The 190,275-nt window shown below is 63.3% G+C and carries 166 protein-coding genes, 4 tRNA genes and 3 pseudogenes (1 of these 173 cut by a window edge); 100 read left to right on the top strand and 73 right to left on the bottom strand.

What is annotated here, in order from left to right:
- Positions 1-114 precede the first annotated feature (114 nt).
- Positions 115-1,791 carry a DUF6538 domain-containing protein gene (locus tag E1B25_RS03310; RefSeq protein ID WP_132827223.1) on the bottom strand — a complete coding sequence of 559 codons (1,677 nt, stop codon included), beginning with the start codon at positions 1,789-1,791 and terminating at the stop codon, positions 115-117.
- A gap of 167 nt (positions 1,792-1,958) precedes the next feature.
- Positions 1,959-3,251 carry a guanine deaminase gene (guaD, locus tag E1B25_RS03305; protein WP_132827222.1) on the bottom strand — a complete coding sequence of 431 codons (1,293 nt, stop codon included), beginning with the start codon at positions 3,249-3,251 and terminating at the stop codon, positions 1,959-1,961.
- Positions 3,252-3,386: 135 nt separating this feature from the next.
- Between guaD and mgtE the strand changes: the two genes are divergently transcribed.
- From mgtE to E1B25_RS03280, 5 genes are all read left to right on the top strand, one after another.
- A complete protein-coding gene (gene mgtE, locus E1B25_RS03300) occupies positions 3,387-4,793 on the top strand; it encodes a magnesium transporter (RefSeq protein ID WP_132827221.1) in 1,407 nt (468 codons plus the stop codon).
- Positions 4,790-5,356 carry a 5-formyltetrahydrofolate cyclo-ligase gene (locus tag E1B25_RS03295; protein ID WP_132827220.1) on the top strand — a complete coding sequence of 189 codons (567 nt, stop codon included), beginning with the start codon at positions 4,790-4,792 and terminating at the stop codon, positions 5,354-5,356. Before mgtE ends, E1B25_RS03295 begins: the two co-directional genes overlap by 4 nt.
- Positions 5,357-5,448: 92 nt before the next feature.
- On the top strand, positions 5,449-6,261 hold the full coding sequence (locus E1B25_RS03290) for a TIGR00282 family metallophosphoesterase (protein WP_132827219.1): 813 nt from the start codon (positions 5,449-5,451) through the stop codon (positions 6,259-6,261).
- A 137-nt stretch (positions 6,262-6,398) separates the two neighbouring features.
- Positions 6,399-8,177: an SLC13 family permease gene (locus E1B25_RS03285; RefSeq protein ID WP_132827218.1), complete on the top strand. Its 1,779-nt coding sequence runs from the start codon at positions 6,399-6,401 to the stop codon at positions 8,175-8,177.
- A 92-nt stretch (positions 8,178-8,269) separates the two neighbouring features.
- On the top strand, positions 8,270-9,445 hold the full coding sequence (locus tag E1B25_RS03280) for a TPM domain-containing protein (RefSeq protein ID WP_132827217.1): 1,176 nt from the start codon (positions 8,270-8,272) through the stop codon (positions 9,443-9,445).
- Between the two features lie 47 nt (positions 9,446-9,492).
- Here E1B25_RS03280 and E1B25_RS03275 read toward each other — a convergent pair whose 3' ends face one another.
- Positions 9,493-11,274: an SLC13 family permease gene (locus E1B25_RS03275; protein WP_132827216.1), complete on the bottom strand. Its 1,782-nt coding sequence runs from the start codon at positions 11,272-11,274 to the stop codon at positions 9,493-9,495.
- A 105-nt stretch (positions 11,275-11,379) separates the two neighbouring features.
- On the opposite strand from E1B25_RS03275, the gene E1B25_RS03270 reads away from it, so the two are divergent.
- Positions 11,380-12,120: a YebC/PmpR family DNA-binding transcriptional regulator gene (locus tag E1B25_RS03270; protein ID WP_132827215.1), complete on the top strand. Its 741-nt coding sequence runs from the start codon at positions 11,380-11,382 to the stop codon at positions 12,118-12,120.
- Positions 12,121-12,328: 208 nt separating this feature from the next.
- On the opposite strand, the gene E1B25_RS03265 is transcribed toward E1B25_RS03270, so the two are convergent.
- Both E1B25_RS03265 and E1B25_RS03260 read right to left on the bottom strand, forming a co-directional pair.
- The gene (locus tag E1B25_RS03265) at positions 12,329-13,255 is read right to left on the bottom strand and encodes a hypothetical protein (RefSeq protein ID WP_132827214.1); all 927 of its coding nucleotides are present in this window, start codon (positions 13,253-13,255) and stop codon (positions 12,329-12,331) included.
- Between the two features lie 438 nt (positions 13,256-13,693).
- Positions 13,694-14,386: a nitroreductase family protein gene (locus tag E1B25_RS03260; protein ID WP_132827213.1), complete on the bottom strand. Its 693-nt coding sequence runs from the start codon at positions 14,384-14,386 to the stop codon at positions 13,694-13,696.
- A gap of 319 nt (positions 14,387-14,705) precedes the next feature.
- Between E1B25_RS03260 and E1B25_RS03255 the strand changes: the two genes are divergently transcribed.
- From E1B25_RS03255 to E1B25_RS03230, 6 genes are all read left to right on the top strand, one after another.
- Positions 14,706-15,302, top strand: a complete 597-nt coding sequence (locus E1B25_RS03255; protein ID WP_132827212.1) for a LysE/ArgO family amino acid transporter — start codon at positions 14,706-14,708, stop codon at positions 15,300-15,302.
- A 41-nt stretch (positions 15,303-15,343) separates the two neighbouring features.
- Positions 15,344-16,261 carry a DMT family transporter gene (locus E1B25_RS03250; RefSeq protein ID WP_245510591.1) on the top strand — a complete coding sequence of 306 codons (918 nt, stop codon included), beginning with the start codon at positions 15,344-15,346 and terminating at the stop codon, positions 16,259-16,261.
- Positions 16,262-16,324: 63 nt separating this feature from the next.
- Complete coding sequence (locus E1B25_RS03245; RefSeq protein ID WP_132827211.1) at positions 16,325-17,392, top strand: DUF1036 domain-containing protein; 1,068 nt, start codon at positions 16,325-16,327, stop codon at positions 17,390-17,392.
- A gap of 89 nt (positions 17,393-17,481) precedes the next feature.
- The gene (betI, locus tag E1B25_RS03240; RefSeq protein ID WP_132827210.1) at positions 17,482-18,057 is read left to right on the top strand and encodes a choline-binding transcriptional repressor BetI; all 576 of its coding nucleotides are present in this window, start codon (positions 17,482-17,484) and stop codon (positions 18,055-18,057) included.
- A 159-nt stretch (positions 18,058-18,216) separates the two neighbouring features.
- Positions 18,217-18,456 carry an HP1242/YdcH family protein gene (locus tag E1B25_RS03235; RefSeq protein WP_132827209.1) on the top strand — a complete coding sequence of 80 codons (240 nt, stop codon included), beginning with the start codon at positions 18,217-18,219 and terminating at the stop codon, positions 18,454-18,456.
- A gap of 175 nt (positions 18,457-18,631) precedes the next feature.
- Positions 18,632-19,123 (top strand): cupin domain-containing protein, encoded by a 492-nt coding sequence (locus E1B25_RS03230; protein WP_132827208.1) that lies wholly within the window; start codon positions 18,632-18,634, stop codon positions 19,121-19,123.
- A gap of 19 nt (positions 19,124-19,142) precedes the next feature.
- Here E1B25_RS03230 and E1B25_RS03225 read toward each other — a convergent pair whose 3' ends face one another.
- The 3 genes from E1B25_RS03225 to E1B25_RS03215 all read right to left on the bottom strand — a co-directional run bounded on the left by E1B25_RS03225 (position 19,143) and on the right by E1B25_RS03215 (position 23,223).
- The gene (locus E1B25_RS03225) at positions 19,143-20,543 is read right to left on the bottom strand and encodes a helix-turn-helix domain-containing protein (protein WP_132827207.1); all 1,401 of its coding nucleotides are present in this window, start codon (positions 20,541-20,543) and stop codon (positions 19,143-19,145) included.
- 76 nt (positions 20,544-20,619) lie between these two features.
- Positions 20,620-21,849, bottom strand: coding sequence for a multidrug effflux MFS transporter (locus tag E1B25_RS03220; protein WP_132827206.1), 1,230 nt, complete (start codon positions 21,847-21,849; stop codon positions 20,620-20,622).
- Between the two features lie 33 nt (positions 21,850-21,882).
- Positions 21,883-23,223 (bottom strand): M10 family metallopeptidase C-terminal domain-containing protein, encoded by a 1,341-nt coding sequence (locus E1B25_RS03215; protein ID WP_132827205.1) that lies wholly within the window; start codon positions 23,221-23,223, stop codon positions 21,883-21,885.
- A 240-nt stretch (positions 23,224-23,463) separates the two neighbouring features.
- Here E1B25_RS03215 and E1B25_RS03210 point away from each other — a divergent pair, with 240 nt between their 5' ends.
- From E1B25_RS03210 to E1B25_RS03190, 6 genes are all read left to right on the top strand, one after another.
- Positions 23,464-24,996 (top strand): acyl-CoA carboxylase subunit beta, encoded by a 1,533-nt coding sequence (locus tag E1B25_RS03210; protein WP_132827204.1) that lies wholly within the window; start codon positions 23,464-23,466, stop codon positions 24,994-24,996.
- Between the two features lie 367 nt (positions 24,997-25,363).
- Positions 25,364-25,849 (top strand): DUF6497 family protein, encoded by a 486-nt coding sequence (locus tag E1B25_RS03205; protein WP_132827203.1) that lies wholly within the window; start codon positions 25,364-25,366, stop codon positions 25,847-25,849.
- A 214-nt stretch (positions 25,850-26,063) separates the two neighbouring features.
- Positions 26,064-26,207, top strand: coding sequence for a hypothetical protein (locus E1B25_RS22080; RefSeq protein ID WP_165937540.1), 144 nt, complete (start codon positions 26,064-26,066; stop codon positions 26,205-26,207).
- Between the two features lie 81 nt (positions 26,208-26,288).
- The gene (locus tag E1B25_RS03200; protein ID WP_132827202.1) at positions 26,289-26,633 is read left to right on the top strand and encodes a hypothetical protein; all 345 of its coding nucleotides are present in this window, start codon (positions 26,289-26,291) and stop codon (positions 26,631-26,633) included.
- A gap of 352 nt (positions 26,634-26,985) precedes the next feature.
- Complete coding sequence (locus tag E1B25_RS03195; protein WP_132827201.1) at positions 26,986-27,189, top strand: hypothetical protein; 204 nt, start codon at positions 26,986-26,988, stop codon at positions 27,187-27,189.
- A 135-nt stretch (positions 27,190-27,324) separates the two neighbouring features.
- Positions 27,325-29,370 carry an acetyl-CoA carboxylase biotin carboxylase subunit gene (locus tag E1B25_RS03190; protein WP_132827200.1) on the top strand — a complete coding sequence of 682 codons (2,046 nt, stop codon included), beginning with the start codon at positions 27,325-27,327 and terminating at the stop codon, positions 29,368-29,370.
- Positions 29,371-29,457: 87 nt separating this feature from the next.
- Here E1B25_RS03190 and E1B25_RS03185 read toward each other — a convergent pair whose 3' ends face one another.
- The gene (locus E1B25_RS03185) at positions 29,458-29,973 is read right to left on the bottom strand and encodes a DUF4174 domain-containing protein (RefSeq protein ID WP_132827199.1); all 516 of its coding nucleotides are present in this window, start codon (positions 29,971-29,973) and stop codon (positions 29,458-29,460) included.
- A gap of 175 nt (positions 29,974-30,148) precedes the next feature.
- Between E1B25_RS03185 and E1B25_RS03180 the strand changes: the two genes are divergently transcribed.
- The 6 genes from E1B25_RS03180 to E1B25_RS03155 all read left to right on the top strand — a co-directional run bounded on the left by E1B25_RS03180 (position 30,149) and on the right by E1B25_RS03155 (position 35,969).
- Positions 30,149-31,084 (top strand): hypothetical protein, encoded by a 936-nt coding sequence (locus tag E1B25_RS03180; RefSeq protein ID WP_245510590.1) that lies wholly within the window; start codon positions 30,149-30,151, stop codon positions 31,082-31,084.
- Positions 31,047-33,176 (top strand): methylmalonyl-CoA mutase, encoded by a 2,130-nt coding sequence (gene scpA / locus E1B25_RS03175; protein ID WP_132827197.1) that lies wholly within the window; start codon positions 31,047-31,049, stop codon positions 33,174-33,176. The genes E1B25_RS03180 and scpA overlap by 38 nt, the downstream gene beginning before the upstream one ends.
- A 29-nt stretch (positions 33,177-33,205) precedes the next feature.
- On the top strand, positions 33,206-33,661 hold the full coding sequence (locus E1B25_RS03170; RefSeq protein WP_132827196.1) for an MAPEG family protein: 456 nt from the start codon (positions 33,206-33,208) through the stop codon (positions 33,659-33,661).
- 174 nt (positions 33,662-33,835) lie between these two features.
- A complete protein-coding gene (locus E1B25_RS03165) occupies positions 33,836-34,516 on the top strand; it encodes a molecular chaperone DjiA (RefSeq protein WP_132827195.1) in 681 nt (226 codons plus the stop codon).
- The gene (locus tag E1B25_RS03160) at positions 34,516-35,529 is read left to right on the top strand and encodes an endonuclease/exonuclease/phosphatase family protein (protein WP_132827194.1); all 1,014 of its coding nucleotides are present in this window, start codon (positions 34,516-34,518) and stop codon (positions 35,527-35,529) included. The genes E1B25_RS03165 and E1B25_RS03160 overlap by 1 nt, the downstream gene beginning before the upstream one ends.
- Before the next feature lie 38 nt (positions 35,530-35,567).
- Positions 35,568-35,969: a hypothetical protein gene (locus E1B25_RS03155; RefSeq protein ID WP_132827193.1), complete on the top strand. Its 402-nt coding sequence runs from the start codon at positions 35,568-35,570 to the stop codon at positions 35,967-35,969.
- A 36-nt stretch (positions 35,970-36,005) separates the two neighbouring features.
- On the opposite strand, the gene E1B25_RS03150 is transcribed toward E1B25_RS03155, so the two are convergent.
- The 3 genes from E1B25_RS03150 to E1B25_RS03140 all read right to left on the bottom strand — a co-directional run bounded on the left by E1B25_RS03150 (position 36,006) and on the right by E1B25_RS03140 (position 39,389).
- Positions 36,006-37,550: a Ppx/GppA family phosphatase gene (locus tag E1B25_RS03150; RefSeq protein ID WP_132827259.1), complete on the bottom strand. Its 1,545-nt coding sequence runs from the start codon at positions 37,548-37,550 to the stop codon at positions 36,006-36,008.
- Positions 37,551-37,630: 80 nt separating this feature from the next.
- Entirely contained in the window at positions 37,631-38,320 is a 690-nt protein-coding gene (locus E1B25_RS03145) for a P-loop NTPase family protein (RefSeq protein WP_132827192.1), read from the bottom strand.
- Position 38,321: 1 nt separating this feature from the next.
- Positions 38,322-39,389, bottom strand: a complete 1,068-nt coding sequence (locus E1B25_RS03140; RefSeq protein WP_132827191.1) for an AI-2E family transporter — start codon at positions 39,387-39,389, stop codon at positions 38,322-38,324.
- 174 nt (positions 39,390-39,563) lie between these two features.
- Between E1B25_RS03140 and proS the strand changes: the two genes are divergently transcribed.
- The gene (gene proS / locus E1B25_RS03135; protein WP_132827190.1) at positions 39,564-40,958 is read left to right on the top strand and encodes a proline--tRNA ligase; all 1,395 of its coding nucleotides are present in this window, start codon (positions 39,564-39,566) and stop codon (positions 40,956-40,958) included.
- Between the two features lie 107 nt (positions 40,959-41,065).
- On the opposite strand, the gene E1B25_RS03130 is transcribed toward proS, so the two are convergent.
- Positions 41,066-41,458, bottom strand: coding sequence for a hypothetical protein (locus tag E1B25_RS03130; RefSeq protein ID WP_132827189.1), 393 nt, complete (start codon positions 41,456-41,458; stop codon positions 41,066-41,068).
- Positions 41,459-41,774: 316 nt separating this feature from the next.
- The gene (locus E1B25_RS03125; protein WP_132827188.1) at positions 41,775-43,094 is read right to left on the bottom strand and encodes a ferredoxin reductase family protein; all 1,320 of its coding nucleotides are present in this window, start codon (positions 43,092-43,094) and stop codon (positions 41,775-41,777) included.
- A gap of 162 nt (positions 43,095-43,256) precedes the next feature.
- On the opposite strand from E1B25_RS03125, the gene E1B25_RS03120 reads away from it, so the two are divergent.
- From E1B25_RS03120 to E1B25_RS03105, 4 genes are all read left to right on the top strand, one after another.
- A complete protein-coding gene (locus E1B25_RS03120; protein WP_132827187.1) occupies positions 43,257-44,543 on the top strand; it encodes a lipoprotein-releasing ABC transporter permease subunit in 1,287 nt (428 codons plus the stop codon).
- Positions 44,536-45,243, top strand: a complete 708-nt coding sequence (locus E1B25_RS03115) for an ABC transporter ATP-binding protein (RefSeq protein ID WP_206338491.1) — start codon at positions 44,536-44,538, stop codon at positions 45,241-45,243. The genes E1B25_RS03120 and E1B25_RS03115 overlap by 8 nt, the downstream gene beginning before the upstream one ends.
- A 217-nt stretch (positions 45,244-45,460) precedes the next feature.
- Complete coding sequence (locus tag E1B25_RS03110; RefSeq protein WP_132827186.1) at positions 45,461-45,865, top strand: c-type cytochrome; 405 nt, start codon at positions 45,461-45,463, stop codon at positions 45,863-45,865.
- An 8-nt stretch (positions 45,866-45,873) separates the two neighbouring features.
- Positions 45,874-46,281: a c-type cytochrome gene (locus E1B25_RS03105; protein ID WP_132827185.1), complete on the top strand. Its 408-nt coding sequence runs from the start codon at positions 45,874-45,876 to the stop codon at positions 46,279-46,281.
- A gap of 31 nt (positions 46,282-46,312) precedes the next feature.
- Here the strand turns inward: E1B25_RS03105 and E1B25_RS03100 are convergent, their stop codons facing one another.
- Together E1B25_RS03100 and E1B25_RS03095 are read right to left on the bottom strand one after the other, a co-directional pair.
- Entirely contained in the window at positions 46,313-46,924 is a 612-nt protein-coding gene (locus E1B25_RS03100) for a hypothetical protein (RefSeq protein ID WP_245510598.1), read from the bottom strand.
- 89 nt (positions 46,925-47,013) lie between these two features.
- On the bottom strand, positions 47,014-47,418 hold the full coding sequence (locus E1B25_RS03095; RefSeq protein WP_132827184.1) for a PaaI family thioesterase: 405 nt from the start codon (positions 47,416-47,418) through the stop codon (positions 47,014-47,016).
- Between the two features lie 156 nt (positions 47,419-47,574).
- Here E1B25_RS03095 and E1B25_RS03090 point away from each other — a divergent pair, with 156 nt between their 5' ends.
- On the top strand, positions 47,575-48,438 hold the full coding sequence (locus E1B25_RS03090) for an alpha/beta hydrolase (protein WP_165937539.1): 864 nt from the start codon (positions 47,575-47,577) through the stop codon (positions 48,436-48,438).
- A gap of 6 nt (positions 48,439-48,444) precedes the next feature.
- On the opposite strand, the gene E1B25_RS03085 is transcribed toward E1B25_RS03090, so the two are convergent.
- Together E1B25_RS03085 and E1B25_RS22075 are read right to left on the bottom strand one after the other, a co-directional pair.
- A complete protein-coding gene (locus tag E1B25_RS03085) occupies positions 48,445-50,766 on the bottom strand; it encodes a response regulator (RefSeq protein WP_132827182.1) in 2,322 nt (773 codons plus the stop codon).
- Between the two features lie 160 nt (positions 50,767-50,926).
- Positions 50,927-51,010: transfer RNA gene (locus E1B25_RS22075), tRNA-Tyr, on the bottom strand.
- 117 nt (positions 51,011-51,127) lie between these two features.
- On the opposite strand from E1B25_RS22075, the gene rlmB reads away from it, so the two are divergent.
- The 3 genes from rlmB to E1B25_RS03070 all read left to right on the top strand — a co-directional run bounded on the left by rlmB (position 51,128) and on the right by E1B25_RS03070 (position 53,137).
- Positions 51,128-51,913 carry a 23S rRNA (guanosine(2251)-2'-O)-methyltransferase RlmB gene (gene rlmB, locus E1B25_RS03080; RefSeq protein ID WP_132827181.1) on the top strand — a complete coding sequence of 262 codons (786 nt, stop codon included), beginning with the start codon at positions 51,128-51,130 and terminating at the stop codon, positions 51,911-51,913.
- Positions 51,914-52,036: 123 nt separating this feature from the next.
- Positions 52,037-52,483, top strand: a complete 447-nt coding sequence (locus tag E1B25_RS03075; protein WP_245510589.1) for a YHS domain-containing (seleno)protein — start codon at positions 52,037-52,039, stop codon at positions 52,481-52,483.
- Positions 52,484-52,666: 183 nt separating this feature from the next.
- A complete protein-coding gene (locus tag E1B25_RS03070; protein WP_132827180.1) occupies positions 52,667-53,137 on the top strand; it encodes a CoA-binding protein in 471 nt (156 codons plus the stop codon).
- A 100-nt stretch (positions 53,138-53,237) separates the two neighbouring features.
- On the opposite strand, the gene E1B25_RS03065 is transcribed toward E1B25_RS03070, so the two are convergent.
- The gene (locus tag E1B25_RS03065) at positions 53,238-53,552 is read right to left on the bottom strand and encodes a phosphoribosyl-ATP diphosphatase (RefSeq protein WP_165937538.1); all 315 of its coding nucleotides are present in this window, start codon (positions 53,550-53,552) and stop codon (positions 53,238-53,240) included.
- Positions 53,552-54,319: an imidazole glycerol phosphate synthase subunit HisF gene (hisF, locus tag E1B25_RS03060; protein WP_132827179.1), complete on the bottom strand. Its 768-nt coding sequence runs from the start codon at positions 54,317-54,319 to the stop codon at positions 53,552-53,554. Before hisF ends, E1B25_RS03065 begins: the two co-directional genes overlap by 1 nt.
- 124 nt (positions 54,320-54,443) lie before the next feature.
- Here hisF and E1B25_RS03055 point away from each other — a divergent pair, with 124 nt between their 5' ends.
- Entirely contained in the window at positions 54,444-54,893 is a 450-nt protein-coding gene (locus E1B25_RS03055; RefSeq protein WP_132827178.1) for a DUF302 domain-containing protein, read from the top strand.
- Between the two features lie 50 nt (positions 54,894-54,943).
- Here E1B25_RS03055 and hisA read toward each other — a convergent pair whose 3' ends face one another.
- Positions 54,944-55,666, bottom strand: coding sequence for a 1-(5-phosphoribosyl)-5-[(5-phosphoribosylamino)methylideneamino]imidazole-4-carboxamide isomerase (hisA, locus tag E1B25_RS03050; RefSeq protein WP_132827177.1), 723 nt, complete (start codon positions 55,664-55,666; stop codon positions 54,944-54,946).
- 146 nt (positions 55,667-55,812) lie between these two features.
- On the opposite strand from hisA, the gene E1B25_RS03045 reads away from it, so the two are divergent.
- Together E1B25_RS03045 and E1B25_RS03040 are read left to right on the top strand one after the other, a co-directional pair.
- Complete coding sequence (locus E1B25_RS03045) at positions 55,813-56,202, top strand: DUF2147 domain-containing protein (protein WP_132827176.1); 390 nt, start codon at positions 55,813-55,815, stop codon at positions 56,200-56,202.
- Positions 56,203-56,372: 170 nt separating this feature from the next.
- Positions 56,373-56,783, top strand: coding sequence for a DUF2147 domain-containing protein (locus E1B25_RS03040; RefSeq protein ID WP_165937537.1), 411 nt, complete (start codon positions 56,373-56,375; stop codon positions 56,781-56,783).
- 25 nt (positions 56,784-56,808) lie between these two features.
- Here E1B25_RS03040 and hisH read toward each other — a convergent pair whose 3' ends face one another.
- Together hisH and hisB are read right to left on the bottom strand one after the other, a co-directional pair.
- A complete protein-coding gene (hisH, locus tag E1B25_RS03035; RefSeq protein WP_132827174.1) occupies positions 56,809-57,447 on the bottom strand; it encodes an imidazole glycerol phosphate synthase subunit HisH in 639 nt (212 codons plus the stop codon).
- 39 nt (positions 57,448-57,486) lie between these two features.
- Positions 57,487-58,074: an imidazoleglycerol-phosphate dehydratase HisB gene (hisB, locus tag E1B25_RS03030; protein ID WP_132827173.1), complete on the bottom strand. Its 588-nt coding sequence runs from the start codon at positions 58,072-58,074 to the stop codon at positions 57,487-57,489.
- Positions 58,075-58,188: 114 nt separating this feature from the next.
- Between hisB and E1B25_RS03025 the strand changes: the two genes are divergently transcribed.
- Together E1B25_RS03025 and E1B25_RS03020 are read left to right on the top strand one after the other, a co-directional pair.
- Entirely contained in the window at positions 58,189-59,400 is a 1,212-nt protein-coding gene (locus E1B25_RS03025; protein ID WP_132827172.1) for a hypothetical protein, read from the top strand.
- 78 nt (positions 59,401-59,478) lie between these two features.
- Entirely contained in the window at positions 59,479-59,718 is a 240-nt protein-coding gene (locus E1B25_RS03020) for an Lrp/AsnC ligand binding domain-containing protein (protein WP_132827171.1), read from the top strand.
- A gap of 113 nt (positions 59,719-59,831) precedes the next feature.
- On the opposite strand, the gene E1B25_RS03015 is transcribed toward E1B25_RS03020, so the two are convergent.
- Both E1B25_RS03015 and E1B25_RS03010 read right to left on the bottom strand, forming a co-directional pair.
- Positions 59,832-60,236, bottom strand: coding sequence for a hypothetical protein (locus E1B25_RS03015; protein ID WP_132827170.1), 405 nt, complete (start codon positions 60,234-60,236; stop codon positions 59,832-59,834).
- Between the two features lie 11 nt (positions 60,237-60,247).
- A complete protein-coding gene (locus tag E1B25_RS03010; protein ID WP_132827169.1) occupies positions 60,248-61,450 on the bottom strand; it encodes a pyridoxal phosphate-dependent aminotransferase in 1,203 nt (400 codons plus the stop codon).
- Between the two features lie 92 nt (positions 61,451-61,542).
- Here E1B25_RS03010 and E1B25_RS03005 point away from each other — a divergent pair, with 92 nt between their 5' ends.
- The 3 genes from E1B25_RS03005 (at position 61,543) to E1B25_RS02995 (ending at position 62,834) form a co-directional block, all read left to right on the top strand.
- Positions 61,543-61,950 (top strand): helix-turn-helix domain-containing protein, encoded by a 408-nt coding sequence (locus E1B25_RS03005; protein WP_132827168.1) that lies wholly within the window; start codon positions 61,543-61,545, stop codon positions 61,948-61,950.
- Between the two features lie 50 nt (positions 61,951-62,000).
- The gene (locus E1B25_RS03000) at positions 62,001-62,261 is read left to right on the top strand and encodes a succinate dehydrogenase assembly factor 2 (protein ID WP_132827254.1); all 261 of its coding nucleotides are present in this window, start codon (positions 62,001-62,003) and stop codon (positions 62,259-62,261) included.
- Positions 62,262-62,336: 75 nt separating this feature from the next.
- On the top strand, positions 62,337-62,834 hold the full coding sequence (locus tag E1B25_RS02995; RefSeq protein ID WP_132827167.1) for a MarR family winged helix-turn-helix transcriptional regulator: 498 nt from the start codon (positions 62,337-62,339) through the stop codon (positions 62,832-62,834).
- 23 nt (positions 62,835-62,857) lie between these two features.
- Here E1B25_RS02995 and E1B25_RS02990 read toward each other — a convergent pair whose 3' ends face one another.
- The 4 genes from E1B25_RS02990 to E1B25_RS02975 all read right to left on the bottom strand — a co-directional run bounded on the left by E1B25_RS02990 (position 62,858) and on the right by E1B25_RS02975 (position 66,474).
- Positions 62,858-63,562, bottom strand: a complete 705-nt coding sequence (locus tag E1B25_RS02990) for a DUF1194 domain-containing protein (RefSeq protein ID WP_132827253.1) — start codon at positions 63,560-63,562, stop codon at positions 62,858-62,860.
- A complete protein-coding gene (locus E1B25_RS02985; RefSeq protein ID WP_132827166.1) occupies positions 63,556-63,984 on the bottom strand; it encodes a VOC family protein in 429 nt (142 codons plus the stop codon). The genes E1B25_RS02990 and E1B25_RS02985 overlap by 7 nt, the downstream gene beginning before the upstream one ends.
- A gap of 75 nt (positions 63,985-64,059) precedes the next feature.
- Positions 64,060-65,463, bottom strand: coding sequence for a tetratricopeptide repeat protein (locus E1B25_RS02980; RefSeq protein ID WP_132827165.1), 1,404 nt, complete (start codon positions 65,461-65,463; stop codon positions 64,060-64,062).
- A gap of 9 nt (positions 65,464-65,472) precedes the next feature.
- Positions 65,473-66,474, bottom strand: coding sequence for a hypothetical protein (locus tag E1B25_RS02975; protein WP_132827164.1), 1,002 nt, complete (start codon positions 66,472-66,474; stop codon positions 65,473-65,475).
- A 201-nt stretch (positions 66,475-66,675) separates the two neighbouring features.
- Between E1B25_RS02975 and thyX the strand changes: the two genes are divergently transcribed.
- From thyX to E1B25_RS02950, 5 genes are all read left to right on the top strand, one after another.
- The gene (gene thyX, locus E1B25_RS02970) at positions 66,676-67,581 is read left to right on the top strand and encodes an FAD-dependent thymidylate synthase (protein WP_132827163.1); all 906 of its coding nucleotides are present in this window, start codon (positions 66,676-66,678) and stop codon (positions 67,579-67,581) included.
- 29 nt (positions 67,582-67,610) lie between these two features.
- The gene (locus E1B25_RS02965) at positions 67,611-68,663 is read left to right on the top strand and encodes a type I restriction endonuclease (protein WP_132827162.1); all 1,053 of its coding nucleotides are present in this window, start codon (positions 67,611-67,613) and stop codon (positions 68,661-68,663) included.
- Between the two features lie 368 nt (positions 68,664-69,031).
- Positions 69,032-69,685 (top strand): protein-L-isoaspartate O-methyltransferase family protein, encoded by a 654-nt coding sequence (locus tag E1B25_RS02960; RefSeq protein WP_132827161.1) that lies wholly within the window; start codon positions 69,032-69,034, stop codon positions 69,683-69,685.
- Between the two features lie 66 nt (positions 69,686-69,751).
- Positions 69,752-71,170, top strand: a complete 1,419-nt coding sequence (locus E1B25_RS02955; protein ID WP_132827160.1) for a TolC family outer membrane protein — start codon at positions 69,752-69,754, stop codon at positions 71,168-71,170.
- Positions 71,171-71,246: 76 nt separating this feature from the next.
- On the top strand, positions 71,247-72,614 hold the full coding sequence (locus E1B25_RS02950) for a hypothetical protein (RefSeq protein WP_132827159.1): 1,368 nt from the start codon (positions 71,247-71,249) through the stop codon (positions 72,612-72,614).
- A gap of 23 nt (positions 72,615-72,637) precedes the next feature.
- On the opposite strand, the gene E1B25_RS02945 is transcribed toward E1B25_RS02950, so the two are convergent.
- Together E1B25_RS02945 and E1B25_RS02940 are read right to left on the bottom strand one after the other, a co-directional pair.
- Positions 72,638-74,107, bottom strand: coding sequence for a cobyric acid synthase (locus E1B25_RS02945; RefSeq protein ID WP_132827252.1), 1,470 nt, complete (start codon positions 74,105-74,107; stop codon positions 72,638-72,640).
- Between the two features lie 102 nt (positions 74,108-74,209).
- On the bottom strand, positions 74,210-74,530 hold the full coding sequence (locus tag E1B25_RS02940; RefSeq protein ID WP_132827158.1) for a DUF6280 family protein: 321 nt from the start codon (positions 74,528-74,530) through the stop codon (positions 74,210-74,212).
- 218 nt (positions 74,531-74,748) lie between these two features.
- Between E1B25_RS02940 and efp the strand changes: the two genes are divergently transcribed.
- Positions 74,749-75,312: an elongation factor P gene (gene efp, locus E1B25_RS02935; protein ID WP_132827157.1), complete on the top strand. Its 564-nt coding sequence runs from the start codon at positions 74,749-74,751 to the stop codon at positions 75,310-75,312.
- Positions 75,313-75,411: 99 nt separating this feature from the next.
- Here efp and ygfZ read toward each other — a convergent pair whose 3' ends face one another.
- On the bottom strand, positions 75,412-76,158 hold the full coding sequence (gene ygfZ, locus E1B25_RS02930; protein WP_132827156.1) for a CAF17-like 4Fe-4S cluster assembly/insertion protein YgfZ: 747 nt from the start codon (positions 76,156-76,158) through the stop codon (positions 75,412-75,414).
- Between the two features lie 69 nt (positions 76,159-76,227).
- On the opposite strand from ygfZ, the gene E1B25_RS02925 reads away from it, so the two are divergent.
- On the top strand, positions 76,228-76,911 hold the full coding sequence (locus tag E1B25_RS02925) for a TIGR04283 family arsenosugar biosynthesis glycosyltransferase (protein ID WP_132827155.1): 684 nt from the start codon (positions 76,228-76,230) through the stop codon (positions 76,909-76,911).
- Between the two features lie 130 nt (positions 76,912-77,041).
- On the opposite strand, the gene E1B25_RS02920 is transcribed toward E1B25_RS02925, so the two are convergent.
- Both E1B25_RS02920 and E1B25_RS02915 read right to left on the bottom strand, forming a co-directional pair.
- The gene (locus E1B25_RS02920) at positions 77,042-78,907 is read right to left on the bottom strand and encodes an ABC transporter ATP-binding protein (protein WP_132827154.1); all 1,866 of its coding nucleotides are present in this window, start codon (positions 78,905-78,907) and stop codon (positions 77,042-77,044) included.
- On the bottom strand, positions 78,904-79,584 hold the full coding sequence (locus tag E1B25_RS02915) for a fused DSP-PTPase phosphatase/NAD kinase-like protein (protein WP_132827153.1): 681 nt from the start codon (positions 79,582-79,584) through the stop codon (positions 78,904-78,906). Before E1B25_RS02915 ends, E1B25_RS02920 begins: the two co-directional genes overlap by 4 nt.
- A gap of 144 nt (positions 79,585-79,728) precedes the next feature.
- On the opposite strand from E1B25_RS02915, the gene E1B25_RS02910 reads away from it, so the two are divergent.
- Entirely contained in the window at positions 79,729-80,937 is a 1,209-nt protein-coding gene (locus E1B25_RS02910; protein ID WP_206338490.1) for a pyridoxal-phosphate-dependent aminotransferase family protein, read from the top strand.
- A gap of 30 nt (positions 80,938-80,967) precedes the next feature.
- Here the strand turns inward: E1B25_RS02910 and E1B25_RS02905 are convergent, their stop codons facing one another.
- Positions 80,968-82,086 carry a pyridoxal phosphate-dependent aminotransferase gene (locus E1B25_RS02905; protein WP_132827152.1) on the bottom strand — a complete coding sequence of 373 codons (1,119 nt, stop codon included), beginning with the start codon at positions 82,084-82,086 and terminating at the stop codon, positions 80,968-80,970.
- Between the two features lie 131 nt (positions 82,087-82,217).
- On the opposite strand from E1B25_RS02905, the gene E1B25_RS02900 reads away from it, so the two are divergent.
- Positions 82,218-83,009, top strand: coding sequence for a crotonase/enoyl-CoA hydratase family protein (locus E1B25_RS02900; RefSeq protein ID WP_132827151.1), 792 nt, complete (start codon positions 82,218-82,220; stop codon positions 83,007-83,009).
- 420 nt (positions 83,010-83,429) lie between these two features.
- Positions 83,430-83,699, top strand: a complete 270-nt coding sequence (locus tag E1B25_RS02895; protein WP_132827150.1) for a hypothetical protein — start codon at positions 83,430-83,432, stop codon at positions 83,697-83,699.
- Positions 83,700-83,793: 94 nt separating this feature from the next.
- Here E1B25_RS02895 and E1B25_RS02890 read toward each other — a convergent pair whose 3' ends face one another.
- Positions 83,794-86,910, bottom strand: coding sequence for a valine--tRNA ligase (locus E1B25_RS02890; protein WP_132827149.1), 3,117 nt, complete (start codon positions 86,908-86,910; stop codon positions 83,794-83,796).
- A gap of 163 nt (positions 86,911-87,073) precedes the next feature.
- Between E1B25_RS02890 and E1B25_RS02885 the strand changes: the two genes are divergently transcribed.
- Positions 87,074-88,054, top strand: a complete 981-nt coding sequence (locus E1B25_RS02885) for a zinc transporter ZntB (protein WP_245510588.1) — start codon at positions 87,074-87,076, stop codon at positions 88,052-88,054.
- A gap of 43 nt (positions 88,055-88,097) precedes the next feature.
- Here the strand turns inward: E1B25_RS02885 and E1B25_RS02880 are convergent, their stop codons facing one another.
- Positions 88,098-88,532: an Lrp/AsnC family transcriptional regulator gene (locus E1B25_RS02880; RefSeq protein WP_132827148.1), complete on the bottom strand. Its 435-nt coding sequence runs from the start codon at positions 88,530-88,532 to the stop codon at positions 88,098-88,100.
- A gap of 105 nt (positions 88,533-88,637) precedes the next feature.
- Here E1B25_RS02880 and E1B25_RS02875 point away from each other — a divergent pair, with 105 nt between their 5' ends.
- The 3 genes from E1B25_RS02875 to E1B25_RS02865 are packed head-to-tail and all read left to right on the top strand — an operon-like array spanning position 88,638 to position 93,175.
- The gene (locus E1B25_RS02875; RefSeq protein WP_132827147.1) at positions 88,638-89,795 is read left to right on the top strand and encodes a type III PLP-dependent enzyme domain-containing protein; all 1,158 of its coding nucleotides are present in this window, start codon (positions 88,638-88,640) and stop codon (positions 89,793-89,795) included.
- A gap of 34 nt (positions 89,796-89,829) precedes the next feature.
- Positions 89,830-92,127 (top strand): xanthine dehydrogenase family protein molybdopterin-binding subunit, encoded by a 2,298-nt coding sequence (locus E1B25_RS02870; RefSeq protein ID WP_132827146.1) that lies wholly within the window; start codon positions 89,830-89,832, stop codon positions 92,125-92,127.
- Positions 92,105-93,175 carry a DUF2235 domain-containing protein gene (locus E1B25_RS02865; protein ID WP_132827145.1) on the top strand — a complete coding sequence of 357 codons (1,071 nt, stop codon included), beginning with the start codon at positions 92,105-92,107 and terminating at the stop codon, positions 93,173-93,175. The genes E1B25_RS02870 and E1B25_RS02865 overlap by 23 nt, the downstream gene beginning before the upstream one ends.
- Positions 93,176-93,213: 38 nt before the next feature.
- On the opposite strand, the gene E1B25_RS02860 is transcribed toward E1B25_RS02865, so the two are convergent.
- Both E1B25_RS02860 and metF read right to left on the bottom strand, forming a co-directional pair.
- Entirely contained in the window at positions 93,214-93,729 is a 516-nt protein-coding gene (locus tag E1B25_RS02860) for a PaaI family thioesterase (protein WP_132827144.1), read from the bottom strand.
- 57 nt (positions 93,730-93,786) lie between these two features.
- A complete protein-coding gene (gene metF, locus E1B25_RS02855; RefSeq protein ID WP_132827143.1) occupies positions 93,787-94,656 on the bottom strand; it encodes a methylenetetrahydrofolate reductase [NAD(P)H] in 870 nt (289 codons plus the stop codon).
- 94 nt (positions 94,657-94,750) lie between these two features.
- On the opposite strand from metF, the gene E1B25_RS02850 reads away from it, so the two are divergent.
- Positions 94,751-95,656, top strand: a complete 906-nt coding sequence (locus tag E1B25_RS02850; protein ID WP_132827142.1) for a LysR family transcriptional regulator — start codon at positions 94,751-94,753, stop codon at positions 95,654-95,656.
- A gap of 154 nt (positions 95,657-95,810) precedes the next feature.
- On the opposite strand, the gene E1B25_RS02845 is transcribed toward E1B25_RS02850, so the two are convergent.
- Positions 95,811-96,851, bottom strand: coding sequence for an NADP-dependent oxidoreductase (locus E1B25_RS02845; RefSeq protein WP_132827141.1), 1,041 nt, complete (start codon positions 96,849-96,851; stop codon positions 95,811-95,813).
- 263 nt (positions 96,852-97,114) lie between these two features.
- Here E1B25_RS02845 and E1B25_RS02840 point away from each other — a divergent pair, with 263 nt between their 5' ends.
- Positions 97,115-97,900, top strand: a complete 786-nt coding sequence (locus tag E1B25_RS02840; RefSeq protein ID WP_132827140.1) for an inositol monophosphatase family protein — start codon at positions 97,115-97,117, stop codon at positions 97,898-97,900.
- A gap of 34 nt (positions 97,901-97,934) precedes the next feature.
- Here the strand turns inward: E1B25_RS02840 and E1B25_RS02835 are convergent.
- The 3 genes and pseudogenes from E1B25_RS02835 to E1B25_RS02825 all read right to left on the bottom strand — a co-directional run.
- Positions 97,935-98,063: pseudogene (locus tag E1B25_RS02835) on the bottom strand (IS5/IS1182 family transposase); the annotation flags it as partial.
- Between the two features lie 39 nt (positions 98,064-98,102).
- Complete coding sequence (locus tag E1B25_RS22500; RefSeq protein WP_245510597.1) at positions 98,103-98,354, bottom strand: transposase; 252 nt, start codon at positions 98,352-98,354, stop codon at positions 98,103-98,105.
- Positions 98,355-98,682: 328 nt separating this feature from the next.
- Positions 98,683-100,422, bottom strand: a complete 1,740-nt coding sequence (locus E1B25_RS02825) for a bifunctional helix-turn-helix transcriptional regulator/alpha/beta hydrolase (RefSeq protein WP_165937536.1) — start codon at positions 100,420-100,422, stop codon at positions 98,683-98,685.
- Positions 100,423-100,863: 441 nt separating this feature from the next.
- On the opposite strand from E1B25_RS02825, the gene E1B25_RS22725 reads away from it, so the two are divergent.
- Complete coding sequence (locus E1B25_RS22725) at positions 100,864-108,630, top strand: tandem-95 repeat protein (RefSeq protein WP_165937535.1); 7,767 nt, start codon at positions 100,864-100,866, stop codon at positions 108,628-108,630.
- Between the two features lie 63 nt (positions 108,631-108,693).
- Here E1B25_RS22725 and E1B25_RS02780 read toward each other — a convergent pair.
- Positions 108,694-109,377: pseudogene (locus tag E1B25_RS02780) on the bottom strand (transposase); the annotation flags it as partial.
- Here E1B25_RS02780 and E1B25_RS22485 point away from each other — a divergent pair.
- Positions 109,374-109,899: pseudogene (locus E1B25_RS22485) on the top strand (sulfoacetaldehyde acetyltransferase); the annotation flags it as partial. The pseudogenes E1B25_RS02780 and E1B25_RS22485 overlap by 4 nt on opposite strands.
- A gap of 5 nt (positions 109,900-109,904) precedes the next feature.
- Here the strand turns inward: E1B25_RS22485 and E1B25_RS02770 are convergent.
- A complete protein-coding gene (locus tag E1B25_RS02770) occupies positions 109,905-110,840 on the bottom strand; it encodes a LysR family transcriptional regulator (RefSeq protein ID WP_132827138.1) in 936 nt (311 codons plus the stop codon).
- Positions 110,841-111,066: 226 nt separating this feature from the next.
- Between E1B25_RS02770 and E1B25_RS02765 the strand changes: the two genes are divergently transcribed.
- The 8 genes from E1B25_RS02765 to E1B25_RS02730 all read left to right on the top strand — a co-directional run bounded on the left by E1B25_RS02765 (position 111,067) and on the right by E1B25_RS02730 (position 121,538).
- Positions 111,067-112,506, top strand: a complete 1,440-nt coding sequence (locus tag E1B25_RS02765; protein WP_132827137.1) for an aldehyde dehydrogenase family protein — start codon at positions 111,067-111,069, stop codon at positions 112,504-112,506.
- A 15-nt stretch (positions 112,507-112,521) separates the two neighbouring features.
- The gene (locus tag E1B25_RS02760; protein ID WP_132827136.1) at positions 112,522-113,271 is read left to right on the top strand and encodes a glucose 1-dehydrogenase; all 750 of its coding nucleotides are present in this window, start codon (positions 112,522-112,524) and stop codon (positions 113,269-113,271) included.
- An 87-nt stretch (positions 113,272-113,358) separates the two neighbouring features.
- The gene (locus E1B25_RS02755; RefSeq protein ID WP_132827135.1) at positions 113,359-114,342 is read left to right on the top strand and encodes an ABC transporter permease; all 984 of its coding nucleotides are present in this window, start codon (positions 113,359-113,361) and stop codon (positions 114,340-114,342) included.
- Positions 114,343-114,384: 42 nt separating this feature from the next.
- Positions 114,385-115,398: a sugar ABC transporter substrate-binding protein gene (locus E1B25_RS02750; protein ID WP_132827134.1), complete on the top strand. Its 1,014-nt coding sequence runs from the start codon at positions 114,385-114,387 to the stop codon at positions 115,396-115,398.
- Between the two features lie 182 nt (positions 115,399-115,580).
- Entirely contained in the window at positions 115,581-117,596 is a 2,016-nt protein-coding gene (locus E1B25_RS02745; protein WP_245510587.1) for an ABC transporter permease, read from the top strand.
- Positions 117,586-118,698, top strand: coding sequence for a hypothetical protein (locus E1B25_RS02740; protein ID WP_165937534.1), 1,113 nt, complete (start codon positions 117,586-117,588; stop codon positions 118,696-118,698). The genes E1B25_RS02745 and E1B25_RS02740 overlap by 11 nt, the downstream gene beginning before the upstream one ends.
- A complete protein-coding gene (locus tag E1B25_RS02735; protein WP_132827131.1) occupies positions 118,695-120,188 on the top strand; it encodes a sugar ABC transporter ATP-binding protein in 1,494 nt (497 codons plus the stop codon). The genes E1B25_RS02740 and E1B25_RS02735 overlap by 4 nt, the downstream gene beginning before the upstream one ends.
- A 36-nt stretch (positions 120,189-120,224) precedes the next feature.
- Complete coding sequence (locus tag E1B25_RS02730) at positions 120,225-121,538, top strand: MmgE/PrpD family protein (protein WP_132827130.1); 1,314 nt, start codon at positions 120,225-120,227, stop codon at positions 121,536-121,538.
- A gap of 27 nt (positions 121,539-121,565) precedes the next feature.
- On the opposite strand, the gene E1B25_RS02725 is transcribed toward E1B25_RS02730, so the two are convergent.
- From E1B25_RS02725 to E1B25_RS02715, 3 genes are read right to left on the bottom strand one after another with little or no spacing between them, the layout of a single operon-like run.
- Positions 121,566-122,741 carry a CaiB/BaiF CoA transferase family protein gene (locus E1B25_RS02725; RefSeq protein WP_132827129.1) on the bottom strand — a complete coding sequence of 392 codons (1,176 nt, stop codon included), beginning with the start codon at positions 122,739-122,741 and terminating at the stop codon, positions 121,566-121,568.
- Positions 122,741-123,892: an acyl-CoA dehydrogenase family protein gene (locus tag E1B25_RS02720; protein ID WP_206338489.1), complete on the bottom strand. Its 1,152-nt coding sequence runs from the start codon at positions 123,890-123,892 to the stop codon at positions 122,741-122,743. The genes E1B25_RS02725 and E1B25_RS02720 overlap by 1 nt, the downstream gene beginning before the upstream one ends.
- An 8-nt stretch (positions 123,893-123,900) precedes the next feature.
- On the bottom strand, positions 123,901-124,749 hold the full coding sequence (locus E1B25_RS02715; RefSeq protein WP_132827127.1) for an HTD2 family dehydratase: 849 nt from the start codon (positions 124,747-124,749) through the stop codon (positions 123,901-123,903).
- Positions 124,750-124,849: 100 nt separating this feature from the next.
- Between E1B25_RS02715 and E1B25_RS02710 the strand changes: the two genes are divergently transcribed.
- Positions 124,850-125,746, top strand: a complete 897-nt coding sequence (locus E1B25_RS02710; protein ID WP_132827126.1) for a LysR substrate-binding domain-containing protein — start codon at positions 124,850-124,852, stop codon at positions 125,744-125,746.
- A gap of 492 nt (positions 125,747-126,238) precedes the next feature.
- Here E1B25_RS02710 and E1B25_RS02705 read toward each other — a convergent pair whose 3' ends face one another.
- From E1B25_RS02705 to putA, 3 genes are all read right to left on the bottom strand, one after another.
- A complete protein-coding gene (locus E1B25_RS02705) occupies positions 126,239-126,643 on the bottom strand; it encodes a GFA family protein (RefSeq protein ID WP_132827125.1) in 405 nt (134 codons plus the stop codon).
- The gene (locus E1B25_RS02700; protein ID WP_132827124.1) at positions 126,640-127,380 is read right to left on the bottom strand and encodes a rhomboid family intramembrane serine protease; all 741 of its coding nucleotides are present in this window, start codon (positions 127,378-127,380) and stop codon (positions 126,640-126,642) included. The genes E1B25_RS02705 and E1B25_RS02700 overlap by 4 nt, the downstream gene beginning before the upstream one ends.
- A 96-nt stretch (positions 127,381-127,476) precedes the next feature.
- Complete coding sequence (gene putA / locus E1B25_RS02695) at positions 127,477-130,899, bottom strand: bifunctional proline dehydrogenase/L-glutamate gamma-semialdehyde dehydrogenase PutA (protein ID WP_132827123.1); 3,423 nt, start codon at positions 130,897-130,899, stop codon at positions 127,477-127,479.
- A gap of 116 nt (positions 130,900-131,015) precedes the next feature.
- Between putA and E1B25_RS02690 the strand changes: the two genes are divergently transcribed.
- From E1B25_RS02690 to E1B25_RS02680, 3 genes are all read left to right on the top strand, one after another.
- Positions 131,016-131,504, top strand: coding sequence for an Lrp/AsnC family transcriptional regulator (locus E1B25_RS02690; protein ID WP_132827122.1), 489 nt, complete (start codon positions 131,016-131,018; stop codon positions 131,502-131,504).
- A gap of 95 nt (positions 131,505-131,599) precedes the next feature.
- Positions 131,600-131,684: transfer RNA gene (locus E1B25_RS02685), tRNA-Leu, on the top strand.
- Between the two features lie 97 nt (positions 131,685-131,781).
- Positions 131,782-132,174 carry a rhodanese-like domain-containing protein gene (locus tag E1B25_RS02680; protein WP_132827121.1) on the top strand — a complete coding sequence of 131 codons (393 nt, stop codon included), beginning with the start codon at positions 131,782-131,784 and terminating at the stop codon, positions 132,172-132,174.
- A gap of 91 nt (positions 132,175-132,265) precedes the next feature.
- Here E1B25_RS02680 and E1B25_RS02675 read toward each other — a convergent pair whose 3' ends face one another.
- Complete coding sequence (locus tag E1B25_RS02675) at positions 132,266-133,024, bottom strand: alpha/beta fold hydrolase (protein ID WP_132827120.1); 759 nt, start codon at positions 133,022-133,024, stop codon at positions 132,266-132,268.
- A gap of 115 nt (positions 133,025-133,139) precedes the next feature.
- Between E1B25_RS02675 and E1B25_RS02670 the strand changes: the two genes are divergently transcribed.
- A complete protein-coding gene (locus E1B25_RS02670; RefSeq protein WP_132827119.1) occupies positions 133,140-133,511 on the top strand; it encodes a hypothetical protein in 372 nt (123 codons plus the stop codon).
- Between the two features lie 62 nt (positions 133,512-133,573).
- On the opposite strand, the gene glyA is transcribed toward E1B25_RS02670, so the two are convergent.
- Positions 133,574-134,869: a serine hydroxymethyltransferase gene (glyA, locus tag E1B25_RS02665; RefSeq protein ID WP_132827118.1), complete on the bottom strand. Its 1,296-nt coding sequence runs from the start codon at positions 134,867-134,869 to the stop codon at positions 133,574-133,576.
- A gap of 165 nt (positions 134,870-135,034) precedes the next feature.
- Here glyA and E1B25_RS02660 point away from each other — a divergent pair, with 165 nt between their 5' ends.
- Complete coding sequence (locus E1B25_RS02660) at positions 135,035-135,796, top strand: NAD kinase (protein WP_132827117.1); 762 nt, start codon at positions 135,035-135,037, stop codon at positions 135,794-135,796.
- Positions 135,797-136,008: 212 nt separating this feature from the next.
- Here E1B25_RS02660 and E1B25_RS02655 read toward each other — a convergent pair whose 3' ends face one another.
- The 3 genes from E1B25_RS02655 to E1B25_RS02645 all read right to left on the bottom strand — a co-directional run bounded on the left by E1B25_RS02655 (position 136,009) and on the right by E1B25_RS02645 (position 142,028).
- Positions 136,009-137,451, bottom strand: a complete 1,443-nt coding sequence (locus E1B25_RS02655; protein ID WP_132827116.1) for an amidase family protein — start codon at positions 137,449-137,451, stop codon at positions 136,009-136,011.
- Positions 137,452-137,536: 85 nt separating this feature from the next.
- Positions 137,537-139,429: a propionate-CoA ligase PrpE gene (prpE, locus tag E1B25_RS02650; protein ID WP_132827115.1), complete on the bottom strand. Its 1,893-nt coding sequence runs from the start codon at positions 139,427-139,429 to the stop codon at positions 137,537-137,539.
- A 325-nt stretch (positions 139,430-139,754) separates the two neighbouring features.
- Positions 139,755-142,028 carry an NADP-dependent malic enzyme gene (locus tag E1B25_RS02645; RefSeq protein ID WP_132827114.1) on the bottom strand — a complete coding sequence of 758 codons (2,274 nt, stop codon included), beginning with the start codon at positions 142,026-142,028 and terminating at the stop codon, positions 139,755-139,757.
- Between the two features lie 183 nt (positions 142,029-142,211).
- Between E1B25_RS02645 and E1B25_RS02640 the strand changes: the two genes are divergently transcribed.
- The 5 genes from E1B25_RS02640 (at position 142,212) to E1B25_RS02620 (ending at position 147,392) form a co-directional block, all read left to right on the top strand.
- Positions 142,212-142,604, top strand: coding sequence for a cytidine deaminase (locus E1B25_RS02640; RefSeq protein WP_132827248.1), 393 nt, complete (start codon positions 142,212-142,214; stop codon positions 142,602-142,604).
- Positions 142,605-142,608: 4 nt separating this feature from the next.
- On the top strand, positions 142,609-143,931 hold the full coding sequence (locus E1B25_RS02635) for a thymidine phosphorylase (protein ID WP_132827113.1): 1,323 nt from the start codon (positions 142,609-142,611) through the stop codon (positions 143,929-143,931).
- Positions 143,928-145,142, top strand: a complete 1,215-nt coding sequence (locus tag E1B25_RS02630) for a phosphopentomutase (RefSeq protein WP_132827112.1) — start codon at positions 143,928-143,930, stop codon at positions 145,140-145,142. Before E1B25_RS02635 ends, E1B25_RS02630 begins: the two co-directional genes overlap by 4 nt.
- A gap of 110 nt (positions 145,143-145,252) precedes the next feature.
- The gene (upp, locus tag E1B25_RS02625) at positions 145,253-145,885 is read left to right on the top strand and encodes a uracil phosphoribosyltransferase (protein ID WP_132827111.1); all 633 of its coding nucleotides are present in this window, start codon (positions 145,253-145,255) and stop codon (positions 145,883-145,885) included.
- A 145-nt stretch (positions 145,886-146,030) separates the two neighbouring features.
- Positions 146,031-147,392: an SPOR domain-containing protein gene (locus tag E1B25_RS02620; RefSeq protein WP_245510586.1), complete on the top strand. Its 1,362-nt coding sequence runs from the start codon at positions 146,031-146,033 to the stop codon at positions 147,390-147,392.
- 76 nt (positions 147,393-147,468) lie between these two features.
- Here E1B25_RS02620 and E1B25_RS02615 read toward each other — a convergent pair whose 3' ends face one another.
- The 3 genes from E1B25_RS02615 to E1B25_RS02605 all read right to left on the bottom strand — a co-directional run bounded on the left by E1B25_RS02615 (position 147,469) and on the right by E1B25_RS02605 (position 150,791).
- Positions 147,469-148,482 (bottom strand): hypothetical protein, encoded by a 1,014-nt coding sequence (locus E1B25_RS02615; protein ID WP_132827109.1) that lies wholly within the window; start codon positions 148,480-148,482, stop codon positions 147,469-147,471.
- 105 nt (positions 148,483-148,587) lie between these two features.
- A complete protein-coding gene (locus tag E1B25_RS02610) occupies positions 148,588-148,779 on the bottom strand; it encodes a YgaP family membrane protein (RefSeq protein ID WP_132827108.1) in 192 nt (63 codons plus the stop codon).
- 386 nt (positions 148,780-149,165) lie between these two features.
- On the bottom strand, positions 149,166-150,791 hold the full coding sequence (locus tag E1B25_RS02605) for an AMP-binding protein (RefSeq protein WP_132827107.1): 1,626 nt from the start codon (positions 150,789-150,791) through the stop codon (positions 149,166-149,168).
- 179 nt (positions 150,792-150,970) lie between these two features.
- On the opposite strand from E1B25_RS02605, the gene E1B25_RS02600 reads away from it, so the two are divergent.
- From E1B25_RS02600 to E1B25_RS02565, 8 genes are all read left to right on the top strand, one after another.
- The gene (locus tag E1B25_RS02600) at positions 150,971-151,633 is read left to right on the top strand and encodes a sulfotransferase family protein (protein WP_132827106.1); all 663 of its coding nucleotides are present in this window, start codon (positions 150,971-150,973) and stop codon (positions 151,631-151,633) included.
- A gap of 182 nt (positions 151,634-151,815) precedes the next feature.
- The gene (locus tag E1B25_RS02595) at positions 151,816-152,526 is read left to right on the top strand and encodes a Hint domain-containing protein (protein ID WP_165937533.1); all 711 of its coding nucleotides are present in this window, start codon (positions 151,816-151,818) and stop codon (positions 152,524-152,526) included.
- 112 nt (positions 152,527-152,638) lie between these two features.
- Positions 152,639-152,923, top strand: a complete 285-nt coding sequence (locus E1B25_RS02590; protein ID WP_132827104.1) for a DUF3572 domain-containing protein — start codon at positions 152,639-152,641, stop codon at positions 152,921-152,923.
- A 22-nt stretch (positions 152,924-152,945) separates the two neighbouring features.
- Complete coding sequence (locus E1B25_RS02585; protein WP_132827103.1) at positions 152,946-153,641, top strand: HAD family hydrolase; 696 nt, start codon at positions 152,946-152,948, stop codon at positions 153,639-153,641.
- Positions 153,642-153,739: 98 nt separating this feature from the next.
- Positions 153,740-155,299 carry a trimethylamine methyltransferase family protein gene (locus tag E1B25_RS02580; protein WP_132827102.1) on the top strand — a complete coding sequence of 520 codons (1,560 nt, stop codon included), beginning with the start codon at positions 153,740-153,742 and terminating at the stop codon, positions 155,297-155,299.
- Between the two features lie 155 nt (positions 155,300-155,454).
- Complete coding sequence (locus E1B25_RS02575) at positions 155,455-156,042, top strand: heme NO-binding domain-containing protein (RefSeq protein ID WP_132827247.1); 588 nt, start codon at positions 155,455-155,457, stop codon at positions 156,040-156,042.
- A complete protein-coding gene (locus tag E1B25_RS02570; RefSeq protein WP_132827101.1) occupies positions 156,039-157,070 on the top strand; it encodes a diguanylate cyclase domain-containing protein in 1,032 nt (343 codons plus the stop codon). The genes E1B25_RS02575 and E1B25_RS02570 overlap by 4 nt, the downstream gene beginning before the upstream one ends.
- 205 nt (positions 157,071-157,275) lie before the next feature.
- Positions 157,276-158,538, top strand: a complete 1,263-nt coding sequence (locus E1B25_RS02565) for a peptidoglycan-binding domain-containing protein (protein WP_132827100.1) — start codon at positions 157,276-157,278, stop codon at positions 158,536-158,538.
- Positions 158,539-158,739: 201 nt separating this feature from the next.
- Here the strand turns inward: E1B25_RS02565 and E1B25_RS02560 are convergent, their stop codons facing one another.
- The 5 genes from E1B25_RS02560 to ubiT all read right to left on the bottom strand — a co-directional run bounded on the left by E1B25_RS02560 (position 158,740) and on the right by ubiT (position 162,585).
- Complete coding sequence (locus E1B25_RS02560; protein ID WP_132827099.1) at positions 158,740-159,432, bottom strand: Crp/Fnr family transcriptional regulator; 693 nt, start codon at positions 159,430-159,432, stop codon at positions 158,740-158,742.
- A 171-nt stretch (positions 159,433-159,603) separates the two neighbouring features.
- Positions 159,604-160,113 carry a DUF2478 domain-containing protein gene (locus E1B25_RS02555; protein ID WP_132827098.1) on the bottom strand — a complete coding sequence of 170 codons (510 nt, stop codon included), beginning with the start codon at positions 160,111-160,113 and terminating at the stop codon, positions 159,604-159,606.
- Between the two features lie 42 nt (positions 160,114-160,155).
- On the bottom strand, positions 160,156-161,061 hold the full coding sequence (ubiV, locus tag E1B25_RS02550) for a ubiquinone anaerobic biosynthesis protein UbiV (protein WP_132827097.1): 906 nt from the start codon (positions 161,059-161,061) through the stop codon (positions 160,156-160,158).
- A 4-nt stretch (positions 161,062-161,065) separates the two neighbouring features.
- Positions 161,066-162,043: a ubiquinone anaerobic biosynthesis protein UbiU gene (ubiU, locus tag E1B25_RS02545; RefSeq protein WP_132827246.1), complete on the bottom strand. Its 978-nt coding sequence runs from the start codon at positions 162,041-162,043 to the stop codon at positions 161,066-161,068.
- Positions 162,043-162,585 (bottom strand): ubiquinone anaerobic biosynthesis accessory factor UbiT, encoded by a 543-nt coding sequence (gene ubiT, locus E1B25_RS02540; RefSeq protein WP_132827096.1) that lies wholly within the window; start codon positions 162,583-162,585, stop codon positions 162,043-162,045. Before ubiT ends, ubiU begins: the two co-directional genes overlap by 1 nt.
- A 150-nt stretch (positions 162,586-162,735) precedes the next feature.
- On the opposite strand from ubiT, the gene E1B25_RS02535 reads away from it, so the two are divergent.
- The 3 genes from E1B25_RS02535 to E1B25_RS02525 all read left to right on the top strand — a co-directional run bounded on the left by E1B25_RS02535 (position 162,736) and on the right by E1B25_RS02525 (position 166,146).
- Complete coding sequence (locus tag E1B25_RS02535; RefSeq protein ID WP_132827095.1) at positions 162,736-164,232, top strand: UbiD family decarboxylase; 1,497 nt, start codon at positions 162,736-162,738, stop codon at positions 164,230-164,232.
- Positions 164,229-164,789 (top strand): UbiX family flavin prenyltransferase, encoded by a 561-nt coding sequence (locus E1B25_RS02530; RefSeq protein ID WP_132827094.1) that lies wholly within the window; start codon positions 164,229-164,231, stop codon positions 164,787-164,789. Before E1B25_RS02535 ends, E1B25_RS02530 begins: the two co-directional genes overlap by 4 nt.
- A gap of 163 nt (positions 164,790-164,952) precedes the next feature.
- A complete protein-coding gene (locus E1B25_RS02525; RefSeq protein WP_132827093.1) occupies positions 164,953-166,146 on the top strand; it encodes an NnrS family protein in 1,194 nt (397 codons plus the stop codon).
- Between the two features lie 155 nt (positions 166,147-166,301).
- Here the strand turns inward: E1B25_RS02525 and parE are convergent, their stop codons facing one another.
- Together parE and E1B25_RS02515 are read right to left on the bottom strand one after the other, a co-directional pair.
- Positions 166,302-168,260 (bottom strand): DNA topoisomerase IV subunit B, encoded by a 1,959-nt coding sequence (parE, locus tag E1B25_RS02520; protein ID WP_132827092.1) that lies wholly within the window; start codon positions 168,258-168,260, stop codon positions 166,302-166,304.
- A gap of 181 nt (positions 168,261-168,441) precedes the next feature.
- Positions 168,442-169,326 (bottom strand): alpha/beta fold hydrolase, encoded by an 885-nt coding sequence (locus tag E1B25_RS02515; RefSeq protein WP_132827091.1) that lies wholly within the window; start codon positions 169,324-169,326, stop codon positions 168,442-168,444.
- Positions 169,327-169,632: 306 nt separating this feature from the next.
- Between E1B25_RS02515 and ppk2 the strand changes: the two genes are divergently transcribed.
- The gene (ppk2, locus tag E1B25_RS02510) at positions 169,633-170,508 is read left to right on the top strand and encodes a polyphosphate kinase 2 (protein WP_245510595.1); all 876 of its coding nucleotides are present in this window, start codon (positions 169,633-169,635) and stop codon (positions 170,506-170,508) included.
- A gap of 129 nt (positions 170,509-170,637) precedes the next feature.
- Complete coding sequence (locus tag E1B25_RS02505) at positions 170,638-171,996, top strand: MATE family efflux transporter (protein ID WP_245510585.1); 1,359 nt, start codon at positions 170,638-170,640, stop codon at positions 171,994-171,996.
- A gap of 157 nt (positions 171,997-172,153) precedes the next feature.
- Here the strand turns inward: E1B25_RS02505 and E1B25_RS02500 are convergent.
- From E1B25_RS02500 to E1B25_RS02475, 6 genes are all read right to left on the bottom strand, one after another.
- Positions 172,154-172,228: transfer RNA gene (locus E1B25_RS02500), tRNA-Gly, on the bottom strand.
- A gap of 22 nt (positions 172,229-172,250) precedes the next feature.
- Positions 172,251-172,325 (bottom strand) — tRNA-Gly (locus tag E1B25_RS02495).
- 342 nt (positions 172,326-172,667) lie between these two features.
- Complete coding sequence (locus tag E1B25_RS02490) at positions 172,668-176,111, bottom strand: pyruvate carboxylase (protein WP_132827090.1); 3,444 nt, start codon at positions 176,109-176,111, stop codon at positions 172,668-172,670.
- Positions 176,112-176,204: 93 nt separating this feature from the next.
- Positions 176,205-177,371 (bottom strand): alpha-hydroxy acid oxidase, encoded by a 1,167-nt coding sequence (locus E1B25_RS02485; RefSeq protein ID WP_206338488.1) that lies wholly within the window; start codon positions 177,369-177,371, stop codon positions 176,205-176,207.
- A 162-nt stretch (positions 177,372-177,533) separates the two neighbouring features.
- Complete coding sequence (locus E1B25_RS02480) at positions 177,534-178,169, bottom strand: ChrR family anti-sigma-E factor (protein ID WP_132827088.1); 636 nt, start codon at positions 178,167-178,169, stop codon at positions 177,534-177,536.
- Positions 178,170-178,697: a sigma-70 family RNA polymerase sigma factor gene (locus tag E1B25_RS02475; protein WP_206338497.1), complete on the bottom strand. Its 528-nt coding sequence runs from the start codon at positions 178,695-178,697 to the stop codon at positions 178,170-178,172.
- Positions 178,698-178,949: 252 nt separating this feature from the next.
- Here E1B25_RS02475 and E1B25_RS02470 point away from each other — a divergent pair, with 252 nt between their 5' ends.
- From E1B25_RS02470 to E1B25_RS02440, 7 genes are all read left to right on the top strand, one after another.
- The gene (locus E1B25_RS02470; protein ID WP_132827086.1) at positions 178,950-180,242 is read left to right on the top strand and encodes an NAD(P)/FAD-dependent oxidoreductase; all 1,293 of its coding nucleotides are present in this window, start codon (positions 178,950-178,952) and stop codon (positions 180,240-180,242) included.
- Entirely contained in the window at positions 180,239-181,024 is a 786-nt protein-coding gene (locus tag E1B25_RS02465) for a DUF1365 domain-containing protein (RefSeq protein ID WP_132827085.1), read from the top strand. The genes E1B25_RS02470 and E1B25_RS02465 overlap by 4 nt, the downstream gene beginning before the upstream one ends.
- Positions 181,024-182,181, top strand: coding sequence for an SAM-dependent methyltransferase (locus tag E1B25_RS02460; protein ID WP_132827084.1), 1,158 nt, complete (start codon positions 181,024-181,026; stop codon positions 182,179-182,181). Before E1B25_RS02465 ends, E1B25_RS02460 begins: the two co-directional genes overlap by 1 nt.
- Positions 182,174-182,911, top strand: a complete 738-nt coding sequence (locus E1B25_RS02455) for an SDR family NAD(P)-dependent oxidoreductase (protein WP_132827083.1) — start codon at positions 182,174-182,176, stop codon at positions 182,909-182,911. Before E1B25_RS02460 ends, E1B25_RS02455 begins: the two co-directional genes overlap by 8 nt.
- Positions 182,912-182,934: 23 nt before the next feature.
- On the top strand, positions 182,935-183,651 hold the full coding sequence (locus E1B25_RS02450; RefSeq protein ID WP_132827082.1) for a tryptophan-rich sensory protein: 717 nt from the start codon (positions 182,935-182,937) through the stop codon (positions 183,649-183,651).
- Entirely contained in the window at positions 183,651-184,049 is a 399-nt protein-coding gene (locus E1B25_RS02445; RefSeq protein ID WP_132827081.1) for a DUF2177 family protein, read from the top strand. The genes E1B25_RS02450 and E1B25_RS02445 overlap by 1 nt, the downstream gene beginning before the upstream one ends.
- A gap of 132 nt (positions 184,050-184,181) precedes the next feature.
- Entirely contained in the window at positions 184,182-186,539 is a 2,358-nt protein-coding gene (locus E1B25_RS02440; protein WP_132827080.1) for an ATP-dependent helicase, read from the top strand.
- A 1,044-nt stretch (positions 186,540-187,583) separates the two neighbouring features.
- Here the strand turns inward: E1B25_RS02440 and E1B25_RS02435 are convergent.
- Complete coding sequence (locus tag E1B25_RS02435; RefSeq protein WP_132827079.1) at positions 187,584-187,799, bottom strand: DUF1127 domain-containing protein; 216 nt, start codon at positions 187,797-187,799, stop codon at positions 187,584-187,586.
- A gap of 1,225 nt (positions 187,800-189,024) precedes the next feature.
- Between E1B25_RS02435 and mraZ the strand changes: the two genes are divergently transcribed.
- Together mraZ and rsmH are read left to right on the top strand one after the other, a co-directional pair.
- Positions 189,025-189,552, top strand: coding sequence for a division/cell wall cluster transcriptional repressor MraZ (gene mraZ / locus E1B25_RS02430; RefSeq protein ID WP_132827078.1), 528 nt, complete (start codon positions 189,025-189,027; stop codon positions 189,550-189,552).
- A 3-nt stretch (positions 189,553-189,555) separates the two neighbouring features.
- Positions 189,556-190,275: the 5' portion of a 16S rRNA (cytosine(1402)-N(4))-methyltransferase RsmH gene (rsmH, locus tag E1B25_RS02425; protein WP_132827077.1), read on the top strand. 279 nt of this gene lie beyond the right edge of the window; the window shows 720 of its 999 coding nt (coding positions 1-720); its start codon is at positions 189,556-189,558; its stop codon lies beyond the right edge, outside the window.

Genomic DNA, 190,275 nt, shown 5'->3' with positions numbered 1-190,275 from the left:
CCAACATCCCACACTGTGCTCCCCGATAGCCTCGGGGGCATTATCCACATCAGTGTAAGGGGGTCATTTTTGGACGCCGATCACCCCGCTACGGGGTCAATTTTGCATGCCTGTTCACAGCTTACCCTTGAAGTGCCCCTTTGGGCGCAATTCCGGAAACAGATCCTGCGCTTTGCGCCGCTGCATCGCCTCGACGTGATCCAGAAACCCGAGGGCGATGAGCCGGTCATGGATTGGGATCCGCCGCTCCCCCGCGAGGGTCTTGACGCCACGGTTCTCATTCTCCGCAATATCAAAATAGGGGATCCCGCTCTCTTCGCGGATATCGCTTGGCTGAAGCCCTGCAATCTCTTCACGTCGCGCGCCCGTGTAGGCCGCAATAAGCGGCAGCCAATAGAGCCCGTCCTTGATCACCCGCGTTCCGGGCGTGTTGCGGAAGCGCGCGCTTTTGCATCCCGTCCAGATCGTGTGCCGAAACAGCCTGTTGAGATCCGTTTCCGAAAATCCAATGCGCTTGTCACGGCTGCGCTTCTTCTCGCGAAGCCGCAGTTTTTTCGGCTTCAACTTCGGGTCAACCTCAATGCCGTCTTCTTCGGCGCGCTCAAGAATCTGGGCCAAGACATCAAGGTGCCGGTTGATGGTGCTGATCGCCAATCCGACCTTTGCGGGGGGCAAGGTCTTGGCGCGCGCGATCACTTGCTCCCATGTCATCGTCGCATCATTCGGGCCCTTGCCCCAACTCTTCGGGATTTTGTGCAACATGTCGCGAAAGCGCGAGAGATGCGCCGGGCGGATCTGGCGCAAATCTTCGACGCCGGTAATCAGCAGAAAGAGCTTGGCGGTGACGCGCCGCAGCTTTGCCATGGTCTCAGGGACACGCTCTTTGCCGGTCTCCTCCTTCTGTTGCTCCATTTTGGCCAGGTTCAGCCGCGCTACGGTCGCCAACAGCGATGGGTCGTAGGTCTCCGAGTCCTCCGGCACCTCAGTGGGCCGGGACGGCACATGAAACCCATCGTTTCCGCTCGACAGCGAGTCCGGCGGGGCCATCGACGCCACGGGGTTCGAGGGCGCGCCAGTTGGCCCAAACCAAGCGGTGCGCTCGACGGCGGCCATTTCTCGGCACAGGTGCTCCGCAAGATCCCGCGCGATCTCCCCTTCCGGCTCAAGCGCCGCGGTCCCGCGTTGCGCCTGTGCCGCGGCTTTCCCTTCGATCAGCAAGCGGCGCAGCTGCAAAAGCTCGGTCGTGCTCGGCCTTTTCTCCCGCTGCGTCAGCTGCTTGAAGTTTGAAGCCATCCGGTTCATCCGCGGCTCGGACAGGATGTCTTGGCAATAGATATCCAGAGACCCCTCGAGGACAGCCAGATCGCGCTCCGAGGCCCCCTCATCGCGAAGGCGTTCGCGAACCGTTTGGCTGATCTCTGCGCGGGGTCCGAATTCAGCCATCAGCTTCCATGCTTGCGCCGTGGCCCAATCTGCGCGGCGATCGCCCTCGGATGGGCCGACCGGGTCCATCCGCGTCACCAGAGCAACCCGCCGCATGCGGGCCAATTCGTCATTGATAACGTGGCGCAGCCACGCCCGGGCGTCCTCGACGGACAGTAAATCTCTCGACATAGCATCAAACATGCGATCGCTCTCAGCGGTAAGTTTCCTCGCAAGTATAGACGCTTCCGGACGCTGTTCGGTACGCAAAGACAGTTGGAGTGTGCTGTTTTCTGGGGAAAACCCTGGCAGCCGGCGCCGCCAGTAGAAGACATTGCCCCGGCGGAAAAGATGAAGATGTGTGCCCATTTCGGCCCCCTGATGAGGCGAACAAGCCGTAGTCATCGAGCCAAATGTGTGACACATATGTGCTACACACCGGAGTTGAAAAATCCCAACCACTTGATTTCAAAAGGATGTTTCGGAGTTTTTACTCCAAATACTCCCGCCGGAGGCACGGGCCCATCAGGGCCCGTTCAATCCCCCTTCGCGCGTCTCCCGCCGATCCAGACTTCGGCCACGGCGCGATCATCCCCCATCATGAGGGTTGGGAAGACCGCCTCCCAGATATCGCCGGCTTCTGCCGCGCGCTGGGCAATGGCGGGGGTCGAGGAGAGATCGAGCACCACCAGATCGGCCTCCATCCCCGGTGCGATATTGCCGATCCGATCCGCCATCCCCAGCGCTTGGGCCGAACCTGCAGTTGCCAGCCACAGCAACTGTGCCGCATGCAGCGGTGTGCCGCGCAACTGGCCGATCTCATAGGCCGCAGCCATGGTCCGCAGCATCGAGAAACTCGACCCGCCGCCGGTATCCGTGGCCAGTCCGATGCGATGCCCCTCGGCCATCAGCCCGGTCATGTCGAACAGACCCGATCCGATAAAGGTGTTCGAGGTCGGGCAATGCACCAGCGCCGCGCCGACCTCGCGCAAACGGTCCCGTTCGCGCGGCTCCAGATGGATGGCGTGGCCGTACAGCCCGTTCGCCCCCAGCAGGCCGAACTGTTCATAGGTGTCGAGATAATCGCGCGCCTGCGGAAACAGCTCTTTGACCCAGGCGATCTCGTCGGTCTGTTCGCTCAGATGGGTCTGCATCAGGCAGTCGGGATGTTCGGCCCAGAGCGCGCCCATCGCCTCCAGCTGCTCCGGGCTTGAGGTTGGTGAGAATCGCGGCGTGATGGCATAGGACAGGCGGTCGACCCCGTGCCAGCGTTGCAGCAGCGCCTTGCTGTCGTCATAGCCCGATTGCGCCGTGTCGCGCAGCCCGTCTGGCGCGTTGCGGTCCATGCAGGTCTTGCCCGCCACCACCCGCTGGCCGCGCTTTTGCGCCTCGGTGAAAAACGCCTCCACGCTTTCGGGATGGATGGTGCAGAACGAACACATGGTCGTCGTCCCCTCGGCCGTGGTCAGGTCGAGATAGCGCGCGGCGATGCGGGCGGCATAGGCGGGATCGGCAAAGCGCATCTCTTCCGGGAAGGTATAGCTGTTGAGCCAGTCGATCAGCCGCTTGCCCCAGCTCGCGATCATGGCGGTCTGGGGATAGTGCACATGCGGATCGACAAAACCGGCGCAGATCACCTTGTCGCCGTGATCGTGTCGCTTTGCCTGCGGATAGGCGGCGCACAGATCGGCCACCGTGCCGCGCGCGACGATCTGCCCGCCCGCCAGCACCACCGCGCTGTCAAACCGCGCTGCCTCGGTCGGTGTGTCGTCAAAAGGCGTGCCGTCAAAGGACAGCACCCGCCCGGTCAGAATCGTCGTTTCGGTCATTGAAAATCCGCTTTCGTCCCCAGGATGTCGCCCGCAGACTAGAGCGCGGGCCAACACAGGTAAATTGCGCTATTGTCATTGTTTCCAGCTAGAAGCTTCTTCTAATTTGCACCCAATTCGGGATATGGGCGGACCATGAGCACAGGCGATGATCAGGTAGAGAACGAACCGCCTCGCGATGAGGGCGGGCAGGATGGGGCCTACCGGCTGGATCGCAAGGCGGTGGCGGCGATCCTGTTCGCGGTCGATGTGGGCGATCGCGACAAGCTGATCGAGCTGATGGAGCCGCTGCATGCGGCTGACATCGCCGACCTTCTGGAGCAGGTCAACGCCTTTGACCGGGGCCGACTGATCCGGCTTTACGGTCGCGAATTCGACGGCGATATCCTTTCAGAGCTTGATGAGAGCATCCGCGAGGATGTGATTTCCATGCTGCACCCGCAGGTGCTGGCAGAGGCGGTGCGCGAACTCGACAGCGACGATGTGGTCGATCTGGTCGAGGATCTGGAGGCACCGCAACAGGCCGCGATCCTTGGCGCGCTGGAGGCCGCCGACCGGGTCGCGGTACAACAGGCGCTAAGCTATCCGGACAACTCGGCCGGTCGTCTGATGCAGCGCGAGGTGGTGTTCGCCCCCGATCACTGGAACGTCGGTCAGGCGATCGACTATCTGCGCAACTCGGACGAGCTGCCGGAACAGTTCTATCATATCGTGCTGGTCGACCCGCGCCTGCACCCGGTGGCCAATGTCACCTTGGGCAAGCTGATGGGTTCGCCGCGCAACGTGCCGCTCAAGGACATCTGCGAAGAGGTGTTTCAGGTCATCCCGGCGGAACAGGACGAGGCCGATGTCGCCTATGCCTTCAACCAGTATCACCTGATTTCGGCCCCTGTGGTCGATGCCGAGGGGCGTCTGGTGGGGGTGATCACCATTGACGACGCCATGGCGGTGTTGGACGAGGAAAACGAAGAAGACATTCTGCGTCTGGCCGGTGTGGGCGAGGAAAGCTCGCTGTCCGATAGCGTGGTCGACACCGCGCGCCAGCGGCTGCCCTGGCTGGCGGTCAACCTGGTGACGGCGATCCTGGCTTCGCTGGTGATCGCCCAGTTTGCCGAGACCATCGCGGCGCTGGTGGCGCTGGCGATCCTGATGCCCATCGTCGCCTCGATGGGGGGCAATGCGGGCACCCAGTCGCTGACCGTTGCGGTGCGCTCGCTGGCCACCCGCGACCTGACCCGCGCCAACGCCTGGCGGGTGATCCGGCGCGAATTGCTGGTCGGGCTGGTCAACGGGGTGATCTTTGCAGTGGTGATGGGGGTTGTCAGCCTGGTCTGGTTCGGGACGCTGGATCTGGGCTATGTGATCGCGGCGGCGATGGTGATCAATCTTGTGGTGGCCGGGCTTGCCGGCACGGCGGTTCCCATCGTGTTGGAGAAATTCGGCGTCGACCCGGCGCTGGCCTCGGGCACCTTCGTGACCACGGTGACCGATGTGGTGGGTTTCTTCGTCTTTCTCGGCCTCGCCGGACTGGTGTTGATGTGAGCGATCTGGCGGCTCGCAAGGCCGGGGCGCGCAAGGCCGCCTTTGCCCGACGCAAGGCAGCACATGCTATGGTCGGACCCGGGGCCGCGGCGCAACTCAGCGCGGTGCTTGCCGGCTATCGCGGGGTGCCCTTGGCTGGCTACATGCCGATCCGTACCGAGATCGACCCGCTGCCCGCCATGGTCGAGGCTGCCGCTCACGGGATGGTCGGCGTGCCGGTGATCGAGGGGGAGGGGGTGGCGCTGCGGTTCAGCCAATGGACCCCCGATTGCGCCCTGATCGACGGCCCGTTTGGGGCGAGGATCCCGGCGACCCCCGCGTATTTCGAGCCCGAGATCCTGATCGTGCCGCTGGTGGCCTTTGACGCGGCAGGCAACCGGCTGGGCTATGGCGGCGGGTTCTATGACCGTACGCTGGAGCAGTTGCGCGCGCGCCGCGCGACGCTGGCGATCGGGTTTGCCTTTGATGCGCAAGAGGCCGAGGCCTTGCCGCTGGAGCCGACCGATCAGCCGCTCGACATGATCGTGACCGAAAGCCGGGTGGTGATGGTTTCCCGGGGGTAGGGGCGGCTGCCAGAAGTGTGCCAAACGCACGCCCCGGCCCGCAAAGCGCAGCGCCTCTTGCCCTCGTCCGCGCCAGACCCTACCAAGCGGCCATGAGAATTTTGTACCTTGGCGATGTGATGGGCCGCGCGGGCCGCACAGCGATATCCGAGACCCTCCCGCGCTTGCGTGAGGACTGGCGGCTGGATTTTGTCGTCGTGAATGGCGAGAACGCCACCAATGGCATGGGGCTGAGCGGCGATCACGCCCGGCTGCTGCTGCAGGCGGGGGCCGATTGCCTCACGCTGGGCGATCATGCCTTTGACCAGAAGGACATGATGCAGGCGATCGAACGCGAGCCGCGCATCATCCGCCCGATCAATTTTGCCAAATCGGCACCGGGTAAGGGGTTTCGTCTGTTCGACGCCCCCGGCGGGCGCAAGGTGCTGGTGGCGCAGGTGCTGGGGCAGGTGTTCATGAAACGCCCGTTCGACGACCCGTTCTCGGCGATCGACACCGTGCTCAAGACGCATCCGCGCGGCGGCATCGCGCAGGCGGTGATCGTTGACATCCATTGCGAGGCGACTTCGGAAAAGATGGCGGTGGGCCAGTTCTGCGACGGTCGCGCCAGCCTGGTGGTGGGCACCCATACCCATGTTCCCACCGCCGACGCCCAGATCCTGAGCGGTGGCACCGCCTATTTGACCGATGCGGGCATGTGCGGCGATTACAACTCGGTCATTGGCATGGAAAAGACCGAGCCGATGCGCCGTTTCATCACCGGCATGAACAAGGACCGGTTCACGCCGGCATCCGGTCCGGCCACCCTGTCGGGTGTCTTTGTCGAGACCGACGATCGCACCGGCAGCGCGAAGCAGGTGCGCATGGTGCGCGTCGGCGGGCGGTTGGAGCAGGCAGCGCCCTGATCACAGGCAAAAACCGGCCGCGCCCCCAGCGCGGTCGGCCTGTGATCGCATGAAACGCTTGCTCCGACCTGTGCGATCAGCGAAAGTGGGCGCCGGCCTGACCCGGTCGCATTCGTTGAAGCGAAAATATCAATAGCATGCAGATCTTTGCCCTGTCCGAGACCGCCGAAGCCGTTCTTGCCCTGATCATTGTCGCGGGCATGTTCATCATGTTCCTGCGCGAGGCGTTCCCGACCGAGGTGGTCGCCATAGGCGGTGTTGCGGTGATGCTGGTCACGGGCGTTCTGCCCTATGACGCGGCGCTGCCGGTGCTGTCCAACCCCGCCCCCTGGACCATCGCGGCGATGTTCATCATCATGGGCGCGCTGGTGCGCACCGGCGCGCTTGACGCCTTTACCAGCGTGGCTCAGCGACAGGCGGCGACGCGTCCGCGCTTTGCCATCGCGCTGTTGATGGGGTTCGTGCTGATCGCTTCGGCGGTGGTGTCGAACACGCCGGTGGTGGTGGTGATGATCCCGGTTTTCATCCAGATCGCCCGCACGCTCAACGTTTCGGCCAGCAAGCTTTTGATCCCGCTCAGCTATGCCGCGATTCTGGGCGGCACGCTGACGCTGATCGGCACCTCGACCAACCTGTTGGTGGATGGCGTGGCGCGCAGCCACGGGTTGGCGGCCTTTACGATCTTTGAGGTGACGCCGCTGGGGCTGGCGCTGGTCGCCTACGGGATGATCTATATTCGCTTTGTCGCGCCGCGTCTGCTGCCCGACCGCGACAGCATGGCCTTGCTGCTCAACGACAAGTCGAGGATGAAATTCTTTACCGAGGCCGTGATCCCGCCGGAAAGCAACCTGATCGGGCGCGAGGTTCTGGGCGTCCAGCTGTTCAAGCGTGAGGGGGTGCGCCTGATCGACGTGGTGCGCGGTGACCAGTCGCTGCGGCGCGATCTGGAAGGGGTGCAGCTTCAGGTCGGGGACCGGGTGGTTCTGCGCACCCGAATGACTGAATTGCTGAGCTTGCAGAACAACAAGGAACTTCGGCGCGTCGATCAGATCTCGGCGGTCGAGACCTCCACGGTCGAGGTGCTGATCTCTCCCGGCTGCAAGATGGTTGGGCGCAGCCTTGGCGCGATGCGTCTGCGGCGGCGCTATGGGGTCTATGTGCTGGCCGTGCATCGGCGCAACCAGAACATCGGCCGCCAACTTGACGATCTTGTGGTGCGGGTGGGCGACACCCTGCTGCTTGAAGGGTCGCCGGCGGATATCCAGCGGCTCGCTGCCGAGATGGAGATGGTCGACGTCTCGCACCCCTCGGCACGGGCGTTCCGGCGCGGCCATGCCCCGATCGCCATCGTCGCGCTGATCGGTATCGTGGCGCTGGCCGCCTTTGGGGTGGCCCCGATCCTGTTTCTGTCGGTGCTGGCGGTGGCTGTCGTGCTGTTGACCCGCTGCATCGACGCGGACGAGGCGTTTTCCTTTGTCGATGGGCGTCTGCTGGCGATGATCTTTGCCATGCTCGCCATCGGCGCGGCGCTGGAAAGCTCGGGCGCGGTGGGTATGATCGTCGAGGCCATCGCCCCGGGGCTGACCAAGCTGCCGCCGTTCATGGTGGTCTGGGCAATCTACCTGCTGACCTCGGTGCTGACCGAACTGGTGTCGAACAACGCGGTGGCGGTGGTCGTCACTCCCATCGCCATCGGGTTGGCGCAGGCCATGGGGATCGACCCGCGCCCGCTGGTGGTGGCGGTGATGATCGCGGCTTCGGCCAGTTTTGCCACCCCGATTGGCTATCAGACCAACATGCTTGTCTACGGGCCCGGCGGCTACAAGTTCACCGACTTCATGCGCGTCGGCATTCCGCTGAATCTGAGCGTGGGCATTCTGGCCTCGATCCTGATCCCGCTGATCTGGCCGCTCTGAGCCAGAAACCGGGTTTTCCCCTATGGATCAAAGCCAGCCGCCTGCTACGCTGCCCAGCAGCGGATCGCTAGGGGCGGGCAGAGGACGGGCACATGACACGACATGACCTGAAGATCGCCGGTGTCATCGCCGCGCTGGTGGTGGCGATTGGTTTGGCGCTGGGCTATGGCGTCGGGCTTCTGGTGGCGGGCAGGGGGGATCTGCCCGGTGCGCCTGCCGAGGGGCCGGCGGGCTTTGCCGCCGCGCAGGTCGAGACGTTCCCAAACCCTGCGGGGGGCAGCCTGCCGGGCTATCTCGACGTTTATGTCAGTGACTACGCCGATCTGCTGGACGCCGAGGCCGAGGCGCGGATCCGTACCGACCTGATCGAGCTGTATGACCGCACCGGTATCGAAATGACGGTGCTGACCATTTCCAGTCTCAGTGAATACGGCCATTACGGCGCGATTGAACCCTTTGCGACCGCGCTGTTTAATGCTTGGGGTATCGGTAATCGTGCGCGCAATGACGGCGTGCTTGTGCTTGTCGCGCTCTATGACCGGCAGATGCGGATTGAAATCGGGTCCGGCTATGACTCCAGTTGGGACGCGCGGATGCAGCGGGTGATTGATCACGGGTTCCTCCCTGATTTTCGCGACTACGCCTATCAGGCGGGGATCGAGACCGGGGTGGACGAAACCATCCGTGAGCTGACGGGCCATTACCCCGGCACCTATGGCACCGGCACGTTCCAACAGGGTTGGGGCTGGATAGTCCGCCGGCTCGCCGCTTTCGGGGACTGGATCTGGGGGATTTTCGCGGTGCCTTTGGCCGGGGTCGGCTTCTGGCTGCGCCGATACCTGCGCCGCCGACCGCGCCCCTGTGGGGACTGTGGCACCCTGATGCAGCGCATGGGCGAGACGGCCGATGACGCACATCTGGATGGCGGCCAGCGGCTGGAAGAGTTTCTAAAGGCGGTGGATTACGACGTCTGGGCCTGCCCAAGCTGCGCCCATATGGACATCCTGCGCTATCGCAACTGGTTTTCCCGCTATGGAGCCTGCCCGCGATGCGGCTATCACACACTGTCGACCACGACAAAGATCCTGCGGGCGGCGACCACCAAAAGCACCGGTCAGAAGCGGCTGACCTATGATTGCAAGAACTGCGACTATCACGACACTGAACTGCGGACGATTCCCAAGATCACGAAATCCTCGTCCGGCTCTGGCCGGTCCTCCTTTGGCGGCGGCTCGTCCTCGGGCGGTGGCGCCAGCGGCAGCTGGTAGCGCGCCCCGGCGGTCAGGTCACCGCAGGTAATCGCGCTGCCACCCGCTTAGAACGGCCAGAAAATCAGGATCGAGGGGATCGAAACGGCGATCACCAGAACCTCCAATGGCAGCCCCATGCGCCAGTAATCGCCAAAGCGATAGCCGCCGGGGCCAAGGATCAGCGTGTTGTTCTTGTGCCCGATGGGGGTGAGGAACGCGCAGGAGGCCGCCACCGCCACCGCCATCAGGAACGGGTCGGGCGAGACATCCAGCGCGCGCGCCATCTCGATTCCCACCGGCGCGGCGACGATGGTCGTGGCGGTGTTGTTCAGCACGTCCGACAGCGACATCGTCACCACCATCAGCACGGTCAGAATCGCCCAAGCGGGCAGCCCCCCGGTCAGGTTGACCAGAGACCCGGCCAGAAGCTCGGTGCCGCCGCTTTGTTCCAGCGCCTGACCCAGCGGGATCATCGAGCCCAGCAGCACCACCACCGGCCACTCGATTTGGTCGTAGAGCTCTGACAGCGGTATGATGCCGCTCAACACATAGGCCACAACCACCAGCCCCAGCCCGACCGGAAGCGAGATCCAGCCCAGACTGGCCAGCAGCACGGCGGCGGCAAACAGGCCGATGGCAAACCAGGTCTTGTTTTCCTGCGTGATCGCCAGCCCACGCTCGGCCAGCGGCAGACAGCCAAGCCAGTTGGCCACCTGCTGCCCTTCATCCGCTGGCGTCAGCAACAGCAGGATATCGCCCGGCTCGATCACCGCTTGGCGCAGATGTTCGGTGATGCGGCGGCCCTGACGTGAAATCCCCACGATCACCGAGCGTTGCCGCCAGTGCAGCCCCACCGCCTGCGCCGAGCGTCCGGCGATCCGCGCTTCGCGCTGCACCACCACCTCGGTCAGGCTCAGCCCCTGCGCCTCGCCCTCGATCACCTCGCGGCGATCGGCGTCGGTATAGGAAAACCCGAGGGTCGAGCGGAACGCGTCCAGCTCGTCGGGTTGGGCTTCAAGGATCAGGATGTCATCGGCCTGAAGTACGGTGTTGCGCGAACTGCCATAGCGCCGCCGCCCGTTCCGGATCAGGCCAAGAATGGTGACGTCGTTCTCACCCGCCGCCTCGTGCAGACCGCCCGCCAGCTTGCCGACCCAACTGTTGCCCTCGGGCACCGCCAGCTCGGCAATATAGGCCGAGGTCTGGCGCAATTGATCTGCCGGGTCGCTTTCACGCGCGCTTTTCGGGATCAGCCGCCAGCCCACCACGGTGACAAAGATCAAGCCGACCACGGCGGTGATTCCCCCGACCGGCGCGAAATCGAACATCGAATAGGATTCGCCCAGCCGTTCCTGTCGGATCGCGGCGATGATGATGTTGGGCGGCGTGCCGATCAGCGTGACCATCCCGCCCAGAATGGTGGCGAAGGACAGCGGCATCAGCGTGCTGCCCGGGGATCGCTTGGCCTTGCGCGCGGTCTGGATATCGACCGGCATCAACAGCGCCAGCGCGGCGACGTTGTTCATGAACCCCGACAGCACGGCCCCGACACCGCCCATAAAGGCGATGTGATGGCTGACCGAGCGGGTGCTGTCGATCATCGTCCGGGTGATAAGCTGCACCGCGCCCGAGCGCATCAACCCGGCCGAGACCACCAGCACCAGCGCCACGATGATGGTGGCGTGATGGCCAAAGCCGGAAAACGCCGCCTCGGTCGGGACCAATCCCAACAGCACCCCGACCAGCAGCGCGCTGAACGCCACAAGGTCATAGCGGAACCGCCCCCAGAGCAGCAGCACGAAGACGGCAAAGAACAGGGCGAAGAGCAGGATCTGGTCATATGTCATGGCGTCAACTTATCCGCTTGCGGCGCGGGGGCAAGCGCTGCTTGAACAGGGGCGGGGCAAGCGGCTATATGGGCGCCAACCGAGTAATCAGATCGAGGAAGCACTATGGCCGGCCACTCCAAATGGGCAAACATCCAGCACCGCAAAGGGCGACAGGACGCTGTCCGGGCCAAGTTGTTTTCCAAACTCAGCAAAGAGATCACCGTCGCCGCCAAGATGGGCGACCCCGACCCGGACAAGAACCCGCGTCTGCGCCTTGCGGTGAAAGAGGCGAAATCGGTCTCGGTCCCCAAGGATGTGATCGATCGTGCGATCAAGAAATCGCAGGTCGGTGAAGGCGACGACTACGAAGAAATCCGCTACGAGGGCTATGGCCCCAACGGTGTCGCGGTGATCGTCGAGGCGATGACCGACAACCGCAACCGCACCGCCTCCTCGGTGCGCTCGACCTTTACCAAGAACGGCGGCAACCTGGGCGAGACCGGCAGCGTCGGCTTCATGTTCGAGCGCAAGGGCGAGGTGACCTATCCCGCCGATATCGGCGATGCCGACACCGTGATGATGGCGGCGATCGAGGCTGGGGCCGAGGACGTGGAAAGCACCGAGGATGGCCATGTGATCTGGTGCGCCGACACCGACCTGAATGAGGTTGGCACCAATCTTGAGGCCGAGCTGGGCGAAAGCGAAAGCACCAAGCTGGTGTGGAAACCCACCACCACCACCGAAATGGACCTCGAAAGCATGCAAAAGCTGATGAAGCTGATCGACGCGCTGGAGGATGACGACGACGTGCAGCGCGTCACCACCAATTTCGAGGCCAGCGACGAGGTGATGGAACAGCTTTGATCTGCCCGACCCCGGCGTATTGAAGATGCATGGAAAAGGTCGCCTTTCGGGGCGGCCTTTTTGCATTCCGTTGATGTCGCTTGAGGCGGGGAGGGGGGCTGTGCAGACTTAGCTGCCATCTGCTTGAAAGGCGCTGATGATTGCTGTCAGCCCGAAGTGGGCACGGCCACCGACACGTCCGGCAGGGCTCAATTTCTTCCCTGAAAACTCAACTATAGCGCTTTCGAAGGTCCTTGGTCCAAGTGTTCCAAAGGTTGCACTTGGACAGAATCAAGAATCTCGCGACTTGCTGGGTATTATAAACTTCATAGGGGCCAAGACGTGGGGTGCTGCCGGAAAAGGCATGCGCAGTCATTGTGTTGCGTAAATACTCACAAAAATTAATGGCATCTGGCAGTGGAACCTGGCGGTCTCGAATTCCGAATCCATCCGAGTGATCAGAAAGGCTATCGAGCATTTTATAAATTTCGACTTCTGTTTGGTCACCACGGGTCACCCAATCTATTGTTCTTGCCGGATCTATCCCTGCCCCTTGCAAGCGCGCCTTGAACGGCTCCAACACTTTTGGGTTCCAAACAAAGGTTTTCCCTCCAATCGATCGCTTGTTCTCTGCGCTCGCTTTCACGCCAAGATCGAGTTCTTCGATGGCTGAGTATGCAAGGTTAATTGCGACGGACGTTCCTACGTGCGAAGCGAAATCGTCTGTATGCTTTTCAAAAACGTGTCCATGATGCGGGCGCATTGACCATGGCGTCACGCTCTCGGTTTTGTAGCTGTGCGCCAATTTGTGAATGGCATACACAAGCTTCTTATCCTGCCAGGCTTCGGCAGCGAATGCGACAGCAACCGGGAGTGTTTCGCGATAGGTAAATTTCTGGAAGTATCCATCGGTGCGAAAAACAGACTCAAAAATTTCATGACGTTCAGCGTCATCGTTGGAAAGCGGGAACCCATGAGTTGGTGTGTCGTATGTATCTGGGAACCCTTCAATAATAAGGTTTGCTGCGCAGATCAGTTGGATAATGTTGTCGGCCTCGACTTGTTCTGCCTCCAGAACAAGCAACCTTCCATGTTGTTGTCCTTCGCAGGGAATGCCAATATCCTGCAATGCACTGGCTTGGGCAAGTTCACACATACCTCTTTCTGTAAATACATATCTCTCCGATGGGTCCGGAATGTCCTGTGTGGACCAGTTCGCGTCAGCGCAAATTGAATGGATCAAATCGATTTCACGGGATCTAAAGACAAGGAAGCTACAAAACGCTGGCATCAGTTCTCTCAAAATCAGTTTTCTTTGTCGGCATTAGTATCAAATTTGCAAAGCAATACGCGTTAGGCAATAGTATAGGTAGCGAAGTGCCACAAAAGGACTGGGGGCAATTATCCGTCGCAACAAGCGTTATTGGCCGTGTTAGTGGTAGCCGTTGTCACCTTCAATTCTGCAAGTTTGCAAGGTCTGATCTCTGCGCCTCGCCGCCATTTTCTGCGAAGCAAAAATCCGGTAAAATGAGTTCCAAGCAGCCTGTTGCGGCGGGGCGCAACCGGTCTCGTCCGCCCCGCCCGCACCGCTGGGTCAGTCGAAAAAGCTTGCGATCTGGTCCAGCGGTTTCTTGACCTTGGCCACTTCCGGCACCGTGGCGCTCTCGGACGGGTGGCCCACGGCGATGATCATCGTCGGTTTTTCCGAGGCTGGCCGCCCCAGCGCCTCGTTGAGGAATTTCATCGGGTTGGGGGTATGCGTCAGCGTCACCAGCCCGGCATGGTGCAGCGCGGCCAGCAGAAAGCCGGTGGCGATGTTCACGCTCTCGGGGACATAGTAATTCTTGTACCGGGTGCCGTCGTCGAACTCTCCCCAGCGTTGGGCAAAGACCACGATCAGCCAAGGCGCGATGGTCAGATGCGGTTTGGAGGCATCGGTGCCGATCGGCTCCAGCGCCTTGATCCACTCGTCGCTGGCACCACCGTCATAGAATCGGCGCTCTTCTTCCTCGGCCTCTGCGCGGATGCGCGCCTTCATCGCCGGGTCGGAAATGGCGGCGAAATGCCAAGGCTGGTGATTGGCGCCCGAGGGGGCGCTGCCCGCCGTGCGGATGCAGCTTTCGATCACCTCGCGCGGCACCGGGCGCGGGGAGTAATCGCGCACCGAGTGGCGGCGGCGCATGGTGTCGTGGAACGCCTGCGCGGCGGCTGTCATCTCCGCATCGCTCATCTCGGCGCGGTCAGGCAGCGGAATCGCGTTATAGCTCAAGGTCTCTTTGGAAAACATGGTCTCTCTCTCCCTCGGGGGCTCAATCGGGCGGGGTCTCAATCGGGCAGCAGTACGTCCCTAGCGCACCCGTGCCACCGGCTCCAGCGCCTCCGGTCATGGCGCGGCTGAGGTGTCAGGTCAACGCCGTGGTCTTCACCGGGTCGTGAAACTGCCGCCGCAATCGCCTGACGCGCAATGCCGTCTTGTGCAGTTCAGTCGAGCCTTCCGAACCATGTTGAACCTTGGTAGGTCCAATCAACTTGGTGTGGTTTGAAGGGATGCCCTGTAGAAGGCCCACGCCCCGAACCCGAACCGCCCAACCTACGGAGTGTACAGTTTGACCGCTTTTTTCCCCGGTTTCGCCCTCGGGTTTTCCCTGATCCTCGCCATCGGCGCGCAAAATGCCTTTGTCCTGCGTCAGGGGGTACGGCGCGAGCACGTGCTCGCCGTTGTTCTGACCTGTGCCGTGTCGGATGCGGTCCTGATCGCCGCAGGTGTGGCCGGGATGGGCCAACTGGCGCAGGCCTTGCCGTGGTTCGCGCCCCTGATGCGCTTTGGCGGGGCGGCGTTCCTGATCTGGTATGGCTTGGGCAACCTGCGCTCTGCGTGGCGTGGCGGTGGTGAACTCACAGCGGCACAGGCCAGCCGTGCCAGTCTGCCCCGGACGCTTGCCATTGTGCTGGCGCTGACCTGGCTGAATCCGCATGTCTATCTGGATACCGTGGTGCTGATCGGGTCCATCGCGGCGCAATACGACGACCGACTGGCGTTCGGGCTGGGCGCAGTCACCGCCAGTTTCACCTTTTTCTTCGCCCTCGGTTATGGTGCGCGCCTGCTGGCGCCGCTTCTGGCGCGTCCGGGGGCGTGGCGGGTGTTGGATGCTGTGATCGGGCTGACAATGTGGGCGATCGCGCTTAGACTTATTCTCCTGTGACGGGTTGTGAGCCCCGCTTTTTAAGTGTTGAACCGGATAAGATGGCAAATCGGAAACTCGATATCGCTCCAGCCCGCCCTGTTGCGGGCATCGTCTGGATGCTCCTGACGGGGATGTGTTTTGTCGCCGTCACCGCGCTGGTCAAGTCTCTGGGGCCGCGTATCCCTGCTGCCGAAGCTGCCTTTCTGCGCTATGCGCTGGCGCTGGTTTTCGTGCTGCCGATGCTGCGGCCGATGCTGAACGCGAAGCTGACACCGGGGCTTTGGGGGATGTTCGCGCTACGTGGCGTGCTGCACTCGGGGGGGGTGATGCTGTGGTTCTTTGCCATGACCCGTATCCCCCTGGCCGAACTGACCGCGCTGAACTATCTGTCGCCGGTTTTCGTTACTATTGGCGCAGCGCTGTTTCTGGGGGAGAAATTGGCCTTGCGGCGGATTGCGGCGATCTCGGCGGCGCTGCTGGGCGCGGCGATCATCCTGCGGCCGGGGTTCCGCGAGGTCGAGCCGGGCCATTTGGCGATGCTGATCGTTGCGACGGTCTTTGGCGGGTCTTATCTGGTGGCCAAGGTGCTGGCCGACCGGGTCAGCCCAACGGTGGTCGTCGGCATGTTGTCGATCTGGGTGACGATCGGGCTGGCGCCCTTTGCCATCGCGGTCTGGGTGACGCCAACACTTCAGGAGCTGGGAATCCTGTTCGCCGTGGCCAGTTTCGCCACCGCCGGTCATCTGATGATGACGCTGGCGTTGCGCGCGGCCCCAATCACGGTGACGCAGCCGGTGACTTTCCTGCAACTGGTCTGGGCGATGCTGCTGGGGGCGGTGGTGTTTCACGAGGCGATCGACATCTGGGTCGTTGTCGGTGGCGGGCTGATCCTGGGCGCCATCGGCTTCATCACTTGGCGCGAAGCGGTTGTGCGGCGTCGCAGCGTGACGCCGGCCGCACCGGCGACAGGGGTATGAGAGGCTTGTCAGATCCGTGCGCCCGCGCCTAGGCTGGATCGGATGTGAGAGAGAGGACAAAGTATGAAGGGGTTGATTTTCGCCGTCGCATTGCTCGGCGGGCTTGCGCCCGTGGCGGCTGTGGCGGGGCTGGACCTGTGCAATGAGGCCAGCGCACGCCATTCGGTCGCCGTGGGCTATAAATCCGGCGATCAATGGATTTCTGAGGGCTGGTGGAACCTTGACCCCGGATCCTGCGTCACCCCGATCGCAGGCGACTTGAAATACCGCTATTTTTACTACCGTGCCGAGGCGTCGACCCGCCGGTTCCTGGCTGAGGGGTATGAATTCTGTACGCAGCGGGCGGCCTTTACCATCGAGGGGGATACCGATTGCGTGGATCGCGGATATGTCGCGTCGGAATTCGCTCAGATCGATACTGGCGATGCTTTGGATTTTACCTTTTCCTTCACCGATGCGGTCAGCCCGCAAAAGGCTGACGAGGCTGAACCGCTTCCGCCTGAAACCGGGCTGAAAACCGGCCCACTAGCCGGGGGGGCCGATACCGCGACCACAGGCACCTCCGCCCCCGGAACTTGGGGCGAGCCCTATGCTTCGGGCAGCGCGATTTTTCAGGACTGTGTCAGCGAGACCGAGGCCCCCTTTTGCAGCTTTCACGCTGACGGGACGAAATTCTATGTCTACGACGACGGACGGACCCCGGTGGGGATTCTGCAAGCGATGCGCAGCTATCTGCCGGGCACACCGATCGAGGTGCAAGGCGATCTAGAGGCAATCCATGATCGGAGTGCCGATATCGTGCTGCGCCATGTCAGTCCGCGCGCCTATACCTATTGGGACACCACCCTGAGCAAACTGCAGGGCACGTGGTATTCGCCTGAAGATCCCGATTCGCAATTCACCATCATCGGATCCGAACTGGATAATACCTATGACGGGGCTTATCTTGGGCGCGACTATCTCAGCATGCGCGACAGATGCGAGTTTTTCGATGGTCACAACCTTCTGGTGTGGACGGAAGAGGAAACCGGCGATCTGCTGTGCTATTCGATCGAGGAGCTCGGCGCCTTCAACATGACACTGATGTATCTGCCGCGGGGCAATTTCCTGCACTATCGCAAGCTTGACTAAGCGGCCCGCGCCGCTGCTGCGGGGTCTTGATTGACGGGTCAGCCCAAGACGACTAGTCGTCAGTCCGCTATCCAATATGCGAGGGCAAGATGCCGAAACTGGGAATGGAACCGATCCGGCGCGCCGCGCTGGTGCGCGCCACGATTGCCGAACTGGGCAGGGCGGGCACGCTGGACGTCACCGTCAGCCAGATTGCCCGGCGCGCCGGCATGTCGAGCGCGCTGGCGCACCACTATTTCGGCGGAAAAGATCAGATTTTTCTGGCTGCGATGCGCTCTATCCTTGAGGAATTCGGGGGCGAGGCGCGGCGCGAACTGGCCCGTGCCACATCCCGAGACCGGGCCGCCGCCATCGTGCGGGTGAGCTTTTCCAGATCAAGCTTCACCCCCGAGGCGGTGGGCGCGTGGATGTGTTTTTATGGCATGGCGCAAAAGAATGCCGAGGCGCTGCGGCTTTGGCAAGTCTATCACCGGCGGCTGCGGTCAAACCTGATCCATGCGCTGCGCCCCTATTGCGCTGGCCCGGAAGAGGCGGCCGATACGCTGGGCGCCTTGATCGACGGGCTTTATATCCGCGCCGCGCTGGACCCCGGGTTGACCCCGGAGGATGCGCAGACGCAGGCGCTTGGCGTGCTCCGGGGGCTGTGCAAGGGCGGGCGCCCATAAGCGGCTGCAACATCCTGATCCTGATGCGCATCCCAAGCGGGGTCTGACCCTGCGCCTTGAGACCAGAGCTGGGGGCACGCGTCGTTTGATCCGCGTCAATGTGGTGGACACGGGCGCCCCATAGGGTATAGCGCAACGCGATATTAGAGGAGCGAACAGATGACCCATACCCCGCACGAACTGGTTGAAGAATTTCCCGAACACGTCGCGCAGATGACCAAGCTGAAAGCGAGCGACGCGCATTTTGCCAAGCTTGTGGAAGAGTACCACGAGGTCAACCGCTCGGTGCACCGGGCCGAGACCAACGTGGAACCGGTCGAAGACCTGGTCGAGGTCGAGATGCGCAAGACGCGGGCGACCCTGAAGGACGAGATCTGGGCGATCCTGTCCAAGGCCTGATAAGATCTGCATATGTGGATTTCCCGGGGGCGTCGTTGGCGCCCCCTTTTTCGTTTCCGATGCTTTCCCGATCCTAATTCTGCGGGCAGCCCCTGCTGCGCGTGCGCTGGACGTGACAGCGGCCGCCCCGATACGCTAGGCTGCGCAAGACGGATTTTCGAACGGGAGCAGGGCCTTGGCTGAAGACAGATACCTGATCACAGGCGGTGACATCGCGGCGATGGAGGGGGTGAGCAAGACCCATTTCCTGAACCCAAACGCCCAGCGGATCAACAAATCGCTGGGGGATGCGGTCGGTCTGACCGGGTTCGGGTTCCACATCATCGAAGTCGCGCCGGGCTTTGACACCACCGAGCATCACCTGCACCACCATGAAGACGAATGCGTCTATGTGCTTTCCGGGCAGGCGACGGCCTATCTCGGAGAGAAGGCGGTCGAGATCAAACCCGGTGATTTTCTGGGCTATCGCAAGGGCGGGCTGGCGCATTCGATCCGCAATACCGGCCCCGAAATCCTGCGCTGTATCGTGGTGGGCGAGCGGCTGGCGCATGACGTGGGCGATTACCCCCGGCTGGGCAAACGCATCTATCGCAACGCCGGGATGGCTTGGGATCTGGTCGATCACGACTCGATCGAAAATCCGGGTGGATCGGTGGGCAAGAAGTGAACGACCCGAGTAGGCGGGGTCAGTTCACCTCATAGGGCAGCACACCGCGCCGGTTGGCGTCGATGCTCAGCCGCCGTTCCAGCGGCGGGACCGAACGCTGGTGGCAGGTCTTGCGTTCGCAGATCCGGCAGGAAATGCCGATCGGTTCAAACGCCTCGGCGTTGGTCACATCCAGCGTGTCTGCATAGACCAGCGCGTCGGCATGGCGTACTTCGCAGCCCAGCGCGATGGCATAGCGGCGCACTGGCGCGCCAAAACTGCCACCGGGTTTCGAGACGTCGCGCGCAAGGTTGACATAGCGCACCCCGTCCGGCGTCTCGGCCAGTTGCCGCAGAAAACGGCCCGGGGTTTCAAAGGCGCGGTGCACATTCCACAACGGGCAAGCGCCGCCGAAACGGGCGAATTGCAACCGCGTCGCGCTGTGGCGCTTGGTGATCGTTCCGGCCTGATCGACCCGCGCGAAAAAGAACGGGATGCCCTTGGCGCCGGGGCGTTGCAGGGTTGAAAGCCGGTGCGCCACCTGCTCGATCGAGGCCCCGAAACGGGCGCCGAGCACCTCCAGATCGTGGCGGTGGGTCTGGGCGGCCTCCAGAAACGCGCCATAGGGCATCAGGGCCGCGCCGGCAAAGTAGTTGGCCAGCCCGATCTTGGCGATGGCGCGGGCCTCGTCGCTGCGGAAGCGGGCGAAATCCAGCGTAGCCTCCAACAGCTTGTCCTGACGTAACAACGCCACTTGCAGCAAGGTCTGAAACAGCCGGGTTTCCGGGCTGGCGCGGGTCGACAGGCGCAACAGCCCGGCCTCGGCGTCGAACTGGCGCAGCGGTGCGATATCGGACAGCTCGATCGTGATGCCCATGCGCTCCAGCACCGATTGCGCGGTTTCGCCGATGCGGCCGGGCCCGGTTCCCTGATTGGCGAAGTTTTCGGCCGCCCGGTCCACCGCGTCGATATAGTTGTCGCAGTAGTGGAAGAAGTCGCGCACCTCTTCCCAAGGGCTGGCCTCCAGCCTTGCATCTTCGCGCCCCAAGGCCTCGTCCAGCGAGGCGAGCCGTTCATGGGTCTGGCGATAGCTGCGATGCAGCGCCAGAAAGGCCCGCGCCAGCGCTGGCGCGTTGGAGGCGGCAAGCCGCAGATCGGCCAGCGGCGGCGTGGCATCGGCAAAGACCGGATCTGCCAGCGCCTCGCGCATGTCGCTGACCAGACGTTCGCTGTCGCCGGTCGACAGCTCGGTCACATCCATGCCGAATTCCTGCGCCAGCGCCAGCACCACGGTGGTGCTGACGGGCCGGTTGTTGTTCTCCATCTGGTTGAGATAGGGCAGGGAGACGCCCAACTTGGCGGCGAAATCCTTTTGCGTCAGTCCGAACCGCGTGCGCATTTCACGCAGTTTCGCCCCGGCATAAAGTTTTTGGGTCGCCATCGGGTGTCTTTCCTCGGGTGGTTTGCAGCTTCGCTCAGGGAATAAGTAGATTTGCAAACCCGCCGGGGCAAGCCCTTCACAGACCCAGCTGGCGTTCTCGCGCGATCACCAGCAGGATTGCCGCGACCCCTAGGGCCGAGGTGATCAGCATGATCAACAGCAGCGGCCAAGCGCCGGTCTGTGGTGTCAGCAGCGCCCCCGCCAGCGCGCTGAGCCCGGCACCACCGCCCAGCATAGTGGCCCCGCTCAGCCCGGAGGCGGTGGCGGCCAGATGTGGGCGCACCGAAAGCGCCCCGGCGGTCGCGTTGGGCAGGGTCATGCCATTGCCGAGGCCGATAAAGGTCATGAACCCGAAAAAGGTTTCGGCCGATCCGATCCCGGTGGCCGTCACCAACAGCGACACCGCCATGCCGCCGACGCAGATCCAGCTGCCCCAGAGCACCATGCGGTTGATCCCAACGCGGGTCGAAAACCGGCCCGAAAGGAAGTTGCCGATCAGATACCCCAGCGCCGGGGCCCCGAAATAGATCCCCAACATCCCCGGTTCGAGATGATAAACCTCGGTTCCGACAAACGGTGCGCCGCCCAGATAGGCAAAGAAGCAGCCCGAGGAAAAGGCGGCGGTGAGAGAGTAGCCCCAGAACCGAGGGGAGCGCAAAAGCTCGGGGTATTCGCGGAACTGCGCGATCAGGGTCTTGCCGCTTTTCTGCGCGGTCTCGCCGAAATCGAAATAGGCCAGTGCCAGGGTCATCGCCCCCAGCAGGATCAGCAGCCAGAAATTGGCGGTCCAGCCGAACAGCTCGTCAAGGAAACCGCCTGCGACCGGGCCCAGCATCGGCACGATGGCCATGCCCATGGTGACATAGCCGATCATGCTGGCCGAGGTTTCTGGCGGGTAGATGTCACGCACGGCGGCACGGCCCAGCACCATGCCCACCACCACCACCGCCTGACACATGCGAAACAGCAAAAACAGCTCGACGTTGGGGGACAACAGGCAGCCCAGCGTGGCAAGCAGGAACAGCACCAGTCCCCACAGGATCACCGGCCGCCGTCCCATGTTGTCGGCAATCGGCCCGACCACAAGCTGAACCACCGCGTTCACACCGAGATAGAGCGCCACTGAAAGCTGCATCAACCGGTAGTCGGTTTGAAAATACGCAGTCATGTTCGGCAGGCTGGGCAAAAAGATATTCATGCCGAGCGCGGACAGGCCCGACAACAGGATCAGAGTGCCAATATGAGGGGGTGTTCGAGGCGATGCACTTCGCGCATCACGCCCGACAGGTCCCTGTCGCTTTGCCATGGAGTGCTGCTACCGACTGTTCTTCCCTCCGTGTCAGGCGATGATGTCATCACTTAACACGCTCACTATCGTATCTAGAACAGTCAAGGTATCGCCGCCACCAAAATCGAACACCACATCGTTGCCTACCTGGGTGGCCGCAGCAAGGACCGCGTCGGCGTTGCCCAGATTGCCAAAGCGGATCGTGTCCACGTCGTCAACAAAGTCGGCGATGGTGTCGTTACCGCCAGTCTTGAAGAACACGAACGTGTCTGCGCCGCCTTGGCCGAACAACGTGTCGTCGCCCTTCTGGCCGTTCAACGTATCGTTGGAGGTCCCGCCCTTCAGCGTGTCGTTGGAGGTCCCTCCCTTCAGCATGTCGCTTCCGTTGCCGCCCAAAAGGGTGTCGCGTCCACCGCCCCCAAGCAGGGTGTCGTTGCCCTTGTGACCTTTGAGCGTATCGCTGCCAGCCTGACCTTTGAGCGTATCCTTGCCAGCTTGGCCCAGCAGGGTATCGCCGCCGGCCCCGCCCAAGAGCAGGTTGTTCGCAGCGTTTCCGCTCAGGGTGTCGTTGCCGGCGCCGCCAGTGGCATTTTCGATCTGGGTGCCATAGGTGATCACCACATCGTCAGTCGCGTCAAAACTGGAAAATTCTCCAGCCTTGAGGATCAGCGTCACATCGCTGGCCCGGCCCGAGGCGTCGAAGGTATCGCGCCCGGCGCTGTCCCAGACCGCGTCCACCGTATCGGTGCGCGACCCGGAATAGGTGGTGTCGCCGCTGTTGTAGTCCACCTCGCCCCAGATATCCTGCAACGCGAAGACGTCGAACAGCATCATCGCATCGCTGTCGAGCCCGTTGTCCGGGTTCACGTCATAGGACATGACCGTGTATTTGTTGCTCTCCAGCGCGTCCGGCAGGGCCGGGTCCGAGAACGGGTGATCCAACCCCAGCGCATGCCCCAGTTCATGCAGCAGCAGGTCGGGGTACGCGGTCAGGTCAAGCGTATTGTCGTAAACGACATAGCTGTCATAGTTGGTGATCTCATCCGTCGCCGGGTTCCAGGAGATACTGTTGCCGCCATAGCCTGCGGTGCTGCCCGGCAGGCTTACCTTGCCCACGTTCAGGATCGGATCGGAACTGCCCGGGGCCGCGACGAAATCGACATTGAGAAAGCTCTCGATATGGGCCAGCGCCGCCTCAAATGCGGATTTCTCCCCGGAGGTGAAGGCGGTCCAGCCGCTAAAACTGCCGCTGGCGGGGAAATCGTCCGGCTCGCTGTTGCCGGCGTACTGATAGGTGATGATCGCGCGCGGCGCGCCGGTGTCATTCATCGGGTTGAGTTCGAAGAAACTGTTGAACTGCATGGCAGAAAGAATTTCGGTCTGAGAGATCATTGTGGTCCTCGATCCGGTTGGGGGCCGTGATGGTGTCAGACCTATGCATAGCAAAGTGACCCGTCTGAAAGAAGCAAAACGCGACTGTCGAAAGACGCCAGGGTATAATGCCGCCTGAATTTGCTGATTTGCACATTAGCAAGTCTATGTTTTCAATCATTTGCAAATTTGCCGAATTTTACTTTGGTCGGCGCTGTCCTGCCTATATGCTGCGCTGAAATCTTACAGGGGATACGCATCATGAAGGACATTCTTTCCGAGTTGGAAGAGCGCCGCGACGCCGCCCGGCTGGGCGGCGGGCAGAAGCGGATCGACGCACAGCACGCTCGCGGCAAACTGACCGCGCGCGAGCGTGTCGACCTGCTGCTGGACGACGACAGCTTTGAAGAGTTTGACATGTTCGTCGCGCACCGCTGTACCGATTTCGGCATGGAAGAAAGCCGCCCCTATGGCGATGGCGTGGTGACCGGCTGGGGCACGATCAATGGCCGTCTGGTCTATGTGTTCAGTCAGGATTTCACCGTTTTCGGCGGCTCGCTGTCTGAGACCCACGCGCAAAAGATCTGCAAGATCATGGATATGGCGGTGCAGAATGGCGCGCCGGTGATCGGCATCAACGATTCCGGCGGGGCCCGGATTCAGGAAGGGGTCGCCTCGCTCGCCGGCTATGCCGACGTGTTCCAGCGCAACATCAGGGCCTCTGGCGTCGTGCCGCAGATCTCGGTGATCATGGGCCCCTGTGCCGGTGGCGCGGTCTATTCCCCGGCGATGACCGACTTCATCTTCATGGTCAAGGACACCTCCTATATGTTCGTGACCGGGCCTGACGTGGTCAAGACCGTGACCAACGAACAGGTCACCGCAGAAGAGCTTGGTGGCGCCTCGACTCATACCCGCAAAAGTTCGGTTGCCGATGGTGCCTTTGAAAACGACGTCGAGGCGCTGGCCGAAGTGCGCCGCCTGGTCGATTTCCTGCCGCTGAACAACCGCGAAAAACCGCCGGTGCGCCCGTTCTTCGACGCCCCCGGCCGGGTCGAGATGAGCTTGGACACCCTGGTCCCGGAAAACGCCAACACCCCCTACGACATGAAGGAGCTGATCCTGAAGGTTGCGGATGAAGGTGATTTCTATGAAATCCAGGAGGATTTCGCCAAGAACATCATCACCGGGTTCATCCGTCTTGAGGGGCAGACCGTGGGTGTGGTGGCGAACCAGCCGATGGTGTTGGCTGGCTGTCTCGATATCGACAGCTCGCGCAAGGCCGCCCGTTTCGTGCGGTTCTGCGATGCCTTCGAGATCCCGATCCTGACGCTGGTCGACGTGCCCGGCTTCCTGCCCGGCACCTCGCAGGAATATGGCGGCGTCATCAAGCACGGCGCCAAGCTGCTGTTCGCCTATGGCGAGGCGACGGTGCCGAAGGTGACGGTGATCACCCGCAAGGCTTATGGCGGCGCCTATGACGTGATGAGCTCCAAACATATCGGAGCGGATTTCAACTATGCTTGGCCCACCGCCGAGATCGCCGTGATGGGGGCCAAGGGTGCGACCGAGATCCTGTATCGCTCGGAACTGGGGGATGTGGAAAAAATCGCGCAGCGCACCAAGGACTATGAAGACCGCTTTGCCAACCCCTTCGTGGCGGCCGAGAAAGGCTTTATCGACGAGGTGATCCAGCCGCATTCGACCCGCCGTCGGGTGGCCCGCGCCTTTGCCAGCCTGCGCCGCAAGAAACTGGAAACCCCGTGGAAGAAGCACGACAACATTCCGTTGTGATCCGGCCTTTTTCTGGCTGAAAATATTCCCGCCGGAGGCTCCGACCTCGGTCTCTGGCGGGGCCTCGCAGACCCGGGAGCGTATCGATGACCCAGCTCTGGACCACCCAGGCTTTCCCCCTCTCTCACGCCATTGGCAACCTGCTCGCGGAGGCAGGGGGGCGTGCGTTCTTTGGGGACCGTCCTTGCGACGATAGGAAGTTGATCGAGATCATTTCGCCCGCCGACCTCGCCCCTCAGCATGGGGGTGGCACCGGGATGAATTGTCAAAACCAAGCCCGCTCAACGTACGCGAGAATTGACAGGGCTGGGACTCCTGCGCAATGATTGCCGGGATACAGAACAAGTTAGCGGTCGCGGTTTTCCGCATGCCGCCAGCAGCCCCGGCAGGAGGAGCTTGCCGTTCGCGGGGGCGTCGGGGCTGCGCACTTATCACTGTAACGCTGGTCTCTGTGCTGCTGGCCGATCTGCCGTGTGCAGGCTGGGCCGCCGCACCGATCACGGCGCAAGGGACACTCCCCGCGCAAGAGATGATCCCGGTGCCCTCTGGCCAGACCGTCCGTCTGCACGAGGTGCTTCTGGACGACACCCCCGGCGCGCTCTGGGGCCGGTTCCGGTTCATCGCGCCGCAAATCGGGCATGCGATCACACCGGACGACAGTGCCGCAGACATGGATCATCTTTGCGCTACCGTTGCGCTGCCCTATCTGGCACAGCAGGGACTCTCGGCGGCGCGGGTGGTGATTTCCCTGTCGGACCGGGTGGTGCCTTTTGGCGAGTCCGCCCCCGACGCCACCCAGTATTTCGAGGCATATCGCCCCGAAGACGACCGCTGCATCTGGGAGGGGTTTTGATGACGGTACAATATCTTGCGAGGGAAAGCTCACCCATGGTGCCAGTTGAGGCTTTGTCGCCACAAACGGGCGTGGTGACAGCCCGTGGATGTATTTCCCGTGGGATTTCGGCTATGATCCGAACTGGCCGCGAAACAGCGGCTGAAACCACGTGTTTGAGGCAGGCAGGGCGCGTGCGCCCTGTTGGTTTCAGTGAAACAGTCTGGAGAAACAGATGTCGAAGAGCATCCAATTCCTTGCCATGGTTGGCTTGGTCGCCACTGTGGCGGCCTGCGATAACTCGCCGAAAGAAGAGTATATCATGGTCGACCCCGAGCCGATTTCGGTCGAGCCGGCCTTTACCGGAAAATACAAGTAAAACCCTTGCGGGACCGGCTGGTTGGCCGGTCCCGTCACCCGCTGCGCATCCGCTGATCCGGGACGGTCGGGGGGCGCTGTCATGCTGAAGCATCGCGGCTTTCCCGGCCGCCTTCCCGGAACCGATTTCCAGTTCATCATCCGCCGCCCCAACCCCAAGGGCGTGACCAAGATCACCCGGCGCGAACGCTTTTCCGATCGTCGCCCGCCGGATCGGCGCGCCGATGCCGGCTTTATACGGGCGCTGTGGGAGCATTTTGGCGATGCCCCGTTCGAGCGTGGCAATCTTGATGCCGGGCGGCTGAGTTGGCTGTTCGGCCGCGAGGTGGTCGCAGCCGAGGACCCGTTTGATCCCGAAAGCTATGACGCGCTTTTGCGGATCGACCTTGATGCGGCGCGCGCCAGCTTTCCGGAGATCTTCGGATGAGCATCGGCGGGGTTTTGCATGTGGCTGGGCGAAATCAGCGGTTTCCGGCCCAAACCGGACCCGGTGCGCGGTCGGGCTTGGACGTGTTGGTCGATTGCCGCATCCTGACCACGGCGCCGCGCGGACCCCTTTGCGCTGGCGTTGCGGACCAGATGTTCGATACCCCTTCCTCTCTTGGGCAGGCGCGGGCGCTTTGCACCGGCCTGCCCATTTTCTTTTGCCAGAACAAGGCGCTGCCGGATCGGCGACGTTTTGCCAATCGGCGGGGGCGCACGCGATCTTGCTTGCCCGCGCCGCGACTTGGCAGTTTGGTCCCGCAACGACATGCGTCGGAACAAGAAGGAATGGCGAGATGCGGGCGAAACCTATTTTTCTGGCCCTTGCGGTCTGTGCGGGCCTTGCGGCCTGCGGCGACGATCCGGGTGAACAGCTGCTGTATGGCGCCGGTGCCGGCTATCTTGGCGCGGCTGTGCTCGATACCAACCGGGGTGTCGGTGCGGCGGCCGGGGCTGCGGCCAATGTGCTGTATTGCCAGGAACACCCCGACAAGTGCTAAGCCGGGCTTGCGCCCGCGCCTGATCAATTTCCGGCCCGCAAGCGGGCCGACCCGAGATGAGCCGAACGCCAGTTCGGGCCACTGTGCCCGGGCTGGCGTTTTGCGTGCCAGACACCCAAGAACGAAGGACACAGCATGTTCAACAAGATCCTGATCGCCAACCGGGGCGAGATTGCCTGTCGCGTTATCAAGACCGCCCGCAAGATGGGGATCGCCACGGTTGCCGTCTATTCCGACGCCGACAAGCATGCGTTGCATGTGAAAATGGCCGACGAGGCGGTGCACATCGGCCCGCCGGCGGCGAACCAGTCCTATATCGTGATCGACAAGATCATGGCGGCGGTTCGCGAAACCGGCGCCGAGGCGGTGCATCCCGGTTACGGCTTCCTGTCAGAGAACCCGAAATTCGCTTTGGCGCTCGAGGCCGAGGGCGTTGCCTTTGTCGGCCCCCCGGTTAAGGCGATCGAGGCGATGGGCGACAAGATCACCAGCAAGAAGATCGCGCAAGAGGCCGGTGTTTCGACCGTGCCCGGCTATATGGGGTTGATCGCGGACGCCGAAGAGGCGGTGAAAATCTCGGGCGAGGTTGGCTATCCGGTGATGATCAAGGCCTCTGCCGGCGGCGGCGGCAAGGGCATGCGGGTCGCCTGGAACGACGACGAGGCGCGCGAGGGTTTCCAGTCCTCCAAGAACGAGGCGGCCAGTTCGTTTGGCGATGATCGTATCTTTATCGAGAAATTCGTCACCCAACCGCGCCACATCGAAATTCAGGTGCTGTGCGATGCCCATGGCAATGGCGTCTATCTGGGCGAGCGCGAATGTTCGATCCAGCGCCGCAACCAGAAGGTCGTGGAAGAGGCCCCGAGCCCGTTTCTTGACGCGGCCACCCGCAAGGCGATGGGCGAACAGGCCGTCGCGCTGGCCAAGGCGGTGGGCTATGCCAGCGCCGGCACGGTGGAGTTCATCGTTGATGGCTCGAAGAAGTTCTATTTCCTTGAAATGAACACCCGTCTGCAAGTGGAACACCCGGTGACCGAGCTGATCACCGGCGTTGATCTGGTCGAACAGATGATCCGCGTCGCCGCTGGCGAGCCGTTGTCGATCACCCAAGATGACGTGAAACTCACCGGTTGGGCGATCGAGAACCGGCTTTATGCCGAGGATCCGTATCGCAACTTCCTGCCCTCGATCGGTCGGTTGTCGCGCTATCGTCCGCCGGCCGAGATGGCTGCGGGCCCGCTTTTGGTCAATGGCAAGTGGCAGGGGGACGCGCCGTCGGGTGCAACCGCCGTGCGCAACGATACCGGCGTCTTTGAGGGCGGCGAGATCAGCATGTATTACGATCCGATGATCGCCAAGCTCTGCACCTGGGCCCCGACCCGTGCCGAGGCGATCGAGGCGATGCGCGATGCGCTGGACGCGTTCGAAGTCGAGGGCATCGGTCATAACCTGCCGTTCCTCAGCGCGGTGATGGATCATCCGAAATTCGTGTCCGGCGACATCACAACGGCCTTTATCGCCGAGGAATATCCAGAAGGCTTCGTCGGGGTCGAGCTGTCGGAACTGGCGCTGCGCCGGATTGCCGCCAGCACCGCCGCGATGCACCGGGTGGCCGAGATCCGGCGCGCCCGCATCTCGGGGCGGATGGACAACCACGAACGCCATGTGGGCGAGGATTGGGTGGTTAGCCTTCAGGGGAGGGTCTATCCGGTGCGGGTGGCCGCCGATCACGAGGGGGCGACCGTGCAGTTTGACGACGGCAGCAGCCACCGTGTGACGGCCAGCTGGGTGCCGGGCGATCAACTTGCCGAGATCGACGTCGATGGCGAAAAGCTGGTGCTGAAGGTGGGCAAGATCACCCATGGGTTCCGCATCCGCAGTCGCGGCGCGGATCTGAAGGTGCATGTGCGCAACCCGCGTCAGGCCGAACTGGCGGAACTGATGCCGGAGAAACTGCCGCCGGACACCTCGAAACTGCTGCTCTGCCCGATGCCCGGCCTGATCGTCAAGGTCGATGCCGAGGTCGGCGACGAGGTGCAGGAGGGCCAGGCGCTTTGCACCGTCGAGGCTATGAAGATGGAGAACATCCTGCGCGCCGAGCGCACGGGCGTGGTGACCAAGATCAACGCCGCACCGGGCGACAGCCTGGCGGTGGACGATGTCATCATGGAGTTCGAATAACCCCATGACCCGGCGCGCGGCAGATCATCCCCCTTGTGTCCCGGCGCGCAGACGCGTCGGGCCGGGGCAGATTTGCTGCGCGCCCTGCTATCGGGTGGGGGCGGCGCGGCGCTCTTCGATCTCGCGCAGGCGCATCGGCATCTTGTCGATGGTGCGGGTGATCTCGCGCACGCTCAGCGGTGCGGGTTTACGCAGCGCGACGGTGCCGTCCTTGGCGATCAGCACGAACTGGAACCCGCGCGGGTGCAATTTCTCGCGCGCCGGGCTGCGGGCCGCCGGATCGGTATCGATCAGCACCACCACGTCGCGCACCATGAGCCGTTCGGCCTCGGCCTCCAACATGGCGATCTGGTCGGCGAATCGCGGATCGGCGGGCGTGTCGGAAAAGATCACGATCGGGCGATTGCGCCAGAGAAATGTGCTCAGCTCGGTCTCGCCCACGGGTCTGATAAAGGGCTCCTCGGCTGGCTGGCTGTCCTCGGTAGGCGCGGCCTGCGCGGTCTCATCGACCGACAGTGTCTCATCGATCGGCACGGCCTCTTCGGCGGCGGCGGCCGAGAGCGGGATAGAGGCAGAAAGAACAAAGGCTAAGATGCGTTTCATACGGTCTCCTGTCTTGGCGAATATAGGCTTGCGGGCGGGGAATGCGACCTTGGTTTTCGCAGAGGGCCCGAAAAAGTTTAACGTTAATCGCTTTGTCAGGGGTTGGGCATGACCATGGGGGCCTTCCCAAAAAGGGCCGGCTGGGTCGGCCCGCATGACAAGGACCGGCAAGGCGATGGATATCATTTTGCATATCGGCGCGCATCTGTGTGCCACGACCACGTTTCACGACTATCTGCACCGCAACCGGGCGCGGCTCGAGGCCACGGGCTGCACGGTTTGGGGACCGCGCCGAACCCGGCACGGGCTGTTCGCGGGGCTGTTGCCCGAAGATGGGCTGTCGGCCCCCCGACCAGAGGCGGCGCGCCGTGCCCTGGGCCGTATCCGGCTGAATCTGGCGCGCAGCGCCGAGGCGGGGGTGCGGCGGCTGATCGTCAGCGACCCGGGCATGATGGGCTCGCTCCGGGCCAATCTCCGGCTGGGCGGGCTGTATTGCGGTCTGGGCGAGCGGTTGGCGCGGCTGGGGCAGGCGTTCGAGGGCTATCCGACCAAGGTGGTGGTGACTCTGCGTGCGCCCGACAGCTATTGGGCGGCGGCGCTGGCTTGGGGGATCGTGCGCGGTCACGGCATGCCCGGCGCGGCGATGCTGACCCGGCTGAGCGAGACGGGCCGAAGCTGGCGCGATGTGCTCGAAGAGGTCGCCTGCGCGCTGCCCGATGTGCCGCTGCAGGTGCTGCCGTTCGAGACGTTCGGCGGCCGACCCGAGGCCCAGCTTGCTGCCATCGCCCCCGGCCCGGCCCCGGTGCAATATGCCCGCGACTGGTTGAACGCCACGCCGCGCCTGCCCGAGTTGCGGGCCTGGCTGGGGCGGCAGGGTGCCGCGCTGCCGACGGGCACCGGGCGCTGGCAGCCGTTTTCGCCCGCTCAGGGGGCAGCCCTGCGCGAGAGTTATTCCGACGACATGATGTGGCTGGCTGGCGGGGGCGGTGGATGCGCCCGGCTGGCAGTTGACCCTAACAAGATACCGGTGGGCCAGACCCCACCGCAACCGGACCTGATAAGAGGAAGACGCGATGAGCAAGAAGATAGACGACTGGCAGGCGCTGGCTGAGAAAGAGCTGCGCGGTCGCCCGTTGGAGGATCTGGACTGGACCACCCTCGAAGGGATCAAGGTCAAGCCGCTCTATACCGAAGAAGATACCTGCGATCTGCCCCACATGGGCACGTTGCCGGGCTCTGCCCCCTTCACCCGGGGGGTGAAGGCGACCATGTATGCGGGCCGGCCCTGGACCATCCGGCAATATGCCGGGTTCTCCACCGCCGAGGAATCCAACGCCTTTTATCGCCGCAACCTGGCCGCTGGTCAGCAGGGGGTCTCGGTCGCGTTCGATCTGGCCACCCACCGGGGCTATGATAGCGACCACCCCCGCGTGATGGGCGATGTCGGCAAGGCGGGCGTGGCGATCGACAGCGTCGAGGACATGAAGATCCTGTTCGACGGCATTCCGCTCGACAAGGTGTCGGTCTCGATGACCATGAATGGCGCGGTGATCCCGATCTTGGCGAGCTTCATCGTCACCGGTGAGGAACAGGGCCACGACAAATCGCTGCTTGCGGGCACCATTCAGAACGACATTCTGAAAGAGTTCATGGTCCGCAACACCTATATCTATCCGCCCGAACCCTCGATGAAGATCATTGCGGACATCATCGAATACACCTCAAACGAGATGCCCAAGTTCAACTCGATCTCGATCTCGGGCTATCACATGCAAGAGGCCGGCGCGAACCTGGTGCAGGAGCTGGCCTATACCCTGGCGGACGGGCGCGAATACGTGCGTGCCGCGATGAATGCCGGCATGGATGTGGACAAATTCGCCGGTCGGCTATCGTTCTTCTTTGCCATTGGCATGAACTTCTTCATGGAGGCGGCCAAGCTGCGCGCGGCGCGTCTGCTCTGGCACCGCATCATGACCGAGTTTGGCGCCAAGAGCGACCGCTCCAAGATGCTGCGGACCCACTGCCAGACCTCGGGCGTGTCGTTGCAGGAACAAGATCCCTATAACAACGTGATCCGCACTGCTTACGAGGCGATGAGCGCGGTTCTGGGTGGCACCCAGTCGCTGCACACCAATGCGCTGGACGAGGCGATTGCGCTGCCGACCGAATTCTCGGCCCGGATCGCGCGCAACACCCAGTTGGTGCTGCAGGAAGAGACCGGGATCACCAATGTGGTCGATCCGCTGGCGGGCTCGTACTATGTCGAAAGCCTGACCTCGCAACTGGCCGATCAAGCCTGGGCGCTGATTCAGGAAGTCGAAGAGATGGGCGGCATGACCAAGGCCGTGGCCAGCGGCATGCCCAAGCTGCGGATCGAAGAGACCGCCGCGCGCCGTCAGGCGTTGATCGACCGGGGCGAAGAGGTGATCGTCGGCGTCAACAAGTACCGCAAGGACAAGGAAGACCCGATCGACATTCTGGACGTCGACAACGTCGCGGTCCGCGAAAGCCAGATCACCCGGTTGGAGCACATCCGCGCCACCCGCGATCAGGCTGCCTGTGATGCCGCGCTGGAGGAATTGACCCGGCGCGCGAATGAGGGCGGAAATCTGCTGGAAGCGGCGGTCGAGGCCGCGCGTGCACGTGCATCTGTTGGGGAAATCAGCATGGCAATGGAAAAGGTGTTCGGTCGTCACCGCGCCGAGGTCAAGACGCTGGCCGGGGTCTATGGCGCTGCCTATGAGGGCGACGCGGATTTTGCCGCGATCCAGAAATCGGTCGAGGATTTCGCCGAGGAAGAGGGACGCCGCCCGCGGATGCTGGTCGTCAAGATGGGGCAGGACGGTCACGATCGCGGCGCCAAGGTGATTGCCACCGCCTTCGCCGATATCGGTTTTGACGTCGATGTGGGGCCGCTGTTCCAGACCCCGGACGAGGCGGCGCAGGATGCGGTGGACAACGACGTGCACGTGATCGGCATCTCGTCCCAGGCGGCGGGCCACAAGACGCTGGCACCGCAACTGGTGCAGGCGCTCAAGGATCTGGGCGCGGGCGAGATCATCGTGATCTGTGGCGGGGTGATCCCGCAACAGGATTACCAGTTCCTGTATGATAACGGGGTCAAGGCGATCTTTGGGCCGGGCACCAATATCCCGCATGCGGCGCAGGATGTTCTCAAGCTGATCCGCGAGGCGCGGGGGTGACGGCCAAGCGCCCCACCATTTTGATCGGCATGATCGCTGGCGCCCTCTGGGCGCTGGCGGTGGTGTTTGCGCCGGCGTTTCTGGAGCTTCCCTATCTGCCGGCGCCGCTGGCACTGCCCGGGGCCTTTCTGGCGCCGGGGTTGGTGCTGGCCGCGATGATCGCGCGATTGGCGGCGCGGCGCTTTTTCGACGATGCGCTGATTGACGGGGCCGCTGCCGCGCCGGGGTCACGGGCCGAAATTGATCAGCGGGTGCTGCACAATACGCTGGAACAATTGCTTCTGGCGCTGGCGATCTGGCCCTTTGCGGCGCTGACGCTGGGGGGGGCGGTGGCGATTGGGCTGGGGCTGTCTTTTGCGCTGATGCGGGTCCTGTTCTGGATCGGCTACCATCTGTCGCCGCCGCTGCGCGCGCTGGGCTTTGCCGGCACTTTTTACCCCACGGTTCTGGCCGGGATATGGGCGCTGCTGTATTGGATGTTTTGACCGCGATTTTGTACGGTTTTTAATCCTGAGGCCGTGACGCCGCGCGATCTTCTGGCGCCGCATCTGCCCGAAGCCTAGGGCCGATGTCCGGGGCTTGTGCTACCGCAGAAAATCCGTCAGACCGCGCCCGGAATCCGAACCTGACACCGCCGTGTTGGCAGGGTAAGTTGAAACATGTCGATCTGGAACCGCATAGCCGATGCGCTGACCGCGCTGCGCCAGGGCGAAAGCCTGACAGAGGTGTTCGATCGGCTGCGCACACCGCCGCAGCGCAGCGTCGGGTTCGCCATCGCGGTGATCGCGCTGGGCGCCAAGATGGCCAAGGCCGACGGGCAGGTGACCCGCGACGAGGTGATGGCGTTCCGCGAGGTGTTCCAGATTGCCCAGACCGACGAGGCCGGGGCGGCGCGCGTGTTCAACATGGCGCGCACCGATGTCGCCGGCTATCGTGAATACGCCCAGCGGATCAATCGCATGTTCGAGGATGACCGTCAGACGCTGTGCTTTCTGATGGAGGGGCTGTTTCATATCGCCATGGCCGACGGGTTCTTTCACCCGAACGAAAATGACTTTCTTCAGGACGTGGCCGGGATCTTTGGCCTCAGCCCGGCTGAGTTCTCGGCGCTCAAGGCCCGTTTTGTCTCTGGTGCAGACCCCGATCCCTATGCGGTTTTGGGGGTCGCGCCGGGCACCCCAGCGGCCGAGGTGCGCCAAGCCTGGCGCAGGTTGGTGCGTGAATGCCATCCCGACCGGATGATCGCTCGCGGCGTCCCGCCCGAGGCGATCCGTCTGGCTGAGCGGCGCATGGTGGACATCAACCGCGCCTGGGCCGAGATCAGCGGCGACAAGCGCTGATGCGACTGGCGACCTATAACGTCGAATGGTTCGCCAACCTGTTTGGAAACGACGATGAATTGCTGCTCGACGACGCCTGGTCGGGGCGCAAGAATGTGACTCGCGCGCAGCAGATCGAGGCGCTGGGCAAGGTGTTCACGGCGCTGGACGCGGATGCGGTGATGATCATCGAGGCCCCCAATACCGGGCGACGACAGAACACGGTGACGGCGCTGGAGCGTTTTGCCCGCGCCTTTGACCTGCGCCAGCGCCGCGCCGTGATCGGCTTTGCCAATGACACCCATCAAGAGATCGCGCTGCTGTACGATCCCGATACCATCACCGTTCACCACGACCCGAGGGGAGAGGAGACCGGCAAGAAAGGCAGCGTGGAGGCTCCCCGATTCGACAGCGTGTTCCGTATCGACCTGAACAACGACGGGGACGAGGATCTGGTGGTGTTCTCCAAGCCGCCGCTGGAATTGGCCGCCGTGACGGCTGCTGGCACCCGGCTGCGCCTGATCGGGGCGCATCTGAAATCCAAGGCGCCGCACGGCGGGGGCAGTCGCGACCAGATCATGCGCGCATCGATCGAGGCGCGGCGCAAGCAGTTGACGCAGGCGATCTGGTTGCGGGCACGACTCACCGCCCATCTCGAGGCCGGGGAGTCGGTGATCCTGATGGGGGATATGAACGACGGTCCGGGCCTAGATGAATTCGAAGACCTGTTCGGGCGCTCCTCGGTCGAGGTTCTGTTGGGGGAGGACATGTTTGATCCACATGCCCGGTTGGCGTTTCAGGCCCATGTTCCGGCAACCCCGACCAGCGCGCGGTTCCATATCGAATCGCAAGGCCGGTATTTGCACGCCTTGCTGGATTACATCATGGTATCGCCGGATCTGATGGCGCGGCGCCCATCGTGGCGCATCTGGCATCCGTTCGAGGATGAAACCTGCTGGTCTTTTGAAGAGGTGCGCAATGCGCTGCTGACCGCATCGGACCATTTTCCGGTCACATTGGATATCGACATCTGACCCTTACGCACGCGCCCTTCTGCCCCTATATTGGGGTCATGAAACGCCATATCGCCCTTGCCCTGACGCTCGCTCTTGCCTGTCCTGCCGCGCCTGTTCTGGCGCAGGAGGCTGAAGATAAACCCTCGATGATGGAGCAGGGTTTGCAGCTGTTCATGGAAGGGCTGCGCGACGAGATGGCCCCGGCGATGGAAGATCTGCGCGGGTTCGCCGACCGGATGGGTCCGGCGATGGGCAGCTTTCTTCAAGAGATGGGTCCGGCATTGGCCGAGATGATGGACGAGGTGAAGGACTGGACGCTGTATTATCCGCCCGAGATGCAGCCAAATGGCGATATCCTGATTCGCCGCCGCCCCGACCCAGACCTTGCCCCCGATCCCGAAAAGACACCGGACGCGAATGGCGACGAGGCACCTTCAAGCGGTCCGACCGACATCTGAGCGCCAGATCAGCCGGGCCAGACGGGGCCAGCCGGATCAGCTGCGGGTCTTAACCTCGACCTCTGCCTCAAGCGATTGCGCCAGTGACATCAGCCGTGCCTCGACCACCTCGCCAAAAAGCGGACGAGACTCCTCGGGCAGTGTAAGCTCCAGTTTCCGCTTCTTCGGGAACCAACGCAGGCCGCCGATATCGGCATCGGGTTTCATCACGAACATCGCGCCGAACCGCATCGCCTTGCCCAGAATTTCCGCCTGTTTCTGCCCTTTTTCATCCAGCAGGGAATAGAGCGGGGTAAAGCGTTCGCCCTCGCGCTTGTTGCGATAGCGGTGTTGCAGGGCCAGACCCAGAAACACCCGCTCGGCATGTTTCAGCCCGCCCAGATTGGCGCGGGTGGCATAGTCGAAACAGACCTCGGCGCGATAATCGGGATGGGCGCGCCAGCTGACGTCATGCAGCAGGCAGGCGGCCTTGATCAGCCTCAGTTGTGCCTGCGGTGCCTGGGGGAACAGGGGCGTGACGAAATTGAACAGGGTCTTGCCGAAGCCGGGCAGGCGGGCATCCTTGTCTTCGGCGAAATAGCACGCCTCGATCAGCGGATCGCGGTCGCGCAGCTGCTGCGGCATTTGTTCATACAACAGCCCCTCGCGGATGCCATAGCTTGAAACTGCGATATCCTTGGGTTTAAAGCAGCGCACCAGCCGGTTCAGCACGTCCATCGCATAGGGCACCAGTGCCATCCGCGCGGCAGAGACTCCGGCTTCTGCGCGCAGGCTGTCAAGATCGCTGGTCTCGATGTAGCGCGCGGTTTCGCGCACCGATTTCGCGGTCATGCGGTATTCGTGCAGCACCTTGAGCGGATAGCCGCGCCGCGCCATGTCGATCCGCGCAATGGCGCGCCAACTGCCGCCGACCAGAAACAGCCGGTCACGCTGCGGGCCCATCCGTTCTTTCAGATCTTCCAGAACGGTCTTGATATGGGCCTTGCGCCCGCGTCGACCGCCCTTGACATCGCGCAGCTTCAGCGGCCCCAAGGGCGAGGTCAGGCGCCGCCCCACGCGGCCGCCAGCAATTTCGGCCAGCTCCATCGACGAGCCGCCGATGTCGCAGACCAGCCCATAGGAGCCCGGCCAGCCCAGAAGCACCCCCTGCGCCGAGAGCCGCGCCTCTTCCTCGCCGTCGATCACCCAGATCTTGAGTCCGGTGACGCGCGCCACCTCGGCGCAGAAGTCTGGCCCGTCCTCGGCGTCGCGCACCGCTGCCGTGGCCACCACCGAGAGCTGCGGCAGCCCCATCCCCAGTGCCAGATGCTGAAACCGGTTCAGGGCCGACAGCGCGCGGGCGCGCCCCTCGGGATTGAGCCGACCGGTTTCCGACAGCCCGGCCCCGAGGGCACACATGATCTTTTCGTTATAGAAATAGGCAGGAGAGCGCGCCGCGCCATCAAACACAACCAGCCGGACCGAGTTCGATCCAACATCCACCACGCCGACCCGGGACAGGGCACGGGCACTGGCGTCTTTGAACAACGGGCGGCCAAATGGGCCCCAGTCGGGCGTTTCAGGTTCCGGGTGCAGCGTCATGGCGTCCCTTGATCTTACCGGTTCAGGATGCGGGATCGGTCGGGGCGGGTCAATCGCGGCGGTCCGGGCCATCTGTTTCACTACTCGGTTTCCTCTGGGGGGGAGTCGCTGTCCAGCAGTCGCGCGGCCAGCACGCGGGTCAGGGTGCGCCCTTCGGCCAGCGCGGCGCGGTCCAGCCGTTCGACAATTGCTTCGGCGGCGGCAAAGGTGCGGTCCATCCGCGCCACCAGATAGGGAATGACATCGGGTTTCGGAGCCAGTTGCCGGTCTGAGAAAAGCTTGGTCAGAATCGCCATCAGCAGCGCGTCGTCGGGGGGGCTTAGCGCCACATGCTGTGCCGATTGCATCCGGCTTTGCAGATCGGGCAGGCCCAGCTGCCACAGCGCCGGATCCAGCCGCCCGGTCAGCAACAGCGCATGTCCCTCGCTCAGGACCAGATTATAGAGGTGAAACAGTGCCTTTTGCGCCGTCATGTCCCGCGCGATCTCTGGCACGTCCTCGACGGCGACCGGTCCCCGGGCCAGCAGTGGCGCATCCTCGTCGCGCAGGCTGCTGGCCGAGACGATCTGCGCCCCGGTTTCGGCCGCCCAGACATGGGTCAGGTGGGTCTTTCCCGACCGCGCCGGACCGCTCAGCACCAGCCGCCCGCCGGACCAGGGGGGGACGCCTTCGACCATAGCCACCGCCAGCGCGTTGGCGGGCGAGACAAAGAAATCCTCGCGCCCCAAGGCTTGACGCACCGGCAAATCAAAACTCAGCTGTTCGGCCATATCACTCTGCGTCCTGATCGGTGGTGCCCCAGTAGAGCAGGCTGCTGCGATATTGCTCCATCGCGAAGCGGGCGAAAACCCCAAGCGCGGCAGCGACGGGCACGGCCACCAACATCCCGACGAAGCCGAACAGCGATCCGAAGACCGACAGCGCAAGGATCAGCCAGACCGGGTGCAGACCGATGGACTTGCCAACTAGCCTCGGGGTCAGGAGATTGCCCTCGGCGAACTGGCCAAGCTGGAAAATCACCGCCACCGCGGCAATCCACCACCATTCGCCCCAGAACTGGAACAGCGCCAGACCGATCGCCAGCAGGCCGCCGACGATGGCCCCGACATAGGGAATAAAGGTGAGGATCCCGGCGATGAAGCCAACCACGAGGCCGAATTGCAGCCCCACCAGCATCAGCGCCACCGCGTAATAGGTGCCCAGGATCAGGCAGACGGTCCCCATGCCGCGCACGAAGGAGGACAGCGTCTTGTCGACCTCGCTCGCCAATCGGCGGATGACCGGCGCATGATCGCGCGGCAGCAGCCCGTCCAATGTGGCGATCATGTGGTCCCAGTCCAGCAGCAGATAGATCGCAACCACCGGCACCACGACGAAAAGCACCGCGATGTTGACGATGGACAGGGCCGAACTCAGAACCGTGTTTAACAGCTCTCCACCTTTGGAGCGGATGGTCTCGCCCACCGTGTTGAGCGATAGGCGCAGGGTAGAATCCGGCTCAATCAAAGACGGGAACCGTTCGGTCAGAAAGGTTTGCAATTCTTGGAACAGTTGTGGCGCAATGTTGATCAGGTCGACCGCCTGACTGATCAGCGTCGGCACCACCAGCAGCGCCATGACGACAAAGATCACCGTGGCCGCGATGGTGATGATCCCCGTGGCCAAGGCCCGCGAACACCCGGCGCGTTGCAGCCTGTCGGCCACCGGATCAAGGAAATAGGCGATCGCCCCGCCCAGCACAAAGGGCAGTAACACATTGCCAAGAAACCACAGAATCAGCGCGCACACCGCCAAGACGATGCCCCAGTATCTGAGCTGATCCCTGACCGGAAGTGACATGCGCGCCCCTGATTGTGCCCTCCATTCCTTCGCCCATTGACGCGGGCGTTGCAAGGTCGGCGTTTCGCGACGTGCGCGGGGGCTGCAGTGATCGACGGGGCGATTGTCTTGCCGATTGCCTGCCCGCCCGGATTGGCTTAGACCCGAAAAAAAGCGTTCCCGGAAGGATTATCCATGCGCCTGAGCCGCTATTTTCTGCCTGTTCTGAAAGAAAACCCCGCCGAGGCCCAGATCGTCAGCCACCGCTATATGCTGCGCGCTGGCATGATCAAACAGCAGACCGCAGGGATCTATTCCTGGCTGCCGCTGGGGTTCAAGGTGCTGCGCAAGCTGGAAAACATCGTCCATGAAGAGCAGCAGCGCGCCGGGCATATCCCGCTTTTGATGCCGACGCTGCAATCGGCGGACCTGTGGCGGGAATCGGGCCGCTATGATGATTACGGCGAGGAAATGCTGCGGATTACCGACCGGCACGGGCGCGACATGCTCTATGGGCCCACCAATGAAGAGGTGATCACCGACATCTTCCGCGCCCATGTCAGCAGCTACAAGGATCTGCCGCTGACGCTGTATCATATCCAGTGGAAATTCCGCGACGAGATCCGCCCGCGCTTTGGCGTGATGCGGGGGCGCGAATTCTTTATGAAAGACGGCTATACCTTCGACCTGACGAAAGAGGATGCGCTGCACGCCTATAACCGCCATCTGGTCAGCTATCTGCGCACCTATGAGCGGATGGGCTTGCAGGCGCTGCCGATGCGCGCCGACAGTGGCCCGATCGGCGGCGATGACACCCATGAATTCCTGGTGCTGGCCGATACCGGCGAGTCGGAGGTGTTTTATGACAACGCGGTGACCGATATCCGTCTGGGCGCGCGCGAGATCGACTATGACGACAAACCCCAGTGCCAGTCGATCATGGAGGAATTCACCGCGCTTTATGCCCGCACGGATGAAACCCATGACGAGGCGCTGTTCAACCAGATCCCCGAGGCCCGTCGCCGCAGCGCGCGTGGCATCGAGGTTGGCCAGATCTTTTATTTCGGGACCAAGTATTCCGAGCCGATGGGCGCCACGGTGCAGGGGCCGGATGGCAAGCCGGTGCCGGTTCACATGGGCAGCCACGGGATCGGCGTCAGCCGTCTGGTCGGCGCCATCATCGAGGCCAGCCATGACGACAAGGGCATCATCTGGCCCGAGGGCGTGACGCCGTTCCATTGCGGCATCGTCAATCTCAAGCAGGGCGATGAGGACGTGGATGCGGCCTGCAATCAGATCTATGCCGCGCTGCGCGCCGTGGGGCTGGATCCGCTGTATGATGATCGCAAGGAACGCGCTGGCGGAAAATTCGCGACCATGGATCTGATCGGCCTGCCGTGGCGGATCACGGTCGGCCCGCGCGGGTTGAAGAACGGGGTGGTGGAATTGACCAGCCGCCGCACCGGGGAGAGCGTGGAGATGAGCGCGGAAGAGGCCGTCAAGAAGGTGGCCGAGATCTATCAGCCGCATCACGAGGCCTCGCCCCATTGGGAGCCGATGGCGAAACGGTCGTTCCACACCTGGATGTAGGCGGTTCGGCGGGGGCGGTCGCCTCGGCCGGGGACGCCTTCGGCGAGAGTATTTACAACAAGAAGAAGCGGGGCCGGGTCCACAGGGGGCCGGCCCTTGTTGTTGGCTCAGCCCCGCGGTCGGGCGCAGAGCACCCCGGCGGCGGAGAGGCCGGGCAGGGGGCGCACGGCGGGACGGCCAAGGCGCGCGGAAAGCTCGCGCAGGCCCGCGCCGAGATAACGCATCGAACAGATGCAGGCCCCGCCCGGGCCACGGGTCAGGCAAAGCCGCCCCTCGCGGAAGGCCAGCGCGTAGCCATGTTTTCCCAAGGTGTCGTTCAGGTCCACCCAACTGGACGCGCCAGCGATCAGCGGCTGGAGCCAGCAGCGCAGAAGGGTTGCCGATTCACTGTCGATCGGGGGGCTGTCGGGATCCGCGGCGTCTGGTTGGGCCTGGGCTGGGGCCGTGCTGGTCGCCGAGGCCTGGGTGGCCACCGCGTGCCGTGTTGGTGTCGGGAGCATTTTGTCCTCCATTCCGCTTTCCTGTCCCCCAGGTTCGCAAATGGTAAGCTCACAAGAGCCAGTGCGCGACACAAGAAATATATGTCTATTCTGTGGATTGTGGGGCTCAATTAAGGCGATTTAGGGCGCTGGCGCCTGAGTTATGCACAGACTGTCCACAAACCGGGGCTGGCCGGTCCGCCTTTGGAAATGCGTGGGGTTTGGGCCCTAGAACAGCCCGCGAAAGGCAAAGGCCAGCAGGGCCAGCAGGCCCACAGCGTTCAGGCCGGCAAAGGCCAGTGCGATGCGCCGCCGCAACGGCAGGCGCGACAGCCATCTAATCATAGCTGAACCTTTCGGACAGGATGTTGCGCGACGGAATGCCAAGCTCGATCAAGGCATCCTCCACCGCCTCCAGCATCGGGGCCGGGCCGCAGAGCACGTAGAGCCAGCGCTTGTGTTCGGGGTCGCTGAAATGGGCGCGCAACAGATCGGGTGATACCATCCCGGTTGCGCCGTGCCAGTCCTTGGGCGGTGCGCTGAGCACATGGGTCAGGCGGGTGCCGTGCTCGCTTGCGATGCTCTCCAACTCGGCGCGGCAGGCGATCTGTTCTTCGGTGCGATTGCCATAGATCAGCGCCGTGGGGCGGGGATCGTTGCGCGCGTGAAGCTCGCGCAGGGTGGCGAGCATCGGCGCGATCCCGACGCCGCCCGCGATCAGGGCGATGCCGGGGGCGCTGTGACCGGTGACGCTCAGGTGCCCATGCGGGCCGTCGAGATAGGCGCGGCAGCCCGGTTTGATCTGTCCGATGGTATCGGTGAAATCGCCCAGCTCCTTGATCAGGAAGCGCAGTTCAGGCCCGGCCGAGGGGGCCGAGCTGATTGAGAACGGGTTTTCCCAGAGGCCGAACGGGTTTGTCCCAATGTTGAGCCAGGCAAACTGCCCGGCGTGATAGCGAAAGGGGAAATTGCGCGCGGGGCGCAGCGAAACCTCCCATGTTTTCAGGGCCACGGGGGTGACCGCGCTTACCCGCCAGGGGCGGCGCAGTTGCACCAGTGGGGTCAGAACATAGACATAGGCCAGCGCGAACAGCGCGATGCCCAGCAGCGCGAGCCACACGATACTCATCGCCGGATCGGCGCTGTAGCGACCGGCGCGCAGGGCATGCAACACGGCGAACCCCGCGATCAGGGCGGCGCCCAGCCCATGCAGCATCCGCCAGGTCTCGTAGCGAAACCCCAGCGTGGAGCGCCCGATCGCCATCAGCACCAGCGCGGGCAGCAGCAGCCAAGCGATGATGCCGGGCCAGAGCGCCGAGAAATCCGCCGTGACGAAGAATTGCCGATGGCTGTCCCAGTCGGGCGCTGGCGCACGGCGGGTGGTGTAGAGAAAGGGATGCACAAGCGCCAGAATCGCCGCCCCGCGCGCCAGCAGCTGGTGCATGCGCATCACGATGTCGGTGCCCAGCCGCCGCGCCACAAAGCGATAGCGGCCCAACAACAGGAATTCGGCAAGGATTACCGTCAGCGCGAGAATCCCCGCCCCCGAGGCCAGTTCATCAACAAGCGGGCGTGGCGTCAGCCCTTGCGCCCAAGCCAGACCCAGCGGCAGCAGGGCCGCGACGAGGTAGAGAAGGATCAAAAGCCCGGTCGGCATGGTCGGCACCCTCCTATCGACACGTCATGGCTAGCGCGGCGCTGGGACAATTGCCAGAAAAAGGCGTCGGGCAGGGGCGCGCGAGCATGCCTGCGCAGGTTGCCGCTTGACCCTCCTACGGTGTTCGCCGCACTGTCCGCCGCGAACTGAACAGGAGCTGACGTGGCCAATCGCACGCCCCCCTTTGCCCCCTTTGAATGGATGATCGCCTGGCGCTATTTGCGCGCCCGCCGGGCCGAGGGCGGTGTCAGCGTGATGACCTGGATCAGCCTGATCGGTATCACGCTGGCGGTCTTTGCCCTGATCGCAACGCTGGCGGTGCGCTCGGGCTTTCGCTCGGAATTCGTGGGGACGATTCTGGGCGCGAACGCGCATGTCACGGTTTATAATCAGGGCCAGATCACCGATCAGGGGCGGATCGACCGCTCCATTCCTGATTTTGCCGCCCTAGCCGTGCGACTGGCGCAGGTGCCGGGCGTGACCCGCGCCGCGCCGCTGGTGCGCGGTCAGGTGATGGCGGCGCATCGTGGCCGCAATGCCGGGGTCGAGGTGTTTGGCATCCACGCTGGCGACCTTGCCACATTGCCCGCGATCGCCGGGGGCGAACAGGCGCTGGGGGATCTGGTCGATTTTCCCGCCGGTCTTGCCATAGGATCGGGCGTGGCGCGCGAGTTGGGCGTGACGCTGGGCGACCGCATCAAGCTGATTTCACCCGAAGGGGTGAAAACCGCTTTTGGCACCAGCCCACGGGTGAACGCCTATGACGTGGTCTATATCTTTACCGCCGGGCGCTATGACATCGACCGCACCCGCGTCTACATGCCCTTTGCCGAGGCGCAGTCCTATTTCAACAGTGAAGGGGCGGCCGACGAGATCGAAGTGATGGTCGAACACCCCGAGCAGGTCGAGGATCTGATCCCGGCGTTGCGTCAGGCGGCGGGAGAGCGGGCCCAGGTCTGGACCTGGCGGGATGCCTCTGGCGGGTTTTTGCGCGCGCTTGAGGTCGAGGACAACGTGATGTTCGTGATCCTGTCGATCCTGGTGCTGATCGCGGCGATGAACATCGTTTCGGGTCTGATCATGCTGGTCAAGAACAAGGGGCGCGATATCGGCATCCTACGGACCATCGGGTTGAGCGAGGGCTCGATCCTGCGGGTGTTCTTCATTTGCGGCGCGTTTACCGGGGTGATCGGCACCGCGATGGGGGTGGCGCTGGGGTGCCTGTTTGCGATCTATATCGACCCGATCTTTTCCTTTGTGAACTATGTGATGGGCGGCGGCGTCTGGGATCCGGCGATCCGTGGCATCTATGCGCTTCCGGCCGAGCTGCATCTTTCGGACGTGCTCAAGGCGGTGGCGCTGTCGTTGGGGTTGAGCTTTGTGGTCACCATCTTTCCGGCCCGACGCGCCGCCCGGATGAACCCGGTGGAGGCACTGCGCTATGAGTGATGCGGTGAATGAGCCTGTGCACGACGCGGCATTGCGGCTGGAGGCGGTCGCCAAGGGCTATAACCTTGGCACCCCGGGCGAGGTGCAGGTGCTGCGCGGCGTTGATCTGACGATCGCCCCGGGCGAGACGGTGGCGCTGGTTGCGCCCTCGGGGGCGGGGAAATCGACGCTGCTGCATATCGCTGGGCTGCTCGACACCCCTGACACCGGACGGGTGCTGATCGGCGGGCAGGATATGACCGGGCGGGGCGATGGTGCGCGCACCGCCGTGCGCCGGGGCGACGTGGGGTTCATCTATCAGTTCCACCACCTGCTGCCGGAGTTCACCGCCGCCGAGAACGTGATCCTGCCGCAACTGGCCGATGGTGCCGGGCGGGCGCAGGCTGGCGCGCGGGCGGCTGAACTTCTTGAGCGCGTCGGCCTGTCGGCGCGGGCCGATCACCGCCCCGCCGCGCTGTCGGGGGGCGAACAGCAGCGCGTCGCCTTTTGCCGGGCACTGGCCAACCGTCCGCGCCTTTTGCTGGCGGACGAGCCCACCGGAAATCTTGACCCGGACACCTCGGACCGGGTGTTTGACGTGTTGATGACGCTGGTCGCGGAAACCGGCCTTGCCGCGCTGATCGCCACCCACAATATGGGGTTGGCGGCGCGGATGGACCGGGTGCTGAGGCTGGAAAACGGGATGGTTGTTGCCGCATAGGCCGAACAGACGATGCGTTGATCTGTGTCATTGATCGGTCCGCGCCTGCGGTTCAAGCTGCATGTGGTAAGGCTGTGGCTTGGGCTGTGCCCAAGGTCTGGCGGGCATCGGAATGTCACCCCTTAGCGTGGGGGTGACTGGGCGGGCGTGACCGGGTGAGTGTGTTGAGTTTCCAACAAAATTGTGGTCTTGTAATCTGAGGCAAGGGAGAAAACGCATGCGTGTTGTTCAAGGGATTTTCGGGCTCGTTCTGGCTGTTGCGGCGGTGCCGGCGCTGGCGCAGGACGTGAAAGAGGGGGCCGAGCTGTACCGTGTGCATTGCGCCACCTGCCACGGGATCGAGGGCAGCGGGCAGGGGCCGATGGCCGGGGTGCTGGTGATCCAGCCCAGCGACCTGAGCGCGCTGGCCGCGAAAAACGGCGGCAGTTTTCCGACCGAGCGTGTGATCAAGCGCATCGACGGGCGCGATCCGCTGGTCAGCCATGGCAGCCCGATGCCGGTCTATGGGTTTTTCTTTGAAGGGCAGGGCAAGGCGGTGAAGACCGCAAGTGGTCAGCCGATCATGACGTCCGAGCCGATCGTGGATCTGCTGGCCTATCTGCAATCCCTGCAAAGTGAGTAACGGACCCCATGCCACGCAAACTGCTAAGTGTCGCCCCCGCCCTGTTCCTGTTGGCGGCCTGCGTTTCCGACGAGATGCCGGGGCCGCAAGAGGGGGCGATGCTCTTTGCTGACAACTGCACCGCCTGCCACGACTATCACGGACAGGGGGGGCGGTTGGCGGGCGGTCAGGCGGCGCCGGACCTGACCCGGATTTCCGCCCGCAATGGCGGTGAATTTCCCCGCGCGCGGGTTCTGTCGCGGATCGACGGCTATGGGCATGGCTCGGTCCCGGCCTCCATCATGCCGGAATTCGGTGCCCTGCTGGAGGGCGAATTGGTCCCGGTCGAGGTTGACGGGACATTGACCCCGACGCCGCGCCCGCTGGCGGCGCTGCTGATCTATCTGGAAGGTATCCAGACTGCTGAGGAAGGCTAGGGCCCGCGCGCCCCTTCAGGGGGCTGCCGTTCTAGTCGCAGATGCCCTCGATCTTTACCCCGTTCCAAGGCAGGTAGACGTCGCTTTCGCGCCCCGTTTTTGGCAGCGGCGCCACCGGAAAGGCCTGCGACAACATCTGGTGCAGCCGCTTTGTGCGCGCCGCCTGTGGTGCCAACGCCCGGCAGCAGACAAATTCCTCGACGATTGCGCCCTGCTGCTCATAGCCAAAGCTCTGGAACCGGGGCGCGGCCGTCAGATCGAACAGATAGGGATCCGCCGCCCCGTGCTCGGCGGCCGCGCGCAGCGGCGTGTAGCCCGTGCGCGCCCGGTTCTGCCATTGCCAGACATGGGTCAGCTCATGCGCCAGCAGCATCGCCTCGACCAGATAAAGCTGGTCAGGATAGGTTGGGGTGTAGTCCGCGACATACCATTCTTTGGAAAAGAAGATGCGGTTGAACAGGGTCACCGCCGCCGGTCGGGTGGTGATGACTGCGTCCGTTTCGGGGGGCGCGATACGCTCGCGGCAGGTGACCGGCGGGCGCGGTTTGCGGTGAAAGGTGATCGTGCCCACGGGCGCACCGCGCACCAACCGCACCCGGTCCAGCGCCATGTCGCGCCCTTGTAGGGTTTGTGCAAAAGCCATCTCGCGCTCGGTCAGGGGGCGGCCACAGCTGGCCAGAACCGCGAGAGCGGTCAGCGCGCTGACAAGGCGGATGGCACGGCGCACGGCGTTCAGGGCGCGTAAAAGGTCGCGGTGGCGCTGGCGACCATCTTGCCATCATCCGCGCCGGTCATCTCGGCGCGGGCAAACACCAAGGCCTTGCCAGCCCGGATGATCCGGGCCTGACACAGGATCGCGCTGCCGGTGCCGGGGCGCAGGAACTGGGTGTGCAGGTCGGTGGTGGCAAAGGGTTTGAACTGGCCAGCATGGGCCACGGCGGCCAGCACCATGGTGGTATCGGCCAGCGCCGCCAGCGCTTGACCCGAAACGATGCCACCAACCCGCGCCAGATGATCGCCCAGCGGCATCCGCATCAGTACATGGTCTGCGTCAGCCTCCTGCACCGTCATGTCCAGCGCCCGCACCCATTGGGCAAAGTTTTCGGTGAGGATGCTCTGCAGCGTTTCCGGGGTCATCGGCGGCCTTTCGGTTGTGTTGCGCGCACCCTAGCCCCGCGGCGGCGGCCCCGTCGAGGGGGTTTGCGCCACAGGATTTTCCACCCTTTTCCAAGTTGGACAAAGCGCGTATCCCTCGGCGCGCCCCGAGGATCATGGCAAGCGAAAAGGATCACGATGCGCGTTCCCTATACCCGTCTCAACCGGGCCGAGCTTGACCGGCAACTTTCGCCCAGTCAATCGGCCAAGGATTTCACCGGCGTGCTGGCGCGGCACGCGGCAGAGACGGCTTCGCTGGATGCTGACGGGGCGTTGCGGCGCTGGCGCGACGTGGCCTATGGTCCGGGCGCGCGCCAGCGCTATGACGTGACCGCGCCCAAGGGCGCTGCGGGCCTGCCCTGTCTTGCCTTTATTCACGGCGGGTTCTGGCAAGAGGGCTCCAAGGCGTGGTCCGGGTTTGCCGCCCGCCCCTTTGCGCAGGCGGGCTGGGCGCATGTGGGGTTGGGCTATACGCTCGCGCCCGAGGCCACGCTGTCGGAGATCGTGGACGAGATCGCTGCGGCGCTGATCCATCTGCGGGCCCATGCGGTTGAGTATGGTATCGACCCGGACCGCATTGTGCTGGTGGGCCATTCGGCGGGGGCGCATCTGGCTGCCGCCATTCTGACCGGTCTGGGCGGCGAGCCGCTGGCCGGGGCGATGGCGGGCTATGTTCTGGTCAGCGGGGTCTATGATCTGGCCCCGGTCGCGGCGTCCTATGTCAATGACAAGATGGGGCTCAGCCCCGGCGAGGCGGAGCGGCTCTCACCGCTGCTTTATTGGCCTGCCGCCGACCGGCCGGTGCATCTGCTGATCGGCGCGGAGGAACCCGATGCCTTTCGCCAGCAAAGTGAGGCGCTGGCCCTGCTCTGGGGGCGCGAGCTGCGCCGCATCAGCCTGACGCGCTGTCCCGGGCGGGACCATTTCGACATTCTGGACGAACTCGCGCGCCCCGGTTCGGAAAGCTGGATCCGGATTCAGCGGATGGGGCAGGGCGGCTGAGGCGACTCACTCGGCGCTGCGCGCGTCGCGTGGCCGCTGTTTCGCCGGTGCGGCCCGCCGGTCCAGCGCCGCATCAAGGGTGCTGATCAGCTCCGCCTTGTGGATCGGTTTGCTCAGGAACCCGTCCATCCCTGCAGCATCGCCGCGATCGCGGTCCTCGGCCATGGCGTGCGCGGTCAGCGCCACGATAACACAGGGCGAGAGACCGGCGCGACGTTCAAGCGCGCGGATCTCTTTGGTGGCGGTCAATCCGCCCATGACCGGCATCGAGAAATCCATCAGAATCAGGTCCGGCCGCTCGCTCAGGTAGTTGTCGACCGCCTCCTGGCCGTTGTCCCATGTGGTGAAACGGGCCACCCGATTGCCGATCATCTTTTGCACGATGAACTGGTTGGTCTTGTTGTCTTCGGCAAGACAGACCCGCAGGGCGATGATGTCCGGCAGTGTCTGTGTCGAGGGGGGCGGGGAGGTATGCTCCGCCGTTGGCGCTATACCGCTCAGCCCCATCGCGCTGCACAGTGTCTTGAACAGAAGATCGGTGCGTACCGGCTTGCTGAGACATTTTTCGATGTCGGCGCGGGTCAGGGCCGGGCGCAGCCCCTCCAGATCGCCCGAGGAAAGCACCACGATCGGTAGCTCTGCCGTGTGCGGCCGCGCGCGCAGCGCCAGCAACAATTCGGCCCCGTCCATGCCGGGCATATGATGATCCGAGATCAAGATGTCAGGGACAGGCTGGCGCCCGGTTTTCAGCGCGGCCAGGACCGCGATGGCGCTGTCATAGGCGAGGCTTTGCATGCCAAAGCTTGCCAGCCGGGCGGTCAGGATGCGGCGGTTGATTTCCAGATCATCCACCACCACCGCCGTCTTGCCAGCCAGCGCGCTGGGATCAAGGAAGAAGACCGGCGTGTCGACCTGGACGTGTTCGGGCGGGGCGGTGGCGGGCAGCGGCAGGATCATGCGAAACACCGATCCTTGCCCCGGCGTACTTTCCGCCGAGACGTCGCCCCCCATCAGCCGCAGCAGCCGCCGGGTGATCGCAAGGCCCAGCCCGGTGCCGGAGTGGCTGCGGGTGTCGCCGCCGTCCACCTGTTCGAAATCACGAAAGATCGTTTCGATCTGGTCCTGCGGGATGCCGATCCCGGTATCGCTGACCGCGATTTCGACCCTGTCTCCCTCCTGTTCGCTGACGCGGATTGTCACGTGCCCGCTCTCGGTGAACTTGACCGCGTTGCCAGCCACGTTCAGCAGACACTGCCGTAGCCGCGCCTCGTCCCCGACCACCCATGCCGGTAGCGGTTTCTGGAAGTCGACGCAAAGTTCGACCCCCTTGCCGTTGCCGGCGGGAAACAGCAGGTCGGCGGCGTCCTGCACGCAATTGTGCAGGTCAAAGGGCTGTGGCTCGATCTTGACCTTGCCGGCCTCGATCTTGGAAAAATCCAATATGTCGTTGATGATGGTCAGAAGCGCCGAAGAGGAGTTCAGGATCGTGGCGGAATAGCTGCGCTGTTCATCGGTCATCTCGGTCTCGTTCAGCAGTTCCGACATGCCCATGATCCCATTGAGCGGGGTGCGGATTTCATGGCTCATATTCGCCAGAAATTGCGATTTTACATCTTCGGCCTGTCGCGCCGCGTCGCGTGCCAGCGCCAGATCCTTGTTCAATACGGACATCCGGTACCAAGCATAGGCAATGGCACCGATCGGGATCAAGCTGGCCAGCGTCAGGATCACCACCAAGGTCTCGCTGAACTGGCGAAACGCGCGGTAGATCGTGGCGCGACTGGCCGAGATGTCAACGAACACCTCTGCGGCACCGATAATTTCCCCGTTCGATTTGATCGGCAGGACGCTGCGAGAGACGTATAAGTCATGGTCACTCTGTTTCCAGCCGTCGGTGATTTGGGTCACCACCTTGCCGTCAGACAGAACCGCCCGGATCTGCGCGGCATCCTCGGCGGTCGTGGTCGGAGGCAACGGTGGGTTTGGGTGGGGATGCTTCGCTGCGAGTGCGCCGCGTGAGGACAGCAATACCAGCCGCCCCAATTTGTCGTAGATTCGGTAATAAAAGACATTTCCGAATTCAATCGTACCGTGCCGGCTGATGATCTCCACGCTGTCCTGTGCGCCGAGCGCGGCCAGACCCGCAAATTTGTCCATATGGAGCACGTCGTGATCGTACCAAGTCTGTGCGGCCGATTCGGCAGTGGCCGTCAGGGTTGATTCGGTCACGTAGAGGCGGGTGTTGATGATCAGCCGCGCGGCGACAAAGATCACCAAGGCCAGAACCAGAAAGGACCAGATCCCGATCTTTAGCTTGTTTCCACTCATTGGCAGATCCCCCGATTGCGTGCCTGCACGGATTGGGGGGGCAAAAACGCTAAATTCGGGTTAAGTCTTGCGCGGCAGGGGGGCAGCGCAGGGCGAGGCATCACGCTTTGCGCCGCAGCCCGCTATGACCACCTAATGGGGTCATCAAGAAAGGGGTGGATGGTGGGCGACCCTGGAATCGAACCAGGCGTGCGTCTCCGCGAGGGAGTTACAGTCCCCTGCCACACCTTGCGGCCTGTCGCCCATCCACGTGCGCTGTTGCGCCCGTTGTGTCGGCGTGATTACAAGCGCGTCCAAGGGGCGTCAACAGGAAATTCCGCCGCCGGGCTGACCCGGCGCAAATGTAGAGCCGGGGGCTAAGATGAAGAAACCAAAATGGGTGGTCGAGAAGGAACAGGCGCGCAAATCTGCCGGCTCCGAGACCGTGTGGCTTTTCGGTTTGCACGCAGTGCGCGATGCGCTGTTGAACCCCAAACGGGAGAAGCTGCGCCTGATCGTCACGCGCAACGCGCAGGACAAGCTTGCCGATGCCATCGCTACGGCTGAAATCACGCCGGAAGAGGCCGATCCGCGCCGGTTCACCGCGCCGATCGACCCTGGTTCGGTGCATCAGGGGGCGGCGCTTGAGGTCAAACCGTTGTCCTGGGGCAGCCTGACAGAGGTCTGCATCGGGCGTGAGGCCGAGGGCGCGGTGCCACGGGTGATTCTACTGGATCGGGTGACCGATCCGCACAACGTGGGGGCGATTTTGCGCAGCGCCGAGGTTCTGGGTGCCAGCGCCGTGATCGGCACCCGCCACCATTCCGCGCCCGAAACCGGGGCGCTGGCCAAGTCGGCCAGCGGTGCGCTGGAGCGGCAGCCCTATCTGCGGGTGCGCAATCTGTCCGATGCGATTATCGAGTTGCAGGGCATGGGGTTTTTGGTGCTCGCGCTGGATGGCGAGGCCGACCAGACCATCGAGGCGGCACTGGACGGGCGCCGTGATCGCCCTGTGGCGCTTGTGCTGGGGGCCGAGGGGCCGGGGCTGCGTCAAAAGACCAAGGAAACCGTGGATCACGTGGTCAAGATCGATGCAGCCGGCGGGTTTGGCTCGCTCAATGTCTCCAACGCGGCGGCGCTTGCGCTGTATGCTTCGCTGACCCATTGACCGGCTGATTGGCCGACGCGCAGGCGGGGCTTTGCTCCGCCTGCATCACAACCGCGTCAGGGGGGCTTTGCAGGTCGGCCCCGGCAGGGCATCTTTGCCCTGTTCACAACGCTAGAAGATGCCATGCCCCTGCGATTGATCCTGTCCGTGCTGACTGCCCTGCTGCTGCTGACTGGCGTGGCCCGCGCGGAGATGCCGGTGTTCCATGCCAGCAAGGGCGCGGCGATCAGCGGGTATGACACGGTGGCCTATTTCACCGTCGGGAAGGCCGTGCGCGGCAAGCCCGATATTGCGGTGATGTGGAAGGGGGCGGTGTGGTTGTTCTCGACCCGGAAAAACCGCGAGACCTTCGAGGCGAACCCGCGGGCCTATGCGCCGCAATTTGGCGGATACTGTGCCTATGCGATGTCAAAGGGGCAGATTTTGGGGGCCAATCCCGAGGCGTGGCGGATCGTCGACGGGAAATTGTACCTGATCCACAGTTTTACCTACATGAAGTTGTGGGCTGTAGATCCGCCACAAAATATTGTGTTGGCGGGCGCGAATTGGCCGGGGGTGCTGCGGCAATGAGCGGGTTTTTCTCACGATTTCGCGACGAGGCCTTTTTTTTTCGACAATGGTGCCTAAATCTCACAGTGACCGCGGTGAGGAACTACCGTGGGTCATTCTACTGTCCCTCGTTCCACACTGGCGCCCAGGCCTTTTAGGCTTTGGGCGCTTTTTTCTTTTCGCGCGCGGGTCTAGGGTGCGGTCATGGCTGAATATTCTGACAAACTGTTGAAAGACATCCTGACGCGCACCCGGCGGATCGCCGTAGTGGGGGTCTCGACCAACCCGGTGCGGCCAAGCTATTACGTCGCCCGCTATCTCTCGCTCAAGGGTTATGAGGTGATCCCGGTCAACCCGGGCCACGCCGGAAAAGAGCTGTTTGGTCAAACGGTTGTGGCCAGCCTGTCAGAGATCGACGGCGCGGTGGACATGGTGGATATCTTTCGCCGTTCTGACGCGGTGCCGCCCATCGTGGACGAGGCCTTGGCGGCATTTCCCGAGTTGCAGACGATCTGGATGCAGATCGGCGTGGAGAATCCCGAGGCTGCGGCCAAGGCCGAGTCGCGGGGCGTGACGGTGATTCAGAATCGCTGTCCCAAGATCGAGTATCAGCGCCTGTTCGGTGAGCTTCGCATGGGCGGGTTTGCCACCGGGGTGATTTCCTCAAAGCTTTGAAACCTGCGCAACGCGCGGGACCGCAAGGGCGGTTAAGGCGCGGGGGCAGCCGCCGGTGGTCCAAGGTGTCAAGACTCGGGCCGCGATTCCGGAAACGCCCCTAAGGTTTGCGCGCCGCTTTTTCGGCAATGCCGCTGGTGCCCTGACGGCGGGCGAGCTCATCCAGCACGTCTTGCAGCGGCACCTCGCGCGATTGCAGCATCACCAGCAGGTGATAGAGCGTATCGGCGGCCTCGGAGGTGAGGCGCGCGCGGTCGCCCTTGACTGCCTCGATGATCGCCTCGACGGCCTCTTCCCCGAATTTCTCGGCGCATTTCTCGGGGCCCTTGGCCAGCAGCTTGGCGGTCCAACTGCTGTCGGGGTCGGTCTTGGCGCGCTGGGCGATGGTTTCGGCAAGTTGGTCGAGCATATGCATCAGGCAAACTCCATCCGCATCGGGATCCCGGCGGCGGCCATGTAGTCCTTGGCCTCGTGAATGGTGAAATCCCCGAAGTGAAAGATCGAGGCGGCGAGTACGGCGCTGGCATGGCCTTCGGTCACGCCCTCGACCAGATGTTGCAGCGTGCCGACACCGCCCGACGCGATCACCGGCACCTGTACCGCGTCGGCGATGGCGCGGGTGAGGGGCAGGTTAAAGCCCGCCCGGGTGCCGTCGCGGTCCATCGAGGTAAGCAGGATTTCCCCGGCGCCCTTGGCGGTGACGGTGCGGGCAAAGTCGACCGCGTCGATGCCGGTGGCGCGGCGGCCACCATGGGTAAAGATTTCCCATTTGCCGGGGCTGACCGTCTTGGCGTCGATCGCCACCACGATGCATTGGCTGCCAAAGTGATCGGCGGCCTCGGCCACCACATCGGGGTTGGCCACGGCGGCGGAATTGAAGCTGACCTTGTCGGCCCCGGCCAGCAGCAGCGCGCGCACATCATCGCGGGTGCGTACGCCACCGCCGACGGTCAGCGGGATATAGCATTGCTCGGCGGTGCGCTGGACCAGATCGTACATGGTGCCACGGTTTTCATGGGTGGCATGGATGTCGAGAAAGCACAGCTCGTCCGCGCCGGCGGCGTCATAGGCTTTTGCGGCCTCGACCGGATCACCGGCATCGATCAGATCGACGAAGTTGACGCCTTTGACCACGCGGCCATCGGCCACGTCGAGGCAGGGGATGATGCGGGTTTTCAGCATGTCCGCTCCTTTTGCTTGGGCTCTCTCCTAATCGCAAAGTCCCGCCGATACCAGAGATGTGACTGGACCATTGCGTCGCGCCGTGACGACATGCGGGCATTAGGTTTTACCGAAAGGGATAGAGATGCGCGGACATATCATATTGGCGGCAGCGATTGCCGTAATGGGAGCAGGACAGGCCATGGCGGGCGATCTGATACGGGTCAAGACCGGGAAATCGGTCGATGCGGCGATGAGCGCGTTGCAGGCGGCGGTCGAGGGGGCCGGGGCGACCGTGTTCGCGCGGGTCGATCACGCGGCCGGGGCCAAGATGGTCGATATGGATCTGGGCGAGGCGCAGGTGTTGATCTTTGGCAATCCCAAGCTGGGCACGCCAGTTATGCAGGCCGACCCGCGCGCCGGGCTGTTCCTGCCGCTGCGGGTGCTGGCCTATGCGGATGGCGACGGGCAGGTCTGGCTGGCTTACCAAGATCCCAAGGAGATGCTGGAGGATCTGGATGTCGACGATGTGCCCGCCATCGGCATGATGCAGGGCGCGTTAGGCAAGCTTACGGCGAAGGCTGCGGCTGAGTAATTGGCCGGGTAACTTGGCCAAGTAACTAGGCGGGTAGCGGGGCGCGAAACCTAGCCCCGCAGCGCCGCCAGTGCCTGTTGCAGGTCGATGGCGCCATCATAAAGCGCACGGCCCGAGATCGCGCCGTCAAGCGTCGCGCCACAGTCGCGCAGGGCGATCAGGTCGGCCACCGAGCTGACCCCGCCCGAGGCGATGACGGGAATCGAGACGGCGCGGGCCAGTGCGGCGGTGGCCGCGACATTGGGCCCCTGCATCGCGCCGTCGCGGTTGATGTCGGTATAGATGATCGCGGCGACCCCGGCATCCTCGAACGAACGGGCGAGGTCGGTGGCGTCGACATTGGTTTCCTCGGCCCAGCCCTTGGTCGCGACCATGCCGTTGCGGGCGTCGATGCCGACGGCGACCTGACCGGGAAAGGCGCGCGCAGCCTCGCGCACCAGATCGGGGTTTTCGACCGCCACGGTGCCAAGGATGACGCGCGCCAGCCCCTTGGACAGCCAGGTCTCGATCGTGGCCATGTCGCGGATGCCGCCGCCAAGCTGGGCGGGCACGTCGCAGGCGGCAAGGATCGCCTCGACCGCGGCGGCGTTGACCGGTGCGCCGGCGAAGGCGCCGTTGAGGTCGACCAGATGCAGCCATTCACAGCCTGCCTCGACAAAGGCGCGGGCCTGCGCGGCGGGGTCGTCGTTGAACACGGTCACCTTGTCCATGTCGCCGCGCAAAAGGCGCACGGCCTGTCCGTCCTTGAGGTCGATGGCGGGGTACAGGATCATGGCGGGCCTTTCTGATGCGGGTTATGGCGTTTGCGGCGTTTCGCGCCCTATTGCACCGGGGCTGGGGGAAATGCAACGCGACCCGGGGTCAGCCTTGCCTGACTCGGGCGGCATGGGGCAGGCTTTCGGGCAGGGAGGATCTTTGAATGAAACATATCTGGCTTGGGGCTGTTCTGGGTCTTGGGATTGCCGGGGCGGCGATGGCGGCGGACCCGCTGGAGGGCACTTGGAAGACCGAGGTCGATGACGGGTCTTATGCGCATATCGATATCGCGCCTTGCGGTGCGGCGCTGTGCGGGGTGATTGCGAAAAGCTTCAATGCCTCGGGCGCGTATCGGTCCGAGAATCAGGGCAAGACGCTGGTGATCGACATGGTGCCGCAGGGAGACGGGCACTATGCGGGCAAGGTTTGGCGGCCCTCGAACGACAAGATCTATATCGGCAAGATGGATCTTTCGGGCAACACGGTTGCGTTGCGCGGCTGCGTGGCGGGCGGGTTGATCTGCTCGAAACAGAGCTGGAGCCGGGTGAACTGATCCGTTCGGCGCCTTTGCGCTGATCCGCGAGGTGGCCGAAAATAGTATACCGCAATGGGGCCGGGCGCGTGTAATATGCGACCGGCTTTGCTCTGCCGGGCCGGGACAGACGGCAGCAAATGCCAGGATCGCTGATTGGGGTGATGTTGGTGACATTGACTATTGGACAGATGAAACGGGGTCTTGCCGCAGCGCTTTGCGCGGGGGTGTTCCCTATGATGGTGACGGTGATAGCGCCGGTGATGGCGCTGGCGGACACGCCGGTGGGCACATGGCTGACACCGCCGGACGCAAAGGGCATCGTCGCCCATATCGAGGCGCGTCCCTGTGGCACGGCCACCTGTGGCGTGATCGCGCGCACCTATGACAGCCGGGGCCGCCTGGTGCGGACGCCGAATCTGGGCGTGCGGGTGTTCTGGGATATGGTGCCCGCCGGGGCGGGGGTGTGGACCGGGCGCGCCTTTGTGCCAGCCCATAACCGGACCTATCCCGGCACCATCCAGGTGGTGGGCGACCGGTTGACGGTGCGCGGCTGTTACGGGCCGGTCTGTCAGTCGCAGGTCTGGGCGCGGGTGAACTAAGGGGCCTTAAGCCAAGGCGGCCCGGTCAGGGCCGCCAGCGCAGGAAATTCCCGATCAGGCGCAGCCCGGTCTTCTGGCTTTTTTCCGGGTGGAACTGGGTGCCCAGCATGGTACCGCGCCCGATGATGGCGGTGACATCGCCGCCATAGTCTACATGCGCGATCCGCTCCTGCGGGCTGGCGACGCGGACTTGGTAGGAGTGCACGAAATAGGCGTGATCGCCGGTGGTGATGCCGTCGAGCACCGGGTGGGGATGGTCTATCACCAGATCGTTCCAGCCCATATGCGGCACCTTCATCTCCGGGTTGGAGGGGGTGATCTTCACCACCTCGCCACCGATCCAGTCGAGCCCTTGGGTATCCTCGTATTCGCGGCCCCATGTGGCCATCAACTGCATGCCGACGCAGATTCCCAGAAACGGGCGGCCCCGGGTTTCGACCGTCTCGACCAGCGCCTCGAACAGGCCGGACTGGCCGCGCAGCGCGCGGGCGCAGGCGGGAAAGGCGCCGTCGCCGGGTAGCACGACGCGGTCGGCGCGGGCCACCACATCGGCGTCGGCGGTGACCACGACGGTGCCGCCGCCAACCTCGCGCGCCATGCGTTGGAACGCCTTTTCGGCAGAGTGCAGATTGCCGCTTTCATAGTCGATGATGGCGGTCAGCATGGTTTGCTTTCCTCGCAGGTGGGAGAGGTCGGGGGCGCCTTACAGAGCGCCCTTGGTCGAGGGGATCGCGTCGGATTTGCGCGGGTCGGTCTCGACCGCCACGCGCAGGGCGCGGGCCACCGCTTTGAACGCCGCCTCGGCGATGTGGTGGCTGTTGAACCCATGGATCTGGTCCACATGCAGCGTGATGCCGCCATGGGTGCTGAGAGCCTGAAAGAATTCGCGCACCAGTTCGGTGTCGAAGGTGCCGATCTTGGGCGTCGGCAGATCGACGTTCCAGACCAGAAACGGGCGACCGGAAAGATCGAGCGCGCAGCGCAGTTGCGCGTCGTCCATCGGCAGGTGGCATTCACCATAACGGCGGATGCCTTTCTTGTCGCCAAGCGCCTGCGTGAACGCCTGACCCAGCGCGATGCCCACATCTTCGACCGTGTGGTGATCGTCGATATGCAGATCGCCGGTGGCGCGGATGGTCATGTCGATCAGCGAGTGGCGCGCCAATTGGTCCAGCATGTGGTCAAAGAACCCCACGCCGGTCTGGTTGTCATAGCTGCCGCTGCCGTCGAGGTCGATCTCGACCGTGATGTCGGTTTCCGCAGTCTTGCGAACGATCCGGGCCTGTCGCATGGGGCGCGCTCCTTTGATGCCGCCCCCTTATAGGCGCGCATCGGATCAAGGCCAAGGGCGCGCGGGACGGCAAAACCGCTTCCTTTTCCGGGGGCTGTGCTGTCTGTATGGCGCATGAGAATTTTGGCAAATACCGATGAGTTGGTCCGCGACGGGGTGCTGAGCCCCGATCAGGCGGAGGAGATCGCCCGCCGTGCGCGCGAAGACATGATGACGCTGGCGGTCAATATCGTGCTGTTCACGGGGATCCTCGCGGTGATCGGCGGCATGGTGGGGTTTCTGGAAGATATGGCGCAGATCACAGCGCTGGGCGCTGTGGTCACGCTGGCCGGTGCGGTGGCGCTGCTGCGGGCGCCCGAGGCCTATCGGCTGTTGTCCAACGCGACGGCGGTGATTGGGGCGGTGCTTTTGGTCGGTGGCGCGGTGGGCTGGGGTGTGCAGGCGAGCGGCAGTGCCAGTATCGCTGCGGTGCTGGGTCTGCCGATCGGGCTGGGGGCCTATGCGGTCTGGCGGCGGGGGCCGGGGCGGCTGCGGTTTCTGGCCGGGTGGCTGACCTGTCTGGGCGTGGCGGCGCATCTGAGCGGGATGCTGAGCGAACCGCTGGGCCCGGTTTTGGGCGGGGTGCCGCCGTGGATCCTGTATCACTACGCTGCTGCGGTGCTTATCCTGTGCGGCGTGGCGCTGGATATTCGGTTGGTCACGGCGCTGTCGATCCCGATGCTGGCGGTGGCGCTGTCGTCGCGCAGTTTTTACCAGACCGGCATGTACGGTCTGGCGATCTATGAATCGACGCTGACGGTGCTGCAGATGGCGCTGTTGGCCGGGGCTTGCCTGTGGCTGATCTCCAGCCAGTCGGAGCGGATCGGGCGGCATGCGACGATCTTGGGGCGGCTGGCCTTTATCTGGATGAATATGGCGTTCTGGATCGGATCGCTTTGGGGCGATCAGGTCGGGTATTACCTGTGGGGGCCGCGCTGGTCGGATTTCAGCGCCGATCCCAGTTGGCGCGCGGACGCCAGCGCCGTGGAGGCCTATGATGCGGCGAAGGCGGCGTTTCAGTCCCATGTCCTTGTGATCTCAAGCGACGCCTATGCGCTGGTCTGGGCACTGGTGATCCTTGGCGTCGGGCTGTGGGCGGCGATGGCGGCGCGGCGCGCGGTGTTCAACACCGCCGTCACCTTTGGCGCGATCCACCTGTATACCCAGTATTTCGAACGGCTGGAGGCCGAACCCGGCACCATCGTCGTGGCCGGGCTGATCGCCATTGCGCTGGCCTATGGGGCGTGGCGGTTGAACGCCTGGATCCGTGACCGCGCGGTGGGTTAGGGCAGGGCGGGCGGGGATTGCACCCGGCCCGCTGCCATGCCAGTTTGGCGGTCAAACATCCCCCAAAGGCTGCATCCCATGTCGACCTGTGTTTTCATACAAATCCGCTGCAAACCCGGCACCACCTATCAGGTGGCCGAGCATATCGCGCTGCGCGAAATCCATTCCGAGCTGTATTCGACCAGCGGCGAATACGACCTGCTGATGAAGCTCTACATTCCCAAGGATGCGGATGTGGGCAAATATATCAACGATCACCTGCTCGACATCGACGGGATCGAACGGTCGCTGACCACGATGACGTATAACGCGTTCTGATCTGGCCATTTTCGAAGACGCGCAGGGGTGGCCTCTCTGCTCCCCCGCGCTTCTTCTTGTCATAAATACTCAAATTCCGACGACCGGCCCAAGCGCGCCGTTCGTCTTTGGCGTCAGTCTTTGCTGTCCTGCATCAGCCGCTCGGCCTTTTTGCGCACCAGAACGGTGCGCAAGTCGTGCATGGCCAGCAGCAGCGAGTCGGTCACCGCCTCAAGCTGCGCCGCGCTGGCCCGGGTCTGGGCCCAATGCGCGGTGAGGTTGAGGTGATCGACGCTGCGCAGGATATCGTCGATGTCGCGCCGGGCCAGAACCTCGGCCCGCTCGGCCATCCAGGCCTTGATCCGCTCCAGATCGGCCTCGCTCAGCAGCCGCTCGCCATGCGGCTTGATGTCGCCGTTGCGGATGTTGATCGTCGCGATCTGGTCCATCTCGATACGGCGGTCGCGGTTCTCGGTATCGACGCGAAAGACGAAGGCGCCGTTGTCGCGCACCCGGAAATAGTATTTCGGCAGGTCCATCCCCGGCCCCCTCAGGTCAGCGATGCGCAGAAAGTGGCGATGCGCGCGCAGGCCTCTTTCAGGTTCTCGTCCGAGGTGGCGTAGCTGACGCGGAAGTTGGGCGACAGGCCAAAGGCCGCGCCGAACACCACGGCGACGCCGGTCTCTTCCAGCAGGGCGGTGGCAAAGATGGCGTCGTTTTCGATCACTGTGCCCTTGGGGGTGGTCTTGCCGATCAGCCCGGCAATCGAGGGGTAGACATAAAACGCCCCTTCCGGTGTCGGGCAGGTCAGCCCGTCGATCGCGTTCAGCGCCGTCACCACCAGATCGCGGCGGCGTTTGAAGATGGCGTTGTTGGGCGCGAGGAAATCCTGCGGCCCGTTTAGCGCCTCGAGCGCGGCCCATTGGCTGATCGAGCAGGGGTTGGAGGTGGATTGCGACTGGATCTTGCGCATCGCGGCGATCAGGGGTTCCGGGCCGCCGGCATAACCGATCCGCCAGCCGGTCATGGCATAGGCCTTGGACACGCCGTTGCAGGTCAGCGTACGTTCATACAGCGCCGGTTCGATCTGTGCCGGGGTGCAGAATTCAAAGCCGTCATAGGTCAGGTGTTCATACATGTCGTCGCTCATCACCCAGACATGGGGGTGGCGCAGCAGCACGTCGGTCAGCCCCTTGAGCTCGTCGCGGGTATAGCCGGCGCCGGTGGGGTTGGAGGGCGAGTTGAAGATGAACCATTTGGTGTTCGGGGTGATCGCGGCCTCGAGCTGATCCGGGGTCAGTTTGAAGTCGCTTTCCAGCGTGGCTTCCACCGCCACCGGGGTCCCGCCGGCGAGCAGCACCATGTCGGGATAGCTGACCCAATAGGGGGCGGGAATCACCACCTCGTCGCCCGGGTTCAGCGTTGCCATCAGCGCGTTGTAGAGGATCTGTTTGCCGCCAGTTCCGACGCTGATCTGTTTGGTCGTATAGCTCAGCCCGTTTTCGCGGGCGAACTTGTCGCAGATGGCCTGCTTCAGCTCAGGCATGCCGTCGGGGGCGGTGTATTTGGTCTTGCCTGCGGCGATGGCGGCGACGGCGGCATCCTTGATGTTCTGCGGGGTGTCGAAATCGGGTTCACCGGCGCCGAGGCCGATCACATCCTGCCCGGCGGCCTTGAGCTCCTGCGCAAGGGTGCTCACAGCGACCGTGGGTGACGGTTTGACGCGAGAGAGGGTCGTGGACAGGAAACTCATGGGAGGCCTCGGTTTGTATGTTGTGCCTGACTGTCATAGGGTGCGGCCGATTGGCGATCAACCCGCACCGGGTTCATCGGACGGAGAGAAACATGACCGACACTGACACCGATTGGTACGGGCCCGAGGCCGCCACCTTTGGCGACCGTGTGGCGGGCGCACGCGAGGCGGCTGATATGACGCAGGCCCAGCTTGCCCGCCGGTTGGGGGTGAAGAAAACCACCGTGCGCGGCTGGGAAGAAGATCTGTCGGAACCGCGCGCGAACAAGCTGTCGATGATGGCGGGGCTTTTGAACGTGTCGATCATGTGGCTGTTGACCGGCGAGGGCGACGGCATGGACGGCCCGGCGCGGGAAACGACCGAGGCGCAGGATCTGGCCGGAATTCTGGGCGAGATGCGCGCGATCCGCGCCGATATGCGGGCCACCGCCGAACGCGCGGCGCGGTTGGAAAAGCGGCTGCGGGCGCTGGTGGATCAACCAGAACAGGTGCAGCAATGAGCGAGACACGAGAGATGATGCCAGAGATGTTGCGAGAATCGATGCGAGGGATGCCGGGCGAATCGCGAGAGGTTCGGATAAAGCGGCTGCAGATGCGCTCGATGCGGCGCGGCATCAAGGAAATGGATCTGATTCTGCAGGCCTATGCGGGCCGCACGCTGGAGGGGATGAGCCCCGAGGCGCTGGATCTGTATGAGGCGCTGTTGGGCGAGAATGATCAGGACCTGTACAAATGGGTCACCGGCCAGATCGCGGCGCCGGAGCCCTTTGGTGCGCTGGTGGCCGAGATCGCGGGAACCTTTCAGGCCTAGCCTTTTGCGGACTTAACCTATTTTTCGCGATTTGGCGTCACCCTCTGACACAAGCAGTTCGTGTTGGAGGGATGTATGAGTATCGAAATGCAGATGAGCCTTGCCTCGCGGCAGGGGTTCATGTCGGGATATCTGGAAGCATTGGCGCTCGTCGAGCGGCTGCACCGGCTTCTGCTCGACGTGATCAAGGACGAGTTTGAGCGGATTGGCATTCTGGAAATCAATTCGGTGCAGGGGCTGTTGCTGTTCAATATCGGTGACAACGAGGTCACTGCGGGCGAGTTGAAAAGTCGCGGATATTATCAGGGCAGCAATGTCAGCTATAACCTGAAAAAACTGGTCGACACCGGCTATATGCATCATCAGCGCTGCGAAATTGACCGCCGCGCGGTGCGGGTCCGGCTGACGCAGCGGGGGCGCGAGGTGCGCGATGTGGTGGCGGCCCTGTTTGTCCGCCATGCCGAGGGGCTGGAGCAGAAGGGCGTGATGACAGCGGCGGGGGTCGAGAATATCACCACTTCGCTGAAGCGCGTCGAACGCTATTGGACCGATCAGATCCGCTATATCTATTGAGCGTTCTCTATTGCGGGCTGACGTTATCGACGGCTCAAAGCAGAAAACGCGGGCGGTTCCAACTCGCGCAGCAGCTTGCGCCGCATGGCGCGTTCATAATCGGCAAAGCCCTGCGCCACCTCAAGAAAGGCGCCGGGGCCATGCAGGACATGGGCGCGATAATAGGCGATCAGGTCGATTTCAGCCCCATCATCGGGCGCGTTGACCACCAGCCCGTTGACGGTGACCCCGGCAAAGGGAAATTCCGCAAAGGCCGCATCGGGCGGGAAGCCTTCGTTGTTGGCGCCATCGCCTGCCATGTCGAGGGTGGCAAACAGACAATCTGGGCCGCGCGCCAAGACCCCGGCGCCATAGCCCAGGGCATAGCCCAGTGCGGTGGGGAATTCGGTCTCGCTACGGGACGAGCGGCCGATGGTCTCGGCCAGATCCAGCAGGTCGGCGCGGCTGCGGATCATCTGCCAATCGGCCAGCATCTTCTGCTTGTCGCGCCCGCTCCATTCATAGGCGGCGATGGCGACGGGCAGGGGGCTGGCGAACAGGGCGCGTTCGACCTCCGGGGCGATCAGCGCGGCGGCGAGACCGCCCCGCTGCAACGCGTCTTCCTCGGCGCTGACCGAACTGGACACGTCCAGCGCCAGCACCAGCGCTTGGCGACACTCGGCCGCCGCCAGCGACCCCGGGAGCCCGGTGGCCAGAAGCGACAGCACGAGGGCGGTGGCGTTTACCAATGGCCGGTGTTTTCCATGCTGGTCCAAGGCTCTGCCGGGGGCAGGGGGTCGCCGTTCTGCAACAACTCGATCGAGATATTGTCGGGCGAGCGGACAAAGGCCATGCGCCCGTCGCGCGGCGGGCGGTTGATGGTTACGCCGTTGTCCATCAGGTGCTGGCAGGTGTCATAGATGTTGTCGACGCCATAGGCCAGATGGCCGAAATGGCGGCTGTCGCTGGGCAGCCCATCATCGCCGTCCCAGTTATAGGTCAACTCGATCGGGCAGTCCTCTTGCCCCGGGGGGGCGAGGAAGATCAGCGAGAATCGGCCTTCTTCGCTATCGTACTGGCGGGTCTTCTTCAGGCCGAGCAAGTCGTAGAAGGCCAAGGATTTCTCCAGATCCTTCACCCGGAGCATCGTGTGCAGGTATGTCAGCGCCATGTCTGGCCGTTCCCCTATTGTTGGTTTGCTGTGTCAACTTAATGCCGGGGGCCCGGTTGTCGAGCGGGTTGGCGTTCAGAACGCCGAACGGATGCCGAAATTCAGCCCGACGCGGTTGGCGTCATACAGCGCGATGTTGCTGTCGGTGCGCGAGGCCGAGAGCTGCATCGTCGGGTTGAAACCGTAATAGTCGACCTTGTCGAATATCAGGGTCAGGTCGGCCTGCACCCGGTCTTCCTGGCGGCCAGCCGGGCTGTGGGGGGAGATGTCATAGTCCCGGTTGCGGGCCCAGAGCCCCATCTGAAAGGTGGCGCCGACAACCGGTTCGGCCAGCGTCAGTTCCGCGCGCAGTCCGATTTCGCGGTATTCGCTGGCGGCGTCGGGCGATTGCGCGACCGCCAGCGTCGCGCTGGTCCAAAGTGTGGCGCCGTTGAAAATATGGGTGGTATAGGACAGATCGGCGCGCAGCGTGTCGCTGTCGACGGTGGCGATGCCGAACTGGCGTTCGCCTGCCAGCCGCAGGTTGACGCGGTCGCCCGAATTCAGGCGATAGGACTGTCCGGCAGAGAGCCGGGCGAAGCGGGCATATTCAGCGCCGCCATAAAAGCTTTGACCGGCATCGGCCACCACACGGTATTCGCCGCGCCGGTCAAGGTTGAGGCCGCGTTGGCCATAGCCCAGCGTATAGGTGGCAAAGGAAAAATCGCGGCCCTTGGCGGTGGGGGCGAGCGACTTGGCCTTGCTCGACAGGGTGTAGCTGCGCAGGTCGGTGGTGAAAATCACGTCATGGGCGCGGGTTTCGGTTTCACCAAAGCGATAGCGGGTGGTCATCCCCAGCGCGGTTTCGACGCCCGAAAGCGCCAGCGCTGTGCCCCCCAGCGCATATTCCACCGGCTGGCCGAACAGCAGTTCGGACAGTTTGTAGTTGAGGAAGGACGACCGCGCAGAGGAGCCGTTGTTGATGTTGGATTCCGGCGTGACCGAGAACGAGAGCTGCGTCGCCCAAGGGTTGCGGGCGCGGACATAGCGGAAATCACTGATCGCCTTGCGCTCGGCTGCCTCATTGGGGGCATGTTCGACAGCGCGGCGCAGCCACCATTGCGCCCGGGTGCGCTGCCCGTCAGAGGCCAGCGCCTGTGCCATCAGCAACGAACTGGAATATTTCTGGCTGTCATCCTCGGCCAGACGCCAGGCGCTGCGGGCCGAGGTTTTGGCGATATCGAACTGGCCCAGATCGCGGGCGGCGCGGGAGTGGATCATCAGCGCGGTGCGGTCAGAGGGATCGCGTACCAGCAAGGCGTCGGAAAAGCGCAGCGCGCGCGGCGCATCGCCGCCCCGCAGCGCCATCAGCGCGGCAAGGCGCATCTGCTCGGGGGCGAGGTGCACGCGCTCTTCGGCCGGGAGCGGGGTCGCCAGCGCGGCGAGGGTGGCGCAAAGCGCCAAGGCCCGGCTTAGCGTGATGGCGCGCGTCACGGACATCGCCGGCCCCTAACGGTAAACGACGAAGCCGCTGGTCTCGCGCACGGTGCTGGCGATCGGGTCGATGCTGCTTTCCATTACCACCACGCCGACGATCTGCCCGGCCTTGTCGCCCGACATGATGGCGTAGTAGTTGCCGGTCTCGAAGGTCTGAGTGTCGCCGCTGCTGTCGGTATAATAGCTTTGTACCGTGCCCAGAATCTCGCCATTGTCGTCCATCACGCCGGGGCCGACCGTGAACGTGGCAGTGGGATAGCTGCGCAGGGTGATGGCGTTCTCGGTCTCGATCCGGGCGATCACGGTGTCGGTGATGTCGAGCCCGTTGATGTCAAAGATCTTGCGGTTGGTGATGACGCCATCCACCGCATCGCCGCGGGTGCCGGTGCTGTCGTCGAAATCGTCGAAGTCGATCGCGATCTCGATATCCGCAGTGGTATATTCCAGCCCGCCGGCCCCGTTGAAATCGCGCAGCCCGGCCATCACGCCGTTATAGACCGCCTGTCCGGAGGAGGGCAGGGTGACGCCGCCGGTGCGTTGATAGATGAAACCGCCAAAGCCATAGCCGGCATAGGCGCCGGTGCGCACGATGGCGAAGTTGGTGTTGCCGTTGCGGCTGACGCCATAGATTGCGCGATGCGTGTACTGGTTGATCGGTTTGCTGTTCTCGGGGTCGGTAAATTGCGTATCGGCCTCATAGACCGCGTATTTTCCGGCCAGTGTTTTGACCTTGGTGCCACGCGAATATTCGTTGTCGCCGTCGAAGGCGAGGTTGTCGACGGTAAAGGTATCCTTGGCGGCGTCATAGCTGATGTCGGTGGCATAGCCGTTGCCATCATAGCCCGCCTCTTCCGAGGTCGGTTCGGTTCGGTAAATCGCGCTGGCGGCGCTGGGGCTTTTGGTGCCGGGGGGCGTCGTGCTGCCGCTGCTGTCTTCGACGACAGCAAAAGGGTTGGGACCGCCGCAAGCGGATACCGCCAGCGCGGCCGCTGCCGCGACGAGGAACTTGGTCATGACTGCACTGCCTCTGTTCATTTTTGGAACACGTTTTTTCAACAAGGTTCTGGAAATAGGGTAAAAAGTCAATGGAAATGCCCGGTCAGCGGTGCGTTGACTGGTGAAAATGGCGGAAATGCAATACCCGATATTGCGGTTCCCGCATCGTTTTCTGCAATATATAGATAGCCCCGACTCATGTAGTGAAAGGAACCCGCCATGCCGCTGTCGCCCGAGCAAGAGGCCGAAATCGCCGATCTGCGTAGCCGGCCGCTGCCCACCCTGCGCGCCACGGCGCCGGGGATGGAGGACCACCTCTATACCGCCTACCCGGTGCTGGACCACGGGTTCGTCCGGGTGGTCGACTATATGGGTGATGATTCCGCGATCTGTCAGGCGGCAAGGGTCAGCTATGGCACCGGCACCAAATCGGTCAGCAACGACGAGGGGCTGATCCGCTACCTGATGCGGCACTGGCACTCGACCCCGTTCGAGATGTGCGAGATCAAGCTGCATGTGAAGCTGCCGGTGTTCGTCGCACGCCAGTGGATCCGCCACCGCACCGCCAATGTGAACGAGTATTCGGCGCGCTATTCGATCCTGGACCGGGAATTCTATATCCCGGCGCCGGAACAGGTGGCGGCGCAATCGGTGGTCAACAACCAAGGTCGGGGCGATCTGCTGGAGGGGGCCGAGGCCGCCCGCGTGCTGGAGATCCTCAAGGCTGACAGCGCGCGGTCCTATGACAATTATCAGGCGATGATTTCACAGGACGGGCAACAGGGGCTGGCGCGGGAACTGGCGCGGATGAACCTGCCCACCAATATCTATACCCAATGGTACTGGAAGGTGGATCTGCACAACCTGTTCCACTTCCTGCGGCTGCGGGCCGATGCCCATGCGCAATACGAAATCCGCGTCTATGCCGAAGAGATCTGCAAACTGGTCGCCGACTGGGTGCCCTTTGCCTATCGCGCCTTTGAAGATTACCGTCTGGGGGGAGCGACACTGTCGGGCACCGCTCTTGATTGTATTCGGCGGATGGTGAAGGGTGAGGACGTAACACAGGAGACTTCCGGCATGTCCAAGGGGGAGTGGCGGGAGTTTATGGGGGTTTTGGGGTGAGAGATTTGCCCCATTTCTAGGGGCGAAAAATGGCATCACTTGAAAATGTTCTTCAAACTCTTGCGCTCAGGCTTCAAAATCATTCTGAGACCATAGTGACTGAGGAGGCGGCAAAAACTTCTGTCGTTCTCCCCTTTCTCCAAGCGCTCGGATACGACGTCTTTAATCCTAGTGAGATTGTGCCAGAGTTCACTGCGGATACGATTGGGAAAAAGGGTGAGAAGGTAGATTACGCCGTCAAAATTGACGGTGAAATCAAGATCTTGATCGAGTGCAAAGGGCTCAAGACGAGCTTAGAGAAAAAGCACCTTTCGCAACTTTATAGATATTTCAGCGTCACCAAGGCCAAGTTCGCGATCCTGACCAACGGGAGGGTGTTCGAGTTCTATTCAGACCTTGAAGAACCAAACAAGCTGGATTCTAAGCCGTTCTTCTCATTTGATCTACTCGATCAACGCGCGAGCGCTTTGTCCGAGTTGAAAAAGTTTCAGAAGTCTTCGTTTGATGAAGCTAAAATTTTGGCTACGGCGGAGCGACTTAAGTACACATCCGCAATCAAGCTGTTTTTGTCGGAACAGATGGAGCAGCCTGGCGACGCATTGGTGAAGTTGGTCGCTTCTGATGTGTATGAGGGCCGGATTACTTCGCATGTTCGTGAAATGGTTCTGGAAGCGACCAAAGTCGCCTTCAGAGACCTGATCAGGGATGCGGTACAGGCGCGCTTGTCCTCCGCATTGGAGAGCAGCACGGAGCACGAGAGTCCTGAAGTTGAGGTTTCCACCGAGGGGGATATTGAAACGACGCAAGATGAGATCGAAGGTATGCTCACGGTACGTGCGGTTGTTCGAGACATAATCGATGCGCATCGAGTTGATCTGAGGGATGCCAAGTCATATTGCGCCGTTCTTGTTGACAACAATAACAGGAAGCCTTTGGCGCGTATGCATTTTAATCGGAAGCAATGGTATTTGGGGCTGTTTGATGGTGAGACAGAAGAGCGGGTGGTCATTTCTGATCTCAAAGATATTTATGCCTATTCAGACCGTTTGCGGATGACTGCTGAGAGATACAAAGAAGGGTGAAGACAGCGCGCCGCAGGCGCGCACGCGCCCGACCCTCCCCCCCAGGGAGGGCGCGTTCCGCACCCACCCTAGGCTCGGGCGCGTGGGCTTGAATGGTGAGCGTGCGCGTTCTACCGGACCGACCTGCTACCGGGCCGACCTGCACCAAAAACCAGCACATCCGAGTAAGAGTCGAAAATCCTTTGGGCGGGCCATGCGTTGGGCCTCGGTCCGCCTGTGGGCTCGATGCAAGGGCGAATGGGCGGTTCTGGCGGGCAAGACGTTCGGACACAACCGGCCCTGCGGCGGGAAATCGCGCCGCCGCCCGTTGCCGGGGACGCAGCGATGTGGCAAAAGCCAATCTAGCGACTGAACAATAGAGTTTAGCAATGACAGACTTTGCCGCCCGCCGCCGGATGATGGTCGATACTCAGGTCAGACCGTCTGATGTCACGAAATACCCGATTATCGACGCGATGCTCTCCGTCCCGCGCGAGATGTTCGTGCCCGACGCGCTGCGCGACGTCGCCTATGCCGGCGAGGATCTGGAGCTGGAGGGCGGTCGTGTCCTGCTGGAGCCGCGCACCCTGGCCAAGATGCTGGAGACGCTGGATCTGGGCGAGGATGATCTCGTGATGGATATCGGCAGCGCGTTTGGCTATTCGGCGGCGGTGATCGCCCGGCTGGCGCAAGCGGTGATCGCGGTCGAGGAAGACGAGGCCATGGCCGGCGAGGCGCAGGCGCTGTTGTCTCAGGCCGGGGCCGACAATGCGGTGGTGCATCAGGGGCCGCTGGCCGCTGGCGCGGCCGAGCATGGCCCCTATGACGTGATCATCATCGAGGGCGGCATCGAAGAGGTGCCCACAGCCCTGCTTGATCAGCTCAAGGATGGCGGGCGCATGGCCTGCATTTTTCTTGAAGGCGCGCTGGGCGAGGTGCGCATCGGCTATAAATCCGGTAATACTTTGACTTGGCGGTTCGAATTCAACGCCGCCGCGCCGATCTTGCCGGGGTTCAGGACACAACAGGCGTTCGCGCTTTGAGAGTATAAACCGGAACTGATCCGGACATGGCATCGCACCCGGCACCGGGGCATCGGAGACAGGGACATGCGCAAGGCAGCGTTTACAGGCTTTTTCAGAACTGCAGCCGTGGTTGGGGGGCTGGCGCTTGTGGCGCTGGGGCCCAAGGCGGCGCAGGCGGACAACATCGCGGATGCGTTGATCGGTGCCTATAACACCAGTGGTCTGCTGGAGCAGAACCGCGCGGTGTTACGGGCTGCTGATGAAGATGTGGCCACGGCGGTGGCGCAGCTGCGCCCGGTGATTGCATGGACGACATCGGCGACCCGGACGTTGATCAGCGGAACCACCAACGGTTTTCCGTTCAACACCCCCTCGAGCGATCTTTTTACCGGCCTGTCGCTCAGCCAGATTCTGTATGATGGCGGGCTCCGCTCGCTGAACAAGCAGGCTGCGCAGGAAGCCGTGCTGGCCACGCGCCAACAGCTTCTGAGCATCGAACAGCAGATCCTGTTCCGCGCCGCCTCGGCCTATCTCAACGTGGTGCTGCAATCGGAAAACGTGGTGCTGCGGCAGAATAACGTGCGTCTGCTGGGTGAGGAATTGCGCGCTGCGCAGGACCGGTTCGATGTCGGCGAAGTGACCCGCACCGACGTGGCGCTGGCGCAGGCGCAGCTTGCTGCCGCGCGCTCGGGCTTGGCCTCGGCACGTGGGTCGCTGACCAGCGCGCAGGCAGAATATGCAACCGCCGTGGGCCGCAAGCCCGGGCCGTTGGCCGGGCAACCCCGGCTGCCGAAAGCCGCCGCCTCGCTGGACGCGGCAACTGCGATCGCCGTGCGCAACCACCCCGCCATCCTTGCGGCGCAGCATCAGGTCAAGGTGCAGGAATTGTTGGCACAGAGCCGGGCCAAGAGCATGGGGCCCTCGGCCTCGCTCACGGGGAGTTTCGGGCTGTCCGACGATGCGGACACCCCGGACCGCTACACCAGCAGTTCGGTCTCGGTCACGGTGACGCAGCCGATCTATCAGGGCGGCGCGTTGTCGTCACAGTATCGTCAGGCGCTGGCGGGGCGTGACTCGGCCAAGTCCAGCCTGCTGACGGTTCAGCAAGATGTGGTGCAGGGCGTGGCGAACGCCTTTATCCGGCTTGAAGTGGCGCGCTCCAGCCTGATTTCCTCGGCCGAGCAGGTGCGTGCGGCGCGGGTGGCCTTTGAAGGGGTCCGCGAAGAGGCGACGCTGGGCGCACGCACGACGCTGGATGTGCTGTCGGCGGAACAGGATCTTCTGGATGCGCAAACGAACCAGATTTCGGCCCGCTCGGAAGAGGCCATCGCGTCGTACCAGCTGCTGCAGGCGCAGGGGTTGCTGACCGCCGAACGCTTGGGGCTGGCGGTGCAGATTTATGACCCGACGATGTACTATAACCTCGTCAAAACCGCGCCGTCCAAGCTCAGCAAACGCAGCAAGGATCTGGATCGCGTGCTCAAGGCGCTGAACAAACGCTGAGAATTCGCCGCTTTCGGTTGTGAGAATCCCGGGCAGGGGCTACACTCTCGGTCTGAGGTGAGAGTGGAAAACAACAATGTCTGAATCCGTCACGACTGCCCAGATTGAGGATGTCCTGTCGTCGATCCGCCGTCTCGTAAGCGAGGATGGCCGGTCCGATCCTCGGGGCGACCAACTGCATGAGACACGCGGCGATGCGCTCGCTGCGGGTGTTGGCCCGGCCGCAAAACCAGTCGCGAAATCGGCCGCGGATCCGGCGGTGGAAAGGTCCGGTCGTCTGGTCCTGACCCCGGCGCTGCGGGTGAGCGCGCCCGTTGAGCCGCCCGCTGATGAGGCGGACGCCGAGCCAGACGAATCCCGTTTCGTTGAGGCGACAGTGCCGCAGCATGAAACGCGCGCCCCTTGGTCCGATCCGACCACGCCCCTGTTCGCCGCACCGCGAGAGCCAGAGCCCGTGCCAGAGGTCGGCTTCGAGGCATCGGAGGATGCTTCTGCGGTGATCGAGGCCGCGTCAGAAACGGCAGCGCCGGATCATGTGGAGGCTTTGGGGGATGCGCAGACCCCCGATGTTCAGACCCCCGATTTTCCGCCTCAAGATGCCCTGCCATTCGATCCGGACGACGCCGGGGAGGCGCCGATTTCACAAGAAACTCTGACCTTCCATTCGGCCCGCGCCGAAAGCCTGAGCGCCAAGATCGAGGCGTTGGAGGCGGTGATCGGACGCACCCGCGACCAGTGGGAACCGGATGGCCCCAGTTCTGATTCCTATGCCGGAACCCCGGTGCGACCGATCGGCTGGCGCGACGTTGAGGAAGGGGATGTGGAACAGACCGCCCCCCCCGTCAGCGATGGCGATGAGGCCACGATGTCAAACGCGCATCATGTGCCAAAGGCCCCGAGCGGCGAGGCGTTCGACGCCTTGGCTCCCGAGATGTTGCCCCCCGAAGCGTTGACCCCCGAAGAGTTGACCGAAGCGTTCGATGTCGCGGATCAGGCCAGTGGCGAAGGGTCTGGTGCGGAACAGCCTGCAGAGGAACACGCTTCTGATGAGCAGGGGGCCGGTGAACAGGGTGTTGAAGACCACACTGCTGAAGACCACGCTGCCGAAGATCAAGGTGTTGAAGATCACCCCATTGAAGACTGGGCTGTTGAGGACGTGAACCCGGAGGAGTCGCCCGCAGATGTTTCAGGTGCAGGCGATTCGGCAGTTGGCGATTCGACAGCAGACGAATTGGCCGCAGACGATTCGGCGGTTGATGATCTGGACGTCGATGACTCCCTGTCAGATGAGTCGGTGATCGACGAGGATAGCCTGCGCGAACTGGTGGCCGAGATTGTGCGCCAGGAATTGCAGGGCGCCTTGGGCGAGCGGATCACGCGCAATGTGCGCAAGCTGGTGCGCCGCGAAATTCACCGCGCGCTGGCCGCGCAGGATCTCGACTAGGCGCTGGCGGCGCAGGATCTCGACTAGGGTCGCGCTGACGAGTGGCGCGCTGTCGTAGCGAGTCTCAGCAGCGCGTCGACGTCCATATGCGCTTCAAGATGGTCGGCAAGCGCGTCCAGCGTAGCGTCGACCCCGGTCTCATAGGCCACCTGCGCCTGATGTCCCAATCCGGCCAGAGCGCGGGCGCGGAACGCGTCCGAGGCGAACAGCCCGTGCAGATAGCTGCCACGCACCCGCCCATTGGCCGAGGCCGCGCCTTCGATCTGGCCCTCGACGGACAACCAGCCGCGCGCCCGGTCGGGGCCTTCGGTCCGGCCCATGTGGATCTCGTAGCCCGTCACCGGCTCGCCCCCCGGCAGGGCGGTGGCCTGACGCTGGATGACGCGCTTGTCGCCGCTCATCACCGTCTCGACGTCCAGCAGGCCCAGCCCGGCGTCGGTGCCCGGGGCGCCCTCGACTCCCTCGGGGTCCGCAATCGAGCGTCCAAGCATCTGATAGCCCCCGCAGAGCCCCCAGACGTGGCCACCCCGGCGCAGATGTGCGTGGATGTCGATGTCCCAGCCCTGGGCCCGCAAAAAGGCCAGATCGGCGCGGGTGGATTTGCTGCCGGGGATCAGCACCAGATCGGCATCCCCGGGCAGGGCGCGCCCGGGCGGAACGATGTCGAGGGTGACGGCGGGTTCGGCGGCCAGCGGATCGAGGTCGTCGAAATTCGCCATGCGCGGCAACTGTGGCACCGCGATCTTGCAGGCACCGCCCGCGCGCGAGGCGATATCCATCATGTCTTCTGCCGGCAGCTTCCAGGCGTCGTGAAACCAAGGCACAACGCCGAAACAGGGCCAGCCGGTGCGCGCTGCGATATCGTCGCGCCCCCTGTCGAACAGGCTGAGATCGCCACGAAACCGGTTGATGGCAAACCCGGCGATCTGGGCCCGGTCGGTGGCGTCGAGCACGGCTTGGGTGCCGACGATCTGGGCGATCACGCCGCCCCGGTCGATATCACCGACCAGCACCACCGGCACCCCGGCGGCAGTGGCAAAGCCCATATTGGCGATGTCGCCCCGGCGCAGATTGGTTTCCGCCGGGCTGCCCGCACCTTCGACCAGCACCAGATCGGCGGTGCCGGCCAGCCGGTGAAAGCTTTCCAGCACAACCTGCAGCAGGGCGCCCTTGTCGCGTTGATACAGCGCCGCCTGTTGCGTGCTGCGGCGGTGGCCTTGCACCACCAGTTGCGCCCCGGTTTCGCTTTCGGGTTTCAACAGCACCGGGTTCATGTCGGTATGGGGCACGCGCCCCGCCGCGCGGGCCTGCAAGGCTTGCGCACGGCCGATCTCGCCGCCCTCGGGGGTTACGGCGGCGTTGTTTGACATGTTCTGTGGCTTGAACGGGGCCACGCGCAGCCCCCGGCGTGCCGCTGCCCGGCACAACCCGGCCACCAGCAGCGATTTGCCGACGTTGCTGCCGGTGCCCTGGATCATCAGACTATAGGTCATGAGGCTGCGGGTCATGGGCGCGTGTCCCTTATCGTCGCGCGGTCGGGAAACAAAAAAAACGCGCCCCGATGGACGCGTTTCTCAGGAAAGGGGCGGGCGGTCTCAGGCGGCTTCGGCCTGCTGTGCGGCGTGGCGGCGTTCGCTTTCTTCGCGCGACAGCGCGACCGAGGTGCGCACACCCTTGCCGACAAAATCCATCAGCCCTTGCACGACGCGCTCGTTCGGGTCGATCCCGGCGCAGCTCAGCACTTCGCGTCCATCGCGCGAGCGGGCCCAGCGGGCGATCTGCTCGGGGCCGTTGCCATATTTCTTGTCATCGGCGATTGCATCGTCGAGAGCGGCAAGAACGACAGCCGCGAACAGTTTACGTGCACGGTTGCCTTGTTCGTTATTAAAGGCGGTGCCATCGACGAAATCTTTCATCCCGAGTTCCTTGTTCTTCTTGCTCTTGCAATTTCCGGCGTGGCGTTGCTTATGACCGATCGTAACTGATTCTGGCACCCTGATTATGCATGGCTGTGATGCGCTGAATGCATGGCTTTCTGCGGGTGCAGCACGAGATATCGTTGTCTTGCCAGGCCGACTCCTGCAAGATATAGGGTCGGCATCCCGAGCATCAACCTCGCGTGAAGGATTTAATCATGCCCAAGATCAACGGTAACGAAATCCGCCCCGGCAATGTGCTGGAGCACAATGGCGGATTGTGGGCGGCCGTCAAAGTAGACCATGTGAAACCCGGCAAGGGCGGTGCCTTTGCCCAGGTCGAATTGCGCAACCTGCGCAACGGGTCCAAGCTGAACGAACGGTTCCGCAGCGCCGACAAGGTCGAGCGCGTCCGGCTGGAACAGAAGGACATGCAGTTCCTGTATGAAACCGACGGTATGCTGGTGTTCATGGACACTGAAACCTACGATCAGGTCGAGCTTCCTGCCGCGATTCTGGGTGAACGGCGTCCGTTCCTGCAGGACGGCATGACCATTCTGGTGGAATTCCACGATGACGAGGCGTTGAACGCCACGTTGCCGCAGAAGGTCACCTGCAAGGTGGTCGAGACCGAGCCTGTGGTAAAAGGGCAGACCGCTGCCAACAGCTTCAAGCCGGCGATTCTGGACAACGGGGTCAAGGTGATGGTGCCGCCGTTCGTCGGTCAGGACGAAGACATCGTGGTGCATACCGAAACCATGGAATACACCGAACGCGCCTGAGCCAGTCCTTACGGCGCCGGATCAGATCAAAGGGCGGGTGTTTGGCACTCGCCCTTTCGTCGTGTGCGGTGTGGTACGGGCGCGGTGCAGCCCCTCGCCTTAGGCCAGACTCAGGCGGGCTGCCCCGGCCTCCATCTCGCCGCTGGCGCGCTCAACGCGCAGATAGGCGATGCCATAGCCGCCAGATTGGGTGAACAGCGTGCCGACCGGCTTGCCCGCCGACAGGATCTGGGTGCCCACCGGGGCGCTGCCTTCGACCCGGACACGGCGCAGTCCTTTGCGCAGCTCGGTCTTGTGTTTCATCCGCGCGGTGACTTCTTGCCCGACATAGCAGCCCTTGCGGAAATCGACGCCGTGGAGCGATTCGAACCCGGCCTCCAAGATATAGCTGTCCGGGGTCAGCTCGACGCCGGTTTCGGGGATGCAATGGGCCACGCGGATCGCGTCCCAGTCGGTGCCGTCGTCGGCCTCGGGCGCGGGGGTATAGGCGCGCCAGCCCAGATCCGGGTGGCGCGGGTCGCCCAGCGCACCTTCGGGCACCGGGCCGGTGCCGCGTTGCAGGTGCAGATCACTGGGGGAAATGGTGACCTTGGCGCGCAATTTGTACAGGGTGAGACGCCGAACCAGATCGTCGGCCTGTGCCTCGGCCACGTCGAGCAGAACGCCCGCCTCGGGGCCTTCCCCGTCGCGGAGCAGGAAGAAATCGGTGATGAACTTGCCCTGCGGGGTCAGCAGCGCGGCATAGACCAGCCCGTCGCTTAGCCGGGCCGTATCGTTGGTGATCAGCCCCTGAAGAAACCCTTCGGTTTCGGGCCCTGACAGGCGGAGGATTCGGCGCGCGGTCATACTCGGCTCCTTGCTTTCTTTTGCCGTTGATATAGGAACCTGCGGCAAGTTGAACAGTGGAAGTCGAAGTTGCGCGCCCCGATCAGTGTCATCATCCCCACCCTGAACGCCGAAGGCGAACTGCCCGGTTGCCTGACGGCCCTGAGTGAGGGGGTCGTCACCGGTCTGATCCGCGAGTTGGTCGTGAGCGATGGTGGCTCGTCCGACGGCAGCTGTCGTCTCGCCGAGGCGGCAGGGGCGGTGGTGATCACCGGCCCGCCTTCGCGCGGGGGGCAGTTGCGGCGCGGCGCATTGATGGCGCGGGGCGAATGGTTGATGATCCTGCATGCGGATACGCAATTGGCGCCCGGCTGGTCCGAGGCCGTGGCCGCGCATCTGGAGCGTGACGGCGCGGGGCCGGCCTATTTCCGGTTGGCGTTTCGCGCGGCGGGGGCGATGCCTGCGCTTGTCGCATGTTGGGCCAACCTGCGGGCGGCGCTGTTTGCACTGCCTTATGGCGATCAGGGGCTGTTGCTGCGGCGCGCCGCCTATGAGCGCGCCGGGGGCTATCCCGACCAACCGCTGATGGAGGATGTGGCGCTGGTCTGGGCCTTGGGACGCCCCCTGGAGGCGCTGCCGGTGCAGGCGCGCACCAGCGCAGAGCGGTATCAGCGGGCGGGCTGGCTGCGGCGTGGAGCCCGCAATGCGTGGACGCTGTTGCGCTATGTCATGGGGGCGGACCCGGCGACGCTGGCGGCGCGGTATCGACGCTAGCATAGGGGGGGCTCTGCTCCCGCCGCGCGTGCCGCGCGCCTCCCCCGGAGTATTTTCGGCCAGAAAAGGGCCGGGAAAAACACCGAGCGGGACAAACACCGAGCGGGACAAACACTGGGCGCGGCGGGTGTCAGCCGACCAGTTTTTGCACCGTCCGGCGCAGCCAGCCGGTGCGCGGGACCTTGGCCGGGGGCTTGGCGGGGGCGGGCAGCGGGCGGCCTTGGCCATCGACCAGCATCTTGCCGTCCTGAAATTGCAGCCGGTAGAGATCGGCATAGATGCCGCCGCGCGCCAGCAGTTCGTCATGGGGGCCTGCGTCCACCGCACGGCCGCGATCCATCACGATGATCTTGTCGGCATTGCGGATGGTCGAGAGCCGGTGCGCGATCACCAGCGTGGTGCGCCCCCCCGAGAGCCGGTCGAGCGCGGATTGCACCACCTTTTCCGATTGCGCGTCAAGCGCGCTGGTGGCCTCGTCCAGCAGCAGGATCGGTGTGTCGCGCAGCAGCGCCCGGGCGATCACCACCCGTTGACGTTGCCCCCCCGACAGCGCCGAGCCGCGTGGGCCGACGCGGGTGTCGAGCCCGTCCGCGAGGTTGGGCAGGAAGTCGGTGACATGGGCGGCATCGAGCACGGATTTCAGCTGAGCCTCGCTGACGTCGGTGCGGCCCAGCAGGATATTTTCGCGCAGGGTCTCGTCGAACAGCAGCGCGTCCTGACTGACCACGGAGAACAGCCCGCGCAGGGTGGCAAGGTCCATGTCGCGCACATCGACGCCACCGACCGCCACCCGGCCTTTTTGCGGGTCCACCAGCCGGGTCAGCAGGTTGTAAATGGTCGATTTGCCCGCCCCCGACGCCCCCACCAATGCGGTGGTCTTGCCCGGCTCGGCGGTGAGCGTCAGCCCGCGCAGGGCCGCCGCACTGCCATAGCTGAGCGAAACATCCGTCAGCGTGATCTCGGGCAGCCCCTTGGGCGCGGGCAGCGGTTTCGCCGGGGAGGTCAGGCGGATCGGGGCATCCATCAGTTCCTTGATCCGCTCGATCGCGGCGGCGGCGACCTGCCACAGACCGGTGATCGCGCCCAGTCGGCGCACCGGCTCGAAGGTGAGGCCCATGGCGGTGAAAAAGCTCATGAACTGGCCGACCGATTTTTCGCCCGAGATGATTTCGCTGCCGCCATAGATCAGCACCGCCATGAAACCGACCCCGGCCATGACGTCGATCAGCCCCGGAATCGCTGCTGTGCCGAAGGCAGCGCGGATCTCGGAGTCGACGAATTGTTCTGTCTTTTCGGCGTACTGGCGCTGTTGGTAGCGTTCCAGCCCGTTCAGCTTGATCGGCACGATGCCGTGGAAAATCTCATCCAGCCGGGTCGCCAGTCCGGCGCCCAGATCGCGGGCGCTGCGGGACTGGTTGCGCACGAAGCGTTGAATCAGCGCCACCGGCAGGAACAGAACCGGCACGCCGATCAGGGTGATCGCGGTCCAGCGCCAGTCGACGCTGATCGCGACCGTCATCAGGGCGATCAGGGAAATCGCGTCGCGTCCGGCCCCGGTGAGGATGGCGCGCCAGACGTTGTTGATGGCAATCACATCCGTCTGCACCCGCTGGATCAGGAACCCCGGCGGATGCGCTTGGTGAAATTCGCCGTCCTGACGCATGGTGCGCGCCAGCAGATCGAGCCGCAGTTGGGCGGCTGTGCGTTGGGAAATGCGGGTCAGCACCACCTGTTGCATCACGCCAGAGACCGCGCGCAGGGTAAAGATGCCCATCACCGCCACCGCCACCCAGGTGATCGCCGTGGTATCGCCGCCGACGAAGATATCGTCGAACATCGGCTTCATCATATAGCTGAGCGCGCCCAGCATCGAGCCCTCGATGGTCATGAGCAGCAGCGCAACCAGAAGCCAGCCGATATGGCGGTTCAGATAATTGCGCCACAGCCAGATCAACAGCGTGGTGCTTTTGGCCCCTGAGGTCTTGGCGTCGCTCATGCGGGCGTCTTTCCCTGTCGGAAGTCGGTTTGGATCACGACCGGATCGTATTCGGTTGCGATCCAATCCTCAAAGGAAATGGCACCTTGCCGGCTGCGCGCCTCGTAGCAATCAAGGATATAGTCGAGAATGCCGACCTTGGCATTGCGGATGTGGAAAAAGCGCCAGGACAGCATTTTGCGCGCTTCGCTGACCGGCTGGCCTTCGATCACCAACAGGTAGACGGCCGAGGCAAACCCGGCCCGGTCGGCGCCGGATTTGCAATGCATGACAAAGGGCTTCTCGATCCGGCGGAACACCGCGATCAGGTGCTGGATCTCGGCGCGCGAGGCCGCCGCACGGGCGTGCAGCGTGGCGTTGACCAAGGTCAGGCCAAGGGCGGCGCAGCTGGTCTTTTCGCTCATGTAATGGGCCGAAACGCTTTCACCGCGCAGGTTCAGGACGGTGCGAATGCCGCGCTCCGGCATCTTTGCGAACCGCTCATGCGTGGGGTGGTTGGAGCGAAACACCCCCGGCGCGATCTCGCGCTCGTTGGTCCAGACCCCGCGCAGGATGGCGTGGTCGAAATAGCGGTTGTAGATATGCGCGCGGCGCTCGTTTCCCGGGATCGTGGGATCCACGTTGAAATAGGCGCGCACATCCCGTTCGAACTGTCGTATCCGGTTGGCGAGACCCATTGAGCTTCCTTCTGTGCCTGTCCGGGCAGCACCCGGGGAGCCGGGTCTATCTAGGGTGCGGTGTCGGGCGTGGCAAGGCCGTGGTTCCGATTGACGCCGCCGGCGGGGCGGCTAGTGTTCGTGCGATCTTTACAGGACAATATCATGACACAAACGTTGAGCGTTGCGCAGGGGCGCGAATATCTAGCCATTCCGGGGCCTTCGGTGATGCCCGAGGCGGTGTTGCAGGCGATGCACCGGTCGGCGCCGAATATCTATGAGGGGGCGTTGATCGATTTGACCGCCAGCCTGATCCCCGACCTCAAGCGGGTGGCGCGCACCGAGCACAATGCGGCGATCTATATCTGCAATGGCCACGGCGCCTGGGAGGCGGCCCTGTCTAACGTCATCGCGGCGGGCGAAACCGTGCTGGTGCCCGCCACCGGTCGGTTCGGCATGGGCTGGGCCGATATGGGGCGGGGGCTGGGGATCGAGCCGCAGATCCTCGATTTCGGCAAATCGACCCCTTGGGAACCGGACCGGGTGGCCGAGGCGCTGCGCGCGGACGCGGGGCACAAGATCAAGGCGGTGCTGGGGGTGCATGTGGATACCTCCAGTTCGGTGCGCAACGATATTGCCGGGCTGCGCCGGGTTCTGGACGAGGTCGGGCATCCCGCGCTGCTGATGGTCGATTGCATCGCCTCGATGGCCTGTGACCGGTTCGAGATGGACGCCTGGGGCGTCGATGTTGCGGTGACTGGCAGCCAGAAGGGGCTGATGGTGCCGCCGGGGCTGGGGTTCGTGTTCTTCAACGACAAGGCGGCAGCGGTTCGCGCCGCGATGCCACGGGTCAGCCGCTATTGGGACTGGGAACCGCGGGCCGATCCGCAGGCCTTTTACCAATACTTCGGCGGCACCGCGCCGACCCATCACCTGTATGGGCTGCGCGCGGCGCTGGACATGATCCATGCCGAGGGGATGGAGCACGTCTGGGCCCGCCACGCCCGGCTGGCCGAGGCGATCTGGGCGGCCTGCGAGGTCTGGGGGCAGGGCGGGCCGCTGCGGCTGAACGTGGCAGACCGGGCGCATCGCTCCCATGCGGTTACCGCGCTGCATCTTGGCGCGCCGCATGGCACGGCGCTGCGCGATTGGGTGACGCAAAATCTCGGGCTGACGCTGGGAATCGGGCTGGGCATGACCGAACCGGACGATCCGGCGTGGCACGGGTTCTTGCGCATCGGTCACATGGGCCATGTCAACGGGATCATGGTGCTGGGCATGCTGGGCGGGATCGAGGCCGGGTTGAACGCGCTGGATATTCCGCATGGGACAGGCGCGCTTGAGGCCGCCGCGAAGGTGATCGCCGGGGCCTGACGCGCCCCGGCTGCGGCTTGGGCTGGCGCGTTAGCCGCGCGCCTGAGCTGCGGCCTGAGTCAGCGCCTTGGGCAGGGCTTCGGCAAAGGCGTCGAGCTCCTGCTGTCGGCCGCAGCTGACCCGGATGCAGCGGTTTTGCGGGGGGGCGAAGGGCATCCGCACAAACAGCCCTTGCTGCCCCAGCGCTTCGATCACTGCTTTGGCGAATGCGCCATCCCGGCCACAGTCGACGGCGACGAAATTGGCAGCCGAGGGCAGGGTGGAAAGCCCGTTCGCGCGCGCGATGTCACCGATGCGATCCCGCGCCGCGGCGACCTCGGCCTGTACATGGGCCAGCCAGTCCTGATCCTTCAGCGCCGCCAAGGCCCCGGCCTGGGCAAAGCGGTTCATGCCGAAATGGTTGCGGACCTTGTCGAAGGCGGAAATCAGCCCCGGCGCGGCGATGGCATAGCCCACCCGCGCCCCGGCCATGCCATAGGCCTTGGAGAACGTGCGCATGCGGATCACGCGGGGATCGTCGACCGGGATCGCGGCGGCGGTGCCCTCGGGGGCGAATTCGACATAGGCCTCGTCCAGCACCAGCAGCGTGCCTTCTGGCAGCAGATCCAGCGCGGCGCAGATCGCGTCGCCGGAGTGCCATGTCGCCATCGGGTTGTCGGGATTGGCCAGATAGACCAACTTGGCCCCGACCTCGGCCGCCTTGGCGAACAGCGTCGCGGGATCTTCGCGATCCTCGACATAGGGTACCTTGTGGATCACCCCGCCAAAGCCCGCCACGTGGTAGTTGAAGGTGGGATAGGCGCCGTCAGAGGTGACCACGGTATCGCCCTCGGCCACCATGAGCCGCACGAGATAGCCGAGCAGGCCATCAATGCCCTCGCCGACGACGATGTTCTCGGGGGAGATGGCGTGATGGGCGGCGAGCGCCGCGCGCAGAACGAAGCTTTCGGCATCGCCATATTTCCAGATTTCGGCGGTTTCGGCCTGCATCGCGGCGATCGCCTTGGGCGAGGGGCCGAACAGGCTTTCGTTGGCACCGATCCGGGCCCGGAACGGGGCGCCGCGGTCACGCTCCAGCGTGTCGGGCCCGATGAAGGGCACCGAGGCGGGCAGGGATTGGATGAGCGGGGTGTAGTGTGGCTCTGTCATGGGCGGGCAGATACGCCGGGAAGGCGGGCTTGGGCAAGTGTTTTCGCAGCCCTGCCGTTCCCCGACGTTGGGCTGGATTTCCGCACTGTCCTCGGGGCAGGGTAGGCAGAGGCAAAACGGGAGGGCCGGACATGGCGCGCGTATCGGTTGAGTATCAGGATCATATTGCCCGGGTCACCCTGACCCGAGGCGACAAGATGAATGCATTGGATGACGAGATGGTTGAGGCCATTCTGGACGCCGGGGCCGAGGTGGCAGAGTCAGGTGCGCGCGCGGTGGTGCTGTCGGGCGAGGGCAAGAGCTTTTGCGCCGGGCTCGACATGGCGAGCTTCGCCAAGATGGCGCAGATGATCGACGTCGACGTCGAGGCCTGGCTGATGGAGCGGACCTATCACGACGCCAACGCCATGCAGGAGGTGGCGATGATCTGGCGGCGGGTGCCGGTGCCGGTGATCGCCGCGTTGCAGGGGGCGGTGTTTGGTGGCGGTCTGCAAATCGCCTTGGGCGCGGATATCCGCATTGCCGAGCCGGAGACCAAATTCGCGGTGATGGAGATGAAATGGGGCTTGGTGCCGGATATGGGCGGCATGGCGCTGTTGCCGCAACTGGTGCGCTCTGACGTGCTACGGTTGCTGACCTATACCGCCACGCCGGTCGCGGCGGCGCAGGCCGAGCGCTGGGGCCTTGTGACCGAGCTTGCCGCCGACCCAATGGCGCGGGCGATGGAGATCGCGACCCAGATCTCCGGGCAAAGCCCTGCCGCGATCCGGGCGGCCAAGCGGCTGATCGGCGTGGCGGAAAGCGCCACACAGGAAGAGGTGTTGCTGGAGGAATCGCGCGAACAGGCCGGGGTTCTGGGCAAGTCTGAGCAGATGGAGGTCGTCATGGCCCGGATGCAGGGGCGCAAGCCAGAGTTCAAGTAGAGGCGGCCGAGCGCCCGCGTCGACGATTGGCCGTCAACAGTCGACCGCTGACTGCCAATCGTCGCCGGTCGGCGCGAGGCTATGGGCGCATTGATCTGCTTGCAGCGCTGAGCGTGCGTTTACGGCTTGTGGCGCCCATGGCCCTGCAGGCATAGGGCGTCAATGACGTCACAGGGGAACCTCTCGTTGTTCGCGGTGGGCGCGAGTGCGTCGAGCGCAATGCGTACGGAACGAGAACGCTTGTGAGAATCGGCTGAACTGCGTAAAATTGTCGCATCGCTGGGAGTCCCGGAAATTGATCGGAGACGCTAGGCGGTCGTACTTCAGAAAGCCATCAAATACGCATTGTACGTAGCGCCAGGAGGTCCGTGGACTTCAGGCGTGCGGCTTCCTGTCATCTTCCACGGAAGGAGAGCTGCGATGAAGAAATTTCTGACAGCCGCATTTTGCGCCGGCCTGCTTTCCCCCCTTGCGGGGTGGGCTGGTGGTGTCAATGACATGCCCTCGGTTCGATATGACAACGTGGCCGCAAAACTGATCATGAGCGGATACCGAGACGTGCGGGTCGTGGACCCCGAGATGGGCAGGATGTCCGCCTATGATCGCGACGGCAGCGAGGTCATCGTTCGGGTGGATCAGGTCACCCGCGAGATCCTGTCGACCACGCATGTTCACGTCGCTGATCAATGAGGCTGATCAATGATCAAGAAGGGCGCGCGGGGTGATTTCCTCCCCCGCGCGCCCTTTATTTCCGGCATCACCGCAGTGATGATCCGCAAGTCGCCTATTCCAGTTCGGCGAGCCGGGCCATGGCCTCTTTAATCCGGGCCTCTTCTTCCTCGCGGGCGGCGAGGTTGGCGCGGGTTTCCTCGACCACCTCGGCCGGGGCGGAATCGGCGAACTTCGGGTTCTTGAGCCGACCGCGCAGACCGCCCAGCTCTTTGCCGAGCTTTTGCTGCGTCTTTTCCAGCCGCGCCTTTTCCTCGGCGATGTCGATGATGCCAGCCAGCGGCAGGCCGAATGTCGCGCCCTCAACAGCGATCGTCACCGTGCCCTTGGGCAGGCTGTCGGCCTGTGTCAGCCCCTCGATCCGCGCCAGCCGCTTGATCAGCACCTCGTTGCGATCCCACGCGGCCTGACCGCGCGCGTCGATCTCGCTGACCAGCATCGGCACATGGAGCCCTGCGGGCACATGCATCTGCGCGCGCGCCGAGCGTACCGACTCGATCAACCCGATCACCCAGTTCATCTCGTGATCGGCGGCCTCGTCCACCAGATCGGCGGGCGCATAGGTGGGCCAGTCGGCGTGGATCAGCGGTTTCGTGCGGCTGCCAGACAGCGCCCAAAGCTCTTCGGTGATGAAGGGCATGATCGGCTGCAGCAGGATCAGGCACTGGTCCAGCACCCATTTCATGGTTTGGCGCGTCTCGGCCTGTGCGGCTGCGTCTTCGCCCTGCAACAGCGGCTTGGAAAACTCCACATACCAGTCGCAGACCTTGCCCCAGACAAAGCCATACAGCGCCTGCGCCGCGTCGTTGAAGCGGAAGTTGTCCAGCGCGTCATCGACCTCGGCGCGGACCTTGGCGGTTTCGCCGATGATCCATGTGTTCAGCGTCTGTTTCGGGGTGGGGATGCCCGTCACCTCGGCCTCGAACACGTCGTTCATCTCGGCGAAGCGGGCAAAGTTCCACAGCTTGGTGCCGAAATTGCGGTAGCCGGCGATGCGCTGCATATCCAGCTTGAGCACGCCCCCGAGCGAGGCCATGGCGGCATTGGTAAAGCGCAGCGCGTCGGCACCGTATTCGTCGATGATCTCCAGCGGGTCGACCACGTTGCCGACCGACTTGGACATCTTCTTGCCCTTGGCGTCGCGCACCAGCCCATGCAGATAGACTGTCTTGAACGGGATCTCGTCAACCACGGCAAGCTGCATCATGATCATCCGGGCGACCCAGAAGAACAGGATATCCTGCCCGGTCACCAGCACGTCGGTGGGGAAATAGCGGCCCAGTTCCGGCGTCTGCTCCGGCCAACCCAGCGTGCCGATCGGCCACAGGCCAGAGGAGAACCAGGTGTCGAGCACATCGGGGTCGCGCCAGACCGGATAGACCAGCTTGGTCGGGTCTTGGTCGATCTCGTATTGCGCCAGCGCCTTGGCAAAGGTTTCAAGCGCGCTTTGCTTGTCGGCCACCTCGATGATACGGGCATCGGCAATCGGGTGCGGGGTGTCGGCCAGTTCATCGCGGAACGCGCCCTGCACCCCGTCGAAATCGGCGGCGCAGTGATGCACGTCGCCCATATGGACCATGCCGTTCAAAAGCAGCCGGCCCATTTCGACCAGATCCAGCGTGCCGTCGCCCTCGTCGTCGCGGAAATCGGGGGCCGAGAGGTCAAGCCCGTACCACACCGGGATCTGATGCCCCCACCACAGTTGGCGCGAGATGCACCAAGGCTCGATGTTTTCCAGCCAGTGGTAAAAGGTTCTTTCCCCGCTTTTGGGCAGGATAGTGATATCGCCGCCGCGCACCGCGTTCAGCGCCGGATCAACGATCTTGCTGGTGTCGACGAACCACTGGTCGGTCAGCATCGGTTCGATCACCACCTTGGAGCGGTCGCCAAAGGGCTGCATGATCGGCTTATTCTCGACCAGCGGGACCGAGACCAGGGTCTCGTTGCCGCCCTCGTCGGTTTGCACCTCGGGGATCATGACCGCCAGACCTTCGGCGGTGATCTGGGCCACCACGCGCGCGCGCGCCTCGAACCGGTCCAGCCCGCGCAGATCGTCGGGGACCATGTTCAGGGTGTCCACCTCCATCTCGGTGAAGCCGGCGCCGTTCGCGATTGCCTGCGCCCGGGTGGCGCAATCGGCATAGGACAGCCCGTCGTCACGCAACGCGCCCTTGGTGTCGAGCAGCCGGTACATCGGGATGTTGCCGCGCTTGGCCACCTGATAGTCGTTGAAATCATGCGCGCCGGTGATCTTGACCGCGCCCGAGCCGAAGTCGGGGTCGGGGTATTCATCGGTGATGATCGGGATCAGGCGGCGGTGTTCCTTGGGGCCGACCGGGATTTCGCACAGCTTGCCGACGATGGCGGCATACCGTTCATCCGAGGGGTGCACCGCGACCGCGCCGTCGCCCAGCATGGTCTCGGGGCGGGTGGTGGCGATAGAGATATAGTCGCGCTGTTCCTCAAGGACGACTTTGCCGTCTTCGTCCTTTTCGACATAGGTATAGGTCTCGCCACCGGCGAGCGGGTATTTGAAGTGCCACATGTGACCGGCAACTTCGATATTTTCGACCTCGAGGTCGGAAATCGCGGTCTCGAAATGCGGGTCCCAGTTCACCAGCCGCTTGCCGCGATAGATCAGCCCCTTGTCGTACATGTCGACAAAGACCTTGATGACGGCGTCGTGAAAGTTGCCCTCCTCGACCTCGGGGGCACCGGGGGCGCCGGACATGGTGAAGGCGTTGCGTGACCAGTCGCACGAGGCCCCCAGCCGCTTGAGCTGGTTGACGATGGTGCCGCCCGACTGCTGTTTCCAGTCCCAGACCTTTTCGACAAAGGCCTCGCGTCCCATGTCGCGGCGCGAGGGCAGCTTGTTCTTGGCCAGTTCGCGTTCGACCACCATCTGGGTGGCGATGCCGGCATGATCCTGCCCGGGCTGCCACAGGGTGTCGAAGCCGCGCATCCGGTGCCAGCGCACAAGGATGTCCTGAAGCGTGTTGTTGAAGGCGTGGCCCATGTGCAGGCTGCCGGTGACGTTCGGCGGCGGGATCATGATGCAGTAGGTTTCCGCGCGGCTGGCATTGGCGCCTGCGGTGAAACATCCGGCCTGTTCCCAGGCCCGGTACAAACGATCCTCGGCCTCGGCCGCGTTGAAGGTCTTTTCCATAGCCATGCTGCTGGTCCCTTTCTGGTCGCTGGATCATCTATCGAAGCTGAAGGCGAAGGGGAAGGCGGCAGGCGGTATTTCTTGCGCCCGTGCCGGGCCGGAAAACGGGTGACAGCGCGCGATCCGGGCGGCACTGTGGGGCTGCTGGCTTTGGAACAAGGGGCGTGGGATGGATGAAATCCGCATCTATGGCTTTGACGGCGTGGGCGGGGTGCAGCGACTGGCCCCGGAGCAAATGGACGCACGGCCCCCTGAGACCCCGGATGGCGGCTTTGTCTGGGCCCATGTGGATGGTGCGAGCGAGGCCGGGCGCGATTGGCTGGAAGCGGCGGGGTTGGACCGGCTCGAAATCGAGGCGCTTCTGGCCGAGGAGACCCGGCCGCGCTGCACGCTGCACGGGGATATTGCGCTGATGAACCTGCGCGGGGTCAACCTGAACCCGGGGGCAGAGCCCGAGGACATGATCTCGGTTCGGCTGTTCGTATCGGCGCGGATGATGATTACGGTCCAGATGCGGGCGCTGCAGGCGCTGGTCGATCTGATGACGGCGCTGGATCGCGGTCAGGGATCGACCACGCCCGGCGATCTGATCGCGCGGCTGGCGCTGCGATTGGCCGACCGGGCCGAACCGGTGGTGGCGGCGCTGAACGAACGCGCCGACCAGTTGGAAGACACGATGGAGGAAGAGGGCCGGGGCGATTCCGTGATGCGGGCCGATCTGGCCGATATTCGCCGCACCTCGATCGTGATGCGCCGCTACATGTTCCCGCAGCGCGACGCGCTGTCGACGCTGGAGATCGAGGATCTGGATTGGCTGAGCCAACGTGACCGCAGCCGCTTGCGCGAAGCGACCGAGCGGGTGACGCGGCTGGCCGAGGAGCTGGACGCGCTGCGCGACCGCGCCCAGGTGGTGCACGATCAAATTCTGGATATCCGCGCCGAGGCGATGAACCGGCAGATGCTGGTGCTGTCGGTGGTGGCGGCGGTGTTCTTGCCGATGGGGTTGGTGACCGGGCTTTTGGGCATCAATGTCGGCGGCATTCCCGGTGCGACTTGGCCGCATGCGTTCTGGGCGGTCTGCGCCATGCTTTTGGTGATCGGGGCGGGGCAGATCTGGCTGTTTCGCTGGATGGGGATGTTTTCGCGCTGATGTCGCTCCCGGTTTTCGCAGCCGAAAGCCGGGAGCGACCGCGTCAGGGCGCGCGGTCCAGCTTGGTCGACAGATGGATCAGGCTTTCAGAGCTTTTCACCCCCTTGGCCTCGCCGATCCGGTCAAGGGTATCGTCAAGCTCGGCGGTGGTGGCGGCGGCGACCTGCACCAAAAGATCGAATCGGCCCGAGGTGGTATGCACCACTTCGACGCCGCTCAGGCTTTTGAGCCGGGCCAGCACGGCGGGGCCGCTGCGCGGTTCGATCGAGACCAGCACCGTGGCGCGCAGCGGCGGCGCGGTGGCGGCACTTGCGCGCAGGGTATAGCCCGCGATCACGCCCGCGGCCTCCATCCGTTCGATCCGCGCCTGTACGGTGGTGCGCGCCAATCCCAGTCGGCGCGCCAAATCAGTGACCGGCGCGCGGGCATTCTCGCGCAGAAGGTGCAGCAGGATCTGGTCGGTTTCGTCGATTTGCATGTCTGCCCCGGCGATATGCTGTAAATTACCTGCAAACCTAACAGGATGACGAGAGAAATCGACAGAAAATCGCGCGATTCTGGTCAAAACAGCGCGAGGTTCCCAATGCAGCCCCTATCCGCCCCCTGGCCCGACCCCTCTGCCTATCTGGCGCGGGTGCGGCCTGATGCGCCGCTCCTGTTCCTGTCGCCCGCCACGCTTCAGGCGACGGCGCGGCGGTTCCTGGATGGCTTTCCGGGGTTGGTGACCTTTGCGGTCAAGGCCAATGACCGGGCCGAGGTGCTGGCCAATCTGGACACTGCCGGGCTTTCGACCTTCGACGTTGCCTCGCCGGGCGAGATGCGGGCGGTGCGGGCGATGAACCCGAATGCGGTGCTGCATTACAACAACCCGGTGCGCAGCCTTGAGGAGGTCGCGGTGGGCATCGAGATGGGCGTGGCAAGCTGGTCGGTGGATGATGAGGGGGAGTTGGACAAACTTTCCCAAGTGCCGCGCGGGGCCGAGATCGCGGTGCGCTTTGCACTGCCGGTTAAGGGCGCGGCCTATGATTTTGGCGAAAAATTCGGCGCAAGCCCGGCGCGGGCGGTGGATCTGTTGCGGCGCGTGGCGGCTGAGGGCTGGCGCCCGGCGCTGTGCTTCCATCCGGGCACCCAATGCGAGGATGCTGGCGCTTGGGAAAGCTATATCGCCGAGGCAGCGCGCATCGCCGCGCGGGCGGGGGTGCGCATCGCGCGGTTGAACGTGGGCGGTGGGTTTGCCGCCCATCGTCACGGCACCGCCCCGGATCTGGAGGCGGTGTTTGCCCGCATCAAGGCGGCGGTGACGCGCGCCTTTGGAGCCGAGGCCCCGGCGCTGGTCTGTGAGCCGGGCCGCGCAATGGTGGCCGAGGCCTTTACGCTGGCGGCCCGGATCAAGGGGATGCGGCAGGGGGGGGACACGGTTTTCCTCAATGACGGCATTTATGGCGGGTTGATCGATCTGCGCGATATGGGGCTGACCGGGCGCATTCAGGTGTTGGCCAGTGACGGCAGCGCGCGCAGGGGTTTGGGCCGCGCGCGCCGCATCTTTGGCCCCACCTGTGACAGCCTTGACCGGTTGCCCGACGGGTTGGAGCTGCCGGAGGATACCGTCACGGGCGACTATGTTCTGTTTGCCGGGCTGGGTGCCTATTCGGTGGCCATGTCCACCTGTTTCAACGGATATGGGTTGCGCGATGTGGTTACGGTTCTGCGACTGACTGGACATTGCCCGCACGGAAGTTAGGGTCGCGCCCGACAGCACAGATCAGGGGCGCGCAATGGAAAAGTTCGGGAAAAGTCAGTCGGTCACACGGGTGGAGGATCTGCGCCTGCTGACGGGGCATGGGCGCTATGTGGACGATGTCGCGCCTGCAGATGCACTGCATGCCTTCCTGTTCCGCTCGCCGGTGGCGCATGGGGTGATCACCGAACTGGATCTGTCCGATGCGCGCGCCGCCGAGGGCGTGCATCTGGTGTTGAGCAATGACGATCTGGAGGCGGCGGGTATCACCGCGAGCATGGCCGGCGTGGTGCAGCAGAATCGCGACGGAACCAAGGCCGCCGATCCGCATCGTCCGGTTCTGGCCAAGGGCAAGGTGCGCCATGTGGGCGAGCCGGTGGCGCTGATCGTGGCGGAGACGCCGGCGCAGGCCCGTGATGCGGCCGAGATGATCCTGTTCGACACCGAGGATCTGCCCGCCAAGCTGGATCTGGCCCGCGGCGGCGCCCCGGTGCATGAGGAGGCGCCCGACAACCTTGCGCTGGACTGGGGCCTTGGCGACGAGGCCGCGACCGAGGCCGCCTTTGCCACAGCCGCCCATGTGGTCGAGCTGGAGGTGGCCGACAATCGTATCATCGTCAATGCGATGGAGCCGCGCGGCTGTTTCGCCGACTGGGACGGCAGCCGGTTGCATTTCGCCTTTGGCGGTCAGGGCGTCTGGGCGCTGAAGGGCGAGCTGGCGCGCATGCTGGGCCTCGACAAGGAGACGGTGCATGTCACCACGCCCGATGTCGGTGGCGGCTTTGGCATGAAGGCCGCGCCCTATCCGGAGTATTTCGCGGTGGCGCAGGCCTCGCGCTTGTTGGGCCGCCCGGTGCGCTGGATGTCGGAGCGGACCGAGGCGATGCTGTCGGACCATGGCGGACGCGATCTGACCTCGACCGCCGAACTGGCGTTTGACGCCGATCACAAGATCACCGCTTACCGGGTCAAGACCCGCTTCAACCTTGGGGCCTATAACTCCAATTTCGGTCAATTTATCCAGACGCAGCTGTTCTCGCGCGTGCTGGCCGGGGTCTATGACGTGCAGACCACATGGCTGCAGGTCGAGGGCTATTACACCAATACGACGCAGGTGGATGCCTATCGCGGTGCGGGGCGGCCCGAGGCGATCTATGTGCTGGAACGCGCGATGGACCGCGCCGCGCGCGAACTGGGCATCGACCCGTGGGAGCTGCGGCGGAAGAACTTTATCGCGCCCGATCGGTTCCCCTATACATCCGCCACCGGCGAAACCTATGACGTGGGCGAATTTGACCACATCCTGACCTTGGCCGGGGCCAAGGCCGACAGTGCCGGGTTCGGGGCCCGCCGGGCCGCAGATGCGGCGCGTGGCCTGCTGCGCGGGCAGGGGCTGTGCTATTACATCGAGAGCATTCTGGGCGATCCCTCCGAGGCGGCCAAGGTGGAGTTCTGCGAGGATGGTCGCGTCAATCTTTATGTCGGGACGCAGTCGAACGGGCAGGGGCACGAGACGGTCTATGCCCAGTTCCTGTCGGATCAGACCGGCATTCCCGCCGATCATATCCATGTCATTCAGGGTGACAGCGACCTGATCAAACGGGGCGGTGGCACCGGCGGATCGCGTTCGGTCACCACGCAAAGCACCGCGACGCTGGCGACGGTGGATGCGATGCTGGCCGCCTTCACCCCCTATTTGGCCGACAAGATGGGGGTCGACGCGGCGGCGCTCCGGTTTGATGACGAAACCTTCCGCGCCGCCGGGTCCAACCTGACCCCAACGCTGCTGGAGGCGGCCGAGATGGCGCGCGGGGACGGGCGCGATGATCTTTTGGTGCATGAGGAACGCGCCAAACTTCCCGGCCGATCCTATCCCAACGGTGCCCATGTGGCCGAGGTGGTGGTCGATCCCGAGACCGGGCAGGTGCGGGTGGACCGCTATACCGTGGTCGACGATTTTGGAAATCTCATCAACCCCTTGCTGGCCGAGGGGCAGGTGCATGGCGGGGTAGTTCAGGGGCTGGGGCAGGCGTTGAACGAACATGTGGTGTTCGACGAGGATGGCCAACTGCTCACGGCATCTTTTATGGACTATGCCTTGCCGCGCGCCGCCGACGCGCCCATGATCAACTTCACCTCCGAACCGGTGCCCTCCACCGCCAACCTGATGGGGATGAAGGGCTGCGGTGAGGCGGGAACCGTGGGGTCGATGGCGGCCGTTGCCAATGCGGTGCAGGATGCGCTTTGGGCGCGGGGCGTGCGGCAGGCAGATATGCCGTTTACGCCGTTGAGAGTGTGGGACATGCTGCAAGATGGGACTGCGTCGCCTTCGTGATCGGATATTCGGCTGGTTTCGCTGGCCCGCGCAATCGGTCCATTCCGCCGAGACCGCCCACCGCACACCGCTGGCGCATGTGATCATTCTTGACGGCACCATGTCTACGCTTGAGCCGGGCTTTGAGAGCCATGCCGGCGTCACCTATCGTCTTTGCCGCGAGATGGGGGCCCCGGTCTCGGTATATTACGAGGCGGGGGTGCAATGGCCGCATTGGGGGGCCGCGCCGGATGTGCTGTTGGGGCGTGGGATCAATCGGCAGATCCGGCGCGCCTATGGCTATCTCGCGTCGCGCTATCGCCCCGGCGACCAGGTGTTTCTGATGGGCTATTCGCGCGGGGCCTATGCGGTGCGCTCACTGGCGGGCGTGATCGACCGGATTGGCCTGTTGCGCGCCGACTGCGCGACCGAGCGGAATATTCGCACCGTGTATCGCCTGTATCAGGGCGATCCTGACAGCGACTTTGCCAAGGCTTTTGCCCGGGCGCATTGCCACGACGCCGTGAAAATCGAGATGGTCGGCGTTTGGGATACGGTCAAGGCGCTGGGCGTGCGGCTGCCTTACCTGTGGCAATGGGGCGAGGCGCAGCATTCCTTTCATAGTCACAGTCTGGGGCCAAGCATCCGTAACGGTTTTCACGCGTTGGCCCTTGATGAAACGCGCGAGGTGTTCCGGCCCGAGCTCTGGTCCTGTCCGCCGGGCTGGGAGGGGCATGTGGAACAGGTCTGGTTTCGCGGTGCGCATGGCGACATCGGCGGCCAGCTTGGCGGCTACGAGGTGGCGCGGCCGCTGGCCAATATCCCGCTGGTGTGGATGCTGGAGCAGGCCGAGAGCTGCGGTCTGCCGCTGCCGCATGGCTGGCGCGCACGGTTCTACACCGACCCCGACGCACCCTCGGTCGGCACTTGGCGTGGCTGGGGCGCGCTGTTTCTGTTGCGCCGCCCCCGCGTGGTGGGCCGCGATCCGTCGGAGCGGCTGCACGAAAGCGTGCGAGAGCGGGGTGGCAGGACCGGCGCGGCGATCCAAGCCTCGGCGCGTGACGTCTGAGCGGCGACGCTTGGATCCGGTTGACCTGCCGCCGTCACTTAGCGGGTCGGCGGCAGTTGCAACACGATGCAGGTGGTGGAGCCGGTGGCATACAGCCGGCCATCCTCGACGCCCCGGATCTCGCCATGGGATACACCGGTGACACCGGTGGATCGGCCCACGTGATCGGCGATGCCGACGCAGTCGATCATCATCCCCAAGGGAATAGAGCGAAGGATATTTATCTTGTACTCCAAGGTGGTATAGGCCGACCCCTTGGGTACCATCGTCTGCACCGCGCAGGCCATCGCGCTGTCAAGAAGGGTGCCATACCAACCGCCGTGCACTGTGCCCAGCGGGTTTGTGGAGTCAAAGCCGGGCGCGCCGCGAAAGGTCACTCGGCCCTTTTCGACCGCGTGCAGCGTATAGCCCAGCGTCTTGGAAATTGGTGGCGCGGGAAGGCGACCATCGCGGATGCCCTCCATGAATTCCAGCCCTGACATGCTGGCCATATCGGCGGGGCCCAACAGCTCCTCCGGGGTGGTCGCGTAATTCGGGGGGGTTGCCTGCGTCATCCTGTCCTCCACTATGATGGAGGGCAGGCTAGCAGCAGGGGCCGGACGGACAAGCCGTTACGCGACGTTCTCCAGGCTGACCTTGGGCGTGACGCCAAGCGCATGGCAGACGTCGCGGGTCAGTTCGGGGCGGTTCAGCGTGTAGAAGTGCAGTCGGTCGACGCCGCCCTCGATCAGCGCGCTGCACATCTCGGTGCAGATCGCGGTGGCCAGCAGATCCTCGCGCCCGTCGCGCATGGCCTTTTCAAAGGCGTCCTCGACCCATTGCGGGATCGTGGTGCCACAGCTGCGGGCAAATTTCCGCGCGCCTTTCCAGTTTTCGATCGGCAGGATCCCCGGGGTGATCTTTGCCGCGTCGATGCCGGCCTTGTCGCAGGCATCACGAAAGCGGAAAAAGGTGTCGGCCTCGAAAAAGAACTGGGTCAGCGCCTCGTCCGCACCGGCGTCGATCTTGGCCTTGAGCCAGTCGATATCGGCCTGTGCGTTGGTGGCTTCGGGGTGGACATCGGGATAGGCCCCGACGCGAATGCTGAACTTTCCGGTGGCCGCCAGCGCCTCGATCAGCTCGATCGAATTGGCGAAACCGCCGGGGTAGGGGGTGAATTTACCCTCGCCCTTGGGTGGGTCCCCGCGCAGCGCGACGATCTCGGTCACGCCGGCCTTGGCGAAATCATCCGCGATTTCAAGGGTTTCCTCTTTGGTGGCATTCACGCAGGTCAGATGCGCGGCCACTTTCAGCCCCGAGGATTTGTGCAATGTCGCGACCGCGTCGCGGGTCAGATCGCGGGTCGTGCCGCCAGCCCCGTAGGTGACGGAGACAAAGCGAGGGTCAAGCGGCGCCAGCACCTGCACCGTGTCCCAGAGCCGGAACGAGGCTTGCAGGTTTTGCGGCGGGAAGAATTCGAAAGAAATGGCAGGGGCGGTCATCGGGTGCGGTTCCTTTGATTTCGGTCCTTGTCGCATATGTGTGATTGTGAAACAAACTCATAATTCTCAACAACAACATGAACGGGACGACGGGATGCATATCGAATTCCGGCATCTGCGCACGATCAAGGCGATTCACGAGTGTGGCGGATTGGCGCGGGCGGCGGATCATCTGAACATCACGCAAAGTGCTTTGAGTCATCAAATCAAGGGCTTGGAAGATCAGACCGGGGTCGAGCTGTTCTTTCGCCGCTCAAAGCCGATGAAGCTGTCGCCAGCCGGGCTGCGGCTGTTGCGGTTGGCCGAACAGGTGCTGCCGCAGGTCGAGGCGATGGAGGCGGAATTCAACGCCCTGCGTCTGGGCGAGACCGGCCGGATGCATATTGCCATCGAATGCCATGCCTGTTTTGAATGGCTGTTTCCGGTGCTTGAGGCCTTTCGCAAAAGCTGGCCCGATGTGGATGTCGATATCCGCCCCGGCCTTGCCTTTGATGCGCTGCCCGCCCTGCAAAAGGAAGAGGTCGATCTGGTCGTCTCCTCAGACCCGGAGGTCATTCCGGGGGTGGATTTCGTAGAACTCTTTGATTACGCGCCTGTTTTCGTGGCCGCGTCGCAGCATCCTCTGGCCTTGAAACCCTATATCGAGGCCGAGGATTTTCGCGATCAAACCCTGATCACCTACCCGGTAGAGCGTAATCGTCTGGATGTGTTCAGCCAGCTGTTGATCCCTGCGGGGGTGGCCCCCAAGGCGGTGCGGCAGGTGGAGCTGACGGCGGTGATCCTGCTGCTGGTGGCCTCCAATCGCGGGATTTCGGTGCTGCCGGACTGGGTGGTGCGCGAGGTGAAATACAGCTCGGATTATGTCACCCGGCCGCTGACCAAAACCGGGATCACCCGACGGCTTTATGCGGCGGTGCGCAGCGATGATCGGGAAAAGCCCTTTGTGAAGGAGCTGCTCGTACTTGCCCGGCAGGAGGCCCGGCGGCTGCAATCGGCCTGAGGATAAGTACGTTTTTGGGTTCGTATCGTACAAGTTCGCGGGGATGAATCGTGGCGAAATCCTCGGTTTGGGGAGCTTTCGGTCTGGAATGTACAATTCGGCACTTTCCGGCCCGTTGCCCGGCCTTGCGGCCGGGCGATCAGGTCGGCCGCCGTCAGATCAGTTTCACGATCTGCTTGCCCATGTTGCCGCCGCCCAACATCGCGATGAAGGTGGCGGGCGCGTTTTCCAGCCCCTCGGCGATGTCTTCCAGATAGGCGATTTCGCCACTGGCGACCTTTGGCCCGATCTCTTTCAGGAACTGCGGGAACCGGTCGAAGTGGTTCGAGATGATGAAGCCGTTGACCGAGAGGAACTTGACCAAGATGTTGCGCCACAGGCCAGGGCCGGTCAGCCCCTGATCCTTTGCCCCGGCACCGAGACCGCCAGCGTTGTACCAGGCGATCATGCCGCAGATCGGGATGCGCCCGAACGGGTTCATCAGTGGCAGCACCGCTTCGAGCACCTTGCCGCCGACGTTTTCGAAATAAATGTCGATGCCGTCGGGGCATTCCTGTTTCAGCGCCGCGCGCAGATCGCGGGCGTTGTCATAGGCGCGGTGATCAAGGCAGGCGTCAAAGCCGAATTTCTCGGTGGCCAGTTTGCATTTCTCGGCGCCGCCAGCGACGCCGACGGTGCGCAGCCCCGCAAGCCGCGCCACCTGACCCACCATCGAGCCGACCGGCCCGGTGGCGGCGGCGACGACCAATGTCTCGCCCGCCTTGGGCTTGCCGTATTCGGTCAGCCCGTGCCAGCCGGTGAAGCCGGGCATCCCGAGCACGCCGAGCGCGGCGGTGATCGGGCCCTGTTTCGGGTCAAGCTTGCGCAGCTGGTTCGCGGGCAGGCAGCCGTGGGTGGCCCAGCCGAACATGCCAAAGGCGAAATCGCCCGGTTTGAAATGCGGGCTTTGCGAGGCGATCACCTCGCCCACCGCCCCGGCCTCCATTGTGCCGCCGATGGGCACCGGCGCGGCATAGGATTTGGCGTCATCCATGCGTCCGCGCATATAGGGATCAAGCGACATGTAATGTACGCGCACCAGAACCTCGCCCTCACCGGGGGTCGGGATCGGGGCGGGCTGATAGCTGAAGTCATCGAGGCTCGGCGCGCCGTCGGGGCGGCTGGCAAGGGTCACATGGTGCATCTGGTCTGTCATGGCGGGTCTCCTCTTCGCGCTTTGCGCAACGGTGGCGGTCGCGGGCCCGCTTGGCAAGCCGGGCGGAACGGAACGTGGCGGAAGTCGCCGAGGTGTTGGAGAGGCGGGGTCGTGGGGTGGGGTCGTGGGGCGGGTTGCGGCCACGCCCCCTTGGCAACGGGTCGTTGCGCGCGTATACGCGCGTCCTGATCCCGCACGACGAGCCGTGCGATTTGATTTTTCCGCGCCCTGGGGCGCGATGTGACCGAACCGGAGTCCTCACGATGATAGGCAGTGCCAATCTCAACATCATGGTCAAGGCCGCGCGCAAGGCGGGGCGGTCACTGGTCAAGGACTTCCGCGAGGTCGAAAACCTTCAGGTGTCGATGAAGGGGGCGGGGGATTTCGTCTCCAAGGCGGATATCTCTGCCGAGAAAATCCTCAAGGATGAACTGCTGGGCGCGCGCCCGACCTATGGCTGGCTGGCCGAAGAGGGCGGCGAGATTCCGGGCGACGATCCGACCCGGCGCTGGATCGTCGATCCTTTGGACGGCACCACCAACTTTCTGCACGGGCTGCCGCACTGGGCGATCTCCATCGCGCTGGAGCACAAGGGGCAGATTGTTGCGGGCGTGATCTTTGACGCCGCCAAGGACGAAATGTTCTTTGCCGAAAAGGGCGCTGGCGCCTGGATGAACGACACCCGGTTGCGGGTGTCGGGCCGTCACCGGATGATCGAATCGATCTTTGCGACCGGCCTGCCGTTCGGCGGTCGTTCGGACTTGCCGGCAACGTTGCAGGATCTGGCCCGCTTGATGCCGGTCTGTGCCGGGGTGCGCCGCTGGGGCGCGGCGGCGCTGGACATGGCCTATGTGGCGGCGGGGCGCTATGACGGGTTCTGGGAGCGCCGGTTGAACCCTTGGGATCTGGCCGCTGGCATCGTTCTGGTGCGCGAAGCGGGCGGCATGGTGCAGCCGCTGAACCCGGCGGGCAACATTCTTGAAGACGGTGAAGTGATCTGCGGCAACGAGCCGATCTTCAACGGGTTTGCCAAGGTGGTCCGGGGCTGAGGTCTGGAGTTCGGAGCGTTCCCCAGATCAGGACTCATAGCCAATAAATGACGATTGCGGCGAGAGCGATGGCTGAGCAGAAGACCCTGGGGCACCTGTCAGATCTGGTTGCGACATGACGCCAGTCCTTGAGCCTGCCGAACATGATCTCGATCATTGCCCGGCAGGGTATTGCGCAGCAATCAATGAGTATCCGTATTGATCAAGCGGGATATTCCTTCCATTTTCGCCCATCCCGCAGCAATGCGTTTGCCATGACGATGAGCTTGCGCATGACCGCTGTGATGGCCCGTTTCTTGCACTTCCGGGTCGATACCGACTGCTCGTATTTTGCTTTCATGTCAGGATTGAAGCGTGTTGCTACAACAGCGGGTAAATAGACTGCGTGTCTGACGCTGGCATGGCGGCCTTGGATGTGCTCTTTGCCTTGCTGCTTTCCAGATTGCTTGGAGATTGGAGGCAGACCGGCCAGTTTTGCGGCGCTTACGGCCCAAATGCCCGAGTTCAGGCATGTCCGTCAGGATCGCACAGGCCGTGACCTTGGCTATGCCGGGAATGCTTACCAGAATGTCTGCTTTTGCGCGCAGCTTCTGATCTGCGGCAATGATCGCGTCGACCAGATCTGCAATCTGCAACAGGTCTGTGAAACGGCGTCGAAGTGTGGCCCCTATCGGGATCCGGGATTGGTGACTGATATCAAAACGCTTTTCAGTGTTTTTCGGGAGTCACTGTCGGCGTCGATGGGCACCCCGTCAGGTTGCGCCATTCTTCCATAGGCGGCATCAGCACAGGGCTGCGAGGGTCGAGATGACCAGCTCTGGGTTGCGGTACAAAACGAGCTGCCCCGCGTCGTCGTCCACGATCATGCGGGCGCGCTTGCCAAGACGGGCCGCGAACCCCTCGACCGAGTCCAGGCTGACCACCGGGTCGTGGCGGCCGTGGAACAAGAGAACCGGCGCCGGGGAAAGGTCGGCGCGTCCCCCCCAGTCGCGGACCACGTGATAGGAGTCGATTTCGAAGGCGCGATGACCCTGGGCGATCGAGAAGTGATAGCCAGAGGCGACGATCTCTGCCACATCGTTGGCCTTGACGGTCTCCAGATCCGCCGGCGCGTTCTCATAAAGGGCCTGCATGAATTTGTCTTCGCCGCCGAAGTCGAGTTGCCGGATCCCGGCCCGGAGCACGAAGGGCAGCAGTTTGGGCGTGTAACGCGCGGTGTAGGCGACCAGCCGCTGACGTGCGGACATTTCGGCGAACTGATCGTTCGAGACAAGTGGCACGCCCCCGGCGACACTGGCCACCACACGCACCCGGTTTCCAAGCCGGGCTGCAGCCGCAAAGGCATAGACCGACCCGGCCTTATGCGCGACAAGTCCGACGCTTTCGAGGCCCAGATGGTCGAGCAGATCCTCGATATCCTCGGCGAACCGGTCCGGTGCGGTCCCTATGTCGCCCTCGATTCCAGCGGCACTTCCGAAAAAGGGACGCTCGGGCATATAGAAGGTCAGGCCATGATCATGCAGAAGATCGACGGCGGTTGTCGTCAGGTCGCAGCCGTCGAGCATGCCGTGGATCAGGATGAAGGGCTGCCCCTTGTCGGGACCAAAGCGGTGATAGGGTATCATCCGCCCATCGCGCTGGCGAAACCGGGAGGTTTGCCCGTGCCGGACGTGGGGCCGGACGGCGCCGATCCGATCGGCCGCCCCGTTGAGCGAGACGAGGACGCGGACAAGCTCGGTCTGCGATCCCACGCCGGTCTTGGCTAGCAGCGCCTTGATCTGGGTCCGCACGGTATTGACCGAGGTGGCGCGTCGCGCCGCGATCTCTGGTGCACCGGCCCCCTCCATGAGGCATTCGGCGATTTCCAACTCGGCGGTCGACAGACCGAAGGAGTCCGACAACATGAAGCCCACGGAGTCGTGCCAGGTCGAAACGATCTGATTGAGCACCACCAGCGGTTCACCGTCGCCATTGTCGAACCGTTCGGCAACCATGAACAGCGTCTTGTCGGCGGGTTTGGAAAAGACCCGCAGCACGGTCTTTCGGCCGACCGGATCAACCGGGTGCGCCAGTGATGCGACCAGTTTGTCAAGCTCGGTCCTGGACCGATCCCACAAAGTCAGGTCGTCGATCCGACTGAGCCGGCGCAACCCGAAAAAGCGGCTCGCCGCGCCATTGTACCAGACGATCTGGCCGCTTGGGTCCAGCAGGATCGAGGCGACCCCGGCGCGGCGCACGCCCTGCATATCTTCCGTCGCGGGGGCGGTTCGCCCAAGCTCTTCCAGCAGGCGGAACCCCATGTCGAAGTGACGGGACAGCGGCTTCATGGAAAGCTCTTCCTCGGCTGCGACTTCGCGTTTCAGCGCGGTCAGCTCCTGCATCGCCTGCTCCACGTAACCGGCCCATTTGTCCATGAAGTCGTCATAGGCATGCGGGCTGATCGCCAGATTGTAGATGCGCTCGATCAACTCCGCCTCAAGCTGGGCGTCATTGTGCGCTTGCGTTGGGGCGGTGTCAGGCATTGGGCAATCACGGGTTGGGTGCGGGGGGCTCTCCCCAAAGCGATACACCATTTGGTGTATTCCGGCGATAGACGGGTGGTTTTTCTCCTGATCAGGATCCGAAATTGACCGAACGGCCCGCGCCCCACGGGTGCGGTTGTTGAGATTAATATTCCTCAAAAACAAATACTTATATGCAAAACTCTGGGGGATTCCGGGCGCTCAACCTGCGAAATCAGGCCGCGCGACGACGGTGCGACGACCGCATCCCTTTATGTTGATCGGTGGTTTTTCGCCCCCTAGCGTTCAACATGGAACCGATGCGCCGACTGCTGCTGCCGGGTATCGCCCGCCTTTTGAGAGACACTTTTCAGCCCACCCCGAGGGCATTCCAATTCGATGCATCTCCCCGAATTTTACGGCGGAGATGCCATTCAAACAATTTTCGCGGAGGACCGAGCTATGGCCGAAGACCAGAGCATCTACGACGAAGTCATGGAAGCCTACGGGTATGGGGATTTGCTGGGGGTCGTCGAAGTGCTGGTCAATGCGGCCGCAGGCAGCACCTATGCAGCGGCCGACAGCCTGTTCTCCATCAACGACCAGATGATCGGCGCCATCAGCGAGATCATCAACCAGATCAACGACATGACCAATTCCGGTGCGCTGGAGAACACCAACCAGGTCATGGGGGTTATGAACAACCTGCACGCCGCCGCCCAGTTTCTGGACAAGGTGGGCAATTACACCACCAATCTGGAAAACGCGCAGAGCGTCGACGCCATGACCGGCGGGCTTGGCCTTGTCGGCAATACGGCGGGCAGCGCCAGCGATCTGATTGGCGCGGCGAGCGCGGCGCTGGCCATCATCGCGACACTGGCAGCCCCCGAGGCGGCCGGGGTTATCCTCTTGGCGTCGGCGGGGCTGAACGGGCTCAGCAATACCTTGAAGGCGATCCAGGGCGGGGTTGGCGAATTCAGCACCTTGATCGAAACGGTCAACAACGCGATGAACCACGCGCAGAACGATCCCGGCGGAAATGCGGTGGTGATCGAGCCGCCCAGCGGTGGCGGCACGGACTCGCGTGGCGACCCCATCAAGCCGATCATCATCACCTCGGAAGACGGCTGGAAAACGATCCGGATCGAGGAAAGCCAACATCAATCCCTGACCGAAAGCGAGTTCGCCCCGCCCGACACCGGGCTCGCCGACGACACCACGTCGAATGCCGATAACACCGGTGGTGGTGGGAGCGGCGGATCCGGCGGATCCGTGGGGGGCGGCGGCGGCGGCATCTCGGGTGGCGGTGGTGGTGGCGGCGGCGGAGGAACAAGCGGGCGCTACCCCGCTCTGGAGAGTATGTTCGGCGGCCTGGGCGGCGGCGGTGGCTCCGGCCGTGGTGGGGGCGGCGGTTTCGGCCCCGGCACCCCCGGCGACGGGGACAAGCGCAAGCGTGACCCCTTCGTGCTCGACCTCGACGGTGACGGGATCGAACTCAGCCAGGTGGCGGCGCCTCCGGTGTTCTTCGATGCCGATGGCGACGGGTTGGCGGTCATGACCGGGTGGGTCGATCCCGATGACGGATTCCTCGCGCGCGACATCGACGGCAACGGGGTGATCGAAACCCAGGCCGAACTGTTCGGCACAAGCAATGTTGATGCGATCAGCGATCTTTCTACGCAGGACGGCAACGGTGACGGCCTGATCAACGCCGATGACGCCATCTGGTCGCAGCTTCGGGTCTGGCGTGACCTGAACCGGGACGGGCAGAGCGCGGCCAGCGAATTGCAGACCATGGACGAGGCCGGGATTCTGCATTTTTCGCTCGACCAGCGGATTTCGGGTCGGGTCGATGGCGACAACCTGATCCACTCCACGACAACCTTTGAAACGGTGGGCGGCGAGATCGGCACCGGCGCGGCCGTCTTCTTCGGCGTGAACACGATGTACAACCAATCCACGCCGCCCGCCGTGTTCGAAGCCGGGTTGCCGTTCCTTGATCTTCCCAACGTCAAGGGGTTCGGTGCGATGGCCGACCTGCGATATGCGGCCTATGACGATCCGGATCTTCTGGCGATGATCCAGTCGCTCGTCGTCGATGCTGCCACGCTCAGCGGAGGAGAGTTCCAGGCGCAGTTCGAGGCGATCGCGCTGCGATGGGCGGGGGTTGAAGGGGTTGACCCGGGCAGCGATCCGAATGGGCCGAACCAGCAACACGAGGCCTTTCTCGAGGTGTTCCGCGGCGTTGATCGGACGGACCTCACAAGCGCGTCGGGCGGGCATACCCTGGTTTCCGCTGAGGACAGCTATCACGCGGCACTGAGTTCGCTGGCGCTGCGGTTCGGCGTCGAACTGGCGACCTTGGAACTGACCGGGGCGAGCACCGGTGCCGAAATCACTGCGGCGATGGACAGCCCGTTCTTTGCCCTGAGTTTCCTTTCGGTCAGCCCGCTGACCGGCACCATCAACGGTGGTCTGGAACGGATCATCTACGAGATCGGCAGGCGGTTGCCTGACGACACCGCCGAGGCGATGGACAAGCTGGAAAAGACGATGCACTTCCTCTCGGGGTTCCGGGACGAATACTTCCTCGAACAGGGGGACCGGATCGACACCACCTACAAGAACGAGGATTTCGACGACTTCGTGATGACGGCGCTGACCCGTTTCATCGACAACCCGACGCTGGTTCAATTCGCCTTTGCGGCGCTGAACTCACCCACGCAGTTCCTCGGCACCGCCGGCGACGATACCGCATCGACCGGGCTCAACACGCATATGACCTCGTTCTCGCGCACGCTGCTGGTCGATCTGGGGGCTGGTGACGACAGTCTTGACGTCGATGCGGACCTGCTCTTTCCCGGCACTTGGGATGTGTCCTATATCTATCGGGACGGCGACGGCAGCGATGTGATCGATATCACCGGCGCAGAGGGGGGGCACAAGCTGTTCCTGGCCGACATCGGCTCGGACCAGGTTGAACTGACCGAGGCCGAAAACGGCGTCGACGGCGTCGTCACCTTCTACGACGGCGCGACGATTACATTTGTCGGGCTGTTTGCCGACCCGGTGCTGGGTGTTCCCTCGTCGCTGCATATCTACACGGCCGACGGGGTGGACCTGTCGACCGATGGTGGATCCAACGCGGGCATCACGGTCAGCACCCCGGCGGATGAGGACTTCGTCGGAGAGGCCGTCGTCGCCGAAAGCTATTTCTACTCGCTCGGCGACGGCACCGACACGATTACCGAGGCTTACGTCAACAACGATCCGACCATCGACAAGATCGTTTTCGCCGACATCGACAAGGACGAGTTGATCCTTGCGGTCGACGGCGCCGATCTCGTGCTGAGTTTCACCAATGGCCAGCCCGGCGACAGCATCCGCCTAGTCGGTCAACTGAACCCGAACGGCTATTTTTCCAACAACCCGGCCTGGAAGGTCGAGCAGTTTCATTTCGGCGATGGAGAGGTCGCGACCGCACAGGATCTTGTCGACCTCTATTTCGCGTCACTGGCCAGCGATGGCGATGACATGATCACCGGGTTGCGCTTTGCCGATCTGATCCCGCTCAGCGACGGCACCGATGCGTTGAGCGGCGGAAAGAACGACGACACCTATCTGCGCGGCGCGACCGTGACCGGCACCACCACGATCGAGGACAACGGTTCCTCCAGTTCCGACCGGCTGGTGATTGAAGGGTTTGCCCGGGCCGACGCCAGTTTCTCGCGCAGTGGCAGCGACGTGACGATCACCCTGCCCAACGGTTCGGTCGTGCTGACCAACCAGATGGCCACCAATTCCAGTGACGTGATCGAAGAGGTCGTGTTTACCGACGGGGTGATGACGGCGACCGAGATCACCGCGCTCCTGGTGCCCTCCACCGGCACTTTTGCCGATCTCACCGGCACCGCTGCGGCGGAAACGCTGACCGGCACGGCGGCGGATGAACGGATCGACGGGTTGGCGGGTGACGATGTGCTCAACGGGCGCGGCGGATCCGACATCTACGTGGTTACCGCCACCTCCGGCAATGACACCATCGACGAAAGCGGCGATGGTGGATCGGCCAGCGTTGACCGCGTGCAGTTCGCCGAGGTGACCCCGGCCGACATTGCCCTTACGCGGGTGGGAAGCGACCTGTTGATCGAGGTGCTGGCGACCGCCCAGACCCTGACCATCGACCAGCAGTTCGGCGCCGAGTCCACGAGCGTCGAGTATTTCGAGTTCGCCGATGGCACCATCTGGGATCGCAGCGACATTGCCGCGAACAGCTTTATCCGGGGCACCGCGGGCGACGACACGATCAACGGCAGCAATGCCGCCGAGAACATCATCGGCCTCGAAGGCGACGATATTCTGCGCGGCAGTCAGGGCGACGATGTCTACGTGTTCCGCGATGGCGACGGGAACGACAGCATCAACGATGCGCGCTATTCCAACGACACCAGCGTCGTCAACACCGTCCGCCTCACCGAGACCGAGTTGTCCGAACTGCGGATCGAACTGGTGAACGACGGCGGTTCGATCTCCGATATCCTGCTGCGCTATGGCAACGACGATACCATCCTGATCGAGAACGGGTTCGCGTCGAGCGACTATGCCAACATCCGGTCGATCCAACGGGTCGAACTGGCCGACGGCACCGTCTTTACCGACGAGGATCTGATCGACCTCGCCACGCTTTACGGCACCGACGGCGATGATGTCATCAATGGCGCGGTGCGGATCGACGGGTTGGGCGGGGACGACGTGATTACCGGTTTCGGGGGCGAGACCGATTTCATCTGGCGCGCGGGGTCGGGCAACGACACCATCGTCAACCGCGCCTACGATGGCGGCAACAGCCGGGTCGTGATGGAGGGTTTGACCCGCGACGAGGTGAGTTTCGCCCGCAACGGCCTCGACATGGTGATCACGCTGATCGCCACGGGCGAGACGGTCACCGTACAAAACCAGTTCCACCCCGTACAAAGCGGGCGCAAGGCCGGTGTGCGCGAGGTGGTTTTCGACGACGGAAGCTATGGTCGTGACGCGGTGGCCAATGCCGCGCTGGTGCCGGCCACGGCCGGTGAGGACGTGATCCAGGGCGGCTGGGACAGCGAGTTTTTCCGCAGCTTGGCCGGCGATGACACCATGAACGGGGGGCAAGGGTCGGATCGTTATGTCTGGCAGAAGGGCGATGGCAACGACACCATCACCGACAACAGCAACGGGTTCGACGACATTGACGTGCTGACCCTGACCGACGTCAACGACACGACGGAAATTGCGTTCTCGCGCAGGGACGGCATCTCTTTCGACCTGCAAATCACTATTCTCGAAACCGGCGAGGTTATCACTCTCGTCGACCAACTCGCCTATGGTCATGGCGGCATCGAGCGGGTCCAGTTCGCCAATGGCAGTTTTGTCACCCTGGAAGGGATCGAACCCCATGTTCCCCTTGTCGATACGCTGGCGCTTGGACAGATCGAGGGGGATTTCGATGACAACACGCTGAACGGCCTCGCAGGCGACGACCTGCTGAACGGTGGGGAGGGCGCCGACACCTATATCTGGACCCGGGGCGACGGCAACGACACGATCAGTGAAACCATGATCGACTGGATCTGGGTCGAGGACCCCGAGAGCGATGAGGGCGGCTATGGCGAAGAGGTCGAGGTTCCGGTCGAAAGCGCGAACGATGCGCTGCGGCTGGTCGGCGTGGCCTCGAACGAGGTATCGCTTTCCCGCCCGGATGGCACGGACGACCTCGTGATCACCGTGCTCGACACCGGCGAGACAATCACCGTGACCGATCACTATGTCTCGGCGCTGTCAGGCCTCGAAAAGATCGTTTTCGACGATGATGTCTTCTCGCGGGCCGATATTCGTGCCGAGACCGGGGGCGAAAGCTTCACCGGCGACGGCAGCGACCAGATCCTGACCGGTGGGCTTGGCGCGGATCTGTTCACGCTCTCGGGCGGGAACGAGACCGTGCAGACCGGTGGCGGGCGCGACGTGATCGTGATCGGCACAGAGGGGGGCAGCGACCGGATCGAGGGGTTCAAGCGCGGCCTCGAAGGCACGAAGGTCGCGCTGCCCGACGGGGTGTTCCCCAATTTCGACGCGCTGCTTGCGGCGGCGAGCGACACGCCCGAGGGGCTTTTGATCTTACTGGGTGGCGGCAACCAGATCCTGATCGTGGGGGTGTTGCTGAGAGATCTCGAACCAGAGAACTTCGGCTTTGCCCGCCCGCCGATCGAGGGCACCGGAGGGGTGGACGACATCCTTGGCACCCTGCTGGACGATACCATTGTCCTGCACGGTGGCGATGACCTGGTGCAGGGGGGCGGTGGTGACGATGCCATCGACGGGGGCGATGGGCGCGATGTCGTCTATTTCGACGGCGCCTCGACCGATTTCACGATCCTGCGTAGCGGCAACACGGTTGTCGTCACCGACACCAACCGAACCGACGGGGACGAGGGCACCGACACAATCGTCGATGCCGAGCTGCTGAGTTTCCTAGGCGACCGGGTGACCATGTCGCTGGTCAATCGGCCACCGGTTCCGTCAAGCGAGGGCAACGCCGCAACGCTGGATGAGGATACCACGCTGACCGGCGCCTTGCCCGCCGCCACCGATCCCGATGGCGATACCGGATTGGCCTATACCCTCTCCGGGCCGGTGCCCGAGGGGCTAACGCTGAACCCGGACGGCACGTTCAGCTATGCACCGGTCGCGGATTTCAACGGGGTGGTCAGTTTCGACTACACGGTCTCCGACCCGGACGGGGCGGAAAGCGATCCACAAAGCTTCACCTTTACCGTGACGCCTGTGAACGATGCGCCAGTGGCCTCGGAGGGGAACAATGCCGCAACGCTGGACGAGGATAGCACGCTGACCGGCGCGCTGCCCGCCGCCACCGATCCCGACGGCGATACCGGGGTGGCCTATGCCCTCTCCGGGCCGGTGCCCGAGGGCCTGTCACTGAACCCGGACGGCACGTTCAGCTATGCACCGGTCGCGGATTTCAACGGGGTGGTCAGTTTCGACTACACGGTCTCCGACCCAGAGGGGGCGGAAAGCGATCCACAGAGCTTTACCCTCACCGTGACGCCTGTGAACGATGCGCCGATCCTGGTCAATCCGCTGTCGGATCGGACCGTCAATGCGGGAGAGGCGATCAATTTTCTGTTGCCCGACGATGCCTTTTCCGATGTGGATGGCGACGCGCTGACCCTCTCCGCCGCCCTGGCGGATGGCGGTGCATTGCCGGACTGGCTCGTCTTCGATCCCGATACCGGCCGGTTCTCAGGCGCTGCCCCCTCGGGGTTCGCGGACGAGATCGAGGTGCGCGTCACCGCGTCCGACGGGATGCTGTCGGACGATGATGTCATGGTGTTCGCGATCACCGGCCCGACCAACCGGGCGCCTGTCGCGGCGGGTGACGATGGGTTCGAGACCGGAGCGGGCGAGCCCCTGAGCATCAATGCGGCCGATCTTCTGGCCAATGACAGCGATCCCGATGGCGACATGCTGGACGTCATCTCGGTCGGCACGGCAGAACATGGCACGGTCGAGATCTCCGGCACCGACATCCTGTTCACGCCCGAGGCTGGCTACGTCGGTGCCGCGCATTTCGAGTACACCGTGTCCGACGGCGACCTCGAGGCCACCGCGATGGTGACGCTCGAGGTGACTGGCGATGACTACGCGGGCTTTGTCCACGGTAGCGAAGGACGCGATACCATGTTCGGGTCGTGGTGGGCGCCGTCGTTGCTCTACGGATCTGGCGGAAACGACCTGCTTTTGGGTGGCTTGCGCGACGACCATCTCGCCGGTGGCGACGGACGGGACCGTCTGTTCGGCTCCTGGGGCGACGATACTCTGGAGGGCGGCGATGACCGCGACAGCCTCTTTGGCGGAAGCGGCGACGACGTTCTGGATGGCGGCGCTGCGTATGATCGCCTGTACGGCGGCCGTGGCAAGGATCTGTTCGTCTTTGTCGAGGGCAACGGCGTCGACCGGATCGAGGATTTCGAGACTGGCGAGCGACGGTGGTTTTCGCGCGGCGAAGATGTCGTGCGGATCGACGTGGAGGGGATCGACAGTTTCGCTGACCTTCTGGAGACCTCGGTCGGGTCGCACCGTCATGCCAGTTTTGATTTCGGCGATGGTGATCTGCTGATCCTTCGGAATACGCGGTTGTCTGAACTGTCAGCCTCGGACTTCGACTTCGTCTAGGCTCCGCGCGACGCTGTTGCACAAATTGGCTGATGGACGGGTTTCTCCCTTCTCCAAAAGGATTTAGCCTGCGGCTTTCGCGAGGGGGATGCCAAGCGCGGTGTCGCCATTCAGGACCGCGATGCGCATCTGAATCTCAGCGACCTGGTGGTCAAAGTCGCGCGCCATGTGCTGCCTGTCAGCGGCTTGCCTGCAAACGACGAGAAGGAGGCGCTGGCCCAATAGCTTCATACAATGGATCCACTGACCGGCAGGGTATTTTCGAAGGAAATGTCCCGAGAGGTTTTGTCTCGACACGGCTTCTGCGGTGGTATCCGCACCAGTTCCGCCAGAGCGCCCGACCCAGATACTTTGATGCGCAAAGCGTATCGTTCCTGGCGATGGCACCGGCGGTGCTTGGCTTGCATGGCTGGGCATTTCTACGCGGGCGGATAACCGCCGCCGCTCCACGATCGGCGATAGCATTATGGCAGCTGCGCGTGTTGTATGCTCCATCTGCGGTCACGCTGCCAATGTCCTGATTGCGCGGGATCTGGTTGAGCAGTTCGGGCAACATTGGTGCATCCCCAGTGGCACTGCCGGTGACCTCGACCGCTCTGACTTCCAGGGTCTGTTCGTCGATGCCGAGATGGATCGCGCGCCAGACGCGTCGTTCGGGGCCACCCGCTGCCCGGCAGTCGAAACGCAGTTTCGGTGAGAGGGATGCTTACGCGCATTCCACTCGCCTTCTCCCTCGACCTTGATACCAACACAACGACGCCTTTCCGGGTAGCCCCCCCACTCTTCGCTGGCCCCTTGGGCTACAACGGATCGAAGGCCGGGATGGACTATTGGCCTGAGAGCGCAAAGATCATTCAGGTTGATATCAACCCGGATCGAATCGGTCTGACCAAGAGGGTCACGGTCGGCATCGTTGGAGAAGCGGCAAAGGTGGCGCGTGGTATTCTTGGCCCGTTGCCAGCGGATGCCGGTGACAACGGCGCGAAGACCGCAAGATTCGGATCGCCCAGACCAAAAGCGCATGGGCGCAACAGCTGTCGTCGATTAATCACGAAGAGGACGATCCCGGCACCAATTGGAACGAACGTGCCCGCAGTGACAAGCCGAACTGGATGAGCCCACGCAAGGCCTGGCGTGCGATCTCCGCCGCCCTGCCGCCCTGCCGCCCTGCCGCGCAACGCGATCATCTCTTCCGACATCGGCAATAACTGTGCCATCGGTAATGCCTATCCTAGCTTTGATGCGGCCCGGCGTACCCCGACGCCGGGCCGACCTCATGCCGGAGCATCGAGTCTTGCTTTTGTGATCTTCCACCCGGTTTTCGGGGCCAGTTCTGCGGCCAGGTTCTGGAGCATGTTCGTCAATATGGTCATCGCCCGGGTTGGGTGTTTGTTTGGGGTCTGGCCCAGCACCGTTGTCAGCTTGACATTGGGCAGCAAGGGAGCCGCCTTGAGCCGCCCATCATTCAGTTCACGGACCACACAGGACGGCGGCAGAATGGCTACGCCTTCGCCGCGGTGTGCCAACTCGATCATGCAGGGCAATGAATCGATCTCGATCAGCGGCTCAAACGGCACATCAGCGGACACGAACGCCGCGTCCAACGTCAGGCGGTGAAGATGTGGGCGCCACGCGGAGATCAGTTTTTTTCGGGCAAGGTCCGTGATCTGTATTTCGGCTTTGTCCCCGAGCATTTCGGCGGTTCCCAGTGCGACCATGTCCTCTTCTATGAAGGGCGACATCACGGCGGCGCTGTGTTCTTTTGAGTGGTACAGAATGGCCATATCCAACCGCCCACTGACCAGCCATTCGTAAATGGTGCCACTGAACGCTTCGACAACCTGTACCGAAACATTGGGATACAGGGCCCGCATGCGGTGTAACAGGGGAGGCACCAACGAAACCGAATAGGCCGATGGCACCCCCAGATACACGGTTCCAACAGGATTATCCTTGTTCGACTGAATGCTTTCCTTTGCGTCGATACATTCTTTTTGAATGCGCCGCGCGTGTTCCAACAGCATTTTTCCGTCCTCTGTTGGCTCAACCCCCCAGCTTTGTCGGCGCAGCAATTGCGTGCCGAGGGTGTCTTCGAGCGACTTGATTTGTCGACTGAGCGCGGATTGGGCGATGTTCAGAAACGCAGCGGCCTTGGAGATGTTGCCCCATTCCACGATTTGGATAAAATTCAACAAATACAAAATGTTCATGTGTTTCCGGTGCTTCCATATTCATCCCGGAGCGGGATATTTGGCAAGACGCTAGGAAAGAGCGTGGATGATGTCCATGCTCAATGGGCATGGGCAGGATCTAAATCTAGCATTGGACGCATACCAAACCCGCCAATACGCTTGTGATCAAGATCAGGGGAGGGGTCTTGGCTCGCGCCGCACTGGAGTATTCCGGCGCGCCAGAGCCAGACCATGGGGAGAAGAAATGACCAACGCAGAAATCTACATCGGCGGCGAGTGGATGGCTCCGTCATCCGGGGGCACCATTGACGTTCTGTCGCCCAGCGATGGCCAGGTGTTTGCGAATATTGCCGATGGCAATGCCGATGATATCGACCGTGCGGTGCGCGCGGCGCGGGCAAGCCTGTCTGGAGAATGGGGCGCAGTGGTCCCTGCCGAGCGTGGGCGTATCTTGTCGCGGTTGAGCACGCTGATCTTGGCGCATGCCGATGAATTGGCCGACATTGAAGCGCGCGACACGGGTAAGCCGATGACCCAGGCGCGTGCCGATATCGCGGCTTGTGCGCGGTACTTCGAATTCTACGGCGGCGCGGCAGACAAACTGCATGGCGAAACGATCCCCTATCTCAAGGAATATTTCGTTTCCGTGGTTCGTGAACCTCATGGTGTGACAGGTCATATCATACCGTGGAATTATCCTGCACAGATGTTTGGGCGCACATTGGCCCCGGCATTGGCGACCGGGAACGCGGCGGTACTGAAGCCCGCCGAAGAAGCCTGCTTGAGCTGTATTCGTTTGACTGAACTGGCAGCCGAGGCCGGATTGCCGGCTGGCGCGCTAAACCTGGTCACCGGCTATGGTGTCACGGCGGGGGCCGCGCTTTCGGCGCATGGCGATGTGGATTTCATGTCCTTTACCGGATCGCCCGAAGTTGGAACCATGGTGCAGATCGCATCAGCAAAACACCACCGACCCTGTGTTCTGGAACTGGGGGGCAAATCGCCTCAGATCATTTTCGACGACGCGGACTTTGATGCGGCATTGCCAGTTGTTGTTGCCGGGATCGTGCAGAATGGTGGCCAAACCTGTTCTGCCGGCAGTCGGGTTCTGATCCAGCGCAGCATCTTTGACGATTTCACCGCCCAGTTGGCGGCGCGGATCGCTGATCTTGTCGCAGGACCGCATGGCAAGGACTTGAATTGCGGCCCTTTGATTAGTGGCAAGCAGCGGGACCGGGTGCGGAAATTCGTGGCCAGCGCCGAGGCAAACGGCGTGCCTTGCATGGCCCGCGCCAAACTTGACGGTGACGCGCCCGAAACTGGGTATTACGTGGTGCCAGCGCTCTATGGTCCGGTGTCTGAAACAGATGATCTGGCCCAAAAAGAAGTGTTCGGGCCCTTGCTCGCGGCCATTCCTTTTGACGATGAGGCTGATGCGGTTCGGATCGCCAATGACACGGATTTCGGTTTGATCGCCGGGGTTTGGACCAACAATGGCGGGCGGCAGATGCGGATGGCCAACACCCTGCGCTGCGGCCAGGTTTTCATCAACAATTACGGGGCCGGTGGCGGTGTTGAATTGCCATTTGGCGGCGTCAAACACAGTGGTCATGGGCGCGAAAAAGGGTTTTCCGCCATGCAGGAATTCACAGTAACCAAGACAATCGTGCTCAAGCACACGTAAAGATCGGGAGAAGACATGCGTATTCCAGGAAAAGTGGCTGTAATTACCGGAGCGGGCTCTGGTTTCGGCGAAGGCATCGCCAAACGGTTCGCGCAAGAGGGCGCAAAAGTTGTTGTTGCGGATATCAATGGCGAAAGTGCCAAGCGTGTTGCCGATGAAATCGGCGATGCAGCGGTTGCCATCACCACAGATGTCACGTCACGCAGCGACACCAAGGCAATGATTGATCTGGCCGTCGAAAAATTCGGCCGTCTGGACTGTCTGATCAACAACGCAGGATACACTAGCCGCAATGGCTCGCTGATGGATGTCGACGACAAGACCTTTGACCGCATTTTCGATGTGAACGTCAAAGCCATCTATCTGGCAACGCAGGTCGGCGTTCCGGTGTTGCGCAAGTTCGGCGGCGGCACGATCATCAATGTTGCCTCGATCGGTGCATTGCGCCCGCGCCCTGGTCTGGTGTGGTACAACGGCTCCAAGGGGGCCGCGCTGAACATGACAAAAGGTATGGCAGTCGAACTCGCCCCCGACGGTATCCGGGTGAATGCGCTGTGCCCTGTGTTGGCTGAAACCGGGTTGCTCGAGGAATTCATGGGCAAGGAAGACACGCCAGAAAATCGCACGGCATTCTTGGCGACCATTCCCCTGGGGCGCTTGGGTCGGCCATCAGACGTTGCAGGTGCGGCGCTTTATCTGTGTTCTGACGACGCAGAATTCATCACCGGTGTATCGCTCGAAGTTGACGGCGGGCGCGGCGTCTAACGCCATAGGTGCGAAACGCTGAAGCCAGCGTTTCGCACGCCCACAATCACAAAGCCAGCTCACCCATCATATCCGCAAGGTTGCCTTATGAAAAAATCAGTTAACAGTTTGAAACTCGATCAGCAGACGATTGTGACGGGTCTATTCCTGGTAATTTTTCTGATGTTCGCGATCTTTCTGCCGGGATTTTTCACGGCTGGTAATCTGCTTGTGCTGATCCGGTCGGTCTCGGTCCTGGGCATTCTCGGGCTGGGGATGGCCATTGTGGTTATTGGCCGTGGTATCGACCTGTCGATGATCGCAACCCTGTCGGTTCCTGCCGCGCTGGTGATGACACTCGCTGCCGCCGGATATCACCCGGTCGTGGCAATCCTTGCTGGCTTGGCTTTTTCCATTGCTACAGGAATCGTGAATGGCGTGCTGGTAGCCTATGCCGAGATTCCGGCTCTGTTCACAACTTTGGCGGTTGGAATCGGAATTGCCGGTATCGGACAGAGCGGGATGTTCGAATATGACATTATCGCCTGGCCCGTAGAATTGGACAGTATCGCCTGGATCGGGCGCGGTAAGATTTTCGGACTGCCCTATTCCATTCTGGCGTTCGCGGCCGCGGCGCTGATCGTGCATGTGTTTCTGAAAAAGACCCGGCTGGGATTTTTCATCTATGCCATCGGTGACAACCTTTCAGCGGCGCGTATTACCGGTGTCCGCGCGCGTCCGATTATCATTCTTCAATACGTGATGTCAGCGGGAATCGCACTGTTTGCCGGGTTGGTGCTGTCGGCATCGTCCAACAGCATGGATACGCGGATTTTCAATCTGACTTGGATATACGACGTGATCCTTGTCGTCGTTCTTGGCGGGATTGGCCTTTCTGGCGGACGCGGCGGCGTGATGAACGTGATCATCGGGACAATTCTGATCGGCACAATCGTCAACGGCATGACAATTCTAAACGTTTCGTTTCAAGGGCAGAACCTCGTCAGGGGGCTGATACTTCTGTCGGCGCTGTTGCTCGACAGCATTGTAAATCCCCGTAACGAGGAAACCGCGAAACAAGGGGATATCTAAGAAAAAAGGCCATCTATTTACCGTGTTTTCAGGGAGGAAACCATGAAACTATCCAATAAGCTTACCTTTGCGGCCGCCGCAGTCATGTCTATGACAATCGGAGGCACTGCAATTGCTCAGCAAAGCATCAACGATCCGGCGCGCGATGACTATTACGCGACGATGAAGGATCGCAAGGTTGTCTTTGTTCCGGTCTTTATGGGGCTGGACCTGACTGAAGGTTGGTCCAAGATCATGGCCAATCAGGCAGAGGCGCTGGGATATCACTATGAGGTTCGGAATTCGAACTTCAATACGGCTGCAGGGGCGCAGACGATCACCTCTTTGATCTCGGAAAAACCCGACGTCATCGTGGTGCAAAACCCTGACGTGCAATCTTATGCACGGCTGCTGAAGCGCGCCGAGGATGCCGGGATCCACGTGATTCAGCTGAATATGAAGACCAACATCCTGACAACCGGCTTTGTCGGTGCTGACGTGGTCGCCATTGGTGAGGCGCAGGCCCGCGCTGCGGTAGAGCACTGCGCTTCGGCGGAGAAGCCGGGCAAAGTGCTTATCCTCGCCGGTCCTCCGACAAGCCCATTTTCAGCCTACATGTTGCGCGGATATGAAAATATCCTGAACGACAATGCCTCGATGGAAGTGGTCGGCATTCAGTCCACCGGATCCTATGAATCCTCCAAGGCGAAATCCATCACCCAGGTGGTCGTTCAACAGCATCCCGACCTGTGTGCGACCCTTGGCGTTTGGGATGCTCCCGATATCGGTACCGCTGCGGCGCTCGACGAAGCCGGTTTGAGTGACCAGGTGTTCGTGTCCACATCGGGGGGCGGTGGCGAACTGTCTTGCAGAGGCATCCGTGAAGGGATGTGGGATCACTATGTCAGCTATGATGTTCCCGGTCAGGGGCGTGACCTGAACGCACTGATCTCCTCAGCCCTTCAAGATACGAATGAAGTCGGATCGACCAAGACGGTTCTGTACACGCCGTTGGTGGAATTCACCGCTGACAATGTCGATCAGCAAGATTGCTGGACGTTGGACTCGCTTCGCTAACACGGGATTTGTCCCTGTCGGGTGCCGACCTTTCGGCACCCGACACAATGCTGATCCACTAGCATAACCTCAACGGACCTGAAAACATGATGAAGACCATAAGCAGACTCCGGTACAAATATTGGCCTGACCAGATATTCGGAGAGATCCTTCAGAAATCGTGGATGGAAACGGCTGTTCCTTTGGCTGTCCTCATTTTCACGATCGTGTTCTTCAGTACTCAGATCGAGAATTTCATTTCACCTGCCAACCTGTCGGACAATTTCCGGCAAGCAAGCGAGCTTGGTTTTGTGGTGCTTGGGATCTCGCTGGTCTTGATTGTGGGTGGCATTGACCTGAGCGTTGCGTCAATTTTCGCGCTCTGCAACCTGCTGGTTCTGTATTGCATGCATGTATGGCAGCTGCCGCTGCCTGCATCGATCGCGATCACGCTGGTATTTGGTGGGCTTTTGGGGGCCGTGAACGGAATCCTGATTGGCTACTTCCGGATGCGCGCCTTTCTGACGACGATGGTTACGTTGATTGTTTTCAAGTCGATCCACGACCTGATCAACGTCAAAGTGGCTGTGCCGATTTCGTCCAATTTTCCTGACTCGCCGATGTGGGACACGATGGGCTACGGCTCGATCCTTTCGGTTCCGACCGCAGTTTGGGCATTTGGTATCGTCGCGCTTTTCTGTCACATCCTTTTGACACGTCTGCGCCCCGGCTGGTGGCTGCTGGCTGTGGGGGGCAATCGCCGCTCTGCCTACAACATCGGCCTGCCGGTCAACCGCATTGTCGCGCTGTCTTATGTCGCTTCGGGTGCTCTGACGTCCGCATCTGCCATCTTCTATGCCGCGCGGCTGGCCAGTCCCGGCGCCGATACCGGGGTAGGGCTGGAAATTACCGTGCTGACCGCGGCCATTCTGGGCGGGATCCGGCTGGGCGGCGGCAAAGGTTCGGTCATGAAAGCGATCCTTGGCACACTCATCATTTTGCTGCTCACCAATGGGTTGCTTCGTATGGCCACTTCGGCTGGCACGGCGCGGATCATTCTGGCCACGATCCTGTTACTGGCCGCCGCGTTGGACATCCGCTGGTTCAAGAATCGCCACAAGGCGGTGCAGGAAATGTATGTCAGCCCGGCCTATCTGAAACTGCCGGAAATGCCCGATGACGTTGCCGCCCCCAACGCCGCATTCGCGCCCAATGACCGGCTCAAGAATGTCGAGACCATCGGCTTGGGCATGATCGAAGCGCCTGAAGACGTGATCCTGGACGCAGACGACAACCTTTATAGCGGCAACCGCCACGGCGAAATCATCCGCTTTTTCGCGCCCGATTATAAACGCCATGAAGTCTATGCTCGCATCGGTGGACAGCCTCTTGGTATGGCATTCGATGCTGGCTACAACCTTTACGTCTGTGTCGGTGGTATGGGCCTGTACCGGGTCACCGCAGACCGAGAGGTTGAATTGATCACCGATGAAACGAACCGTTCGCTCCTTTCGGTCATTGATGACAGTCGCCTGAAACTGGCCGATGATCTGGACATTCTGCCTGATGGCCGCATCCTGTTTTCTGAGGCTACGGTGCGCTATGAAATGCACGAATGGCAGACAGACGCGCTTGAAGGGCGGGGCAATGGCCGGATCATCCTGTACGATCCCAAGCACAAAAAAACGACGACCGTTCTGCGCCATCTGACCTTTCCCAACGGCATCGTGCTGGGGTCTGACGGCCAAAGCATCCTGTTTGCCGAAAGCTGGAAATGCTCGATCAAACGCTATTGGTTTGACGGCCCGAAAAAGGGCGATGTCGAGATGGTGATCGACAATTTGCTGGGCTATCCCGACAACATCAACGTGGCCTCGGACGGCAATTTCTGGCTGGCGATCATGGGCATGCGCAGTCAGGTGTTCGACCTTGCCATGCGCAAACCAGGCTTCCGACGCCGAATGGCCAAACAACTGCCCGGCGATGAGTGGCTGGCTCCGAACATCAACACGGGCTGTATCGTCAAATTCAACGAGGCGGGCGAAATTCTGGATGTGCTGTGGGATATGCACGGTGAAAACCACCCGATGATCACGTCAATGCGCGAACACAAAGGCTACCTTTATATCGGCGGGATTTATAACAATCGCATCGGTCGGATCAAGCTTGACGGAGCGGATGAAACCTTTGTTTCAAGTGGAAAATATCATGTTGGATAATCTGATCAGCTGGATCGGGTCGCGTGGCAACACCCGTGGGAAAAGCCTGTCGATCCCGGTTTTTGACGGGGCGTTCAAACCCAATAGCCTTCTCGAAGAAGCCGATATTCTGGCCGAGCATTCTGGGTTTTCTGACCTCGTGGCAGGCGCGGACAACCGCCTGTTGGCGGCTTGCGAAAACACCGTCGTTGAAGTTTCTGCCACCGGTTCGCTCTCGGAAATTGCTGCCTTCGATCGCCCCGTTACCGCGCTTGCCCAATTGTCAGATGGTCGCCTCGCCGTCGGATTGGGCGACACGGTTGTGATTGGGGTCGGGACGGATGCACATGTTTCAATCGATACTGTTGATGGTCGAAATCTGACGGCTGTCACTGCGCTTTACCCGGCACCGGAGGGCGGTCTGTTGGTCTGCGACGGGTCCAAATCCTATGGCTGCGACGATTGGGCCTGGGACTTGATGAACAACAAAAAAGATGGCCGCTTGATCGCCCTTGATGCGCAGGGCGGCAACGCACGGGTGCTTGCGTCCGGATTGGGCTATGCCTTCGGCGCCTATACCAGTCAAGAAACCGGCGTACTCGTTTCTGAAAGCTGGAACCATAGGGTGTCGCATGTCGCTGACAAACGCGCAGGCCCGGCCATTGATCGCTTACCCGGCTACCCTTGCCGCTTTGCCCCGGCCGAGGGCGGTGGTTTCTGGCTCAGCCTGTTTTGCAGCCGCACCCAATTGGTCGAATTCGTGTTGAAAGAAAAAGACTATCGCACCGAAATGATGGCCACCATTGATCCGCGCTTCTGGATATCGCCCAGCTTTGGCTCGGGCTCTGATTATCTGGAACCGCTGCAGGGCGGCGGGGTGAAACAGATGGGCATCCTCAAGCCTTGGGCACCGCCACGATCCTATGGCTTGTTGGTGCGGTATGATGCGAACTTGACGCCGCAATATTCCTTGCACAGCCGCGTTGGCGGGCGCCACCATGGGATATGTGCGGCCGCGCAGGTCGGGGACACGCTTTACGCCTTGTCCAAGGGCAGTGGGCGCATCGTCAAGATGTCCATCCTCAAAACACGCGCGACGCTTTTTGGGGAGAACGCAGCATGAAAACTATTCTTGAAATGCGCGGCATCACCAAGCTTTACGGGAAGGCCGCCGCGGTTGACGGCGTCAATTTCGATCTGATGGAAGGCGAGGTTCACGCCGTTCTGGGCGAAAACGGCGCCGGCAAATCGACCCTGACCAAAATGATGGCTGGGGTGGTTCATCCGAACTCCGGTGAAATCCTGTTTGAAGACGCCCCCATCCAAATCAAATCCCCTGCCGAGGCGGTAAGGATCGGCATCGCCATGGTGTTCCAGGAAACCAGCCTGGTGCCGTCAATGACGGTCGCGCAGAACCTGTTTCTGGGGAATGAGAAATTCTTTAACCGTATCCGTGGTGTCAACATCACCGCGCAACAATTCATGCAATCGCTCAGTTTTGATGTGGACCCGACCCAGATGGTATCGTCGCTGGGGGCCGCCAAGAAACAGATGGTGGAAATCGCTCGCGCGATGCTTCTGGATGCGCGCGTCGTCGTGTTTGACGAACCAACTGCGACCCTGACGCCCGAAGAAAAGCGCCACTTCTTTGATCTGGTGAAAACCCTAAAAAGTCATGGCGTTGCGGTGATTTTTATCTCGCACGCTTTGGAAGAGGCGCTGGAAATTTCTGATCGAATTACTATCTTGCGCGATGGTAAACATGTGGTGACCGACAAGACAGAAAATTTTAACCGGGACCGGATCATTCAGGCCATGGTTGGCCGCGAATTGACCGAAGAGCTCTATAATGCAAAGAAAACCGTGGCCCGGCCTGCGGGCGAGCGTATCCTGAGCATTCAGAATCTGCGCGCCGCCGGGGTGGTCAAGAACAACTCTCTGTCGGTGTTCAAAGGGCAGGTCACCGGCATCTTTGGCTTGGTTGGATCGGGCCGGACCGAGACGTTCAAGGTGGTGTCCGGGGCGATTAAGCGCAACTACCGCAATGGCGGTGAGGTGTTTCTGCACGGCAAGGCCGTGCGCTATCTGGTGCCAGCACCCAGCGTGCAGGACGGCGTTGCTTACATCACCGAAGACCGAAAGGTCGAAGGGTTCTTTGAGACGATGTCGATCAAGGCCAACATTTTTCTGGGTCTGCTGACCAAGGGGAAATCGGCGCGGTTCTGGCTCAAGAAATCGGAAATGGATCAGGTCGGGGATCAATGGGTGAAATCGCTTCAGGTTCGTGCAGTGACGCAAAATGCGGAGGTGATCGAACTGTCTGGCGGCAACCAGCAAAAGGTGGTGATTGCCAAGTCATTGGTGCAGGATCCCGACCTCGTCATCTTTGACGAGCCAACCCGGGGCGTTGATGTCGGGGCCATTGCGGAAATCCACGAGATCATCAATCGGCTTGCCGATGAAGGCAAAGCGGTGGTGGTGATCTCGTCCTATCTGCCCGAGGTCATGCAACTCTCTGACCGCCTTTTGGTGGCGCGCCAAGGCAAGGTCGTTGAAGAGTTTTCCCCCCTCGATGCCACTGAAGAAAAGCTGATGTATGCGGCGGTGCATTGACGTCGGGCCAACGCGGAAAACGAAGAGACATGAAAAATGAGCGAAGCCCTGGACCAGCTGGTTGCACTGGCGATGACTCCCACCGATGCAATCCCCGACTCCGCCAGAAGACTGGCGCGGTTTTCACTGTTCGATTGGATCACAGTTGGTCTGGCAGGCCAAAACGAACCTCTGTCGCGTATCATCAAGAGATTGGTGGGCGACGAAGGTGGGGTGCAGATTGCAACAGTGTTTGGCGGGCTTCGTGTACCTGCACGTGCTGCAGCCTTGGCCAATGGCACGATCAGCCACGCGCTTGACTATGACGATACCCATTTTGCCCATGTCGGGCATTTGTCGGTCGGTGTCTATCCGGCTGCAATGGCGATGGCAGAAGAAACGGACGCCAGCGCCGCGGACATGATTGATGCCTTTCTTGTTGGTGCCGAAGCGGCGGTGCGGTTGGGCATGGCCTTGGGGAGCGAGCATTACCAGCGCGGCTTTCATCAGACTGCGACGGCAGGAGCCTTTGGCGCAACAGTGGCCGTCGGTCGGCTGTTGGGTTTGACGCAAGATGAGTTCCGCAACGCGCTTGGTCTGGTCGCAACCCGCGCGTCCGGCCTTAAATCCCAATTCGGAACGATGGGAAAACCGTATAATGCCGGGATCGCTGCCGCCAATGGCGTCGAGGCTGCCAAACTTGCCAAACTGGGTTTCACGTCAAGTGATGATGGCATTTTCGGGCCGCAGGGGTTTTTCGAAACCCACACCCGAGTGGCCGGACCGTGGAGCATTTCGGCGCAAGATACGTTCCTGTTCGAAGACATCAAATACAAGTTGCATGCTTGTTGTCATGGCACACATGCAATGATCGAAGCCTTGCGTGGCGGCTTGGCCGCCTCTGCGTTGCCCGCCGATCAGGTGGCGCATATCAAAATTCGCGTCAATCCACGTTGGTTGACGGTCTGTGACAAGAAAGCGCCACGCAGCGGGCTAGAGGTCAAGTTCAGCTATGCGTGGCTTGCCGGTTTGGTCGTAAAAGGTATCAGCACATCCGCCGATAGCAGTTTCACCGATGATCTTTGCGCCGATCCATTTCTGCAAGCCTTCGCAGAAAAGGTCGAGGTTATCGGGGATGCAGAGATCTCTGATACCGCGACTGTGGGTGAGATCACGACAAGCGACGGGCGGGCAATCCAGATTTCATTTGATCTGTCGGCCAAGATTGCGCCGGATGATCTTGAAACAGGATTGCGCGCCAAGGCGAATGGATTGATCGGCGAAGCCTCCTCTCGTGTCGTGTGGTCGGCGGTTGACAATTTCTCAAGCACCAGCGCGCGCAGCCTGGCGGGCAGTGTCGCGTCGATCTAAAGTTGCGGGCCGCGCCGAGATCGGGCGTCAGACCACCTTCGCGTTGCGTAGATTGGTGATGTCGCTGTCCGAATATCCCAGTTCTTCCAGCAGGGCAGCGGTATGCTCACCAAGCGCGGGCACGGCATCCATTCGGGGCGGCTGCCCGATGCCACCGGGCGGCAACAGCGCGGGAATGGGGCCTGCGGGCGTATCAACCTGACGCCGGCGATCGCGCGCTTCAAATTGAACGTGGTTCCAGACGTCGGCCATTTCGTTCATCTTTGCGTTTGCGATGCCGGCGCGGTCGAGCCGTTCGACAACCTGTTCGGTCGTCAGGCTTGAAAAGCAGTCGGTGATGATCTGCGTCAGGGCAACCTTGCCTTCGGCGCGCGCGCTATTGGTTGAAAACCGGGGATCCGCTGCCAGATCGGGGGCTTCCAGAACGACACCGCAAAAGGCTGTCCATTCGCGTTCATTCTGCAGGCCAAGAATGACCGTGCGACCATCGCCCACGACAAATGGACCGTAGGGAAAAATCGTTGCATGGCTCGCACCCCCCCGCGGCGGAGGCGGCGCGCCGTCATACGCATAATAAAGCGGATAGCCCATCCACTCCGTCATCGCGTCGAGCATTGACAGGTCGATTTCGCAACCGCGCCCGGTTCTGCCGCGTTGAATGACGGCGGCCAGAATATTGGAATATGCGTACATCCCGGCTGCGATATCGGCGACTGAAATTCCGGCCTTGCTGGGGGTCTCTGGCGTCCCGGTGATAGACAGAAACCCGGCCTCGGACTGGATCAGAAGGTCATAGGCCTTGCGCTTTTCATCCGGGCCGCCGGTCCCGTATCCCGAAATATTGCAAACGATGATGCCGGGATTATCCTTGCTCAAGACCTCATGCTCCAACCCCAGCCGTTTGGCGGCTCCGGGGGAAAGGTTTTGAACCACCACATCGGCGGTCTTGATCAGTTTGTGCAGGATTGCCGACCCTTCAGGGTGTTTCACATCCAGCGTCAGGCTTTCCTTGGAGCGATTTGCCCAGACAAAATGCGATGCAAGACCCTTGACGCGGGTATCATAATTTCTCGCAAAATCTCCAATACCGGGGCGTTCGATCTTGATCACCCGCGCGCCCATATCGGCCAACTGCCGGGTGGCAAAGGGGGCGGCGACTGCATGCTCCAGGCTGACAACAGTTATTCCATCAAGCGGCAACATCAAAAGGACCTCGGAAGATCAAGCACATGTTCGGCGACATATGACAGGATCAGGTTGGTGGAAATTGGCGCGACCTGATAGAGCCGCGTCTCGCGGAATTTGCGCTCGACGTCGTATTCATGGGCAAAACCGAATCCACCATGAAACTGCAGGCAGGCGTTTGCGGCTTCCCAACTGGCCTTGGCGGCAAGGTATTTGGCCATATTTGCCTCTGTGCCCGCGGGTTGGCCTGCATCAAAAAGCGCGCAGGCGCGGAACCGCATTAGGTTGGCGGCTTCCAACTCGATCTTGGCTTCGGCAATGGGAAATTGAACGCCTTGGTTCTGGCCGATCAGGCGGCCAAAGACCTCGCGTTCCTTGACGTAGTCGACGACCTTGTCGATGAACCAATATCCATCCCCGATGCATTCCGCTGCGATCAATGTGCGTTCTGCGTTGAGACCATCCAGGATATAGCGAAAGCCCATTCCTTCTTCGCCGATCAGGTTTTCGACAGGAATTTCAAGGTCATCGAAGAACACTTCGTTGGTTTCGTGGTTGACCATATTGGCGATGGGTTTGACCTCCATGCCATTCCCGATCGCATCCTTCAACTCGACCATGAAGATCGACATGCCCAGTGATTTGCGTTTGACCTGATCAAGCGGTGTGGTGCGTGCAAGCAGGATCATCAGGTCGGAATGCTGAATGCGGCTGATCCAGACCTTTTGGCCGTTCACCACATATCGGTCGCCCCTGCGCACGGCTGTGGTCTTGATCTTGGTCGTGTCGGTGCCGGTCGTTGGTTCTGTTACCGCCATCGATTGCAGGCGCAATTCGCCGCTGGCGATGCGCGGCAAATACTGGGCCTTTTGCGCCTCGGAACCGTGGCGCAGCAGGGTGCCCATGTTGTACATCTGCCCATGGCAGGCGCCTGAATTGCCTCCGGAGCGGTTGATTTCTTCCATGATGATGCTGGCTTCGGTCAGGCCTAACCCCGATCCGCCGAACTCCTCCGGGATCATCGCGGCGAGCCATCCTGCCTTGGTCAGCGCGTCGACAAATTCTTCAGGATAGCCGCGGGCTTCATCGATCTTGCGATGGTACTCCGCCGGGAATGTCTCGCAGAGCGCGCGAACGGCATCGCGGATGTCTTGATGGTCTGTGTCCATGGGTAAACTCATTCGATTGTCGCCTTTGCTTGCATTGCCAGCCCGCCGTCTTGCCTGCGTGCCCACAATTGGAATGTTTTGCCGTCGTCGTCAGCTTCGCCATGAACTGAGAAGGTTTCGTTGTCGAAGACGCTCGAAATCGCCCTGAATTCGAAGCCGCGAAGCGTCGCCTGCGGAATTTCCCGGCGGAGCAGGTCAAGCAGCAAGGTGGCCAGCAGCGGTCCGTGGACAACCAGCCCTTTGTAGCCTTCGGTATCGATGCAGAACGGCCGATCATAATGGATGCGGTGGCCGTTGAATGTCAGCGCGGAATAGCGAAATAGAAGCACTGGGTCAGGGTCAATTTCACGCGAGAACGACCATTTTCCGGGGGCCCGTGGTGGCACAGGGGCAGGTGCATCGGGGCTGGGGGGGTGGCGATAGACGATGTCATGTTCTTCGTCGATGCCGAGCGTGTCGCCGTCAAACACCTGGTGCCCTACCGTGACAAACACCAACGGCCCCGATCGACCGTTTTTGGCCTTTACGGATCTGACGGTCGATACCTTTTTCAGGACGCGACCAATGCACATTGGCGCGTGAAAATTCAATCGGCTGCCCGCCCACATCCGGCGGGGCAGGGGGACCGGAGGCAGGAACCCTCCCAGTGCCGCGTGCCCATCATACCCGGCATCCGAGAGTTTGAAGATGGGCAGAAAGTGCAGCCAATGCCACAGCGGCGGCAGGGCTGACCCGGCGATGTATTCGCTGTCATCACGGTTCAGCGTCGCGGCCAGCGCGTTTGACGGAAACGGGGCAATGCATTCGTCATACGTTTCGGTTTTGCCGACCCACTGTTGCAAATGCGCTATGTCCATTTTGGCCTCGCCTTCTGTCAATAAGATCCAACTTTGACAGGTCCCGCGCCTTCAGGAAATTCGTATTTTCGCAACGGTGCGTTCGTGCTAGACGAAGGCCATGAAAATTGACCTGGTGGATTTGCGCCTGTTTGTACACGTCGCGGAGTGTAGCAACCTGACCCATGGGGCGGGCCGCGCCTTTCTCTCGGTGTCAGCCGCAAGTGCGCGGATCAAAGCGATGGAGCGTGAGACGGGGCAGCAATTGTTTCTGCGTGGCAACCGCGGGATCAGCCTGACATCTGCGGGCGAAGTGTTTTTGCGCCAAGCGCGGTTGGTGCTCCGACAGATGGATTTTCTGGCGGATGAAATGTTGAATGCGGAAGTCGGGCATATTCGTCTGTATGCCAACACGACCGCAGTAACCGAATTCCTGCCCGAGATCCTTGCCCTGTTCTTGTCAGACAGGCCAGGCGTGACCGTTGATCTTCAGGAGCGCCTGACCAACGATATTATTCGTTCGGTCGTCGATGGCTCCGCAGATATGGGGATCATCTCGGGCGAGGTTGGCAACGACGGCCTTGAAGCAATTCGGTTTTCCACGGATCGCCTGATGCTTGCCGTGCCAAACAATCATCCGCTTTCCAGTCATGACCGGGTGCAATTCCGTCAAACGCTCGACTTTGAACATATCGGTTTGCACGAAGGCAGTACGTTGTTGGACTTTCTACGCCATCAGTTCCGGCGCAATGGATACAACCGGACCTTGCGTATTCAGGTCCGGAGCTTCGAGGCGATGTGCAGGATCATCGAGGCGGGCGTAGGGATCGGTATTGTCCCGGAATCGGCAGCGCGTCGTCATGTTCAAACCATGGATATCAAGCTTTTGGAATTGGAGGACGACTGGGCCTTGCGAGACCGCTCTGTCTTGGTCAGAAGCCGGAAAAGCTTACCAAGGTCGGCGCTGACTTTGATTGAAATGCTGATCAAAACCGGCGCTGGTGGTGGACGGCCTTGAGGGGAACTATCAGAGGTTCCTGGTTTGACGCCATGCAAGGAGCCGGCCGGGCGCTGTCATAAAACCGGTTGAGGCGGGGGGCATTCCTTCCGGGTCAATTCGTCGGGCCGAAACTGCCATGGTTTGGTTGTCGGCCCTCGAGAGCGGTCCTTGCCAGATACGAGCGTAAAACATGGCGGATCATCTGCCCTACCCCTGCTGCCGATGAGTAGGTGCAGCGGGCCATTTGAACCGAGATGCGGAATGTTGACTTCAGCGTTGCAGTTCTTAATGAATGGAATTTCGTCATAGAGTATCCTCCAGATTATCACGTTTGAAACCGACGCCGCCTGAAACATCTGCGGCACCGGTGGCACGATAACCAACTGGGGTTAAACGGAGATTTTGCCGGAATGGGGCCTTATGAGACAGCGTGATATGCAACCCATACCCCTCCGGCAGCGATATTTGCGGTGAAAGGAAAACGGGGCGCGCCGGAGGGCGGGCCCTTTATTATTTTGTGCGGTCGCAGGAGTGGTTGACGCCATCGGTCCAAGGGATAGCGGTGAAATCGCGCGGGTCTATGCCTTCGATACAGCCGATGTTGATGCCGCATTCCGCCGGGTTCGAGCGCCGCTGGTGGTGGGTGTAGATGCCGCAGGTCTTGCAGAAATAGTGTTTCGCGGTCTGCGTGCCCCAGGTGTAAAGGCCGAGGTTGTCGGCGCCTTGCAGCAGTTTGACGCTGGTCGTGGTGGCGGTGACGGCCCCCGGGCCCCGGCGGCGGCAGATCGAGCAGTCGCAGCGTTGGGCCGAGGCCAGCCCTTGCGGCAGAAAAGCCTCGATCACCACGGCGCCGCAGTGGCAGCTTGCGCGGCGGGTTTCGGGGGCGTCAGGCAGGGTCCGGTTCGGTCGTGTCATCGGCGGGGCACCCTTGGGATATGGCTGGCGCTGAGTTTGTAGCGGGCCTGCGGGCGTGGCGGCTGGCCGTGGGTGCGGCCCCAGAACCGGGGCCCGCCAAGGCGCAGCCAGAGCGGTACGGCCAGCACGATCCCGACCGCGAAGCCGCCGGCATGGGCCCAATAGGCCACGCCGCCGCCATTGGGATCGGCGCTGAGCCCGCCGAGGAACTGCATCCCCAGCCAGAGCCCCAGCATCAGCCAGGCCGGGATCGCGAGGATGCGCACGAAGATCACCAGAATGATCAGGATATCCACCCGCGCCCTGGGAAAGAGCAGCAGATAGGCGCCCATCACCCCGGCAATGGCGCCCGAGGCCCCGACGGTGGGCACCGGGGATCCGGGGGCGGCGAGAAAGTGGATCACCCCGGAGCCGATGCCGCAGGCGAGGTAGAACAGCAGGAACCGGACATGGCCCATCTCGTCTTCGAGATTGTCGCCAAAGATCCATAGAAACAGCATGTTGCCAGCCAGATGCATCAGCCCGCCATGCAGGAAGGTTGAGGTGAGCAGGGTCTCAAAGCCGCTGCCTTGGCTGATGCGGGCGGGGATCAGGGCCCAGTGCAGGAAGACATCGCGCAGCACCTGTTGTTCGGGCTGGCCGATATAGGTGAGGAAGATGCCGGTATTGAGCGCCATCAGGGCGTAGACGACATAGGGCGTGCGCCCTGATGGGTTGTGATCGCGGATTGGCAGCATGGCGCGAAGCTGCGGCCAAACCGGGGCGGCGTCAAGCGCGGAAACCGGTTGCGCGCCTGACCTTGTTGGACCTGACCGTTGGCCGGTTGCCCGGCGTCAGCCCATGCCACCGAGCAGCGCGGCGTTGCCCCCTGCGGCGGTGGTGTCGACGCAGACGTGGCGTTCGCCCATCACCCGGGCGCGGTCGGGCAGGCCGGGGATCAGCGGCAGGATCGGACCGGCGCGTAGCGCGAGCGCCTGCTCGAGTGCGCGCGCGGTTTCAGCGTCGCCCCACCAAAGCACGCCGCCGATGCCGTCCAGATGCGCCAGCCGCTCGGGGGCGAGCTGGCCGGTGGCACGGATCGCCTGACCACCAAGGGCGCGGACCGCGTCGGCTTGTTCGGTGGCGGCCTTATCGCCGGGGCCGAGGCAGAGCAGTGGCGGGCGCGGGATCAGGGACAGGCGGTTCGATTCCCCGGTCGGGCCGGGCAGGGTGGCGGGATCTGGTCGCAGGGCATCGCCCTCGGGCGCGGGCAGATCGGCCATCGTGTCGGGCCAGTCCTGCGCGCTGTGCTGCCGGTCGGGGGCGCAGAAGCGGGGCATGTAATGCGGCCCGCCCGCCTTGGGGCCGGTACCCGACAGCCCCTCGCCGCCGAACGGTTGGCTGCCGACGATGGCACCGATCTGGTTGCGGTTGACGTAGATATTGCCCGCGTGCAGCCGCTCGGTCACATGTTGCACGCGGTCGTCGATCCGGGTTTGCAGCCCGAAAGTGAGGCCATAGCCGGTGGCGTTGATGGCGTCGATCACACGATCCAGATCGCGGGATTTGAAGCGGGCGACGTGCAGGACCGGGCCAAAGATCTCGCGATCCAGATCGGCGATGCCGTTGACCTCGATCAGGGTGGGGGACACGAAACAGCCGTCGGAGGGGACCGGCAGCTCTTTCAACAGCCGTCCCTCGGCGCGGGCGCGCTCGATATGGGCGGTGATCCCGGTCTGCGCCTCGGCGTCGATCACCGGGCCGAGATCGGTGGAGAGAGACCACGGATCACCGAGGGTGAGCGCCGCCATCGCGCCCTTGAGCATGACCAGCAGGTCGTCGGCCACGTCCTGTTGCACATAGAGGCAGCGCAGGGCGGAACAGCGCTGGCCAGCGGACTGAAAGGCGCTCTCAACGATGGCCTGCACTGCCTGTTCGGGCAGCGCGGTGCTGTCCACGATCATGGCGTTGAGGCCCCCCGTTTCGGCGATCAGCGGTGCGCCGGGGGCGAGGTTGTCGGCCATGGCGCTGCGGATCAGGCGCGCGGTGTCGGTGGAGCCGGTGAAGGCAACACCATCGACGCGGGGATCTGAGGTTAACGTCGCCCCCACCGCCCCGGCACCGGGGAGCAGTTGCAGTGCACTGCGCGGCACGCCCGCCTGATGCAGCAGGCTGGTGGCGAAATGGGCGATCAGCGGCGTCTGTTCGGCGGGTTTGGCCAGCACCGCGTTGCCGGTCGCCAGCGCGGCGGCAATCTGTCCGGTGAAGATGGCGAGCGGAAAGTTCCACGGGCTGATGCAGGTAAAGGTGCCCGCAGGGGTGCCGGTGGGGAGGGTGGCGGCGTAGTAGCGCAGGAAATCGACCGCCTCGCGCAGTTCGGCCACCGCATCGGGCAGGCCCTTGCCCGCTTCGCGCGCGACGAGGGTAAAGATCTCGCCGAAATGCGCCTCGTACAGATCGGCGGCGCGGTTCAGCACCTCGGCGCGCTGCTTTGGGGGGGCATCCCAGATCCGGGCGCTGGAGAGGGCGGTTTCGATATCGGCGGCGCTGGCCCAGGCGATGGTGCCGGGGCTGTCCTCGGGGCGGGCCGGGTTGTGGATCGGCTGCGGATCCTCTGGCGCGGCTGGCCCGGCAAGGAGCGGCGCGCCGTGCCACTGCTGCGTGGCGAAAGGCGCGCGGGCCTGCTCGATGGCGCTGAGCGTCGGTGCATGGGCGAGATCGAAGCCGCGCGAGTTGCGGCGTTCGGGCTGGAACAGGTCCGCGCCGCTGGGCAGCGGTGCGGTGGCAAGCTGTAGCGCGTCGAACGGGCAGGCGGCGACCACCTCGGGCGGCACATCCTCGTCAACGATCTGGTTGACAAAAGAGCTGTTGGCACCGTTTTCCAGCAAGCGGCGCACCAGATAGGCGAGCAGGTCGCGATGCGCCCCGACCGGGGCATAGATGCGGCAGCGGGTCTTGTGTTGGCCCATCACCAGCGTGTGCAGCGTCTCGCCCATGCCGTGCAGGCGTTGAAACTCGAACGGGTGATCGGTGTCGAGATTGGCGGCCATATGCAGGATGGCGCTGACGGTGTGGGCGTTATGGGTGGCGAACTGCGGATAGATCCGGTCGGTCATGCCCAGCAGTTTGCGCGCATTGGCGATATAGGAGATGTCGGTCGCCGGTTTGCGGGTGAAGACCGGAAAGCCCTCCATTCCCGCGACCTGGGCGCGCTTGACCTCGGTGTCCCAATAGGCGCCCTTGACCAGCCGCACCATCAGCTTGCGGTCATGGCGCAGGGCCATGTCATACAGGGTATCAAGCACGAAGGGCGCGCGCGGACCATAGGCCTGAACCACCACGCCAAAGCCATCCCAGCCCGCCAGCGCGGGGTCGGCCAGAACGGTGTCGATCACCCGCAGCGACAGCGACAGGCGATCGGCCTCTTCGGCGTCGATGTTCAGCCCCATGCCTGCGGATTTGGCAAGCAGCGCCAGCGCGCGCAGGCGCGGCACCAGATCCGCCATCACCCGCGCCTCCTGCGCCACCTCATAGCGGGGGTGCAGTGCGGAGAGCTTGACCGAGATGCCGGGGTTGTCGCGGATGTCGGTGTTTGTGCAGGCCTCGGCAATCGCCGTGATGGCGCGGGAATAGGACAGGTGATAGCGCGCCGCATCCGCCTCGGTACGGGCGGCCTCGCCCAGCATGTCATAGGAATAGGTAAAGCCCTTGGCCTCCATCCCGGCGGCGCGTTTCAGGGCGGCGGTGATGGTTTCGCCGAGCACGAACTGACGCCCCATCTCGCGCATGGCGCGCCCGACGGCGGTGCGGATCACCGGCTCGCCCAGACGTTTGATGGCCCCGCGCAGGGCCTTGACCGGGCTGGGTTTTTCATCGTCCAGCACCTTGCCCGTCAGCATCAAGGCCCAGGTCGAGGCATTGACCAACGGCGAGGAGGAGTGGCCCAGATGTTTGCCCCAGTCCGAGGGCGCGATCTTGTCCTCGATCAGCGCGTCGATGGTATCGGCATCGGGCACCCGCAGCAGCGCCTCGGCCAGACACATCAGCGCGACGCCCTCGTCGGTGGAGAGGCCATATTCGGCCAGAAACACCTCCATCAGCCCCGGTGCGGTGCTGGCGCGGATGTCGCGGACAAGCCCGGCGGCCCGATCGCAGATCGCGGCACGGTCTGCAGGAGAAAGCGCGGCGGTGTCGATCAAACGGGCCAGCGCGGCGTCGGGATCGGCATAGGTCTGGGCGTCGATGTGGTGGCGCAGATCGGGCGTGGCGGCGGTCATGGCGATCCCCTGTCGATGTGGGTGAGTATTGGACCTGTATATCGGCAAAATTACGGGACATTCGCCTGTTGATATGTCAATCAAGGTTCATTCGTCTGAAATTTGTGGGGATTGCGATGCAAAACGACTTTACCGCGCTCGACCGGTTTGATCAGGCGATTCTGGCGGTCCTGGCCGAGGATGGGCGGATCTCGATCGCCGATCTGGCGCGGCGGATCGGCCTGTCGAAATCGCCGACGCAGGCGCGGCTGCGGCGGTTGGAGGCCGACGGGATCATCACCGGCTATCGCGCGCTGGTGGACCCGATCCGGCTGGGGCTGGATCACGTCGCCTTTGTCGAGGTGCGGTTGACCGACACCCGCGAGGCGGCGCTGGCGGTGTTCAATGCGGCGGTGTCCCGGATCGGCGAGATCGAGCAAGTGCATCTGATCGCGGGGAATTTCGATTATCTGATGAAGGTGCGCACCCACTCGATGGCCGAATACCGCCGGGTCTTGGCCGAGCGGATCTCGACCCTGCCGCATGTGTCGAGCACCTCGACCTATGTGGCGATGCAGGCGGTGAAGGAGGGCGGGCCACTGGCCGCCGGGGCGATCGAGGGCTGAGCACGCGGAGGGAGTTGAAAATCCCGATTGTACCCTTGCGGGTGGGACGCTAAATCAGGGGGGCTCCGAACGGGGCCGTCGATCCGAGATCGAGCGCGGGCGTGGTGGAATGGTAGACACAAGGGACTTAAAATCCCTAGGGCATAGCCCGTGCGGGTTCGAGTCCCGCCGCCCGTACCAACCCTCTGACCTAAATGTGAATTCCCCCTGATTCTGTGGCCTCTAGCGGGCGCGCGTGCTAGCCTTTGTGCGAGATCGTGCAAACAGGGAGAGCGACATGGCGCTGACAGTGCAGCAGATGATGGAAGCCGCGAATGCGGCGGTGCCGCGGATCGACGGGGCGCGGGCGCAGGAGATGCTGGCGCAGGGGGCACTGTTGCTGGATATCCGCGATGCGCCGGAACTGCAGAAATCCGGTCGCGCGGTGGGCGCGCACCACATTCCGCGCGGCATGTTGGAGTTTCGCGCCGATCCCGCGACCGATTTCCATGACCCGGAGTTGCGGTTTGACCGGCCTGTGGTGCTGCATTGCGCCTCGGGCGGGCGCGCGGCGCTGGCGGGCAAGCTGCTCAAGGATATGGGCTATAGTGAGGTCTATAATCTGGGCGGGCTTGGCGATTGGAAGGCCGCTGGCGGGCCGATGATCGAACCGCTCGACCAGGGGATGTAATCCCGCACACCGCCTTTGGGCCGCGCCCGGCTTTGCGGCGGGGAGCGGTCCGTGCTCAACAGATCATATCACTGCGTCGGTTTGTGGCGGCTCAGGCGTTCAGGAACGCCCGCACCGTGGCCTCGAATTCGCGCGGTTTTTCCGCGTGCAGCCAATGGCCGGCACCAGAGAGCTTGGCAAAGCGCGCATTGGGGAACAGTTCGCGGATGCGCGGGCGGTATTCGGGGCGGATATAGTCCGACTCCGACCCGGCGAGAAACAGCGCCGGGCCGTCCCAGTGGCCGCTGACCTCGGGAAAGGACAGGATCTGGTCCATGTCGGCGGCCAGCGTGTCGAGGTTCAGCCGCCAATGTTTGTCCTTGAGATCGAGCGATTGGGTGAAGAAGCTTTGCAGCGCCTTTTCCACGCCGTGCTCGGCCAGCTGTGCCTCGGCATCAGAGCGTCTTTCGAGCTTGGAGAGATCGACCGCGCGCATCGCCTCGATGAACTGCATCTGCGAATGCGCATAGGGCACCGGGGCGATATCGGCGACCAGCAGCCGGTTCACCGCCGCGCTATGGGTGAGCGCCAGCATCATCGACGCCTTGCCGCCCATGGAATGGCCCAGAACATCGGCGCGTCCGCCGTTGGCGTCGATCACCTTGGCCAGATCCCCAGCCATGTCTTCATAGCGGTGACGTTCGGTCCAGGGGCTTTGCCCGTGGTTGCGCATGTCGACGGTGATGACTTGGCGTTCATCCGACAGGCGTTTGGCGATCACGCCCCAGTTGCGCGCAGAGCCATAGAGCCCGTGAACGATGAGAAGCGGTGGCGCATCGGTGGTAGCGCCATGGGTGATATAGGTCAGCATGGGGCCTGTGATAGCGGCTGGCTGCGCCCTGCGCCAGACCCCACCGGCTCCATTGAGGCCCCCATTGAGGCTAGCCGCGCGCGGCGCTAGGTTGCCCCGGCAGGAGAGGCCGATCATGACCCATGCCGAGATCGAGAACCGGATCGCAGAGATTGCCGAGCTGATGCGCGCCAAGCTGGGCGGGCGCGGTACAACCCTGCGCGCGGTGCTGCGCAAGGCGCGCCCGCAACTGCCGCGCCGGATCCGGTCGCGGGCCAAGCTGCTGGCCGAGGCCGAGCCTTTTGCGCAGCATCCGCAGCTGCGGCTGACGCTGGATGCCGGGGCGCTGGAGCGCGCCGCGAGCGAGGTGGAGGCGCATCTAAAGGCGATTGATCTGGCGGATCGGCGCAAGGGCTGGTGGCTGGGGATGCTGGGCGGGCTGGCCTTTAACGTGCTGCTTCTGACGGCGGTGTTGATCGCGCTGCTGCGTTGGCGCGGCTTCGTCTAGTGTCGGGTAGAAACGAAAACGGCCGCCCGGAGGCGGCCGTCTGAAGCACGTGATCGGCGAGATCAGAGGTTGGGATACAGCGGGAAGCGGGCGCAGAGCGCGGCGACCTCGGCTTTGACCTTTGCTTCGATCTCGGCGTTGCCCTCTTCGCCATCGGCGGCCAGCCCGTCCACCACCTCGATGATCCAGTCGCCGATCTGGCGGAATTCATCCTCGCCAAAGCCGCGGGTGGTGCCGGCGGGCGAACCGAGCCGGATGCCACTGGTCACGGTCGGCTTTTCAGGGTCGAACGGAACGCCATTCTTGTTGCAGGTGATATGGGCCCGCTCCAACGCCTTTTCGGTGGCGTTGCCCTTGACGCCCTTGGGGCGCAGATCGACCAGCAGAACATGGGTGTCGGTGCCGCCGGTGACCAGATCTAGCCCGCCCTTCATCAGCTGATCGCCAAGCGCCTGAGCGTTCTTGATCACCTGTTTGGCGTAGACCTTGAAGTCGGGGCGCAGGGCTTCGCCAAAGGCGACGGCCTTGCCCGAGATCACATGCATCAAGGGGCCGCCCTGAATGCCGGGGAAGATTGCCGAGTTCACTTTCTTGGCGATGGTCTCGTCGTTGGTCAGGATCATGCCGCCGCGCGGGCCGCGCATGGTCTTGTGAGTGGTGGTGGTGACCACATGGGCATGCGGGAAGGGCGAGGGGTGCTCACCCGCGGCCACCAGACCGGCGAAATGGGCCATGTCGACCATCAGGTAGGCCCCGACGCTGTCGGCGATTTCGCGCATCTTGGCAAAGTCGATCTGGCGCGGGATGGCCGAGCCGCCCGCGACGATCAGCTTGGGCTGGTGTTCTTTCGCCAGTTCGGCGACCTGATCATAGTCCAGCAGGTTGTCTTGTTTGCGCACGCCGTATTGAATGGCGTTGAACCACTTGCCCGACTGGTTCGGGCGGGCGCCGTGGGTCAGGTGGCCACCGGCATCAAGGCTCATCCCAAGGATGGTATCGCCGGGCTGGATCAGCGCCTGATAGACGCCCTGGTTGGCCTGAGAGCCGGAATTGGGCTGCACATTGGCAAACTCACAGCCGAACAGCTGCTTGGCGCGGTCGATGGCGAGGTTTTCCGCGATGTCGACGAATTGGCAGCCGCCATAGTAGCGCCGACCGGGATAGCCTTCGGCATATTTGTTGGTCATCACCGAGCCTTGCGCCTCCATCACGGCGGCGCTGACGATGTTCTCGCTCGCGATCAGCTCGATCTCGTCGCGCTGGCGACCCAGCTCAAGACCAATGGCCTTGGCGATCTCGGGGTCGCGCTCGGCGAGGGGTTGGGTGAAGAAGCCGGTATCAGGGGTGGGCGCGTTCATGGTCATTCCCATTAGCTGCGGTGGATGGCGGCGTTCCTACTGGAAAGCGGGGCGCGCGAAAAGCCTGTAATGCGACGCTTCGCCAACATGACGCGGCAAGGCTGGCCAAGGCGGGGCAGATGTGCTTGTTTCGGAACCATAGGCGCAGCACTGGAAACTCTTGTCATGACATTGAAAATTGCGTTCCTCGCCGGTCGGGCCCCGGTGGCGCAGACGGCGCGCGCCGATCTGATCGAGATGTATGGCGATGTCCCGCCCGAGGCGGCCGATGTGATCGTGGCGCTGGGCGGCGACGGCTTCATGCTGCGCACGCTGCATGCCACCAAGAACCTGCCGGCCCCGGTCTATGGCATGAACCGGGGGACCATCGGGTTCCTGATGAACGAATATAGCGACGTTGATCTGAAGACGCGGCTGTCCGAGGCCGAGGAAGAGGTGATCAACCCGCTGTCGATGACCGCCAAGGACCAGTCGGGCCAGATCCATCACGCGCTGGCCATCAACGAGGTCAGCCTGCTGCGCGCGGGGCCGCAGGCGGCCAAGTTGCGGATCACGGTTGACGGGCGGCTGCGGCTGTCGGAACTGGTTTGCGATGGCGCCTTGCTGGCGACGCCGGCGGGCTCGACCGCCTACAACTACTCCGCGCATGGGCCGATCCTGCCGATCGGGTCCGACGTGCTGGCGCTGACCGCGATCGCGGCGTTCCGGCCCCGGCGCTGGCGCGGGGCGCTGCTGCCCAAGACGGCACAGGTGCGCTTTGACGTGCTGGAGCCGGACAAGCGGCCGGTGATGGCGGATGCGGATTCCATTTCGATCATGGATATCGACTGGGTCGAAATCCGCTCTGATTCAGCGATCGAGCATCGGATCCTGTTCGATCCGGGGCATGGGTTGGAAGAGCGGCTGATCTCGGAACAGTTTACCTGAGGTAAGGGCGAAAAGGGGCGAAAAAGGGTCGTTTTCGATCTGGATCTGTAATCCGTGTCACAGAAGTGAAACCAAGCGCGGGCTATACTCATGCCAACTGCTAAGCAGTTTGCCGGTCTTGTGAGTGGGGCTGGCCCGGATAGAAGAAAGTCATTCCAATATCGAAGCAGGGCGCGGGATTTCCGCGCCCTTTTTCGTGTCTGGTCTTTGCCTCAGGCGCCGTGCTTTTCCATCTGCGCCCAAAGCGGATCGCACATCTGGCCAAGCCGGTCTTCGATGGCGATACAGGCGTCCACGGCCAGATCTTCGCGCCAGCGGCGGGCGATGATCTGAACATTGATCGGCTGCGGGCCGTTTGGCAGATCGGCCAACCGGGTCGGGACGCAGGCGGCCGGAAGCCCCATGAAGTTCATCGCATAGGACCACAGCGCCGAGCCCAGCACCTCGCGCACGCCCTCGGCACCCTCGGTGTCGCGGTCGGGGGCAAAGAAGGGTTGCGGCAGGAACGGGGCGATGACCAGCGGATATTCTTCGAGGAACAGCGACCAGACCCGGGCATAATGGGTGCGCTTGGCCATCATTTGCATCAGTTCCAGCCCCTCGTAGGGGGCGAATTGACGGAAGTATTCGTCAAAGATCGCCTGCACCGTGTCAGAGCCATGGGCGCGGATATCGGGGCCCATCAGCGCCAGCACCTCGCCCATTAGGGCGCGATAGCCTTCCATCCCGGCGTCGCGCAGCAGCGGCGGGTCGATCTCGACCACATTGTAGCCGGCGTCGTTGAGCGCATCGCGGGCCGCATCCAGCGCGAGGGAGACCTCGGGGTGGAGATCGAATTCATAGGTTTCCTTGGTGAAGCCCACGGTGATCGGCCCCTCAAGCGGGGCGCCGCGCCACGGCAAGGGGATATGGAAGGGATCGCGTGGGTCGGGGGTGATGGCGGTGGGCATCGACAGGTGCAGGTCGCGTGCCGAGCGGGTGATCAGCCCCTGCACCGACATCGCCTGTGCCAGAATCCCGCGTTCGCCGGTCTGGCTGGGGTTATAGGCGGGCACCCGGCCCAGCCCCGGCTTGACCGTGACCGCGCCATTGGCGGCAGAAGGAAAGCGCAGGCTGCCGCCGATATCGTTGCCATGAGCCAAGGCGCCGATCCCGGCCATCACCGCAGCGCCACCGCCACCGGTGGAGCCGCCGGACGAGATGTGATCGCCCCAAGGGTTATGGGTGCGCCCGAACAGCGGGTTGTCGGTGTCGGCGCGAAAGGAAAACTCTGGCGTGTTGGTGCGCCCGATCACCACCGCGCCGGCGGCGTGCAGGTTGTCCACGATGGGGGCATCGCCCGGCGCGATCAGATCCTTGAACGCCGTGACCCCGTTCGAGGTGGCGTGACCGGTCTGGTCGACGTTGATCTTGATGGTGACCGGCACCCCGTGCAGCGGACCGCAGGGCGCGCCGGAGGCGCGGGCCTTGTCCAATGCGCGGGCGCGGGCACGGGCCTCGTCGGCAAGGCTTTCGACCACGGCGTTGAGGCGCGGATTCACCGCCTCCATCCGGTCGATCGAGGCGCCGATGGCGGCCTCGGCGGTGATATCACCCGAGGTAGTACGGGCGGCGGTTTCGGCGGCGCTCAGGCGCCAAAGGCTTGTATCTGACATATGTGCAATCTCCTAGGTTGCGAACCTACGCAGGAGACAGGTGAGTGCAAGCGGAACCGAAGGAATTTCGGTTCCGCCCGTTGTGTCAGCCCTTTTCGTAACCGATGCGGCGCAGAGCGATCCTGATCTCGTCCAGGATCGCGGGATCGTCGATGGTGGCGGGGATCTTGAAGTCTTCGCCATTGGAGATCTTGACCATGGTGGCGCGCAGGATCTTGCCCGAGCGGGTCTTGGGCAGGCGATCAACCACCACTGCCAGTTTGAACGCCGCCACCGGCCCGATTTCCGCACGTACCATATCAACGCATTCGCGGGTGATCTCGGCCTCGGGGCGGTTGACCCCGTTGTTCAGGCACAGCAGGCCAAGCGGCAGCTGCCCCTTGAGATCGTCGGCCACGCCGATCACCGCGCATTCGGCCACATCGGGGTGATTGGCCAGCACCTCTTCCATCGCCCCAGTCGAGAGCCGGTGACCCGCCACGTTGATCACGTCATCGGTGCGCGCCATGATGTAAAGATAGCCATCTTCGTCGATCATGCCGGCATCGCCGGTTTCATAATAGCCGGGGAAATGATCGAGATAGCTTTTGCGGTAGCGGTCCTCGGCGTTCCACAGGGTTTGCAACGTGCCCGGCGGCAGCGGCAGTTTCACCGCCACGGCGCCCAGCGTGTCAGGGCCGACCGGGTCGCCGGCCTCGTCCAGGATCTGCACGTCATAGCCGGGCATCGGCACCCCGGAGGAGCCGATCTTGATATCCATCTCTTCGATCCCGGCGGGGATGCCGGTGATGGCCCAGCCGGTTTCGGTTTGCCACCAGTGATCGATCACCGGCACCTTGAGTTGGGCTTTGGCCCAGTTGATGGTGTCGGGATCGGCGCGTTCGCCCGCGAGGTAGAGCGTGCGCAAGCCGCTGAGGTCGTATTTCTTGACGAACTCGCCCTTGGGATCTTCGCGCTTGATGGCGCGAAAGGCGGTGGGGGCGGTGAAAAAGCTTTTGACCTTATGTTCTGAAATCACCCGCCAGAAGGTGCCTGCGTCGGGGGTGCCGACCGGCTTGCCCTCGAACACCACGGTGGTGTTGCCATGCACCAGCGGCGCATAGCAGATATAGGAGTGGCCAACGACCCAGCCGACATCGGAGGCGGCCCAGAACACCTCGCCCGGATCGACGTTGTAGAGGTTCTTCATCGACCAGTTCAGCGCCACCAGATGCCCGGCGGTGGGGCGCACGACGCCCTTGGGCTGGCCGGTGGTGCCAGAGGTGTACAGGATATAGGCCGGATGGTTGCCTTCGACCGGGACGCAGTCTGCCGGTTCGGCCCCGTACTGAAAGCCGTGCCAGTTATAGTCGCGCCCCTCTTCGAGGCGGGCGACCTCTTGTTCGCGCTGGAAGATGACGCAGAAGTCCGGTTTGTGGGTGGCAGCCTCCAATGCGCCGTCGAGCAGCGGTTTGTAATGCACCACACGGCCGGGTTCGATGCCGCAGGAGGCGGCGATGATCGCCTTGGGTTTGCAATCGTCGATCCGCACCGCCAGCTCATGCGGGGCAAAGCCGCCGAACACCACGGAATGCACCGCACCAAGGCGGGCACAGGCGAGCATGGCTTCCAGCGCCTCGGGCACCATCGGCATGTAGATGATCACCCGGTCGCCCTTTTCCACACCCTTGGCGCGCAGCGCCCCGGCGAGCAGGGCGACACGGTTGCGCAGTTCGAAATAAGAAATCCAGCGTTTGGTGTGGGTGATCGGGCTGTCGTGGATGATGGCGATCTGGTCGCCGCGCCCGGCCTCGACATGGCGGTCGACGGCGTTCCAGCAGGCGTTCACCTTGCCGTCAGAGAACCATTCATAGAGGGGGGCGTTGGCGTCAAACAGCGCCTTGGTGGGCTTCTCGACCCAGTCGATGGCCTCGGCTGCCTCCATCCAGAACCGTTCCGGGTCCTGTTTCCAACGGGCGTAGATATCCTTGTATGCCATGGTATTCCTCTCCCTCAGCGGTAGAACGGTGTTATCGGGGCGGATGGGGCTGCGGCAAGAAAGATCGCAGACGTCGCGTCAGAATATCGCAACAAATTTGCAGAATCGGCAGGGAATGGCCTGCAAAGTTTTGCAAACCAAGAGATATTCGCAAAATTGCGAGAAAAACCCGTTCGGTTTGCAAATCTTGCGCTCGGGCCCGTGCAAATCGCCGGGGCTGGGGATTCGCAGGTCGCGCGGGCAGGGATGTCCTGCGCCGCGCGGTCTGAGTCGCGCCAAATGCACCGGGGCGCGCGCGCCCCTGAGGGCCCCTGAGGCCGGCGGTTTAGCCGTAGTGGGCGACCGGGGTGCCGGCGATGGCGCTCATGTTCAGCAGCCCGCGCGTGGTGATCGAGGGGGTGACGATATGGGCGCGGTTGCCCATGCCCATCAGGATCGGGCCAACCTCGAGCCCGCCGCCCTTCATCTTGAGGATGTTGCGCACACCGCTGGCCGCGTCGGTATTGGCAAACACCAGCACATTGGCGGCGCCCTGCATCCTTGTGTCGGGGAAAATGCGGGCGCGCAGTTCCGGGTCGAGCGCGGCGTCGATATGCATCTCGCCCTCGTAGCAGAAATTGCGCGGCTCCGAGTCGAGAATGTCGAGCGCGGCGCGCATCCGCTGGCCGCTGCCATGGGTCAGGTTGCCGAACTGGGAGTGCGAGCACAGCGCGACATTCGGGGCCAGCCCGAAGCGGCGCACATGGCGGGCGGCGCCGATCACGGTTTCGGTGATCTGTTCCGGCGTCGGTTCGTGATGCACATGGGTGTCGGCGATGAACAGCGGCCCGTCCTCAAGGATCATCAGCGACAGCGCCCCGACCGGGTGCAGCCCGCTGGTGCCCAGCACCTGCTGGATATAGTTCATATGCCACAGGAACTGACCGAAGGTGCCGCAGATCAGGCTGTCGGCCTCTTCGCGCTGCACCATCACCGCGCCGATGGCGGTGGTATTGGTGCGCATGATGGCGCGGGCCAGATCCGGGGTGACGCCGCGCCGCGACATCAGGGAATGGTAGGTGGCCCAGTAATCGCGATAGCGGGGGTCGTTTTCGGGGTTCACGATCTCAAAATCGCGGCCCGGGCGGATGGTCAGACCATAGCGTTCACAGCGCCGCTCGATCACCTCGGGACGGCCGATCAGGATCGGGGTTTCGGTGGTCTCTTCCAGCACCGCTTGCGAGGCACGTAGCACCCTTTCGTCCTCGCCCTCGGCAAAGACGATGCGGCGCGAGGCGGTGCGGGCGGCTTCGAACACGGGACGCATCAGCAGGGCGGATTTGAACACCGAACTGTCGAGCCCGCTTTTGTAGGCCTCCAGATCCTCGATCGGGCGGGTAGCGACGCCGCTGGCCATCGCGGCCTTGGCGACTGCGGTGGCGACCACACCGATCAGGCGCGGATCAAAGGGTTTCGGAATCAGGTAGTCCGCCCCGAAGGTCAGCTGTTCGCCACGATAGGCGGCGGCGGCCTCGGCGCTGGTGGTGGCGCGGGCCAGCTTGGCGATGCCTTCGATGCAGGCGATCTGCATCTCGTCGTTGATCTCGGAGGCGCCGACATCCAGCGCACCGCGGAAGATGAAGGGGAAGCACAACACGTTGTTGACCTGATTGGGATAGTCCGACCGCCCGGTCGCGATGATGGCGTCCGGGGCGACCTTGCGGGCCTCTTCGGGTTGAATTTCCGAGGTCGGGTTGGCGAGCGCAAAGATGATCGGGCGCGCCGTCATCTTCGCCACCATTTCCGGTTTCAGCACATTGGGCCCGGACAGGCCGAGGAACATGTCGGCCCCCTCGATCACCTGATCGAGATCGCGCAGCTCGGTCTTTTGCGCAAAGGCGGCCTTTTGCGGGTTCATCTCCTGTTCACGGCCCTCATAGACCAGCCCATGAATGTCGCAGAGCCAGACGTTCTCGCGCTTGACCCCGAGCTTGAGCAGCATGTTGAGGCAGGCGATGCCCGCCGCGCCGCCGCCGGTCGAGACGATCTTGATGTCCTCGAATTTCTTGTCCGCCACATACATCGCGTTGGTCGCCGCCGCGCCGACCACGATGGCGGTGCCGTGCTGGTCATCGTGGAACACCGGGATGTTCATCCGTTCGCGGCAGATCTTTTCGACGATGAAACACTCGGGCGCCTTGATGTCTTCAAGGTTTATGGCACCAAAGGTGGGTTCCAGCGCGCAAACGATATCCGCCAGCTTTTCCGGGTCGGGTTCGTTCAGTTCGATGTCGAAACAGTCGATGTTGGCGAATTTCTTGAACAGGACGGCCTTGCCCTCCATCACCGGCTTGGAGGCCAGCGCGCCGATATTGCCCAGTCCCAGCACGGCCGAGCCATTGGTGACGACCGCGACCAGATTGCCGCGTGCGGTATAGCGGGCTGCATTGGCCGGGTCGGTCTGGATTTCGAGGCAGGCCTCGGCCACGCCGGGAGTATAGGCGCGGCTCAGGTCGCGTCCGTTGGCCATCGGCTTGGTCGCCCTGATCTCCAGCTTCCCGGGTTTCGGGTACTCGTGATAATGCAGGGCAGCTTGGCGCTGGTTCTGATGCTCGGACATGATGGATGCTCCTCGAAAGGGTATAGTTTAGTGTTAAACTATATTGTGGAGAGTCGAAACCTCGAACTTGCAAGTAGCTGTCTTTGCGTCGGCTTGCAAATCCCGGATGGGTGATCCGCCGACCTCCCCCTTGCATCCCGTCCGTGCAGCCGCATGATGGGTGAAAAACCGGAGAGCTTGCCGATGCCGTTGAAAGAGGCTGCCGCCAAAGTGCGAGAGAACGCCCACGCCCCCTATTCCCACTTCAAGGTGGGGGCAGCGGTGCGGGCCAGATCGGGCGCGATCTATGCCGGCTGCAATGTGGAAAACGTCGCCTCTCCTGAAGGCACCTGTGCCGAGGCCGGGGCAATCGCCGCCATGGTGGCGGCGGGCGAGACCGAACTGGACGAGGTCTATGTCATCGCCGATTCCCCGATGCCGGTTTCCCCCTGTGGCGGATGTCGGCAGAAACTGGCCGAGTTCGGCGGCGGGCAGGTGTCGGTGATCATGGGCACGCTGGACGGGCAGGAACAGACCATGACCCTTGCCGAGCTGTTGCCCGGCGCGTTCAATACCGATCACATTCGGGGACGCTGAGCAGATGGATGCGCGTTCGATATTGGTGAAATTGCGCCGCGGCGAGGTGCCCGGCGAAGAGGAGTTGCGCTGGTTCGCCCAAGGGTTGGCCGACCACGGGGTCAGCGACGCGCAGGCCGGCGCCTTTGCGATGGCGGTCTGCAAGGGCGATCTGGGGGGCGTCGGGCGCACCGCGCTGACCTTGGCGATGCGCGACAGCGGCGCGGTGATGGTCTGGGATCTGGATGGGCCTGTGGTGGACAAGCATTCCACCGGCGGGGTGGGCGATTGCGTGTCGTTGATTCTGGCCCCCGCGCTGGCCGAATGCGGGGCTTACGTTCCGATGATTTCCGGGCGCGGTCTGGGCCATACCGGCGGTACGTTGGACAAGCTGGAGGCGATCCCGGGGTTTTCCACGGCGGTGCCGCAGGATCTTCTGCCAAGGCTGGTGGCCAAGACCGGCTGCGTGATGGCCGGGGCCTCGGCCCGCCTCGCGCCGGCGGACAAGCGGCTTTATGCGGTGCGCGACGTCACCGGCACGGTCGAAAGTCTGGATCTGATCACCGCCTCGATCCTGTCCAAGAAACTGGCCGAGGCCCCCGATGCGCTGGTGCTGGACGTCAAGGTGGGCTCGGGCGCGTTCATGAAAACGCGAGGTGAGGCGCGTGCGCTGGCCCGTGCACTGGTCGATACCGCCAATGCGGCGGGCTGTCGGACCACCGCCTTGATCACCGATATGTCGCAGCCGCTGGCCTCGGCGCTGGGCAACGCGGTCGAGATTGACGCGGTGATGCGGGTGCTGACCGGGCGCGAGGCCGGGCCGCTGGCCGAGCTGACGGCAGAGCTGGGCGGTCAGGTGCTGTTTGATGCGGGGTTGGCCAAAGATGCTGCCGAGGGCACGGCCAAGGTGGCGGCCGTGATCGCGGATGGTCGCGCGGCAGAGCGGTTTGGCCGTATGGTCGCCGCGCAGGGCGGACCGCTGGGCTTTGTCGAGGATTGGGGGCGGTTCCTGCCCGAGGCGACGGTGATGCACGAGATCCTTGCGCGCGAGGCGGGCTATGTCACCGCCATAGATGGCGAGGCGCTGGGCTTGGCGGTGGTCGGTCTGGGCGGTGGACGACAGGTCGAGAGCGACGTGGTCGATCCCGCCGTCGGCCTGTCCAATGTGGTTCGGCTGGGTACAAAGATCGAGAAGGGCGCGCCGCTGGCAATGGTCCATGCCGCGCGCGAGGATGGCGCGCGCCGGGCTGCGGCAGCGGTGCGTGCAGCAATCACACTGGGGGCAGAGCCCGCGCCGCTGCCAGATCTCATCTTTGAACGGCTCGTTTGCGAAAGGCCGGGGGCATGAGTCGCGCCTTTCTGGTGGTGATGGATTCGGTGGGCATCGGCGGCGCGCCGGATGCGGATCGCTTTTTCAACGGAGAGGTGCCCGATACCGGTGCCAATACGGTTGGTCATATCGCCCGCGCCTGTGCCGATGGACGGGCCGAGCAGGGGCGCAGCGGGCCGCTGTGCTTGCCCAACCTTGATGCCTTGGGGCTGGGCGCGGCGGTTCATCTCGCCTCGGGCGAGGCCGCGCCGGGGCTGGGCGCGGCAACGCCAGTCGGTCTTTGGGGTGCGGCGAGCGAGGTCTCGCGCGGCAAGGACACCCCCTCGGGGCATTGGGAGCTGGCCGGTCTGCCGGTACCGTGGGAGTGGCATTATTTCCCAGATACGCTGCCCGCCTTTCCCGCTGATCTGACGCAGGCGGTGGCGCAGGCAGCGGGGACGCAGGGAATCCTTGGCAATTGCCACGCCTCGGGGACCGAGATTCTGGCGCGGTTGGGGGCGGAACATCTGCGCAGCGGCTGGCCGATTTGTTACACTTCGGCGGACAGCGTGTTCCAGATCGCCGCCCATGAAGAGGCGTTCGGGTTGGAGCGGCTGCTGACGTTGTGCCGCGACATTGCCCCGACCCTGCATGCGATGAAGGTGGGCCGGGTGATCGCACGCCCCTTTGTCGGCGATGCCGAGACCGGGTTCACCCGCACCGGAAATCGCCACGACTATGCCATCACGCCGCCCGGCAAGGTGCTGACCGACTGGGTGCAGGATGCTGGCGGTCGGGTTCATGCGGTGGGCAAGATCGGCGACATCTTTTCCATGCAGGGGATCGACGACGTTGTGAAGGGGCCGGATGCGGACCTGATGGCCCATCTGGGCCGGCTGGTCGATACGGCAGAGGAGGGCAGCCTGAGTTTCGCCAATTTCGTCGAGTTCGACAGCCTCTATGGGCACCGACGCGATATTTCCGGCTATGCCCGTGCGCTGGAGGTCTTTGATGCGGCGATCGGCCCGATCCTGCGGCGGCTACGGCCCGGCGATCTGATGATCCTGACGGCGGATCACGGCAATGATCCCAGTTGGAGCGGCACCGATCACACCCGTGAACGGGTGCCGGTGCTGGGGGCCGGGCGCGGCGCGGGGGCGATCGGGCAGGCGGGGTTCACCGATGTGGCGGCCTCCATCGCCGATCATCTCGGGCTGGAGACGCATGGGCCAGGGCAGAGCTTTCTCTGATCCATGCGGGGCCGGTGCGGGAATTTCCGGCGGTTTGGCCGGTTGCGGGTTGCGGTGCAGAGCCGGGCAGGCCAAATATGACCGCAGGCTGCGCAACCTGGAGTGAGAACATGTCCAAGCATCTGACCGTCGTCGACCACCCGCTGGTCCAGCACAAGCTGACCCTGATGCGCGACAAGGGCGCCTCGTCCGCCGAGTTCCGTCGGCTGCTGCATGAGATCACGCTGCTGCTGGCCTATGAGATTACCCGCGAGATGCCGATGACCACGCGGGCCATCGAAACCCCGATGGAAGAGATGGACGCGCCGATCCTGGCCGGCAAGAAAATGGCGCTGGTGTCGATCCTGCGCGCGGGCAACGGTATGCTTGACGGGGTGCTGGAACTGGTGCCCTCGGCGCGGGTTGGCTTTGTCGGGCTGTATCGCGACGAGGCAACGCTGAAGCCGGTGCAATATTACTTCAAGGTGCCGGAGGGGATGAACAACCGATTGGTGATCGTGGTCGATCCGATGCTGGCCACCGGCAACAGCTCGGCCGCCGCCATCGACCTGCTGAAACAGGCCGGCGCGACCGACATCCGCTTTCTTTGCCTGCTGGCCGCACCCGAAGGCGTTGCGCGGATGAAAGAGGCGCATCCGGACGTGCCGATTGTCACCGCCTCGGTCGATCGTGGGCTGAACAGCAAGGGCTATATCATGCCGGGCCTCGGTGATGCAGGTGATCGTCTATTCGGCACCAAATGATGGGGGAGATCATCTGTTCGCCACCAAATAAGGTCGAACTGATCTCTTTACTGAGCGCGCGATTTGCGGCATCCTGCCTCCATATCTTGTGGGGGCAGGGATGAAGTTTACAAGAGTTATTGCTTTTTCGCTCATGGCCACGGCGATGAGCGCGCTTTGCGCTCAGGCGCAGAGCCTGCGCAACGCATCACCACCGGCAGAGTTTCCCTCTGCGTCCTATACTGGCAAGCAATATGTGGACAGCCAAGGCTGCATCTATATCCGTGCCGGGATCGACGGCAACGTGACATGGGTGCCCCGCGTTGGCCGGGACCGCAAACAGGTTTGCGGCTATAAGCCGACCGTGGTGGCCGGTGGCGCTGCTGCGGCCAAACCGCGGGCACAGGCCCCGGTCGAGATCACCCTTCCCGCCACGACGCAACCGGCGGCCATCCAAAAGCCAAAGCCGCTGCCGGCGGCGGTGGCGCAGCCGGTGGCAAAGCCCCGGACCGCGCCTGTTGCCCAACCGCGGCGGGCCCCGGTGCAGGCTGCCGCCCCCGCCCCGATTGCGACCCCCGCCCCGATCAGGGTGCGCCGCGCGCCCGCAGCGACGACGGTCGTGATACCGGCACCGCGCCGTCAGGCGGCCCCGCAAGCCGCGCCAGTCATAGCGCCGCGCAAGGCCCCGGCACAGGCGGGTGGTGGCTGTTCCAATGCCTCGGCCTTCAGCCAGCAATTCATCAACAAGGGCGCCGGTGTGCGCTGTGGTCCGCAGGCAGAGCCGCCGATCACCTATGGGCGTGGAGGGGATCGCCAATCGGTGCTGATGCCTCGGGGCGCACGCGCCCACATGGCTGTCGCAGCCGTGTCGCCTGAGACCCGCGTCGTGCCACGCCATGTCTATGACCGCCGCCGCAACACCACCTCGGTGTCGGTGCCCGACGGGTACAAGCCGGTCTGGAGCGATGATCGCCTGAACCCGCATCGCGCGGAACGCAGCCTGCGCCCGGCGCAACCGCGCGCGATCAGCGGGCCGCCGCGGGGCTATCTTGCGGCGACGCGCGACGATGACCGGCTGAACACCCGGCGTGGTCCGCGCACGGCGCAAGGCGACGCGCGGACCGACCGGATCTGGACCCGCACCGTGCCGCGCGAGTTGGTGCCGCAGCCGACCGACCGGCAGATCGTCATTGTACCGAAAGAACTGGCGAAATCCCCGGCCGAGGCCGAGCGCGCTGGTCTGCTACGCATTTCGACCCGCAATGCACCAGTGACTGCGGGCGCCCCGCGGGTCAGCGTCGCGCCCGGTCGCTATGTGCGTGTGGCCACCTATGGCAGTGATCAAGAGGCCCGGCAGGTCGCGCAGGCGCTGGCACAGGACGGGCTGCCGATGCGGTTGGGATCCGTCCGGCGCGGGCAAGCGACGCATCGCGTGGTCTTGGCCGGTCCTTTCGCAGACAGCACCACCGCGCAAGCGGCGCTGCGTCAGGCGCGTGCCGCCGGGTTCTCCGGGGCCCACCTGAACTGAACCGGCCTGACCTGAATCCGCCTGACCTGAATTCTCCGAAACGGAACACATGCGGCGGTTGCGACGCTGGATCGTCTTAGCCGCCACAGATCCCCTGCAACAGCACCCAGTCGCGGTCGGGCATCACCGGCTCCAGATCCCGGCCCGCCATCGGGTCGGCCTCGATCAGGCCAAGCACGCTTTCGCCGGTGATGTCGCGCGCATAGGCATATGGGGTCGAGGGCACCGAAGCCTTGGCAAAGGCGGCGAGGATTTGCGCGTCGCTCAAGGCCGGGCGCGGCGCCCTCAGCACCTGCTCGGCGAAGCGGTCGAGCGCGCCTTGCGTCACATGCCCGCTGGTCAGCAGGCGAAAGGTGGCCATCGGCCCGGCGTGGTTGAGAAATTCGGCCAGCGGATCAAGCTGCTGCGTGCGCGCCCGCTCAACCAGAATATGGCCTGCCGCCACGGCCGGATCTTCTGACGCCTCGATTACGGAGCGGTTCATCAGGATGATGCTGCCGGGCAGATGCAACGTGTCGCTGACCCCGGTGCGCAGCACCACAAGACGCTTTGCCCCGGTTCGGCGCGCCAGCCGCTCCAGCACTGGCCGGGTTTCGGGGGTGTCGCAGGCGCGGCCCGCGACCCGTTCGATCCGGCCCAACAGCGCCGCACCGATCTCTTGTCGTTTGATTTCGGGGACCACTTGCACGGTGTGGCGCAGCATCGCGCCGGGCAGCCAGATCAGCAGTACCAGCAGCACCGCCGCCACGCTCGCCGTCACGCCCAACAGACGCAAGCGGCCGGGCCGGGGCCGGGCGCGGGTGACCGCCGCGCGCAACCGCTCGATGGCGTCGATCATCGCGGCTTCCTCGACGCTCAACTCCAGCGTCTCGCCGGGGTCGCCGTCGGGGTGATAAATCGCGGGAAAACTGCCGGGGTTGTGCCGCTCAATAGCGGCGAGCGACCAATGCGCCAGCGCCCGGTCGTTCATGTCGGCAATGGTCAGCGTCGCTTCTCCGACCGAGACGATCACCTCGCGGCGTTGGTCCTCGGGGGTGGGGCGCCAAAGCCCGCTGGCTTCCAGCCGTTCATATTCACGCAGCGCCGTCATGTCGCCTGTATCCGCCGTGCCTCTGGGTTTTTACCCAGAGTAACACGGCGCAGGCCCGGGCAGCAAACGCCTTCGCCCCCCGAAACCATCTTGGGGAAGCGGGGCTTAGGACGGTTTGAAGCCCAGCTTGGAAAAGATCAGCGCGGCCGGGCAGAACCCGGTGAAGGACGACTGGAACAGGTTGAAGCCGACGAAAACGGTCAGCCAAGCCCAATAGGGCGACACGGTCCAAGTCAGCAGCACCGACAGCAGCACCATGAAGCCACCAAACGCCGTAACAGCTTTATTGATTGTCATTGCAAGTCACTCCATCTCGCTCATGGCGCGTCCTGCGCGCCTTCGCATTCTGATTTAAGAATGTGTTCATGGGAATGCAAGACCGGATCGCCAGATTTTAATTTCAAGCGCGGCGCGGGCGTCTGGCGGCCCGTGCCTCCGGTGGGAGTATTTGGAGCAAGAAGAAGCGGACAGCGGGCCGCCGGGTTGGCAACCCGAACCGAACCACCCCGCCTCTGGCGGTCATCGGCTCTCCAGCCTGTACCGCAAGGGCCATCTGACCCGCATCAGGTAAACAAACGGTTTCCAGCCGGGTGCGTCCTGCCTGCTTCTTCTTTGCTTCAATACTCAAATCATCCCGCTGCCGCAGGCTCTGCCCTCGCAGGTCAAAGTGAGTGCGTCGCCGCCTACAGCAATTTGGCCCGTTCGCGCAGTTCGAATTTCTGGATCTTGCCGGTCGAGGTTTTGGGCAATTCCTGAAACACCACGGTTTTCGGCGTTTTGAAGCCGGACAGCACCTGGCGGACAAAGGCGATCAGCGCCGCCTCGTCGACCGCAACACCGGGTTTGAGCTCGACAAAGGCGCAGGGCACTTCGCCCCATTGCGCGTCCGGTTTGGCGACAACGGCGGCGAGATTGACGTAAGGGTGCGCCATCAACACGCCCTCGACCTCGACCGAGCTGACATTTTCACCCCCCGAGATGATCACGTCCTTGGCCCGGTCGGTGATCTGGATATAGCCGTCCGGGTGCTGCACCGCGATGTCGCCGGAATGGAAATAGCCATCGGAAAAGGCCTCGGCTGTTGCCTGCGGGTTCTTGTAATACCCTTTCATCACGCCGTTGCCGCGCATCATGATTTCGCCCTGCGTTTCGCCATCCATCGGGATTTGCGACATCTGCGCATCCATCACCGTGATGTGTTCAAAGATCGGCATCGCCACCCCCTGTCGCGCCTTGATCGCGGCGCGCTCAACGCCCTGCAGGTGGTCCCAATGCGCGCCCCAGGTGCATTCGGTGGCGGGGCCATAGGTTTCGGTCAGCCCATAGACTTGGGTTACGTGGAATCCCATCGGTTCGATCTTGGCCAGGGTCGCGGGGGCGGGCGGGGCACCGGCGGTAAATACCTCGACCCGATGCTCGAACGCGCGGCGTTCCGCCTCGGGGGCGTTGACCAGGGCGTTCAGGATGATCGGGGCGCCGCCGAAATGGGTCACCCCCTCGTCGGCGATGGCGTCAAAGATGGCGGCGGCGGTGACATCGCGGCAGCACACCAGCGTGCCGCCCAGCATCGGCATCATCCAGGTGTGGCACCAGCCGTTGCAGTGAAACAGCGGCACGATGGTCAGGTAGGTCGGGCGCAGCACCATGCGCCAGCTCAGGATCTGGCCCATCGCGTTCAGATAGGCGCCACGGTGGTGATAGACCACGCCCTTGGGCCGCCCGGTGGTGCCAGAGGTATAGTTGAGCGCGATGCTTTCCCATTCGTCCTGCGGCATGATCCAGGCAAAGTTGTGGTCGGCATTGCCAAGCAGGGTGTCATAGGCGGTGTGCCGGCCTGTGGCGGGGTAACCGGCCTGCGGGTCGGGTACTTCGATCAGGATCGGCGGATGCCCCTCCATCTGCGCGATGGCCGCTTCGGCGAGGTCGATGAACTGGGTATCGGCCAGCAGCACCTTGGCGCCGCCATGATCAAGGATATAGGCGACCGTGCCCGCATCCAGCCGGATGTTGATGGTGTTCAGCACCGCGCCGCAGGCGGGCACGCCGAAATGCGCCTCGGCCTGGGCCGGGATGTTCGGCAGCAGCGTGGCCACGACATCGCCGGGTTTGACCCCGAGCCCGGCCAGCGCGCTGGCCAATCGGGTCACGCGGTCATAATATTCGGCATAGGTCTTGCGGTGGTTGCCATAGGCGACCGCCAGTTCGTTGGCATAGACATGCGCCGCCCGCCCCAGTGCCGAGAGCGGTGTCAGCGGCACATAGTTCGCTGCCGCCTTGCCCAGCCCGGTTTCATCCGCCATCCACCCCATCGGCTTTCCTCCCTCGCGTCTGGTGTTCCTCTGCTCCGACTATTGCGTTCCCAGTCGTTCAAGGGAAGCCCCATGGTCAATGCGGCGATCAGGCCCCGACAGATGGGGATAGCTGGCAATGAGAGATTGCATCAAGGCGGTGATTGCGGCGGGCGCGAAATTGGCTAGGCTCGCGCCCCATGATCCTGAGCCCCGGGCGCGGTTACGTTTTCATCCACATTCCAAAGACCGGCGGCACCGCGCTGGCGCTCGCGCTGGAGGGGCGCGCGATGAAGGATGATATTCTGCTGGGCGATACGCCCAAGGCGCGCCGCCGTCGTCATCGGGTGCAGGGGGCGCCAACGCGGGGGCGGTTGTGGAAGCATTCCACGCTTGCCGATATCGAAGGGCTGGTGCCCGACGCGGTGCTGGACGGGCTGTTCGCTTTTACCTTGGTGCGCAATCCTTGGGATCGGGCGGTGAGCTATTATCACTGGTTGCAGTCGCAACGTTTCGATCATCCGGCGGTCGGGCTGGCCAAGACCTTGGCGTTCGAGGGGTTTGTCACCCACCCGCAGATCCGCGCCGGGTTTCGCGCCACTCCGGCGGGGTCCTATATGCGTCGCTCGGACGGGCGCGAACAATGCGGCGCCTATATTCGCATCGAACGGTTCGAGGACGAGGCCGCGCCGCTGTTCGCGCATCTGGGCTTTCGGCTGGATCTGGCGCGCGTCAACCGCTCGTCCCGCCCCGTGGATTATCGCACCGCCTATTCCGATCGCGCAGCGGCGGCAATCGCCGAGGATTGCGCCGAGGATATTGCGCGGTTCGGGTATCGATTTGGGGAACCTGCGGGCGTCTGACCCGCTTTTGTTCGTCACATTGGCGCCAATTCGCCCCCATTCCGGGTATCATCCATGCTCTGGAAACAATGCCACGACCTTTCCTTTTTTCTGGCCCAAGGCGGGCACGCTCCGGGGCTCTAGTGACGCGAAATGATCAAATACGGTGCGGCTCTGCGCCCGCCTATCCGGAAGGACCCCCAATGCTGCGATTGCTGAAGGACTTGATCCGCGCCGCTGATCCGCCGGAAGATCCCGAAATCACCCCCGAGGGGATGGTCATCACAGGGCAGGGTGGAATGCTGAGCGGCACGCTGGTGGCCACCGACCGGGGTTGGCAACCGGTCGAGACGATCTGTGCTGGCGACCGGTTGCTCAGTTTCGACCGGGGGCTGCAACCGGTGATCGAGGTTCAGCGCGAAAGACCGCGCAGTCATTCGGGACATGCGGGGGCGTTGCTGCGCGCGATCGAGATTCCGGCGGGCGTGCTCGACAACGAGGTGCCGCTTTGGCTGATGCCGGATCAGGGGCTGCTGCTGGAAAGCGACAAGGCGTTGGAGATTCTGGGCGAACCCTTTGCCGTGGTTCCGGCCCGCGCCTTGGTGGGAACCAAGGGAATTCGTCTGTCCGCGCCCGGCCCAGGGGTCAGCATTACGACGCTGGCCTTTGAACGGGACGAGGCGATCTATATCGCCGGGGGGCCGTTGTTGTACTGCCCGCGTCCGCGTGGCGTCATGGCCGAGACAAGCGGTAATGACATGAATTTTTTCAGCGTCCAGACGTTGCAAAGCGCGCGCTATCTGGTCAAGGCGGTGGTCGATAAGGGTGGCCCCAGCGCGCTTTGTGTCGCGCCGGAAGAGATCGCCGGTCAACTGCCCGACGTCTCGTCGCGTGCCCGGCCGCTGGCGGGCTAGGGCGCGGGGGAAGCTTCGCATCTGCTGTTGCGATTGACGCCGCCGGGGAAATCGCGCAGGAAAAGGGGCCCATCCTGCGGCCTTTGCCCTGCAACTTTTCCCGGTCCCGCTCATGTCCTTTTCTTCCGATGCTGCCGAAACTCTCGCGCTCACGGCGTTGGCCTGGTTGGTTGGCAACGAAGACTTGTTGCCGGTCTTTCTTGGGACAACCGGCTTGGGGCAGGACGATGTTCGCGAGCGTGCCCGTGATCCCGAATTCCTCGCCTCCGTGCTTGATTTCCTGATGATGGATGATGCTTGGGTGATGGCGTTTTGCGATGCCACCACCACCCCTTATGAACACCCGATGCAGGCCCGTGCCGCGCTGCCCGGCGGGGCGCAGGTACATTGGACCTGATCGCCAAAAAGGAGCCTGCGCCATGACCATCGACGCCATTCTGTTCGACAAGGACGGCACCCTGTTTGAGTTTGGCGCCACTTGGGAGGCCTGGGCCGAGGCGTTCTTGCTGCGCGCCACGGGCGGGGACCGCGTCCGCGCGCAGGCCATCGGGCGCGAGATCGGCTTTGACCTTGCGACGCGACGCTTTGATCCCGACAGCGTGGTGATCGCCGGCACGCCAGCCGAGGTGGCGCGCGAGTTGGGTCCGCATTTCCCGCAGATGACACCGGCCGCACTGATCGACATGCTGAACGAGGAGGCCGAATGCGCCCCTCAGATCGAGGCGGTGCCCTTGGCGGCGTTTCTCGATGGGCTGCGCGGGCGCGGGCTGCGGCTGGGCGTGGCGACCAATGATGCCGAGGTGCCGGCCCGGGCGCATCTGGGCGCGGCAAAGGTGCTGGACCGGTTCGATTTCATCGCCGGGTTTGATAGCGGCTATGGCGCAAAGCCCGAGCCGGGCCCGCTGCTGGCCTTTTGCGCAGCGGTTGATGTGGACCCGGCCCGCGCGGTGATGGTGGGGGACAGCAGTCATGATCTGCATGCCGGGCGCGCCGCTGGCATGATCACGCTGGGGGTGCTGACCGGGATGGCCAGCGCAGAAGACCTGGCCCCCGATGCCGATGCCGTTTTGCCAGACATTGGGCATATCCCCGCCTGGCTTGCCGCGCGCGGCTGATCCCGGCCTGAAAACGACATAATCCGTCGCGGACAAGGCGGCGCGCGCGTCGCACCTGTTGCCTGCTGGAGATCAGGCAGGCACCGGGAGGGGCACCCATGGCGGATCAGGCGACAGGGAGACGGCGCAGCGGCGGCCGTGCGGGCGCGGCGGCGCGGCGCGGTGCGGCAGTGATCGAACAGATGCCGTTCTCGCCTCCGATCAATCGCGACCGGCCAGTCGAGCCGTTGAGCGCCGAGGGCATTGCCGCCATCCATGACGGGGCCATGCGCATTCTGGAAGAGATCGGCGTCGTGTTCCTCAACCCCGAGGCCCTCGCCATCCTGCGCGAAGCGGGGTGTCGCGTCGAGGGCGAGACGGTGCGGATGGGCCGCGATTTCGTGATGGAGATGGTGGCCAAGGCCCCGTCGCAGTTCACCCTGACCCCGCGCAATCCCGCGCATCGGATCACCGTGGGCGGCGATACCCTGTTGTTCGGTAATGTCTCCTCGCCGCCGAGCTACTGGGACATGGAGATCGGTCGCAAGGTGTCCGGCACCCGCGAAAAATGCGCCGATCTGATGAAATTGACCCAATATTTCAATTGCATCCATTTCGCCGGCGGCTATCCGGTGGAGCCGGTCGACATCCATGCCAGCGTGCGCCATCTGGACGTGCTGTTTGACAAGCTGACGCTGTGCGACAAGGTCATGCACGCCTATAGCCTCGGCAAGGAGCGGGTCGAGGACGTGATGGAGATGGTGCGCATCGCCGGTGGCCTGACCGAGGAGGAGTTTCAGGCCACGCCCCGGATGTATACCAACATCAATTCCACCTCGCCGCTCAAGCACGACTTTCCGATGATCGACGGCTGCTTGCGGCTGATAAGGCGCGGGCAGGCGGTGGTGGTGACGCCGTTCACGCTGGCCGGCGCCATGGCCCCGGTGACGATGGCGGGGGCGGTGGCGCAATCGCTGGCCGAGGCGCTCTGTGCGATTGCCCTGTTTCAGTATGTCCGCCCCGGAACGCCCTGCGTGATCGGCACGTTTACCTCCAATGTGGACATGAAATCCGGGGCGCCCGCCTTTGGCACGCCGGAATACATGCGCGCGACCCAGATGACTGGCCAGATGGCGCGGTTCTATGGGCTGCCGTTGCGCAGTTCCGGCGTCTGTGCCGCCAATGTGCCCGACGGGCAGGCGATGTGGGAAACCTCCAACAGCCTTTGGGCGGCGGTGCAATCGGGCACCAACATGGTCTATCACGCGGCTGGTTGGCTGGAAGGCGGGCTGATTGCCAGCCCGGAGAAATTCATCATGGATTGCGAGGTGTTGCAGCAGATCCAGCGCTATATGCAGCCCGAGATATGGGACACAGGCCCGGATGAGATCGCTCTGGATGCGATCCGGTCCGTGGGCAATTCCGGCCATTTCTTCGGCACGCAGCACACCCAGGATCGTTATACCACCGCCTTTTACCAGCCGTTTCTCAGCGATTGGCGCAATTTCGAGGGCTGGGAGGCCGCCGGTGCGATCTGGACACCGGAGCGGGCGCATCTGCTGTACAAACAGATCCTCGACGCATTCGAGCCGCCGCCGATGGACGCGGCCATCCGCGACGAGCTGACCGCCTTTGTCGCCCGTCGCAAGGCCGAGGGCGGCGCGCCGACCGATTTCTGACCTTTTACGCCCCAGTGCCCCCGCTCTGACGCCCCGGTGATGCGGCTGGGCCGACTGAAGCGGCGTCTGGAAAGGGGCATCCATGAGGCGGATTTTGATCTGTTGTTAAGAACTTCGGTTCCATGCTGTCGAACGACGACAGTTGGGGAATCGGTATGCACGGTCTGGTCAACGGGGCGATCCAGTCTTTTGTCATCAACACCTATGGGCGCGAGCGCTGGACCCATGTGACCGAGGCCGCAGGGCTCGGGTTTGCCGAGTTCGAGGCGATGTTGACCTATGATGATGCGCTTACCGAGGCGGTGCTTGATGCGCTTTGTGCCGAGTTGTGCCGGGAGCGGGGCGAGGTGCTGGAGGATCTGGGCACCTATCTGGTCTCGCACCCGGCGGTCGAGGCCCTGCGTCGGCTGTTGCGCTTTGGCGGCGAAACCTATGTGGATTTTCTGCTGTCCCTTGACGATCTGCCGGACCGGGCGCGGCTGGCGGTGTCGGACCTGCATCTGCCGGCGCTGGAGCTGCGTGAACAGGGGGCCGGGCGCTATGAGCTGAGCTGCGGGCCGGATCTGCCCGGCTTTGGCTGTGTGATGATGGGCATCCTGCGGGCGATGGCCGACGATTATGGCGCGCTGGTGATGTTGGACCATGATGGCAACCGGGACGGGGTTGAGGTGATCGTCATTACGCTGATCGAAATGGCCTTTGCCAAGGGGCGCGCCTTTGATCTGGGGGCGCGGGCCGGATGATGGGGCCAGATGCGTTGGCGGATCTGCTGGCCCGGCTGTGCCCGATGCACCTGATGCTGGATGAAGAGGGGGTGATCCGCGATGTCGGACCCACCCTGCAGAAACTGCGCCCCGACGCGCCGATGCAAGGGCGGCGGTTCCTTGATCTGTTCGACCTGACCCGGCCCCGCGCAGTCCCCCGGTTTTCCGACCTGCTTGCAGAACCGGGGGTCAAACTGAACGTCGTGTTCCGCGATACGCCCCATACCGCCCTCAAGGGGCAGCTTGCGGTGATCCCGGGCGGTGCGGTGGTGGCGCTGTCCTTTGGGATTTCGTTGCTGGATGCGGTGCGCGATTATGCCCTGACCAGCGCCGATTTCGCAGCCACCGATCTGGCGATCGAACTGTTGTATCTGGTTGAGGCAAAATCGGCGGCGATGGAGGCTTCGCGCCAGCTGAACCAACGGCTTCAGGCGGCCCGAATCTCGGCCGAGGAACAGGCCTTTACCGATACGTTGACGGGGCTCAAGAACCGCCGCGCCATGGATCACGTGCTGACGCGAAAATCGGGTGTCGGGCTGTGCTATTCCGTGATGCATATTGATCTGGATTTCTTCAAGCAGGTGAACGACACGCTGGGCCATGCGGCGGGCGATTATGTCTTGCAGCAGGTGGCGCGGGTGCTGGTCGAAGAAACCCGCCGCGAGGATGCGGTGGCCCGCGTCGGCGGCGATGAATTCGTGGTCGTGTTCGACAATCTCACCGACCGGCCCCGGCTGCGACGAATCGCCCTGCGGTTGATCGAGCGGTTGGAGCAGCCGATGCAGTTTCGCGGGCGCCCCTGTGCGATCTCGGCCAGTATCGGCATCGCGCCATCGGTCGAGCAGCCGGACTGTGCCCCGGCAGAGCTGTTGCGCCGGGCCGATCTGGCGCTGTATACGGCAAAGCGGGCAGGGCGCGCCACGTTCCGCTTCTTTGATCCCCACAGTTGCGCGGCCGAGGTGGAAACCGCCCCGACGGCCCGAATGGGGCCTCCACGTTTGGGCTGAGAGAGACGAGGGAGGGCGATGCGGGGCCCCCTTTGGCGGAACCGCGCCGGTTGACCCGCGTTATGGGTGTCGATCTTGACAGCAGGCGCGCGGCTTGCTCTGTTGGGCTGGAACAGATATCGCATTTTGACGTGCCACGCTGCCAATTTTTTGGGGACCGGATCTTCCGGCGGCCCGGCGCGTTGCTTTAGGTGAGGAATTTAAGATGTGGAAACGTAATCTCTGCGCTTCGCTGGCCGCTGCCAGCATGGTTGTCGTGGGTGTCGAGCGCGCCCAAGCCAATGACGCTGCCTCGTTTCTGGGCGGGGCGTTGCTGGGCGGCATCGTCGTGAACGAGGTGAACAAGAACAAGACGCGCCGCACCACCACCACCACGACCCGACCCACCCGTGTGTATTCGGCGCAGCGCGAACAAAACCGTCAGGCGCAGATCGCACTGAACTATTTCGGCTATAATGTCGGGGGCGCCGATGGCGTGCTGGGCCGCAACAGTCGCAATGGCATCCGCCGCTATCAGGCGGATATGGGGTATAACGTCGATGGCTATCTTGACCAGCATGAGATGAATTTCCTGCTGGGCAGTCACCAGCGGGCCATGTCCAGCGCTCATATGGCACCCTATGCCCAGATCGTCGCAACGCAGGGCCAGCCGGGCCTTCTGCGCACCTATCGCAACGAACAGCTTGGCATTGCCACGCCGGGCACCCAGATGGCTGCGGCTCCGATGCCGATGCCAGCCCCGGTGCCTCAGGCCACCCAGCCTGAACCTGTGACCGCGCGCGCCGATACCGGTGTCAGCAGCGGCGGGGCCATGCCGCAGTTCAGCTTTCCGTCCGACGATCGCTCGATCCGCGATTTTTGCGATCAGATCAGTGTGCGCACCGCCGCCAATGGCGGGCTGAGCATGCCGGGCAAGATCACCGATGCCAGCTTTGCGTTGAGCGAACAGTTCTGCATGGCCCGGACCCAGGCGATGTCTGACAGTGCCCGGATCGAGGCATCGATCCCCGGCATGACGCGCGACCAGATCGAAGCGCAGTGCGACGGGCTGTCCCAGGCCATCGCGCAGCAGATGCAGGGCATTGAAAGCCAGCCGGCAAGCCAGGTCATGGCGCGGACCAAGGCCTTCCTTGAAAATTCGGGTCAGCCGATGGCGCAACTGGTGTCCGGCGGCAAGGTCTGCTTGGGGGCCGGCTATCGTGCGGATAATGCCACCGTCGCGCTGGCCAGCGCCGTGCTGCTGACCTCGGCAGGGCAGGGTGGTTATGGCGAGATGGTCAGTCATCAACTGCGCGAGGGCTTTGGTGCCACGCAGACGGCTCCGCAACTTGCCAGTTCCTGGATGCAGGTGGCACTGGCTGCTGTGGCCAACGGCCAACCCGTGATGGGCCAGACGCCAGCGCGTGTCGCGGTTCTGCAGGCGGCCTCGGGTGGCGCGCTGCCGGTGTTCGGCACCATCAGCGAGTGATCGCACCCTGATCGACACATGAAAAAGGCCCGTCCCCGGATCTCTGGGGGCGGGCCTTTTTCTTTTTGTGCCAAACTTGGTTTTGTCCAAAACGGCCCAGACGAAACAGGGCTAGACGAAACAGGACTAGACGAAACCGGAGACAAGGGCGCGCGGTCGAATTGATCGCAGCAGGGGCCGGGCGAGAGCCTCAGGGATAGGTCAAATGACGTGTTTTTGCATCGGTCCGGGCATTTCGATCCAACGCCCGGACGTGCGCAACCGCCCCTCGCTTTGCAGACGCTTTATCAGGCGTGACAGCGTTTCCGGCTGGACCCCCAATATATCGGCCAGATCCTGACGCGAGATTGGCAAATGCATGCGCTCGAAACGGCCGTCCTTCGTGCCGTGAGCCGCCATCAACTGCTCCAGCAACTGGGCCAGCCGTTCCTTGTTGGGACTGCGCGCCGCCTCTTGAATACGGTCGTGGCACAGATCCAACTCATCGGCGCAGCGCACGGCGAGACGGGTCAGAACCTCTGGGCAGGCCCGCACGACCTGCTTGGCATCGCGCTGTGCGACCACGCAGACTCGCGATGGCAACAAAGCCTGGGCTTCGGTCCGGTGGTCTCGCCCAGTCAGAAAGGCGCGGTATCCGATCAATTCACCAGGATAGGCCAGCCGCAGCAGGCTTGAGCTGCCGTCGGGGCCAAAACTGCGAATGGCGAACAGCCCCCGCGAGACGCAATAGACCCCGTCGCTGGGTGCGCCCTGATGATACAGCACGCTTCCGGCCTCCATCTCGCGCCGGGTGAAGTTCCGGGCAAGGGTGGACATATTGGCGCCAGCCACCGGCCGCCACAAGCTTTGCTCGTAGAAACTGCAGTTCGCGCAGGGGTGGTTCTTGTTCGTCATGCCGCCCTCTGGACACTCCGCGCGCCGCTTTTCCAGATTGCGCGGCACCATCGGCGACAAGAAAGAAACAAAGTTCCCGGCCGCGTCTTGATCGAGATCAAACATTCATTGGAAATACCGCATTTCGCGGTGCGGCAGCGGGTTTTGACGACCGTCACTGACGCCCGGTCTCTAGGCCTGAACCGCGGCCAGACACCATGCGGCGATGGCGTCGGGATCGGCGGGCAGGGGGGCGGCCAGCCCCTCGGCAAAGGCGTCAAAATCGGCGCGGCTGGCGCTCCCCACCCCGACCAGAACCGGAATCCCGAGCTCCAGCGCCGCGGCAATTGCCGAGCGGAATCCACGGCCTGCGATCTCTTCGGGGCCGAATTTGTTGAGGATGAACATCCGGGCATCGGCCAACCCGCTGGTTTCGACCTGTGCAACCGCCTCGGCAATCGCCGCCGGGTCCAGTCGACAGGCTGCCGAGCCTTGGCCCAGATCCTGCGTGATCTTGATCACCGGGCCATCGGGCAGCACCCGCACCTTCATGTCGCAGCCGTTTTCAAAGGCACTGTCATAACTCAGTTCTTTGACGATGCCGGCGGTGGCAACCTGTTGCTGGCCAAGAAATGCGGCCGCTTGCGACAGCAGCCGGTCGGTTTCGCCGCGCCCTGTGGCGCTGACATATGCGATTTTCATGGCCCAGTCCTTTCAGGTTTGCCCGTGTCAAGTTTGCCCGTGTCAGCTTTGTGCGGAGGCCCCGGACCATTCGGCCCCGCAGGCCCCGGTCAGGAAGCCATCGCTCAACCGGATGCCCGGATATCTGGTCTGCAACGCGGCGGCGATCTGGCCGCGCTTGATCTTGCCGTCAATGCGGTCGCGATACAACGCGCAGATCGCCGCGAAATCGCCGGTCTGCGGCGACAGGCGCAAGCGTGAAACACCGGCCTCCTGCAGGATCTCGATCTGATGATCCGAGCAGGCAAAACTGTCCGACAGGGTTTGCACCCCGTTCATCGCCAGAAAGTCCTGCCCGTCCAGCGTTGCAACATCCAGCCCGTCGGGATCGTTTTCGCAGGCGAATTGGCAGTTGTCCTTGGTGCGACCGTGCAGCCGGGCGTGATAGCAGCGCCCGGAGATCGCCAACGGCACCCGCCCGTGGCCCCAAACTTCGATCGCAACGCCCAGATCGCGCCCGGCGCGGGCAAGGGTGCGAACCGGCTCCAGCGGCAATTCCGGCGGCAGGCAAATGCTGGTTGCCCCGCGCGCGGCCAGCCATGCAAGCGTTCCCTCGTTATAGACGTTCACCAGTGGCCCGACCGAAAACGCCATCCCTTGCGGCAGATAGGCGAGCATGGACAGATCGTTGATCTCAACCTCCACCCCGGTCTCGACCAGTTCGGCGCTCAGCTTGCGTTCACGTTTCAGGGTGATCAATGCCAGCGAGCTCACCGCCACCCCCTTGCCCGCCGCCTGCAGCGTTTCTATCGCTGCCGGGATGCGATCCTGATAGAAGGGAAGGCGTTTCGAGCAGACCAGTTCGCCCAGAACGATACGCTGCACCGGGGCGCTGGCCAAGGCATCATAGAGGCCGCTCCACGCTTCGGGTTTCCAGAAAAACGGGTTCGGTCCGACGGTCAGCTGCATCGCGCTATCTCCAGGTCTTCTTATAGGCGCCGGCGGTGGCGGCCTGTCCTTCGGTGAGGCTGGCCAACATGCCTTCGGGCAGCGGAAGGCCTGCTGCCTGCGCGTCAACGGCGGCGCGGAAATTGCGCACCACCTGCGCGACATAGGCGCGCGAGCGCTGCCGCCCCTCGATTTTCAGCGCCGTCACCCCCGCCTTGAACAATTGCGGAATCAGCTTCTCGGCGTTCAGGCTTACCGGGTCTTCGAACTGGTGGCCGGTGCTCTGGTCGGCCTTGAAACACCCTTTGCAGAGGGTCGGATAGGGGGCCGGCTCTCCCTTGGTGACGCGGTGGATCGTATAGCCGCCCAGCTTGGCCGAAAGCGCGCCTGCGTCGTCGTGATAGTCAACATGGCTGGCGGGGGAGCAGACCCCCTGCATGTTCGGCGATTGCCCGGTGGCATAGGAGGACAGCGAACAGCGCCCCTCGGCCATCACGCACAGGCCGCCAAACACGAAGACCTCGGTTTCGACCTCGGTTTCGGCATTGATCGCGGCAATTTCTGCCACCGAGAGCACGCGCGGCAAAACCACCCGTTTGACCCCGAAGGTGCGGGCGTAAAAATTGATCATATCGGCATTTGCCGCCGCCGCCTGAACCGACAAATGGCGGCGCAGGCCGGGGTGGTGGCTCGCGGCATGGGCCAGCAGCCCCAGATCGGCCAGAATGACCGCATCGGCCCCGGCGCTTTCGGCATTGGCGATGGCGCGGTGCCACAGCGGTTCTGATCCGGCGCGCGCAAAGGTGTTGATCGCCACCAGCACCTTTGCACCGTGGCTATGGGCAAAGGCGATCCCGTCGCGCATCTCGGTGCGGTCAAAGTTCAGCCCGGGAAAATTGCGCGCATTGGTTTCATCGGCAAAGCCGCAATAGACCGTATGCGCGCCCGCTTTGACCGCAGCGCGCAGCGAGGCTGGCGTGCCTGCGGGGCAGACGATTTCCATTACCATCCGTAATCCTCTTCGTGACGCGACAGGGCGACGCCGGTTCTGGCCTCTGTCAGGGTGATCAGCCGTTTGACGGGGGCCGAGAGCGGGCCGGACATCGCTTGCGCTTCTGCGGACAGGTCCAGTTCGGCATCATCGATCGCGTTGCGCAGGGCCAGCACGGCGGCGGTGTCGCCCTCGACCACAAGGTCGCGGGAAAAGAACAGCGCATCGCCGTCATAAGCGCCATGCACCATCCCCAGCAGCCCGGCCAGCGGCCCGGCAATGCGGGCATCGCCCTGCAGCTTGCGCCGCGACACATGCACCCGGGGGGCGCCGCCGCGCGGCTCCAGCAGCATCGACACCGGCAGATCGGTCGGATCGAGGATGAAGCGCGCCTGAGCATAGCCCCCGAGGCGGCGAAACATCGCCGGGTGTCGTTTGGCCAAGCGCCGGGCAAAATCGGTAAGCGCCAATGAGACCGGCACCAGCGGCAGCCAACGCAGGGCCGAAGCCGGAAGCCGCGGACACAGCGGCAGGTGAAGCGAAGGATCTGGCATGAAGGCGATAAGGCTCCGTTGACGCGGGCGTCGGTGGCTTTGGGAATGTCCTAGCTGCTTTGGGGTTTGCGAAACTTGACGATCGTCAAATTTCCCCGATGGCTTGGGTGCTAAGGCCGGTGAAACTTCAAACCCGAAAGGTCGTTTCCCATGCGCAGGCTGCCCCCGTTCCCGACGCTGCGCGCCTTTCTGGATTGGACCGCCGCCCAGGGCCAACTGCGCGCCATTCCCGATCCGGTTTCGGTGCGCCATCAGATGACCGCCGTGCATCGCGCCGTGCTGGAGCGCGCCGGTCCGGTGCTGCGCTTTGATCATCCGGTGTTGGAAGGGGGCACCCGGGCGCAGGCCCCTGTCGTGGTGAATATCTTTGGCACGGCAGAGCGGGTTGCGGCAGGTCTTGGCGTGACCCCGGAGGGGGTGGACGATCTGGGAGCGTTCCTCGCGGCGCTGCGCGCGCCCAGCCCGCCCGACGGGCTGCGTGATGCGCTGTCGCGCTGGCCCATGCTCAAGGCGGCGCTGGCGACCAGACCCAAGCTGACAAAAAACGCGCCGGTGCAGCAGCGCGTGGTTGAAACGGTGGATCTGGCCGCCCTGCCGATCCAGACCCATTGGCCGGGGGACGCCGGGCCGCTGATCACGTGGCCGGTGGTGCTGACCAGACCGCAGGACAGCAAGGCCGAGGAGGTGAGCCGGTACAATGCCGGGGTCTACCGCGCGCAGGTCATCGGGCGCGACCGGATCATCCTGCGCTGGCTGGCCCATCGCGGCGGGGCGGCGCATTTTCGAAGCTGGCAAAAGGCGGGCGCGGCGATGCCTGTCGCTATCGTCCTTGGCGCCGATCCGGCGACACTACTGTCCGCGGCCTTGCCCCTGCCCGAGACGGTGTCCGAACTTGGCTTTGCCGGAGTGTTTTCCGGAGCCCGTCCGCGCCTTGTCCCGGCCAAGACGGTGCCTCTCATGGTGCCGGCTGATGCGGAAATGGTGATCGAAGGCTGGGTGGACCCCACCGAGACTGCGCCCGAGGGCCCGTTTGGCGATCACACCGGCTATTACAATGCGCCCGAGCCGTTTCCGGTGATGACTGTCAGCGCCCTGACCACGCGCGAGGCGCCGCTGTACCTTTCCACTTATACCGGCCGCCCCCCGGATGAGCCCTCGATCATCGGAGAGGTGTTCAATCGGCTGGCGCTGCCCCTGATCCGGGCGCAGATCCCCGAGATCCGCGATCTGTGGTTGCCGCCCGCCGCCTGTTCCTATCGCATCGCCGTGATCGCGATCGACAAACGCTATCCCGGTCAGGCGCGCCGCGTGATGATGGCGCTTTGGGGGATGCTGGCGCAGTTCAGCTATACCAAGATGATCATCGTGGTGGATGACGATATTGATCCGCGCAACTGGGATGACATCGCATGGGCGCTGGCCACGCGGATGGACCCGGGGCGCGATGTGATGACGCTGGAAAGGACGCCAATGGATTATCTTGATTTCGCCTCGCCCGAGGCCGGGCTGGCGGGAAAGATCGGCCTTGATGCGACCACCAAGATCGGCACCGAGACGACACGCGAATGGGGACGGGTGATGCAGTCCACGCCTGAGGATGCCGCCTTTGCCGCCGACTTGCTGGCGCGCCGGGGGATCGTGACATGACCCGCGTCGTTCTTGGGGTGTCCGGCGCCTCTGGTGCGGCGCTGGCGCTGGCCGTGGCGCGCCACCTTGTCACTTTGGGTGTCGCGCTGGATGTTGTCGTATCGTCCGCGGCAGAGCGGACCCTGTGCGAGGAATGCGGCAAGGACGCTATGGCCAAGCTCCGCGATCTGGCCGACCAGTTGCACGCGCCCAGCGATATCGGGGCGCGCATTGCCTCGGGCTCGGCCCCTGTCGCGGGCATGATCGTGGCGCCCTGTTCCATGCGCAGCCTCGCGGCGATTGCAAACGGGCTGGATGACAACCTGCTCACCCGCGCCGCCAGCGTGCAGCTGAAGGAGCGTCGCCCGCTGATCCTGCTGGCGCGCGAAGCGCCGCTGACCCTTGCCCATCTGCGCAACATGACCGCGGTGACGGAAATGGGCGCCATCGTTCTGCCGCCGGTGCCAGCCTTTTACCTGCGCCCGGACAGTGTCGAGGCGGTGGTCGAGCAGATCGCGGCGCGCGCCGTCGATCTGTTGCGGATCGCGCCGCCGGTTGCACTGGGCTGGACGGGATAGGCCCGCCTGACCCCGTCGCCCGGCCTTGGGTACGTTTTTTGGGCCCGCGCGCCCGAAGTCCCGTGCGACAAATGGGTATTTGCAATACTTATTTGTGGCAGCTAGATCAGGTGCGACCATCCTTGCACCCGCAGGCTGGCGTGCAGAGCAAAAGGACATCCCCATGAGTAGCACCGCCCAACAAATGCGCGCCTGGACCGGGCCGACCTTGCTGACCTACGGCTTTCGCCCGTTCTTTTTCGGGGCCGGGATCTGGGCCGCGCTTGCCATGGCGCTTTGGGTGCCGATGCTGTCGGGCCATCTTGAGCTGCCAACCCGGTTTGACCCGGTGTCTTGGCACGCGCATGAATTTCTATACGGCTATCTCTCGGCGGTGGTCGCCGGTTTCCTGCTGACCTCGGTGCCGAACTGGACCGGGCGGCTGCCGATCGTCGGCTGGCCGCTGGGCGGATTGTTCGCGCTGTGGATCGCGGGGCGGCTCGCGGTGGCGTTCTCATCGGGGCTGCCGGTCTGGCTGGTCGCCTGCATCGATCTTTCCATGCTTGTCACGCTGGCTGCCGTGCTGACGCGCGAGATCGTGGCGGGCAAGAACTGGCGCAACCTCGTGGTGTTGCTCATGCTCGGGGCGTTGATCCTTGGCAACGCGGTGTACCATTGGGAGGCAGCGCAAGGCGCCTATGCCGCGCAGGGCTTTGGCCTGCGGATCGGGCTTGGGGCCGGGCTGATGCTGATCGCGGTGATCGGCGGGCGGATCGTGCCCTCGTTCACCCGCAACTGGCTGGTGCGGCGCGGCGGTGGCAAACTGCCTGCGCCGCCGATGCAGACCTTCGACAAGCTCGCCCTGCTGGCGCTGCTGCTGGCGCTGGTACTTTGGATCGCCGCGCCTGACAACACGGTGACCGGGCTCGCGCTGCTGCTCGCCGGGGGGCTGCATCTGGTCCGGCTTTCGCGCTGGGCCGGTGAGCGGAGCCTGAGCGAGCCGTTGCTCTGGGTTCTGCATCTCGGCTATGGGCTGTTGCCGGTCGGCGCGATCCTTGTCGGGCTCGAGGCGCTGTTCCCCGGGATGCTGGGGCTTGCTGCGGCGCAGCATGTCTGGATGGCCGGAACCATCGGGCTGATGACGCTGGCGGTGATGACGCGCGCAACGCTGGGCCATACCGGGCAGGCGCTGCAGGCCGGGGCGGGGACCACCGCGATCTACCTGTTCATGCTCGCCGCCATGCTCACGCGCCTTGCCGCCGGGGTCTGGCCGATGCAGAGTGATCTTCTGCTGGTCCTGTCCGGCCTGTGCTGGCTTGCCGCGTTCGGCGGTTTTGCCCTTCTTTACGGCCGCCTTCTTTTGCGTCCGATGTCCTGAGAGAGTTGGGGGTGAGCGGCGTCTAGGAAACGCTCCGGTGGAGCGTTTCAGCCGCGAACGGGCGGAGCCCCCGGGGGGGAGGTCAGATTTCGCAGAGCATTCTCAGCGCAAGAGAAATCATATCGTCTCGTTAGCGAGATGTTCTCTTCGATCCCTCAAACATCCAGCTCCTCGACAAACCGCGCGTTGTCCTGAATGTACTGGAACCGCAGTTCGGGTTTTTTCCCCATCAGCCGTTCGACCAGATCGCCGGTTTCGCCCGGTTCGTCCTCGTCGATGGTCACCCGGATCAGCTTGCGCGATTTCGGGTCCATGGTGGTTTCCTTCAGATCCTTGGCGTCCATCTCGCCCAGACCCTTAAATCGGCTGACGTCGATCTTGCCTTTGCCGCCCAGACCTTTTTCCATCCAGGTATCGCGCTCGGCCTCGTCCAGACAATAGACCCGTTTCGCCCCTTGGGTCAGGCGGAACAGTGGCGGGCAGGCCAGAAACAGATGCCCGGTGTCGATCATCGGGCGCATCTGCGTAAAGAAGAACGTCATCAGAAGCGAGGCGATATGCGCTCCGTCCACATCAGCGTCGGTCATGATGATGATCTTGTCATAGCGCAGATCGTCGATGTTGAACTTGGTGCCGAGCGAGACGCCAAGCGCCTGCGACAGATCGGAAATTTCCGCGTTTGAAGTCAGCTTGTTCGAAGCCGCCCCAAGCACGTTGAGGATTTTCCCGCGCAGCGGAAGCAGCGCCTGGGTCTTGCGGTCGCGGGCCATCTTGGCGCTGCCGCCAGCGCTGTCGCCTTCGACGATGAACAGCTCGGTGCCCTCGCGGGTGTTGGAGGAACAATCGACCAGCTTGCCCGGCAGGCGCAGCTTTTTGGTGGCGGTCTTGCGCTGGGTTTCCTTTTCCTGCCGCCGGCGCAGCCGTTCCTCGGCGCGCAGCAAAAGGAAATCAAGGATCGCTCCGGCGCTTTTGGTATCGGCGGCCAGCCAGTTGTCGAAGTGGTCGCGCACCGCGCCTTCCACCAGCCGCTGTGCCTCGACCGTGGCGAGGCGGTCTTTGGTCTGGCCGACGAATTCGGGTTCGCTGATGAAACAGGACACCAGCGCGCAGCCGCCTGTTATCAGATCCTCGCGGGTGATCTGCCCGGCCTTCTTGTTGCCCGCCAGATCGCCATAGGCGCGGATGCCCTTGAGGATCGCGGCCCAGAACCCGGCCTCATGGGTGCCGCCCTCGGGGGTGGGGACGGTGTTGCAGTAGCTTTGGATGAAGCCGTCGCGCGACGGGGTCCAGTTGATCGCCCATTCCACCTTGCCGGGCGTGTTGAACCGTTCGTTGAAATCGACCGTGCCGGCAAAGGGGGCGTCGGCATAGGTCGAGGCGCCGTCCAGCGTCTCTTTCAGGTAATCGGCCAGCCCGCCGGGAAAGTGAAAGGTCGCCTCCAGCGGCGTGTCGCCCTCGGCGATGGCCGATTTCCAGCGGATTTCCACGCCCGAGAACAGATAGGCCTTGGAGCGGATCGACTTGAACAGCCGCGCGGGCTTGAACCGGTGCGCGCCAAAGATCTCGGGGTCGGCATGAAAGGTCACGGTGGTGCCGCGCCGGTTCGGGGCCGCGCCCACCTTTTCCACCGGCCCCTGCGGGATCCCACGCGAGAATCGTTGTTCATACAGCGTCTTGTCGCGCGCCACCTGCACCACCATCAGGTCCGACAGCGCGTTGACGACGGAGGCGCCGACCCCGTGCAACCCGCCCGAGGTCTGATAGGCCTTGCCCGAGAATTTGCCACCCGCATGCAGGGTGCACAGGATCACCTCCAGCGCCGATTTTCCGGGAAATTTCGGGTGCGGATCGACCGGGATACCGCGTCCGTTGTCGCGGATGGTGATCGAATAATCCTCGTGCAGCTCGACCTCGATGCGGTTGGCATAGCCCGCGACCGCCTCGTCCATGGAGTTGTCGAGCACCTCGGCCACAAGGTGGTGCAACGCGCGTTCATCGGTGCCGCCGATATACATGCCGGGGCGTTTGCGAACCGGTTCCAGCCCTTCCAGCACCTCGATCGACGAGGCGTCATAGGTGGGTTGGTCGGCTCCGGAGAGGAGGTCGTTGGGCATCTGGCTGCTGCTCTTTATTCTTGGGTGAAGGTCAGTATGTCAGAGTGGCCGGGCAGGGGGAAGACATTGCGGCAGCGCCGCCGCGATTGTCGGGGCGGACAGGGGCGCGACAAAAGCGATCTGTCGGATCAGGAAATGGGGTCCACCGCAAGCCGCGCGCGAGGGGGAGGGGGGCGCCGCGCTAGCTGTCCGGCAGCCAGCCCTTGACCGCCTGCGCCACCTTCTCGGGGATCTGGTGGCAGATCCAGTGATCGGCCTCGGCAAAGGTCACGCGGGTCAGGTCGGGGGCAAAGCTCTCCAGCCCCTCGGTTGTTTCGGGCAAGAGCGCGGTGTCGCCCAGCCCCCAAAGCAGCAGATGCGGGCAGCGCACCATCAGCCGGTCGCGGGGCATCTCGGGCAGATCGAGGATCGGCACGCCGGGTTTGGCCACTTGCAGGGGCGAGGCGCGATACCAGTGGATCATCGTCTTGAGCCGCCCCGGACGGCTCCATTCGGCGGTGTAGGCGGCCAGTTTTTCCGGCGTCATCCAGGCGTGGTTCATCTTGGCAAGGAACAGCGCCTTCATCTTCTCGAAATCATTGGCGGCGAAATGCTGTTCCGAGCCATCGCGGCGCAGCGCGAGGATGTATTGCGAGGCCTCGGTCTGTGCCCCGCCCGCCGCCAACGCGCGCTGGAACGGCACCGGGTGAACGCCATTGGCAATGATCAGGCGCTCGACCAGCTCGGGGCGCGACATCGCCAGCCCATAAGCCACCGCTGCGCCCCAGTCATGGCCCATCACCGTCACCGGGCGGCCCTTGCCCAGATGTTCGATCAGCGCGGTCATGTCGCCGACAAGCTGCGAGGCCCGGTACAACGCCACATCATCAGGCGCCCAGCTTTGCCCATAGCCGCGCTGGTCCGGGGCGATGCAATGGAACCGGTCGCTCAGATGCGGGGCAAGATCGGCCCAGGCGCCGCCATATTCGGGAAAGCCGTGCAACAGCAAAAGCGGTGGGTTGGCCGGGTCGCCCCAGCTGCGGATATGGAACGGGTTGCCGTTCAACATGATGGTTTCTGTCTTCATGGCGCCAGTCTAGCCGCGCGCCCGCGCCGGGCAATGATGATGATCGGTGACGCGGGGTCACAGGGTGCTGGAAGGCGGGGGAACTGCAGGGCGAAGCATCCTGTCCGGGGATGTGTTGATGGGGATCAAGGCGCTCGCGCCGAAAATCTGTTAACCTTAACTTAACCGAGATTAACAGGAGAGCTGCCCGTGCCCGCAACCCCGATCCCCGTTCCTTCCCCGTCCGAGCCGGACACCACGACCGCCCCCGAGGCGGTGAGTGCGAAAGAGATCGCAGCGCAACAGCACGCGGATTCACCCGATGCTGTGTCCTCCGGGTCCAAGCGACCCAGCCGCGACGAGGTGCGCCACGCCTTCGAGACCGGGCGCTATCCCTATCGGAAACGGATGGGGCGGCGCGCCTATGAGGCGGAAAAGGCGCAGTTGCAGGCCGAACTGCTCAAGGTTCAGATCTGGGCGCAGGAGACCGGCGAGAAATTCGTGCTGCTGTTCGAGGGCCGGGATGCAGCGGGCAAGGGCGGTACCATCAAGCGCTTCACCGAGCATCTGAACCCGCGTTCGGCCCGCGTTGTGGCGCTGAACAAACCGACGTGGGAAGAGAAGGGCCAGTGGTTCTTTCAGCGCTATATTCAGGAGCTTCCGACCAGCGGTGAAATGGTGTTCTATGACCGCTCCTGGTACAATCGCGCCGGTGTCGAGCGGGTGATGGGATTTTGTACGCCGAACGAATATCTGGAATTCATGCGCCAGACCCCGGAGCTGGAACGCATGTTGGCCCGCTCTGGTATCCATCTGTACAAATACTGGTTTTCGGTCACCCGGCCCGAGCAGCAACGCCGCTTTACCGCCCGCGAAACCGATCCGTTGAAACAGTGGAAGCTGTCGCCGATCGACAAGGCCAGCCTTGATAAATGGGAGGATTACACCGAGGCGAAAGAGGCGATGTTCTTTTACACCGACACCGCCGACGCGCCTTGGACCATCGTCAAGTCGAACGACAAGAAGCGCGCGCGATTGAACTGCATGCGCCACTTCCTCGCCTCGTTGGAGTATCCGGGCAAGGATCATGCCGTGGTGGGGGCGCCGGACCCGATGATCGTGGGACAGGCGCAACATGTGGTCCATAGCGCGTCGCATATCCTTGGCACCGCGCTGCATCCCGACACCCGCGTCGCGCGCTGACAGGTGGGGGGGGCGGGCCGGTTGAGGTCCGCGCCTAACGCAGGTCTTGTGGACTGCCGATGCGAGGGGCGCCCGCCACCGGTGCAATGAGCCTTGTCCGCTCACCCCCCGGCCCCTAAGCATGCAGTGATGACACGTGTTCAAATGACATATGGCGGCCACATCCGCGCCGTGGCCCTGCTGGGGTTTCCGCTGGTGGGCGGCCATCTGGCGCAATTCGCCATCGGCCTGACCGACAGCATGATGCTGGGCTGGTACGGGGTCGAGGCGCTGGCGGCGGTGACGCTGGCGGGCAGCTATTTCTTCACGTTGTTCCTGACGGGGGCCGGTTTTGGCTTTGCGGTGATGCCGTTGGTGGCGACAGCCAATTCGGCTGGTGACGAGACCAGCGCGCGCCGTGCCACCCGCATGGGGCTGTGGTTGTCGGTGCTCTACGCGGTGGCGATTTTGCCGCTGTTGTGGTGGTCCGAACCGATCCTGTTGCGACTGGGGCAGGGCGAAGCGGTGTCCGCAGATGCCGCGCGCTATCTACGGGTGGCCTGCTGGGGGTTGGTTCCCGCGTTGCTGGTGATGGTGTTGAAATCCTATCTCGCGGCGCTGGAGCGGACCCAGGTTGTGCTGTGGGTCACGGTGCTGGCCGCGCTGGCGAACGCCGTGGCCAACTATGGGCTGATCTTTGGCAATTGGGGCCTGCCCGAGATGGGCATCCGGGGCGCTGCGGTTGCCTCGGTTCTCACGCAAATGGTCTCGCTTGTGGCGGTGGTGGTCTATGTGCTGCGCGCCTTGCCCGAGCAGGAGCTGTTCCGCCGTCTCTGGCGGCCCGACTGGGAGATGTTTTTTCGGGTGTTCCGGCTGGGCGTGCCGATCGGCATCACCAGCCTGACCGAGGTCAGCCTGTTTTCGGCCTCGGCGCTTATGATGGGGTGGTTGGGCACTGCACCACTGGCCGCGCATGGCATCGCGCTGCAATTGGCCTCGGCGACCTTCATGGTGCATCTGGGGTTGAGCAATGCCGCGACCGTGCGGGCCGGCAATGCCTATGGCCGCCGCGACCGGGCACATATGGCGCGCGGGGCGGCGGTGGTGACCGTCATGTCGCTGGTCGCCTCGGCGCTGACCATTGCGCTGTTCCTGCTTTTGCCCGGGCCGCTGATGTCGCTGTTTATGGACCCTGCGGATCCCGAATGGCCCCAGATCCTGCGGATCGGCACCGGCCTGCTGGCGGCGGCGGCGCTGTTCCAGCTTGTCGATGGGGCGCAGGTGATCGCGCTTGGCCTGCTGCGCGGGGTGCAAGATACCGGCGTGCCGATGGTGATGGCGACGTTGGCCTATTGGGGCGTGGGGATCCCGGCCTCTTATGTGCTGGGATTTCCCGCCGGGCTGGGCGGCGTGGGGATCTGGCTGGGCCTTGCGGCCGGGCTGGGGGTGGCTGGTGTGCTGTTGATGGGACGATTCTGGCGGCAAGGGCTGGAGCGGGTCGACCGCTAGGCCCCGGCGCAGAGGGAGGCGGGAGGGCTGGGCGCACGCACCATGCTGCCCCTTGCCTCGCCATGTTTGTCGCTCCAGGCAAGACCGGGCGCCAAAGCATAGCGCCGCGGCACCCCGGGGGGTGCCTGGCGGCTATATCTGATATCAACGAAAAAATTGGAGCGGGCGAAGAGATTCGAACTCTCGACCCCAACCTTGGCAAGGTTGTGCTCTACCCCTGAGCTACGCCCGCGTCCTGGGTCTTCTATTCTCAATGGAGCGGGCGAAGAGATTCGAACTCTCGACCCTAACCTTGGCAAGGTTATGCTCTACCCCTGAGCTACGCCCGCGTCATTGAGTGAGGCGGAGATATAAATATCCTCGGCCCGCCGCAAGGGGAAAATCACAGAGACGTCAAAAAAAGGCCCAAGGCGAGGAGCGACACCGCTGTGGCGCAGGTGCGGGAGACGCAAGGGCTTTGTCGCAAGGGGAATTCGGCCTGAAACGGATGAGAAGGTCTGCCCCATCAGGCCGCAGCCGCGGGCAGGGCCTGCCTTGCTGTGCAACGGGGCTGCCCTGACGGTGGCCTCCGCCGCTGGGCGCAGTCAGGCCGGGGGCGGCCATCGCTGAGGCCGCCAAACCCATCGCCCGACGCCGGCAGGCCCAAACGGGCCCGCCGGTCGTGGCTGTGCTTACTTGGCTTCGAATTCCACCAACAGGTCCTTGGCGTCGATCTGGGTCCCGGGCTGGACATGCACCGCCTTGATGGTGGCGTCGCGCTCGGCGTGGATGCCGGTTTCCATCTTCATCGCCTCGATGGTCAGCAGCAGGTCGCCCTCTTTCACCTGACAGCCCACTTGCGCCGCGACGGTGGCCACCACGCCGGGCATCGGCGCGCCGAGGTGATCGGGATTGCCGACCTCGGCCTTGAGACGCTGCACGGTGGTCGATGTTACCATCCGGTTCGGCACCCGCACAGTGCGGGGCTGGCCGTTGAGTTCAAAGAACACTTTGACCTCGCCGAGGTCATCGGTCTCTCCCACAGCCTGACAGCGGATTTCCAGCGTCTTGCCGGGGTCGATCTCGGCCGAGATTTCCTCGCCCGGCTCCATGCCATAGAAAAAGGTCCGGGTCGGTAGCGTGCGCACCGGGCCATACAGACGGTGCCGGCCCATGTAATCGAGATAGACCTTGGGATACATCAGATATCCCATCAGATCCTCGTCATCGGTCACCTTGCCGTCCAGCTCGGCGTTGAGCGCGCCGCGCGCCTTGTCCATGTCGACGGGGGCCAGATGCTGGCCCGGCCGCGTGGTCACCGGGGCCTCGTCCTTCAGCACCTTTTTCAAGATGCCCTCGGGAAAGCCGTTCGGCGGCTGGCCCAGATTGCCGCGCATCATGTCGACGACGCTATCGGGAAAGGCAACATCGGTGTCGGGGGCCTCGACCTGCGCGCGGCTCAGCCCTTGACTGACCATCATCAGCGCCATGTCGCCCACCACCTTGGAGCTGGGCGTCACCTTGACGATATCGCCGAACATCTGGTTCACATCGGCATAGGTCTGCGCCACCTCGTGCCAGCGATCTTCCAGCCCGAGACTGCGCGCCTGCGCCTTGAGGTTGGTGAACTGCCCGCCCGGCATCTCATGCAGATACACCTCGGAGGCGGGGGCTTGCAGCCCGCTTTCAAAGGCGGCGTATTGCGCGCGCACCGCCTCGAAATAGTCGCTGATCTCGCGGATCGCGGCGATATTCAGCCCGGTCTCCCGGTCGGTATGGCGCATCGCCTCGACCACCGATCCCAGCGTCGCCTGACTGGTGTTGCCCGAAAAGCTGTCCATGGCGCAATCGACCGCGTCGACCCCGGCCTGGGCCGCTGCCATGATCGAGGCAATGGCACCACCGGCGGTGTCGTGGGTGTGGAAATGGATCGGCAGCCCGACCTCTTGTTTCAGCGCCTTGACCAGAACGCTGGCGGCGGCGGGTTTCAGCACCCCGGCCATGTCCTTCAGCCCTAGCACATGGGCGCCGGCGGCCTCCAGCTCCTGCGCCATGCCGACATAATACTTCAGGTCGTATTTGGCCCGGTCCGGATCAAGGATGTCGCCGGTATAACAGATCGTGCCTTCGCAGATCTTGTTCTCGGCGATCACCGCGTCCATCGCCACGCGCATGTTCTCGACCCAGTTGAGGCTGTCGAACACGCGGAACACGTCGATGTTCTTTGCCGCCTCTTTGACAAAGGCCTGCACCACGTTGTCGGGATAATTGGTGTATCCCACCCCGTTGCTGCCCCGCAGCAGCATCTGCGTCATCAGGTTCGGCATCGCCTCGCGCAGATCGCGCAGCCGTTGCCATGGGCATTCCTGCAAGAACCGGTAGGCCACGTCGAAGGTGGCCCCGCCCCAGCACTCGACCGAGAACAGTTGCGGCAGATTGGCGGCATAGGTGGGGGCGACCCGGATCATGTCGATCGAGCGCATCCGCGTTGCCAAAAGCGACTGGTGCCCGTCGCGCATGGTGGTGTCGGTGATCAACAGCTGCTGTTGCGCCCGCATCCAGTCGGCCACTGCTTGCGGCCCCTTCTGTTCCAGCAGGTTGCGGGTGCCCATTTGCGGCTCGCCCCGTTGGACCGGCGGTTTGGGGATCTTGATGTCGCTGCGCGGGCGCGGCCGGTCCTTGGTCTCGGGGTGCCCGTTCACGGTGATATCGGCGATATAGGTCAGAACCTTGGTGCCCCGGTCCTGCCGCTTGGCAAACTGGAACAGTTCTGGCGTCTCGTCGATGAACTTGGTGGTATAGGTGTTGTTCAGGAAGGTCGGGTGCTTCAACAGGTTCTCGACAAAGGCGATATTGGTGCTGACGCCACGAATGCGAAACTCGCGCAGTGCGCGGTCCATGCGGGCGATCGCCATTTCTGGTGTCGGCGCCCAAGCGGTCACCTTGGTCAGAAGGCTGTCGTAATAGCGGGTGATCACGCCGCCCGCGTAAGCCGTGCCGCCATCAAGGCGAATGCCCATGCCGGTGGCGCTGCGATAGGCGGTAAGACGGCCGTAATCGGGGATGAAGTTGTTCTGCGGATCCTCGGTGGTGATCCGGGTCTGCAGCGCGTGGCCGTTCAGCCGGATTTCACCCTGCGACGCCTTGCCGGTGGCCTCGGCGATGCTCTTGCCCTCGGTGATCAGGATCTGGGCGCGCACGATGTCGATGCCGGTCACCTCTTCGGTGACGGTATGTTCGACCTGTACCCGCGGGTTGACCTCGATGAAAAAGAACTGCTCCGTCTCCATATCCATCAGGAATTCGACGGTGCCGGCACATTCGTAATTGACGTGTTTGCAGATCCTGTAGCCCAGATCGCAGACCTCGGCCCGCTGCGCGTCGGTGAGATAGGGGGCCGGGGCGCGCTCCACCACCTTTTGATTGCGCCGCTGCACCGAGCAGTCGCGCTCGAACAGGTGATAGATCTCGCCCTGCCGGTCGCCAAGGATCTGGACCTCCACATGGCGGGCGCGCAGGATCATCTTTTCCAGATAGCCCTCGCCGTTGCCAAAGGCGGCCTCGGCCTCGCGTCGGCCCTCCATCACCTTTTCGGGCAGTTCCTGCGCGTTGAGAATGGGCCGCATGCCACGGCCACCGCCCCCCCAGGAGGCCTTGAGCATCAGCGGATAGCCGACCGCATCGGCCTCGCGGCGGATCGCCTCCATGTCGTCGCCCAGCACCTCGGTCGCCGGGATCACCGGCACGCCGGCGGCGATGGCCACCTTGCGCGCGCTGGCCTTGTCGCCAAGGGCGCGCATCGTCTCGGCGCGGGGGCCGATAAAGGCGATTCCGGCCTTGCTGCAGGCATCGACGAAATCGGGGTTCTCGGACAAAAGCCCATAGCCGGGATGGATCGCATCCGCGCCGCATTCGCGCGCCACCCGGATGATCTCTTCGATCGACAGATAGGCCGCCACCGGCCCCATCCCTTCGCCGATCTTATAGGCCTCGTCCGCCTTGAAGCGGTGCAGGCTCAACTTGTCCTCTTCCGCATAGACCGCGACGGTCTTCTTTCCCATCTCGTTGGCGGCACGCATCACGCGGATGGCGATCTCGCCCCGGTTGGCAATCAGGATCTTGCGGAAGTCGGACATGGGCACCTCAGGTTCGGCTTTGCATGGCACCGCGGTCGCGGCGATTTGAGCAAGGCGTATAGGGGTTCTGCGCGTGTTGCCAGAATGGTTGCGCTATCGGTTCGGTTCTCGTGCGGATGTGGGCGTCAATGCGAAGGGTTTGGGCAGATCGCGCAGGGTTTGCAGGCCCATCTGGCCCATATTGGCAACCAGATCGCGGGTCAGGATGTCGATCAGATGCGTCGGGCCCGCAGGCCCCAGCGCGGCCAGCGCATAGTGAAAGGCACGCGCCAGCATCACGAAATCGGCCCCCAGCGCCAGCGCCCGCAGGATGTCGAGCCCGCCTTCGATGCCGCTGTCGAAAATCAGCGGCAGGGTCGTGGCGGCGCGGATGTCGGCCAGCACCTCGATCGCGGCGGGGGCGCCGTCGAACTGGCGGCCCGCATGATTGGAGATCCAGAGCGCATCCACCCCGATCCGTTGCAGCGGTTCGGCGTCCTCGGCGCGCAGTACGCCCTTGATCAGCAACGGCCCGGGCCAGTGGTCGCGCAGCCATTGCACATAGCTCATGTCCGGCGAGGTGCGCAGCAGATAGCCGATGTGGGCGGTGGAGGAGAGCGCGTCGCCCTTGTTTTGTGCGTATTTGTCCAGCGTGCGCATATGCGGCATACCGCGCCGCGCCATGCCCAAGGCCCATGTCGGGCGCGTTGCCACCTGCGCCAGAAGGCGGGGGGTGAGTTTGGGCGGTTGGGTCAGGCCGGAGCGGGTCTGGCGTTCGCGGCGCGAGGCGACGGGAACATCGACGGTGAGCACCAGAGAGGTGAAGCCAGCGGCGCGGGCGCGGGCGAGCATGTCGGTGCGAATCCCCTCGTCCTTTGGTGGATACAGTTGGAACCACGCGTTTTCCCCTAGATGTTGTGCCAGATCTTCGGGGCTTTGGCTGGCGACGGTGGAGAGGGTATAGGGAATCTGCGCCGCTGCGGCGGTGCGGGCGAGGTGGCCCTCGGCATCGGGCCAGATCAGCCCCGACATGCCGACCGGGGCGATGCCAAAGGGCAGCGGGAGATCTTGGCCGAGAAACCGGGTGGACAGATCGGGCACCTGTGGTCCGTGCAGGATGGAGGGCATGAAACCAAGGGAATCCAACGCGATACGGTTTCGGTTCTTGGTTGCCTCTTGCCCCGTGCCGCTGTCGAGATACTCCCAAACGAATTTCGGAACGCGCTGCCTTGCGCGCCGCTTCAGATCAAGAACGCCGGGATAGGTGCTGTGCAAATCCATGGGCGGTATTAGCCAGCGGCGCGGCGCGCTTGTCCAGATGCGGCGGCACGGCGGCGCGGAAATTGGGGGGAATCGGGGGCGTTTTGTACAGGTTCGGGGGCCGACCCAAGGCCGTGAAACGCCGGATCGGGGAGTTTGGGACGCGTTTTGTACGGTCCGGTTTTAGATGCGAAACAGCGGTTGCAGCAGACGCGGCACCAGCGACGAGAATCGCAGCGGCGCGTCGGTTGCGGCAAGGCAGATGCAAGGCGCGCCCGGATCGGCGGCCGGGGCATGTTCCAGATCCTGATCGCCGATCTCGAGATCACCGATTCCGAACCGTCCGGTGGTGTCGCTGAAACTGCCTTGCAGAACGAGGGTCAGCTCCAGCCCGTTGTGGCTGTGATCGGGCACCGTCTGACCGGGCGGAATATAGAGCAGCCGCGCCGAGCCGTTTTGATCCGCGGACAGGATGCTTTGACGCACGCCCAGCCCCAGCGATTTCCACTTTGGCGGATTGCCCTTCAGCGCCGCTATCACCGGGCCGGGGTAGACGCCGGTGCGCCGGTAGATCGGTTCAGGTGCGACGGGGGCGTCGAGCAGGTCGAGCACATTGGATTTCAGGCCCTCGGAAATAGCTTCGGGTTTGACGGTTTCCAGAACCGCGCCGCCGCCGGAGAGATGCGCCTCATACCCGGCGCGGCAGTCCAGACAGAGCGAGATATGGGCCGCCACGACCAGCGCATAAGCCTGTGGCAGGCTGCCTGCGGCATAGGCGGCCAACAGGGCGTCAGGGGTATGATGGGTGATCGCGGTCATTTAGCGTAGTTCCTTCAACTCGTGGCGCAGCCGGTCCAACCCCAGTCGGATCCGCGATTTTATCGTGCCAAGCGGCAGCCCGGTCTGGGTGCTGATCTCTTGATGGCTCAACTCGCCCAGATAGGCGCGTTCTATGATCTCGCGCTGGTCGGGTTTCAGCCGGGAAAGCGCTTGTTTCAACTGGCTGGATTCCTGTTCGACGGCGAGGATCTGGCTTGCATCCGGCTCGGCTCCGGAGGCCCCGGCCAAGTCTTCGGCCAGCTCTTCGGGCATTGGCCGGTTTTCCTTGCGGATCACGTCGATCTGGCGATTGCGCGCGATCTGGTAAACCCATGACGAGACCTGCGCCCGCGTCGGGTCAAACTGCGCGGCCTTGCGCCAGACCGTCAGCATGACCTCTTGAACGATTTCCTCGGCCTGTCCAGACCCGGTGCCGGAGCGCATGATGAATCCCTTCAGGCGCGGCGCGAAATGGTCGAACAGCGCCGCAAAGGCAGCCCGGTCCCGGCTGTCGCGCACCGCCAGCATCCATGTTGTCTGCGGCGAGACCTGAGTCGTCGGCGTCGAGACCTGAGGAGGGGGCGGGGGCGTCGTCACCAGCGTGTTGTCCTTTCGCGGCCCTGTCACAGAAGGTCCCGTCACTGAGGGCCGGTCGTCGAGGGCGGTATCGGGGCGTGTGATCAACATACCCCCTTTACGCAGGCCATGGGAATGCGGATCATTTTTGATCTGATCTCAGTTTCGGCCCGTACCCCTGTCAATCAACCGACCGGAGACCGAATGTCACTTGATGTCCAACCCATCCGCCCGCACCGCATCGCCATCATCGGCGGTGGCATATCCGGGCTTGCCGCTGCCTATCTTTTGGCGCCGCACCATGCCGTCACCGTATTCGAGGCCGCGCCAAGGCTGGGCGGACACGCGCGCACGGTGATGGCGGGGGTGAACGGGGATCAGCCGGTCGATACCGGGTTCATCGTTTTCAACTATGCGAACTATCCGCATCTGACGCGGATGTTTCAGGATCTCGATGTGCCGGTGACGCGCAGCGACATGAGCTTTGGCGCTTCCATCAATGACGGGCAGATCGAATACGGCTTGGGCAATCTGCGCGCCCTGACGGCGCAGCGGCGCAACCTGCTGCGACCGGGGTTTGGCCGCATGGTGCGCGATATCCTGCGCTTTAACAGCAAGGCCGAGGCCTTGGCCAAGGACGACAGCGCCACGATCGGCGAGCTGATGGATGATCTGAAACTGGGCGACTGGTTTCAGCGGTTTTACCTGATGCCGCTGTGCGGGGCGATCTGGTCGACGCCCCCGGCCGAAATTCGCGGCTTTCCGGCGCGGGCGCTGGTGCAATTCTTTCGCAACCACGCTTTGCTGAGCCCCTCGGGGCAGCATCAGTGGTGGACGGTCGATGGCGGGAGCGTCGAATATGTGCGGCGGTTGGAGCATTTTCTGCGCGGGCGCGGTGTGGCGATCCGCACCGCGACCCCGGTGCACAGTGTCACCCGCGACGCCCACTCCTGCCGTGTTCACAGCGCGGCGGGGCCGCAGGAGCCGTTCGATCAGGTGATTTTCGCCTGTCATTCCGATCAGGCGTTGCGGCTGCTGGCCCAGCCGACGCCGCGGGAACGCGCGGCGCTGTCGGCGATCCGGTTTCAGGACAACCAGATGATCCTGCATCGCGACACCGGCCAGATGCCGCAGCGCCGCGCGGTCTGGTCAAGCTGGGTCTACAAGGCCGATACCACCCGCCCCGAGCCCGCCATCGGCGTGACCTATTGGATGAACCGGTTGCAGAATATCCCCGAGCGCGACCCGCTGTTTGTCTCGCTCAACCCGGCGCGCGAGGTGCCTGAACATCTGATCTATGACCAAAAGGTGTTTCGCCATCCGGTGTTCGATGCGCAGGCGTTGGCGGCGCAGCAGCAGCTGACCGCGATGCAGGGGCAGAATAATACTTGGTTCGCGGGGGCCTATACCCGGCACGGGTTCCACGAGGACGGCTTTGCCAGTGCCGCCCGGATTGCCCGGCTGATGGAGCGGGAGATGGGCTGGCAGAGCGTATGACGCAGCCGCCGGAACATATTGCGGGCGTGACAACCCACAGTCGACGCGGCGAGATCCGGCATCGGTTCCGCTATGGCGTCGATTACGTGTTGATCGACCCCGACGCGCCGGCGGTGAGGCCTTGGCTGTTCTCGCGCAACCGCTTCAATCTGGCCTCGGTGCATGATTGCGATCATGGCGGGCCGATCAAGGCGGGGCGCGGGGCGGCGTGGGCGCGCGAGGTGCTGGCGGCGCATGGGTTAGATGTGCCTAGGTTGCCTGCACATGGATTGGCGGGGCGCGCGGTGCAGCTTGGCCTGCTGACCCAGCCGCGGTTTCTGGGCTATGTGTTCAACCCGGTCAGTTTCTGGCTGGCGGAGGAGCAGGGCGCGCTGATCGCGGTGATTGCCGAGGTTTCGACCCCTTTTGGAGATCGCCATTCCTATCTGTGCCACCTGCCGGATTTCGCACCGATCACCAAGGACAGCCGGATCACCGCGCCCAAAGCGCTGCATGTGTCACCGTTTCAGGAGGTCAAGGGCAGCTATGAGTTCAGCTTTGACATCCGCCCCGACAGACTCGCCATTCGCATCCTGCATCGCAATGGCGACGAGGGGGTGATCGCAACCCTGTCCGGCCCGCGCGTGCCGCTGAGCAATGCCGGGCTTGTGCGCGCCAGCCTGCGCCGTCCGCTGGGGGCGTTGCGCACGAGTCTCCTGATATACTGGCAGGCGCTGCGCCTGAAACTGAAGGGGGCGCGATACCGCACCCGACCGACTCCGCCCAACTCAGAGGTGACATGATGCTGATCCTGACAAAGCGCGTAAAACACGACTTTCTTGAAACTTGCGGTCAAATCCGCACCGGAAGTTTGCGGCTGCGCACGCCCGAGGGCGAGGTGTTCGATTTCGGCGCGGGCAGCCCGGCCGCCGAGATGCAGATCTATGACTGGTCGGTGGTCACCGCGATTGCGGCGCGTGGCGATATCGGGCTGGGCGAGACCTATGTCGCGGGGCTGTGGGAAACGCCCTCGATTGCGGATCTGGCCGAGGTGGCGTTGAAGAACCTCGATCAGTTTCGCGGCTATGCCTATGCGGGGATCTGGAACACCCTGAAATTCCGGGTCGTGAACCGGCTGATGCGGGCGAATTCACCGCGCGGGGCGGCGCGTAATATCCGGGCGCATTATGATGTGGGGAACGAGTTTTATCAGCTTTGGCTGGACGAGGGCATGACCTATTCCTCGGCCATGTTCGCGCCCGGGGACAATGATCTGAGCCGGGCGCAGAATCGCAAGTATGACCGGATCCTGCAAAGGTTGGGCACGGGCGAGCGGGTGTTGGAAATCGGCTGCGGCTGGGGCGGCTTTGCCGAACGGGCGGCGGATACCGGGCGCGCGGTCACCGGGCTGACCATTTCGCCCAGCCAAAAGGGGTATGCGGATGCGCGGTTGGACGGGCGCGCCGATATCCGGCTTGAGGATTATCGCGACAGCCGCGGCATCTTTGACAATATCGTCTCGATCGAGATGATCGAGGCGGTCGGGCAGGACTATTGGCCGACCTATTTCGCCACGCTGAAGGCGCGGTTGGCAGAGCAGGGACGCGCCATGATTCAGGCGATCACGGTGGCGGATTCCTATTTCGACACCTACCGGCGCAGCTCGGACTATATCCGCCACTATACCTTTCCCGGCGGCATGTTGCTGTCGAACGGCGTGATTGCCGATCAGGCCCGGCGGGCGGGGCTGGTGGTCAAGGACAGCCATGCCTTTGGCGCCGATTATGCCCGCACCTGCGCCACCTGGAATGAGCGGTTGGAGCAACAATCCGACCGCATCCGGCGGCTGGGCCATGACGAGAGCTTCCTGCGCAACTGGCGCTTTTACCTTGGCATCTGTGCGGCCTCCTTCGCCGCCGGTCAAACCGATGTCGTACAGGTGGAACTTGCACATGCCTGAACGGGAGACGATCTGGATCATCGGCGCCAGCGACGGCATCGGGGCCGCCTTGGCGCAGGCATGGGCGGGGCGCGGGGCGCGTTTGATCCTGTCGGCCCGCTCGCAACAGCGGCTGGAGGATCTGGCCGCAAGCCTTGGGTCGGATCATCTGGTGGTGCCGCTGGACGTGAGTGACCGGGACAGTCTGGAGCGCGCCGCCGAAAGGATCGCCGCGATCGGCCCCTTGGATCGGGTGGTGCATCTGGCGGCGCTGTATGATCCGGGCAAGATCGCCACGTTGGACGCCGAAACCGCAGCGCAGATCGTTGCCGTCAACCTGATGGGCAGCTTTCATGTCGCGCAGGTCGCGCCGCCCTTGCTGCGCGCGGGCGGGCAACTGGCGCTGTGCGGCTCGGTCGCGGGCTATATCGGCTTGCCGCAGGGGCAGATTTATTCCGCGACCAAGGCCGGGGTGATCAATCTGGCGCAATCGCTGCGGGCGGAACTGGCCGGGCGGATCGACGTGCGGCTGATCTCGCCCGGGTTTGTCGACACCCGGCTGACCCAGCGCAATGCGTTTACCATGCCCGCGATGGTCACGCCGCAAACCGCCGCACGTGCCATACTCAAGGGCCTGCACCAGCGGCGGTTCGAGGTGCATTTCCCGCGTCGCCTGACCTATGTGCTGAAGCTGCTTGGCGTCTTGCCTTATTGGGCGGCCCTGCCGCTGACCCGTCGGTTAAGCCGATGACTGACCCTGTGAAAGGACGTGAGATGCGCTCCAGACTCCTTGCGATCGTGGTGTTGATTGCCACCCTGACCTTCATGCTGTCGCCGCTGCTGGCCTCCGGATTCAACGGGTTCACGGCGGATCAGTTTCCGGTGCCGCAGGACAACCCGCCGGTGCAACCGGAAGGTTATGCCTTTGCGATCTGGGGGCTGATCTATCTTTGGTTGCTGATTGGCGCGGTGTACGGGGTGGTGCGCGCGGCAGAGGACCGGGGCTGGCAGGCGATGCGGATACCGTTGGCGATAAGCCTGATCCTTGGCAGTTTCTGGATCAAGGCGGCGAACGAGGCGCCGATTCTGGCGACGGGGATGATCGTGGTGATGGCGGCGGCGGCGATTGCCGCGCTGTTGCGCGCGAGCGAGGATCAGCCGTGGCTGCAGGTGCGGCCTGTGGCGCTCTATGCTGGTTGGCTGACGGCGGCGACCGGGGTGGCAATTGGGGTTCTGCTTGGCGGCTATGGGATCGTTTCGGCACAAGCGGCGGCGATCAATTGCCTTTGCGGCGTGCTGGCCGTGGCGCTGATCGTGCAATCGGCGCGGCCGCGCGAATGGGCCTATCCGGCGGCGGTCATCTGGGCGCTGATCGGGATCATCGTGGCCAATCTGCCCAGTCAGAATCTTGTGGTGATCGCACTGGCGGCGCTGGGCATCGTGGCGCTGGCGTTTCGGGCCGGACACTCCCTGAGGACAGGGGCGGTGTGATGCAGATTCTGGTTCTTTATGCAGCGACCGTCGTGATCTTTTTCGCCGCCGATGCTGTCGGGCTTCGCCTGCTGATCAAACCCGTGTTCGAGCGCCATGTGGCGCATCTGTTTGCCGACCCGTTTCGCGCCGGTCCTGCCATCGTGTTCTATCTGGGTTATGTCGCTGGCGTGTTGTGGTTCGTGTCCGTTCCCGCCCTGCGCGCGGGGGATCCGCTGGCGGCACTTGTGGGGGGCGCGGCCCTGGGGCTTTTGGCCTATGGCACCTATGAATTCACCAATTATGCCACGCTGCGCGACTGGTCGTTCGAACAGGTGGTGATCGACATGCTTTGGGGCGGGGGGCTGACCGGGGTCTCGGCCTGGGCCGGGGTCATGGTGGCCCGTGCGCTCGGGTAGCATCGGGCCTTTGCCCAAAGATTAAGGGGCGAGAGGGCGCGCGAAATCCGCGCTTGTCGGCTCTGATCTAAAGTGCAGAACAGAAGACGAACGAACCTTTAACTGCGTTGCGATCCGCGCTAAGTTCTTACCATGAGCAGTTTCGACGAAATGGATGCCTTTGAGGGCGCGGCGCTGTCAGCGCGGGCGATGGCGGCGCGGCCAGCGCCCTATCTGGATGATCTGAACCCGGCCCAGCGTGAAGCGGTGGAGCGGCTGGACGGTCCGGTTCTGATGCTGGCGGGGGCTGGCACCGGCAAGACCAAGGCGCTGACCTCGCGGATCGTGCATCTGTTGAACACGGGCCGGGCGCGTCCGAACGAGATTCTGGCGGTGACCTTTACCAACAAGGCCGCCCGCGAGATGAAAGAGCGGGTTGGCCGCCTGTTGGGGGCAAGCATCGAGGGAATGCCCTGGCTGGGCACGTTCCATTCGATCTGCGTCAAGCTGTTGCGCCGCCATGCGGAACTGGTCGGGCTGAAATCGAATTTCACGATTCTGGATACCGACGATCAGCTGCGGCTGCTGAAACAGCTGGTTTCGGCGGCGGGGATTGATGACAAGCGCTGGCCGGCGCGCCAACTGGCTGGGGTGATCGACAGCTGGAAGAACCGCGCGCTGACCCCGGACAAGGTGCCAAGCGCGGATGCCGGGGCCTATAACCGGCGCGGGGTTGAGCTTTACGCCCAGTACCAGACCCGGCTGCGCGAACTGAACGCGGTCGATTTCGGCGATCTGCTGCTGCATGTGGTGGTGATCTTTCAGAAACATCCCGACGTGCTGGAACAGTATCAACGCTGGTTCCGCTATATTCTGGTGGACGAATATCAAGATACCAACGTCGCGCAGTACCTGTGGCTGCGGCTGCTTGCGAGCGCTCATCGCAACATCTGCTGCGTCGGCGATGATGATCAGTCGATCTATGGCTGGCGCGGCGCCGAGGTTGGCAACATCCTGCGGTTCGAAAAGGATTTTCCCGGTGCCCATGTGGTGCGGCTGGAGCAGAATTACCGCTCGACCCCGCATATCCTTGCGGCGGCCTCGAACGTGATCCGGGGCAATGCCGGGCGGCTGGGCAAGGAGCTGTGGACCGAGGCCGAGGGCGGCGAAAAGGTGCGCCTGATCGGCCATTGGGATGGCGAGGAAGAGGCGCGCTGGATCGGCGAAGAGATCGAATCGATGCAGCGGGGCACGCGGGGGATGCGACCCTTTGGCCTGAACGATGTGGCGATTCTGGTCCGCGCCAGCCACCAGATGCGCGCCTTTGAGGATCGATTCCTGACCATCGGGCTGCCGTATCGGGTGATCGGCGGGCCGCGATTCTATGAGCGGTTGGAGATTCGCGACGCGATGGCCTATTTCCGCATGGTGGTCAGCCCCGATGATGATCTTGCGTTCGAGCGAATCGTCAACACCCCCAAGCGGGGGCTGGGCGACAAGGCGCAGCAGACCATTCAGACCGCGGCGCGCGCCAATGGGGTGAGCCTGTTGGAAGGCGCGCGGATTGCCGTCGAAGAGGGGCTGATCAAGGGCAAGGGCGGCGCGGCGCTGGGCCGTTTGACCGGGGATCTGGCCCGCTGGGGCCGGATGGTCGGTGACGCGAACGTGAGCCATATGGAACTGGCCGAGATTGTGCTGGATGAGTCGGGCTATACCGGCCATTGGCAGAACGACAAGACGCCAGAAGCGCCGGGGCGGTTGGAAAACCTCAAGGAACTGGTCAAGGCGCTGGAGAATTTCGAGAACCTGCAAGGGTTTCTGGAGCATGTCGGTCTGGTGATGGACAATGACAAGCAGGACGCCGAGCAGAAGGTGTCGATCATGACGCTGCACGCGGCCAAGGGGCTGGAATTCCCCGCCGTGTTCCTGCCGGGCTGGGAGGACGGGTTGTTCCCGTCGCAGCGCAGCATGGATGAAAGCGGTCTCAAAGGCCTCGAGGAAGAGCGGCGGCTGGCCTATGTCGGGATTACCCGCGCCGAAGAGCTGTGCACCATCTCGTTTGCTGGCAATCGTCGGGTGTTTGGGCAGTGGCAATCCTCGCTGCCGTCGCGATTCGTCGATGAATTGCCCGAGGAGCATGTCGAGGTTCTGACCCCGCCGGGGCTTTATGGCGGTGGATTTGGCGCGGCGGCGGCGCAGGGCGGCGCGGTGCGCGGCAATATCGAATCAAGGGTGGCCGAGGCGAATGTCTATAACTCGCCGGGCTGGAAGCGGATGCAGGCGCGTTCAAGCCAGCATGGCACGGCGCAATCGAAAGAAAGCCGCGGCCCGGTGATCGATCTGCAGGCGGTGTCGAGCTTTACCATCGGTGAGCGGGTGTTTCACCAGAAGTTCGGCTATGGCGCGGTGATCGGGATCGAGGGCGACAAGCTTGAGATCTCGTTTGAGAAGGCCGGTCCGAAAAAGGTCGTGGCGCGCTTTGTCAGTGCCAGCGACGATATCCCGTTTTAATCTGAGACTGACGACCCCGAGAGGGTAAAGACCGCTGCGGTCGGGTGATGCCCTGCCGTGGCACTTGTGCGTTTGTCGGGTCTGTCCTGATTCCTCACCTCCAACAGTGATGCAGTCTCGCAGGGTCCCTGCGCGGGCCCGATGGGCTGCGTGGTCGCGTTGATCAGTGTGGGGGGGCCGGAAAACAAAAGAACGGCGGCACCAGGGAGGAGGAGAGGTGCCGCCGTTCGCTTACAACACCACGGCGCAGGGAGGAGGAGAGCGCCGGGATGTATCCCGATATGTCGTTGTCGCCCCCGGTGAGGGGGAAATTGGCCGACGACACCAGGGAGGAGGAGAGGTGCCGCCGGCCGATTGAACATCCGACGCAGGGAGGAGGAGAGCGTCGGATGTATTCGTAAAACTCTGTCTTCGCCCCCGGTGAGGGGGAAATTGGCCGACGACACCAGGGAGGAGGAGAGGTGCCGCCGGCCGATTGAACATCCGACGCAGGGAGGAGGAGAGCGCCGGATGTATTCGTAAAACTCTGTCGTCGCCCCCGGTGAGGGGAAATTGGCCGACGACACCAGGGAGGAGGAGAGGTGTCGCCGGCCGATTGAACATCCGACGCAGGGAGGAGGAGAGCGCCGGATGTATTCGTAAAACTCTGTCGTCGCCCCCGGTGAGGGGAAATTGGCCGACGACACCAGGGAGGAGGAGAGGTGTCGCCGGCCGATTGAACATCCGACGCAGGGAGGAGGAGAGCGTCGGATGTATTCGTAAAACTCTGTCGTCGCCCCGCCGGGGCGGGAAATTGGTCGGCGACACCAGGGAGGAGGAGAGGTGTCGCCGACCGATTGAACACAGGGCGCAGGGAGGAGGAGAGCGCCCGGTGCGTTCCTACACCGGACGCAGGGAGGAGGAGAGCATCCGGTGTAACGGTGTCCGGCAAATGAGGCCGGTATAAGGTGCGGCGGCACCAGGGAGGAGGAGAGGTGCCGCCACTTTCAACAGGTCTCCAGGGAGGAGGAGAGGAGACCTGAACCGAAAAACTGTGTGCCGCCTTCAGACGTTCCTGGCGGTTTCAAGCGCAACGCGGCGAATTCCAGACCGGTGCATGCCAAGATCGGCGAGCTCGCGGTTTGTCAGCGCGTTGAGTTCATTATAGGTGCGACGGTACATCTGGTACCGGGCGATACGATCAAAGAGCGCGTCAGTGGCCTTGTGCAGCCGGCTGAGCAGTGTCGCGTCTTTGGAATGTGTATGTGTCAGTACGGTCATGGACTTGGTCTTTCAATCATCATGCAGTGCCGATGTTTTGGCGTTTGCTTGAGACTGAAGATAGGCAAATGCTGCAGATGCACAATAGTTTCCGACTTCAATGCCGCTATGCAGCAAGTGCATAGATTGATTGCATAATAATTGGGCAGTATTTCTGACGTAAGGTCATATCCGGGGCTTAGTTTGGCTGCTCTGCAAGGGAGGGTGGCGCGAAAAATCGGTCCTGCCGTTTTCCGTGTGTCCAGCGTGGCGGGGCCGCATGGGATTTGGGGCGACAGGCTGATTCTGATCGCGGGGTGCGTCCTGATGAGGGGGAGGTGACGGGCGGGCGGACGGGGCAGGCGGACATAGGGGAAGGTCGGCTTGGTCTTTGGGGGCGGTCTTCGGGTTTGGTCGCGGCCACGCGCGTGCTGTCCTTTGGAAGGGGGAGGGGCGCGCTAATGGAGGCCCTTCTCTTGTGGGTTCTCTTTATCGCCTTCTGGGTTCTTTATGGGCGCAGGGATTTCAGGCGCAGGTTTGGGGTGCATTGCGAGCGGACGCGGGGGTGGCGTAAGGGGGCGGGCCGGGATCGGTGCGGATTTGGGGTGCGGGCCTGGGATCTCATGGTCTGTGGGACGGGAATTCGTGGTACTCGTGAAAGAAAACGGCAAATCCGGTAGATTTGGCCCAATTTTCTCCACCTCTGGGTGATTCGCGGCTTGCGAAACGGAACATATAGCGAACATTTGAGTAAAAACCACTACCTATGGAAAAATGTACGGGAAAATGTGGTGCGAACTTGGATTTGGACGGAATGTCTATATGTAGTAGTTTGATTTGATGGATCCGCTATGGAGTGCGGAAATGTGGTCGGAATGTGGTGCTGATCATGTCTGAATTTGGACGATTTGGCCTTAATTTCCCTAAGTGTCCCGTAAATTCCAATTGATTTCCATGAAGTCCCGTGGCATCTCTTGTTCATCGGATGAGAACGAGGCAGGCAGGGGCGACAGACAAAAGACCCCGACCAATACCAAGAGCAGGTTTCATACAGGCACTTCGCTTTCATCTAACCAAGAGATCCGGCGCGCGAGCGAGCAGACATCCCCCCAGGTGGCGCGCGTAGTCGGACACCCCGCTCAGCGGGACAAGGGCGGCGGGTTGATCAGTGGCAGCAGATCAACCCGCCGCTTTTTCATTTTGGGGACGCAAATGACGCGGGGGCGCAGGTAGAGGGACAGGTGGCGTGAGCCGAAGGTTCAGAGGTGAGTACACCTTCAAGGTGGATGCGAAGGGCAGGGTGTCAATCCCGGCCCTGTTCCGCCGTGTGCTCGAATCTGGCGATCCCGAGTATACTGAAGGGCTGCGTCCGCAGCTTGTCATCGTCTACGGTCCCTCTGATCAGCCTTATCTCGAAGCCTATACGATCGAAGAGATCGAAAAGCTCGAGGCCAAGATCGAACGGCTGCCCAATTCGCCGCTGAAGCGCAAGCTGGTGCGCAACATCACCTCACGCTCGCATCATACCGAGGTCGACCCGGATGGGCGGTTGGTGTTGCCGCTGCGCCAGCGTGACAAGATCGGGCTGGAGAAAGAGGCGTTCTTCGTCGGCACCTCCGGCACCTTCCAGATCTGGAATCCTGAGACCTATGAGGCACATCTGGCCGAGGAGGAGGACGAGGATCTGGGCTTTGACCTGCCCGAGGGCACCAATCAGCTGGACGCGCTGGATCTGGCGCTGTCGCGGTTGGATGCCCCCAAGGACGGGAGCTGAGCCATGGTGACAGCTTCCCCCGACCGCCCCCATGTTCCGGTCCTGTTGCGCGCGCTGCTTGAAGCGGTGGCGCCGGTTACGGGTACTTGGCTTGACGGCACATTCGGCGCTGGCGGCTATACCCGCGGATTGCTGGAGGCCGGGGCCGAGCGGGTGATCGCGGTGGATCGCGATCCACTGGCGTTTGAAATGGCGCAGGACTGGGCTGCGGGCTATGGCGAGCGGCTGGTGATGCAGCATGGCGTTTTCTCGCGCATGGATGAGTATGCCAGCGACCTTGACGGCGTGGTGCTGGATCTGGGGGTTTCCTCGATGCAGCTGGATCGGGCCGAGCGCGGCTTTTCCTTCATGCGCGATGGCCCGCTTGACATGCGGATGTCGCAAGAGGGGCCCAGTGCCGCCGATCTGGTCAATACCGCCCCGGAAGAAGAAATCGCGGATATCCTGTTTCTTTATGCCGAGGAACGCGCAAGCCGGCGCATCGCGCGGGCCATTGTCCGGTCGCGCGAGAGCGAGCCGATCACGACCACGCTGCGGCTAGCGGGGATCGTTGAATCCTGCCTGCCACGCGCCAAGCCGGGGCAATCGCATCCCGCCACCCGCAGCTTTCAGGCGCTGCGGATCGCGGTGAATGATGAGTTCGGAGAGCTGTTTCGCGGTCTGATGGCGGCCGAGCGGGCATTGAAGCCCGGCGGCAAGCTGGCGGTCGTGAGCTTTCATTCG

This window comes from Antarcticimicrobium sediminis, from assembly GCF_004348975.1.
Taxonomy (GTDB): domain Bacteria; phylum Pseudomonadota; class Alphaproteobacteria; order Rhodobacterales; family Rhodobacteraceae; genus Antarcticimicrobium; species Antarcticimicrobium sediminis.
Note: the sequence above shows the minus strand (reverse complement) of the source record. Positions and strands in the feature narration are given on the sequence as shown.

What these genes read in the sequence shown, in the direction of transcription:
- E1B25_RS03310 (WP_132827223.1), bottom strand. Translation starts at nt 1,791, where the DNA reads ATGGGCACACATCTTCATCTTTTCCGCCGGGGCAATGTCTTCTACTGG.
- guaD (WP_132827222.1), bottom strand. Translation starts at nt 3,251, where the DNA reads ATGACCGAAACGACGATTCTGACCGGGCGGGTGCTGTCCTTTGACGGC.
- mgtE (WP_132827221.1), top strand. Translation starts at nt 3,387, where the DNA reads ATGAGCACAGGCGATGATCAGGTAGAGAACGAACCGCCTCGCGATGAG.
- E1B25_RS03290 (WP_132827219.1), top strand. Translation starts at nt 5,449, where the DNA reads ATGAGAATTTTGTACCTTGGCGATGTGATGGGCCGCGCGGGCCGCACA.
- E1B25_RS03285 (WP_132827218.1), top strand. Translation starts at nt 6,399, where the DNA reads ATGCAGATCTTTGCCCTGTCCGAGACCGCCGAAGCCGTTCTTGCCCTG.
- E1B25_RS03280 (WP_132827217.1), top strand. Translation starts at nt 8,270, where the DNA reads ATGACACGACATGACCTGAAGATCGCCGGTGTCATCGCCGCGCTGGTG.
- E1B25_RS03275 (WP_132827216.1), bottom strand. Translation starts at nt 11,274, where the DNA reads ATGACATATGACCAGATCCTGCTCTTCGCCCTGTTCTTTGCCGTCTTC.
- E1B25_RS03270 (WP_132827215.1), top strand. Translation starts at nt 11,380, where the DNA reads ATGGCCGGCCACTCCAAATGGGCAAACATCCAGCACCGCAAAGGGCGA.
- E1B25_RS03265 (WP_132827214.1), bottom strand. Translation starts at nt 13,255, where the DNA reads ATGTGTGAACTTGCCCAAGCCAGTGCATTGCAGGATATTGGCATTCCC.
- E1B25_RS03260 (WP_132827213.1), bottom strand. Translation starts at nt 14,386, where the DNA reads ATGTTTTCCAAAGAGACCTTGAGCTATAACGCGATTCCGCTGCCTGAC.
- E1B25_RS03250 (WP_245510591.1), top strand. Translation starts at nt 15,344, where the DNA reads ATGGCAAATCGGAAACTCGATATCGCTCCAGCCCGCCCTGTTGCGGGC.
- E1B25_RS03245 (WP_132827211.1), top strand. Translation starts at nt 16,325, where the DNA reads ATGAAGGGGTTGATTTTCGCCGTCGCATTGCTCGGCGGGCTTGCGCCC.
- betI (WP_132827210.1), top strand. Translation starts at nt 17,482, where the DNA reads ATGCCGAAACTGGGAATGGAACCGATCCGGCGCGCCGCGCTGGTGCGC.
- E1B25_RS03235 (WP_132827209.1), top strand. Translation starts at nt 18,217, where the DNA reads ATGACCCATACCCCGCACGAACTGGTTGAAGAATTTCCCGAACACGTC.
- E1B25_RS03225 (WP_132827207.1), bottom strand. Translation starts at nt 20,543, where the DNA reads ATGGCGACCCAAAAACTTTATGCCGGGGCGAAACTGCGTGAAATGCGC.
- E1B25_RS03220 (WP_132827206.1), bottom strand. Translation starts at nt 21,849, where the DNA reads ATGGCAAAGCGACAGGGACCTGTCGGGCGTGATGCGCGAAGTGCATCG.
- E1B25_RS03215 (WP_132827205.1), bottom strand. Translation starts at nt 23,223, where the DNA reads ATGATCTCTCAGACCGAAATTCTTTCTGCCATGCAGTTCAACAGTTTC.
- E1B25_RS03210 (WP_132827204.1), top strand. Translation starts at nt 23,464, where the DNA reads ATGAAGGACATTCTTTCCGAGTTGGAAGAGCGCCGCGACGCCGCCCGG.
- E1B25_RS03205 (WP_132827203.1), top strand. Translation starts at nt 25,364, where the DNA reads ATGCCGCCAGCAGCCCCGGCAGGAGGAGCTTGCCGTTCGCGGGGGCGT.
- E1B25_RS22080 (WP_165937540.1), top strand. Translation starts at nt 26,064, where the DNA reads ATGTCGAAGAGCATCCAATTCCTTGCCATGGTTGGCTTGGTCGCCACT.
- E1B25_RS03200 (WP_132827202.1), top strand. Translation starts at nt 26,289, where the DNA reads ATGCTGAAGCATCGCGGCTTTCCCGGCCGCCTTCCCGGAACCGATTTC.
- E1B25_RS03195 (WP_132827201.1), top strand. Translation starts at nt 26,986, where the DNA reads ATGCGGGCGAAACCTATTTTTCTGGCCCTTGCGGTCTGTGCGGGCCTT.
- E1B25_RS03190 (WP_132827200.1), top strand. Translation starts at nt 27,325, where the DNA reads ATGTTCAACAAGATCCTGATCGCCAACCGGGGCGAGATTGCCTGTCGC.
- E1B25_RS03185 (WP_132827199.1), bottom strand. Translation starts at nt 29,973, where the DNA reads ATGAAACGCATCTTAGCCTTTGTTCTTTCTGCCTCTATCCCGCTCTCG.
- E1B25_RS03180 (WP_245510590.1), top strand. Translation starts at nt 30,149, where the DNA reads ATGGATATCATTTTGCATATCGGCGCGCATCTGTGTGCCACGACCACG.
- scpA (WP_132827197.1), top strand. Translation starts at nt 31,047, where the DNA reads ATGAGCAAGAAGATAGACGACTGGCAGGCGCTGGCTGAGAAAGAGCTG.
- E1B25_RS03170 (WP_132827196.1), top strand. Translation starts at nt 33,206, where the DNA reads ATGATCGCTGGCGCCCTCTGGGCGCTGGCGGTGGTGTTTGCGCCGGCG.
- E1B25_RS03165 (WP_132827195.1), top strand. Translation starts at nt 33,836, where the DNA reads ATGTCGATCTGGAACCGCATAGCCGATGCGCTGACCGCGCTGCGCCAG.
- E1B25_RS03160 (WP_132827194.1), top strand. Translation starts at nt 34,516, where the DNA reads ATGCGACTGGCGACCTATAACGTCGAATGGTTCGCCAACCTGTTTGGA.
- E1B25_RS03155 (WP_132827193.1), top strand. Translation starts at nt 35,568, where the DNA reads ATGAAACGCCATATCGCCCTTGCCCTGACGCTCGCTCTTGCCTGTCCT.
- E1B25_RS03150 (WP_132827259.1), bottom strand. Translation starts at nt 37,550, where the DNA reads ATGACGCTGCACCCGGAACCTGAAACGCCCGACTGGGGCCCATTTGGC.
- E1B25_RS03145 (WP_132827192.1), bottom strand. Translation starts at nt 38,320, where the DNA reads ATGGCCGAACAGCTGAGTTTTGATTTGCCGGTGCGTCAAGCCTTGGGG.
- E1B25_RS03140 (WP_132827191.1), bottom strand. Translation starts at nt 39,389, where the DNA reads ATGTCACTTCCGGTCAGGGATCAGCTCAGATACTGGGGCATCGTCTTG.
- proS (WP_132827190.1), top strand. Translation starts at nt 39,564, where the DNA reads ATGCGCCTGAGCCGCTATTTTCTGCCTGTTCTGAAAGAAAACCCCGCC.
- E1B25_RS03130 (WP_132827189.1), bottom strand. Translation starts at nt 41,458, where the DNA reads ATGCTCCCGACACCAACACGGCACGCGGTGGCCACCCAGGCCTCGGCG.
- E1B25_RS03125 (WP_132827188.1), bottom strand. Translation starts at nt 43,094, where the DNA reads ATGCCGACCGGGCTTTTGATCCTTCTCTACCTCGTCGCGGCCCTGCTG.
- E1B25_RS03115 (WP_206338491.1), top strand. Translation starts at nt 44,536, where the DNA reads ATGAGTGATGCGGTGAATGAGCCTGTGCACGACGCGGCATTGCGGCTG.
- E1B25_RS03110 (WP_132827186.1), top strand. Translation starts at nt 45,461, where the DNA reads ATGCGTGTTGTTCAAGGGATTTTCGGGCTCGTTCTGGCTGTTGCGGCG.
- E1B25_RS03105 (WP_132827185.1), top strand. Translation starts at nt 45,874, where the DNA reads ATGCCACGCAAACTGCTAAGTGTCGCCCCCGCCCTGTTCCTGTTGGCG.
- E1B25_RS03100 (WP_245510598.1), bottom strand. Translation starts at nt 46,924, where the DNA reads ATGGCTTTTGCACAAACCCTACAAGGGCGCGACATGGCGCTGGACCGG.
- E1B25_RS03095 (WP_132827184.1), bottom strand. Translation starts at nt 47,418, where the DNA reads ATGACCCCGGAAACGCTGCAGAGCATCCTCACCGAAAACTTTGCCCAA.
- E1B25_RS03090 (WP_165937539.1), top strand. Translation starts at nt 47,575, where the DNA reads ATGCGCGTTCCCTATACCCGTCTCAACCGGGCCGAGCTTGACCGGCAA.
- E1B25_RS03085 (WP_132827182.1), bottom strand. Translation starts at nt 50,766, where the DNA reads ATGAGTGGAAACAAGCTAAAGATCGGGATCTGGTCCTTTCTGGTTCTG.
- rlmB (WP_132827181.1), top strand. Translation starts at nt 51,128, where the DNA reads ATGAAGAAACCAAAATGGGTGGTCGAGAAGGAACAGGCGCGCAAATCT.
- E1B25_RS03075 (WP_245510589.1), top strand. Translation starts at nt 52,037, where the DNA reads ATGCCCCTGCGATTGATCCTGTCCGTGCTGACTGCCCTGCTGCTGCTG.
- E1B25_RS03070 (WP_132827180.1), top strand. Translation starts at nt 52,667, where the DNA reads ATGGCTGAATATTCTGACAAACTGTTGAAAGACATCCTGACGCGCACC.
- E1B25_RS03065 (WP_165937538.1), bottom strand. Translation starts at nt 53,552, where the DNA reads ATGCATATGCTCGACCAACTTGCCGAAACCATCGCCCAGCGCGCCAAG.
- hisF (WP_132827179.1), bottom strand. Translation starts at nt 54,319, where the DNA reads ATGCTGAAAACCCGCATCATCCCCTGCCTCGACGTGGCCGATGGCCGC.
- E1B25_RS03055 (WP_132827178.1), top strand. Translation starts at nt 54,444, where the DNA reads ATGCGCGGACATATCATATTGGCGGCAGCGATTGCCGTAATGGGAGCA.
- hisA (WP_132827177.1), bottom strand. Translation starts at nt 55,666, where the DNA reads ATGATCCTGTACCCCGCCATCGACCTCAAGGACGGACAGGCCGTGCGC.
- E1B25_RS03045 (WP_132827176.1), top strand. Translation starts at nt 55,813, where the DNA reads ATGAAACATATCTGGCTTGGGGCTGTTCTGGGTCTTGGGATTGCCGGG.
- E1B25_RS03040 (WP_165937537.1), top strand. Translation starts at nt 56,373, where the DNA reads ATGAAACGGGGTCTTGCCGCAGCGCTTTGCGCGGGGGTGTTCCCTATG.
- hisH (WP_132827174.1), bottom strand. Translation starts at nt 57,447, where the DNA reads ATGCTGACCGCCATCATCGACTATGAAAGCGGCAATCTGCACTCTGCC.
- hisB (WP_132827173.1), bottom strand. Translation starts at nt 58,074, where the DNA reads ATGCGACAGGCCCGGATCGTTCGCAAGACTGCGGAAACCGACATCACG.
- E1B25_RS03025 (WP_132827172.1), top strand. Translation starts at nt 58,189, where the DNA reads ATGAGAATTTTGGCAAATACCGATGAGTTGGTCCGCGACGGGGTGCTG.
- E1B25_RS03020 (WP_132827171.1), top strand. Translation starts at nt 59,479, where the DNA reads ATGTCGACCTGTGTTTTCATACAAATCCGCTGCAAACCCGGCACCACC.
- E1B25_RS03015 (WP_132827170.1), bottom strand. Translation starts at nt 60,236, where the DNA reads ATGGACCTGCCGAAATACTATTTCCGGGTGCGCGACAACGGCGCCTTC.
- E1B25_RS03010 (WP_132827169.1), bottom strand. Translation starts at nt 61,450, where the DNA reads ATGAGTTTCCTGTCCACGACCCTCTCTCGCGTCAAACCGTCACCCACG.
- E1B25_RS03005 (WP_132827168.1), top strand. Translation starts at nt 61,543, where the DNA reads ATGACCGACACTGACACCGATTGGTACGGGCCCGAGGCCGCCACCTTT.
- E1B25_RS03000 (WP_132827254.1), top strand. Translation starts at nt 62,001, where the DNA reads ATGCCGGGCGAATCGCGAGAGGTTCGGATAAAGCGGCTGCAGATGCGC.
- E1B25_RS02995 (WP_132827167.1), top strand. Translation starts at nt 62,337, where the DNA reads ATGAGTATCGAAATGCAGATGAGCCTTGCCTCGCGGCAGGGGTTCATG.
- E1B25_RS02985 (WP_132827166.1), bottom strand. Translation starts at nt 63,984, where the DNA reads ATGGCGCTGACATACCTGCACACGATGCTCCGGGTGAAGGATCTGGAG.
- E1B25_RS02980 (WP_132827165.1), bottom strand. Translation starts at nt 65,463, where the DNA reads ATGTCCGTGACGCGCGCCATCACGCTAAGCCGGGCCTTGGCGCTTTGC.
- E1B25_RS02975 (WP_132827164.1), bottom strand. Translation starts at nt 66,474, where the DNA reads ATGACCAAGTTCCTCGTCGCGGCAGCGGCCGCGCTGGCGGTATCCGCT.
- thyX (WP_132827163.1), top strand. Translation starts at nt 66,676, where the DNA reads ATGCCGCTGTCGCCCGAGCAAGAGGCCGAAATCGCCGATCTGCGTAGC.
- E1B25_RS02965 (WP_132827162.1), top strand. Translation starts at nt 67,611, where the DNA reads ATGGCATCACTTGAAAATGTTCTTCAAACTCTTGCGCTCAGGCTTCAA.
- E1B25_RS02960 (WP_132827161.1), top strand. Translation starts at nt 69,032, where the DNA reads ATGACAGACTTTGCCGCCCGCCGCCGGATGATGGTCGATACTCAGGTC.
- E1B25_RS02955 (WP_132827160.1), top strand. Translation starts at nt 69,752, where the DNA reads ATGCGCAAGGCAGCGTTTACAGGCTTTTTCAGAACTGCAGCCGTGGTT.
- E1B25_RS02950 (WP_132827159.1), top strand. Translation starts at nt 71,247, where the DNA reads ATGTCTGAATCCGTCACGACTGCCCAGATTGAGGATGTCCTGTCGTCG.
- E1B25_RS02945 (WP_132827252.1), bottom strand. Translation starts at nt 74,107, where the DNA reads ATGACCTATAGTCTGATGATCCAGGGCACCGGCAGCAACGTCGGCAAA.
- E1B25_RS02940 (WP_132827158.1), bottom strand. Translation starts at nt 74,530, where the DNA reads ATGAAAGATTTCGTCGATGGCACCGCCTTTAATAACGAACAAGGCAAC.
- efp (WP_132827157.1), top strand. Translation starts at nt 74,749, where the DNA reads ATGCCCAAGATCAACGGTAACGAAATCCGCCCCGGCAATGTGCTGGAG.
- ygfZ (WP_132827156.1), bottom strand. Translation starts at nt 76,158, where the DNA reads ATGACCGCGCGCCGAATCCTCCGCCTGTCAGGGCCCGAAACCGAAGGG.
- E1B25_RS02920 (WP_132827154.1), bottom strand. Translation starts at nt 78,907, where the DNA reads ATGAGCGACGCCAAGACCTCAGGGGCCAAAAGCACCACGCTGTTGATC.
- E1B25_RS02915 (WP_132827153.1), bottom strand. Translation starts at nt 79,584, where the DNA reads ATGGGTCTCGCCAACCGGATACGACAGTTCGAACGGGATGTGCGCGCC.
- E1B25_RS02910 (WP_206338490.1), top strand. Translation starts at nt 79,729, where the DNA reads ATGACACAAACGTTGAGCGTTGCGCAGGGGCGCGAATATCTAGCCATT.
- E1B25_RS02905 (WP_132827152.1), bottom strand. Translation starts at nt 82,086, where the DNA reads ATGACAGAGCCACACTACACCCCGCTCATCCAATCCCTGCCCGCCTCG.
- E1B25_RS02900 (WP_132827151.1), top strand. Translation starts at nt 82,218, where the DNA reads ATGGCGCGCGTATCGGTTGAGTATCAGGATCATATTGCCCGGGTCACC.
- E1B25_RS02895 (WP_132827150.1), top strand. Translation starts at nt 83,430, where the DNA reads ATGAAGAAATTTCTGACAGCCGCATTTTGCGCCGGCCTGCTTTCCCCC.
- E1B25_RS02890 (WP_132827149.1), bottom strand. Translation starts at nt 86,910, where the DNA reads ATGGCTATGGAAAAGACCTTCAACGCGGCCGAGGCCGAGGATCGTTTG.
- E1B25_RS02885 (WP_245510588.1), top strand. Translation starts at nt 87,074, where the DNA reads ATGGATGAAATCCGCATCTATGGCTTTGACGGCGTGGGCGGGGTGCAG.
- E1B25_RS02880 (WP_132827148.1), bottom strand. Translation starts at nt 88,532, where the DNA reads ATGCAAATCGACGAAACCGACCAGATCCTGCTGCACCTTCTGCGCGAG.
- E1B25_RS02875 (WP_132827147.1), top strand. Translation starts at nt 88,638, where the DNA reads ATGCAGCCCCTATCCGCCCCCTGGCCCGACCCCTCTGCCTATCTGGCG.
- E1B25_RS02870 (WP_132827146.1), top strand. Translation starts at nt 89,830, where the DNA reads ATGGAAAAGTTCGGGAAAAGTCAGTCGGTCACACGGGTGGAGGATCTG.
- E1B25_RS02865 (WP_132827145.1), top strand. Translation starts at nt 92,105, where the DNA reads ATGGGACTGCGTCGCCTTCGTGATCGGATATTCGGCTGGTTTCGCTGG.
- E1B25_RS02860 (WP_132827144.1), bottom strand. Translation starts at nt 93,729, where the DNA reads ATGACGCAGGCAACCCCCCCGAATTACGCGACCACCCCGGAGGAGCTG.
- metF (WP_132827143.1), bottom strand. Translation starts at nt 94,656, where the DNA reads ATGACCGCCCCTGCCATTTCTTTCGAATTCTTCCCGCCGCAAAACCTG.
- E1B25_RS02850 (WP_132827142.1), top strand. Translation starts at nt 94,751, where the DNA reads ATGCATATCGAATTCCGGCATCTGCGCACGATCAAGGCGATTCACGAG.
- E1B25_RS02845 (WP_132827141.1), bottom strand. Translation starts at nt 96,851, where the DNA reads ATGACAGACCAGATGCACCATGTGACCCTTGCCAGCCGCCCCGACGGC.
- E1B25_RS02840 (WP_132827140.1), top strand. Translation starts at nt 97,115, where the DNA reads ATGATAGGCAGTGCCAATCTCAACATCATGGTCAAGGCCGCGCGCAAG.
- E1B25_RS02825 (WP_165937536.1), bottom strand. Translation starts at nt 100,422, where the DNA reads ATGCCTGACACCGCCCCAACGCAAGCGCACAATGACGCCCAGCTTGAG.
- E1B25_RS22725 (WP_165937535.1), top strand. Translation starts at nt 100,864, where the DNA reads ATGGCCGAAGACCAGAGCATCTACGACGAAGTCATGGAAGCCTACGGG.
- E1B25_RS02770 (WP_132827138.1), bottom strand. Translation starts at nt 110,840, where the DNA reads ATGAACATTTTGTATTTGTTGAATTTTATCCAAATCGTGGAATGGGGC.
- E1B25_RS02765 (WP_132827137.1), top strand. Translation starts at nt 111,067, where the DNA reads ATGACCAACGCAGAAATCTACATCGGCGGCGAGTGGATGGCTCCGTCA.
- E1B25_RS02760 (WP_132827136.1), top strand. Translation starts at nt 112,522, where the DNA reads ATGCGTATTCCAGGAAAAGTGGCTGTAATTACCGGAGCGGGCTCTGGT.
- E1B25_RS02755 (WP_132827135.1), top strand. Translation starts at nt 113,359, where the DNA reads ATGAAAAAATCAGTTAACAGTTTGAAACTCGATCAGCAGACGATTGTG.
- E1B25_RS02750 (WP_132827134.1), top strand. Translation starts at nt 114,385, where the DNA reads ATGAAACTATCCAATAAGCTTACCTTTGCGGCCGCCGCAGTCATGTCT.
- E1B25_RS02740 (WP_165937534.1), top strand. Translation starts at nt 117,586, where the DNA reads ATGTTGGATAATCTGATCAGCTGGATCGGGTCGCGTGGCAACACCCGT.
- E1B25_RS02735 (WP_132827131.1), top strand. Translation starts at nt 118,695, where the DNA reads ATGAAAACTATTCTTGAAATGCGCGGCATCACCAAGCTTTACGGGAAG.
- E1B25_RS02730 (WP_132827130.1), top strand. Translation starts at nt 120,225, where the DNA reads ATGAGCGAAGCCCTGGACCAGCTGGTTGCACTGGCGATGACTCCCACC.
- E1B25_RS02725 (WP_132827129.1), bottom strand. Translation starts at nt 122,741, where the DNA reads ATGTTGCCGCTTGATGGAATAACTGTTGTCAGCCTGGAGCATGCAGTC.
- E1B25_RS02720 (WP_206338489.1), bottom strand. Translation starts at nt 123,892, where the DNA reads ATGGACACAGACCATCAAGACATCCGCGATGCCGTTCGCGCGCTCTGC.
- E1B25_RS02715 (WP_132827127.1), bottom strand. Translation starts at nt 124,749, where the DNA reads ATGGACATAGCGCATTTGCAACAGTGGGTCGGCAAAACCGAAACGTAT.
- E1B25_RS02710 (WP_132827126.1), top strand. Translation starts at nt 124,850, where the DNA reads ATGAAAATTGACCTGGTGGATTTGCGCCTGTTTGTACACGTCGCGGAG.
- E1B25_RS02705 (WP_132827125.1), bottom strand. Translation starts at nt 126,643, where the DNA reads ATGACACGACCGAACCGGACCCTGCCTGACGCCCCCGAAACCCGCCGC.
- E1B25_RS02700 (WP_132827124.1), bottom strand. Translation starts at nt 127,380, where the DNA reads ATGCTGCCAATCCGCGATCACAACCCATCAGGGCGCACGCCCTATGTC.
- putA (WP_132827123.1), bottom strand. Translation starts at nt 130,899, where the DNA reads ATGACCGCCGCCACGCCCGATCTGCGCCACCACATCGACGCCCAGACC.
- E1B25_RS02690 (WP_132827122.1), top strand. Translation starts at nt 131,016, where the DNA reads ATGCAAAACGACTTTACCGCGCTCGACCGGTTTGATCAGGCGATTCTG.
- E1B25_RS02680 (WP_132827121.1), top strand. Translation starts at nt 131,782, where the DNA reads ATGGCGCTGACAGTGCAGCAGATGATGGAAGCCGCGAATGCGGCGGTG.
- E1B25_RS02675 (WP_132827120.1), bottom strand. Translation starts at nt 133,024, where the DNA reads ATGCTGACCTATATCACCCATGGCGCTACCACCGATGCGCCACCGCTT.
- E1B25_RS02670 (WP_132827119.1), top strand. Translation starts at nt 133,140, where the DNA reads ATGACCCATGCCGAGATCGAGAACCGGATCGCAGAGATTGCCGAGCTG.
- glyA (WP_132827118.1), bottom strand. Translation starts at nt 134,869, where the DNA reads ATGAACGCGCCCACCCCTGATACCGGCTTCTTCACCCAACCCCTCGCC.
- E1B25_RS02660 (WP_132827117.1), top strand. Translation starts at nt 135,035, where the DNA reads ATGACATTGAAAATTGCGTTCCTCGCCGGTCGGGCCCCGGTGGCGCAG.
- E1B25_RS02655 (WP_132827116.1), bottom strand. Translation starts at nt 137,451, where the DNA reads ATGTCAGATACAAGCCTTTGGCGCCTGAGCGCCGCCGAAACCGCCGCC.
- prpE (WP_132827115.1), bottom strand. Translation starts at nt 139,429, where the DNA reads ATGGCATACAAGGATATCTACGCCCGTTGGAAACAGGACCCGGAACGG.
- E1B25_RS02645 (WP_132827114.1), bottom strand. Translation starts at nt 142,028, where the DNA reads ATGTCCGAGCATCAGAACCAGCGCCAAGCTGCCCTGCATTATCACGAG.
- E1B25_RS02640 (WP_132827248.1), top strand. Translation starts at nt 142,212, where the DNA reads ATGCCGTTGAAAGAGGCTGCCGCCAAAGTGCGAGAGAACGCCCACGCC.
- E1B25_RS02635 (WP_132827113.1), top strand. Translation starts at nt 142,609, where the DNA reads ATGGATGCGCGTTCGATATTGGTGAAATTGCGCCGCGGCGAGGTGCCC.
- E1B25_RS02630 (WP_132827112.1), top strand. Translation starts at nt 143,928, where the DNA reads ATGAGTCGCGCCTTTCTGGTGGTGATGGATTCGGTGGGCATCGGCGGC.
- upp (WP_132827111.1), top strand. Translation starts at nt 145,253, where the DNA reads ATGTCCAAGCATCTGACCGTCGTCGACCACCCGCTGGTCCAGCACAAG.
- E1B25_RS02620 (WP_245510586.1), top strand. Translation starts at nt 146,031, where the DNA reads ATGAGCGCGCTTTGCGCTCAGGCGCAGAGCCTGCGCAACGCATCACCA.
- E1B25_RS02615 (WP_132827109.1), bottom strand. Translation starts at nt 148,482, where the DNA reads ATGACGGCGCTGCGTGAATATGAACGGCTGGAAGCCAGCGGGCTTTGG.
- E1B25_RS02610 (WP_132827108.1), bottom strand. Translation starts at nt 148,779, where the DNA reads ATGACAATCAATAAAGCTGTTACGGCGTTTGGTGGCTTCATGGTGCTG.
- E1B25_RS02605 (WP_132827107.1), bottom strand. Translation starts at nt 150,791, where the DNA reads ATGGGGTGGATGGCGGATGAAACCGGGCTGGGCAAGGCGGCAGCGAAC.
- E1B25_RS02600 (WP_132827106.1), top strand. Translation starts at nt 150,971, where the DNA reads ATGATCCTGAGCCCCGGGCGCGGTTACGTTTTCATCCACATTCCAAAG.
- E1B25_RS02595 (WP_165937533.1), top strand. Translation starts at nt 151,816, where the DNA reads ATGCTGCGATTGCTGAAGGACTTGATCCGCGCCGCTGATCCGCCGGAA.
- E1B25_RS02590 (WP_132827104.1), top strand. Translation starts at nt 152,639, where the DNA reads ATGTCCTTTTCTTCCGATGCTGCCGAAACTCTCGCGCTCACGGCGTTG.
- E1B25_RS02585 (WP_132827103.1), top strand. Translation starts at nt 152,946, where the DNA reads ATGACCATCGACGCCATTCTGTTCGACAAGGACGGCACCCTGTTTGAG.
- E1B25_RS02580 (WP_132827102.1), top strand. Translation starts at nt 153,740, where the DNA reads ATGGCGGATCAGGCGACAGGGAGACGGCGCAGCGGCGGCCGTGCGGGC.
- E1B25_RS02575 (WP_132827247.1), top strand. Translation starts at nt 155,455, where the DNA reads ATGCACGGTCTGGTCAACGGGGCGATCCAGTCTTTTGTCATCAACACC.
- E1B25_RS02570 (WP_132827101.1), top strand. Translation starts at nt 156,039, where the DNA reads ATGATGGGGCCAGATGCGTTGGCGGATCTGCTGGCCCGGCTGTGCCCG.
- E1B25_RS02565 (WP_132827100.1), top strand. Translation starts at nt 157,276, where the DNA reads ATGTGGAAACGTAATCTCTGCGCTTCGCTGGCCGCTGCCAGCATGGTT.
- E1B25_RS02560 (WP_132827099.1), bottom strand. Translation starts at nt 159,432, where the DNA reads ATGACGAACAAGAACCACCCCTGCGCGAACTGCAGTTTCTACGAGCAA.
- E1B25_RS02555 (WP_132827098.1), bottom strand. Translation starts at nt 160,113, where the DNA reads ATGAAAATCGCATATGTCAGCGCCACAGGGCGCGGCGAAACCGACCGG.
- ubiV (WP_132827097.1), bottom strand. Translation starts at nt 161,061, where the DNA reads ATGCAGCTGACCGTCGGACCGAACCCGTTTTTCTGGAAACCCGAAGCG.
- ubiU (WP_132827246.1), bottom strand. Translation starts at nt 162,043, where the DNA reads ATGGAAATCGTCTGCCCCGCAGGCACGCCAGCCTCGCTGCGCGCTGCG.
- ubiT (WP_132827096.1), bottom strand. Translation starts at nt 162,585, where the DNA reads ATGCCAGATCCTTCGCTTCACCTGCCGCTGTGTCCGCGGCTTCCGGCT.
- E1B25_RS02535 (WP_132827095.1), top strand. Translation starts at nt 162,736, where the DNA reads ATGCGCAGGCTGCCCCCGTTCCCGACGCTGCGCGCCTTTCTGGATTGG.
- E1B25_RS02530 (WP_132827094.1), top strand. Translation starts at nt 164,229, where the DNA reads ATGACCCGCGTCGTTCTTGGGGTGTCCGGCGCCTCTGGTGCGGCGCTG.
- E1B25_RS02525 (WP_132827093.1), top strand. Translation starts at nt 164,953, where the DNA reads ATGAGTAGCACCGCCCAACAAATGCGCGCCTGGACCGGGCCGACCTTG.
- parE (WP_132827092.1), bottom strand. Translation starts at nt 168,260, where the DNA reads ATGCCCAACGACCTCCTCTCCGGAGCCGACCAACCCACCTATGACGCC.
- E1B25_RS02515 (WP_132827091.1), bottom strand. Translation starts at nt 169,326, where the DNA reads ATGAAGACAGAAACCATCATGTTGAACGGCAACCCGTTCCATATCCGC.
- E1B25_RS02505 (WP_245510585.1), top strand. Translation starts at nt 170,638, where the DNA reads ATGACACGTGTTCAAATGACATATGGCGGCCACATCCGCGCCGTGGCC.
- E1B25_RS02490 (WP_132827090.1), bottom strand. Translation starts at nt 176,111, where the DNA reads ATGTCCGACTTCCGCAAGATCCTGATTGCCAACCGGGGCGAGATCGCC.
- E1B25_RS02485 (WP_206338488.1), bottom strand. Translation starts at nt 177,371, where the DNA reads ATGGATTTGCACAGCACCTATCCCGGCGTTCTTGATCTGAAGCGGCGC.
- E1B25_RS02480 (WP_132827088.1), bottom strand. Translation starts at nt 178,169, where the DNA reads ATGACCGCGATCACCCATCATACCCCTGACGCCCTGTTGGCCGCCTAT.
- E1B25_RS02475 (WP_206338497.1), bottom strand. Translation starts at nt 178,697, where the DNA reads ATGCTGGCGGTGCGCGACAGCCGGGACCGGGCTGCCTTTGCGGCGCTG.
- E1B25_RS02470 (WP_132827086.1), top strand. Translation starts at nt 178,950, where the DNA reads ATGTCACTTGATGTCCAACCCATCCGCCCGCACCGCATCGCCATCATC.
- E1B25_RS02465 (WP_132827085.1), top strand. Translation starts at nt 180,239, where the DNA reads ATGACGCAGCCGCCGGAACATATTGCGGGCGTGACAACCCACAGTCGA.
- E1B25_RS02460 (WP_132827084.1), top strand. Translation starts at nt 181,024, where the DNA reads ATGCTGATCCTGACAAAGCGCGTAAAACACGACTTTCTTGAAACTTGC.
- E1B25_RS02455 (WP_132827083.1), top strand. Translation starts at nt 182,174, where the DNA reads ATGCCTGAACGGGAGACGATCTGGATCATCGGCGCCAGCGACGGCATC.
- E1B25_RS02450 (WP_132827082.1), top strand. Translation starts at nt 182,935, where the DNA reads ATGCGCTCCAGACTCCTTGCGATCGTGGTGTTGATTGCCACCCTGACC.
- E1B25_RS02445 (WP_132827081.1), top strand. Translation starts at nt 183,651, where the DNA reads ATGCAGATTCTGGTTCTTTATGCAGCGACCGTCGTGATCTTTTTCGCC.
- E1B25_RS02440 (WP_132827080.1), top strand. Translation starts at nt 184,182, where the DNA reads ATGAGCAGTTTCGACGAAATGGATGCCTTTGAGGGCGCGGCGCTGTCA.
- E1B25_RS02435 (WP_132827079.1), bottom strand. Translation starts at nt 187,799, where the DNA reads ATGACCGTACTGACACATACACATTCCAAAGACGCGACACTGCTCAGC.